The sequence below is a fragment of the Mesorhizobium sp. 128a genome, from assembly GCF_053848025.1.
This window is the reverse complement of sequence record NZ_JBSPKY010000004.1, coordinates 221,293-420,171: the sequence shown is the minus strand read 5'-3', so window position 1 is coordinate 420,171 and position 198,879 is coordinate 221,293. Positions and strand designations below refer to the sequence as shown.

Below are 198,879 nucleotides of genomic sequence, written 5' to 3'. Positions count from 1 at the left end.
GGGCCGACCATCCGATCATTCCGGTGATGCTGGGCGACGCAACTTTGGCGCAGGAGATGGCGGCGCGGATGCTGAAGCGCGGCATCTATGTCATCGGCTTTTCCTTCCCGGTGGTGCCAAAGGGCCAGGCGCGCATCCGCACGCAGATGTCGGCGGCGCATTCCAGCGCCGACATCGACCGCGCCGTGGCGTCATTCGCGGCAGTCGGCAAGGAACTGGGCGTCATCTCCTGAGACGCCAAAAGCTGCTCCGGATCAAGGGATTCAAGGGACAAAAGAATGTCGAACATGATGAAGGCGCTGGTGAAGGCCAAGGCCGAACCGGGCATCTGGATGGAAGAGGTGCCGGTGCCGGAGATCGGCCCCAACGATGTGCTGATCAAGGTCAAGAAGACGGCGATCTGCGGCACCGACGTGCACATCTACAATTGGGACCAGTGGGCGCAGAAAACTGTGCCGGTGCCGATGGTGACCGGCCATGAATTCGTCGGCACGGTCGCCGATTTCGGTGCCGCGGTCACCGAATACAAGGTCGGCCAGCGCGTCTCCGGCGAGGGTCACATCGTCTGCGGCCACTGCCGCAACTGCCGGGCGGGCAGAGGGCATCTCTGTCGCAACACGCTCGGCGTCGGCGTCAACCGCCCCGGCGCTTTTGGCGAATATCTGGCGATCCCGCAGCACAATGTCGTGCCGATCCCTGACGATGTGCCCGACGAGATCGCCGCGATCTTCGATCCGTTGGGCAACGCCGTCCACACCGCCCTGTCCTTCGACCTGGTCGGCGAGGATGTGCTGGTTACCGGCGCCGGGCCGATCGGCATCATGGGCGCGCTGGTGGCGCAATGTGTCGGCGCGCGCAAGGTCGTCATCACCGACATCAACCCGGTCAGGCTGGCGCTGGCCAAAAAACTCGGCGTCCAGCATGTCGTCGATGCCTCGAAGGAAAAGCTGCGCGATGTAATGCCCGCGCTGGGGATGACCGAGGGATTTGACGTCGGCCTCGAAATGTCGGGCGCAGCCCCCGCCTTCCGCGACATGATCGACACCATGAACAATGGCGGCAAGATCGCCATTCTGGGCATCGCGCCGACCGGCTTCGAGATCGACTGGAACAAGGTCATCTTCAAGATGCTGCATCTCAAGGGCATTTACGGCCGCGAAATGTTCGAGACCTGGTACAAGATGATCGCGCTGGTGCAGGGTCCGCTGGATGTCAGCGGCCTGATCACGCACCGCATTGGCATTGATGATTTTCAGACGGGGTTCGACGCGATGCGAAGCGGCAGTTCGGGGAAGGTGGTAATGGATTGGTAGGGCGCGTCTGCGGATTAGCCAGTCCAGAAATGCTGGCGGGACAGCACCCCCCTCTGGCCTGCCGGCCATCCCCCGCAAGGAGGGAGGTCGGGTGTCACCCCTGCTTTCGCCAATCACCAATGCTGCAGAGAGGCGTAATCTCGAAGCTGCCAATCTCCCCCCTTGCGGGGGAGATGTCCGGCAGGACAGAGGGGGGTGTGCAGGATCGCTACGAGGCGGATAAAGCCTCTTCCAGCGCCGCCACGCCGCTCACAATAGCCGCCCGCTCTTCTGCACTCAGCCTCTCCAGCAGCTCCCGTTCAAAGGCCTTCGCCAGCGGCACCATCTCGCGATAGGCGGCGAGCCCAGCTTTGGTCAGCGCCAGATGCTCCACACGCCGGTCGTTCTCGTCCGCCGTCCGCACCAGCCAACGCCTTCGCTCGAGCTCGGCCACCGCCCGCGAAACCTTGGTCTTGTGCATTGCCGACTGCTCGCCGAGCGCCGTCGCCGTCATCGTGCCGCGCTGGCCCAGTCCTGAAAGCGTGCGCCATTCCGGCCGCGTCAGGCCGTGGCGGTCGCGGTAGATCTTCGAGAATTCTCGGCTGACGGCGTCGGCAAGCCGGTAGAGCCGATAGGGCAGGAAGCTTTCGAGTTCGAGGATTTCCATCTGCGCACCTTGTGCGGCGTTCGCGGTTGATAGTTACATTTTCGATGGTTACAAATGAAACCAGTTTGGTCAACAGTGCCGGCAAGCCGCGTTCCAGGCGGCTCAAGACCGGGATCAGGGAGGATCGGATGGCCTTTTCCTACATGCCGGGCTTCGGCAACGATTTCGAGACCGAAACCTTGCCCGGCTCGCTGCCGCAGGGACGAAACTCACCGCAGCGGCCAGCTTACGGCCTTTATGCCGAACAGCTTTCCGGCTCGCCCTTCACCGCACCGCGCGGCACCAATGAGCGTTCCTGGCTTTATCGCATCCGGCCGAGCGTAAAGCATACCGGCCGCTTCAAGGCGGTGAGCTATCCCCTATGGAAGACAGCGCCCAATGTCGGCGACCACGAGCTGGCGCTCGGCCAGTATCGCTGGAACCCGGTGCCGATGCCGAAGGAGCCGACCGATTTCATCGCCGGCATGCGTACGATCACCACGGCTGGCGACGTGCTCGGGCAGACCGGCATGGCGGCGCATGTCTATGTCGCTAACCGTTCGATGGTCGACGATCATTTCTTCAATGCCGACGGCGAGTTGCTTATTGTGCCGCAGGTCGGCGCCTTGCGCTTCGTTACCGAGATGGGCGTCATCGAACTCAGGCCCGGCGAGATCGCCGTGCTGCCGCGCGGGCTGGTGTTCAAGGTCGAACTCGCCGATGCCGAAGTGCGCGGCTATGTCTGCGAGAATTACGGCGCCAAGCTGACTATGCCTGACCGCGGCCCGATCGGCGCCAATTGCCTGGCCAATCCGCGCGACTTCAAGACGCCCTGCGCCTGGTTCGAGGAGAAGGAGACGCCGTGCCGGCTGACGGTGAAATGGTGTGGCAATTTCCATGTCACCGAGATCGGCCATTCCCCGCTCGACGTGGTGGCGTGGCACGGCAACTATGCGCCCTACAAATATGATCTGGCGACGTTTTCGCCGGTCGGCGCCATTCTGTTCGACCATCCCGATCCGTCGATCTTCACTGTGCTCACCGCGCCGAGCGGCGAGGAAGGCACCGCCAACATCGACTTCGTCATCTTCCCGCCGCGCTGGCTGGTAGCGGAAAATACGTTCCGACCGCCCTGGTACCACCGCAACATCATGAGCGAGTTCATGGGCCTGATCCATGGCCAGTACGACGCCAAGGAGGAAGGCTTCGTGCCCGGCGGCATCAGCCTGCACAATCTGATGCTGGCCCACGGCCCCGACGCGCCTGGCTTCGAAAAGGCCTCGCGCTCCGAGCTGAAACCGGTCAAGCTCGACAACACGATGGCGTTCATGTTCGAGACCCGATTCCCACAAATGCTGACCCGCTACGGCGCCGAACTGGAGACACGGCAGGACAATTACATCGACTGCTGGTCCGACCTGAAGAAGCGTTTCAACGGCACGCCGGAGGGCGATTGGTCTTGAGGCCTGCCCGATGAGCGACCGCCTGGTGCTTCTCGGCTCCAAGGGCGGCCCGGCATTGCGGCCGGGCGGGCCGTGGCCGAGTTCGTCGCTGCTGGAACTCGGCGGGCGAAGCATGGTCGTCGATTGCGGACTTGGCGTCACGCGCGGCCTGGTCGATGCCGGCATCAGTCTCAAGACGCTCGACCTCATCTTCGTCACCCATCTGCATTCCGACCATGTGCTGGAACTGGGGCCGCTGCTGCACACCGCCTGGACGGCCGGTCTGGCGACGCCCGTCAGCGTGTTCGGCCCGCTTGGCACCGCCCAGTACTGGCGGCACTTCTGTGAGGCGATGGAGTTCGACATCAAGATCCGCGTCGTAGACGAGGGCCGACCGGATATCCGCGAGCTGATTTCGATCGTCGAATTCGGCGAGGATCTGGTTGTTGAGGAGGACGGTCTCAAGGTAACGGCGCTGCGCGTCGACCATCCGCCGGTGACCGACTGTTTCGCACTGCGTTTCGATCATGCCGGCAAAAGCATTGTATTCTCGGCGGATACCGCCTTCTTCCCGCCGCTCGCCGGCTTCGCCAAAAATGCTGACATCCTCGTCCACGAAGCCATGCTGGAAGAGGGCATTGAGATGCTCGTTGCCCGGACCGGCAACGGCGCACGGCTGAGAGAGCATCTGCTCGCCAGCCACAGCTTTGCCGAGGAAGCCGGCCGGATTGCCAGCGATGCCGGCGTGAAAACGTTGGTGCTCAATCACCTCATTCCGGCCGACGACCCCGGGATCGGCGAGGCCGATTGGGTGGCTGCTGTCAGGAAATCGTGGTCCGGTGACTTGACGATTGCCCGCGACGGCCTTGTTGTGGGGTTTCGGGAGTGACGATGGCCGACGACAAGCTTTGGGACGAGATGGATAAATCCGCGGCGACGTCTTCGGATCTGCTCTCCTTGGCCCTCGACAGCGTGCAGGACTTGCCGTCCTTTGTCCGCTTTGTCGATGCGCTGCGAAAGGATCGTGAAGACGCCGACCGCAAGGAGGCGTTGCGGTCAGCAGGGCCTTACAGCAGCTGGAATGGCTGGGAAAACAATTCGATAGCCACTTTTCTCGAACGGGCGGTTGCCTGCGTCCAAGACAATGGGCCGGCATTCCTGGCGGATGAAAATCCCTGGAAAGCGGCAGCCAGAATTCTCTATGCCGGCAAATATTACGAATAACCGCAATACTACGAATAACCACTGGGAGGACGCATGAAGCTTGCCACATTGAAGGACGGGACGCGCGACGGAAAGCTCGTCGTCGTCTCGCGCGACCTGACGCGCTTCACCGACGCCTCATTCCTGGCGCGCACGTTGCAGGCGGCGCTCGACGACTGGCAACGGATTTCGCCGCATCTGGCGACCATCGCCGAATCGCTGGAGAACAATGCCGTGCCGTCGGCCCGCTTCCACGAGCATGACGCCCATTCGCCGCTGCCGCGCGCCTATCAATGGGCTGACGGGTCGGCCTATGTGAACCATGTCGAACTGGTCCGCAAAGCCCGTGGCGCCGAAATGCCCGCTAGCTTCTGGACCGATCCGCTGATCTACCAGGGTGGTTCCGATTCCTTCATCGCGCCGCGCGATCCGATCCGCATGGCAGACGAAGCCTACGGCATCGACATGGAGGCGGAAGTCGCCGTCATCGTCGATGATGTGCCGATGGGCGCCAGCCTCGAGGCGGCGCGCGCCGCGATCCGGCTGGTGATGCTGGTCAATGACGTGACGCTGCGTACGCTGACCGGGCCTGAACTTGCCAAAGGGTTCGGCTTCTTCCAGTCAAAGCCCTCCTCGGCCTTCTCGCCGGTCGCGGTGACGCCGGACGAACTCGGCGACGCCTGGGATGGCGGCAAGGTCAGCCTGCCGCTGCTCGCCGACCTCAACGGCAAGCCGTTCGGCCGCGCCAATGCCGGCGTCGACATGACCTTCGATTTCGCGGCGCTGATTGCCCACGCCGCCAGGACGCGGCCGCTGGTTGCCGGCACCATCATCGGCTCCGGCACCGTCTCCAACAAGCTGGATGGCGGGCCGGGCAAGCCGATATCGGCGGGCGGCGCCGGCTATTCCTGCATCGCCGAACTGCGCATGATCGAGACCATCGAGTCGGGCGAACCGAAGACGCCGTTCCTGCGCTTAGGTGACACGGTACGCATCGAGATGAAGGATAGGACGGGCCACTCGATCTTCGGCGCCATCGAGCAGAAGGTCGAGAAGTACCAGGCATAACGGGGGGCAATGCAATGACGGGCGAGGCGTTCTATCTGTTGGCCGGCGTATGGGCGCTTGGGATTCTGGTGGTGTTCATCCTGGCGATCCGGCTGAGCTATAGCATCGAGGCGCGCTCGCCCGATCTGACCAACCGCAGCGGCTACCCGCGCAAGGCGATGATGTTCCACACCATCACCAACACCAATGTGGCGCGCGATGTGGAAACGCAGGCCATGCGCCGGCGCATGAACCGGCTTTTGCTGATCGTTGTCGCCGGTTTCGCGGTCATGGCGGCAGGCATTGGCCTGGTCAGGCGAATGAACTCATGACCCTGCTCGACCATCTGCGCCGCATGGCCGGCAACAATCTCTGGTCGAACGATCGGCTTTACCGCGCCGTGCTGCAGCTCAAGCCCGGCGAATTCGAAGCCGAACGCACCAGCTTCTTCCCGTCGATCAAGGCGACGCTGAACCACATCCTTGCAGTGGATCATCTCTATCTCGATTTTCTGGAAGAGGGCGGCGTGGGTGCTGCCGCCCATGACGATTACGTGCCGTTCGATGAACCGCAGGCGCTGTTTGCCGCCCAGACTGCGGCCGACCGGCGCCTGATCGCCTTTTGCAACAGCCTTTCGGCAGACGATCTTGATCTCCAGGTCATCACCGACCGGCGTCAGGACGGCATGATCCCCGAAAAGATCGGCGACATCCTCGCCCACCTCTTCCTGCACGACATCCATCATCGCGGCCAGGTGCACGCGATGCTGTCGGGTACGTCGGTCGCGCCGCCGCAGCTCGACGAGTTTCTGCTCGACTATGATTTGAAATTGAGAAGTGCAGAGATCGAGCGGCTGGGACTCTAATTAATCGTCAAGCGACTCGGCTCATTCAGAGTAGCGGTGACGCCGATAGGTCTGTCCTTGCCGGACGGCGGCAAGAGACGCGCTACGACCCTGCCGCGCCGGGTGATTACTATCTCCTCACCGGCTTTCGCTCGGCTCACGAGCTCCGACAGTTTGGCTCTGGCTTCGGTTATGGAGACGTTCACGGCTCGACCTCTTGTGATCTGAGCTTAGATAAGCCGATAGAGCCGCAAACCAGTATGTGATCTCAGGCCGCCTTGCCGTCCACCTTGATCACGCCGCGCTTGATCTGGTCCTGCTCAATCGATTCGAACAGCGCCCGGAAATTGCCTTCGCCAAAGCCTTCGTCGCCCTTCCTCTGGATGAATTCGAAGAAGATCGGCCCGATCACGGTTTTGGAGAAAATCTGCAGCAGGATCTTGGTCGTGCCGCCATCGACCACGCCTTCGCCGTCGATCAGGATGCCGTGCTTCTTCATCCGCTCGATCGGCTCGTCATGGCCGTTCACGCGGTCATACGACATGTCGTAATAGGTCTCCGGCGGGCCAGGCATGAATTTCAGCCCGTTGGCTGCCAGTTTGTCCGTGGCGGCGTAGATCTCGTCGGTGCCGACAGCGATGTGCTGGATGCCTTCGCCATTGTATTTCTTCAGATACTCGGCGATCTGGCTGGTCTCGTCCTTGGACTCGTTCAGCGGAATGCGGATCTTGCCGCAGGGCGAGGTGATGGCCCGGCTGACCAGGCCGGTGATCTTGCCGTCAATGTCGAAGAAATGGATCTGCTTGAAACCGAACAACTCGCGATAAAAGTCCCACCATTTGTCCATCTGGCCGCGATAGACATTGTGGGTGAGGTGGTCGAGGAAATAGAAGCCGACGCCTTGCGGCCGCGGGTCGCGCGCGCCCAGCCACTCGAACTCGGCGTCATAGGCCGAGCCCTTCTTGCCGTAGGCGTCGATGAAATAGAGCAGCGAGCCGCCGATGCCGACAATGGCCGGCACATCGAGCGCCTTGTCGTCGCCTTCATAGCGCGTGGCGCCTTTCGACACCGCATGGTCGAACGCATGCTTTGCATCGACCACGCGCCAGGCCATCGAGGCGGCACAGGGACCGTGCTTGTCGGCGAACTTCATCGCATGCGAGCCCGGTTCGGCATTGACGACATAGTTGATGTCGCCCTGGCGCCAGACGGTGATCTCTTTCGTGCGGTGCTTTGCGACCGCGATGTAACCCATACGGGTGAACAATTCGGCAAGCTTCTGCGGCTCCGAATGCGCGAACTCGACAAACTCGAATCCGTCGGTGCCGGCGGGGTTTTCCTTGCTGATCTTTGCAGGTGGGGCATCGTGCGGGAAGGGACCCATGGCATTCCTCCAAACGGATGGTGGCCACATCGGACCACGAGATAACCAATCATAGCGCGGAGTGGCCGCACGGTGCTTGCATTCAAACGCTTGAAATGATCATCTTGCGCGTAATTCATGCATGATTGGAGAGAAATCCATGGATGATGCGCGTATCGATCAATTCGACCGCAAGATAATGGCTCTTTTGCAGGGCGATGCGCGGCTCACCAACAACGATCTGTCGGAACGGGTGAACCTGTCGGCGTCGCAATGCTCGCGCCGCCGCCAGCGGCTGGAGGAAGACGGTTACATCAAGGGCTATCGCGCGGTGCTCGACCGCGACAAGCTCGGCTTCTCGCTGGTCAACGTCATCTCGGTGACATTGGCGACCCACAATCGCGACAATGCCAGGCGCTTCGGCGAACTTTTGGCGCGGCTGCCGGAGGTACAGGAAGCGCATGCCCTGACCGGCGAGATGGACTACATCCTGAAGGTGGTGACGCCGGACCTCAAGTCGCTGTCGGAATTCGTCAACGGCGTGCTGCTGCCGCATGAATCCGTGCAGCATGTGAAGACGGCGATCGTACTGGAGACGCTGAAGGAAACCGGCGCGCTGCCGATTTAACCCTTCGACTGATGGATCAGCCCGTAAAGGTTGGTGCAGCGCGCTCCAGAGCGGCAATAAGCAAACACCGGGCCTTCGAGCGCGTCGAGCGCCTCGGCCTGGTCCTCGACATTCTCGGCCGTGATCTGCCCGCTGATCACCGGGATGTAGCGGAAGGCCAGTCCCGCGGCTTCGACTGCCGCCTTGATACTGTCGGCCGAAGGCTGACCGGGCTGCTCGTCATCCGGACGGTTGCAGATCACGCTCTTGAAGCCGGCTTCCTTGATGGCGGTGGCATCTTCGGGCTGGATCTGACCCGAAACCGAATAGTCCACGCTGATTTCGCGATATTCCATGGCTGTCATCCCTAGCAATCTGGTTTGGCGCAAAGTCTTGCCACTCTCGCACGAGGTCGGCAATCCGCGCAGAAGGAAATCCTTTTGCGCAAATAGCCATTCCCGGAGCAAAATCCAACTCAGGCTCAATCGGATGCGCGCCGTTGGTCTTGCCCGAAGCCGACAGCGACACTAAACAGTCGCGACCCTCAAAACGAAGGAACCTCCCCATGAGCATTCGTCGCATCGATGTTGGCCCGCGCATGAGCCAGATCGTCATTCACGGTGACACCGTCTATTTGGCCGGCCAGGTCGGGACGCCCGGCGCCAGCGTCGGCGAACAGACGAAGTCGATCCTGGCCACCATCGACGAATTGCTGGCCAAGGCCGGCACCGACAAGACAAAGATTCTGCAGGCGATCATCTGGTTGGCCGACATGGGCACCTTCGCCGAGATGAACAAGGAATGGGACAAGTGGGTGCCGCAGGGCAATACGCCCGCCCGCGCCACCGGCGAAGCCAAGCTGGCTGGGCCGGAGTATGCGGTCGAGATTATTGTCACGGCGGCGATTTAAAGCGCTGACCCTCTACCTCCCCCAAGTGGGCCTAAGTGGGGGAGGTCGGACCAAAGGTCCGGGTGGGGGGCGGTGCCGCACCTCCACCCCGCCGCTTCGCGGCGACCCTCCCCACAAGGGGGAGGGTAAGCGCAGCTACCCCGGCCGGAACCTTGCCACCAGCGTGTGGCTCTCGGCTGGATAAGTGAACCTCACCTGCGTCACCGGGTGCTCCGCGCTCCAGGTGCGGCGCTCGACCACCAGGCAGGGCGCGCCGGTTGGGATGTCGAGCGCTTCGGCAATGTGCCGGTCCGCCCCTACCGCGCGGATGCGGTGTTCGGCCTCGCTCCACGGCACGCGGCCGATCAGCCATGGGCCTGGCGCGATATCCGAGAACTCCTCCTCGACCGCTTCAGGCACGGCAGTGAGGTTGATCAGCCGCTGTTCGTGGGCGAATGGCCGCTTGCCGGCGAAGTGCAGGCCTTCCAACGCCAGCAGCGGTCCCGCTGCCGAGAGCTCCAGCAGTGCGCGGTCCTCGGCGCTGCTGCGCCTTTTCTGCCGCGCCACCCGCTCGTAGCGATAGGGCAGGCCCAGCGCCTCGACCTCGATACGGATGTCATGCAGTTCCAGCACCGCGGCCTGTGATTGCGGCTGGCGCACAAAGCTGCCCGAGCGCCGACGGCGTTCGATCAGCCCGGCCTTGGCCAACTGCGACAGCGCCTTGTTCACCGTCATGCGCGAGCAATTGTACTGCTCCGTCAATTCGTGCTCGAACGGGATGCGGTGGCCCGGCGCCCAGGCGCCCGACAAGATCTTTTCGCTGATGTCAGAGAGAATGCGCTGGTGCAGCGAACCGCCGCCTTCCGCCGCTGCTGCCTCTGTCATGCTCATGCCGAAAGCGCCGTCATCACTTTGCGAAAGCGCTCGGCGATCGCCTCACGCCTGGCATGCCTGCCGCCGCTGACCTGTTTTTTGCCATGCACCCAGACGCAGTCGACCGTGCTGCCATTGGCAAAGATCCAGGCGTCGAGGATGGCATCGCCGCTCTTGCCGGCAAGCGAGGGATGGTTCTGGTCGAGCGAGACGAAATCGGCCGGCGACCCGGCTGTGATCCGCGATGGACCGGCGCCCAGCGCGGCGCTGCCGCCGTCGAGCGCGGCGTCGAACAAGGAGCGTCCGTTTGAGCCGCCGGCGGGAGCCAGCACATTGCGGGCGCGTTGCGCCAGACGCTGCGAATATTCGAGCTGGCGCAATTCGTCCGGCAGGCCGATCAGCACATTGGAATCCGAGCCGACACCGAAATGGCCGCCGTGGTCGGTGAACAGCGGCGCGGCAAAGGTGCCGTCGCCGAGATTGGCCTCGGTGATCGGGCAAAGGCCGGCTATGGCGCCGCTCTTTGCCATGCCGATGGTTTCCGCCTCGGTCATGTGGGTGGCGTGGATCAGGCACCAGCGCTTGTCGATCCCGGCATTGGCAAGCAGCCATTCGACCGGCCGTGCGCCTGACCAGGCAAGGCAGTCCTCGACTTCCTTCACCTGCTCGGCGACATGGATATGGATCGGGCCGTCCGGCGCCATCGCCGCAACTGCACCGAGTTCCTCCGGCGTCGCGGCGCGCAGGCTGTGCGGGGCGACGCCGACGACGGCCTGATTCAATGTGCGAACGGATTCGCGGGCTTTCTCAAGCAAGCGCCCGAAGCGATTCACATCGTTGATGAATCGCCGCTGGCCATCGCTGGGAGCAGCGCCGCCGAAGGAAGAATGCGCGTAAAACACCGGCAGCAGGGTCAGGCCGATGCCGGTCTCGCCGGCCGCGGCGGCAATGCGCTCGGCCATTTCGGCAAGGTTAGCATAGGGTTCTCCGTCGCGATCGTGATGCAGATAATGGAACTCACCGACGCGCGAGAACCCGGCCTCCAGCATCTCGACATAGAGCTGCGCGGCAACCGCTTCGACCTGGTCCGGCGTCATCGACAGCGCGAAGCGATACATGACGTCACGCCAGCTCCAGAAACTGTCGGCCGAGGGGCCGCGCAATTCGGCCAGGCCGGCCATGCCGCGCTGGAAGGCATGGCTGTGCAGGTTCGGCATGCCGGACACGACGATCGCGTGACGCTCATCACCGGCTTGCGCCGATGCCTGCGTCTCGACTGTCGCGATACGGCCATCGCCGATCGATATCCTGACATGGTCGTGCCAGCCGTCGGGCAGCAATGCCTGTTCCGCAAAGATCGCCGTCACGTTTTTCTCCCGTTCCCTGAACAATAGCACTTGCAGTCCGTTTCAATATGTATATACATAATCACCATCCAATCAAACGGAAAAGATGATGGCGGCACAAGATAAAAGCCGGGCAGGGGGCCTTCACCTTTGGCGCAATGCGCGCCTGGCGACCATGGCCGAAGGCGAAACCGGACTGGGTATCGTCGAAAAGGGCGCTATCGTGGCCCGCGACGGTCTGATTGCCTATGCCGGGCCGGAAGCAGACATGCCGTCGGCGCTGGCTCAAGGTGCTGCCGCCACCGATTGCGAAGGCCGCTGGATCACGCCCGGCCTGATCGACTGTCACACCCATCTCGTCCACGCCGGCAACCGCGCCAACGAATTCGAAATGCGGCTAGCCGGCGCCACCTATGAAGAAGTGGCGCGGGCCGGAGGCGGCATCGTTTCCTCGGTCAAATCCTTGCGTGCGGCCAGCGAAGACGAACTGGTTGCGCAGACGCTGCCGCGCCTTGATGCGCTGATGGCCGAAGGCGTCACCACGGTAGAGGTGAAGTCAGGTTACGGGCTCGATCTCGAAAACGAGCAGAAATCGCTGCGCGCCGCGCGGCGCCTGGACAAAGAGCGTCCGGTGACGGTCCGCACCACCTTCCTCGGCGCGCATGCGCTGCCGCCGGAGGCCAAGGGCGACAAAGACGCTTTTGTCGATCTCGTCGCCAACACGATCCTGCCTGCCATCGCAGCCGAAGGCTTGGCCGACGCCGTCGACGGTTTCTGTGAAGGCATCGCATTCTCGCCGGGGCAGATCGCCCGCGTCTTCGACAAGGCCGCAGCGCTCGGCCTGCCGGTCAAACTCCATGCCGACCAACTGTCCAACCTGCACGGCGCCGAACTTGCCGCGCGTTATGGCGCGCTGTCGGCCGACCATCTTGAATACACCGACGAGGCCGGCGCCGTGGCGATGGCAAAGGCCGGCACCGTGGCGACGATCCTGCCCGGCGCCTACTATTTCATCCGCGAGACCAAGAAGCCGCCGATCGGCCTGTTTCGCCAGCACGGCGTCAAGATGTCTGTCGCCACCGACAACAATCCCGGCACCTCGCCGCTGACCTCGCTGCTGCTGACCATGAACATGGCGGCGACCCTGTTTGGTTTGACCGTCGAGGAATGCCTGGCGGGCGTCACCCGCGACGCCGCCCGCGCGCTCGGGCTGCTCGGCCAGACCGGCACGCTGGAAGCTGGAAAATCCGCTGACCTCGCGATCTGGAACATCGAGCGCCCGGCCGAACTCGTCTACCGCATGGGCTTCAACCCGCTTCATGCCCGCATCTGGAGAGGACAATGACCGAACTTACTCTGAAGCCCGGTAATGCGACGCTGGCCGATTGGCGCGCCATCTACCGTGGCGCCGTGCCGACGCTGGACGCCGCCTGCCGCCCAAAGATCAAAGCCAGCGCCGAGGCGGTCGCCCGCATCGTCGCCAAGGGTGAGCCGGTCTATGGCATCAACACCGGCTTCGGCAAACTGGCCAGCGTTCGCATCCCGGCCGCCGATCTCGAAACCCTGCAGCGCAACATCGTTTTGTCGCACGCCGCCGGTGTCGGCGAGCCGATGCCGGTCGCGGTGGTCCGGCTGATGATGGCGCTGAAGCTCGCCAGCCTGGCGCAGGGCGCCTCCGGCGTGCGGCCGCAGACCATCGAACTGCTGGAAGCCATGCTCGCCAACGACGTCATCCCCGTGGTGCCGGCGCAGGGCTCGGTCGGCGCTTCGGGCGATCTCGCGCCGCTATCGCACATGACCGCCGTCATGATCGGCGTCGGCGAATGCTTTACCCCGCATGGCCGCTTCCCGGCCAAGGTCGCCTTCGTCTCGCACGGTCTGGAGCCGGTGACGCTCGGGGCCAAGGAAGGCCTGGCGCTGCTCAACGGCACGCAGTTCTCCACCGCCTATGCGCTGGCCGCTCTGTTCGAGGCCGAAGTGCTCTATCAGTCGGCGCTGGTTGCCGGCGCGCTGTCGACCGACGCCGCCAAGGGTTCGGATGCCCCCTTCGATCCGCGTATTCATCTCCTCAGAAAACACCCTGGCCAGATCGAGACGGCGGCAGCGCTGCGCAATCTGATGGCCGGCAGCGCCATCCGTGAATCGCATCGCGTCGGCGACGAACGCGTGCAGGACCCATACTGCCTGCGCTGCCAGCCGCAGGTGATGGGGGCGGCGCTGAGCGTGCTGCGCCAGGCCGCCGATACGCTCGGCACCGAGGCCAATGGCGTCACCGACAATCCGCTGATCTTCGCCGAGGACGACACAGCACTTTCCGGCGGCAATTTCCACGCCGAGCCGGTGGCTTTCGCCGCCGACATGATGGCGCTTGCTGTCTGCGAGATCGGCTCGCTGTCGGAACGCCGCATCGCCATGCTGGTTGATCCCGCGCTGTCCGGCATGCCGGCCTTTTTGACGCCGAAGCCCGGCCTGAACTCCGGCTTCATGATCCCGCAGGTGACGGCCGCAGCGCTCGTCTCAGAAAACAAGCAGAAGGCCTATCCGGCCAGTGTCGATTCCATCCCGACCTCGGCCAACCAGGAAGACCATGTCTCGATGGCCGCACACGGAGCGCGCCGGCTGATCGGCATGGTGGAAAATGCCACGGCCGTCATCGGCATCGAACTCTTGGCCGGGGCGCAAGGCTGCGATTTCCATGCGCCGCTGGCATCGAGCGTGGCGCTTGAAGCGGTGCGCAAGCTGGTCCGGGCCGAGGTGCCGCATCTCGATACCGACCGGCATTTCCACCCCGACATGGAAAAGGCGATCGCCATGGTGCGTAGCGGCGCTGCCATCAAGGCGGCCGGCGCGATAACACTGCCTTCGATCTCGGGAGCCTGACATGACCGACTGGCTGACAGTAACCGAGGGCACTGCACCGCTCCTGGTTTCGATCCCGCATACCGGCATCGATCTCGCCGGCCTCGACAACCGGCTGGTCTCGCCCTGGCTCGGCCGCCGTGATTGCGACTGGTGGATCGACAATCTCTACGATTTCGCCGCCGGCCTCGGCGCGACAGTGGTGCACACCTCGATCTCGCGCACCGTCATCGACGTCAACCGCGATCCTTCCGGCGCCTCACTTTATCCCGGGCAGACGACAACGACGCTTTGCCCGACCGAGACCTTCGACGGCGATCCGCTGTATCTGCCCGGCGCCGAACCGACGCCGTCGGAGATAGACCAGCGCCGCATGGCGTATTTCGTGCCCTACCATGAAATGCTGGCCGCCCAGGCCGTCAGGCTGCGCGGCCTGCACGAAAAAATTGTCATCTACGATTGCCACTCGATCCGGTCGGTGCTGCCGCGCCTGTTCTATGGCACGCTGCCGGTCTTCAATCTTGGCACCAATGACGGCCAGACCGCCGATCCGGCGCTACAGGCGCTGGTCGGCCAGATCATGGCCGAAAGCGGTGAAAGCAACGTCATCAACGGCCGTTTCAAGGGCGGCTGGATCACGCGCTACTTCGGCAATCCGCAAGGCGGCTACCATGCGCTGCAGATGGAACTTGCCGATCGCGGCTATTTGCGCGAGCCCGAAGGCAAGGGCGAACCGGACAATTGGCCGGTGCCTTACGATGCCGCGTTTGCGGCGCCGATGCGCGCCACACTGACGAAAATCCTCCAAACCGCCATTGACTGGGCCGGGCGCTGAGGCGCCGCCTTACTCGAAAGGGACAGTGATGAACAATCCTCGCCACAACATCCGCGAAGTGCGCGCGCCGCGCGGCGACAAGCTCAACGCCAAATACTGGACGACCGAAGCGCCGCTGCGCATGCTGATGAACAATCTCGATCCGGATGTCGCCGAAAACCCCAACGAGCTCGTCGTCTATGGCGGCATCGGCCGGGCCGCGCGCACCTGGAACGATTTCGACAGCATCGTCGCCTCGCTGAAGACGCTCAACGAGGATGAGACGCTGCTGGTCCAGTCCGGCAAGCCGGTCGGCGTTTTTAAAACCCACTCCAACGCCCCGCGCGTGCTCATCGCCAACTCTAACATCGTGCCGCACTGGGCAACCTGGGATAAATTCAACGAGCTCGATAAGAAGGGCCTGATGATGTACGGCCAGATGACGGCCGGCTCATGGATCTATATCGGCACGCAAGGCATCGTGCAGGGCACCTACGAGACCTTCGTCGAGGCGGGCCGCCAGCACTACAACGGCAACCTCAAAGGCAAGTGGATCCTGACCGGCGGCCTCGGCGGCATGGGCGGCGCCCAGCCGCTGGCAGCCGTCATGGCCGGCGCCTGCTGCCTCGCCATCGAATGCAATCCGGACTCCATCGATTTCCGCCTGCGCACCCGCTATGTCGACGAGAAGGCTGAGACGCTCGACGAAGCGATGGCCATGATCGAGCGCTGGACCAAGGCCGGCGAGGCCAAGTCGGTCGGCCTGCTCGGCAATGCGGCTGAGATCGTGCCGGAGATGTTCAAGCGCGGCATTCGCCCCGACATGGTCACCGACCAGACCTCGGCGCACGATCCCGTCAACGGCTACCTGCCCAAGGGTTGGACCATGGCCGAATGGCGCGAGAAGCGCGTCAGCGACCCCAAGGCAGTCGAAAAGGCGGCCCGTGCGTCGATGCGCGAGCATGTCGAGGCGATGGTTGCGTTCTGGAACGCTGGTGTCCCGACGCTCGACTACGGCAACAACATCCGCCAGGTCGCCAAGGACGAAGGGTTTGAAAACGCCTTTGCGTTCCCGGGCTTCGTGCCCGCCTATATCCGCCCGCTGTTCTGCCGCGGCATCGGCCCGTTCCGCTGGGCCGCGCTCTCCGGCGATCCCGAGGACATCTACAAGACCGACGCCAAGGTGCGCGAACTGACCCCCGGCAACACCCATCTGCACAACTGGCTGGACATGGCGCGCGACCGCATTGCGTTCCAGGGCCTGCCGGCGCGCATCTGCTGGGTCGGCCTCGGCGACCGCCACAGGCTCGGTCTTGCCTTCAACGAGATGGTCGCCAAGGGCGAGCTGAAGGCGCCGGTCGTCATCGGTCGTGATCACCTCGATTCCGGCTCGGTCGCTTCGCCAAACCGTGAGACGGAGGCGATGAAGGACGGCTCCGACGCCGTTTCCGACTGGCCGCTGCTCAACGCGCTGCTCAACACCGCGTCCGGCGCCACCTGGGTGTCGCTGCATCACGGCGGCGGCGTCGGCATGGGCTTTTCGCAACATTCCGGCATGGTTATCGTCGCCGATGGCACGGCGGACGCCGCAAAGCGCCTGGAGCGAGTGCTGTGGAACGACCCGGCGACCGGCGTCATGCGCCACGCCGATGCCGGCTACGACATCGCCATTGAGTGCGCGAAAGAGCACCAGCTCAACCTGCCCGGCATTCTCGGCTGATTGACTGAAACGATGCGCGTCCTTCGTGCCGCCGATTACCGCGTCATGCCGTGGAAGAATGGCGGCGGCACGACGACCGAGATCGCCGTTTCACCTGACGGCGCCGGGCTTGACGACTTCGACTGGCGCGCCTCGATGGCGCGGGTCGAGGGCGGCGGCCCGTTCTCGGGCTTTGCCGGAGTCGACCGCACGCTGGCCGTGCTGGAAGGCGAGGGCATCGTCCTCGATATTGCCGGCCGGCCACCGGAGCGGCTGACCGGGGCGTCGGCCCCGCTTTCCTTCCCTGCCGACGTGGCGACGCAGGCCACACTGATCTCCGGTCCGATCACCGACCTCAACGTCATGACCCGCCGCGGGCGGGCAACGCACACGGTCGAGCGCCTGCTGGTGTCGGCGCCAATCGATATCCGCCCGACAACCGCAACGACCCTCATCCTGCCGCTCGACGGCGAGGTCGGCGTGACCGGCCCGACACCTTCCCGGCTTGGACCTCGCGACACGCTTCTGATCGGCCCGGAAGTCGCGGAACTGCACCTGGAACCGGCGGGGCGGACGACCGTGTTCGTGATCCAGATCGCCAGCCTGGGCTAGCCGCGCCGCCGGCAACGATTAACGCCTGTTGCCAAACATGATCGCACGCCGGAGAAATCTGGCGTAAGCTATTGCCTGGATCACGAAAAAGCCTGAATCCTTCCGTCGTTCCAAGCCGGACGGGAGGGCAGGGGTGCTCGTCCTTGAGTTGTCGAACGCCCCTCCTTGAAATGTCGAAGGGATAACGCCTCTGGCGTGGTGCGAAGCAAAACTTTCGGCCAGTGTAATCATGCAACCAATTGCATTTGAATCGGTTTTAGGGACATTGCCGTGGCGGTGACGCCGCATCGCGTCCCCCATGCGGAATTTTCAATGAATATCCAGACAAATCCTGCCCATATCGAAAAGACCAGCGCCAGGTTCCCGGTCATCACCGACGAGCCGATACGCTCCAATTTCCTGCCCGAAGAGCGGCTGCGCGCGATGGGCGAGAGCCTCGCCAAGGGCGACATCAAGGACCTGTTCGGGCTGACGCCGTTCGAGTTCCAGGCTCGCATTCGCGACAGCGCCAAGAAGATCCTCGAAGTCTACCGCTCGACCAATGCCGCCCAGGCCAAGGGCGAAACCATTACGCCTGCCGCGCAATGGCTGCTCGACAACAACTATCTGGTCGAAGAGACCATCTTCCAGGTCAAGCGCGACCTGCCGCGCCGTTTCTACCGGCAGTTGCCGACCCTCAAACTGTCCGATGGCGCCGCCGTGCCGCGCGCGCTGGCGCTGGCCTGGAGCTATGTCGCCCATTCCGACAGCTCCGTCTCGGCAACTATGTTCAAATCCATCGTCGAGGGTTTCCAGTCGGTCGAGCCGCTGAAGATCGGCGAGCTCTGGGCGCTGCCGTCGCTGCTGCGCTTCGTGCTGATCGAAAACCTGCGCCGTATCGCCGTGCGTGTCGACCGCACCAGGCAGATGCGCCATATCGCCAACGAAGTCGCCGACCGCGTGCTGGCGACAGACGACAATGCCGACCGCCAGAAAATCCTGTCGAGTTACGGCGCGCATGCCCAGGACACGACCTTCGCCACCCAGCTGCTTTACCGCTTGCGCGACGGTTCGCAGAATGCCGGCAGGGCGCTGGAATGGCTGGAGGTCGAGCTCGAGAAGACCGGCTCCGACGCCGAGGAAATCATCATCTCCGAGCATCGCACGCTGTCCAGCGGCAATGTCACCACCGGCAACATCATCCGCGGCCTGCGCCTCATCAACGACGTTGACTGGACGGTGTGGTTCGAAGGTGTCAGCCGCATCGATACGCTGCTGCGCGAGCGCACCGATTTCGCCGCGCTCGACTTCTTTTCGCGCGACCAGTACCGCACATCGATCGAACAGCTGGCGCGCCGCTCCGACCTGTCCGAATTCCGCGTCGCCGAAAAGGCGATCGAGCTTGCCAGCCATGTGCCCGGCGTTACCGATGCGTCCGGCGTGCCGGATGAAGCTGCCGATCCCGCCATGCATACTGACGTCGGTTTCTTCCTCGTCGGGCCGCGCCGGCCGGACCTGGAAAAGGCGATCGGTTACCGGCCGCCTTTCTATGTGACCTTCAAGCGAGCCTTCACCGCCACGGGCTGGCTGGGCATCGTGGCTCCGGTCTTTCTGCTGACGGTGCTGCTGCTGGTGCTCTCGGGCAATGCGCTTGCCCATCTCGGCCTGTCGGTTCCCTCGATCACGTTGATGCTGGCACTGTTTGCGGTGCCCGCCAGCGAGGGCGCGCTCGCCTTCTTCAACACCGTCGTTTCGCTGTTCCTGAAGCCGACACGGCTGGTCGGCTATGACTACAAGCACGGCATTCCGGCCGCGGCGCGTACGCTGGTCGTGGTGCCCTCGCTGATCGGCTCGCGCGATGATGTCGAGGAAAACATCCGCAACATCGAGGTGCATCACCTCGCCAATACGGCGGATGAAATCCATTTCGCGCTGCTGTCCGACTGGCCGGACTCCAAGACCGAGATCGACGCCGCCGACATCGAAATCCTGCAATATGCGCGCGACGAGATCGCCAGGCTCAATGCGCGCTACCCCTCCGAGGGCGCGCCGCGTTTTTATATCCTGCATCGGCGCCGGCTCTACAACCAGGCGCAAGGCGCGTGGATGGGCTGGGAGCGCAAGCGCGGCAAGCTGCACGAGCTGAACCTTCTCCTGCGCGGCGACAGCGACACCACCTTCCTGCCGCTCGACGTGCCGCTGCCGGAAAAGGTCCTATACGTCATGACGCTGGACGCCGACACGCGCACGACACGCGACGCCGTGTCGTCGTTGGTCGGCAAGCTCGCCCATCCGCTCAACCGCCCGCATTTCGACGCGGCAAAGCGTGTCGTCACCGCTGGGTACACCATCTTGCAGCCGCGCATCACGGCCTCGCTCACCAGCGGCGACGACGCCTCGTTCTTCCAGCGCGTCTTTTCGGCCAACAGCGGTCTCGACCCTTACGTCTTTGCCGTGTCCGATCTCTACCAGGACGTCTTCAGCGACGGCTCCTTCACCGGCAAGGGCCTCTATCATGTCGACGCTTTCGAGGCGGCGCTGAAGGGCCGCATCGAGGAAAACACCGTCCTCAGCCATGATCTGCTCGAAGGCGCGCTGGCGCGCGCCGCGCTCGTCACCGACGTCGAACTGGTCGAGGACTATCCGACCCGCTATTCGGTCGACGCCTCGCGCCATCACCGCTGGGCGCGCGGCGACTGGCAGCTGCTGCGTTTCATCTTCTCGCCGCGTTCCGGCGTGCCGGCGCTGTCGCGCTGGAAGATGGTCGACAACCTGCGCCGTTCGCTGACCCCGATCTTCTGGGTGATGGCGGCGATCGCCGGCTGGACGCTGCTGCCCTTCACGCAGGCCGCGCAGTGGCAGGCGCTTTTGATCCTATCGCTGTTCATGGCGCCGACTTTCGATGTGATCAACGGCATCTTGCCCAAGAGCGGCGACCAGACGCCGCGCGGCCATTTCTCGGCGCTGGCGCGCGACGCCGTCTTCGGCACGGCGCTCGTGGCGCTGAAAGTGCTGTTGATGGCGCACAACGCCTGGATGATGGGCGACGCCATCGTGCGCACGCTTTATCGCCTGTTCGTCAGCCGCCAGAACCTTCTGGAATGGCGCACGGCGTCGCAGGCGCACAAGGGCGGCGACAACGATCTCGGCTCCTATTACAGCATGATGTACGGCGCCGTGATCATCGGCGTTGTCGGTCTTGCGATTCCCGTGCTGGCCGATTCCACCGGCGCCTTCGTCGCCTTCTTCTTCGCGTTGTTCTGGATCGGCTCGCCGGCGGTGGCCTGCTGGATCAGCCGCTCGGCCGAGACCGAGGACCGCCTGCGAATCTCGCAGGCCGACATCCACGCGCTGCGCACCGTGGCGCGCCGCACCTGGCACTATTTTGAAACCTTCGTCACGGCCGAGCATCACAATCTGCCGCCCGACAATTTCCAAGAGAGCCCGGCTCCGGTGGTGGCGCCGCGGACATCGCCGACCAATATCGGCGTCTATCTCCTGTCTGTGGTCTCGGCGCGCGATTTCGGCTGGATAGCGCTCTCCGACGCCATCACCCGCATCGACGCGACGATGACGACCATCGAGAGCATGCCGCGCAACCGCGGCCATCTCTTCAACTGGTACGACACCACGACGCTGAAGCCGCTCTATCCGTTGTATATTTCGGCCGTCGACAGCGGCAATCTCGCCGGACATCTGGTCGCGGTCGCGGCTGCCTGCGCCGAATGGGCCGAAGCCCCGTCCGTGCATCTGCAGGGCGATTTCGAAGGCGTCCTCGACACGGTGACGATCCTTGACGAGAGCCTCGAGGAATTGCCTGACGACCGCCGTCAGCTCAGGCCGCTGCGCCAGCGGCTGGCCGACCGTCTCGACGGTATGCGGCGCGCCGTGATGACCATCAAGGCGCAGCCGGAGATGGCTTCGATCCGCACCATCAATCTGGCCGTGCTTGCCGGCGAAATCCGCAAGCTCGCCACCGCTATCCATACCGAAGCGGGATCGCAGCGCAGCGACGTGATCGCCGATTGGGCAGCGCGGCTGGAAGCGACCTGCGAAGCGCATGTGCATGACTCCCACAGTGACGAGAACGCCGTCGAAGCCTTGCGCGCCAAGCTGTTGGCGCTGCGCGAACGCTGCCGCCGTTACGCCTTCGAGATGGATTTCTCCTTCCTGATGCGGCAGGAAAGAAAACTGCTCTCGATCGGCTACCGTGTCGAGGAACATCAGCTCGATGAAAGCTGCTACGATCTGCTCGCGTCCGAGGCGAGGCTGACCAGCCTGTTTGCCATCGCCAAGGGCGACCTGCCGACCGAGCACTGGTTCCGGCTCGGACGACCCATTGTCGAGATCGGCTTCCAGGGCGCGCTGATGTCCTGGTCGGGCTCGATGTTCGAGTATCTGATGCCACCGCTGGTGATGAAGGAGCCGCAAGGCTCGATCCTCAACCAGACCAGCAAGCTGATCATAAAGCGCCAGATCCAGTATGCCCGCTCGAAGAACGTGCCTTGGGGCGTTTCGGAAGCGGCATACAACGCCCGTGATCGCGAACTAACCTACCAGTACACCAATTTCGGCGTGCCCGGACTTGGGCTGAAGCGCGGTCTTGGCCAGAACACGGTGATCGCGCCTTACGCCACGATCCTCGCCGCACAGTTCACACCGCGCGAATCCGTGCAGAATCTGGTCAGGCTGCGTTCGATCGGCGCGCTGGGAAGGCACGGCTTTTATGACGCCGTCGATTTCACGCCGCAGCGCGTGCCGGAAGGCACCGACCACGCCGTCGTGCTGAACTACATGGCCCACCATTCCGGCATGTCGATCGCCGCCGTTGCCGACGCCATCTTCGAAGGTCGGCTGCGCGACCGCTTTCACAGCGACCCGGTGATTGAATCAGCCGAACTCCTGCTGCAGGAGAGGGCGCCGCGCGACATCCCGACCGCCACCGTCAGGACCGAGGCCGACGAGCGCTCCAAGGACGAGACCGAGACCGAGAGCCCGGACTCCCGCATCATTCTCGACCCGGCAAGGGCGTTGCGCTCGACGAATGTCATGTCCAACGGCCGCTATTCGGTCATGGTGTCCGCCACCGGCTCCGGCTACAGCCGCTGGGGCGAACTCGCGGTCACCCGCTGGCAGCCGGACCCGACCGAGGACCGGCTCGGCTCCTACATCTTCCTCAGGGATGCCGGCACCGGCGACTGGTGGTCGGCGACCGCAGAACCAAAGCAGGCGACCGGCGAGAGAGTGCAGACGCTGTTTTCCGACGACAAGGCCAGCTTCGTCAAAGCGGTTGGATCGCTGCGTTCCGAGGTCGAGTGCATCGTCATCTCGGAAGGCAATGGCGAGGGACGGCGCGTCACGCTCTACAATGACGGCGCCACTGATCGGCACATCGAGGTGACCTCATTCGCCGAGCTGGTGCTGGGCAACGAGGCCTCGGACAACGCCCATCCGGCGTTCTCGAAAATGTTCATCGAGACCGAGATCGCTGCCAATAACGGCGCCATCTTCGCCACCAGACGCAAGCGCGACAAGAACGAGCCTGACGTCACCATGGTGCATTTCGTCACCGATCCGTCGGGATTGGCGCGCGACGCCGAGGCCGAAACCGACCGCCGCGCCTTCATCGGCCGTGGCCGCACCATCGCCGAGGCCGCAGCCTTCGATCCCGGCGCCAAGCTTGGCGGCCATCATGGCTTCACGCTCGATCCGGTCGCGGCATTGCGCCGGCAGGTTCGGGTGCCGGCCAACAAGAAGATATCATTGACCTTCTGGACCGCTGTCGGCGCCAACCGCGCCGAACTGGACGAAGCCATTGCCAGGCTCGACCATCCCGAAAGCTTCGCCCGCCAGGCGATGCTCGCCTGGACCCGTAGCCAGGTGCAGACCCGCCACCTTGGGCTGAGCCTGACCGACGCGGCCAATGTCCAGAAGCTGGCGCGTTATCTGATCTATCCCGATCCGTTCCTGCGCCTGCCGGCCGAGTCCATCGCTTCGGGGCTCGGCAAGCAGTCCAGCCTGTGGCCGACCAGCATCTCCGGCGATTTCCCGATCTTTCTGGTCAGGATCGGCGACGTCGCCGACCTCGAGATCGTCGCCCAGGCGCTGCGCTTCCAGGAGTATATGCGCGCCCGCGGCATGATGATCGACTTCGTCGTCGTCAACGAGCAGGCGTCGTCCTACGTGCAGGATCTGCAGCGTGCGGTCGAGACGCTGTGCGAAAACAGCCGCCTGCGCGGCAAGGAACTCGGGCCACGCCAGCACATCTTCGCGGTCCGCCGCGACCTGATGGATGAGTCGACCTACAAGACGTTGCTGGCGGTTGCCCGCGTCGTGCTGCACACCCGCAATGGCACCATCTTCGACCAGATCGAGCGCGCCGAGGGGGCAGCCTTGCAGGCCCGCGATGCCTTGCAGCCGGCAGGTGCTGCAACCCTTCGCGAGACGTCTCTGCCAGTGCCGGTGGCGCCCGCTTACCATGCTGCGTCCGACAGCAGTGCCGACGGCAGCGGGCTTAGCCAATGGAACGGCTTCGGCGGTTTCGAAGGCGATGGCCGCCACTACGTCACCCGCCTTGCCGGCCGGCGCACGACGCCGCAACCCTGGATCAACGTCGTCTCCAACGCCTCGTTTGGCTTCCATGTCTCGGCCGAAGGCGCCGCCTTCACCTGGAGCCGCAACAGCCGCGACTACCAGCTGACGCCGTGGTCGAACGATCCGGTCACCAACCGGCCGGGCGAGGGCGTCTATATCTACGACCACGCCAGCGGCAAGGCGTTCTCGCCGCTCGCCGCCGTGGTCCGCGATCCCTCCATGACTTACGAGACATGGCACGGCCAGGGCTTTTCGACGTTCCGGTCGAAGCGCGGTCCGCTGTCGATGGATCTGACGCATGTGGTCGATCCGACCGATCCGGTGAAGATCACGCGGCTGCGCATCCAGAACTCGGGCTCGGCGCCGGCGCGGCTGCGCGTCTACGCCTATGCCGAATGGGTTCTCGGCAGCCATCGCTCGAGCACGGCGGCGACCATCATTCCGTCGAGGGATTCAGCGACTGGTGCGCTTCTGGCGCAAAACCCCTACGGGCTCGATTTCGGCGACCGGGTGGCCTTCCTGGCCGCCACCGGTCCGGTTCATTCGGTGACGGCCGACCGCGGCGAGTTCATCGGCAGGCAAGGCACCAGCGCCTTTCCGCATGCCGTCGTCAGCGGCGCCGGCTTGTCGGGCCGCGTCGAAGCCGGCGACGATCCCTGCGCCGCCCTCGCCAGCGACATCGACATTCCCGCCGGCGGAGATGTCACGCTCGTCTGGCTGCTTGGCGATGCGGCCACGCCCGCCGAGGCGAGTGCGCTGGTGCATACCCATTCGGGCAAGGATTTCGACCAGCGGCTGGCCGACAATGAACGCGTCTGGCGCGGCTTCCTCGACACCATCCAGGTCGAGACGCCGGACAAGGCGCTCGACGCCATGGTCAATCACTGGCTGCCGTATCAGAGCCTGGCCTGCCGCATCCGCGCCCGCTCGGCCTTCTATCAGGCAAGCGGGGCCTTCGGCTTCCGCGACCAGCTGCAGGACACCCTGGCCCTGCTTGCGCATGATCCGAAGCTGGCGCGTGACCAGATCCTCAACGCGGCGCGCCGGCAATTCCCCGAAGGCGACGTTCAGCATTGGTGGCTGCCGCGCACCGACGCCGGCGTGCGCACCATGATCTCCGACGACGTTGTCTGGCTGGCGCACGCCACCAACCGCTACATCGAAGTGACCGGCGATGCGGGGATCCTCAAGGAGCAGCTGCCTTTCATCGACGGGCAGGTGCTGGGCGAGGGCGAGCACGACGCTTTCTTCACCCCTGAAGTATCCAAGACTCATGCCTCGCTCTACGATCATTGCGCGCGCGCGCTCGACCTTGCGGTCAAGCGCAGCAGTCCGGCCGGCCTGCCGCTGATCCTCGGCGGCGACTGGAACGACGGCATGAACCGCGTCGGCGAAGCCGGCAAGGGCGAGAGCGTATGGCTGGGCTGGTTCCTGCTGAAGACGCTGGGCGACTTTGCTGCTATCGCCAAGGGGCAAAGCGACACCAAGCGGGCGCAAGCCTGGCTGAAGCACGCTGACGTGCTGAAGCGGGCGCTGGAAAGCAGCGCCTGGGATGGCCAGTGGTACCGGCGCGGCAGCTACGATGACGGCACGCCGCTCGGCTCGCACAATTCGGACGAGTGCAAGATCGACTCCATTGCCCAGTCGTGGAGCGTGCTCTCCGGCGAGGGTGACCCGGCGCGCTCGACCACCGCTATGCAGCAGGCGACGAACCTGCTCGTCGACGATAAGCTCAAGATCGTCAAGCTGTTCACTCCGGCCTTCCAGCATACGGGAAAGGATCCCGGCTACATCAAGAGCTACCCGCCGGGCGTGCGCGAGAACGGCGGCCAGTACACCCATGCGGCGACCTGGTTCGTCATCGCGCTGGCCGAAATGGGCCGCACCGACGATGCCTATCGCTGCTTCTCGATGCTGAACCCGGTCAACCACGCGCTCGACGATGCATCGGCCGAACACTACCGGGTCGAGCCCTACGTCGTCGCCGCCGACATCTATTCCGGCGAAGGCAAGGGCGGTCGAGGCGGCTGGACCTGGTATACGGGGTCGGCCGGATGGCTCTACCGCGCTGCTGTTGAAGGCATTCTGGGCATTGAGCGGCGCGGCAAGCAGATCACGTTCCGGCCCAAACTGCCGGGACATTGGGACGGCTATTCGGCGACGCTCAAGATGCTGGGAGCAGAGATCAAGGTTCGTGTCATCCGCGACAAAAAAGCCAAGTCCATCGCGCTCGAAGTCAATGGAACGAAGACAAAGTCGTCGGGTTTTGAACCGAAAGCCGGCGAAAAGACCGAAGTAGTCGTCAAGATACCGGCATAAAATCAAAGACTTGACGCTTTCGGCGCGCGTCCTGCGGGGCGCGCGTTTTTATTTGGTTATGCGTGCGGCGCAAAGCAGCTCCGCTTCTTATGTATTGGCGTTGCCGACGGTGATTGATTAAAAATGTGGCAGTGCCGAGCACGTGCCATGATTTTGCCGCAAGGCTGACATTTCACCTTTTATCTCAAATCGTTAGGTGATCACGGCAGATTTCGCAACGTCGTCATCTTTTGTTCGCAGATTGGGAACTGAAGAGATAGACGGGCATTGTTTTGCGACCCGTTAACCGGTACGTGTCAAGAAATGGTGCACTGCACAATGAATGTTTGGCGGAGTAGCTGAAGTGTCACTTCTGCAAATCTACTGGAGAGCGCTGGGTTATCTCGCAGCGGACAGGAAACGCGTAGCGTTGATCTGCGGTGCCAACGTTGCGCTCGCGGCGATTGCAATCGTCGAGCCGATCCTGTTGGGTCGTGTGATTGGCGCAATCTCCGAAAAGGGTGCGGTGTTTTCGACACTCGCCGTCTGGGCAGCTCTGGGCGCCTTCAACGTCGTGGCCTTCGTATTGGTAGCGCGCGGCGCCGACCGTTTTGCCCACAAGCGGCGCAGCGAAGTGCTGTGCCAGTCCTTCGAGCGTGTGATCACCATGCCGCTTGCCTGGCATCACCAGCGCGGCACGTCCAATTCGCTGCACACGCTGCTGCGCGCTGTCGAGACCCTGTTCAGCCTGTGGCTTGAATTCATGCGCGTGCATCTGTCGACGGCTATCGCGCTGGTGCTGCTGGTGCCGACCGCAATCGCCATGGACATCCGGATGTCGCTCGTGCTGCTTTGCCTCGGCGTGCTTTACGTTGCCATCGGCCGTATCGTCATGCGACACACCAAGGCGGGCCAGACTGCGGTCGAGCGCCACTACCACACGGTTTTTGCCCATGTGTCCGACTCGGTCAGCAATGTCGCCGTGCTGCAGAGCTACAACCGCATCGGCCATGAGACCGCGACGTTGAAGCGGTACGTCAAGGATCTGCTCGACGCGCAGAACCCTGTGCTCGACTGGTGGGCGATCGCCAACGCACTGAACCGCCTGTCGTCCACGATATCGATGATGATCGTGCTGTCGATTGGCGCCTATCTCGTCACCCGTGGCCAGCTCCGCGTGGGCGATGTCGTTGCCTTCACCGGTTTTGCCGGAATGCTGATTGCCCGTCTTGACCAGGTGTCGGCCTTCACCACTCAGATTTCCGAGGCGAGGGCCAAGCTCGAGGACTTCTACCGCCTTGAAGACTCCGCTGCCGAAGCAGCCGAGCCGGATGGCTTGCGCGAGCTGGCCAATGTCACCGGCCATGTCCGGTTCGAGAATGTCAACTTCGAGTTCGGCAATTCCGGTCACGGCATCGACGACGTATCGTTCGAGGTCCAGGCTGGCCAGACGGTTGCCATCGTCGGTCCGACCGGCGCTGGCAAGACGACTCTTATCAACCTTCTGCAGCGTGTTTTCACGCCGTCCAGCGGCCGTATCCTGATCGACGGTATCGACACCCGCACGGTGACCCGCAAGTCGCTGCGCCACTCGATCGCCACCGTGTTCCAGGATGCCGGCCTGCTCAACCGTTCGATCGAGGACAACATCCGTGTCGGTCGTGCCGAGGCGAGCTACGACGAAATCCACGCTGCGGCTAATGCCGCTGCGGCGCAGGATTTCATCCTGTCCAAGAGCGGCGGATATGACACCGTCGTCGGCGAGCGTGGCGGCCAGCTTTCGGGCGGCGAACGCCAGCGCATTGCTATTGCCCGCGCTGTGCTGAAAAATGCGCCGATCCTGGTGCTCGATGAAGCGACCAGCGCGCTCGATGTCGAGACCGAAGACCGAGTCAAGGAAGCCATCGACGAATTAAGGCGCAACCGCACCACCTTCATCATCGCCCACCGCCTGACCACCGTTCGCGACGCCGACCTGGTCGTGTTCATGGACAAGGGCAAGGTGATCGAGATGGGCGGTTTTGCCGAACTGTCGCTGCGCAACGGCCGTTTCGCCAGCCTGCTGCGCGCCGGCGGCCTGCTCAACGACGAGGAAGTCCGCCGCCTCAGCCGCACTGTGAATATCGAAGCGGCGTGATTCTGAGCTTTTCCTTCCCCCACAAGGGGGAAGGAAGAGCCTGCGACACTCCTCCAATTGCTCCCGACCCATTGCCGGTCTATTTAGGTCGGCATGAGCGACACCTCTTCACGCCTCACCGGCTGGACAGACCTCGCCAACCCGACACGCTTTGTCGGGCTGGCCGACAGGCTGGTGCCGTGGCTGGCCGCCATCGCGGCGATCCTGCTTGCCGTCGGGCTCTATATGAGCTTTGCCGCGCCCGAGGATTACCAGCAGGGCAGCACCGTGCGCATCATGTACATCCACGTCCCTTTCGCCTGGCTCGCCATGATGTGCTACACGGTGATGGCGGTCGCCGCGCTCGGCACGCTGGTCTGGCGCCATCCGCTGGCCGACGTCGCGCTGAAATCGGCAGCCCCGATCGGCGCCACCTTCACAGCCCTCGCGCTCGTCACCGGCTCGATCTGGGGCAAGCCGACCTGGGGCACTTTTTGGGCTTGGGATGCCCGGATGACCTCGGTCCTCATCCTGTTTCTGATGTATCTCGGCATCATCGCGCTGACCCGTGCACTGGATGACGCCAGCCGCGCCGCCTGGGCTGCCGCCATCATCACGCTGGTCGGCTTCATCAACATCCCGATCATCAAATTCTCGGTCGACTGGTGGAACACCCTGCACCAGCCGGCCTCGGTGTTCCGCATGGGGGGCTCGACCATCGACCCCAGCCTGCTGTGGCCGCTGCTGGTGATGGCGCTCGGCTTCACCGTGCTGTTCTTCGCGCTGCATCTGACGGCGATGCGCACCGAAATCCGCCGCCGTCGAGTGATTGCCATGCGCAGGGTAGCGGCGCGGCAGGCTAACTGACGCCCGTCACGCGCCCAGGCTTCAGCCCATCCGCCCACGCGCCACGACAGGCAGTGTTTCCAGCACCTTGTCGCCGTCGATCAGATGCACCTGGTCGAACAGGTTCGTCACCACGCAGCAATGGTCCGGCACCACACGCACGCGCTCGCCGATGCGCAGGCTCGCGCCATTCGCGAGCGTGACCGTACCGTGCTCCTCGCTCAGGCCGGTGACGCGCGCGCCGGGCATACCGAGCAACTCGCCAAACTCGGGCAATCCCAGCGTGTCGCTGGACAACGCCTTACTGCCGCTGTCCAGAATGGCGCGGGCCGGCGTTGGGTGGCTGACGACCGTGGCGAGCACCGTCAACGCGCAATCGTCGAGCGTGCCGACGCCTTTGGCGACCTGATAGCGGTCGAGATAGATGTAGGTGCCGGGGCGGTATTCGGTAACCACGCTGTCCTCGCCCGAGCGCCATATGTCAGGCGTGCCGCCGCTGGAGATCCGTTCGCAAGCGAGACCCGATGCTGCCAGCACCTGTTTGGCGTCGGCCAGCCAGGATTCGGCCTCGGCGGCGCGGCCGGTCGCCGGGTAGGTCATCAGTCCGCCGAAGGCGAGCCCCTTGCCCTGATCGATCATTTTCGCCAGCGCCAAAGCCTGGGGGGCGCTCTGCACGCCGCAACGGCCCATGCCGGTGTCGCATTCGACCAGAACGGGCAGGGGATGGCCGGCATCGGTGAAAGTAGCGGCGAGCCCCTCCAGCGTCTCGTGACTGTCGGCCGTCACCGACAGGGTGACGCGGCCATGCAGCGCCTTGAGGCGCTCCAGCTTGGCGCTGCCTAGAATGTTGTAGGGCAGAAAAATATCGGAGAGCCCGGCATCCGCCATCACCTCGGCTTCGCCGATCTTCTGGCAGGTGATGCCGACCGCTCCCGCCGCCACCTGCTTCTTCGCCCAATAGGGCAGCTTGTGCGTCTTGATGTGCGGCCTGAGTTTCAGCCCGTGGCGGTTGGCATGCGCCTGCGCTTTGACGATGTTGGCTTCGGCGCGGGCCGCGTCGATCAGGATCGCCGGCGTATCGAGGTCGTCTATGCCTTGCATGAATGTCACCTTGGGAAATTTGGCTGGACTTATGGCCCCGATCCGCGCGGATGTCATGGGGCCAGCGTGCAGTTTGCGTCGACACCGCAGCGCTGTTCGGCTATGCGCTTCAGGCAAGAATGCGACGCCAAGGGATCACGACCATGAAACGCTCCACCGTCAACGACATCATCCGCGATGCCGACGCCTTCATCCGTTCGTTCGGCTACATCATGCCGCCCTTCGCCTACTGGTCGCCCGAAGAGATGAAGGCGCGCAAGGCCGACTCCGCGGCCATTTTCACCTCGCGGCTCGGCTGGGACATCACCGATTACGGCCAGGAGAAGTTCGACGAGCTCGGCCTGTTCCTGTTCACCGTGCGCAACGGCGTCTACGCCGACATGAAGAAGGGCATGGGCATGCTCTATGCCGAGAAGATCATGATCTCGCGCAAGGACCAGCTGTCGCCGATGCACCGCCACAACATCAAGGCCGAGGACATCATCAACCGCGGCGGCGGCAAGCTGGTGCTCGAACTGTTCATGCACGATCGCGACGGCGGCATCGATCCGAAGGCCGAAGTGTCGGTGCCGGTCGACGGCACCATCCACAGGCTGCCGGCAGGCGGGCTCCTGAAGCTCGACCCGGGCCAGAGCGTGACGCTGATGCCCGGCGTCTGGCACGCCTTCTGGGCCGAGGGCAAGGATGTGCTGATCGGCGAGGTCTCGACCGTCAATGACGATTTGACCGACAACGTCTTCCGCGAGCCGATCGGCCGCTTCTCCAACATCGACGAAGATGTCGCGCCGGTGCACCTTCTGGTGTCCGACTATGAGAAATGGGTGGGGTAGGGCGAAGCGCACTCAACAGTCAGAGGCTAACGCCGCCCCTCATTGTCCTGCCGGACATTTCTCCCCGTATAGTGACGGGGAGACCTTGCCGTTCCTACCGCTGATACTTGTCCGCCTTGCGATTACCCAGCAGCAGCTTGCGTTCAAGCTGCGCGCGCAGCTCGCCATAATACGCGGTGAGGAAGACCCTGGAATCGACCGGCTCCACCGTCATGCCGATCTTGCGCCCGATCGTCCCGGCCACGGCCTTCAGGGCGAAATAGTCGTCGCGGCGCAACACCTCTTCCAGCTTGTGCAGCTCGGCGATGCCATAGGCGTCGAGCTGCGCCTGGGTGAAGCGGAAGCTTCGTGCGGTGGTGCTTTGCCGTTGCGAGAGGTCCTCGACCAGCGCCAGTTTCGGCGCTTCGACCACCCAGGTTCCGGCCAGCAGGTCGCCGATCCGCATGCGGTCGCGATTGAACAGCGGGAACAGCGCAAACAGCAGCGCCCAGACCAGTCCGAAGATCGTCGACAGCGTGTCGGCGAGCCCCATCTCGCTGCGGCCGAGGATGATCGACAGCGGCAGGAAGATCTCGATCTCGCGCATCAGATTGCGGGCGATGACCTGATCGACTGACAGGCCGGCGCCGCTGCGCGACGCCACCCGGATGCCGAGCATGCGCTTGCCGGGCGTGGCGGCCCGGCGGCCGGCCTCGAAGGCGATGAAATAGGCGTTGCGCAGGAAGAAGATCAGGATGATCCAGACGATGAACAGCGGCTGTGCGCCTTCGCCGTTGAGGCCGGCAAGCCCGAACAGCGCGACGATCGAGATCACGATTGCCGTGACGATGATGATGACAAAGTCGAGCAGGAAGGCGGCGGCGCGGGTGCCGGCATCGGCGAGCCTGATCCGGAGATCGACGCCTTCCGGCGTGATCAGCGGCCGTATCGTCGAGACGGCAGCGCGCCTAGCGGTCGCCATGCCGCACCACCTTGAACAAATAGAACTCGCTGGTGATCACCTGCCTGCCGATGCCTTCGAGCAGGCCGGCAAACATGAGCATGATCGTCACCCCGACCATGGCGGTGGCCGCCACGCGCCCGGCATTGGCCGCCGCCGTCATCCGGGTCAGTTCGCCGGGAAAGGCAATGCGCGTGCCGATGCGCATGCCGGCAGCGCCCGCCAAGGCGATTGCAAACATCTCGGTGGTGCCGTGGATGGACAGCCATCCGCCCAGCTCCATGCCGAGCCCCTTGCCGACGTAAATCTGGAACATCGCGCCGAGCAGACAGCCGTTCATCAGGATCAAGAGCACGCTCGGCACCGCAAAGGCAAAGCCGAGGGCGAAGGCCAGGATCGCCACCTGCACGTTGTGCGTGAAAAGATAGGCGGCGAAGCCCGACAGGAAGTTGCTGTCGGCGCCGTCGTAAAGCACCTGCCGCAGCACTTCGGCCGATGCGTCCGGGTTGCGCCCGCCGGCCAGGCTTGGCGGAATGATCGCGTCGTACCAGCCCTTGTCTTTCGTCACCAGCAAGTAGCCGGCGCCGAAGCCGACGAAGGTCAGGACGACCGACAGCACCGTCTCGCGCCACAAATCGCGAATGGCATGCGGCCAGTCATGCAGCAGGAAATCGCCGATGCGCTGCCGCAAGCTGCGGCGTGCGCCGTAGAGGTAGAAGTAGCCACGCAGGCAGAGCGCTTCGAGATAGCTGACCAGCGCATTGTCGAGCGACGTCGCCCGCGCCACCGACAGCGAGGACAGCGCCGAGCGGTAGAGCAGCGGCAGCGACAGCAACTCGTCTTCCGACAATGTCCGTGGCGCGCGTTTCTCGACCCGGGCGAGCAGCGCCTCGAACGCCTTCCAGTCGGCCTCGCGCTCCGAACGGAAGCTCACCAGCGACTGGCGCACGGCATCCTTGCCGACCAGCGCGCTCACAACAAATCCTCCCGCTTGAGCTCGAGATAGCGCTCGACCAGCGCCGGTCCGAGCCTTTGATGGTCGGCTTCGATGACATGCGCACCGAGCAGCCTGAGCTTGCCGATGACGACCTGCCTTTCGCGCAGCAGCCCGCCGGCGACGACCGAGCGCGCCACATCCTCTGGTGTGTCTGGCGGCATGTCGGCCAGTGTCTCCAGTTCGACATCCTTCATCATCATGAACAGCACCAGATGCCGTTCGGTGAGCCGTCCGACGGTGCGCAGCATCAGTTCGGCGCTGATCGGATCGACGAAGTCGGTGAAGATGATCACCAGCGAACGCCGGTCGAGCCGCGCCGCCAGCGTCGTCAGCGCCAGGGTGAAATTGGTTTCTTCGGTGGAATAGTCGATCTCGGCCGCCCGCTTCTGGATCATGGCGAAACTGGCGGAGCCCCGCACGGCGCCGCTGGAAACGCGCGGTCGCGCATCGAAGCCGAACAGGCTGACCATGTCGCCGCCCTTCAGCGCAATGAACGCCGACAGCAAGGCGGCGGTGACGGCGCGGTCGACCTTCGGCACGCCGTCGACGGGCTCGCACATCAGCCGGCCGCTATCGATGGCCAGCACGATGTTGTTGTTCTCCTCGATGCGGAATTCGCGCGCCAGAAGCCGGCCGTGGCGAGCGCTGCGCTTCCAGTCGATCATGCGCCGGCCCATGCCGGGCTGGTAGTCCTTGAGCGCCTCGAATTCGCGGCCCTGGCCGGCACGCCGCTGCGCATGGCCGTCGGGCAGCGATTGGCGCTGCAGAAGTGTGATCGCTTCGTCGCGGGCGCTGCTGACGTCGGGCAGCACCGCGACCTTGCTGTCCATGGGGAGCACGACCTGGTTCCAGACCAGCCCGAACGGCCCGCGCCAGCGCACCCACAGCCGGTCGAACCTGGCCATGCCGCGCCGCAACGCCTGGAATTTGAGGTCAAGCGATGCACTGCCGGCCTTTGCGGTCAACGCGCCGCCGGTGCCGCCCATCGGCGCCAGCCGCTCATCATGGCCGAGCCGCGCCTGCACGGCGCGCGGCCGTCCGCTGAGCCTGGCGGTGACATTGACGGTGAACTGGCCGCCGACGCTGACTTGCGGCGGCGCATGGATGGTGGCGTCCAGGGAGGCTCGTCCGCGTCCGGCGGCCGCGTCCACCGCCAGGAAGGCAAGCAGCACGCAGATCCACAGCAGGCCAAGATACCACAGCGACGGCAGTGCGAGCGCGATCAGAAAGGCCGGTATTGCCCCTGCCGCTCCTGCCCAGACTGCCCGGCCGCTTGGATAGATCAACGTGGCGCTTCCGTCTGGTCGACAAGGTCGGTCACGATCTGCTCGACCAGGCGGCCGTCGATCTGCGCCGCCGGCGAAAGGATCACGCGATGGCGCAACGCCGGCACCGCAAGCGCCTTGACGTCGTCGGGGATCACATAGGCACGCCCGTCGAGCGCTGCCCGGGCGCGCGCCGCCCTGGCGAGCATGGCGCCCGCACGCGGGCTGGCGCCAACCTCGAGATCGGGGCTGGCGCGCGTCGCCCGCACCAGCCTTGCGATATAGTCGACGACATCGTCGACAAGCGTGACCTCGCCGACGGTCGCCAACGCCTTTTCCAGCGTCTTGCGGTCGGCCTGGGCGGTGATGCCGTATTGCTTGATATCGTGCGAGGCGGTCCCGCCGCCGTGATGGATGATGATTGCCTTTTCCTCTTGCGCGTCGGGATAGCTCACCCTGTGCTTGAACAGGAAGCGGTCGAGCTGGGCCTCGGGCAGGGGATAGACGCCCTGGTGTTCGATCGGGTTCTGCGTCGCCACCACCATGAAATTCGCTCCGAGCGAATGAGTGGTGCCGTCGAAGGTGACGGCATGCTCCTGCATCGCCTCCAGAAGGGCGGCCTGGGTCTTGGGCGGCGTGCGGTTGATTTCGTCCGCTAGCAGCAGATCGCAAAAGATCGGGCCGTGCGTGAGCGTGAATTGCCCGGTCTGGAAATTGTAGATGTTGGAGCCGACGATGTCGCCGGGCATCAGGTCGGGCGTGAACTGGATGCGGCCATAGGCGACGCCAAGCGCATGGGCGAAGCAGCGCGCCGTCATCGTCTTGGCCGTGCCCGGCGGTCCCTCGAGCAATATATGCCCGCCGGCGAACAATGCGGTCAGCATCAGATCGACCGTATCGTGTTGCCCGGTGATGGCCTTGGCCACCTCTTCCCTGATCTGTGTCGCCAGGGCCTTTACATCATCGACGTTCACCGAGCCTCCTTGCCGTCCAATCGTGCAGCCTTTCGGCTGCCTCATGCATTTGTGTCAGGGTCTTTGCCGCGTCGGCGGCCTTCAGGCGGGTCGTGAAACCGCCGGTTTCGTCCTTATCGCGGGAATCGAGCCAGCGGTCGAGCGCTTCGCCCTGCAAACCATGCGGCGCGCCGAGCAGTGCGCCGGCGCGCACCCGCGCCAGCGCGCCATAGCGGTCGCCCAGTTCTTCCAGACGCCCGGCGCGGCGCAACAGCATCGCCGTGGTGTCGACCAGCGCGCGCTTGCCGAAGGCGATGGCGCGCTGATCGGCCCGCGGCGGGCCGAACCGGCCAAGGCCATGCAGGAACGCAAGTGCCGCCGCCGCCAGTATGGTCAGCGTCAACGCCAGGAAGGGCGGTTCGACCAGCAGCTTGGCGAGGTCGTATTTCCGCCCGAAGCCATGCAGCGTCAGGTCGAACATGACGGGGCCCTCTTCGGGTTGCAAGAACTCGATCAGTTTCAGCGCTGCTGCTGCCTTGTCAGGGTCCTTCAGCGCAGCATTGTTGATCAGGTCGGGGTCGGTCAGGATGTAGACATCGTTGAGCTCGGTAAGAACAGCCTTGCCTTTGCCGGCAGCAATGAGAGGGTGTTCATCGGCCACCCACTGCAGCTGTTCAGGTACGCTAACCATCTGCCCCGACACGTCGAGTTGCTTGACTGTCGTCTCGCCCTCGCCAAGCTTCGCCTTGGCGATGCGACCGAGCCAGTCGTTCACGACGGCGTCCGGCAGCCGCTCGATCTTCATCTCCCACCCCTCGTGCTGGAAGAGCGGCATGGTCGCCCATTTGGGCAGCACGAACAGCGTCTCCAGGCCCTTGCGGAGCTTGACGATGTTGGCAAGCGCATCCGGGTCGCTGTCGGGCGAAATGGTGACGATCAACAGCATTTCGGTATCAAGATCGCTGTCGGACCGTGCCATATCGGGCGCATCGCCGGTCAGCTTCAGCCATTCCGCCAGGCCGGCGTACCCGATGCCGCTTTTCGAAAGTGGCGTTGCGCCGCCGACGTTCGGCTGACGGAAGTCGGGGGCATAGGTGGACAACAGGAAGAAGCCCGCCGCCGCGAGCAAGCTGGCAAAAATGCCCCAGAACAGCGTCCTGCGGCTGAACGGTTCCTGCTGGGCGATGTCGGTGGTCGAAGCCCTCACACCCAGGCATCCCGGAAGACGAAACGCTCATAGGCGCCGCGCGCCTCCCGCCAGCCCTCGGGTCCCACCGGCCGGCGCGCGAACAGCGCCGCCTCGACGATACGCGCAATCTGGGTGAAGGCGCCGCGCGCCCGCGTTGGGATCGAAGCAGCATTGGCGATGTCGCGCGCCGTCAGCGAGGGGCGCAGGAAGTCGGGCAGGCGGCCGGCAATGTCGGCGACGCTGCGGCGAAGCAGGAGATGCACCGCCTCGTCATACTCGCCGCGGGCCGCCAGCGCATCGGCTTCCGACAACAGGATCTGCGCCGCTTCGGCATCGGGACGCCATGTCGCTTCGGCCTCGGCCACGCTCTTTTTGCGCCGCCAGGGCAGGCGCCAGGCAACGCCGCTAACCTCGAGAAGAATCAGCGACAGGATGATTACAGCGCCTGTGATCATAGCACCCCAGAACAGGTAGATCATGTAGGGGCCAAGCCATTTCAGGAACTCGCCAAACGGCTTCAGCCACTCGGGGGGCTGGGGCTGCACATAGGCCGGCAGATCGAACTGGATCGTTCCATCCGACAGCAACTGCTTGTGCAGTTTGGCCAGCCATTCGGCTTGCGCAGCGTCCGGCTGTGCAGCTGTCACCTCTTCGCCCCCATGCAACCCGCGGTTCGCGCGCCGACACTGACAATGCAGCGCAACATTTGCAAGTGGGCTGGACGAGCGTCGTTAAACTTGGCAAATTTACTGCTGCGGCGGCCGGACAATATTCGGCGATGAAACAGGGGGCGCATCATGACTTCGGCAACATTTGCACGGCCTGAGAAATTTCAGATCGGCAGGGTCTTCAACAACTGCTTCGCCGTCATCGGCCGTAACATCGTCCTTACCGGCGGATTGGCCTTGCTGTTTTCAGGCCTCCCCACGATCATCCTCCAACTCTGGACCAACTCGCGCATGGAGGCGCTGCTCCAGGCCGATCCGGGCGCCGCGGCCGATCCGAGCTTTGCGCTGCGCAATTCCTGGGTCACTTTTGTCGCCATCTTCATAAGCGCTATTTTCGGGTTGCTGCTCCAGTCGGCGCTTGTGCGGGCCACCATCGAGGATCTCAATGGCAAGCGTCCAAACATCGGCGACTGTCTCCAGATCGCCATTCGCTTCCTGCTGCCGACCTTGGGGATAGGTTTCCTCGTCTCGCTCGCATCGGGCCTGGCCATGATCGCCCTGGTCGTGCCCGGCATCATCCTGTGGCTCGGATGGTCGGTTTCGGTGCCGGTTCTGATCCAGGAGCGGCTCGGCGTGTTCGGCTCCATGTCACGCAGCCGCGCCCTGACCAAAGGCAGCCGCTGGTCCCTGTTTGGCCTGTTCCTCGTCCTGATCATCATCGCCATGGTCATCCAGGGGGCGGTTGGCGTGGTTGTCTACCTGTTTCAAGGCATCATCGCGGCCATCGTGGCCGGGCTGGTGCAAAGCGTGATGTCGATGCTCCTGTCGGTCGCCGCCGCAGTCAGCTATGTCGAGCTGCGCCAGGTCAAGGAAGGCACCAGCGTCGACGAACTGGCGGAGATATTCTCGTAGCGACAAGGCTTGGCGCCGCCTTGGCCCGATCGGGCCAAGGCGTTTGTCACGGCAGGGGGCATCGTGACGTCACTGGCGCAGCAACGACCGGAAAAATTCCGCATCGGCAGGGTGTTCAGCAACGGCTTTGCGGTAATCGGCCGCAATCTCGGCTTTCTTGCCGTGGTCGTTGGACTTTTTTCGACCCTGCCTGCACTGCTGTACAACATTTGGAACCTGTCGCGGCTTGCCAGTATTGTGAACTCCGGGACCGCCGAGGATTTCGAAACCTTGGCCGTGGAGATCTATCCGGCCACAACGCTGATTGCTGGCCTGATCATTTTTGTGCTGGCCCTGCTGGTGCAAGCGGCGTTGGTGCGGGCAGCTATCGAGGATCTGAACGGCAAGCGTCCCGCCATCGGCGACTGCATCCAGATAGCTTTGCGCAGCTTCTTCCCAACACTCGGCATCGGCATACTGGTTATTCTGGCCTTGGTGGTGGCTGTCTTTGTGATGGTTTTCATTGCGTGGCTCATTCCCCCTATCGGGTGGCTGATCGGACTCGCCCTGGCATTGATTCCGGTTCTTATCTGGCTGCTTTCCGTGTCCGTCTCTGTCCCCATTGCGGTTCAAGAAAGGCTTGGCGTGTTCGGCTCGATATCGCGCAGCCGAGCCCTGACCAAGGGCAGCCGTTGGTCGATATTCTGGCTTTTGCTGATCATTGGCGTGGCAGCAATGCTCATCCAGACGGCGCTCTCCTTGTTCATCAATCTGGGGCTCGCCTCGACTGGCGGCATCACCGGCATCGGAATCATTGTCGCAGCGGTCGGCAGCAGCCTTGTCTCGACCATCTTCTCGACGGTGCTGTCGGTGACGATTGCAGTCACCTATGTCGAACTGCGCCAGGTCAAGGAAGGCACCAGCGTCGACGAACTGGCGGAGATATTCTCCTAGGAGGGCGCAGACTTCATGACGGGGGGCGGTGCCGCAGGGCCAGAAAAGTTGCGAGTGGGAAGGGTCGTCAGCAAGACTGTCGGCGTCATAGGACGGAACGTAATCCTCTCACTGGCGGTCAGTGGAGTTTTCTTTGTCCTCCCTTTGGTCCTGGTCGATCTGTGGACCTTTTGGTATTGGCCGGGGCTGGCCTATCTGGCGCAGGCATATGGCAACAGCGCTTGGGCGATCGTTCTCAATATGGGCTCGGCCATGGTTTCCGGGTTTCTGGGCATTGCTGTGAATTTCTTGGGTCTCGCGATGCTATCAAGGGCGGCGATTGACGACATCAATGGCAATCGTCGGTCGATCGGAGGCTGTATTCGGGCAGCTCTGCGCCATTTCCTGCCGATCATGGGAATAGGCCTCGTGATTTATCTTGTGTTTTTTGTCGCGCGTTACGTGATGTTTGCCGCCGGTTTGTTCATTGCGTATGGAGGGCTAGCCGCTTTCGTTGTCTTGACCGTGCCCTGTGTCATGTGGGGGCTGGGAATTTCAGTTGCTTTTCCGGTGGCGGTACAGGAGCGCCTTGGAATAGACGCTTCCATGTTGCGCAGCCGCACCCTGACGAGAGGATACCGCTGGCCGATATTCGGGCTGGCTTCGATAGGTTTCGGGCTGATTGTCGCCCTGCGGTTGGGATTGTTCTTCGGTACTGGATTTGCGCCAGTTGCGATTGCTTCATCGTCTGATGCGATCACGGGCGCAATCCCACGCTCACTTGTCTCGGCGATCGTATGGTTGGTGACATCGATTGCTGTCGCAGTCACTTACGTCGAACTGCGCCGGATCAAGGAAGGCACGAGCGTTGAAGATCTGGCGGAGATATTCTCCTGAGAGCAACCGCCATTTCAATGACAGCACCCGTGGTCCGTCTGCACGCTCGGCCGGCAGAGGCACGATGAGGTGATTGCCACATCCGCCTTGGCCGAAGCTGCGGTCAGTTTCGCCTGCAGACCAATCAGCTCCAGGCTCTCGCCGCGCCGTTTCAGGCACTCGACCAGCCCGTGCAATGCCCAGACATTGTCCGGGTGCTGGGCGCAACGCTGCACCTTGCCGCTGAGGCCCAGATCGTCGCGATAGACCTGTTCGGCCTCGCCGGCGTGGCCCTGGTCGAGCAGCAGTGCCGCCAGAGCATGGCGGGGAGGGTGCATCCAGGCCCATGGCTCGGTGTAGGACAGATTGTCGTCGAGTTCGACCGCTTGGCGCAGATGCGTGTAGGCCTCGTCATGCCGGCCTTGGTGATAGGCAAGCTCGCCGTTGAGGAGGGCAGCACCCACGGCCAGCGAGGCCCGCGTCGGATTGCTGAGAAAACGCCGCTCCGGCGGGATGCTCTCGACACGCCTGCGAAAATTTTCGCGCTCGCGGTCGGCGGCCGCAAATTGCTTGAACGTGGCGTGCGCGACGCCCTTGGCGTAGTGCTGCATGGCGGTGGTCAGCACGTAGAGTTCCGGCTCCGCCACCATCGGCTCATCGATGATCTCCTGCCAGCGGCCGAAGCGCACCTGCACATGCGCGCGCATGGCATGATAGCCCTCCACGGTTTGCGTGAGCTTTGGCCGGTCGGGGATGGCGACCACGTCGCGCGCCACCAGGCTGCGGACCTTGTCGGCCGCCCACAACGCCGGCTGATACTGGCCCAGAAACATGCAGGTGAACATCATCAGGTGCAGGTCGTGGCAGCAGCCGAGCAGATAGTAGGTCGTCTCACTAGCATAGGCGAGGTAGAGGTCGTTGGCCCGCACCGCCTTTTCGCTGGCGAGCTTTGCCTTCTCGTATTCGCCGCACAGCACATGGATATGCCCCGGCATGTGGTTCATGTGGCCGGCATCGGGGCACATGGTGCCGAGCAAATCCGCCGAGCGCACACCGCGTTCCGGCTGCGTCGACATTTCCAGCAGATGGATGTGCAGGTGCAGGATCGCCGGATGTGGGGTCGTACCTGCTTCGTCCGATAGCCGGATCGAACGCTCGCAGACCTCCAGTGCGTCGAGCACATCCGAGTTCGGCGCCGGTCTGCCGGTCTTCAGATCCCAGAGCCGCCTGACCGTGCGCATCATCAGCGCCTCGACGGTGAGCGCCATCACGTCATGATCGTCGGGAAAGTCGCGATAAACCTGCCGCATCGCGGCGGCATAGGCATTGTCCCATTGCTCGAATTCCGCAGGTGTCACGCCATGCGGCCGCTGGAAGCGGGCGGCCAGCGCCTCGATCAGCCGCTGCTCCACCGCGCTGGCTCTGGAGGCATTGGCCCGCGCCAGTTGCACATGATCGAAGCAACGCCGCGCCGCCCGGTCCGCCTCGTCCTTGCCGTGTTCCTTCCAGGTCAGGTTGTAAAAGGGACCAGCGGCATAGGCGATGCCCCAATGCACGAAGGCGCAATCAGGATCTGATACCAGCGCCTTCTCAAAGCACTTGATGCCTTCCTCGTGGTTGAAGCCGTAGCACCAGTTCAGCCCGATATCGAACCAGCGCTGCGTCTCTGCCGAGGCGGTGGAGATGGGGCGCCGGTAAGTGCCGAGGTCGAAGTGGTCCATGTCTGACTCGCTCTGAGCCGAAAGTCGGTCAGGCGCAATCTGTGCCAAAATTCATGCACATGGCAAACAGCATTCCGGCGCGGCCCATCCGAACCGCGCCGGCCCAACGGGTCCCGGGAGGGATCAGCTTTCCACCCACACCTTCTCAAAGTGCTGCTCCAGCGACTGGTGCTGTTCGCAGCCTTGCACGCCCTTGCGATAGGTGCGGTAGACGGAGCGCCAGTAGGGCTGGATGATGATGCCGCTGTCGCGCAAATTCTCCTCGATCTTGGCCATGATCTCCTTGCGCTGGGCGGCATCCGGCGTTGCCAGCGCCTTGTCGAGGAGTTCGTCGAACTCCTGGTTGGCGTATGCACTTTCGTTCCAAGCCGCCCCTGATTTGTAAGCGAGCGCCAGCACCTGGACGCCGAGTGGGCGTCCGAGCCATTCGGTGGTGGAGAAGGGGTATTTGCTCCAGTCGTTCCAGAAGGTCGCGGCCGGCAGCACGGTGCGCTTGATCTTCAGGCCAGCCTCGCGCATCTGCGCGGCGATCGCATCGCCGGTGCTCTTTTGCCATTCGACGTCGACCGAGATGAGGTCGAACTCGTGGTCGGCCTTGCCGGCCTCGGCGAGCAGTTTCTTCGCCTGGTCCATGTCACGTTTGGCCGGGCCGATATCGGCAAATTCAGGGTGCATCGGGCCGACATGGTGGTTGTCGGCGGGCTTGCCGCGGCCACCGAGACCAAGCGTCAGCACGGCGGAATTGTCGACGGCAAGCTGGGCCGCGCGGCGCACCTTGATGTCGTCATAGGGCGCGTTGCCGACGTTGAAGCGGGCAACGATGGTCGAGCCCGTGGCGATCTCGGAATTTAGCAAGCCCATCTGCTCGGTCTGCGACACGGCATCCGAAGCGGTTTCGTGGTCAGTGTCGATCTCGCCGGATTCGAAGGCCGACAGCATGGCGTTGGGGTCGGAGCCGTAATCGACCCATTTGATGCCGTCGAGATAGAAATCGCCTTTCCACCAAGGCTTCTCCTTGCGCTTGACCTCAGCACTTGTCTCGGCATTCCAGCTGACCAGTTCGCAGGGGCCGGTGGTGATCGCCAGCGCCTTCATCGGGTCGTCGCCGCCCTCATAGGAGCGGTGCATGATCAGCGCCGGATAGTCGGCCATCCCCGCAATCAGCGAGATGTCTGGCTTCGGCAGATTGAGCTTTACGGTGAAGTCGTCGACCTTCTCGATCCCGCCGTCGACCGGCTTCTTGGTGTCGGCATTGACCAGCGCGCCCATGCGCGCGGCGACCGAATTGCCGGCGACTGACGCATCGCACCAGCGGGTGAGATTGTGGATGACATCGTCGGCGCTGAAGGTGTCGCCATTCGACCAGGCGATGCCCTTGCGCACATGCAGCGTGATTGTCCTGGCGTCGTCGCTGGTTTCCCAGCTTTCCAGCAGCCACGGCTCGAAGGCGAAGTCGCGGTTCCAGCGCACCAGATATTCGTTGCAGTGGCGCGCGACATTGGACATTTCGACGCCGTCGAAAGTGCGCGGGTCCTTGAACCCTTTGACGTTCATGGCGACGCGCAAGGTGCCGCCGCGCTTCGGCTCCTCGGCCCGGGCAGGCGTGGAGGCAAGGCCGCCCAGCGCCAGCGCTCCGGCCGCGCTGACACTGAGGCCGGCCATGATGGCGAGGTATTCGCGCCGGTTGACGCCGCCTTTCCTGAAATCATCGGCAACGGGTTTCGCTTGCGGGTGCAATTCTCTCTCGGTCAGCATGAATTTCATCGTCGTTCCCTCTTTTGTTGAGCGCCCCCGACAGGTCACCTCCGCTTGGGGGCGGATGTGACCGTCGGGGTGCCGTTGCCTGAGCAGGTGATGATAAAGCGGGCCGATACCGGGAAATGTTCGGGTTTCCGCAATTCTTGTGCGCTGCTCCGCAGCGCGGAGTACAGCCAATCTCCCCCATTGTTGTGGGGGAGATGTCCGGCAGGACAGAGGGGGCGCTGTCCCGCCGGCCCTTCTTGTCAACGCGCGTCCCTTCGCAGGGCAATCGTCGCGTTGATTTAGGAGATTGAGGGGCCGCGATCCTTCGCGCCCCCCTCTGGCCTGCCGGCCATCTCCCCCACGAGGGGGAGATCAGCACGTCGTCGTTCTTGCCGAGCACGGCGACGGCGGCGATGGCCGCAAGGATGCACAAAAACGCCTCGCCGGCGCGCGGAACACTTTTGCGGGCGCGCAAAAAACTGTGCACCAGCCGCGGCTCCTCGTACCACCAGGCGCGGCCGCCGGCGGCGAGGATGCGGTTGCGATAGGTCTCGCCGTCCGACGACAGCGGATCGCACTCGGCGGTGACGATGACGGTCGGCGGCAGGCCGGAAAAATCGCTGTCTTCCAGCGGCGAGAATGTTGGGTCCTCGCGCGACTGCGCCGGGCCTGCGCGGATGGTGCGATAGGTCTCGATGTCGCGCAGCGTCAGCAGCGGCGCCTGCGCATGTTCGACGTAAGAGCCGGCAGTCTCGTCGCCGCCGAGGCCGGGATAGATCAGCACCTGGCCGACAGCGTGGCGCAGATGACGACGCGATGCATGCGCGACCGCGGCGGCAAGGTTGCCGCCGGCACTTTCGCCGACGAGCACGATCGGCAGATCAGTCGTTTGCGCCGCCCATTCGAAGACAGCAAGCGCATCCTCGAAGGCGGCCGGATGGCGATGTTCCGGCACCAGCCGGTAGTCGGCGGAGACGACGTCGAAGCCGGTGCCGGCGCAAATCTCGGCGCAGATGTCGTCATGACTGTCGAGCCCGCCCAGCACAAACCCGCCGCCATGATAGTAGACGATGATTGCGCGCACCGGCTTGCCCGCCATCCGGTAGTAACGGATGGGAATGGCTGGCCCATTGTCGCCCGCAATTATGCCATCGTTTGCGGTGACGCCCGTGGGGTAGCCGAGATGGAAGGCACGGCACATCGCGTCGTACACGGACCTCTGCTCGGCAATCGGTAGTTCGCCGATTTCAGGCGGATACCAGTCGTTGACCTGGTCGATATAGTCCCACAGCGCCGGGTCGAGCCTTGCGGCGTATTTCCCACGCCCGGCTGTCTTAAGCTGGTGGAGCGTGCCCATCCTGTGCCTCAGAGTTCGCCGTAGAGCCGTCCGGCGTTTTCAAAGGTGAAGCGCAGCGGCACCGAGCCCTCGACCTGCCATGCATCGACCGTGTCGCCCGCCATCAGCCGGCAGGCGTCGAGTGTGTTGGTGACGGCGCCGCCATATAGCCGGTTGGCAAGGTTGAGGATGGCGGTCTGGTGCATGGCGGCACTGCCGCTGCCGCAGGCATCCTTGACCAGCAGCACGCGAAAGCCGGATGCCACCGCGTCCTTCACCGTGGCGTCGACGCAGGCCTCGGTCCACACGCCGGCGACGATCAGCCACTCGATCCCGCCGGATTTGAGGTCGCGCGCCGCCGGCCCCGAACGGAAGGCGCTGGCCTCTGCCTTGATCAGCAACGCCTCGCCATTGGCCGGCGCCACCTCTCTGCAGATCTCCGTCAGCGGATCGCTCTTGTCGGAAAAGGCGGACTTGCCGTCGGCATCGAGCGGGTGGAACGGCCGCGCCTTGGCGGTATCGACGATATAGGCCCAGTGGTAGAGCGGCACGAAGTTGCGCCGCGCCGCCGCCTGCAGGCGCTGGACGTTGGCCAGCACCTCGCCATAACCTTCGACCAGATAGCGCCTGTCCTGCCGATGCTCCTCCTGGAGGTCGATAAACACCGCGGCCACCGTGCCGCGTCTGATCGAGATCGGTGCCTTCATCTAGGCGGCCCCTGCCAGAAACTCGTCCTCATAGGGAAAGCGCGACAGCAATTCGGTGCCGGTCTCGGTGATCAGGATCTCGTCCTCCAGCTTGACGCCCTCGCGGCCGCCTTTCTCGCCGATATAGCTTTCCACGCTGACCACCATTCCGGGCACGATAATGCCGTCGCGACCGTAAGTCTCGTAGTCCATGGCGTGCGCAATGAACGGCGTCTCGCCATGCATGCCGACGCCGTGCATCACAGAGGTATAGCGCTGGTCGACGAATCGGTCCGGGATTTTCCACGCTCTTTCAGCGATCTCGCGAAACGCCATGCCGGGCCTGACGATCGAAATGTTGTGCTGAACCTGGTCGTGCGCCATCCGGTAGAGCGATTTCTGATAGTCGGTCGGCTTGCCCGGCCCGCAGCGGAAGGTGCGGGAAAAATCGGAATAATAGCCATAGCAGCCGATGGTGTCGGTATCGAGCGCCAGCAATTCGCCGGGCCGGATCTTGCGGCCGCTGGCCTCGTTGAACCACGGGTTGGTGCGCTGTCCCGAGGTCAGCAGCCGGGTCTCGATGAACTCGCCGCCTTGCCGAATGACCTCGCCATACATGATGGCGAACAGGTCGTTTTCGGAGACGCCGGGCTTGATCGCCTCGCGCACGGCGTAGACAGCGGCTTCGGCTCCGGCCATCGACACCTGCAGGCATTTTACTTCCTCGGGTGTTTTCACCGCCCGCACCGCCAGGATCTCACCCTGGCAGTCTCTCACCTCGCAGCCGCGCTTTTCCAGCGCCAGCGCCTGCAGATGGCTGCAGCGGTCGAGCCCGAGCTTCATCGAGCCGCCGCCGTGCTTCTTCAAAAGCTCGGCGATCTCGTCGGCGAAGGGGCCGGCGGTCTCGTCGTCGCGGCCCGACACCGAAGACCACACCAGCTTGGACGGCCGCGCCTCGTCGATCGTGTCGAGCACCATCGAGACGTGGTAGCTCTGCGGATATTCGAACAGCACGATCGGCCCGTCTGTCGGGATGAAGAAATAGCGCGTCGAGTTGCGCAGGAAATAGCCGAACATGTTGCGCGAGCCGGTGGCGTAGCGCTGGTTGTAAGGGTCGAAGAGGACGACGCCACCATAGCCGGCCTCGCGCATCCAGCCGCGCAGTTTGGCAAGCCGTCCCTTGCGCAGCGCGTCGGCATCGATGAAGGACGGCTCGGTGTCCGACAGCCACATGCCGCCGGCAGAATCAGCCGCGGCCGGGTGGCGCATGCGATCCCTAAAATCCACATCCTCGGTGCTGTCGGGGTCGAAAACGACGATGCTCATGGTTGCGCCTCCTGAAGGCTCGAACATAGCCGGGCGCCGCAGAATGGCTGTGCGGGAATCCGCAGATGTCGTGCGGAATGCCGCACCTATGAATTCGTCATCCTGGGGTCTGCGCTCCGCTTCGCGTCGCTCCGCCCTAGGATGACGAATAGAAGGTTGGCGTTTCGTAGCATTCTAATGCCTTCGCATCGCCTTCGGCGCATGCCCATGTTCTTCGCGGAAAGCCCTCGCAAAGCTCGACATCGAGGCAAACCCACACGCCAGCGCCACGTCGCGCACCATCAGCGTCGAATGCGCGAGCAAATCCGCAGCGCGCCGCAGCCTCAGCCGCCGGTAGTAGCCGTTGGGCGAAATGCTGAGCTCCGAGCGGAAATTGCGCTCGAGCTTGTCGGAGGAGACGCCGAGCCTTGCCGCCAGCTCCGTCATGCCGAGCCGCTCCTCGACCGCATCCTCCATGATGGCGATGGCCGACAACACCAGCTCGTTCTGGACGCCGGTGCGCAGTCTGAGCGGCATCAGCTTGCGGTCGACACTCGAGCGCAAGGGGCTGTGCACGAACCATTCGGCGACGCCGGCCGCGAGTTCTGCGCCATAGTCGCCGGTGATGATCTCCAGCATCATGTCGAGGCTGCCGACGCCACCTGCCGAGGTGAAGCGCTTGCGGTCGATGACGTAGAGATCGCGCCGAAGCTCGATGTCCGGGAATGCCTCGGTGAAGGCCGCTTGGCTGGTCCAGTGCAAGGTGCAGGCGTGGCCGTCGAGCAGGCCGGCGCGGGCGAGGAAGAACGCCGCATCGGCCACCGCGCCGATATGGGCGCCGCCCCGCAGGCTCTTGCGCATCCAGGCAACCGCGTCGTCGGCGACAAGCAAGTCCGCATTGCCGCCCGAACAGACGACGATGCGGTCGACCTTCGGCGCATTGCCGGCGGCAAAGCCGGGCTGGATGACGACGCCGTTGGACGCCTCGACCGGACCTTCGGCGGCGCCGACGATCACCCAGCGGTAGCAATCGCGCTTGGCCAGCACATTGGCGGCACGCAGCGGCTCGATCACCGAAGAAAACGCCATCATCGGAAAGCCGGGAAAGACCAGCACGGCGAAGGTGAGAGGGGCTTCATGCGCTGCTGGCGACATGCGCTCGTGTCTCCGGCTGGCCAAGGGGCTGGCATGGGCGGTATTCACAATTGTGTATTTCCCGGGCGCCTCATTGGTGGCAGACAGGTGATATAGCGGGCTTGTTGGCTCGCCGGCAACGGAGACGAGACATGTTTGCGGCCCAGACCATCGACAGCACCGACAAGCCGGCCTTCTACCGCGAACTGGCCACCCAGTTGAAGGCGCTGCTGGACGGCGAGAGCGACTCGGTCGCCAATGCAGCCAACACATCGGCGCTGATTTTCCAGATGGTGCCCGATCTCAACTGGGCCGGTTTCTACTTCCTGGCCTCCGACGAGGAACTGGTGCTCGGGCCGTTCCAGGGCAAGCCGGCCTGCGTGCGCATTGCCGTCGGCAAGGGCGTGTGCGGCACCGCGATCGATCTCGAAATGTCGATGCTGGTCAAGGATGTGCACGAGTTTGCCGGCCATATCGCCTGCGACGCGGACTCGCGCTCGGAACTGGTCGTGCTGCTCAGGGACAATGACGGTGTCTTCGGCCTGATCGACCTCGACAGCCCGACGCCCGGCCGCTTCGACAAGGAAGACCAGGCCGGCATCGAGGCGCTGGCCGCGATCTATGTCGCGGCGAGTTCGTTCGAGGATTAAGCGAACTTCACCAGCATCAGGCTGAAGCAACCGATGAACAGGAAGGCCGAGAAGGCGAGCGCCAGCGGGCGCAGGCCGCGCGAGCGCAGCTGCGAAATGTTGGCCTGCAGGCCCATGGCGGCAAGCCCCATGGTCAGCATCATGGTGGTGCCGAGCGCCATCGCCGACTTCACTTCGGCCGGTACCGTGACCAGGCTGTTCAGCGCCACGACGGCGATGAAGGCGGCGACGAACCACGGCATCGGCGGCCGCGCCCCGGATTGATCGCTTGACCGGTTGCTCTTGCGCCGCGCCATCATGCCGAGCGCGATGACCATCGGCGCCAGCATGGCGACGCGGGTGAGCTTGGCGACGGTGGCGATCTCGCCGGACTGGGCGCCGTTCTGGAAACCGGCGCCGATGACCTGCGCCACCTCGTGGATCGAGGCGCCGGCCCACAGGCCGAACGCATGCTGGTCGAGGCCGAGCAGAGGCGCCAGCAGGGGGAAGCCGAGCATGGCGATTGTGCCAAACAGCGTGATCGAGGCGACGGCGTAGGTGACGTCCTCGTCGCGCGCATCGGTGACGATGTTGGTGGCGACAATGGCCGAGGCACCGCAGATCGATGTGCCGGCGGCAATCAGCTGCGCCAGCTTGCGGTCGACGCCGAGCAGCCGTCCGAGCGTGATGGTGAACAGGAAGGTCGCGCCAAGCGTGGCGGCCACGATGCCGACGCCGCCGGCGCCGATGGAAACGACCTGGCCAAGCGTCAGCTGGAAGCCGAGCAGCACGATGGCAAAGCGCAGCAGGCGCTTTTGCGAGAAGGCGATGCCAGCCTTGGCATGCGCCGGGGTGCCGAGCACGTTGGAATAGATCATGCCGGCGACGACGGCGAGGATCATCGGGCTGAACAGCGCAAAGCCGGAGACATTGTGAGCGGAGAAGGCGACCGCCGTGATCATCGCCACCAGCACGATGCCGGGAATGATGCCGTTCCACACCTGGTCGAGCCGCTTGCGGCCCGCGGCCAGATCGGCGGAAATCAGGCTTTTCGGAATATCGTTCGCGATGTGGGTAACGGAAGACAATGCAATTCTCCAGGCGGGCATCCCGAGAGAATGCCATTCCAGAACCAATCTTTCCAACGAATTGTTTTGGTTGGAATGATCGATTTTTACGAATGATAGGGATTGGCCAAGTGCCACTGTGTCGGACAGGCTGGGCCAATTCCAAAATCTTGACGCGCCAATGTTCCTGCTTCAGCCTGGCGTCATGTTGGTCTTCTCGATCGCCATCGCCGAGCGACGCCGCCCTTGCACACTGCGGAGCGGCAAGGCGCGACGACAAAGACCGGCCCAATAAATCCGGTTCGTTCGTTTCCAGCCCGCCGCGATAATTGCCGGCGGGTTTTTCATGTCTGGAGCCTTGCTATGACCAATTCTTCCATCCGGTTTCGGCCGGCCGAGCCGACGGACGCTGCGGCCGTCAGAGAGATCGTGCGCGCCGCCTATGCCAGATGGGTGCCGGTGATCGGCCGCGAGCCGATGCCGATGCGCGCCGACTATGACAGGGCGGTTGTTGAACATCCCTTCGATCTCGCCGTCGAGGGCGACCGTATTGTCGGCATGATCGAAACCGTGCTGGTCGACGATCACCTGTGGATCGAGAATGTCTGCGTTTCTCCGGACGCACAGGGCAGGGGCATCGGCAGGCTGTTGCTGGAGCGGGCCGAGCAGAAGGCGCGCGAGGCCGGCCGGTTCGAACTGCGCCTGCTGACCAATGGCGCCTTCGCAGCCAATGTGTCGCTTTACAAGAAGCACGGTTATACGATCGACCGTGAAGAGCCGTTCATGAATGGCATGACGGTCTATATGAGCAAGAGGCTGGCGTGATCGCCGACAAACAGAGGAGGATCGGATGGCAATCAGGGTCCGGTTGAAGCCACTCCCGGGGCGGTATGCGGTTTCGCGCCTCGAAGCAAAAGACAGCATTCCCGGCTGGGCTGACGGACCGGGCTTCGTCAGCATCACCAGGACCGAAGACGAGCTTTCGGTCGTTTGCCTTCAGGAGCGGGTCCCGGACGGCGTGAAGCACGACAGGGACTGGGTCGCCCTGAAACTCCAGGGTCCCTTCGCCTTCGACGAAACAGGCATCGTGCTGTCGGTGATAAAGCCATTGTCGGAAAACGAACTGGGCATTTTCCTGGTATCGACCTTCGACGGCGACCATCTGCTGGTGAAGGCCGCTGATGCGCCAAGGGCCGCCGTTCTTCTGACAGACGCCGGCCATACACTGCTTTAGCGCTTGCAGTCGCGACCGCCTCAGGTCTGGCTCAATCGCTTGGACCCTTGCATGTGGCGCTGGCGTTTGACAGCACCGTTTGCGCATCGTTATCTCTAGAAGAATACGACGATCACCCCACATTTGCTGGCGACCCCCAGGGAGAAGTCCATGTCTCACAATCTGCAGTTCTATATCGATGGCGCCTGGGTCGATCCGGTCGTGCCCAACAGTTTCGATGTCATCGACCCCTCCAACGAGGATGCCTTCGCGCAGATTTCGCTCGGCTCCAAGGCCGATGTCGACAAGGCAGTGGCCGCGGCAAAACGCGCCTTCGATACATACGGCTTCACCTCGGCCGAGGAACGCCTCGACATCCTCAATCGCATCATCGAGGTCTACAAGAAGCGCAGCGCCGATCTGGCGCTGGCCGTGTCGCGCGAGATGGGCGCGCCGCGCCAGATGGCGCTCGACAGCCAGGTCGGCATTGGCCTCGCGCATCTCATGAAGATCGCCGAAGTGCTGAAATCGTTCGAATTCCGACACGTCAAGGGCTCGTCCCTGATCGTCAAGGAGCCGATCGGCGTCGTCGGCTTGATCACGCCGTGGAACTGGCCGCTGAACCAGATTACCTGCAAGGTCGGTCCGGCACTCGCCGCCGGCTGCACCATGGTGCTGAAGCCCTCGGAAATCGCGCCGATCGACGCCATCATCTTCGCCGAGATCATCGACGAGGCCGGCGTGCCGAAGGGCGTCTTCAACCTCGTCAATGGCGACGGCCCGGGCGTCGGCCAGGCGCTGTCCAGCCACCCCGATATCGACATGATGTCGTTCACCGGCTCGACCCGAGCAGGCATTCTTGTGGCCAAGGCGGCGGCCGACACGGTCAAGCGCGTGCATCAGGAACTTGGCGGCAAGTCGGCCAACATCCTGTTCCCTGATGTCGATCTGCAAAAGGCCGTCAGCAAGGGCGTCGCCGGCTGCTTCAGCAACTCAGGCCAGTCCTGCAACGCGCCGACGCGCATGTTCGTGCCGCGCGACCGCCATGACGAGGCGGCCTCCTATGCCAAAACGGCGGCGGAAAAATTCACCGTTGGCCCCGCTGATGCCGCCGGTTCCAAGCTCGGCCCGGTGGTCAGCCAGCTTCAGTTCGACAAGATTCAGGACCTGATCCAGGTCGGCATCGACGAAGGTGCGACATTGGTCGCCGGTGGCCCCGGCCGCCCGGCCGAGCTCAACCGCGGCTATTACGTCCGCCCGACCGTGTTTGCCGACGTCACGCCGGACATGCGCATCGCCAGGGAAGAAATCTTCGGGCCGGTCCTGGCGATCATGCCTTATGACACCGTCGAAGAGGCGGTCGGCACCGCCAATGACACTGTCTATGGGCTGGCCTCCTACATCCAGGCCAAGGACATCCAGAAGGCCCGCGACGTCGCCGCTCGCATGCGCACCGGCAATGTCTACATCAACTATCCGCAGTGGGACGCCGGCCTGCCTTTCGGCGGCTACAAGCAATCCGGCAACGGCCGCGAATACGCCGAATACGGGCTCGAGGATTTCCTCGAGATCAAGGGCATCGCAGGCTACGAGGCGGCGGAGTAGGGACTAGCCCTCGGGATCGGCAACCAGCCGGTCCCGGGTGCCTCAGCTCTCAAAAGTGCGGCGTCACTCTTCCCGGAAAGCTTTCTCGATCTGGTCCGACAGCGGCTTCACCAGATAGGAAAGCATCGTCCGATCGCCCGTCGGGAAGAACACCTCGGCCGGCATGCCCGGCGCCAGCGCCAGCCCGTGCAGCTTGGCGACCTCGGTTTTCGGCAGCGTCACCCGCGCAACATAGAAGGCTGCTCCGGTGCGCTCTTCGGTGGTGAGATCCGCCGAGATCCGCGACAGCGTTCCGGTCAGTTCCGGCGTGGTTTGCCGATTGAAGGCCGACAGGCGCAAGATCGCATTCTGGCCCATCGTGACCTGGTCGATGTCCTGCGGTGCAACATGCGCTTCAACCGTCAGGTCGTCCGTTACCGGCACGATCTGCATGACCTGTTCGCCGGGCGTGATCACGCCGCCAATCGTATGCACGGCCAGCTGCAGCACCACGCCATCCTGCGGGCTGCGCAGATCGATGCGCTTCAACTGATCCTCGGCCGCGACCTTGCGTTCGACGAACTCGGAGATCTTTCCTTGCGTTTCGCGTAAATCGGTCGCGACCTCGCTGCGAAGATCCTGGTCGATCTGGATGATCTGCAGTTCGATCTCGGACGCCTTGCCTTTCACCTGGGCAATTCCCGCCGTCAACTGCCCATGCTCGCCTTCGAGCCGCACCGCGTCCCGTTCCAGCGCCGTCATGCGCTCGATCCCTATCAGCTTGCGATGCCACAGGGACCGCACGCCCTCCAGCTCGATCTGGATCAGCTCGATCTCGCGGCGTTTGGCCTGCAGCTGCTCGGTCAGGCCGGCCGTCTCCTGCGTCAACTGGGCGATCCGTTCGCGCAATTGCGATCTCTGGCCAGATCGAGCCTGGCGCCGGAAATCGAACAGTGATTGTTCTCCGGCCATCGATGCGGCGACACCAGCTTCGTCGCGCCGCGATGTCAAAACCTCCGGAAAGCTGATCGTGTCCTTGCCGTCACGCTCTGCCTCCAGGCGCGCCAACCGTGCATAAAACTCATCCAGACCTTTTGAGACGATCGCCAGGTTGGCGCGCGTTACCGTCTCATCCAGGCGCACCAGAATATCGCCGGCTTTGACCCGGTCGCCTTCACGCACCCTGATCTCGCCGACCACGCCGCCCGTCGGATGCTGCACCTTCTTTACATTGGAATCGACCACCAGCCGACCAGCTGCGATCACCGCACCCGACATTTTGGTCACGGCCGCCAAGCCGCCAACACCTCCGACAAGCAGCAGACAGGTAGCAACCCCGGCCACGAGATAGCGGTGGACCTGCCTGTGATGCAAAGCGCTTCTGTCCTCGCTCATGCCGGAATGCCTCTCTCCGTGGCGGCAACGACCTTGAGAGGTGCTGCCGTTCGGAAAACCTTGTTCAGCACCTCATCCTTAGGACCGAAGGCCTGCACATGCCCATTGGCCATCACCAGCACCGTATCGACATTGGCCAGGACAGTGGATCGGTGCGCGACGACGATAACGATGCCGCCGCGGTCTCTGATGCCCTGGATGGCGGCGGACAAGGCCACTTCACCGTCCGCATCGAGATTGGAATTCGGCTCGTCCAGGATGACCATGAACGGATCGCCATAGAGGGAGCGCGCAAGGGCGATACGCTGCCGTTGCCCGGCCGACAGCGAAGCACCAGCTTCGCCGACTCTTGTGTCGTAACCGTCGGCCAGATGCACCACGAGATCATGCACGCCGGCGGCCTTGGCCGCCGCAAGCACCATGTCGGATGACGCATCCGGGTCGAAGCGGGCGATATTCTGCGCAATCGTTCCGTCGAACAGCTGCACATCCTGCGGCAGATAGCCGATATGTTTGCCGAGCTCCTCGCTCGGCCACTGGTCAAGCGTCGCGCCGTCCAGCCGCACGGCGCCCCGCGCCGGCAGCCAGACACCCGCAAGCGCACGCACCAGCGACGATTTGCCGGAAGCGCTCGGACCGATGACCCCCAGGCCCGATCCCTTGGCCAGTGAAAAACTGGCATCCCACACCGCCGGCTTCTGTTCGCCCGGTGGCGCGACACTGACATTCTCAACCACCAGCGTGCTGACCGGCGCGGGCAGGGTTACGCCGGTTGCGCCTTCCGGCAGCGCAGCCAACAGCTGCTTCAGGCGTGCCCAGCTTTGCCGCGCCGCAATGAAACCCTTCCAATGCGCTATCGCCAGTTCGATCGGAGCCAGCGCCCTGCCCATCATGATCGAGCTTGCGATCATGATGCCGCCGGTCGCCTCTTGCTTGATCACCAGATAAGCGCCGATCGCCAGCATGGCGGATTGCAGCATCAATCGCAGGATCTTGGAAATCGTGCCAAGCGTTCCCGCAACATCGCTGGCCGCCGCATGGGCGTTCAGGTACTCGGCATTGACGGCATGCCAGCGCTCGGCGATACGCCCACCAAAACCCATGGCCTGCATGGCTTCGGCATTGCGCCTTGTCGCCTCGGCCAACGTGCTTCGGACGGCTGCGTGCTGTCCGGCGACCCTTGTCGGGCCGCGGGTCCGGAATTCGGCAAGAAGCGTCAGTGCAAACAGGACAACGGCGCCGGCAAGCGCGGTAACGCCGATCCAGAAATGAAAAATAAAACAGATGCCGATATAGAGCGGCATCCATGGCAGGTCGAACAGCGCGGTCGGTCCGGCACTGCCGATAAAGGCGCGAACCTGGTCCAGATCCCGCAAGGGCTGCAGTCCGTCACCGGAAGGCTTGGCGCGCAGCGGGAGGCGCATCAGCGCCGAATAAACGGACGGGCTCAGCTTTGCGTCCAACCCCTGTCCCAGTCGCACCATCAGGCGAGAGCGGATCAGCTCCAGCACCCCCTGAAACACGAACAGTGTTCCCGCAAGCACCGCCAGGCCGACCAGCGTCGGCACGCTGCGGCCCGGAACGACCCGGTCATAGACTTGCAACATGAAGAACGAGCCCGTCAGGGTCAGCACGTTGACGACCCCGCTCATCAGGACAATGCCCGAAAAAGCACGTCGAAAGGACGACAGAATTCCGACCAGCGTAAGCGGCGGCGATGGCGTCAGCTGCATGCAGGCTCGCAATCAGGATATGGCATCTCGCCCCTCAATACGTAACTGCCTTGAGTGTGACATGGACGGGCAAGCCGGCCTCGAACCGGGCGCTGCCCCTGGCCACCAGCCAGCCGTCGGCACGCTCCAGGCGCGCAACGACCTGCAGCGTTGGTGAAGCAGTCGAGCTTGCGGGCAGGGGCAGGGAAAATTCTATCGTCTTTGAGCCGCCCTCGCTTTTGAGGCTGGTTTTCGCGGCGCGACGTCGCGCACTGTCCTGAATGGCGGGATCCTCGAGATAGATCTCGAGATGGCCTTCCGGGATAGTTTTGCCGCCCACGAAGGTGACTGCGCCATGAATATCTGTCGATTGCGCAGCCGCTGCCCCGGCGGCCGCGGCGACAGCCGCGACCCCGGCGGCCATCAACACTGTGCGGCGGTCGGTCATCCGTGCTCTCCCTTTTTCGCTGCGTTACCTGTGCCAACTGCACAGGAGTGACCAGCGTCGTACCAATGCATGTTGCCCAAACGTGACCCGGGGCATGCACAAAACCGAAGACTAAAAACGCGTCGCCTCTATCCGTTTCAACGCGACGCGATTCAGGAGGGATGCCTGGAAGCACCCCTCCTGGTATCGCGTTAGATGACAATGAAGTCTGCAGCCGAAAGATCCAGATTTGTATTCAGGTGCGCAAATTGAATGGCTGCTTCCTGTCCGGAACCATCGGCGTCGTAAGACAATATTCCACTGTCGGTGTCGTAGATGATGCGGTCGTCGGCATCATGAGCAGCACCGGCTGCGCTCTTGTAGAATGAGCCCAGGGCAAGAGCGCCGTCGCCGCCAACACTGGCAAAGATCAGGTTGTCCAGCAGGATCGTATCGTCGGCGACCTTGAAGTCCTTGATCCAGTCGATATTGCCGTTCCCGAGTTCTGTCGAGAAGCGGAAATAGTCCTGGCCCGCGCCGCCGGTCAGCGTGTCGGCAGCCAGCCCGCCATCCAAAAGGTCGTTGCCGCTGCCACCGTTGAGCGTATCGGCGCCCGCAACGCCCGGCTGAGCTGGTGCTGGCGGGAATTCGACCGATACGTTCACCTTGTATGTCGAGCCCACCGGCACCTCTTCCACCCAGCCATCCCCCGGAGCCGTGTCCGACCAGCGGCCTTCCAGAATATAGTAGGTTCCGGTTTCCTGAACGATGAAGCTCGTGCTCGAATCCCTGCCATTTGTGGAGCCGGGGTCGTCGCCGCCATCGTCGTTCTGGGCAACGACATTGCCATCGCTGTCCAGCAGCCTGACGATGCTGTCATGGACGTTGGGGTCGGCAATTCCATCGATGTCGATGGTGATGATCGTGCCGGCCGCCAAGTTGACGCTGTAATACGCGCCCAGGCCGTTTCCGGTGGCGTTGACGGTCGTGTGAAGCGTGGTCGTCGAATCGAAAATGTCGGGGTCGGCGGCCAGCGAGAAGTTGTTCGAGATGTCGAAGGCAGTTGAGGTCGAATTGTTCGTCGCGTCCGGTCCGAGGGTGGCGTAGCCGGTGCCCATACCCGGGCGTGGCGGAGCATCGCCCTGATAGGCGAAATCGCCGAGCAGGGTGTCATCGCCGCCGCCGCCGTCGATCGTGTCGGCGCCGCCCTGGCCGGTCAGCACATTGGCCGAGCCGTCGCCCGTCAGGTGGTCGTTGAAGCCAGAACCGGCCAGATTTTCGATCGAGATATAGGTGTCGCCGCCGGATTTGCCGCCACCCAGTCTGAGGCTGAGCCCACTGGTCGCGTCCGCATAGTCCGCCGTGTCGCTGCCTGCCCCGCCATTCAATATATCGGCGCCGCCGCCGCCGGTCAGCGTGTCGTTGCCCGCGCCGCCGGAAAGTTTGTTGGCCTGGGCGTTGCCGATCAGATGGTCGTCGAAGAATGAACCGACGGCGTTTTCGAAGCCGACGAGGATGTCGTGCCGGATCACGGTGCCGCGCCCGACGATCTGCACCGGGCCATCGCCGTCGCCGCCGTTGGCCGTGCCATTGGCGAGGTCGATCGTCACACCCGAGGAACTGCCTTCGTAGACGACCGTGTCGATACCGGCGCCGCCATCCAGATAGTCCTGGCCGGCGCCGCCGATGATCGTGTCGTTGCCGCCTTCACCGTAGAGGATGTCGCCGTCATTGCCGCCATCCAGTATGTCGTTGCCGCCGCCGCCATTGAAGTAGTCGCCGCCGCCCCGGCCCCAGAAATGATTTGCCGCGGACGTGCCTATGAAACGGTCGATGCGGTCATCGGACCCGATCAGGTTCTCGATGCTGTAGAAGGTGTCGCCCGTGCCGGTGCCGCCATTGGCAACGTCCGTCTCGAGGTTGACGAGCAGCTGGAAGGGGCTCTCCTTGCTATAGTCGACCGTGTCGACGCCCGCGCCGCCCCTGAATATATCGACGCCATCCTGGCCGCTCAGCGTATCGTCGCCGTTGCCGCCGTCGAGAATATCGTTGCCCTGGCCGCCGAGGATGGTGTCGTTGCCATTGCCGCCATAGAGCGTGTCGTTGCCGTCGTCGCTCTCGGTCTGGTCGGGAAGGTCGGCGACGTCGATGGTGTTGTTGATGTCGCGGCTGGCGAGCGAGTCGCGGCCGCCGATGATGAGGTCATCGCCACCCTGGCCGAAGATCGTGTCGTTGCCGGCGCCGCCGTCGAGCGTGTTATTCCCATTGTCGCCGATAATGACGCTGGTCATCGTGTTGTCGCCGATGATGGGAGGCGTTTCGCCGCCGCCATCTCCCGGCTGGGGTGTCGACTCGTCGGCGTAGATGATGTGTTCGACGTTGGCGATTTTGCCGATCCGCAGGCTCCTGGACATCAGGATGACCGTGTCGTCCCCGCCATCGGCTTCTTCGCGCACGATGTCGTCGAGGGAATCGACGAAGTAGGTGTCGTCACCGCCATTGCCAGCCATGCGGTCGCCGCCGCCGCGGCCATCCAGCACGTTGTCTCCGTCATTGCCGATCAGGACGTCGTCATGGCTGCTGCCGATGCCGTTCTCGATGTAATAGTCGGTGCCATCGGCGTTGTGGCCGGCAAAGATCGACACATTGTTGCTGTGGCCGTTGACGCTGGAGAACTGTCCGGCGCGCAGGTCAAGGATCGTGCCGGCCGTGGAGCCCGAGAAGTCGATCGTGTCGGTTCCGCCGGTGTCATGGATCACAAAACCGACATCGTGCTGCATGCCCGAGGAGGTCAGCTGGTAGCCATATTGTGTGCTGCCGAAGCCGTAGACGTTGTCGCCCGTGTTGAGGTCGATATGCTGGTAGGTGCGCACTCCGTTCTCGTCGACGGTCGAGAAAAAGCGGCGGATGACGGCTTCGATGTCGGCCATCATCGGCGTTGCCGCCGACCAGCGGGTGGGTTCGCCGACATCGATCCCGTCGAAATAGGACATGACGCTGTATTGCTGACGGTCGTAGGTCCAGGTCGCATTGTTCAGATAATTGATCTGTACGCCGCCGGGACCGCTGTAATTGTAGAGGCCGGGATGGTTCAGGCCGAACTCGTGGCCGAATTCATGGATGAAGGAATCGAACACATAGCCGCCAATATCGGTCTTGTTGTGCTCGGTGTCGTGGAAACGCTGACCTATGCTGACATAGCGGTCGTTGGAATAGGCGCTGCCGTCGTCCTCCTCGCCCAGTTCCGGGCTGACAACCTGCATCCAGTCCGTTGCGCTATTGTATGGCGCATTGTCGACGATTTCGAACTTCAGAGGGGTGACACTGGCCCACATCTGCAAGGCGCCGATCGCGGCGGCCTTGTACTCGGGATGGTCGTTGAGGTCAGAGACATTGATCCGAAGCGTTCCCGCCGCGATCTCCGGCGTCAGCGACCGGTCCAGCGCTCCGAGGTAGTCGAGGAAGGCGCCGTAATCTTCGCTTTTGCCATACGGATTATCCGGCGTCTGGTCGTTGACCCACCATTGATCGCTGGTCTGGCTTGGGTTCGGCATCGTTGGGACTCCTTGTCTTACAACCGTGGCAATTACGGCTGTACGGTTTAGCTTGTGCCAACCACCGACAAGCATCGTTTGCGCTTGCCGGTCGAGCCCCGTCCCAATGCCGACAATGCTATTGGAATCTTCGCTTGTCTAGCCTCTGTTCGCGCTCAATACATATGAGATTATTTGGCGCGCTTAACTCGATGGACTTTGAGATACTCGCTTGGTGTTATTTGCGCTCGCGCTAATATACGTTTTGTACCTCGCCCCACTTCAGCCCAGCCGGCAAAGCCAAGGTGCTGGGCACCAGACGGCCGGCTGATACAGCTGGCGGCGAACGCGCAGGCGTGCTTCAGGAACGGCGCGCGAAATGCTCATACGTCACGCGCCAGGGGGCGCTCTCCGCGCGTCTCTCCTCGCCGATCCAGTGAAAGCTGTCGGCGGTGATCTCGGTGAACCGCCACCGGGCCTGGAGACCGCGCGAGTCGGTGCCGATCTGGACAATGTCCTTGCCGTCGGCCCGCCCGATCTGGCGCGAATAGTCCTGGTTGAGCGGATCGCTCCAGATGATGTGCCAGCCGCCGATCCCGGGATCGAAGATGCGCAAGGTCGTGCCATACATGGTGGAAGGGGCAGGTCGCCTTGGCCTGATCCAGATGTCCTGAATGGCGCGGCCTTCCAGCACCCAGCCGAAATGGCATTCGCCATCCCATTTCTGAAGCGTGCCGTCTTTGCGGTGGTGGAGCGTCTCCATGTCCCAGCTGCCAATCAACCATCCATAGAGATCCATGTCTCTTGCCCGGTCGGCCGCGGGACCTTCAGATCCGAGGGCGGTGAGAAACGTCGTCATGATTGTCTCCACGGCAAGCTGCGCCAAAACACTGGAACATCGGCGCCACAATCACTGCAGCGTTGCGCGCTCAGGGTCTTGGGAAAAATTGCTGTAGTGCCGCGGCGCCGGCCTTCCACGTTCGCGCGATGTCAGATCCATGCGCCAGTACTAATGTAGCGACGGCGGGTACCCCAATGCCCGCCTGGCCGGCGCCTCCTCAGGCAATCTCTTGGATGAGCGGCGCCGGCCGCCGGCCTGGGCGGCGACCAAATTCCTGCCGCGGGAATGCCTGGCCAAACAGGCGCTTATCGCTGGGCAGTTTTGGTGGGCATTCCGATATGCCGCTGCCCTAGTCGGTCCCTTACGGTGCCTCGTCTTCCCAGCCGGCCAGCTCCGGCAGGTCGTCAAGCCAGCTCTTCTCTGTGATCGAGGTTTCGCCGGCCTGCGGTGCCGCCTCTGTGGCGTTTTGAATGAGCCAGTCCATCCACTTGCGATAGGCGGCCGGGGCCAGTTCGGGCGGCAGCACCCTGGCCTTGGCCAGCATACGTTTGCGGAAACTGAGCTGCCTGCGCAGCTTGGTCGTCGTGAAGTTGATGGTCTTGCCCTGGTATTCGACCGTCCAGCGCCCATCGCCGTGGCTGGCGAGCCTGTCGATGGCAAAACCGGCATCGACCGGCCTGTCGCGCCAGGGAAGCTCGATGGCGCTCCTCCTTAGATCGAGTGCCCATCGCCGGTAGTCGGCGCCGGCACGCTGGGGCGGCAGCACACCAGCCTGTTCGAGGATTTTCCTGCGGAAGGTCGGCTGCTTTTTGATCTGCCCGGTGGTCAGCTCGACGCGATGCCCACGCAGTTCGACGTGCCACCGGATCCTGCCATTGCCGACATATTTCACCAGCCTGTCGATGACGAACTCGTCATCGGAAAGCGTCACGCATCCTTGGGCGACGCTCTCGAAAATGTACTGGCTATCGGTGGGCATGATTTGGCCTTGTGCAGGAAGCTGTACCAAGCTTAGCCAGTAGACGCACCAGCGGCCAACGATCTTCTTCGCTCCGGCACTCTTGCCAGGCTCAAGGCGTTCGAGAGGTCATCGAATAGCGCCTCCATGCCAGATTCTGGATCGAACCGCATCGATGATGTGAATCCCTGTTTGAACACAGCCTCGCTGCGGTCCCGCCGGACCTGCAAATAGCCCAGGTCAACGGTTCAGTGTTCTACGGTCCCAGGAGCCGAATGCTGGTATCGCGACGCAGTTCGGAATCGGCGCGGTCGACGCCTTCAACCGTGATCGCGATTGTCCCGTTCTCAATTCTTGCGATCCACCCCTTCGCCTTCATGTACCAGAGATGGAATTCGAGATGCTCTCGCGGACAGCCTAACAAGCGTTCGATTTCGACGTCGCCAATGCCGGGGTTGCTGACATCCTGGCGGCGCTTCACATAGAGCAGAGAAAGCAGTTTGGCCTGAACCACGGCGTCCTTCTGAACGCCCTTGGCGTCGCTTGCTTCCTCCACCAATTGAATGTGCAGCCCGGCATGCTCTCGATAGGAGATGTCGTACTGCGCGCGCTTGACCGGATCTTTCAGGACGTTGTGTGCTTCTACTATTTCACTGAAGCGGGCTTCATTTCCGGTTTGCTGATTGTCGGGATGATAGCGCATCGCAAAATAGCGGAATATTCGCTCAAGCGTCTCCGAGTTGGCGTTCGGGCTGATCTCCAAGAGTTCGTAGTAATCGACGAACAATGCGCTGCTCCCTCAAACATCGCCCCGAAAAACCAAAAGCCTGGGCCGCCTTATCTGTTGCGATCCAGGCCGTCAACCGTCGGGTTTCTCAGCGATGTTGCGCTGGCTTGAGGCCAGCCACAAGCCGGACTTTGGTCCCGGCCTAAGCCGGTACCGGCAAGGCAATAAACGCGCTGGCCTAGTTATCAGCGGCAGGCGGCCGGCCTAGTGGTGTTCCAATGGATGAACGCTGCAGCGAAATAGCGGTCATTGCGGAAGCCGACAAAGTGATAGCCTCGGCTGTGCCGGTTTCGGTGCGTCCGATGTCCATTGCGTGTTCCTGTTCTTCCAAGTTTTCTCACAGGAAGTTTTGCAGGAAATTCAAGGAGATGGCTTGGCTGGGGAACCTGGATTCGAACCAGGACTAACGGAGTCAGAGTCCGTGGGTCTACCGTTAACCTATTCCCCAGCACGCGCTGTTGCGCGGGTGGGCCGCCGAAGCAGCCGCGCGTGCCTTGTAGCCGCCGCCGGAAAATAGTCAAGCCTGCGCTGCGTTTCAATCTCTGAGTTTCATCAGGGCAGGCGCGCTGGGGCGGCGCCGGCGTCCAACGTGATCCTCAGCTCTCCGTTCGGCTGTATTGCGAGTGCTCGAAGAACAGCACCACGCCAAGCGCGATCAGCAGCGGGATGATCAGGTAGAACAGGCGAAACACCAGCAGTGCCGCCAGCACGCCAACCGGGTCCATCTGCGACAGGCCGGCCAGGAACACGACCTCGAACACGCCGAGCCCGCCGGGCGCATGCGAGATCTGCGCAACGGAGAACGACACCAGGAACACGCCGAGGATGACGAAATAGCCGGGATTGCCGGCCACGGGCAGGGCAAAGAAAATGATCGCAGCCGCTGCCAAAAGTTCGATCGGACCGATCAGCAATTGCCGCGCCACGATTTGCAGCGCCGGATAGTGCAGCTGGAAGCCGGCGATTTTCAGCGGCTTCAGATGCAGCCAGCTGCCGAAGATATAGGAGCCGACCAGAATGAGCAAAGCGAGGCCGGCTGCGATCGACAGCCCGTGATGCGGGGCGCCGGAGAAGCGGCCGATGATCTGCGGCTCGAACACCAGCACCAGGCCGCCGACCAGCAGGCTGGAGAGCACGAAGGTGATCCAGCAGATCGCCACCAATATGCCGACATCCTGGCCGGTGAGCCCCCTGGTGCCATAGGCGCGGTAGCGGATCACGGCGCCCGACAACACCGACCCGCCAATGTTGTGCGACAGCGCGTAGGTGGTGAAGGAGCAGAAGGTGACGAACAACCACGACACCTTCTTGCCGATGTGCAGCAGCGCGATGTGGTCGTAACCGGCGAGCGAAGCATAGGCGACCACCGCACTCAGCGCCGCCAGAACCCAGCCGCGCGTCGGGATGGCGACGATGCCGTCCCAGACATCGTCGAGCGAAATGCCGCGCAGCTCATGCCACAGCAACAGCAGCGAGAAGATCACCGCTGCAATGCCGATGACCGGCCACAGATAGCGCCTCCAGTTCATGGAGTTCTCGTCATGCGTTGCTGCCCATCGCCCAGGCGGGCGCGAAAAAACCCGCGATTCACCAACACTACCCCTCATTTCAGAAATGCCTCATTGAAGCCGGCTATTCAACCGGACAAGCCGCGCTATTCCACCCCAAAAGCATTGCCGCTGCATGATGCCGGCAAAATTTGACCCGCTGCTCTTGGTGATCGGGTCCCGCACTGATACTCTGGCGGCAACTTAAAACATTTAGGTGCCTGCTGCGTCCGGTTTCCGGTTCGCGCGGCGCCGGAAGGACCCGAAGTGGAAGACCACGACACCGGCGCAGGCGCGCCGGAAGTGGGCGTGTCCAGGGCTTCGCCGCCGTCAGGTCGGCCGAGCCCCTCCGCCGGGCGGCCCCGCCAGGCGGGGCCTCAGTCCGGTGACGGACAGGCCGGCGACGCCCAGCATCAGCGAGGCAAGGCGAGAAAGCGGCGCAAGCGCCGGCGCGGACGCAAGGTTTTTGCACGCGATGAGTTGGCGGTATCGACGCACCTTGTTGCAGCCGGCCCGCCGGCCGTCAGCGTCGCTGCCCCGCCTCTGGTCGCACCTCCGGCGCCGCAGCCCAGGCCTGAACAGCCCATTCAGCGGCCGCCGATGCAGGAACTGCCGGTGTTTGCCGCGCTCGATCTCGGCACCAACAATTGCCGGCTTTTGGTCGCGGTGCCGCAGCGTCATGGCCAGTTCCGCGTCATCGACGCCTTCTCGCGCATCGTCAGGCTGGGCGAGGGGCTGACCGCCAATGGCCACCTGAGCCAGGCGGCGATGGACCGCGCCGTCGAGGCGCTGAAGGTCTGCGGCGACAAATTGCGCAACCGCAAGATCAGGAAGGCGCGGCTGATCGCCACCGAGGCCTGCCGCACCGCAGATAACGGCGTAGAATTCCTGCAACGTGTCGAGCGCGAGGCAGGGCTGAAACTCGAGATCATTGACCGTCAGACCGAGGCCCGCCTTGCGGTGTCGGGCTGCGGCTCGCTGGTCGAGCGCGACACGCAAGGCGTTGTGCTGTTCGACATTGGCGGCGGCTCGTCGGAAATCGCGCTGATCGACCTCACCGGCCAGCGCTCGCCGCGGCTGGCCAACCACATCGTGTCGTGGACCTCGCTGCCGGTCGGCGTCGTGTCGCTGGCTGAACGCTTTGGCGGCCGCACGGTGACCCGCGAGATCTTTGCCGCCATGGTCGACGATGTCGCCGTGCGACTGAAAGCCTTCGACGGCCGCGACCGGCTGAGCCATGTGCTGGCCAGCCCGAAATTCCATCTGCTGGGCACTTCAGGAACGGTGACGACGCTGGCCGGCGTCCATCTCGATCTCGAACGCTACGACCGTCGCCGCGTCGACGGCCTGTGGATGGACCGCGACAGCGTCGACCGCATGGTCGAAAAGCTTGTCGGCTGGGATTTCCAGCAGCGCTGCGCCAACCCGTGCATTGGCGCGGACCGCGCCGATCTGGTGCTGGCCGGCTGTGCTATCCTCGAAGCCATCCGCGCGGTATGGCCATCGGAGCGCCTGCGCGTTGCCGATCGCGGCCTGCGCGAGGGGATTCTGAGCGAATTGATGGCCGACGACGGCGTCTGGCGCAACAGTGGGAGGGGCAGGGCATGAAAGCTAGCTGTGCCATGTTGGTGAATGGTCGACCCCCACTCCGTCGAGCTTCGCTCGACACCTCTCCCCCGCTCGACGGGGGAGAGGAAAGGCGCGAGGTCTCCGGACTTGGCACCCTTCCTCTCCCTCCGGAGGGGGGAGAGGTGGCGCTGCGAAGCAGCGACGGAGTGGGGGACGGCGCTCGCGAGTTCCGCAGTCGCCGAAAAACGGCCACAGCGAAAAGTGGCTATTATCCGCGAGAGACCACGCTCGGGCAAGAAATCAGGCAATGACCAAAAAACCCGAAAAACCGGGCTCCGCCGGCATCCGTGTCCTGAAGACGCGGATCAAGAAGAAGTCTGGCCTGAAGGAATCGTCGCGCCGCTGGCTGCAGCGCCACATCAACGACCCCTACGTCCAGCGCTCCAAGGCCGATGGCTACCGCTCGCGCGCCGCCTACAAGCTGATCGAGATCGACGACAAGCATCATCTGCTGAAGCCTGGCATGAAGGTGATCGACCTCGGTGCGGCCCCCGGCGGTTGGTGCCAGGTGGCGGCCGCGAGGACGAAATCCACCGCGGAAAACCCGCATGTCGTCGGCATCGACTATCTCGAAATGGATGCGGTGCCCGGCGCGCCGGTGCTGCTGATGGACTTCCTCGACCCAGAGGCGCCGCAAAAGCTCGCCGAGGCGCTTGGCGGTGACCCCGATGTCGTGCTCTCCGACATGGCCGCGCCGACCACCGGCCACAAGCGAACCGACCACATCCGCACCATGCATCTGTGCGAGGTGGCGGCCGATTTTGCGCTGTCGGTGCTGAAGCCTGGCGGGCATTTTCTCGCCAAGACCTTTCAAGGCGGCGCTGAAAACGAACTGCTTTCCATGCTCAAGAAGAACTTCCGCTCGGTCCACCACGTCAAGCCGCCGGCATCGCGCGATGAATCGGTCGAGCTCTATCTGCTCGCCAAGGATTTCAAGGGGAGAGAGCCGCTGTCAGGCGGGTCGGAGCGTCCGGAGGGCGTTCCGAACGCCTTGAGCACTGGCGGCGAACGTGAAGGACAAGGCGAGCCCGAAGCATAGCACTTGCAATAGGAATTTGGCGTTCTGAGTGGACGGACATATGCGAGGAGCGATGCGTCAATGAAAAATGTTCAACTGATCGATGGTGCCGACAATTCTGCTTACAATATTTATGCAGTGCCAGATGAGGATTTTGAATTACTGTTTCCGAACGGTCAGGATATCGAGTTCATCGAGGATTTTGTTAAGCGCGTTGGGCGCAAGAAGGCTGCAAAAGTTATCGAGAATCTAAATAAAGGACTACAAAAGAAAACTTTAGCTAACGGAATACATGGAACACTGTTTTATGAGTTGAGGCGGAAGAAGAGGCATCTTTATCCGAACAAAAGGTTTTCCGATGATCCTTCATCGGCGCATTGATGGCACGGATTGCGGTTGACTACAGTGACGGTGCACTCAATTTCGTGAACGGTACCATTTTCTTTCGCCCGAAGCAGAGCGTGGAGCAGGGTGACGCGCAACGGCGTTCGGGCGAGGCGTACGTAGTAAGCCGCGTCAATTGCCGGGCGGGCTTACCGCCTCCAGCTCCTTGGGCGTTGTCAGCCGGCCATGGCCCGAGACGGCGTTGCCGGCATCTGGCGCCAGCCGCATGAACGACAGCGATGCCGCTGCGGAAATCGCCGCCACGATGAAGAAGGCGAGATGGAAATCGGCCAGCATCAGCGGTCCGCCATGGACGCTCTCCGACACTTCCAGGATGCCGCCCGCCACCGCCACGCCCAGCGCGATCGACAGCTGCTGGAAGACGGCGGTGATCGGCGTCGCCTTGCTGGTGTCTTCGGCCGACACCTCGGCATAGGAGAGCGCGTTGACGCCGGTGAAGAACATCGAGCGGATGAAGCCACCGACCAGCAGCATGGCCAGCATCAGCGCGTAAGGCGTTTCCGGGGTAAACAGGCCGTATATGGCGATCGATGCGGCGGCGATCAGCGAGCCCCAGATCAACACCCGGCGGAAGCCGGCAAGCCGGAAGATCAGCGCAGTGACGAACTTCATGCCGATGGCGCCGATGGCCGAGACGAAGGTGATCATGCCCGACTGGAACGGCGTCAGCCCGAAGCCGATCTGGAACATCAGCGGCAGCAGGAACGGCACGGCGCCGATGCCGATGCGAAACAGTGAACCGCCGAGCACCGAGGAGCGGAACACCTGGTTGCGGAACAGTTCCAGCGCCAGCAGGGGATTCTTGGATCGGCGCGCATGCAACAGATAGAGCGCGCCCGACACCAGGCCGACGGCCACGGTGGCAAAGCCGATAATCGGCGGCAGATAGGGCAGGCTGACAACCGACAGGCCGAACACCACACCCGACGCCGCGAGCCCGGAGAGCACGAATCCAATGAAATCGAGCGGCGGTGTCTCGGCGGCATCGGTCTGTGGCAGGAAGCGAGTGGCGAGCCACATGCCGAGCAGGCCGATCGGCACGTTGATCAGGAAGATCCAGTGCCAGGTGAAATAGGTGGTGATGAAACCGCCGATCGGCGGGCCGACAAGCGGTCCGACCAGCGCCGGCACGGTCAGCCACGACATGGCGGCAACCAGTTCGCTCTTCGGCGTCGCGCGCACCAGCACCAGGCGGCCGACCGGCGTCATCATGGCCCCGCCTATGCCTTGCAGGAAGCGCGACACGACGAAGGCCGGCAGCGAATTGGAGATGGCGCAGGCGAGTGAGCCGAGGATGAACACCCCGATCGCGGCGCGAAACACGTTCTTGGCGCCGAACCGGTCGGCCATCCAGCCGCTGATCGGAATGAAGATCGCCAGCGACACGAGATAGGCGGTCAGCGCCAGCTTGAGCGCGATCGGGCTGGTGTGGATGTCGACGGCGATCGCCGGCAGCGATGTTGCAATCACGGTCGAATCCATGTTTTCCATGAAAAGCGCGACCGCCAGGATGAGCGGAATGATGCGGTTCAACGAACGCGTCCGAATTGGTCAAAAAATCGCGTGTCGGTCGGGGCAAACCGATGCAAGTGGGCGGTATCACGCCTTTCCCCCGATGTCGCATTAATTTGCTGTCACTTTTGTGCGACCGCAAGCCTTGGTGGCGGCTAACAGGGCAACCGCAACACTTTGCGGTGAGATGCAATCATCTTCTTTCCAACGCCATCGCGACGTGGTACCAGCCAGCGCCAATCCTGAAAGGGAAGAAACGAGTCGGCGCTGTCCATTGCGGTCCAGCGCTTTTTTGTATTCCCCCCAGCGCGTTTGTATTCAAGGGACTGGCCATGGCAAAAATCATCGAAACGTCCACCGGCGCTCTGGCGCTGACCTTTGACGACGTGCTGCTGCAGCCCGGTCACTCCGAGGTCATGCCCGGTGAGACCGATATCCGCACCCGCATCGCCACCGACATCGACCTCAACGTGCCTATTCTCTCGGCCGCGATGGACACGGTCACCGAGGCGAGGCTTGCGATTGCCATGGCCCAGGCCGGCGGCATCGGCGTCATCCACCGCAATTTTTCGCCGGCCGAACAGGCCGAGCAGGTGCGCCAGGTCAAGAAATTCGAATCGGGCATGGTCATCAACCCGGTCACCATTGGCCCCGACGCGACGCTGGCCGACGCGCTGGCGCTGATGCGCACCTATTCCATCTCGGGCATTCCCGTGGTCGAGAATGGCGGCACCGGCGGCCAGAAGATCGGCCGCCTGGTCGGCATCCTGACCAACCGCGACGTTCGCTTCGCCTCGGATCCTTCGCAGAAGGTCTATGAGTTGATGACCCGTGAGAACCTGATCACGGTCAAGGAGAATGTCGACCAGGACGAAGCCAAGCGGCTGCTGCACCAGCACCGCATCGAGAAGCTCGTCGTCGTCGACAAGCAAGGCAATTGCGTCGGCCTGATCACCGTCAAGGACATCGAGAAGTCGCAGCTCAACCCACATGCCACCAAGGACGCGCAGGGCCGCCTGCGCGCCGCCGCCGCCACCAGCGTCGGCGATGACGGCTTCGAGCGCGCCGAACGGCTGATCGATGCCGGTGTGGACCTTCTGGTCATCGATACCGCGCATGGCCATTCGCAGCGCGTGCTCGATGCCGTGACGCGGGCCAAGAAGCTCTCGAATTCCGTGCGCATTCTCGCCGGCAACGTCGCCACCGCCGAAGGCACGCAGGCGCTGATCGATGCCGGGGCCGACGCCGTCAAGGTCGGCATCGGCCCAGGCTCGATCTGCACCACCCGCATCGTCGCCGGCGTCGGCGTGCCGCAACTGTCGGCCATCATGTCGGCGGTCGAGACGGCGCACAAATCCGGCGTGTCGGTCATCGCTGACGGCGGCATCAAATATTCGGGCGACCTGGCCAAGGCGCTCGCCGCCGGCGCCAGTGCAGCCATGATCGGCTCGCTGCTCGCCGGCACAGATGAAAGCCCTGGCGAGGTCTATCTGCACCAGGGCCGCTCCTTCAAGGCCTACCGTGGCATGGGTTCGGTCGGCGCCATGGCGCGCGGCTCGGCCGATCGCTACTTCCAGGCCGAGGTGCGCGACACGCTGAAACTGGTCCCGGAAGGCATTGAAGGGCAGGTGCCTTACAAAGGACCTGTGTCTGGCGTGCTGCACCAGCTTGCAGGCGGGCTAAAAGCCGCTATGGGTTATGTCGGTGGCCGCGATCTCGCCGATTTCCGGGAGCGCGCCACCTTTGTGCGCATTTCCAACGCCGGACTTCGTGAAAGCCACGCCCATGACGTCACGATTACCCGCGAAAGCCCCAATTATCCTGGCGGAGCCTGACCAGCAGCCAGAGCGGAACATGCTCTGGCGCCATCAGGCGGCGATCGTGCTGCGGCTGGCGCGCCATGCGGGCGCGCTGTGTTTTGCCTCCGCGGCGGTTTTCATCGCCATGACGCTGCTGGAATTCTTCTATTTCCGGCAGTTGAGCGGCGGCCTGTCGTCGCTCGATGTGCGCTTTGAAGGGTTCACGCCGGATGAGGGCATGGCCTGGCTGACAGCGCTCGGCCGGCGTGGCAGCGAGATCATCCTCGTCTGGCACTACCTCACCTTCGACCTTCTGTTCCCGGCGCTGCTGTCACTGACCATGGTCAGCCTGATTCTCGCCACAGGGCGGCGGCTGAAGCCCTTTCGCGCCCTGCCCGTACAGGTACAGTCGCTGTTGGCGCTGGTTGTGGTGCTGCCCTACACCTGCGCCGATTATGCCCAGAACATTGCGGTGGCACGGCTTTTGTCCGATGCGCTGTCGGCCAATCCGGATTCGCTGTCCTTCGCGTCGTCGCTGATCGTCACCAAATTCGTGCTTCTGGCCATACCTGTCGCCGTCATCGCGGCCTTCATTGTCGCCAGCCGGCGACGTCCACAGGCATGAACGACAAGGCAGGGGCAACGCCATGAGCCAGACCGCAATCTTCTGGCCGATGCTGGCGCAGGTGCTGCTCGTCTATATCGTCTATGTGGTGATGGGCCGGCGCCGCTACGGTGCGGTCAAAACGGGCGAGGCCAAGGTTGGCCAATACAAGGCGCGCACGACCGAGCCGGCGTCCAGCGTCACGGTCGCCAACAATCTCATCAATCAGTTCGAACTGCCGGTGCTGTTCTACGTGCTGTGCCTGGCCCTGCACGCGACCAATGGCGTCAATTATCTGACCTTGGCCTTGATGTGGATTTTCGTGATTTCCCGCTATGGCCATGCCTGGGTCCACCTGACCAGCAACAATCTTCGCTTTCGCAGCCGCGCCTTCTACCTGGGCGCGATCATTCTCTTGCTGGCATGGATTCTGTTCGCGCTGCACCTGCTCGGCCTGGTTTGAGCAGGCGCTGACTTTCCCTTCCCCTTTTGGGAGGAGGTGGTCGAGCGAAGCTCGGTAGCATGAGGGGCGTTCCAGCTTGGCGGGGATGGCGATCCGTCACGCACCCCTCAACCGTCTCGGCGCCGCGTGCCGATCAACCTTCTCCACAAGGGGAGAAGGGGAAGGCGGATGCTACAAATCGAACACCGCGATCTTGCGCTTGTCGAACTTGATGCCGATTTCGCCGCGCACCAGCTTCAGCGCGGCCTCGCCGAACACGGCGCGCCGCCATCCCTGCAGCGCCGGCACGTCGGCGGCTTCGCCTTCGGCAGCGATGCGGTCGATGTCGTCGCTGGACGCCAGCACTTTCGAGGCGACGCCTTCCTTCTCGGCGACGATCCGCAACAGCACTTTCAGCAGCTCCGCAGCCGCGCTCGAACCCTCGGGCGGCTGAAAGCTCTTGGGCAGCTTCGGCATCTCTTCCCGGGGCAAGGCGAGCGCGGTGTTGACCGCGCCGAGCAATGCGGTTGCTGTCGATGACCGTTCCCAGCCTTTCGGCGTGGTGCGCAGCTTGCTCAACGCGGCCGCATCGCGCGGCGCCTGCTGGGCGACCTCGTATATGGCGTCATCCTTGAGCACCCTGCCGCGCGGCACGTCGCGCTCACGCGCCTCGCGCTCGCGCCATGCCGCCACCGTCTGCACGACCGCCAGCTCCTGCGGCTTGCGCAGCCGCATCTTCAGCCGCTTCCAGGCATCTTCGGGGTGCGGATCGTAGGTCTCGCGCGAGGTCAGCACCTCCATTTCCTCGTTCAGCCAATGGGCGCGGTTTTCCCGCTCCAGTTCGGCGCTGAGGTGCTTGTAGACATCGATCAGATGGGTGACGTCGGCCAGCGCATAGTCGAGCTGCTTGTCGGACAGCGGCCGGTGGCGCCAGTCGGTGAAACGCGACGATTTATCGAGCCGGGCGCCGGTGATGCGCTGCACCAGCTGGTCGTAGGAGACGCTGTCTCCGAAACCGCAGACCATGGCCGCGACCTGGGTGTCGAAGACGGGATGCGGCACCAGATCGCCGAGATGGACGATGATTTCGATGTCCTGGCGCGCGGCGTGGAAGACCTTGACCACCGCTTCATTGGCCATCAGCCGGAAGAACGGGGCGAGGTTGATATCGGGCGATAGCGGGTCGATCAGCGCGGTGACGCCGGGCGCCGCCATCTGGATCAGGCATAGGATCGGCCAGAACGTCGTTTCGCGGATGAATTCGGTGTCGACGGTGACGAAATCCGACTTTTCGAAAGCGGCGAGAACGGTCTCGAGTTCTGTCTGGGTGGTGATGACGTGCATCAAATCGCTTTTGGCAAAGAGTAAGGTCTGCCTAGATTTCAGCCGCGCGGGCTTTCGTCAAGCCGCCCTTCGGTCAAGTATTCGTCGATCCGTCGGAATCGCCATTCCTGCGCGCCAGTCGCGCGAATACAGTCGATGTGCGCAGCAGCGCCGTGAAGCGGCTGCGCTTGCCCGCCGGCACGCTGCCACGCACCTGCATGCGGTAGAGAATGACGGCGATGAGGATGGCATAGACCGTCGCGCTGAATACAAACAGGGCGCCCGGTCCGAAATACTGCATCACCGTCGACGCCGCGAAGGGGCCGCCAATGGCGCCGAAGGAATAGAACAGCATCAAAGCAGCGTTGATCAGCACGAACTCCCCCTTGTCGGCGCGGTCGTTGGAATGCGCCGCCGACAGCGAATAGAGCGGCATGGCGAAGCTGCCGAAGATGAAGACGATGATCAAATTGAGGGTCGGATTGGCCCCGGCGACGAACGCTAGCGCCAGCGCCGCCAGCATTGCGCCGCAGGTCGTGGCCAAAAGCACCGCCCGCCGGTCCCAGCGGTCGGAAAGAGAGCCGAGCGGGTACTGGATCAGCGCGCCACCAAAGATGCCGACGCTGACGAAGGTGACGACATCGGCCACCGACATGCCGATCTGCTCGGCATAGACCGGCGACAGCGTGCGGAAGGCGCTGTTGGTGACGCCGACGCAGATGCAGCCGAAGCAGCCGAGCGGGGAGATTCGCCAGACGCGCGCGAGGTCGAGCTTGACGTCTTCCGGCGGCGTCGGGTTGGAGCGGTCGCCAAGCGACACCGGCACCAGTGACAGCGTGATCATCATCGACATGATGGCGAAGATGGCAAAGCCGCCGGGGCCGAAGATCGGGATCAGGAACTGCGCGCCGGTCACCGAGCCGATATCGACCATGCGGTAGATGGCGAGTACCCGCGCGCGATCCTTGTTTTCGACGCCGGAATTCAGCCAGGCTTCCATGACGGTGAACAGGCCGGCGAAGCAGAAGCCGCCGGCAAAGCGCACCGCGCACCACATCACCGGATCTATCACCAGCACCAGCAGCAGCGTGCCGGCCGAGGCGGTCGCGGCGAGCGCCGAAAACGTCCTGACATGGCCGACCGCCTTGAGGATGCGGGTGACGGCGAGGCAGCCGAGCAGGAAACCGGCGAAATAGAACGTGCCCATCAGGCCGATGTCGGAGGCGGAAAATCCTTCCTGCGCGCCACGCAGCGCGATCAGCGTGCCCTGCAACCCATTGCCCCCAAGCAGGATGCCGGCGGCGATGAGGAGGGGGGTCAGCGGGCGGATCGAGGACATGCGGAACCGATGCTTAGAGCATGATCCCGAAAAGTGGGAACCGGTTTTCGGAAAAGATCATGCTTCGACAAAGAGCTGGATGAGTATGACGATTCAACGAAAACTCATCTAGGTGGCTCCGCAGTTCTGAACCATCAGTGCGGCCATTGCCAGCGGCTTATCCGGCCGCCAACAGGTGTGTGGCCTTCAGGTGCGGCCGTTCAAGCTTCGTGAGCCCTCGCCAACGCTTCGCCAGCCGCCGGCGCGATAGGGCTGCCCTTCGCCACCTTTCGGCCGAGCGAGCCGGCGGTCAGCAGGCTGAGGACGATAAACGGGATGCCGATGCCGAAGGCCGAGCGGATACCCCAATGGTCGGAGACGAAGCCGAGCAGCGGCGGGCCGAGCAGGAAGGCGACAAAGGAGATCTGCGACAACGCCGCGACATTGATTGCCGCGGAGCGGTCCGTCCGCTGGGCGGCCGCCGAGATCGCCAGCGGAAAGATCGCACTGCTGCCGATGCCCAGCAGGGCAAAGCCCAGCATCGATACGAGCGGGGCAGGCGAGAAGAAGACGAGCAGCACGCCTGCCGCCATCGTCGCCAGCAGCACCCGCGCCACGCCGCTCGGCGAGTGGCGTTCGACAAAGCTGTCGGCGAAGAAGCGCGTGCTCGCTTGCGAGAATGCAAACAGCGCCACCGTGAGGCCGGCGACGAACGGGCCTGCATCGAACACGGTGCGCATATAGATCGCCGACCAGTCGATGCTGGCGCCTTCCATCAGCATTGCCGACAGTGTCACTGCGACGAGGACGAGGATCGGCAGCGTCGGCCGCGCCAGCCTTGGCGCCGTCTCGTCATTGCCGGCGAAGCGGCTCGGCGCCGGTTCGTAACCGCCGAGAAACAGCGCTATTCCAATCGCCACCATCGGTACGACGATCGCCAGGTGCAGTTGCGGCGATATGCCGAGATGCGCAAGTGCCGCGCCGAACAGGCCGGCGCCGAAAAAGCCGATGCTCCAGAACGAATGCGCGCGGTTCATGATCCGACGCTTGAGCAGGAATTCGGTCCTGTCAGCTTCGACGTTGAGGATGATCTCGACGCTGCCGATCATCAGGCCGACCGGAATCAGCATCAGGAACAGCGCGAGCGGCCCAGGCGCATGCGCGGCAAGGGCATAGGCTATCGACAAAAGCGGGACCAGCCCGAGCAATGCACGGCGGAAGCCGACGCGCTCCAGGATCGGCGCCGCCAGCGTCAGCGCGGTCAAGGTGCCGATCGGCGTTCCGATCAGGCTGAGCCCGAGCGTGCCGTCCTCGATGCCCATGGCATGCTTGATGTCGGGCAGCCGCGGAAAGATGTTGCCCATGCCGAACGAGTAGATCGCAAAACCGGCATAGACCCGGTGTTGCGGAGCGAGGCGGAGGCCGAAGGTCATGACGATGCTTTCAAGACAGGGGAGCCGGCGGTTTGCCACAGGCTGGATTTGCTCGACATCTTGCACAAACATGCAAATCATGCAAGAACGTGCATGAAGAAAACAGGATCATGCAATGCTGACCGATGAGCGGCATCAAATCATCCGCGATCGCCTGGCCGTCGAGGGAAGGGTGCTGGCCGGCGAACTGGCAAGCCGTTTCGGCGTTTCGGAAGACACGGTTCGCCGCGACCTCAGGGAACTCGCCAAGGCCGGGCAATGCCGCCGCGTCTATGGCGGCGCGGTTGCAGCCGCACCGTTCGCCGCTACGCCTGTCGGCCTGCGGGCCGGCCATGCGGTCGAAGAAAAGACGCGGCTTGCCCGCGCGACCGTGGCATTGCTTTCGCGCGGACAGACCCTGTTCATCGACAGCGGCTCGACCAACGCCGCGATCGCCAGGGCCATCCCGCGCGACCTCGATCTGACGGTCGCCACCAATTCGCTCGAGGTTGCCTCAGTCCTGTCGAACCACGCTTTGATCGAGCTGATTGTGCTCGGGGGGCGGTTCGACCGTCACCTCGGCGCCTGCGTCGGCGCCGACACGCTTGCCGCCGTCGCGCAGCTTGGCGCGGACCTGTTTGTTCTGGGATCCTGTGGTCTCGATGCCTCGCGCGGTGTGACGGCCTTCGATTCGGCTGAGGCCGAGGTGAAGCGGGCCATGGCCAAGAACAGCGCAGGCATCGTCATCGCTGTCACCAATGACAAGCTGGCCACCGCCGCACCCTACCGGGTCGCCCGGCCAGAGGCGATCCGCCACCTTGTGGTCGACAAGACCGCGCCGGCCGCGATCCTCGCCGATTTCGAACGCCAGGGCGCCGAAATCAACTTTGCTTGAACAAGCGGCCTGCGCCCGATCACCCGGCTCGCCTTGACAAATCCGGCCTCCCATGCGCTTTTCGCGCAAATTTTGAGGCTGGATACTTCGGCCTGCAACCCAAATCCCGGACTTTACCCATGACAATGCATCGTTACCGCAGCCACACCTGTGCCCAGTTGAGAAAGAGCGACGTCGGCTCTTCCGTTCGCCTGTCGGGCTGGGTGCATCGCGTGCGCGACCATGGCGGCCTGCTGTTCATCGATTTGCGCGACCATTACGGCCTGACCCAGATTGTTGCCGATCCGGACTCGCCCGCCTTCAAGGTCGCCGAGACGCTGCGTGGCGAATGGGTGGTCCGCGTCGACGGGGAGGTCAAGGCGCGCCTGCCGGACACCATCAACGCCAATTTGCCGACCGGCGAGATCGAGATTTTTGCCCGCGAGATCGAGGTGCTGTCGGCGGCTAAGGAATTGCCGCTGCCGGTGTTCGGCGAGCCGGACTATCCCGAGGACATCCGCCTGAAGTACCGCTTCCTCGACCTGCGCCGTGAGACGCTGCACCGGAACATCGTGGCGCGCACCAAGATCATCGCTGAGATGCGCAAGCGCATGACCGATGTCGGCTTCACGGAATTCTCGACGCCGATCCTGACCGCCTCGTCGCCGGAAGGCGCGCGCGACTTCTTGGTGCCGTCGCGCATCCATCCCGGCACCTTCTACGCGTTGCCGCAGGCGCCGCAGCAGTACAAGCAGCTGATCATGGTCTCCGGCTTCGACCGCTATTTCCAGATCGCGCCCTGCTTCCGCGACGAGGATCCGCGCGCCGACCGTCTGCCCGGCGAATTCTACCAGCTCGACCTCGAAATGAGCTTCGTCGAGCAGGACGACGTGCTGTCGACCATGGAACCGGTGATGCGCGGCGTATTCGAGACCTTCGCCAACGGCAAGCCGGTGACGCAGAAATTCCAGCGCATTCCCTATGATGTGGCAATGCGCAAATACGGCTCCGACAAGCCGGACCTGCGCAACCCGATCGAGATGCAGGCCGTCTCCGATCATTTCCGCGATTCCGGCTTCAAGGTGTTCGCCAACATCCTGGCCAACGATCCGAAGGCCGAAGTGTGGGGCATTCCGGCAAAGACCGGCGGCAGCCGCGCCTTTTGCGACCGGATGAACTCGTGGGCGCAAGGCGAGGGCCAGCCGGGCCTGGGCTACATCTTCTGGCGCAAGGAAGGCGACAAGCTTGAAGGCGCCGGTCCGCTGGCCAAGAACATTGGCGAGGAACGCACCGAGGCGATCCGTCAGCAGCTCGGCCTTGCCGATGGCGACGCCGCCTTCTTCGTCGCCGGCGATCCGAAGAAATTCGTCGCCTTCGCCGGTGCCGCGCGCACCCGCGCCGGCGAGGAACTGAACCTTGTCGACCGCGACCGTTTTGAGCTGTGCTGGATCGTCGACTTCCCGTTCTTCGAATGGAACGAGGAGGAGAAGAAGATCGATTTTGCCCACAACCCGTTCTCGATGCCGCAGGGCGGTATCGAGGCGCTGGGTGGCGAGGATCTGCTCGGCATCAAGGCCTTCCAGTACGACATGGTCTGCAACGGCTTCGAGATCGCCTCGGGCGGTATCCGCAACCATCTGCCGGAAACCATGGTCAAGGCGTTCGAGATGGTCGGGCTTGACCGCGCCACGGTCGAAGGGCGCTTCGGCGGCCTCTACCGCGCCTTCCAGTATGGCGCCCCGCCGCATGGCGGCATGGCGGCCGGCGTCGACCGTGTCGTCATGCTTCTGGTCGGCGCCAAGAACCTGCGCGAGATCACCATGTTCCCGATGAACCAGCAGGCATACGACCTGTTGATGAACGCGCCTTCGGAAGCCACGCCGCAGCAGCTGCGCGAGCTCTCGTTGCGCGTCGCGGTAGTGAAGAAAGACGCCTGATCGCGAAGTCCCGGCGGTGCTTTAACAAACCGCCCGAACCGATTCTTCTCATTCAACAACCCAACAAAAAAGCCCGGCATTTTTCGCTGCCGGGCTTTTGCTTTTCGAGCTTTCGCTTCGATCAGTCTTCGTTGGCCGTGACGTGGACGCCGAGCGTCTTCGGCAGGTCGAGCGGGTTGGACATCGCACCCGCCATGATCAGCGCGAACGGCACCGCTGCCGGCGGCTCGGCGGAAATCTCGAGGCTCTTCGGATCGTCGAGGTACTTGCTCACCGCTGCCGTCACTTCGGCCGTCAGTTCCGGATTGTTGAGCTGCGCCATGCCGAACGGCACGATCGCCTTGGCCTGGTTGGCGATGTCCTTGCCCGACATGCCTTGCTGCTTGCCGACATAGTCCAGCACCTTGCCGGTCAGCGAATCGTCGTCGAAGCGGACCGAGGCGCTGTTGAAGGAAAGCTGCTGCAACAGGCCGAGCATGGCCATGCCTTGCGCCGAATTGTCGGCGCCTTCGGGCTGCGCCGCCAGCTTCTTCTGCATCTCCTGCATCGACTTGACGAAGTCGACCGTGTAGCCGCCCAGGCCGAAGGTCATGCCGAGCGTGCCGGCATTCTCGACCGAGATGTCGTATTTCGACAGGTCCATCTTGCCGTCGCTCGGCTGCCAGGTGCCGCCGATTTCGACGTTGCCCGATATGTTCTGGTAGCCGAGGGCCTCGATGGCTTCCTTGGACTTCGCATCGTCGACCAAGGTCAGGTCGGCGTTGAACTTTTCCGTCGTGGCGGAAAATTCCATCGCCTTGCCGTCGGCCGGAGGCGTGATCTGGACAGCAACGCCGTCTACCGAGAAGGCGGTCTTGTCGGCAACCTTGACCGTCAGGTTTTCGAGTTCGGCCGACTTGTAGATCATCATCGAGCCGAGCGGGCCCGTAGCGCCCTCGGCCGGGATGTTGGCGTCATGAATGACGAAGGGGGTGAGGTTGAGCGTGACGCCGTCCTTGCTGTGCTCGAACGCGGACGTCGAGATGGTCGCGATATCGAAGCCGCCATTGGCCTCGGTCACGCCTTCAAGCTTGATGTCGCCGATCGGCAGCGCTTCCTTTTCGGCCGCCGGCTTCACCGACACGCCCTGCAGCACCATGCTGGTATTGTCGCCGGTAACGCCGGTCCAGGTGATATCGACGCCCTGGACCGCAAGTGCGGCCTTCAGCCGGTCGGCAACCGCAGTGTCCTGCGCAAAGGCGGCATTCAGCGGCAACGTCAGCAAAAATGTCGAAAAAGCGAGTGTCTTGAGTGTTGAGCGTTGGATTGTCATCGCGAGTTCCCTGAGAGAGTCCTGAAAAGTGTTTTCTTGAGTTCTACGCCATCACCATTCCGTGACGAACTGGACCGGAAAAAGGCACTTTCCCGCAGATTTGTCGAAAATCACGGCGAAAGGCAAATCGGAGCGGGAGCCTTCGCTCGATGCGGTGAATAGGTCATGAAGGTCGGGCTCCCCTGCGTACCGTAACCTGCCTTAGAGTGGGCGTGTAACAGATTGATGTTGGTTGGCAACAGCACTGCTACCGGTGCTGTTGCACAGGGCGGCACGTTGGAACATGAAGTCCGTCACATCCATCGCCGGATCCTGGGCCTGCTTCGCAGCCCAAGGCCGCAAATTGCGGATTTCCGCAGGCCCGCCTTGCCGCGAATCACCCGCTCGGCTAGTCCACCCGCATGGGAAAAAGGCTTTTGCCGCCTGAAAATGGCGGCGGTGACCACATCGAACCGGTCGATCTGAAGAAGGCGCTGGAAGAGCGCTATCTGGCTTATGCGCTGTCGACCATCATGCACCGGGCGCTGCCGGATGTGCGCGACGGGCTGAAGCCCGTGCATCGCCGCATCATGCACGCCATGCGGCTGCTCAGGCTCAACCCCGACCAGGGCTTTGCCAAATGCGCACGCATTGTCGGCGACGTGATGGGCAAGTTCCATCCGCACGGCGACCAGTCGATCTACGACGCGCTAGTGCGCCTGGCGCAGGATTTCTCCATGCGCTATCCGCTGGTCGACGGGCAGGGCAATTTCGGCAATATCGACGGCGATAACGCCGCGGCCATGCGCTATACCGAAGCGCGCATGACCGAGGTGGCGAGCGATCTGCTTGCCGGCATCACCGAGGATGCCGTCGATTACCGACCGACCTACAATGAGGAAGACGAGGAGCCCGTGGTGCTCCCCGGCGCCTTCCCGAATCTGCTCGCCAACGGCTCTTCCGGCATTGCGGTCGGCATGGCGACGTCCATCCCGCCGCACAACGCCGCCGAGCTTTGCGATGCGGCCCTGCATCTGATCGAGCAACCGGACGCACCGGTGGCAAAGTTGATGGAGTTCGTCCAGGGACCGGATTTCCCAACCGGCGGCATCATCGTCGACAGCCGCGCTTCCATCCTGGAGGCCTATGAGACCGGCCGCGGCGGGTTTCGCGTGCGCGCCAAGTGGGGCCAGGAGGACCAGGGCAGGGGCACCTGGAGCATCGTCGTCACCGAAATTCCTTACGGCATCCAGAAGGCCAGGCTGATCGAAAAGATCGCCGAGCTGCTGATCGCCCGCAAATTGCCGCTGCTCGAGGATATCAGGGACGAAAGCGCCGAGGACGTCCGCATTGTGCTCGTGCCGAAGAGCCGCACCGTGGATCCCGGCATTCTGATGGAATCGCTGTTCAAGCTGACCGAGCTCGAAAGCCGATTCCCCCTCAACATGAACGTGCTGTCGCGTGGCAAGGTGCCTAACGTCCTTTCGCTGAAGGGCGTGCTGAAAGAGTGGCTCGACCATCGGCGCGATGTGCTGATCCGCCGCTCGAAGCATCGGCTTGGCGAGATAGAGAAGCGGCTGGAAATCCTTGCCGGTTACCTGATCGCCTATGTCAACATCGACGAGGTCATCAGGATCATCCGCGAGGAGGATGAGCCCAAGCAGGTGATGATGGCCCGCTGGTCGCTCACCGACACCCAGGCCGAAGCGATCCTCAACATGCGGCTGCGTGCCTTGCGCAAGCTGGAAGAGTTCGAAATCCGCAAGGAATTCGACGGTCTCACCACCGAAAAGAAGCAGATCGAGGCATTGCTCGCATCCGACGCCAAGCAATGGTCGACGATCAAGTGGGAAGTCACGCAGGTTCGCGACAAGTTCGGCCCCGACACCGAGCTCGGCAAGCGCCGAACCCAGTTCGCCGACGCGCCGGAGCATGACCTGACCGACATTGCGCACGCCATGATCGAGCGCGAGCCGGTCACCGTGGTGGTCTCGGAGAAGGGCTGGCTGCGGGCCATGAAAGGCCATCTGGCCGACCATTCCACGCTGACCTTCAAGGAGGGCGACAGCCTCAAGCTTGCCTTCCACGCCCAGACCACCGACAAGATCCTGGTCTTCACCACCGGCGGCAAGTTCTACACCATCGGCGCCGACCGGCTGCCGGGCGGGCGTGGCCATGGCGAACCGATCCGCATCATCGTCGATATGGACAATGATCAGGACATCGTCACCGCTTTCGTTCATGACCCGAAGCGCAAGCTGCTGCTTGTTTCCTACGACGCCAACGGCTTCATCGTGCCGGAGGAAGAGGTCGTCGCCAACACCCGCAAGGGCAAGCAGGTGATGAACGTCAAGGCGCCCGACGAGGCCAAGGCCTGCGTCCCGGTTTCCGGCGATCACCTCGCCATCGTCGGCGAGAACCGCAAGATGCTGGTGTTCGCGCTGTCCGAAATCCCCGAAATGGGCCGCGGCAAGGGCGTTCGCCTGCAGAAATACAAGGATGGCGGTCTGCTCGACCTCAAGCCTTTCACGCTGGAGAGCGGCCTGTCCTGGCAGGATTCGGCCGACCGTACGTTTATCAGGTCGCGCGAGGAACTGGCCGAATGGATCGGCGCCAGGGCCTCGGCCGGGCGGATGGTGCCGAAGGGATTCCCGCGGACGGGGAAGTTTGGGTAGGTAATCTCCCCCCTCGCATTCTTGGGTCTTCCGGGCGAGCGCCACGCCGGCGATCCTTCGCCCCCCCTCTGTCCTGCCGGACATCTCCCCCACGAGGGGGCAATTGGCAGCTTCCACCACGCATTTGGACTATCGTCACGATTGCGGCACTATAACAGTGCATAAGCGCTTGGTAGGCCGGGGAGTGATGGGCGTTTGAAGGAAGCGAAGATCCAGAAGCCGGAACGTCAGCAACGCCTCTTCGGCCTGTCGACGCCGCTGCGAGCCGCCGTCATTCCACCGCTGTCGGCGGCGCGCTGGCTGTTGGTGCTGATCGTCGCCGCCGGCGTCTATTTCTTCCACGGCTTTCTGTTTCCGGTGCTCGCGGCGCTGGTCATCGCCTTCGCCAGCTGGCCACTTTATCGCAGGCTGCTTGCCGGCGTCGGCGGCAACCGCACCATCGCCGCGACTTTTGCCATCCTGTTCATCCTCACCTTCCTGGTCGTGCCGATCGCGCTTGCCGGCACCTATGCCATCAACGAGGTCCGCGAATGGGTTGGTTGGGCGATCGAGACCAACCGGCATGGCGCAGTCACACCGCACTGGATCGCCACGCTGCCCGTCGTTGGCGAGTGGCTGAACGAACAATGGACGGACAATTTCGGCCATCCCGGCGGCATTGGCGAACTGATCCAGCTGGTCAGCGGCGCCAATATAGGCAGCATCTATCGCGGCGTGCTGGCTGCCGGCGGCAGCGCCTTCGGCCTCTTGCTGACACTGCTGTTCATGATGATCGCGCTGTTCTTCGCCTATCGCGACGGCGAGCAGTTCGCCGGCCAGATCGATCGGCTCGGTGAACGCATCCTGCCGGCACGCTGGGAGCGGATTTCGCGCGTCGTGCCGGCGACCATCTCGTCCACCGTCACCGGCATGACTGTGATCGCCATCGGCGAGGGGCTGGTGCTGGGCGTCGCCTACTGGCTGGCCGGCGTGCCGTCGCCGGTGACGCTGGGCGCGCTCACCGGCGTCATGGCGCTTATCCCCGGCGGCGCGCCGCTGTCCTTTACCCTGGTGTCGATCTATCTTGCCGCCAGCGGCTCACCAATGGCCGGACTGGCGCTGTTCATCTGGGGTGCGGTGGAACTGTTCATCGTCGACAAGACCCTGCGTCCGAAACTGGTCGGCGGACCGATCAAACTGCCCTTCTTGCCGACCTTTTTCGGCCTGATCGGTGGGGTCAAGACGATGGGCTTTCTCGGCCTGTTCATCGGCCCTGTTCTGATGGCGCTGCTGGTCGCGATCTGGCGCGAATGGTTGCGCGAGGTGGAACTGGCCGAGGAAATCCCGCCGGGCTCGTCGGTCGAAATCGAAGCCGATCCACAGATCGAGGTTCTGCCTGCCCCCGGTGCGGCGAAGAAAGCCAGCGCCTGATCCGCAGTCCGGGTCGCCTTAGGGGACATCGAGATTCAGATCATTCCAGCCAAAAAAGTACCAGCCGAGCACCCACACTGCTGAGGCGCATAGTGTCACCGAAATCGGCAGCACGAGGAAAACGATCCAAAAGAATCCGTCCAACGTGTCTCGCATTTGAAAGTGTGTATACTGCAATATCAGCGCCGCTATCGCGCCGATCGTGGCCGCGAACGAAGTCAGCGCCAGGACGACAAACCACGCTACGGAGAGCCCGTCCATGGGGCGGGAGAAGATCGCTGGGCCAGTAAAGCAAAGCGCTAGCCAAACAACTACGAAAATCATTGCCGCGATGCGCTTCATTGGATTACCGGCCCAATTAGATTTGGGCTTATCCTGAAGGATAGCTGTTACTAGCGGACTAACGCGACGACAGGATTACGTCTGTCAGCGCTTTTGGAGCCTGCCTTGCTCGTCGCGGCATTCTAAGCCGGATGAACGACGGCGAGCGCTGCCCGGCGCTTGCGCCCCTCATGCAACTGCCACAGCGAATGCGCGACCAGTGTGACGATCAGGATCGCGCCGCCGATCAGGCTGTTGCGCGATGGTGTCTCGGCGAAGATCATCCACACCCAGACCGGCGCCAGCACTGTTTCCAGGAGATAGAACATCGCCACTTCCGGACCTGAGATGTATTTCGGCCCGTTGGCGAGGCAGAAGAAGGCGATCGGCATGATGATGGCGCCGTTGAAGAGGATCCATCCCGGCGCATCGACGTGAAAGCCTGTCTTTGCGACCATGAAGGCCGCCAGCGCAAACGGCGGGACGACGCCGATTAGCGCGGTGAAACCCATATCCTTGCCGCTGGCGCGCGAGATGGTGATGGCGCAGGCGATCGCCAAGGCTGAACACAGTGCCATCACATCGCCGAACAGATGTCCGGTGCCGACGGAATCGCCAACGATGATGCCGACGCCAACGATCATCACCGCCATGGCCGCAAGCGTCAGCGGCCGTGGCCGCTCCTTCAGGAACAGCCACGACAGCAGCGCTGAGAACATGGTGGTGAAGGCCAGGATGAAAACCAGATTGGCGGTCGAGGTGTTGTAGACACCGGTGATGAAGGCGATTGCGCCGAGCCCGTAGATGGCGGCAACGATCAGCCCCGACCAGCCCGGTATCAGCTGTGGCGCATTCTTGCCGAACAAGCGCCAGACCGCCCAGAGGATCATTGCCGTGACGAAGGTGGCGCCGGTGCGCAGCAGCAGTATCGTCCAGGCTTCGCCATGGGCGAGCCGGATCAGCGGAATGTCGACGGTCAGCGTCAGGCCGCCAAGCGCGGTGAGCAGAAGTCCTTTGGTGTGAGCGTTGTGAGACGACATGAAGCGGCTTTCGCAATGAATTCGGGAGAGGATGCCCCGCCTGCACAATCGCGCACTCTCCGCCGTCAGGCGGAATGACCAGCATCTTCTGCGTTGAAACTATTAGGCCCGGACTTGGACCCGGATTTGGGGAAAAAGAAAAATCAGCGCGTGACCGCTTCGTGGTCGTAGCGTTCCCAGCCCTTCGGGCCGAGGTGCTCCTGCGGCATGAAGCGCATCTTATAGTTCATCTTACGCGAGCCGTTGACCCAGTAGCCGAGATAGACGTGCGGCAGGCCCATGGCCCTGGCGCGGGCGATATGGTCGAGGATCATGAAGGTGCCGAGCGAGCGGTCCTCGAACTCGGGATTGAAGTAGGAATAGACCATCGACAGGCCGTCGGCCATCTTGTCGGTCAGCGCCACGGCGATCAGCTCGCCCTGGCCCTTGCCGGTGATGAAAGTGTCGGGGCCGCGCTTACGGTACTCGATGACTTTGGTGTCGACATGGGTGTCCTCGACCATCATGGCGTAGTCGAGCACCGTCATGTCGGACATGCCGCCGCGGCGGTGGCGGGCGTCGAGATAGCCGCGGAACAGCGAATACTGCTCGGTCGACGGCTGTGCGTCGTGCATGGCGCCGATGAGATCGGAATTGCGCTGGATCACCCGCTTCATGTTGCGGCTGGCGGTGAATTCCTGCGCCAGGATGCGCACAGAGACGCAGGCGCGGCAGGTCTCGCAGGCCGGCCGGTAGGCGATGTTCTGTGAGCGCCGGAAGCCGCCTTGCGTCAACAGGTCGTTCATCTCCGGCGCCTTGTCGCCGACCAGATGCGTAAACACCTTGCGCTCGAACTGGCCCTCAAGATACGGGCACGGCGATGGCGCGGTCAGGAAGAACTGCGGCGACTGGGTCGGATGCTGCGTCATCGAACCTTGGAAACACTCCTGCGAGTCGCTCTACCTTTGGCCTCGCCGGCGAAAAATTCAACAGGATTGTGAAGGCATGTGTGAAAGGACGCCTTCAATTTGTGCGCCGATGGTGGTCGGGAGGAGCCGAAAGCCGGTTCAACGGTCGCTGCGGCTGACAACCGTGCCAAGCAGCAGGTCGTGCAGCGTGCGCTTGCGGTCGGAAAACAGCGTCACCAGAAGAATGAGCGGCGTCAGGATGACAGTGCTCGCCCAGAACAGCACTGAATGGACAACAGCGGTGAGCCCGTCGATACGGCTGCCGTCGAGGCGATCGAGCCGAATGCCCATCATCCTCATACCAGATGTGGCCTGGTTGCGGCCGCCCAGCGTGTTCCAGATGTAGAGAATGGCGACCGCCGGCACGAGGATGGAATACAGCGCCCAGCCAAGACCGAATGTCAAAAGGCCAAGCACGGCCACCAGGATCGCGAACGGAATGGTGAGTAGCGCCACGATGCAATAGTCGATGATGAAGGCGAGGATGCGCCGCGCGCGCACACCGTCATACGCCCTGACGTCGTCGAGCCTGCTGGTGATGATTTCGCCGTCAAGTACGCGCGCGTTCATGTCATGTCCTCGTAACAGGCGCCGCGCTAGGGTGCGCGGCCGCCGCCACCTGAAATGGTGAAGGCCGCAGGCGGAATCAAGATCGCGCCGGGAATGCGGTCATCGGCGTCGTGACAGGCGCTGCGAACCGGTTGAATTTACCCTAGGGATGGCGTTAGCTTGCTGCGGCGCAACAAGACGCCGAGGGGACGGGGAAATATGGATTACGACATGCTGGTCATCGGCAGCGGCCCTTCCGGCCGCCGCGCCGCGGTGCAATCGGCCAAGCTCGGCAAATCGGTGCTGGTGGTCGACAGGGGCCGGCGCCTCGGCGGCGTCTCGGTGCACACCGGCACCATCCCGTCGAAGACGCTGCGCGAGACGGTGCTCAACCTCTCCGGCTGGCGCGAGCGCGGCTTTTACGGCCGCGGCTACCGGGTCAAGCAAGACATCTCCATCGCCGACCTGGTCGAGCGCCTGCACAAGACGCTCGACCACGAGGTCGAGGTTCTGCAGCACCAGTTCATGCGCAACGCGGTCAAGAGCGCACGCGCCATGGCGAAATTCGTTGGCCCCAACAAGGTCAGCCTGACGGCCGACAATGGCGACTACTCGGAGGTCGGCTTCGCCAATGCGCTTATTGCGGTCGGCACCAGGCCGCACCGGCCGCGCGACGTTCCTTTCGACAAGATCCGCGTCTTCGACAGTGACGAGATGCTGGAGCTCGACCATCTGCCGCGCACGCTGACGGTGATCGGCGCCGGCGTCATCGGCGTCGAATATGCGACCATCTTTTCGGCCCTCGACGTGCCGGTGACGCTGGTCGAGCCGCGCAACACCATCCTCGATTTCGTCGACCGCGAGATCGTCGATGACTTCATCCACCAGATGCGCGACCGCGGCATGACCATTCGCCTCGGCAGCACGGTCAAGGAAATCGTCTCAAAACCCGACTATGCCGAAGTGACGCTTGCCGATGGCCGCACCATCCGTTCCGAGATCGTGCTTTACGCCGCCGGCCGCAGCGGCAACCTCGGCAGCCTCGGCCTCGACGTGGTCGGCATCGAGGCCGACTCCAGGGGCCGCATCAAGGTCGATCCGCAAACCTTCCAGACCAGTGCACCCAACATCTATGCCACCGGCGACGTCATCGGTTTTCCCAGCCTTGCCTCGACCTCGATGGAGCAGGGCAGGGTGGCCGCCTGCCACGCCTTCGGCGTGCAACTGCCGCCACCGCCTGAAACCTTTCCCTATGGCATCTACGCCGTGCCGGAAATCTCCACCGTCGGCCAGTCGGAGGAACAGGTGCGCGAGAGCGGTGCAGCCTATGAGGTTGGCCTGGCGCGGTTCCGCGAAACCTCGCGTGGCCACATCATGGGCGTCAATTCGGGCTTCCTGAAGCTTTTGTTCTCGGTCGAAACGCGCCGCCTGCTCGGCGCTCACATCGTCGGCGAGGGCGCCACCGAACTCATCCATATCGGCCAGGCGGTGATCAATCTCGGCGGCACGGTCGACTTCTTCGTCAACAACACCTTCAACTATCCGACGCTGGCTGAAGCCTACAAGATCGCCGGGCTCGATGCCTGGAACCGTATGGGGCAGGGGTAGGCACTGGCGCTAGCCTTCCATCTGGGCAAGCAGCGACAGCATGACCTCGGCTGAAGGCATCGGCAGCACCGCCTCGATTTCGGCCGGCCGCACGCCGGCGATCGCCACATCGGCTCCAGCGGCGACGGTGCCCAGCGGCCCGCGGAACCCGTGCTTGGACCAGGCAAGTTCCTGCAGCTTCGGGCTGGTCAGTGCGTCGAGCAGCGGATCGACGGCCGGATCGATGACGATCATGGGGTGCGCCGAATAGACGGTCGGGCGGGGATAGAGGATTTCCGGCTTGGCTCCGGTTCCGGCCTGCACCCTTTGCCAGCGCGCCGTATCGGCAAGCGCCCATTCCACCAGTTGGTTCTCATAGCCGACCGCCATCGGCTCGGCGCCGAGCCCGCCGGCGATATACTGGTCGAACAGTTTGCCTGACGAGGACGATTTCAGCCCCATGCTGCGGAAGATCGCCCTGGCCTGCTCGCCATGCTGGGCCAGCAGTTCCTGCGTCGCGACGTCGCCGCTCATCAGGCTGAGTACCAGGCCGGCGAACATGAAGCCGGAGTTGGAGCGGTTGGGGTCGGTGGAAACGATGCGGGCACGGCCGTAAAGCTCATCGATGCCGAGATCCGCCCAGCTCTTGCCCGCCAGTATGGCGTCGAGCAGCGCCTTGAGATCGAGCTGGTTGTAGCCGCCCTTGGCCGCGACCGTGACCAGCCCGCTCTTCTTCAGGCCTTCGACCACCGGCCCCCAGGTGTAGACGACGATGGGCGAGTTGAGCACCACCTGGTCGTTGCGGATCGACACGCCGTTCTTGCGGGCGAGGTCGACCATGATCGAGGAGGACGGCCACAGGAATTGCGGCTTTTGCGTCAGCAGCGCCGGCTCGCGCACCATCTCGACCGAACCGGCCACACGCGCATCGAGTTCGAGGCCGTAGCCTCCAAGCGCGCTGACCACGTCCGGGTCGGCAAGAAAAGCCTGCTTCTCGCCCCCGATGAAGCCGAACAGATGCGCGCGGTTGCCGAGATAGCCGCGGAACTCGGGACGGTCCTTCAGGGTCAGATAGCCGCCGGTGCCGGCAGCGGCGGCACCCAGCAATCCCAGTCCGAAAGCGCGTCGCGAAATGGCCATCAGCGACCGATATCCTCTTTCAGCGACTCCTGAATGAGTCGCAAGTCCACGTCGAGCGTGCCGAGTTCGCTATCGGCCAGGCTGTCGGCATAATGCACGAAAGCGTCCTGAAGCTTGGTGATGACCGCGCCGACATTTGCAAGCCGCGCCTGGCTCGGCGCGCGCCGGTTCGCCAGCGTCGCATAACCGTCGGCCACTTCCGCCGCCTGCGGCACATAGTAGGTGAGAAACCGCCGCACGGAGGGCGCGGTTTCCGGTTTTGCCTCGACCTTGGCGATCACGTCGGCCGCAATGTCGGACAGGTTCTTCACCTTGGCCTTCATCTCCTTGTCCGAGATCGACGAGGCGGCCATGGCGAGCTGATCAGCCGCCGGTTGCGCCTGCGCCAGCAACTCGCGCGCGAACGCCACGCGGCTGCCGCTGATCGATCTGAGGTCGAGCCCTTCGAACAGCTGGCGCGGCGCCAGAACGAAGACCAGTCCGGCAAAGACCAAGCCGGCGATGATGGCCGAGACCAGGAATGGGAAATGGGTGAGAAAGCTCAAGGCGAGCAAAAGCGCCGCCGACACCGCGCCTGCGGCGATCCAGTTCCAGTCGTTGCCGAACAGCCCGCGCATTGTTCTAATTGTATCCACGGGCGGCGCGGAAGGCGCCGGCCAGATCGCCACCGCCGTTGAAGACCCGCGCCGAGGTCGCCTCGGCGAGGCTGTCGAGTTGGCTCTTGTCGGCGTCGCCGAAAGTGATGCCGAACACCGGCACCCGAATTGGCGCGCTGCTCCACTGGCCGAGGAACCGGTCGGCGCTGCCGTCGGTGCGGCCATCGGTCATGATGACGATTGCCGGCAAGTATTTCGACAGATCGGACGTGGTGGTGATCTTCTGCAGCGCCTGCTCAGCGCAGGCATACATGTCGGTGCCGCCCTCGGCATGCTGGCTGGCGACGTCGGCCAAAAGCTGGCTCTGGCCGGCGGCGTCGCCGTTGGCTTCGAAACTGGCGCGCACGGTGCTGTCGAAAGGCAGCACGAAGATGTGGTCGGACGGCGTCCATTGCACCAGCACTTCGCTGGCCTTTTCCGGCGTGAACAGGAACTGCGCCGCTGCCTGCAGCTGCTTTTCGCCCTCATCTTCCATGGAGCCGGAAAAGTCGAAGCAGAGCGCCGTCAGCGACGGCTTGCGCAGCGCCTCCTGGTAGAGATTGAGCGCCGTGCGGATCACCGCCGGCTCGGGCATGCGGATCGACGTCACAAGCTTGCCCGGATCGAAATTCCAGTCCGGCTCGGCCGGCGCCTGGGTCGCCGACCCGCCGAGCGGCAGTCGCCGGCCGGTGTCGGCGATGCGCTTGCGGATCGGATCCGATTGCAGAAACGCCAAAAGGTCGGTGAAGAACTTCTCGACCTCCGGCCCGCGCCCATGGTCGATGAAGCCGAGCGGTGAATCGCCGACAGCGACACCATCGGCCGGGTAGATGGCATAGAGCGGCTCGTCGCCCAGTTGCTTCAGCTTGTCGTTGGTTTCCTTGAGCGTCGCCTCGTAGTTCCACATCGCATCGTAGAGCGTGCCCTGGCGCGCGGATTCTACATAGAGATCGGCCAGCCAGCCCGACGAGCCGGACGAGCGTTCGACGCCCTGCAGCAAGGCGCCGACCGTGTCCCGCACAGCCGGACTGTCGAGGTCGCCGGGTTCGATCACTTCCTTGCCGCCGAGCGCGCTGGACAGCATGGCGAGATAGGCGCTGGCGCCGGAATTGGATTGCGTCGCCGAGGTCATCAGGAATTTCAGCTTGCCGTCCTTCACCGCCGCGAGGATGTCCTTCATGAATACCTGCCTGCCGACCCAGCCGAGTTCGGCCGCATTGGATTTGCGCACGCCAAGGATGACCGGCATCTGCGCGATCGAGGTCAGGTTGCGTACCTTGCGGCCGCTGTCGAACAGGTCGACCCAGACGCTCGAGGCCGGCCAGACCGCATCCTGGTCGAGGCCGCCCGATTTCTGCAGGCCAAGGCCGATGTCGAGCGAACCCTGATAGGTGATGGTGCAGGTCGCGCCCTGCTTGGCGCAGAACTCCTGCACGATCGGCTCGAGCACGGTGTTCTCGGAGCCGGAGACGATGGAGAACTTCACGTTGCTGCCATTGCACGCCGCAAGCAGCAGCGCCAAGGCCAGCATCAGAACGGACGTCAGCGTCTTCGGCATGGCGGATCCGATCAGGCCTGGGTCAGCGCCTTCTTGAGATCGACAGTCATCTGGTCCATCTGCTTTTCGGCATCCGCGCGCTTCTGGCGGCCTTCCTGCTGCACCTTCAGGACGCCTTGCACCGTGTCGATCAGGTCGCGATTGGCCTGCGCCAGGGTCTCGACATCGACGATGCCGCGTTGCGCCTGTTCTTCGATGGAGATGGCCTGGTCCTTCATCATCTTGGACGTCTGGCGGATCATCTCATTGGTGGCATCGGTCACCGTCTTTTGCAGGTCGAGCGCCGATTTCTGGTTGGTGAGGCCAAGCAGGATGACCATCTTCTGCTTCCAGGCCGGCACGGTCAGCGCCGAAGTGGCCTGCAGATTCTCGATCAGCGTTTCGTCGCCGGATTGAACGATGCGGATCTGCGGCAATTGCTGGATGCCGAGCTGGCGCGCCTGGATGAGATAGAAGATGCGCTTTTCCAACCGGTCGAGAGCCTGGACGGTGTCCTGGTAGGTCTGCGCCTCAAGCGTGCCGCCGACATCGCTGCCGGCAGCGTCCGCGGCCGCCTTCAGCTTGGGCAGTTCATTGGCGCGGTAGTTTTCGACGTACTTCTTGCCGGCCTGCACATAGGCGTCGAGCTTGACGATGGAATCCTTGGTCTGCTCATGCAGATCGTCGAGTACCGCTATGTCGCGCCGCAGCGTATCCTTGTGGCGGTCGAGCTCGAGGCCGATGCGGTCGATCTGCCCCGCCACGTCCTCGTATTTTTCCTTGAAGCGTTCGAGCCGTGCCTTGAAGGAGGAGAACAGGTTGCTGAGGAACCCTTGATCCTTCAGCGCAGCCGGATCGAGGTTCTTGGCCTTCATGATGATATCGGTGAGGAGATCGCCGGTGTCGCCGAGATCGCCGTTGCGCAGCTGCCCCAGAATCTTGTCGGCATAGTCGCTGACCGCCTGCTGGGCGCGGTCGCCATAGACCGAAATCCCGGCGCGGTCGCGCACGTCGATGGCGCTTTCAATCTTCGCCACTTCGGACGGATTGGCCGCGATCACCGGCAATTTCGAGGTGTCGTCGAGCAGAGTGATGCTGTTCTTGTCGGCCATGCGGACCCCCCTCAAGTGAACAGTATCTCGATACACACTGTGTGACAGAGATATGTCCGCCTTGTGGAGAATGGAAGAGCTTGCACGGTCCCGGCCTTGAAATCGCGGTAAATCCGGCCGCTCAGCCTGCCTGTGTCACCACGACCGGTCCCGCCAGCCATTGCCGGACGATTGCCGCATCAGGGTCGCCGATTTCATGGCCGGACGCCACGATGCGGGCGTCGACCTCGGCCCCGCGTCCATGAAGCAGCGTCACCAGCGCCGGCGCAAACGGTCCGTAGGTCTCGTCGGCCGCGCCGGCGACGATCAGCACACGCGTTCCGCTGAGCTCGGTTGACGGCATATCGTCAAGCACCGGCATCGCTCTCAGCAGCGCTGCTTTGCGCACGAGGTCGGGGTTGAGCAGCATCAGGCTGGACACCAGATTGGCGCCGTTGGAATAGCCGAGGAAGATCGCCCGGGCGAGATCGAGCCGGTGCCGCCTTGCCGCCTCGCTGGCAAAAGCGGCAAAGGCTGAGGTCTCGGCGCGGATGCTCGCCTGCTCGAAGCGGGTCGGGGTGATACGCTCGAACCAGCGGAAGCCGTCTTCCTGGGGGATGCGGCCACGCACCGCGACCAGCGTGGCGTCGGGTGCGATCTGCCTTGCAATCGGCAGCATCGTTGTTTCATCGACACCCGATCCGTGCAGCAAAAACAGGCACTCGCTGCCGGCATTTCCCGGCTTGAGCAGGCGGTAGGAAAAGGCCAAATCCTGATGCAGAAAGCCGTTCTTTTCGCTATATTCGGACACGCTCATATCTCTTTGATTTTGTGGATATATTGTTCATTTGCCGGCTTCAAAACGGAATATTTTCATGCTCCGCGAAATGTGATTGAACCAGGCTCATTTCAGACCGTTTCTGCGCCGATATGCTTCCTGCGGGAGGAATCGAAGCGGTGTGCGCCGATGGTCGCATCCCGGCATGAACAACACGAGCACCCCTTGCTCTCGCTTTGAGGCCTTTTGTCGATGACCCTGCCAGTTCCGCATGAGCGCGACACGCGCATTGACGTGTTCCGCGCGCTCGCTCTCCTGACCATCTATATCGACCATGTGCCGGGCACCGTCTTCGAAACGCTGACCTACAAGAATTTCGGATTCTCGGACGCGGCGGAAGCCTTCGTGCTGATCTCCGGCATGTCGGTCGCGCTCGCCTATGGCAACAAATTCCAGCCGGGCGGCCGGCTGCTGGCGACGTTGAAGATGTGGCGCCGCGCCGGCGTCCTCTACACCGCCCACATCGTCACCACCATGGTGGTGATGGCCCTGTTCTGCATGGCGGCGGTGTTCGCCCATCGACCCGAACTGCTGAAACTGATCAACATCGAGCCGCTGATGAAAAACACGCCGGAGGTGATGGTCGGCATCGTCACGCTTGGCCACCAGCTCGGCTACAACAACATCCTGCCGGTCTATGCGGCGCTGTTGCTGATGGCGCCGCTCTTCCTGCTCTTCGTCAGTTACCGGCCGCTGCCGGCGCTTGTGTTCTCTGGTGCGCTGTGGCTCGTTGCCGGCATCTGGCAGATCGCGCCGCCGAACTATCCCGAGCCCGGCTTCTGGTTCCTCAACCCGCTGTCCTGGCAGTTCCTGTTCAACATTGGCCTGGCCGGCATGCTGCATGTCCGGCGCGGCGGCACAATTCCCGTCAATCGCTGGCTGGTGGGTATCGCCGCGACCTATGTGGCGGCAGCGCTGGTCTGGGTCCATAGCCCGCTCTGGGGCCAGATAAGCTGGTTCGACTTGCCAGTGGTGATCGGCGGCTTCGACAAGACATTCCTGTCGCTGCCACGGCTGCTGCATATCCTGGCTGTAAGCTATCTGATCGTCGCCCTGCCGGCTTTCTCGAACCTGTTCCGTCTCAGCCGCGATCATCCGCTCGCTTTGCTCGGCAAACGCTCGTTGCCGGTGTTCCTTGCCGGCACGGTGATCGCCATGGCGGCGCAGGTGATGAAGCTGATCAACCCCGGCGGCTTTGCTTATGACGCCCTGCTGATATCGGCCGGCATCGCCATGCAGTTCGCGCTCGCCTTCTATCTCGAATGGCTGTCCGGCATCGGCTGGTCGGGCAAGAAACCGGTTCGCACCGAAGCGCCGCAGGCCGTTCCGCAGGCTTTCGGTATGTCGCCGGCGGTGGCGAGGCTCAGCAGGTGAATCCAGACCAGCCGTTCCGGATGGTTGACGTAAGGTGCATGGAAGTCCGAACGCAGACATCCAGCGTGTCGCATAGCTGAACGGCCAGCCAGATGCCTAAAGAGCCAGACCAGGTCACCTGCCGCTGATCGCAGCAGCTACCCTGCGGTTCGGCCGCGGCGCATTGTTCAAATCAAATATCCAGATATACAATGTGATTCCGGATATAGATTTCGCGCAGACTGGCAAATCGCATGAGTCCCAATTTTCTGGTGATCGACCCCGAGGAAGGCATTGCCGTTCTCAAAGGGCTGGCCTCTTCGGCGCGCATCTCCATACTTAAGTTGCTGCATGAGAAGGGGCCGATGAATGTCAACGAAATCGCCGCCATGCTGTCGCTGCCGCAATCGACGGTCTCGACCAATATCCAGGTTCTCGAGGACGCAGGACTGATCCGCACCGAGAACCAGAAGGCAAAGAAAGGCAGTCAGAAGATCTGTTATCCGACCGCCGAGGAAGTGCTCGTGGTTTTCAAGAGCGAGTATCGCGCTGTCAGGAACGACGCGATCGAAGTGTCGATGCCGATCGGGCTTTACACCGGTTTCGAGGTCACCGCGCCCTGCGGCCTCTGTTCGCCGGACGGCATCATCGGCCTGCTCGACGTGCCGAACACATTTCTCGATCCGGACCGCATGAAAGCCGGGCTTTTGTGGTTCACGCGCGGCTTTGTCGAATACCAGTTTCCCAACAATGCCAAGCTCGCCAATGCGGAGATCACCGAGCTCGAAGTGGCCATAGAACTGTCCTCGGAAGTGCCGGGCACCAGCGCCGACTGGCCCTCCGACATCACGCTGACGATCAATGGCGTCGATGTTGGCACCTGGACCTCGCCCGGCGACTTCGGCGACAAGCGCGGCGTCTTCACGCCTTCGTGGTGGAAGCTCAAGGGCTCACAATATGGCAAGCTGAAGAACTGGCGAATTTCCACCGACGGCACATATGTCGACGGCGTCAGGATTTCCGAAGCCAGCCTCGCTGCCCTCGACCTGATGGGCCATCATTCGATCCGCGTCCGTATCGGCGTCAAGGACGACGCCCTGCGCCCCGGCGGAATCAACATTTTCGGCAAGGGGTTCGGAAATTACGACCAGGACATCCTGCTCAGGATCAAAACCAGTTGATATCGTAAAATCGGGTTTGAAAAAGTGTGCAGCAATTTCAGCCAAATGGCACACAGGCTCCCCAAATAATCATCTGATTTATCAGACATTTGCCTATTTTGACTTGACGAAGGCCTGATGGTTCCCTTCTGATATCGGACAAGATGATTTAAATCACCATTTTTGATATTCAGGGCAGGAATGATGAAGGCAGAAGTTACGGCGCATCCTCGTTATGTCGTCTCGGAAATCGATCCGAGGCTCTATGGATCCTTTATCGAGCATCTGGGCCGCGCGGTTTACACCGGTATCTATGAGCCCGGCCATCCGACCGCAGATGCCAATGGCATGCGTCAGGACGTCATCGATCTCGTTAGGGAACTCAATGTTCCTGTTGTGCGCTATCCCGGCGGAAATTTCGTGTCCGCCTACAATTGGGAGGATGGCGTTGGCCCCAGGGAGGGGCGCCCGGTGCGCCTCGACCTCGCCTGGCACACGTCGGAGAGCAATGAAGTCGGCCTGCATGAATTCGCCGACTGGTGCACCTCCGCCAACACCGAGATGATGCTCGCCGTCAATCTCGGCTCGCGCGGCCTCGACGAGGCCCGCAACCTTCTTGAATACGCCAACCATCCCGGCGGCAGCGAATGGAGCGACAAGCGCATCGCCAACGGCCGCAAGGAGCCGTTCGACGTCAAGCTCTGGTGCCTCGGCAATGAGATGGACGGCCCCTGGCAGATCGGCCACAAGACTGCCGACGAATACGGCCGCCTGGCCCATGAAACCGCCAAGGCCATGCGCGCCTTTTCGCCGTCGCTCGAACTCGTCGTCTGCGGCTCGTCAAATGCCAAAATGGCGACCTATCCTGAATGGGAAGCGGTCGTTCTCGACCATACCTACAACGAGGTCGACTACATCTCCCTGCACATGTATTTCGACAACGAAGCCAACGATGCGGCGAACTACCTCGCCATGAACGAGAAGCTCGACGCCTACATCGTCTCGGTCGCCGGCGTCATCGACTATATCAAGGCCAAGAAACGCTCCAGCAGGCAGGTCTACATCTCGTTCGACGAATGGAACGTCTGGTACCATTCCAAGCAGCAGGACAAGAAGATACTGGGCGGCAATGACGGCTGGCCCTTCGCTCCGCCGCTGCTCGAAGACATCTACAATTTCGAGGACGTGCTGCAGGTCGGCCTGATCCTCAACACCTTCATCCGCCGTTCCGATGTCGTCAAGATTGCCTGCCTGGCGCAACTGGTCAACGTCATCGCGCCGATCATGACGGTTCCAAATGGCCCGGCATGGCGCCAGACGATCTTTTATCCCTATCTCTTTGCCTCGATCTACGGCCGCGGCAACGCGCTCGATCTCAAGGTGGAAAGCCCCACCTACAAATCCACGGTGGCGGGCGACGTTTCCTGTGTCGACATCACCGGCGTACACAATACGCAAACCGGCCACGTCACCTTCTTTGCCGTCAACCGCCATTCGAGTGAGGCGATCGACACCGTGATCGACCTTACCGGCTTCGGGCAAGCCGGCATCGTCGATCACCAGGTGATGACGCATGCGGATCTGAAAGCCGTCAATTCGGCAGGCAATCCCGGCAATGTCGGCCCCAGGAAAGGTGAAGCCGCCTCGATGGCCGGCGGTAAGCTCAGCCTGTCGCTGCCGGCCTATTCCTACCAGATGATCCGCCTGAAGCTCTGACGTCAGGCATATCGTCGAAAGAACTGCCTGCGCTGAGGAGGAGCGTTGACGTGACGGCCGAGATCGAAATCAGGAATGTGAGCAAGAAATTTGGCGCCATGGCGGTGCTGGAGGACCTGTCGCTCTCCATCAAGGCGCGCGAGTTCATCGTCTTCCTTGGGCCGTCCGGCTGCGGGAAATCGACGCTTCTGCGCATGATTGCAGGCCTCGAGACGGTCGATACCGGCGAGATCGCCATCAACAATGAGCGCATCGATCATCTGCCGCCGGGCAAGCGCGGCATTGCCATGGTGTTCCAGTCCTATGCGCTCTATCCGCATATGACCGTGCGCGACAACATGGCCTTCGGGCTGGAGAACACCGGTGTGCCGGGTGAGGTCGTCGAGGCGCGGATCAACGAGGCCGCCCGCATCCTCGAAATGCCGCATCTGCTTCAGCGCAAGCCGGGTCAGCTCTCGGGCGGCCAGCGCCAGCGCGTTGCCATCGGCCGCGCAATCGTCAAGGAGCCGAAGGCCTTCCTGTTCGATGAGCCGCTTTCCAATCTCGATGCGGCACTGCGCACCCGCACCCGCATCGAACTTGCCCAGCTTCACCAGCGCCTGCAATCGACAATGATTTTCGTCACCCACGATCAGGTCGAGGCAATGACGCTCGCCGACCGCATCGTCGTCATGAACAATCGCCGGATCGAGCAGATCGGGTCTCCGATGGAGATCTATGAACGGCCCGCCACCAAATTCGTCGCTGGCTTCGTCGGCGCACCTGCGATGAACTTTGTCGAGGCGACACTCGACAGATCGGGCGAGCACGCCACGGCCAGGTTTGCGGACATATCGGTCGAGACCGGGATCGCCTCCAGTCAGGTGGCCGACGGAAAGTACAGCTTCGGCATCCGTTCGGAAGATGTCCGCATCGTCGCGGCCGGACAAGGCAATGCCGACGCCGTGGTCGACGTGCTCGAGCGTCTCGGCGAGCGCACCCTGATCTACGCGCGGCTGGGCGATGGCCAGCAGATCGTCGGTTCGGATATCGGCAACAGCAGCGTCGCGGTCGGCAACAAGGTCGGGCTCGCCTTCGTCGGTCAGAAATCGCACCTGTTCAGCGAGACCGGTCACGCCTGGCATGCGAGGGAGGCCTGATATGGCTGACCGGCTGACGATACCACGAACCGCGGCGCCGGTCGCCGGCGTCCGAAGCGCCGACATCCATGCGCCGCAATGGCGAAATTTCATTTTCGTTGCGCCGTTCCTGTTCTTCTTTGCCACGTTGCTGGTTTTCCCGCTCCTGTGGGGGATGTGGCTGAGTTTCCACAAGGCCGACACGTTCTCGTCTGGAGAATTTGTCGGTCTCGGAAACTATGTCCGGCTGTTTCATGACAAGGTCTTCCTGCAGTCGGTCTGGAACACCTTCTACTTCGTGCTTCTGACGGTGCCGACGCTGGCGCTGATCGGGCTCTTTCTCGCGCTTTGCCTCAACCGCCGTACGCGCACCGCCGCGGTGCTGCGAACCCTGTTCTTTTCCTCCTCGGTGCTCTCGGTCACGATCGTCACATTGATCTGGCGCATCGTGTTCATTCCCAATGTCGGCCTGCTGTCGACGAGCTACGGATGGTTCGGTGCAACCGCTCCGGCTTTCCTTTCCGATCCCAGCCTCGCAATGATCGGCATCGCCATCGCCACCATCTGGTGGTGCATCGGCCTGCCGATGATGCTCTTTCTCTCGGCGCTCCAGCAGATTCCGCAGGATATCTACGAAGCAGCTGTCCTGGACAATGCCAATCGCTGGCAGACGTTGCGGTCGATCACGCTGCCGTCGATCAAACGCACCTTCATCCTGGTGATCATCATCCAGATCGTGCTGCAATTTCAGCTGTTCGGCCAGGCCTGGCTGATGACGCGCGGCGGTCCGAACAACCTGACCAAGCCGATCGTGCTCTACATCTATGACACCGCGTTCCGCCGCTGGGACCTGGGCCTGGGCGCCGCGGCATCGGAAATTCTCTTCATCCTCATCCTGATCGCGGCCATGGCGCAATACCTCGTCACACGCAACAAGGGGGATCAGGCATGAGCGCTCCGGCCATTTCCATCAGGGGACGGGCATTCGGCGACCGCGTGCTGCTGGTCCTCGTAATCCTTCTGTCGATTGTGATGATCGCGCCGGCGCTGTGGGTAGTCGGCCTGTCGCTCAAGGAAAATGCCGAGCTGATGGCGGATCCGAATTCGGTGTTCCACGCGCCCTACACGCTGAAGAACTACATCAACACCATCGGTACCTCGTCGGTGTTCCGCTGGGTGGGCAACAGCATCATCGTCGCCGGCGGGCTGACGATCGGCACGCTGGTCCTTTCCTCGCTTGCCGGCTACGGCTTCGCGCGGCTGAACTTTCCCGGTCGAAACATCCTGTTTGTCATCGTGCTGTTCGGTCTGGCGGTTCCCGAACAGGCCGTGCTCGTCGCCCGCCACCAGATCTTCAGCCTGCTCAAGTTCCACAACACCTATCACGGGCTCATCCTCCCGGGCCTGTCGGCTTCGTTCGGCGTCTTCCTGATGACCCAATACTTCAAGGCCATCCCGAAGGAGCTGGACGAAGCCGCCATGCTGGACAATGCGAGCCGGTTCAAGATTTTCTGGAAGGTGCTGTTGCCGCTCACTGTGCCCGCCCAGGCAACCCTCGGCATCTTCACCTTCCTCGGCGCGTGGAACGATTACCTGTGGCCGCTGATCTCGGCGACCAGGAAGGACATGTACACGCTGACGGTCGGCATGGCTTCGACGCAGACCAATTTCGCCCAGTCCGAAGGCATCGGCTTCCTGATGGCGCAGGCGGTGTTTGCCGGCGCGCCGATCCTGATCGTCTACCTGTTTTTCCAGAAATACATCGTCACGGCCGTCTCTGGCGCGGCGGTGAGATAACGAAATTGTCCGGGGGGATGCGCCGCAGCGATTGAAGCATGACGCCAATCCAGGGTGGAGCGGCGGACACCAAGCAGGAGGAAACTGACATGAAAATGAGGAAACTATTGTTTGCCGCGCTCTCCGCGGGCGTAGCGATGCTCGCAAGCCCGAGCTTTGCCGCAACGGAGCTGACCGTCCAGCGCTTTTTCGGTGCCTGCGACGCAGATTTCGGCACCAACACCGATGTCACCAAGGCCGTCGGCGAATGCGGCATCATCACCTCGCTGATCAACAAGTTCAACGCCGACAATCCCGATGTGCATGTCAGCGTCTCCACCGTGGAATGGCCGGGCTATGACCAACTGACCGCGCAGTTCGCTTCGGGCGATGCTCCGGACATCGTCACGATCCATGAATCCGCGCTTTCGGACTACCAGTCCAAGGGCCTTTTGATGCCGCTCGACGATCTCTTGAAGTCTGTCGGCGTCACGCCTGACGCATTCACCGATGCCGCGCGCAACGGTGCCACCAAGGACGGCAAGATCTACGGCCTGCCGATCGACAGCTGGACGATGCTCTATCACATCAACATGGATCTCTTCAAACAAGCCGGGCTCGTCAATGCCGACGACACGCCGATGCTGCCGAAATCGCCGGAGGAACTGCTCGCCCAGGCCGAACAGTTCAAGCAGAAGACCGGAAAGCCCTATTTCGTTCAGAACCTGGCCAATGAGACGGCGCTTTACACGCGCAATCTCTACACTTATCTCTTCCAGCAGGATTCCGACTTCTTTGCCGATCCCAAGCACGTGAAATTGAATACGCCGGAAGCAAAGAAGGTCGTCGAGATGTACAAGGCGATCTTCGACAAGGACTACACCACCAAGGACCTCGACTACGGCGGCGCGATCAACGCCTTCCTTGCTGGTGAGGGTGGCGTTCAGCTCAACGGCACGTGGGTTGTCGGTGACGACAACGCCCAGTCCGAAACCAAGGGCACGGCGCTCAACAAGGGCGGCTATGCGGTCTATCCGTATCCGCAGCTGTTTGGCGGCGCGCATGCGCAATATGCCGACGGCCACACCTGGGCAGTCTCGCAGAAGGATCGCACGCCTGAACAGACCTCGGCCATCGGCAAGTTCCTGAAGTTCTTCGCCGACAACGACTTCGAATGGTCGCGCACCGGCCACCTGCCGGCATACAAGGCCATCATTACCTCGGACGCCTTCAAGGCGCTGCCGCATCGCAACACGATCGCCGCGGTCGCCGATCTCGGCAGGCCGCTGCCGGCAGCGGTGCAGCGCCAATTTGCGATCCAGGACATTGTCGGCGAAGAGATGAGCGCTGCAGTCACCGGCCAGAAGGATGTCGACGCCGCGCTTGCAGACATGGAAAGCCGCGTCAACGAATTGCTCGCCAACCTTTGAACCGCAAGTTTGTCGAGACCTCTCCCTGTGCCCTGCGGCTGGAAACAGCCGTGGGGCATTTTGTGTTGCGGCCCAAACTCAAAGCCGCTTGTCAGACGGGCGAGGGGGCCGACGAACCCCGCACGATAAGGTCGACCGGCAGCAATTGCCGGTGCTGCGAACCGTCATTGTCGAGGATCGCCTTGACGGCGAGCCGGCCCATCTCGGCAATCGGCTGGGCGACCGTGGTCAGCGGCGGCTCGGAGACCGCGCCTTCCGGCACGCCGTCGAAGCCGACGATGGACACGTCGCCCGGCACGGCGATGTCATGCTCGCGCAGCCAGTCGAGCGCATGCAGTGCCATTCTGTCCGACATGGTCAGAATTGCCGTCGGCTTTTCCGGCAGCGCGAAAACATGATCGAGACCGGCCCGTACGCTCTCCTCATCGTTGAGCGTTTCGTAGATCGGCACCTTTGAAGCGTCGATGCCGAATTTGGAGAGTTCGGTGAGGTAACCGCGCAGGCGGTCGCGGGTGCCGGCGTAGAGCGATTTCGTCTCGATCCGCTCCCGGGTGATCGGGCCGAAGCTGGCATCGGTGCAGGGCAAGGTGAGAACGGCAAAGCGGCGATGGCCGAGCTCTGCCAGATGCCGCGCTGCAAGACCGGCGCCGGCGATATTGTCGATGCCGATCGCCGCGACCGCCTCATTTTCCGAATCGAGGTCGAGCGCCACGAAAGGCAGTTTGCGTTCGCGCGCCAATTCGACCAGCCGCGAACCGCCCTCGACGCAGAAGACGATGAAGCCGTCGACAAGTGCGCTCTGGATGTTCCAGGCGAGCTGTTCGTTGTTAGCGGCGGAGACCAGTGAAATCCCGGCGCCGGTTGCGTCGCAGGCCTGCGAGATGCTGGCCATCATGACGCGGGCAAAAGGATCGTCGAAGAAGTAGGACAGTGGTTCGGCCGTGGCGACGCCGATAGCGTTGACCTTCCCGGCGCGCAGCAGCCGGCCCTTGGGATCCGGCCCGGCATAGCCCATTGCCTCAGCTGCCGCCTTGACCCGCTCGCGCACTTCTTCGCGCACGATCTCGGGCCGAGCGAAGACATTGGAGGCGGTGCCGTGCGAGACGCCGGCCGCCTTGGCGATGTCAGCCAGCCGCACCGGTCTCGTCTTCCCGGAGGTGCCCGTCTTTCCCAAGTTCATTGCCGTCATCTTCGTCTCCTGAATTGCCTCTATCTAGCACTTTCGTTGGATCGGTTCAAATTTTCCCTTGATCGAAGGGCGTGAAGGGTCTATATTTGAATCGATCCAACGAATTTGCCGACCGTCAATTGGATCGGTTCAAGAGGAGAGTGCCATGCATCCGATGAATTATCTGTTCGAAGACATCTACGGCAATGACTGGGGCATCGCCTCCCTTGCCGCCACCCGCAAGCGCCGTGGCCAGACCGGCCCGTGGAAGCGCGACCTGCACTTCCTTGTGGAGCGCAAGCGCGGCTGATCGGCAAGGCATTTTCATGCCGGCTGATTGGATCGATTCAAATTTTTAGGAAGGAGACCGAACCATGCATCCCGTGAAGCATCTGTTCGAAGACATCTACCGCAATTACTGGGGCATCTCGCCGGCCACGGAGCGACCGGAAAGGCTGCGGCCGACCAAGCCTGCCAAGCGCAACCGCGACTTGCTGCCGGAACGCCGGCAGGATTGAGCCTCACGTGAGAATATCTGATGCGGCAGGGTTCTTGCTCCGTCAGGGACGTTGACGCACCAGCGCCGAGGCTGCGATCGCCAGCCAGCCTGCGATCAGCAAGCTGCCGCCGATCGGCGCCGACATCGGGAAGAGCCGCGATGCCAGGAAATCCCGGGCCAGTAGATCGCCGCAGAACAGAACAAGCCCAACGAGCAGCACCAGGCTGCCGATCCGCAAAATCCGGTTTGCAGCGGCGAGGCCGACAGCCAGAAACACCGGCGCATGCATGATCAGGAAGGATGCGGCGGTGCCCACGAAAGCGCCGCCCAGATGCGCCGATGCCGCCGACAGCGCGACGCCGCCTGCGCCGCACAGGCCGCCGGCGAAAACGAGGATGTTGGCGCTGCTTGCTGGTGCAGACTCGGCGATACTCATGTCTCGGGCTCCGTGATTGACGATAGGCGGCGCACCCTGTCTGTCAGGATTTGCCTGATACCGCCAGCATGTCGCGTGTCCGGCGCGACTGGACCAGCCAGTTGTACACTGCACCGCCGGCCATCAGCACGGATGTGCCGAGAAACACCGCGCGCATGCCGAAATGGCCGCCGACGAAGCCGCCGAGCAGCGGGCCAGCGACCTGGCCGACATATTGCGCCGAGATCGCCAGGCCCAGCACATTGCCGCCGACGCCATCGGGAACATTGTGGCGGATGACACTGGTGATGCAGGGCAACAGCCCGCCCAGCACCAGACCCATCAGGAAACGCAAGCCGACGAGTTGCCAACTCTCGGTGACGAAGGCCTGCGGTATCAGCAGCATTGCCGAAACGGCAAGCGATGCGACGATGACGTTCCAGTGGCCGATACGGTCGGCGAGCTTGCCCAATCGCGACGCCGAGAGGATGGCGCCGAGTGCTGCCGCCGACATAACAACGCCGGAGGTCAGCGTCACCCGACTTGCGTCCGCGACCAGTTGCTGGACGTAGACGGTGATGATCGGCTCGATCGACATATTGGCGAATGTGAACAGCATGCCGGTTGCCAGCATGGCCACGACCGGTCGCTTGTCTGGAATCTGCGCCCAGCCGCCCTTCGACTTCTCCGTCGGTTTTGCCTGCGCTGGCGGGCGAGGGGTCTCCTTGATCAGGAACGTCGTCGCCAGTGCCGCCAGGAAAATGACGCCGCCAGCGATCAGGAAGGTGGCGCGGATGCCGATCAGCGGCGGCAGCGCGCCGCCGAGCAGCGGGCCGACAAGGGAGCCTGCGGTGATGCCGGCCGACAGCACGCCGAGCGCCCAGCCGGAGCGCTCTTTCGGCGTTTGCATGGCGACCAGTATGGTCGAGCCCGAGGAATAGCCGCCTGCAAAGCCGATCAGCAGGCGCAGCAGCACCAGCTGCCAGACGGTCTGGACCATGCCGGTCAGCGACATGCAGATGGCCATGCCGAAACTGGCGCGCACCAGCATCAGCTTGCGGCCGTAACGGTCGCCCAGCCGCCCCCACAGCGGCGCGACGATGGCTGCGGCAAAGAAGGTGGCACCGAAAGCGATGCCGGACCATTGCACGATCGCCGCATGGCCGACGGCGCCCAGTTGCTCGACATAGAGCGGCAGGAACGGCAAGAGCAGCGTCATCGCCACAAGTGTGCTGAACGAGCCGGCAAAGCACACGAAAAGGTTGCGCCGCCAATGCACATTGTAGGCGGAGGGCGTGTCGGTCGCCTGCACTGCACTGTCCTGCGGCATGTGATGTCCTGTCCGCTTGCTGCGGATACCATTTTGGGATACCAAGATGGTACACGTCATGGACGCAAAGCCCGCCCGCTGTCAATGCGGCGCTCTCAAACGTGATCGGCCAGACCTTGATGCGAGGCCGGTCGCCAGCAACGGAACGAAAAATGTCGCAGATGCAGGCCGTCGAAAAAGCGCTTCGCGAGATGATCCTCGGCCTTGAGGTCGGTCCCGGCGAGCGGCTGACGGAACGCTGGATCGAGAGCCGCTTCGGGGCCTCTCGCACGCCAGTCAGGGCAGCGTTGCTGCGGCTCGAGACGGAAGGGCTCGTCTGCCGCGACGGGCGCGGCTGGACGGTGTCGCCGATCAACCTCGCCGAACTCGAACAGATCGCGGTCTACCGCGAGGCGGTCGAGGTCGCGGCGGTCAGGCTGACCTCGGCACTGGCCGACAGGAGCGCTGTCGATGTCATCGAGGCGATGCTGGACTCCTGCGACGCCGCCACACCGCGCGAGGAATGGCACCGCGTCGGCATGGATTTCCACATCGAACTGGCGCGGCTCTCCGGCAACGAGTTCTTGTTCAGAGCGGTGCGCGATGCGATGACGCGGCTGTCGCGGGCGCGCTGGCTGGAGGTGCGCGACGAGGCTGCCCTTGGCCGCGCCTGGAGCGAACATCACGCCATTCTGGCGGCGGTGCGTGTAGGTGACGCCGACGCAGCGGCAGCGCGGCTTTCCGCCCATATTGTTGGCAGCCGCGACCGCCTGGTGACGTCGCTGCACAATGACCGCCGTGGCCTGCGCGCCAGGGGATTTGCCGTCGTCGCTGCCTGATAAGAATCACGAAAACGATAGAACGCTGACAAGATCGTCTTTTCCGCCTCGCTTCGCGCACGCCGATGGCGTAAGGAGCGGCCATGGAAAACAACCGGTTTGAAACGCCCGTGACCGTAAAGTCGGCCACAGGGGGAGCCAATCAGCTCCTGCGCACGGCCCGCGAAGCGTCCGATTACCTGCTCAACAGCTGGCCGGGCAAGCGCAGCCCCAAGCATCGCGAGGCGCTGCAGGCCTGTCATGATGCGATTGCCGGCGACAAGCCCGCGATGATCGCAAGGCGCGCCTTCATTGCCGCGGCGCGCGAAGTCAACGTCTTCGTCAGCGACAAGGCCGCCTGATCGCATCGGCTCCGGCCCGTTGCGGGGCCGGATCTCTCCCGTCCTGTTTGGCTATTCTTCCGTTTCAGTATCGGTTTCGGAACCGGCCTCGTTCTCGGGCTTGGAACGCTCCTTGGCTGCGACCTTGGCGGCAAGCTTCTCCGCCTTCTTGGCGGCCTTCTGCCGGTCGCGCTCCTTGCGTTCCTGACCGTAGTTCGGTGGTCGCGCCATATCGTTTCCTTTCGCTGTACCTGATCCTGCCTAGAAGCATTGGCCGGCAAACACAACAGCGCCGGGAGGGCAGATGCCAGCGGTCTGGACTTGCGTGATGGCTAACACAATGGTTTAGAAAAGGCTGCGGGACAGTTGCTGGAGCCGCCGCCGACCGATTTCGAATCAAAACGACCGATGGCCACGCTTCAAAGAAACGCACAGAAGCTGATCTATTATGCGCGCAACGCCATGCGCGACATCGCGCCGCCGGTCCTGTTCCGGCGTCGGCTCGGCCGTCTGCTCGATCAGGCCAGGCTTTCCGATGCATCGGTCCGCCAGCGGCTCAACTACTACAACGCGCTGCGGCAGCCCTTCATACCCAGCCCCGAGGCTGTGCCGGTCAGCCGGCTGCCAACGGACCGCAGCATGTACTATTACGATCTGAAGGAGTTCACCCGCTATTTCGATCCGGGTCTGCGCATCGACCTGGAATTCGGCGACGTCATTGAAGTGCCGAAGATGCCGTCGATCGTCAAGGACCGGCCGATCATCGGCGACAACGGCAACGGCGTCCTGTTCAAGCTGAACAAGTTCCGTCATTTCCACATGCCGGCCGACGATGTCGCCTTCGCCGACAAGCATCCGCTCGTCGTCTGGCGCGGCGAACTCAACAATCCGATCCGCACCCTGCTGCTGGAGGCCGCCCGCGACCTGTCGATCTGCGATGTCGGTACGCCAAGGGCAACGGCGCCGCCGGAATACCGCAAGCCTTATCTCAGCATCGATCAGCAGCGACGCTACCGTTACATCATCTCGCTCGAAGGCAACGATGTCGCGACCAATCTGAAATGGATCATGAGTTCGAATTCGCTCTGCCTGATGCCGCCACCGACCTATGAGACCTGGTTCGCCGAGGGCCAGCTCGAGCCCGATGTCCATTATGTGCCGCTGGCGCCCGATTTCAGCGATCTGGCCGAGCGGGTGCACCACCTCGAGAAGCATCCCGCCGAAGCCCAGCGTATCGTTGCGGCAGCCAACGCCTATTGCCGCAAATTCACCAACGAGCAGGCCGAGCAGGCGATCAGCTTGCTCGTGCTCTACAAATATTTCGTGCTCAGCGGCCAGATCGAGCCCGATCCGGAGGTCTGGCGGTTTATCGCGGGCTAGCGTCAGATGACGCTGCGGTCGAGAACGAGATCAGCCGGGCCGAACCGGTCCTTCGCCGTGAACTGTTGGTGCCAGTAGGGGTAGAGCACAGGCGGCCGGCTGACGGCATCGAGACGGTCGCGTTCCTCAGCGGTGAGGGCGAGTGCTGCTGCGGCAAGATTGTCCTTCAACTGGGTCTCGTTGCGGGCGCCGATCACCAGCGAAGAGACCGCCGGCCGGCCGAGCAGCCAGGCAAGCGCGACCTGCGCCGCCGAAACGCCGCGTGCCGCACCGATGTCGACCAGCACATCGACGATCCGCCACAGCCGGTCTTCATCGCGGATCGGCGGTTCCGACCAGCCGGCAAGCTGGCGCGCGGTCGGGCTGTCGCGCCGGTACTTGCCTGACAAAAGGCCGCCGGCGAGCGGGCTCCACACCAGCACACCAAGGCCCTGGTCGACCGAGATCGGCAAGAGTTCATATTCGGCCTCGCGCGCTTCCAGCGTGTAATGGATCTGCTGGGTGACGAAGCGCGGCTGGTGCTGGCTGTCGCTGATGCCGAGCGCCTTCATCACCTGCCAGCCGGAATAGTTGGAGCAACCGACATAGCGGATCTTGCCCTGGGCAACCAGCGTGTCGAGCGCGGCGATGGTTTCCTCGAGCGGCGTCGTGCCGTCCCATTCGTGCAGGAAATAGATGTCGATGACATCGGTTCTGAGGCGCTTCAGGCTCTTCTCGCATTCGCGGATCAGATGATGGCGCGACAGGCCTTCGTCGTTCGGGCCCTTGCCGATCCGCATACGCGCCTTGGAGGCGATCAGCACATCGTTCTTGCGCTTGCCGCCGAGCGCCTCGCCGATGATCTCTTCCGACAGGCCGTTCGAATAGACATTGGCGGTATCGATGAGGTTGATGCCGGCATCGATGCAGGTGTCGATGATGAGCGATGCCTCCGCGAGATCGGAATTGCCGACGGCGGCGAACGGCCCGCTGCCGCCGAAGGTCATGGTGCCCAGCGCCAGCGTCGAAACTTTCAAGCCTGAACGGCCAAGCGTGCGGTATTCCATGTCAGATCCTCGTAGTTTTGGTGGGGGGCAGTTTAGCAGGGAAGGGCGGAAGCCCGAACGGGTCCGCTATTTGTAGGACAATTTGATCGGCTTGTCGCCATGCCAGGGCGGCGGTTTGGTCATGCCTCGCCGGTCTGTGCTGTGATCGACCGGCCGGCGGCTTGCAATAAAACCGTCATTGCCGGCCTATATCAAGTCGGCTCAGGGTTTCACGTCAGTCGGCAAGCGGAGCAGTGGAAATGACCGAGTTGAAGCAGAATTCTCCAGCCAGGGATTGGCTCGAAGCCGAACTCGCCGACACGCTCGACGAAGACTATGAACTGGAAATGTCGGAACCGGCGCTGTCGCTGGAGATCGCCAAGATCTACAAGAACGCGCATCCGCCATCGATCGATCGCATGCAGTATTTTCGCGATCTGATCAGCCTGCAGTCGGAACTGATCAAGCTGCAGTCCTGGGTCGCCTACCACAAGAAAAAACTGGTGGTGATTTTCGAGGGCCGCGATTCCGCCGGCAAGGGTGGCGTCATCAAGCGCATCACCCAGCGCCTCAACCCGCGCATCGCTCGTGTCGTGGCGCTGCCGGCGCCGACGGAGCGTGAGAAATCGCAATGGTATTTCCAGCGCTACGTGCCGCATCTGCCGGCCGGTGGCGAGATCGTGCTGTTCGACCGCTCCTGGTACAACCGCTCCGGCGTCGAGCGGGTGATGGGCTTTGCCGACCAGGATCAGGTCGAGCAATTCTTCCACGACGTCCCGGAGTTCGAACGCATGCTGGTCCGCTCAGGCGTCACCCTGGTCAAATACTGGTTCTCCATCACCGACGAGGAGCAGCAGATGCGCTTCATGATGCGCATCCACGATCCGATGAAGCAGTGGAAGCTGTCGCCGATGGACCTGCAGTCGCGCGTGCGCTGGGAGCAGTACACCAAGGCCAAGGAAGAGACCTTCGCCCGCACCAACATTCCCGAGGCGCCGTGGTACATCGTCGAAGGCAACGACAAGAAGCGGGCGCGGCTGAACTGCATCGACCACCTGCTCAAGCAGATGCCTTACGAAGATGTGCCGCACGAAGAAATCACGCTGCCCGAGCGGGTGTTCAATCCGGAATATGAGCGCCAAGTGCTGCCGCGCGAGCTTTACGTGCCGGAGAAGTATTGAGCATTCTTTCCTTCTCCCCGTTTCACGGGGAGAAGGTGCCCGAAGGGCGGATGAGGGGCAGCGCTAACCTAAGGGTTAGGTGCCCCCTTGCTGTCGCTGCCATGCTGGCCACTCAATTCCGAACCGGCGCGCCGCCCCTCATTGTCCTGCCGGACATTTCTCCCCGTGAACGGGGAGAAAGAGGCCTGCACTACCCCCGCTTGATCGTCACATGCGTGGCAAGCGCCGTCGCCACCTGTTCGGTGCACTGATAGCCAAGCTTCAGCATATCCAGGCCGGCAAACAGGTTCTCGCCCTTGCCGAGCAGCACCGGCGAGATCGCCAGGTGCATCTCGTCGATCAGCTTCTCCTGGAGATACTGCCGGATGGTCGACACGCCGCCGCCCACGCGCACATCCTTGCCGCCAGCCGCTGCCTTGGCTTGTTCGAGCGCCGAATGAATGCCGTCGGTGACGAAGTGGAACACCGTCCCTCCTTCCATGGTGATCGGATCGCGCTTGTGGTGCGTCAGCACGAAAGTCGGCACATGGTAGGGCGGGTTGTCGCCCCACCAGCCTTTCCAGTTCTCGTCCGGCCACTCGCCGCGGATCGGCCCGAACATGTTGCGGCCGAGGATCCAGGCGCCGACATCGTCGAAGCTGCGGACGGCGAAGTCATCGTCGGTGTCGGTGGTGCCGCCTTCCTTGCCCATCACCATCTTGCGAAAGGTGCGGGTTCCGATCATCCATTTGTGCAGATCTTCGCCACCGACGCCGAGCGGATTTTGCAGAGTCTGATCGGGACCTGCGCCGTAGCCGTCGAGCGACAGGGTGAATGCATTCACACGAAGTTTGGACATGAGAGCCTCCGAGGTACCGGTCGTATTTGCAAGTGGTTAGCGCTTACCCACACTGGTTGCGATTTGCAAGCGGTTTTTGTGGGGACTACTCAACATTAGGTTATGCTAATGCTTGACGGCGAAGGCCGCTGCGTTAACTTCCAGCAAAGAGCCGGGGAGCGCACGAGATGAAGGCGTATCGGGTCGAGACGATGGACGGAGACGTTGTCCAGGAGAGTCAGGAAACGCAGGCCAGTACACCGTTTGGAGCAGCCGAAAAGGTGATCGGCCGCAAGGTCACCTTGCGAGGCGACGCCTGTAAATGGATCCGCGTGGTTGACCTGACAGACAGGGTCCCGACGCGGCGTCGCCCCAGCACCTACGAATACAGAGCGCTGGCGCGATAGGTCAGCAGATTTGCGGCGCCTATGACGGCAAACCGGCCTCAGGCCGCGACGCGCTTCGGCATCACCGCAAATGGGCTGAGGCCGAGCCAGGTCTGCATCTTGCCGGCGACATCGAGATCGCCGGTCAGGCTGATCTTGTCGCGTTCCTTGTGCACCGTCGTCAGCCCCATCCAGATCGAGGTCATGGTGCAGAGGTCCGTCGAGACATAGAGATCGACGTCAAAGCCCGGATCGTACCAGCACAGATCTACATCGCCTCGCTTCTCGACGATCAGCCACCATGAGCGTTTCGACGCCGGCAGGTCATGGTACAGGAATTGTATCACGGTGCGCCCGTCCGGCAGCGGACTGGGGTTCAGATTGCGCCGCATGTCCCACATCAGCAGCGACGGATCGAGGTTCTTGAGCGAGAGCCTGGCCTCGACCCATTTCTGGCCCCAGAACCCCATCGCCTCGACCACCGGGCGCAAATCCCGGCCCGCCTCGGTCAGCCGGTATTCGAACACACCCTTCTCGGATTCGATCTCGGTGCGCTCGACAATGCCGCCGGCTTCAAGGTCCTTGAGCCGTTGCGACAGAAGGGTTGGCGACATTTTCGGCACGCCACGGCGCAGGTCGTTGAAGCGGGTCGAGCCAGCCACCAGTTCGCGCAGCAGCACCATGGTCCAGCGTGTGCACAACAACTCAGCCGCCATGGAGAGCGGGCAGAACTGCTTGTAGCCGGCTTGTGTCATGTGGTGATCTCCAAAGGATGTTGCCGGACCTTATTCAGAAAACCTGAGATCAGCCAGTACAGAAGCTGTACTGGCACCCCCTGGTACAGTTCGGTGACTGGAGCGGTTCGGCACCGCCATGCGAGGCAGCTGTCACGTCGCCGGGCAGTCCGGCGCCGATCCATGAGGAGTAGACAATGACCGCTTACGTGATCGCAGACATCAAGGTGAAGGACGACAAATGGGTGCCGGCTTACGCCGCTTCGGTGCACGACCTCGTGCACAAGCATGGCGGCAAGTATCTCGCCCGCAGCGGCAATGTGAAGACGCTGGAGGGCAAGCCGCTCGACACCAGCCTGATCGCCATCATGGCGTTCCCGTCGGCAAAGGCTGCCGAGGCCTTCACCAACGATCCGCAATACGCCCCGTTTGTGGCGGAGCGCCAGAAGGGCAGCGACAGCCGCTTCCAGCTGATCGACGATACCGATCTGGCCGGAACGATTCCCTACCTGCCCAAGGCCTGAGGAACAGCCGGAACCCGGTGTGCCCGGGTTCCGGCGAAGACCGGGACTTTGGTGGCGCCAGCGCCGTTAGATGGGAAAGGATTACTCCATCGCCAGGATGAGATTGCGCACGACGGGATAGATTTCGCGCTCCCAGCGCTTGCCGTTGAAGACACCGTAGTGGCCGACATTGGCCTGGAGGTGATGGCGTCTCAGGTGCGGACGCAGCGATCTGCACAGGTCATGGGCGGCCGAAGTCTGGCCGAGGGCGCAGATGTCGTCGCGCCCACCCTCGACGGTGAGCAGTGCCGTATTGCGGATCGCGCTTGGGTCGACCGGACTGCCACGAAACGTGAATGTGCCGGTGGCGAGTTCGGCCCTGTGGAATACGCGGTCGATGGTTTCGAGATAGAACTCCTCGGTGAGGTCGAGCACGGCGAAATACTCGTCGTAGAAAGTCTTGATCTTCTCGGCTTCGGCGGTCTCGCCGGCCGCCAGGTGACTTCGGAGTTTGCGGTGCGCCGTTGTATGACGGTCCATGTTCATGGCCAGGAACGCGGCAAGCTGGAGGAAACCTGGATAAACACGGCGCCCGCCACCGGCATGGCGCCACGGCACGCGAGAGATGACGGAGTTCTGGAACCAGGCCAGCGATTTGCTGACGGCGAATTCGTTGACTTTGGTTGGGCTTTCGCGCGGATCGATCGGTCCCGCCATCAAGGTCATCGAGCGCGGCGTTGACGGGTGCCGATCCTCGGACATGACGGCTACGGCGGCAAGAGCCTGCACGCAGGGCTGACACACCGCGAGTATATGCGCACCCGGTCCCATCGCCTCCAGGAAGCGGATGATGTAATCGACATAGTCGTCCACGCCGAAGCTGCCGGCCGCAAGCGGCACGTCGCGGGCATTGGCCCAGTCGGTCACGTAGACCTCGTGGTCGGCGAGCAACGTCTCCATCGTGCCGCGCAGCAGCGTCGAGAAATGGCCGGACAGCGGGGCGACGACCATCACCCGCGGTTGCCGTGTATCCGTGTCCTTGGCGAAACGCAGAAGCTTGCCGAACGGCAAGTCGTGCACTGTCTCGACCGTGACCGGCACGTCGCGATTGCCGACCCTGACAAATTCCATGTCGAAATCTGGTCGCGCATGGGTGAGCTTGAAGCGCGAAATCATCTCCAGCCCGGCGGCGATGCGCTGTTTGACGCCGCCACCCCACGTCATGCCGCCCAATACCGAGCCCATGAGCTCGGCGAAAAACCGCGTCGGATCGAGGAGATCATCCTGAAACTGATAGGCCTGGTACAGCATCTGAATGCGCCCCTTTGCGAAGCAGCTATCTTGCGGTGCAAAAAAGCTAGTGCAAATTTTTGTGCATTGCGAGAGGATTGTTGCCGGCAAAGGCTGAGGGGGTCGAAAGCATGACCAAGGCGACATTGACGATCTCGTCCAAGAATTATTCCTCTTGGTCGCTGCGTGGCTGGTTGCTGTGCCACATGGCCCGCCTGGAATTCGAGGAGCAGCACGTCAAAATCGATGACCCCGACCAGCGGCAGGAGTTGCTGCTTTTATCGCCATCGGTTCTGGTCCCGCGCCTCACTCATGATGGCGTGACGGTGTGGGACACGCTGGCAATCGCCGAGTACCTTGCCGAGACAATGCCTGACGCCGGCCTGCTGCCGGCTGACCGCGTGGCCCGCGCGCATTGCCGCGCGGTGTCCGGCGAGATGCATTCGGGATTTCACAATTTGCGCTCGGCATTGCCGATGAGCCTGAAAGCCAGGCACAAGAGCTTCAAGATATTTTCCGGTGCACGGCCTGATGTGGAGCGGATTAGGACAATCTGGGCCGAATGCCTTGCAACCTATGGCGGGCCGTGGCTGTTCGGTGCATCGCCGACCGTGGCCGACGCGATGTATGCGCCGGTCTGCACCCGTTTCCGCACCTATGCCGTTGAGCTCGAAGCGCCGCTCGCCGCCTACAGCGGCATGATCCTCGATTGGCCGTTGATGCAGGAATGGACGCAAGGCGCACTGGCCGAGCCCGACGACATTGTCGAACTCGATGTCGAGTTCTGACAGTCTGAGCGATCCGAGCGCGCCAATGCAGGACGGACGATGGCTGTTTATCCCTTCAGCATCTGCGCCACCTCGGGCGCGAAGTAAGTCAGGATGCCGTCGCAGCCGGCGCGTTTGAATGCGAGCAGCGATTCCAGCATTGCCTTCTCGCCGTCGATCCAGCCATTGGCGGCTGCCGCCTTGATCATCGAATATTCGCCCGACACCTGGTAGGCGAAGGTCGGCATCTGCAATTCATCCTTCAGCCTGCGGATGATGTCGAGATAGGGCAGGCCGGGCTTGACCATCAGCATGTCGGCGCCTTCCGCGATGTCCTGCTCGGCCTCGCGCATCGCCTCGTCGGAATTGGCGTGGTCGAGATAGTAGGTCTTCTTGTCACCCTTGAGCAGGCCGGCGGTGCCGACCGCCTCGCGATAGGGGCCGTAGAAGGCGGAGGCGAATTTCGTCGCATAGGACATGATCGCCACGTCGGAAAAACCATTGGCGTCGAGCGCGTCGCGGATGGCGCCGATGCGGCCATCCATCATGTCGGATGGTGCGATGATGTCGGCGCCCGCCGCCGCCTGGATGACGGCTGCCGCGGTCACCTGTTCTACAGTCTCGTCATTGACGATGATGCCGTCGCGCAAAATGCCGTCATGGCCGTGCGAGGTGAACGGGTCGAGCGCGGCATCGGTGATGATGCCAATCTCCGGCACCGCGTCCTTGATGGCGCGGGTAGCGCGGTTGATGATGTTTTCGGGGTCGAGGATGTGCGATCCTGTCTGGTCGCGCAGCGCAAGCTCCACATTGGGGAAGGTGGCGATCGCCGGAATGCCAAGCTTTGCTGCGCGCTCGGCCTCCTTGACGGCAAGGTCGAGCGACAGGCGGAAGACGCCGGGCATGGCAGCGATCGGTTCGCGCGTGTTCTTGCCGTCGATGACGAAGATCGGCCAGATCAGGTCGTCGACCGAAAGCCGGTTCTCCTGGACGAGGCGGCGCGACCAGTCGGCCTTGCGCATGCGCCGCAAGCGGCGGCTGCCGGTGATCTCGTCGACGCTGCGCGCGCCGGCGGGCTTTGCGGGGGTGATTTTGTTCATCGCCAAAACTCCGGATCGGGTGGCTTTTACCACGAGCCTCTGCCGCTGACCAATGCGACACGATTGTGCCAGCAGATGCTGCGCCATCTACGCCTTCGGCGGCCACGCCAGCTCCGGCCCGGTTTTGAAGAATGATACATTGTTGGTGAAGATGCTCTCCGGGGCGAGCCGGATGAGGCGCCCGTTCGGATGGTCGATATCGGCCACGGTGTCGATGAACCAGCGGTTCCAGTTCACCTCCGGGCCGAGATATTTGTGCAGCAGTCGTTTGAAGCGGTCGGGCGACATCGGCTCGATGGTGGCGGCGCCGCGCAGGCCGAGATGCAGCAGGATGCCGGCCTCATTGTCGAAATGCACGATCTCCACCGCGCAGCGCGGGTGGCGTTCGAGGTGCTTGACCGCGCTGGCCTCGGTTGAGCCGAGCAGCCAGATCGCATCGTCCTCCCAGATGAACCACATCGGCGCGTTGCGCGGCGCGCCATCAGCGGTCACGGTCGCCAGATTGGCCATCAGCGGGCGGCTCAGCACATCGTCCGGGTCGAACTTTTTCGGCATCTCCCAGCCATGGCCCGGCGCTGCGGTTTCAAGCGTCATCGTTCGCCCCCTGGGTCACAAGACAGGCTGAAAACTGAGATGGTGTTTCGCCGGGAATTTTGCGCGCATTTTTGCCTGGGGCAAAGCACGGTCGCGTTCCCTTGCGAAAATCCAAACCATCCTCCGCCGGTTGACGCACCCATGCGCCACCTTTAGCACTTCAGTCCCGCAGGCGCGGGGAGGGAATCTCTGACGATGGATTTTGGCGGCGGCGACGAGATCCGGTTCGAACGGTTGGGCAAGGCAGGCGTCGTCACGCTGACGCGGCCGCAGGCGCTCAATGCGCTGACGCATCGAATGATCAAGGCTCTGGACAAGGCGCTCGACGCTTTTGAGCGCGATGCCGGCGTCGATGTCGTCATCGTCAAGGCCGAGGGCAGGGCGTTTTCGGCCGGCGGCGACATCATGCACGTCTATGAGGCCCGGGCCGGAAAGCCGCCGGTCGACTTCTTCGCCGACGAATACCGGCTCAATGCCCGCATCAACAGTTTCAAAAAGCCCTATGTCGCGCTGATCGATGGCATCGTCATGGGTGGCGGAGTCGGCATCTCGTTCCACGGCTCGCAGCGCGTGCTGACAGAGAATGCCCAGTTCGCCATGCCGGAGGTCGGCATCGGCTTTTTCCCCGATGTCGGCGGCAGCCATCTTCTGCCGGACCTCGGCGGCAGCTTCGGCATGTATCTGGCGCTCACCGGCAACCGCATCCGTTATGGCGATGCGTTGTGGTCGGGGCTCGCCACCCATACCATCAAGGCCGCCGACCAGGCAGCCTTTCTCGACCGGCTTTGCGCCAATGGCGATCCGGAATCGGTGCTGCGCGGCTTCTTCGTGCCGGCCAAGCGCGAGACCGGCCAGCCGGTGCTGGAAGCCATCGCCGGCCATTTCGCCCAATCCTCGCTTGCCGATATCATTACCAGCCTGGAACGGGCGGCCGGCGCCGACGAATTTGCCGCCAAGACCCTGGCCACGATCCGCACCCGCTCGCCCACCAGCCTCAACGTCGCCTGGCGCCAGATCAGCGCCGGGCTGACTTTGTCGATGGAAGCTTGCATGAAGATGGAGTTCCGCATCCTCAACCGCATGCTGGCCGGCCATGATTTCTACGAAGGCATCCGCGCCGTCATCGTCGACAAGGGCTCGACGCCTCAATGGCAGCCGGCAACCCTTGCCGAAGTCGACGCCGCGGCGGTGGACGCCTATTTCGCGCCGCTCGAACGGGAGCTCGAGCTGTGAGCGAGGTCCCCTCAAGGCGCATCGTGCTGCAGCCCTCGGGCGTCGAAATCACCTTCGCCTGGTTCCAGCGCGTCATAGCCGGCTACTGCCTCTTGTTCGGCGTCCTGTACTGGATCCGGCTGATCGGCTTCTATCCCGGTCCGCTCTGGCGCTTCGACCTGATGCCGGTGCACTGGCAGGTCGCGGCGGTGATGCTGGCGGTGTTCTTCCCCTTCGCCGCAGCCGGCCTGTGGATGCTGGCGTCCTGGGGCCCGGTGATCTGGTTCATCTGCGCCGTCACCGAGATCACCATGTATGCCGGCTTTCCCGATCTGTTCGGCCACCGGCCGCTGATCCTGTTTTCGCACTTCGCGGTGGCGCTGCTCTACATCGTCTTCCGTGTCGTGATCTGGATGCAGAAGCGCCCCGCGCGCGCCTGAAACGCCGCCCAGCCGCCATTGGCTAAATCTTTAGGTTAATTATCCTTGCTCGGGTGACCGTTCGTTAAGCGTCTTCCGAAACCTATTACCGGTAAGCTCTTGTTAGCCCTAGCGTTTAAGTCGAATTTTATGAGTATTCGATAGTGTCGCGATCAAGGTGAAAAACAAAAAATCACCAAGGCGACAAACGAGAGGCAAAGACAATGATCAATTCGCGTCCGGCGGCGAAGACCGCCAACGTATCCGACGATCGCCGCGAGGCTATCCGTTCGCTTTACATGGAATCGCTGCAGCTGGTGGAGCGTCTGCATCGCCGTCTGCTTGACGTGATCAAGGACGAGTTCGACCGCAACGGCCGTTCCGACATCAACGCCATCCAGGCGCTGCTTCTGTTCAACATCGGCAACTCCGAGCTGACCGCCGGCGAGCTCCGCTCGCGTGGCTACTATCTCGGCTCGAACGTCTCCTACAATCTGAAGAAGCTGGTCGATCTCGGCTTCATCAACCACCAGCGCTCGCGCATCGATCGCCGTTCGGTCCGCGTCTCGCTGACGCCGAAGGGCAATGAAGTGGCCGACGTCGTCGCCGGTCTCTATGAGCGCCATGTCGGCTCGATCGAACAGGTCGGCGGCATCAACAGCGAAGAGTTCAAGCAGATGAACCGCGCGCTGCAGCGGCTGGATCGCTTCTGGAACGACACCATCGCCTATCGGATGTGATCCGCAGGCCATTGAACAGCAGCTGCGCCGGAAGAAGCGCGGCCGGAGAGGGAAATCAAGGACCGGTGTCGCGGGGCACCGGTCCTTTTTTATGGTCACGGCTATGCCCGCGATTGGCCATGCCGCCGCATCTGGCTGCGGTTTGCTTTCGCTTCCGCAATGCCTAATCTCGCCGGGCAGGGGGACGACATGCGTTCAGGCATCAATTTCAGAATCTATCCGGTCGCAATGCTGCTTTTGCTGACGCCGCAAATGGCGTTTGCGGAGGAGTGGTGGCAAGGCGCCTTCGCCAATGAAGGCTCGAGCCCCTGCGACAACAATGACTCCATCGTGACGTTCACCGACAAATCGGCCGACATGTGGGAAGTCAGCTGTAGCGTCCAAAAAGTCCAGAAGCTGAAGGGCCTCGACGCCATCATTCTGGATATGTCCTGCTCGGACGATGAGCAGAGCAAATCCAAAAAACGAACGCTGTTGCTCAAGCTCGATGAAAACAAGGTGTTGCGATATCCGGAAAACCAGGTGCTGCAACGCTGTTCGGAGCTGGAAGGCAAAGCAAAGCCTTAAGCCGGACCAGCGAGACCCGGCTTTGAGGAACAGTCGGGGAACGGTGCCGAAAAGCACCGGTCTCTCCATTTCAGATCGTCGTCGGGTCCAAATTCGGCGCGAAGCCACGTTGCCGCCATATTCGCGGTGGAAGCGAGGGCTGCGGGTGATGCGTGGCGAAAGCTGTTCGCGCGCCTGTAATGTCGCATCGCGGTTCGCTTTTCACGGCCAAGTGATGCAGGTCATGGTTGGCTAATTGTTAACAGTGCCAACTCTAGAGTGCGGGCGATATCGTCCAATGATCGTGCAAGTAGCCGAACGCTACGCGCCAAACGCTACAAGCCAAGTGCTAGAAGCCAAGTGCTAGAAGAATGTCTGGAACGTCCATGAGAACCAGCCGCCGCTTTTTCCTTTCCGGAGCCTCCGCGCTCGCCGTCGCCATGGTTGCCAATGCCGCCAGCGCGCAGGATGTCATCGACGATATCCTGAAATCTTCAGGCCGCGGCAATTGGGACGACCAGTTCGACGCCCGCGCCTCGGAAGGCGGCAAGGTCGCCTCGACGCTGCCGATCTTCAGCCTGCAGACGGTTGCCTTCACGGAGCAGGCAGTGGCGCAGTACCAGAACATTGTCGCCCAAGGCGGTTGGGAAGAGGTGCCGGCGACCAAGAAGCTGCAACTCGGCGTCGACGATCCGGATGTCGTGCCGCTGCGCAAGAGGCTGATTATTGCGGGCGACCTGGCGCAGAGCGCCGGCATTTCGACGTCGTTCGATTCCTATGTCGACGCCGCGGTCAAGCGCTTCCAGAGCCGCCATGGCCTGCCGGCCGACGGCGCCATGGGCAAGTACACCTATGCCGCAATGAATGTTTCGGCGCAGATCCGGCTCGGCCAGCTGCAGACCAATCTCGAGCGTCTGCGCGAAAAGGCCGGCACGCTGGGCAGCCGCTATGTGCTGGTCGACATCCCGGCGGCACAGATCGAGGCGGTCGAGAACGACCGCGTCGTGCTGCGTCACACCGCAATCGTCGGCAAGATCGACCGCCAGACGCCGGTGGTCAATTCCCAGATCAACGAGATCATCGTCAATCCCTACTGGAACGCGCCGGTCTCGATCGTGCGCAAGGACATCATTCCGCTGATGCGGAAGGATCCCAACTATCTCAAGGATAGCCATATCCGCCTGTTCGCGCCGGATGGCAGCGAAGTCGATCCGATGAATGTCGACTGGTCGACGGACGATGCCGCGAAGTATCGCTTCCGCCAGGATCCGGGTTCCGGCAACGCCATGGCTTCGGTCAAGATCAACTTCCCGAGCCCGGACGGCGTCTACATGCACGACACGCCGCAGCAGAGCCTGTTCGGCAAGATGATGCGCTTCGATTCCTCGGGCTGCGTGCGCGTGCAGAACGTGCGCGACCTCGTGACCTGGATCCTGCGCGACACCCCCGGTTGGGACCGCCAGCATTTCGAGGCGACCATCAAGACCGGTGAGAACACGCCTGTGCAGGTCGTCAACCCGGTGCCGGTGCACTTCCTCTATCTGTCGGCGTGGTCGACGGGTCCAGGCGTTGTGCAGTTCCGCGACGATGTCTACGCACTCGATGGCGCCCAAGAACTGCAGATCACATCTGCGCTCTAAGCGATTGATGTTTTTGAACAAAAGGCCGCCTTCTTGGCGGCCTTCTCTTTTGCGGAAGAGCTTTAGATCAGCCGTTGGTTCACCAGTCGCGCCACTGCCTGCGCGCGGTTGACGGCGCCTAGCTTGCGCCGCGCATTGTCGACATGGAAACGTACGGTCGCCTGGGCGATGCCGAGGATCACCGAGATTTCCCAATCGGTCTTGCCTTCGGCGACGAGCGCCAGGCTGTCGCGTTCGCGCTCCGTCAGCCGGATGGCGGCCGTTGGCGGCGGCGCGGTCAGCTCCATCAGCCTTTCGGTCAACACAAGGCCAGCCATCTGGATGGCGAAGCTTTCCTCGTGAGAAAAATCTCGTTCGTGGAAGCCGAGATGCAGCGAAGCGATGACGCCGTCGGCGCTGTAGGAGGTGGCGCACAGCGCGTCATGGATGTCGGCCTCGCTGAGCGCATCCCAATAGGTGCCGAATTCCTTCGCATCACGAGGCGCAAAATCGCTGAAGCTGTAGCGCGTCCGGCTTTCGCGGATCGCCGTCAGCAACGGGTTGCACTCCAGGCAAACATAGTCGAAGGCCGGGCTTCCCGGCCAGTTCTCCGGCGCCAGCCGCGCGATGAAGCCGCCGGCCGCCCAATGGCTGGCCGAGGTCAGCGTCGCTGTCGGTCGCCGGTAGAGGCGCGTCTGCAGATAGGAAGCGCCGAGATCCTTCATGACCTTGAAGAATCTGACGCTGGCATCCTCGGCCGTCTGCGCCGCAAAGGCCGCTTCGGCATGCGCCATGATCTGTGACAGCACCAATCGAACCCCTGTTCGCTAGCGGCCATGCAAGGTGACATGGCAGAGCCGCGCCGACAAGGCGGCTTGCGGTGGAGGGGGCCTGTCAACCCCACGTTTTCGAGAGGTTACTGCGGCTGCCTGCTCGCTTATCAGGGAAGGGCGCGGCACAGACTTGCCCTTGCGGCAGGGAGGCTGAGGCCGGGCATGATGTTTCTGCCCTTGCCACGCCGGTTCCTGAGCCTCGGCGTGGGGCCGGCCACTCGGTGCCCCAAAGGCAGCCTTGCGCTGACGCCGGGTGCCGGCCTTTTTTCATTCTGTTTGGCTGGCGCTCCCGGGGCCGCGAGCCGCCGCCGGATGCGCCCCGATTTCGGGGCTGACCGACACCGCGACTGCGGTGAAGGATAGAGCCCGGGCGTGGGGGCTCGGGGCGCATTTCCGGCTTCTTGCCACCGAACGACTGCGCAGTTGATCGTCCCCGTGATTCTGCGGCTGCGAGGCGGTTCGGCTGATCGGCAGCCTCGCTGGACGGATCGGCGACAATTGCGCATGGTTCCAAAATCAGCCGGAATCGAACCATGCAGGTCGCCGTCTTCATCCTCACCGTGCTCGTCTTCGTTGCCGTTTCCGGCGCGCTGGTGCGGCTGGTGCGGGTGCCGTTGCCGGTGCTGCAGATTGCCATCGGCGCAGCACTCGCCTGGCCGGTAAAGGGCATCCATGTCGAGATCGAACCCGAACTGTTCCTGCTGGTGTTCATCCCGCCATTGCTGTTCGGCGACGCCTATGGCGCGCCCAAGCGCGAACTGATCGCGCTGCGTGGACCGATCCTCGACCTTGCCATCGGTCTGGTCTTCTTCACCATTGTCGGCTTCGGCTATGCCTTGCACTGGCTGGTGCCGAGCATCCCGCTGGTCGTCGCTTTCGCGCTCGCCGCCGTGCTGTCGCCGACCGATGCGGTTGCCGTATCCTCGATCGTCGACCGGAGCTTGGTGCCGGCGCGGCTGATGCATATTCTGGAAGGCGAGGCGCTGCTCAACGACGCGTCGGGGCTGGTCATGTTCCGCTTCGCAGTCGCGGCCGCACTGACCGGCAGTTTTTCCTTCGCCGGCGCGTCGCTGTCCTTCCTCTATGCCGTCGCCGTCGGCATCCTGGCCGGGGTGGCGGCCTTGTTCATCGCCGCCCGGCTGCTGCAGCTTTTGAACCGCATCGGCGGCGTACCGGCCGAGGTGCAGGTTCTGGTCATGGTGCTGCTGCCGTTCATTGCTTATCTCATTGCCGAGCATCTGCATGCCTCGGGCATTTTGGCGGCGGTCACCGCCGGACTTTTGACCGGCGGCTCCGGCGTGTTCCGCTTCCTTGGCGTTTCGGCCCGTATACAGACGATATCGCTGTGGACCACTTTGTCCTTCACCTACAACGGTGCATTGTTCATCGTGCTCGGCCTGCAACTCCCCGACATCATTCGCCGCGTACCGCCCGAGCTTACCGGCCATTACCCGATCCTCCAGCCGATCGCGACGGTGATTGCGCTGACGCTCTGCCTGATTGCGCTGCGCTTCTTCTGGATCTGGGTCGGCGATATCGCGGCGGGCATCAAGGCGCGGCTGGGCAAGCGCAAGCCTGAGCCGTTCGGCATGCGCGTGCGGCTTGCCGGCTCGGTCGCCGGCGTGCGTGGCGCGATCACGCTGGCCGGCATCCTGTCGCTGCCGCTTGCCATGCCGGACGGCTCACCCTTTCCGGCGCGCGACCTGGTGATCTTTCTCGCCGCCGGCGTCATCATCTGTTCGCTCGCCATCGCCAGCGTGGCGCTGCCGAAGATAGCCCGCGGCCTGGTCGAACCGGGCGAGGATGAGGGCGCCATCGAGGAGCGTCTGGCCCGTGTCGGCGCCGCCAAGGCGGCGATCGCCCGCATCGAGAGCATGGCGGGCGCCGGCGACGACCATGAGGGCGAGGTGCCCGACGCCAGGCTTGCCGCTGCCGAAAACATCGTCGCCGGCTATCGGCGCCGCATCGCCACCTCGGACGAGTCAGACGACGCCCGGGCAGAGGCCCGCGAAGCCGGGCGGCTGGAGCTCGAAATGCGGCTTGCCGGCATCGAGGCCGAGCGCACCGCCGTCCGCAACATGTTCCGCAGCGGCGCGATCAACGACCACACGGCACGATCGCTGTTTACCGAGATCACCCTCACCGAGGCCTTGCTGCAGGGCCGGCAGGAACGGAAATAGCGCTTCCGGGTCCCCTCTGCCGCAAACCGGCCAGCAAATTTCGCGCCGCAAACGTGGCGAGGCCAAAACAACTGTGTTAATGGCGCGGCAATGCATGTCGCTCCGAACCGCGCAGCGGTTTTAGGGCCACGATATGCATAGACAAGATTGCCCCGAACCGGAGGATTTCAGGCCATGGCAACTGCAACGGCAGCGTCGAACACATACGAATCCTTCTTCGAAACCACGCTTGCCGATGCCGATCCCGAGATTTTCGGCGCCATCCGCAACGAACTCGGCCGCCAGCGCCACGAGATCGAGCTGATCGCCTCGGAAAACATCGTTTCGCGTGCCGTGCTCGAGGCGCAGGGCTCGATCATGACCAACAAATACGCCGAGGGCTATCCGGGCAAGCGCTACTATGGCGGCTGCCAGTTCGTCGATGTCGCCGAGGAACTTGCCATCGAGCGCGCCAAGAAGCTGTTCGGCTGCAATTTCGCCAACGTCCAGCCGAACTCCGGCAGCCAGATGAACCAGGCCGTGTTCCTGGCGCTGCTGCAGCCCGGTGACACCTTCATGGGCCTCGACCTGAATTCGGGTGGCCACCTGACCCACGGCTCGCCCGTCAACATGAGCGGCAAATGGTTCAAGGTCGTCTCCTACGGCGTGCGCAAGGAAGACCATCTGCTCGACATGGATGCGATCGAGAAGACCGCGCATGAGACCAAGCCGAAGCTGATCCTGGCGGGCGGCACCGCCTATTCGCGCATCTGGGACTGGAAGCGTTTTCGCGAGATCGCCGACGCGGTCGGCGCCTATCTGATGGTCGACATGGCCCATATTGCCGGGCTCGTCGCCGGCGGCGTGCATCCATCGCCGCTGCCGCATGCCCATGTAGTGACGACCACCACGCATAAGTCGCTGCGCGGCCCGCGCGGCGGCATGATCCTGTGCAATGACGAGGACATCGCCAAGAAGATGAACTCGGCGGTGTTCCCCGGCCTGCAGGGCGGCCCGCTGATGCATGTCATCGCCGCCAAGGCGGTGGCCTTCGGCGAGGCGCTGAAGCCGAGCTTCAAACTCTATGCCGAGAGCGTCGCTGCCAATGCCAAGGCGCTGGCGTCGAGCCTCCAGGAAACCGGCCTCGACATCGTCTCCGGCGGCACCGACAACCATCTGATGCTGGTCGATCTGAGGCCCAAGAACGCCACCGGCAAGCGCGCCGAGGCAGCACTCGGCCGCGCCAACATCACCTGCAACAAGAACGGCATCCCCTTCGATCCGGAAAAGCCTTTCGTCACCTCCGGCGTTCGCCTCGGCACGCCGGCCGGCACCACGCGCGGCTTCGGTCAGGCCGAATTCCGCGAGATCGGCAAGCTGATCGCCGAAGTGCTGGACGGATTGAAGGTTGCCAATTCCGACGAAGGCAATGCGGCTGTCGAGGCGGCGGTGAAGGCCAAGGTCGTGGCGCTGACCGATCGGTTCCCGCTTTATCCCTATCTCGGTTGACCGCCAGCGGCGCTTCGTCTTTTATCCCGCGCTCTGCGCCGCTCCTGTTCGGGCGGCGCGGCTTGCTGGAGATTTGATGATGCGCATGTTCCGTCCTGCCACTCTGGCCCTCTTTGGCTCGTTTGCCGCCTTCACAGTGTCGGGCGCGACTGGCCAGGAGCAGACGCAGCCGAGCACGGAGATGCCGGCGACCAAGACTTTTGGCAGGTGGACCACCATCATCGATGCGCTCGACACCGGCCAGGATTCGCACAAGACCTGCGCCGCCTCCACGGCCTTTCTCGATGGCAATGGCAATGCCGGCACGCTGACGCTTTCGATCTCGACCGGCGACGCTCTGCCGCCCGACGCCTATCCAGCCATCATGATCGCTGTCGCCAACAAGGAACTGCCGACCGGCAAAAAGGTCGCGGCGACGTTCGGTGATCCCGGCGTCAAGGTTTCCGCGACTGTCTATTCCAATGATGCCGCCGGCCGCCCGAGCTGGACAGTCGACAACCAGGCCAAGACCAGCCTCGCGCTGCTGCGTGCGATGCGCCAGGTCATCTCGCTCGATGTGACGTTCGGCAAGCAAACCGTCGCCAGCATTCCGATGGATGGCTTCACCAAGGCCTACCGCAACCTCGGAACGTCCTGCGGCTTCCCGACCAAAGACGTCGCGCCCTGACATATCTGGCGCGGCTGGCAATTTTCCTCGCGTCTCGCTATCTCTGAGAGCACGAGCGGCCGTTGCCGAACCTTTGCCCGTCCCGGCAAAAACCTCTAAGCCTCTCGTTCCGCCAGATTCGCCAACCCGAAGGCCCTCCATGCGCTGTCCCTATTGCCAGTCCGAAGATACGCAGGTGAAGGATTCGCGCCCCGCCGAGGATGGCGCGGCGATCCGCCGGCGGCGCGTCTGCCCCGATTGCGGTGGCCGCTTCACCACTTTCGAGCGCGTCCAGCTGCGCGATCTCGTGGTGGTGAAGAAGTCCGGCCGCAAAGTGCCGTTCGACCGCGACAAGCTGTTGCGTTCGGTGGAGATCGCCGTGCGCAAGCGCAATGTCGATCCCGAGCGCATCGACCGCGCCGTGACCGGCATCGTGCGCCAGCTCGAAAGCTCCGGCGAGACGGAAGTGGCCTCAGGTGAGGTCGGCCGTCTGGTCATGGAAGCGCTGAAATCGCTCGACGACGTCGCCTATGTCCGCTTCGCCTCGGTCTACCGCAATTTCCGCGAGGCCAAGGATTTTCATGAACTGCTGGGCGAGCTCAAAGGCGACGAGCTCAAAGGCGACGAGCCGAAGAGCGAAGAGGACGCCGGCTGAGCATGGCAGCGCCTGGCAAAGCCGAACAGGAAGCTCTCGATCGCCGTTTCATGGCGGCCGCGCTGCGGCTGTCGCGCAAAAACGCCGGCCGCACCTCGACCAACCCGTCGGTCGGCACCATCCTCGTGCGCGATGACGGCGCCGGGCCGATGATCGTCGGCACCGGCGTCACCGCCGTCGGCGGCCGGCCGCATGCCGAGACCGAGGCGCTGGCTGAAGCCGGCGAGCTCGCGCGTGGTGCCACAGCTTACGTCACTCTCGAACCCTGCGCCCATCACGGCCGCACCCCGCCTTGCGCCAATGCGCTGGTCAATGCCGGCGTGACGCGTGTCGTCGGTGCCGCCAGCGATCCCGATCCGCGCGTGTCCGGCCAGGGCTACGCCATCCTGCGCGCTGCCGGTATCGAGGTGGTTGAAAGGGTGCTGGCCACGGAAGCCGCCGAGCAGATGGCCGGCTATCTGATTCGATCCCTGAAAAAGCGCCCGGAAGTGGTTCTGAAGCTTGCGCTTTCCAGCGATGGCAAGATCGGCGTGGAAGGCTCTGGCCAGGTCGCGATCACCGGCGATATTGCACGCCGCGAAGTCTATTTGATGCGGGCCGAGGCCGACGGCATACTGGTCGGCATCGGCACGGCGCTGGAGGACGATCCGGCGCTCACCGTGCGGCTGCCGGGGCTGGAGAACCGCTCGTCGGCGCGCATCGTGCTCGACCGCCAGATCAGGCTGCCGGAAGCCTCGAAGCTGGTATCCGGGATCGACAGGGTGCCGATCTATATCGCCGCCTGCCTGGAGGCCGACCCGCTGCGGCGGTCGGTGCTGGAGCGTGCCGGCGTGCGCTTCATCGGCACCGAAACCCATGAAGGCGGCGTCGCCTTGCCGGAACTGCTTGAGGATCTGGCCGCGCTCGGCATGGCCAGCGTTCTGGTCGAAGGCGGCGCCAAAGTGGCCAGCGCCTTCCTCGCCGAAGGGCTGGTCGACCGCATCGTACTGTTCCAGGGGCCGGAAGCGATCGGCGGGGGCGGCATTGCATCGCCCATCGACGCCGACCATATCCCTCCAGGCTTCCGCAAGTTGCGCGAGATGCGCTTTGGCGAAGACGGGTACGCCGAATGGATAAGGGATTTCTGATGTTTACGGGAATTGTCACAGACGTTGGCACAGTCGCGACCGTGCGGCCGCTGAGGGAAGGCGTCGGCCTGCGCATCGACACCGCCTACGATCCCGACAGCATCGCCATCGGCGCCTCGATTTCCTGTGGCGGCGTCTGCCTGACGGTAACGGCGCTGCCCGACAGCGGCTCGAACGCGCGCTGGTTCGAGGTCGAGGCCTGGGAAGAGGCGCTGCGGCTGACGACAGCGATGGGCTGGAAATCCGGTACCCGGATCAATCTGGAGCGGGCGCTGAAGATCGGCGACGAACTCGGCGGCCACATCGTCTCCGGCCATGTCGACGGCATGGCCGAAATCGTCGAGCGCAAGGACGAGGGCGACGCGGTGCGCTTCACGCTCGAGGCGCCGCGCGAACTGGCGAAATTCATAGCGCCCAAGGGTTCGGTCGCGCTCGACGGCACCTCACTCACCGTCAACAAGGTCGAGGGCACCCGCTTCGACGTGCTGTTGATCCACCATTCGCTGACCGTAACCACCTGGGGCGAACGCAAAGTCGGCGATCACGTCAACCTCGAGATCGACACCATGGCCCGCTACGCGGCGCGGTTGGTGGAGGCGGCGGCCGAAGGGCTTTGATGGCAAACAACCCAACTGGTTCCGCTAAGGGACAAAAGCTTGGCATCGAGGGCCAGGAGGGTTTCGAGCTGTCGACCACCGATCGCAAGGCCTTCGTTGATGCCCTGATCAATCCGCAGCCGGTCAATGATCGACTGCGCGACACAGTGCGTCTATATCGCGAGGCAGCAGGCGTCTGAACGTCGCCTCCATCAATCTTCCGCTTGCGATCAAACCGGCTTCGGCCTAAGTCACCGGCGACCCCCGGAGACATTTATGGCTGGCACATCCCAACACGGCAAAGCGTTCATCCGCCCGAAGAAGAAGGCCCACCTTCTGATCATCGAGGCACGTTTCCATGACGATCTTGCCGACGCGCTTCTCGACGGCGCGACGAATGCACTCGACGAAGCCGGCGCGACCTATGACGTCGTCACCGTTCCTGGTTCGCTGGAAATTCCTGCCGTGATCACTTTCGCACTCGACGGCATGGGCGAAGGCGGCAAGGACTATGATGGTTTTGTCGCGCTTGGCACCATCATCCGTGGTGACACCTATCACTTCGATATCGTCGCCAATGAATCGAGCCGGGCGCTGATGGATCTGTCGGTGCAGGAGGCGATTGCGATCGGCAACGGCATCCTGACGACCGAGAATGACGCGCAGGCCTGGACGCGCGCCAAACGCTCGGAAGGCGACAAGGGCGGCTTTGCCGCGCGCGCAGCACTCACCATGATCGCGCTCAAAGAGCAACTGGGAGCGCAATCGTGAGCGAACCCGCTTCACCCGGTCCGCGCCACGCCAACAAGCGTGGCGCTGCCCGTCTGGCCGCCGTGCAGGCGCTTTACCAGATGGACTTGGCCGGCAGCGGCGTCTTCGAGATCACCGCCGAATACGAGGCCTTCCGGCTCGGCAAGGAAGTCGACGGCGCGCTTTACCGCGAGGCCGACGCGCAATGGTTTCGCGCCATCCTGACTGGCGTCGTCGAGAACCAGAAGACCATCGATCCGATCATCCGCCAGGCGCTGACCGAGGACTGGCCGCTATCGCGGCTGGATTCGACGCTGCGCGCCATCCTGCGCGCCGGCGTCTATGAACTGATGAAGCGCGACGACGTGCCGGTGGCCGTCATCGTTTCGGAATATGTCGATATCGCCAAGGCCTTCTACGAGGAAGACGAGCCGAAGCTGACCAACGCCGTGCTCGATCGCGTGTCGCGGCGGGTGCGCGGCGAGGGGCGCGGCAAGGACGCGTCGTGACCGCTGCAGCGGCAGCAAGAGAGGGCCGCCGCACGGCGATCATCCTGGCCGCGTCGCAGGCGATCATTGGGTCTGCCGCGCCGATCGCCATTTCCATGGGCGGGCTGGCCGGGCAATATCTGCTTGGCCCCGACAAGTCGCTGGCGACGGCGCCGATCACCGGCTTCAACATCGGCGTGGCGCTTGGCGCGCTGCCGGCCGCCGCCATCATCCGCTGGCTTGGCCAGCGCGGCGGCTTCATGACCGGGACCATAGTCACCGCGCTTGGCGGCGTCATATCTACGCTGGCGTTGTTCCAGGGCAGCTTCTGGTTGTTTGCTTTCGCCCTTTTGGTGATCGGCGTCGGCGGCGCCTTCGTTCAGCAGTTCCGCTTCGCTGCCGCCGACAATGCGCCGCCGGAATTCAAGGCGCGCGCCATTTCCTTCGTGCTGGCCGGCGGCATCATCACCGCCATTCTCGGGCCGCAGATCGTCATCTTCACCCGCGAATTGCTGGCGCCGGTGATGTTTGCCGGCTCGTTCGCAGCCATTCCGGTGCTGGCCGCGGTCGGCGCCATCATCCTGTCGTTCCTGCGCATCCCGGCCAAGGCCGCGGCCCACGCGGAAATCGCTTCGAGCGAAGCGCGGCCGCTGTCAGAAATCGTCACCCGGCCGCGCTTCGTCGCGGCACTGTTTTGCGCCGTCGGCAGCTATGCGCTGATGAGCTTCGTCATGACCGGCGCGCCGCTGGCCATGGTCGGCTGCGGCCTGTCGACGGACGACGCCACGCTTGGCATTTCCTGGCATGTGATGGCGATGTTTGCCCCAAGCTTCTTCACCGGATCGCTGATCCATCGCTTCGGCGCCGAACGCATCGTCGCCACGGGCCTTGCGCTGCTGATCGGCTGCGCCGTGGTGGCGTTGTCGGGCCTGCATCTGTGGCAGTTCTGGACGGCGCTGATCCTGCTTGGTCTCGGCTGGAATTTCGCCTTCATCGGCGCCACTTCCATGGTCGCCGACAGCTACCTTCCGTCCGAAAAGAGCAAGGTGCAGGGCTTCCACGACTTCGTCCTGTTCGGCTCCGTCGCGTTCGCCTCGCTGATGTCGGGTGCAATCTACAATGCCTGGGGCTGGGAGATGCTGAACTGGCTGGTCTTCCCGGTCGTCGCGCTGTGCTTCGTCGCGCTTGGCGCGCTCAAGATGACGGGTATGCGCAAAGCCCACGCCTGATACGACTCTATTTTTGACGCAATTCCGGACGGAAAACCGCCGATACTTTTCCTGGAATTGCTCTACCTGACACTGCCTGTCAGCATGGCGCCGGCCGGAATCGCGGCGGCCGCACAAAATTATTGCGTCTGCGCCACTTGCTATGAAACCGTGTGCCCCGACGGGCCGTTGAAGCCATGCTCATATGCGGCCGCCGCATTCCGGTTCAAAGCAAGAGGTTTTCATAATGTTTTCAGTCAAGGTTCTAGCCAGCGCGGCATTGGCGCTTGGCATGTCAGCGGCTTTCGCCAATGCCCAGGTCGTCGTCTCCTCGAAGATCGACACCGAGGGCGGCGTGCTCGGTAACATCATCCAGCTTGTGCTGAACGCCAACAAGATCAAGACCACCGATCGCATCCAGCTCGGCGGTACGCCTGTGGTGCGCAAGGCGATCACCGCCGGCGAGATCGACATCTATCCCGAATACACCGGCAACGCCGCCTTCTTCTTCGAGAAGGCCGACGATCCGATCTGGAAGGATGCCGCCAAGGCCTATGAGACCGCCAAGAAGCTCGACTACGACGCCAACAAGATCGTCTGGCTGTCGCCGTCGCCGGCCAACAACACATGGGCGATCGCGCTGCGCAAGGAGGTTGCCGAGACCAACAAGCTGGCGACGCTCTCCGACTTCGGCAAATACGTCGCCGGCGGCGGCACGGTGGTGCTCGCGGCTTCGGCCGAGTTCGTCAATTCGGCGGCGGCCCTGCCGGCCTTCCAGACCACTTACGGCTTCACGTTGAAGCCGGACCAGCTGATCACGCTTTCGGGTGGCGACACCGCGGCGACCATCGGCGCAGCCGCCAACCAGACCAACGGCGCCAACGCCGCCATGGTCTACGGCACCGATGGCGGCATCGCGCCGTCCGGCCTGGTCGTGCTCGATGACGACAAGGGCGTGCAGCCGGTCTATCAGCCGGCGCCGATCATCCGCGAGGCGGTGCTGAAGGAGCATCCCGAAATCGAGACGCTGTTGAAGCCGGTCTTCGCCAAGCTCGACCTCGTCACGCTGCAGGAGCTCAACGGCCGCGTCCAGGTCGGCGGCGAGCCGGTCAAGGGCGTCGCCGAGGACTTCCTGAAGAAGAACGGGTTCCTGAAGTAAGGCGATTCCGGCGCGCCGCTCGCGTGGCGCGCCGGATCGACTGACGGGGCAGCGCGTGAATATCCGTTTGGACAAGCTCGGCGTCGTCATCGCGGCGATCGTTGCCTATGCGGCGTTCTTCGCCTCGTTCGCCACCTTCCGCGCCAACCGCATCGTGCCCGGCGAGGCGCGTTCGATCCTCGAGGCGTTGCCCGCTATTGTCGGGCCGTTGCTGCTGGCGATCGCCGTCGTGGCCGCAATCATTGCCTTGCTGAAGACCCCGCTGGTCCTGCGCCTTGCCGCAAGCGTGGTGGCGCTCGCTGCCCTTGCCATTTTGATCGGTGTTGCCGGCACCTTCCTCACGCCGGCGGGCAACACCTTTGCCCGCATCTCGCCGGCCTCCGGCTTTTGGCTGCTGATCTTTGCCTTCACGCTGCTGCTCGCCGATGTGCTGACCAGGCTCAACCTGTCGCCGCTGGCCCGTGTCGGCGTGCTTGTCGTCGCAGCACTGGCCATTGGTGTCCTGTTGGCCTCGGGGCTTTGGGACAGCCTTTCGATCCTCAAGGAATATGCCAACCGCGCCGACAGTTTCTGGGTCGAAGGCTCCAAGCACATCACGCTGGCCCTCGGCTCGCTGGCGGCGGCGGTGATCGTCGGCCTGCCGCTCGGAATCCTTTGCCATCGCGTCGAGCGGTTGCGGGCCGGCGTGCTCAACGTGCTCAACATTGTCCAGACCATTCCCTCGATCGCACTGTTCGGCCTGCTCATCGCGCCGCTCGGCTGGGTGGCCGCGCATGTTCCGGGTGCTGCAGCGCTCGGTATCAGAGGTATCGGCACCGCGCCGGCTTTCGTCGCTTTGTTCCTCTATTCGCTGCTGCCGGTTGTCGCCAACACGGTGGTCGGCCTTGCCGGCGTGCCACGCGCGGCCAACGATGCTGCGCGCGGAATGGGCATGACCGACCGCCAGCGCCTGTTCGGCGTCGAGTTTCCGCTGGCCTTTCCGGTGATCCTCACCGGCATTCGCATCGTCCTGGTGCAGAACATCGGCCTGGCCACCATCGCCGCCCTGATCGGCGGCGGCGGCTTTGGCGTGTTCGTGTTCCAGGGCGTCGGGCAGACGGCGATGGACCTGGTGCTGCTGGGCGCAATGCCGACGGTGGCGCTGGCCTTCGCCGCAGCCATCATCCTCGACGCCATCATCGAAATGACCGCCTCTAAATCAGAGAGATAGAGCATGATGTCGTCCGAAAACTGCTTCACACTTTTCGGCATCATGCTCTGGGCGCAGGGTTGAAACGGCATGATCGAGATCGAAGGCATTACCAAGCGTTATGACGCAACGACCGTGGTCGACGACGTCTCGATGGTCATCGAACCGCGCACGGTCTGCGTCATCGTCGGCACCTCCGGCTCCGGCAAGACGACGCTGCTCAGAATGATCAACCGGCTGGTCGAGCCGACTGCTGGTGTGATCAAGCTCGACGGCAAAGACAACCGTTCGCTGCCGGGCTACGAGCTGCGCCGCAGTATCGGCTACGCCATCCAGGGCCACGGTCTGTTCCCGCACCGAACGGTGGCGCAGAACATCGCCACCGTGCCGGTGCTGCTCGGCTGGGACAAGGACCGCATCAAGGCTCGCGTCGACGAACTGATGACACTCTATCAGCTCGACCCTCAGGCCTATGGCCCGCGCTATCCGCACGAGCTGTCCGGCGGCCAGCAGCAGCGCGTCGGCGTCGCCCGCGCGCTCGCCGCCGAACCCAATGTGCTTCTCATGGACGAGCCGTTCGGCGCGCTCGATCCGATCATCCGCACCAAGGCCCAGGAAGATTTGCTGGCGATCCAGAAACGCTTCGGCACCACCATCATCCTCGTCACCCACGACATGGAAGAGGCGGTTCATATGGGTGACAAGATCGCCGTCATGGATGCCGGAAAGCTGGTGCAATATGCCAAGCCGGAAGAGATCCTGGCGCGGCCGGCAAGCGCCTTCGTCGAAACCCTGGTCGGCGCCAGCGAAAAGCCGTTCCGGCTTTTGTCGCTCGGCCGCGTGCGCGACGCCGTGGAGAAGGGGACAGCGGACGGCGAGGCGATCCCCGGCGATGCCAGCCAGCGCGATGCATTGGCGGAACTCCTGTGGTCGGGCCGGCCGGCGTTGCCCGTCAAAGGCGAAGACGGCAAGCCGCTCGGCCGCGTCACCGTCGATGGCCTGGTCAAGCGTGCGGCGAGGCCGGCATGAAAGCCTGGCTGCCTTCGCTGCTCAGGCTTGCCCTGGTGGTGCTGCTTGTTGCCTTCGTCACCAATCCCGGCTGGTTCGAGCCGATGTTGAAGCCGCTGACGGAAAACAATGCGCCGGCGATCTACAATCAGGGCAGCCTGCTGACGCTGACACTGCTGCATCTGAGGACCGTGCTGATTGCGACGCTCGCGGCCACCATGGTCGCGGTGGCACTTGCCATCCTCGTCACCCGGCCGGCCGGAGCCGAGTTCCTGCCGCTGTCGCGCAGCCTGGTCAATATCGGCCAAACCTTCCCGCCAGTGGCGGTTCTCGCGCTGGCGGTGCCCGCCGTCGGCTTCGGCGAGAAGCCGACGCTGATTGCGCTGTTCCTCTACGGCCTGCTGCCGATCTTCGAGAACGCACTGACCGGTCTGACGACGCTGCCGGGCAATGTCATGGAGGCTGCGCGCGGCGCCGGCATGACCGGCTGGCAGAGGCTGATCAAGGTCGAACTGCCGCTCAGCGCGCCGATCATCCTGGGCGGCATTAGGCTATCGGTGGTGATCAGCCTGGCCACCGCAACAATCGGCTCGACGGTTGCCGCCAAGACGCTGGGCGAGGTGATCATCGCTGGCCTTTTGTCCAACAATCTTGCCTTCGTCCTGCAAGGCGGCCTGATCGTCGCCGCCCTTGCGGTGCTGATCTATGACGGGCTGTCGGCGATCGAACGCTACACCGCTGGCCGCATGGGGCAGGAGACCGGCGGCTGATCTTCGGCCGGACCGCGCGCCACGACTGACTGACGTAGCGTCATTTCAATCGATCTAATAGCAAGGCCGCAGCGACTACAATGTTCTGGTCTAACCCCTTTTGGCTGAAAGGCGGGCAAAAACCGAACAATATCTTGACGTTCCAACCCCTGTTTCGCATACACGCCAGCGAAGGAGCGGATTCCGCCTGCCGGCATCTGTTTCCCGTCTCAACGGCCCAGGGAGGGGTTCTTTTGGGCCACCAATCGAGGAAAATTCGGCAATGACCATCATTTCCGCTGTCATCGCCTGCGGTTTGCTTTCTGTCCTCTACGCCATTTGGGCGACACGATCGGTCCTCGCGTCCGATCAGGGCAATCAGCGCATGCAGGAAATCTCCGCCGCCATCCGCGAAGGCGCGCAGGCCTATCTGGCGCGCCAGTACACCACCATTGCCATTGTCGGCGTGGTCGTGCTCATTCTCGCCTGGTGGCTGCTCTCGATCACCGCAGCGATCGGCTTCCTGATCGGCGCCGTGCTTTCAGGCGCTGCCGGCTTCATCGGCATGCACGTCTCGGTGCGCGCCAATGTGCGCACCGCGCAGGCAGCGTCGAACAGCCTTGCCGCCGGCCTCGACATCGCCTTCAAGTCGGGCGCCATCACCGGCATGCTGGTAGCGGGCCTGGCTCTGCTCGGCGTCTCGATCTACTACCTGATCCTGACCGGCCCGATGGGCCTGCAGCCCAATGACCGCATCGTCATCGACTCGCTGGTTTCGCTCGGCTTCGGCGCCTCGCTGATCTCGATCTTCGCCCGTCTCGGCGGCGGCATCTTTACCAAGGGCGCCGACGTCGGCGGCGATCTCGTCGGCAAGGTCGAAGCCGGTATCCCTGAAGACGATCCGCGCAACCCGGCCACCATCGCCGACAATGTCGGCGACAATGTCGGCGACTGCGCCGGCATGGCCGCCGACCTGTTTGAGACCTATGCGGTGACGGTCGTTGCCACCATGGTGCTGGGCGCCATCTTCTTCGGCGGCACCGCGATCCTCGGCGCTGCGATGCTCTATCCGCTGGCCATCTGCGGCGCGTGCATCCTGACCTCGATCGTCGGCACCTTCTTCGTCAAGCTCGGTTCCAACGGCTCGATCATGGGCGCGCTCTACAAGGGCCTGATCGTCACCGGCCTGCTGTCGATCGCCGGCCTCGCCGTGGCTACTTCGGTATGCCTCGGTTGGGGTGAAATCGGCACCGTTGCCGGCATGGCCATCACCGGCAAGAACCTGTTCATCTGCGGCCTGATCGGCCTCGTGGTGACCGGTTTGATCGTGGTGATCACCGAATACTACACCGGCACCAACAAGCGCCCCGTCAACTCGATTGCCCAGGCTTCGGTGACCGGTCACGGCACCAATGTCATCCAGGGCCTCGCGGTTTCCCTGGAATCGACGGCACTTCCGGCCATCGTCATCGTCGGCGGCATCATCTCGACCTACCAGCTTGCCGGCCTTTACGGCACGGCGATCGCAGTCACCACCATGCTCGGCCTGGCCGGCATGATCGTCGCGCTCGACGCCTTCGGCCCGGTCACCGACAATGCCGGCGGCATTGCCGAAATGGCCGGCCTGCCCAAGGAAGTGCGCCACTCCACCGACGCGCTCGACGCGGTCGGCAACACCACCAAGGCGGTGACCAAGGGCTATGCCATCGGTTCGGCCGGCCTCGGTGCGCTGGTGCTGTTTGCCGCCTACTCGAATGACCTGAAGTTCTTTGCCGCCAACGGCGACAAATATCCCTACTTCCAGGGTATGGGCGACATCTCCTTCGATCTTTCCAACCCCTACGTCGTCGCCGGCCTGATCTTCGGCGGCCTCATCCCGTATCTGTTCGGCGGCATTGCCATGACGGCTGTCGGCCGTGCGGCGGGCGCCATCGTCGAGGAGGTGCGCAAGCAGTTCCGCGAGGATCCGGGCATCATGGCCGGGACCTCCAAGCCAAACTATGCGCGCGCCGTCGATCTTTTGACCAAGGCTGCGATCCGGGAAATGATCATCCCGTCGCTGCTGCCGGTGCTGGCCCCGCTCGTCGTCTATTTCGGCGTGCTGCTGATCTCGGGCTCGAAGGCGTCCGCCTTTGCCGCGCTCGGCGCCTCGCTGCTCGGCGTCATCGTCAACGGCCTGTTCGTCGCCATCTCGATGACGTCGGGCGGCGGCGCCTGGGACAACGCGAAAAAATCGTTCGAAGACGGCTTTGTCGACAAGAACGGCGTCAAGCACCTCAAGGGCTCCGAAGCCCACAAGGCTTCTGTCACCGGCGATACGGTCGGCGATCCCTACAAGGACACCGCCGGTCCGGCGGTCAACCCGGCGATCAAGATCACCAACATCGTCGCGCTGCTGCTGCTGGCCGTGCTCGCGCACGGCTGAGGCAATTCAGCTCCTTCAGAAAAAACCCGCGGGAGCGATCCCGCGGGTTTTTGTTTGCTTCAGTTTTTTTCCGGTCCAGTCTCGCAATCGCTGCGCTTGCTGTAGCGGTCGAGCAATTCGCCCGCGTTCGGCTCGCGTTCCGGCATCGGCGCAAGGCCGCGCCCGCGACGCAGCATGGCGACGAAGGCGCCCCGCTTGTGCTTGCGGCGGAAGGAGCGGGCGCGGGGGTGGATGCCAAACGCCGCCATCAGCCTGCGCCGCAGATAGCTCGATGCCTTCAGCCTCACAGGGTCGCGCGCACGGCCCAGGATTTTCACGCGCAAGGCGTCCGGCGCCTGCATGGCGTTGAGAAGGTCCTCCTGCTCCTGCGCCTTGTCGTCGAGATAGGAACCCTTGCGGATGCCGGAGTGCAGCTTGACCACGGTCAGGTGCGGCATCGTCGCGATCACCGCGCCTTTCCACCACGCTCGAAACAGCCAGTCCTGCGAACTTTCGCAAAAACACTGGCTGGCCGGCCGCCAGGGCCCGAGCAGGCCGAAGGAAGCCCGGCGGAACATTTGCGCCGAACCGAACGCTTCCGTGGTAACAGGGTCGTAGAAGCCGTCCTTGCCGAGCCCGAAGATCAAGTCGCCGGTATCGCCAGGGACCGATGGCGGCCGAATGACTGCGCCGCGCGCCAGCACCACGTCAGCGCCCGTCGCGTCTATCCAGCCGGTCATCGCCGCCAGATGGTCGGGAAACCACAGATCGTCATGGTTGAGCAAAGCGACGAAGCGGCCACGCGCCCTGGCAAAGCCGATATTGTTGGGTCCCGACTGTTCGCCGAAATTGACCGGGAGATCGACATAGGCGATGCGGGCATCGCGAAATTCAGCGACGACGGCCGCCGTATCCGGCTTGCAGCCATCGCCGATGACCAGGGCTTCCCAGTCCTGCAGCGTCTGGTGCATGACGCTGGTCAGCGCCTGCCGCAGTGCTGCCGGCCGGTTGTGCGTCGCGATGACGACCGAGACCAGTGGTTGGCTGCCGGTCTGATCGCGCTGCCCGGATGCTTCCACGCTACACCAGCTTGTAGGGGATGTGGTCGGTATCCGGCGGCAGGCGCCAGTGATCGGGCTGATCATAGGCGTAGGCCTTGTCGACGAGATTGAGCACCACTGCCGTTTCCGCTCCAAGCGAAACAATGCCGTGCCAAATGCCGGGCGGAATGATGACCACCGCCGGGCGCAACGGGCCAAGGATCTTGTGCCAGACGGCGCCGAAGGTCGGCGAGGCCTTGCGCCCATCGAAAAGCGAAATGCGAACGCTGCCGACGCAGCAGAACAGCCGGTCGGTGGTCTCTGCATGCGCATGCCAGCCTGTCACCGCGCCGGGATACAAGGTGCGTTGGAAGACCTGGCCGACCGGTTCGGAATTGAGTTCCCATTCCTCGCGGAAAATCTCGGTCAGATAGCCGGTGGAGGTAGCGACCGGCCTGATCTCCTTGACCCTCACGCCATCGATCGCCACCGGCTCGATGGGCATCCAGTCCGGCGTGACCACCTGGCCGTCGGCCGTTCCGGTCGCCATCCAGCCGGTCGGTATTGTCCGGTTTTTGTCCTGCACGGGGTGCTCCCAATTCAGCGTGATGCCCCCAATTGGCCAGCATGGTCTGATACGAATTTGGCCGGTCGCTGGCAAGTATGCGTCACGCCTCCCGCCGTCATTTCGGCATGACGCCGTCGGAAGCACGGCAGAGCGTGGCTGTGCAACACGCCTCGCTGGAGCCCGGCGGTCGAACCGGTTACGCGCGGCAAACCGCGACGGGCGAGGCGGCATGACCTCAAAACAAAAGCCCGCGGGATCGCTCCCGCGGGCTTTTGGTCGCCTGAGATGGTGTTTGCTTCGAACGAAGCAAGGTGAAAAATCTTGAGGAAGCGTGGCCGCTTCTCAGGCGCCGCCGCCGCCGCCGCCGGGAATGCCGGGCGCCAGCTTGCTTGCGCCGTTGATGATCTGGCTGAGGAAATTCTGGTCCTTGCCGCCGGTTGGCGTGGTGCGCGAGATGAAGTCGAAGATCTTGCCGTCCTTCAGGCCATAATTGGCGATCTGGGTAACGCGCCCGTCATCGCCGAAATAGACCGCCAGCACTTTCTGGTCGACCAGGTGCGGCTTGTCGAAGGCGACATAGCGCTTGCGCGTCTGCGAGATGTAATAGAAGGCCTCGTTGTCGAAAGTTGCCGTCGTCGACGGCGTGCCGAGCGCCAGAAGCACCTGTTCGCGGCTGGAGCCTACCGGCACCGAGTCGACCGCCTGCTGGTCGATGACATAGCCCTGCGTCAACGTCTCGCCCGGGGTAAGGTCGCCGAACATCTTGGACGAATTGCAGCCTGACAGCGCGGAAGCCACCAACACCAGAGAAACCGCCGCGGTTGCCCCGGGCAGCAAAGTCGACTTGAATTTCAGCGCGCGCAACAACAACTCCATTAGCTGACCGCAACTTGCGCTGGGCGGCAAAACCGGTAAACCAGCTTGCTTGCCGATGCAACAAGGCCAATTCAAACAAAAGGTCCCCAGGAGACCACCCTCAATGTTCCAGCGCCTTTTTGGCCGCGAACGCAACGCCAACCGCGCTATCACCGAGGCGCTGTACGCACAAATCGTGGCAGCGGCGCGGCAGACAGTGTTTTATTCCGACTGGAATGTGCCGGACACGCCGCTCGGCCGTTTCGAGATGCTGTCGCTGCACATGTTCCTGTTTCAGCACCGGCTGCGAGGCGAAGAGGGCGTCGCGCAAGAGGTCGCGCAGGTCTTGATCGACGAGTTCTTTCTCGATGTCGAGCATTCGCTGCGGGAGCTGGGTGTTGGCGATGTCGGCGTGCCGAAGCGCATGAAGAGGCTGGCGAAAATGTTCTACGGCCGTACCGCCGCCTATGACGACGCGCTGGAACGCCGTGATGGCGATGCGCTTGCTGCAGCCCTGGCACGCAATGTCAGGCCCGACGCCGGCGCCTGGCCGCAGGCCCTGCCGCTGGCGTCCTATGTGATCGATGCCGCAAGGCAGCTTGAGGCGCAGCCGTCCGAATCGATCCTCTCCGGCACGGTGGCGTTTCCCGTCGCCAAGGCGCAATGAAGGAAATCAAGAGGGAGGCTGAGATGAAACATGCGGACACGCCGAGCCCGGTATCATTCAAGGCCAATGTCGGTCGCCTGCCGCAAAAAGGCCTCCCGGTCGTGATCGATGCCGACCCGGCGCAGCGCGCCGCCCTTGCGGCAGAGCACGAGCTGCTCTCGGTCGAAAACTACCGCGCCGAGTTGCTGGTGGCGCCATGGAAGCGCAACGGCGTCAAGGTCAGTGGTCGCGTCGAGGCCGATATCACCCAGGCGTGTATCGTTACCCTCGAGCCGGTCGCGGCCCATATCGACGAGGAGGTCGAGGCGCTGTTCCTGCCGGAGCAATCCAAGCTCGGACGCCAGGGTTTCGAAGGCGGCGGCGAAATCCTCCTCGATGCCGACGGGCCAGACGGCCCGGAAACCTTCTCCGGCGATACGATCGATGTCGGCGCGCTCGCCGAACAGTTCTTCGGGCTGGCGATCGATCCCTATCCACGCAAGTCCGGCGCCTCGCTGGATGCCGCCAGCCCGGACGAACCGGTCGAGAACGAATTCCAGCAAAAGCTGCGATCCTTGCTTGGAAAATCCTAAAACACGATGCGATCGGAGAAAAGTCGGTTGTGCGGCAGCCCAAAACCGCTATTTTCGCCGAACCTTCGCGAACCCTCGTGTTTCGCGGGCCACGTGCCCTGACCCAAGCTAGTGAGATAAAGACCGCGTGATCAGGATTTCCATCGATGCCATGGGTGGCGATCACGGGCCAAACGTGGTCATCCCGGCACTCATGACGGTCGCTGTTAGGCGTCCCGACATTCGCTTCATCATCTATGGTCGCGAAGAGGTGGTGCGCCCCGAGCTCGCCAAATTCCCCAAACTGGCCGAGGTCAGCGAGTTCCACCATTGCGAGATCGCGGTCAGGATGGACGACAAGCCGAGCCAGGCGCTGCGCCATGGCCGCTGGAAGTCGTCGATGTGGAAGGCGGTCGAAGCGGTCAAATCAGGCACCGCGCAGGCCTGTATTTCGGCTGGCAACACCGGCGCGCTGATGGCGATGTCGAAATTCTGCCTGCGCACCATGGCCACCATCGACCGCCCGGCGATCGCGGCGATCTGGCCGACAATGCGTGGCGAGAGCGTTGTGCTGGACGTCGGCGCCACGATCGGCGCCGATGCGCATCAGCTGATCGATTTTGCCATTCTCGGCACCGGCATGGCGCGTTCGGTGTTCGGCATCGATCGCCCGAAAGTCGGCCTGCTCAATGTCGGCGTCGAGGAGATCAAGGGCCAGGAAGAGGTCAAGGAAGCCGGGCGCATGCTGCGCGAGGCCAATATGGCTTCGATGAATTACCACGGCTTCGTCGAAGGTGACGACATCGGCAAGGGCACGGTCGATGTGGTCGTCACCGAAGGATTTGCCGGCAACATCGCGCTCAAGACGGCGGAAGGCACGGTGCGCCAGATCTCAGGCTATCTGCGCGCCGCGATGAGCCGCACGCTGATGGCCAGGATCGGCTATGTCTTCGCCAAGGGCGCCTTTGACCGCCTGCGCCAAAAGCTCGATCCGGGCCGCTCCAATGGCGGTGTCTTCCTGGGTCTGAACGGCATCGTGGTGAAAAGCCATGGCGGCGCCGATTCTGACGGTTTTGCGGCAGCGATCGAGCTTGGCTACGATATGGTGCGCAACAATCTGATCGACCGCATCGAGGCCGATCTCGATCTGTTCCATGCGCGCAATCCGCATGCCCAGGCAAACAGGAAAGCCGACGCCGTCGTCGACGCAAAGGAATAGGAAAGAACCTTGATCAGATCAGTCGTGCGCGGCACCGGTGCCGCGCTGCCCCGCCGCATCATGAAGAATGCCGATTTCGAAGGCATGGTCGAGACCTCCGACGAGTGGATCGCCCAGCGCACCGGCATCCGCCAGCGCCATATCGCGGCCGATGACGAGACGACCGCGTCGCTGGGCGAGGCCGCCGCGCGCGCCGCCCTAGACAGCGCCGGGCTGACGCCGGCCGACATTGATATCATCGTGCTTGCGACCTCGACGCCCAACAACACATTTCCGGCGACCGCAGTCGACATCCAGAACCTGCTCGGCATGCATCACGGCTTTGCCTTCGACATGCAGGCGGTGTGCTCGGGCTTCGTCTATGCGGTTACCACCGCCGACCTCTACATCAGAGGCGGTCTGGCGAAGCGCGTGCTGGTGATCGGCGCCGAGACGTTTTCGCGCATCCTCGACTGGAGCGACCGCTCGACCTGCGTCTTGTTCGGCGACGGCGCCGGTGCGCTGGTGCTGGAAGCGGATGAAGGCACCGGCGGCATTTCCGACCGTGGCGTGCTGGCGATGAGCCTGCGCTCCGACGGCGCCCACAAGGACAAGCTTTTCGTCGATGGCGGCCCCTCGACCACCGGCACGGTCGGCCATCTCAGGATGGAAGGCCGCGAAGTATTCAAGCATGCCGTCGGCATGATCACCGACGTCATCGAGGCGACGTTTTCGCAGGCTGGCATCACAGCCGACGACCTCGACTGGTTCGTGCCGCATCAGGCCAATAAACGCATTATTGACGCTTCGGCCAAGAAGCTCGGGATTGCCGAACAAAAGGTGGTGGTCACCGTCGATTTGCACGGTAACACCTCGGCTGCTTCCGTGCCGCTGGCGCTTTCGGTGGCGGTCGCCGACGGCCGTATCAAGAAGGGCGACCTCGTGCTCCTGGAAGCGATGGGCGGCGGCTTCACCTGGGGCGCGGTTCTCGTTCGCTGGTAAGTGCCGAACGGTCCGGTTCGGTCCTTGACCTTGACGGATCAATTACTTAGGCTCTGCCTTTGCTTGTACAGATTTATGTTTTTAGAGCTGATGGGACGGTCGCATGGGGGGAAAGACACTTACGCGCGCCGACCTTGCCGAAGCTGTTTACCGGAAGGTCGGCCTGTCGCGCACTGAATCGGCAGAACTCGTCGAAGCGGTACTGGACGAAATCTGCGAAGCCATCGTGCGCGGCGAGACGGTGAAGCTGTCATCCTTCGCCACCTTCCATGTCCGTTCCAAGAACGAACGCATCGGCCGCAATCCCAAGACCGGCGAGGAAGTGCCGATCCTGCCGCGCCGGGTGATGACCTTCAAGTCGTCGAATGTGCTCAAGAGCCGCATCTTGCGCTCGCATCAGAACAGCAAGGCCAAGGGCGGCAAATAAGCCTTCTGCCGAAACCTTCGGTTGAAAACGGCCGTCGGTTTGACGCCGGGCTTGAATGTTGTTTCATAAACCGCTGAAATAATACCCGATTCGGCAGACTAGGCTGGATCGCCGTCCAGCGTGAGGATTTCGCCCATGGACAAGAGCCCCGACGCTTTCCGCACCATCAGCGAGGTTGCGGAGGATCTCGATCTGCCGCAGCACGTGCTGCGCTTCTGGGAAACCCGTTTCAACCAGATCAAGCCGATGAAGCGCGGCGGCGGCCGCCGCTACTACCGGCCGCAGGATGTCGAACTGATCAAGGGCATTCGCCACATGCTCTACGACCAGGGCTATACGATCAAGGGCGTGCAGAAACTTCTGCGCGAGAACGGCAACCACTTCCTGGTTGCCATCGGCAATGGCGACATGGCAGCCGTCGAGGCGATCTCGCAGCGCAAGCAGGCCGATCAGGTGCCTCTGACGCCGGCCGCCCAGCCGCGCGGCATGGATGACGAGATGCTGGTCGGCCAGCCCAAGGTAAAGCCCAGCCGCCGCTTTTTCGGCCTGGGCAAGACCGAGGAGGAAGGTCCGGTGCAGCCCGGCGCATCGAAACTGTCACGCGACAACCGCGCCTTGCTGCAGGAGGCGCTGTTCGACCTCCTCGAATGCAAGCGCCTGCTCGATCAAGTGCGCTAAGCCTCCAGGCAATTGCCAGAGGCAGGCAAAATCGGAACCGGCTCTGCGGCCATGCGTTTGGCCTTCTCTGAAAAGAAGGAAAACAATCATGGTATCGCTTTCGACCCTCTCCGATCTCGATCTCGAAAAGCAGGTCGCGACCCTTTCCAAGGAGCTTGCCGCTTTGCGCAAAGCCGTGGCCAAACGCGGCGGCGGTTACTACGACGATGGGCGCGATGCCGCTGCGGATTACTATGGGCAGCTTGCCGATCGCATCAGCGACGCGCTGCCTGCAATCAGGAAGCGGGGCAGGGCGATCGAAAGGACGGCGCGCGACCATCCGGCAACGGCGGCTGCTGTGGGCCTGGTGGTGGTCGGTCTCGTCGCCAGCCTGTTGCTCAGCCGGCGCTAGACGTCGCACGAGAGAAAATGGCGGCCGTCTCTCGGACGGCCGCCATTTCCTTGATCTACGCCCGATTACTTGGCGAGCTTGATCTTGCCCTGCGGCGAAACCTGCGCGGTCTGGCTGCACTTGCCATAGACCGTGCCATTCTTGTCGGTGGCGTCGGTATAGGTGCCCTTGCACTCGATGGAGAGCACCAGGCAATGGCCGGAGCCCTTGCAAACTGCGCCGCCGTCGCCGGTGGGATGTGTGCCGTTGGCGAAAGCCGAGGTCGAAACCGAGGCTGAACCGAAGGCCGAGACGACGAAAGCCGCGGCGAGCATGATGCGCTTGAAGTTGGTCATTTGAGCATTTCCTTCTCTGGATGGGATCGCCGTCATGGCGTCCTTCTGGTTGGGGATCGCCTTCCTGGCGTCCATGCCGGGTTAGTGCGGCCTCCAGAACAAAGGTTCATGCGTGGTTCGAATTTTCTTCGCGTCGTTTCGCGGCGTCGATTTTTAGCCCCGCCAACAGCCGGCGCTGGTGGGAACGGCCGGCATCGATCATGCATTTGGCGCGAAGCGCGCTGGCATAGACACGCGCCAGGCCGCTGTGCCGCGGCTGCAGATAATGCGACCGATCGAGCCGCCAGAGCCGCTCGATTTCGCCGGCGAACGCGGGATTGGTGACGGTGCCATAGCCGGCGCCGGGTTAGACGACGATCTCGCCGGCGTAGAGACGATGGTCTGTCAGGTGGCGGCAGCAGTCATTGTCGCCATCTTGGCGCCGCGCTTTCTGCCCCACCCCGCTGCGGCTATAACGCCAACCCAAAGATACCGGCGGAGGAGGCGGGGCGTGGTCGCAAATTACATCGACGAGTTCATCATGTTCTGCGTTGGGCTGTGGGTGACAGGCGTTGGCTTTGGACTGCTCCAAAGTCCTTTTCAGGCTCGGTCAAGTCAGCAGCCGTGGTTGGTGCAGGTCGCGAAGCATTTCAAATGGATGGGACCGCTCTTGATTTTGATCGCGATAGTGCTCGCGGTCGCAGCGCCATCCTAGCGGGTTCCGGCAACACTGAGACACCCGCGGTGTCCTGCAGGTCGCAACCGCTGTGCTGCCTCGGCCTTGCGCCTGGTACGTTCGTTGGGCTGCGCTGTGGTTGCTCGCCTTCTGGCGCATGGGCGCCATCGAATCCTGCCTTCACCTTGCCACACCCCGCATGGGAAAAACCAATGGGAAGGCGGCCTTGGCGAGGACTCCAGGGCCAGCCTTCCCATCGGGCAAGTCAGCCGGCTCAGGCCTTCTTGGCTTCCACCATCTTGTGGTGATGGTGGTGGTGATGATGATGGCGGTGATGCTTCTTGTGGTGCTTGTGGTGATGATGACGATGGTGATGATGCTTCTTCGCCATCGGAGCTGCGTCCGCGCTGCTGGCGCCGATGATCGGCAGCGAGACAGCAAGGGCGAAAGCCAGCCCGAGAGCCGACAGGAGGGACTTCTTCATGACTTCGTTTCCTTTTCTGCGCGGGCTGAATTTGACCGCCACCGAGCAAGGTCGGTGACGTGAACCCCGCAGCCATGACTATCGCCTCCGAATTTTTCGACAGTTTTTCCGGACTGTAGAATTTTGTTTCTGGATTGTGTCTGGCGTCTGCGCAGGCGCAGGAACCTCCTTCACATCGGCGGAACGATGCCATTGTTGCCGACCACGACCCGGCCCGCGGTCAGCCTGCCGTCGCTGCCACGCTCGGCGTTGACGAACACCACAGCACCGGGCTGAAGGTCGGCCGGCGTCGCTGGGGCGAAGGTCACCACCGGTGTCGCCTGCGGGATCGCGATCTGCTTTTTCTGGCCATTGTCGTAGGTCAGCGTCACCGTGCGGCCCGCAATCTCGGTGACGTCGGCAACCGTGCCGTTCGTCATCCGGCTGTTGGGCTCGAGATCCCACGGACGGTCGCCTTCGCCGGTGCCTTTGAGCGCAGCCGGGAAGATCACCACTTCCAGCGCGCCGCTGCCGCCATCGGCCTTTGAAACCGAGGCAATTCCGAGGAAATCGCCGTGCTTGATATCCCCGGCGTCCGCTTTGGCGACGCCGGAAATCTTCCAGCTTGCAGCCAGCGCGATGGCGTCGGTGGCGCCTTCGCGGGTCTTCACCGTCAGCGTCGATCCGGCAAAGGCGGTCACAGTGCCGCGAATGCGCACGGCGTCGGCGGCTTGCGCCTCGACCAGGCTGGCGCCGGCGAGGCCTGAGATCGTTGCGAGCAGGATGGCTGATGTCTTCAATGTCATGGGATCTGATCCTCTTGGGGAAAGCTGGCCCGATGCGACTGCCAGCAACATCAGGCTAACGCGCGAACGGGCCGAAACCGCTGAATATTTCGGCGTGCAGTCCTTCAAAAGAACTTGATTGGGAGATCGGGGCGGAGACCCCATATGTGCCGGGCGCCAGCGGTGTTGACGCCGGTTCACGATGCCGTGACGGTCGGTTTGGGTCTTGGCAAATCACCGTCGAACGGGCATTGTCCCGGCTCTCAGGCAACACCCTACCATTTTGATCCAAAACTCTTTAGCCCCATGGAGTTGCCAATGCCCCAAAATGCAAAGCACGAACCCTTTTCCAGGCTGGCGGCCGATGTTGCGCTTGAGCATCCCGGCCTCAAAGCCATCCGGGAAACAAAGGGATACAGTATTGAAGAGCTTTCCCTGACCTGCGGTCTGTCGACCAGCGAGATTGCCGACATAGAAAGTGGCAAGGACATCGATCCGTCGAAACTTCGCCGGATCGCCGCAGCATTGCAATTGCCCGAAACGGCCTTGATCGATGCCCCAGCGCCGACAGCGCCTGTGGAAAATCGGTCCGTTTCATAAACAGCGACGCCAAGGCGTCTCTCGACACAAGCTCGCCATGGTTTGCCCTGGCGAGCTTTTTCATGTTCGAGTGGTTTGGTAGGTGATTGGCCGCCGGATCGAATGGAGGAGAGACACCGGAATGAGCCTTGAATCCGTGCGTGCCTTTTTGGCTGCCCATGCGCCCGACGTCGACGTTTTAGTCACCGAAGCCAGTTCGGCGACCGTGGCGCTGGCAGCGGCGGCGCATGGCGTGGAACCGGCGCAGATCGCCAAGACCATCTGCCTGCGCGTCGGCGAGCAGACAATGCTGATCGTGGCCGGCGGCTTGTCGAGGCTCGACAACCGCAAATTCAAGGACCGCTTCGGCGGCAAGCCGCGCATGCTTGACGCCGACGAGGTTGTCGCCGCCACAAGCCACCCCGTCGGCGGCGTCTGTCCGTTCGGCCTGCCGGCGCCGCTACCGGTCTATTGCGACGTCTCGCTCCGTGCCTTCGATGAGGTGGTGCCCGCAGCCGGCGCCACCAACGCCGCCGTGCGGCTCAACCCCCAGCGCATGGCAGAGATCGTCAACGCCCAATGGGTCGATGTGTGCCAGTAGCGAATCGTCGGCTGGCAGAAGATTGGCCGACTCACTATACGTGACGGAATGAACGACGTTTTTGGCCACATCGCCTATGGTGAGAACGAGCCTTGCCATCGCGGCGCGATACCGGTTGCAAGGACTGCTCGCTACCGTCTGTGGCGAACCCCTGCAGATCTTTGGTACCAGAGGCAGAGGTGGCCACTGTGACCGGCTGGCTACGGCTGAAAAACCCGTTTCGATCCAAGCTGCCATCAAGCGTGACCGTCGGACGTCACACCTATGGGGTGAGCCGGAAGAAGGTGCTTGGAGCGTCTGACGCCACTCCGTTGACCCTTGGGGCGTTCTGTTCGGTCGCCGGCAACGTCAGCTTTGAATGTTCCGGGGGAAGCCACGTGCCTTGGGCTGCAACCACTTTTCCGATCCACAGCCGCATGATGGACTCGACCGATCCCAATGCGCATGGCGGCAAACCCGTCGGCATTACCATCGCCAACGATGTCTGGATCGGCCGCGAGGCACTGATCATGCCAGGCGTCCACATCGCCGATGGCGCTATTGTTGCGGCCGGCGCCATTGTCACCAAGGATGTGCCGCCATACGCGATCGTCGGAGGGGTCCCGGCCAGGCTTATCCGCTATCGGTTTTCGCAGGACGTCATTACGAAATTGCTGGCGATCCGGTGGTGGGAGTGGAGCGACGAGAAGATCAAGCAGGAGGCTGCTTTTCTCACGGGGCCCATCGAGCCTTTCCTGGAGCGACACGCAGCGTGACCTCCTAAGAAACGAACCTTGTTCGCGACTGGCTGCAATGCGGCTGAGAAATCACGTGGCCACTTTGGGGGAAGCAGCTAACCGCCTTTGTTGTTTGGTCGGAGTGGCCGGATTCGAACCGACGACCCCTTGACCCCCAGTCAAGTGCGCTACCGGGCTGCGCTACACTCCGGACCGCGCAAAGCCATATATTTTCAAGGGTTATGGTGCAAGCGCTAAAACGGCGCGTTGGACCGGAAAAGTCGCCAGGCATCCAGCCTTGTCGGCGCAACGCCAAGACGGTATGGCTCGCCCAATACCGATAAGAAGGATTGCGCGTGGCAAGTTCCTGTTTTTTTCTAGCGGCTGACGCCAACTATTTCCCGTATGCATGCTTGGCGGCCCGCAGAATTCTGGACGTTTCGGGAGACGCAACGCCAGGCTACATCCTGCATGTCGGCGCACGTGATTCCGATATGCGTGTTGCTGACCGCCTGCTGAAGAACCGCCTTCGTATAATGGACGTATCGGCGTTGTTTGCGCAGGCCGGTCATACCTTCCGGCCAAGCAATGTCGGCACTTTTGTTCGGCTTTTCGCCGACCAGCTGCCTCAGTTCGCGGACTATGACCGCATCGCCCATGTCGATTGCGATGTTCTCTTCAATCGGGATATCGGCGACCTGGTGGGCCAGACTTTGCATGCCCCGCTGTTGGCCGCCCATGACGATTATATGTATTTCCGCCCGGGCTACCGGCAGAAGTTGTCGATGCAGCCGGGAGCGCCTTACTTCAATGCGGGGATCATCGTCTTCAACATGCCGTCGGTGCGTGAACAGGGCCTCTTGCACCGCGCCAGGGACGTGGCCATCGCCGGGCAGATGAACGATCAGAACGCGCTGAACATCGTCTTCGAGGGCAAGTGGCAGACGATGCATCCGAACTGGAATTTGATGTCCAACGATACGAAGGAGTTTCGGTTCGCCCAAGCCTATGCGCGGCATTTCGCCGGCGGCAAGCCGTGGGGGAGCCAGGTCGACGTGGAGCCAGAGGCGCTTGCCGTCTGGCGCGGTCTGGCAAGGGATACGCCGTGGGTCCAGCCCTTCACGCAGCGCATTCCCTTCGAGCGCGGCGTCATGAGGCGGTTCGCCCGAAGGTTTGACGGCATCATGGGGATGTTGCCGAACAAGGACCGATATCGGCGGCGGGCCCGCTACGATGGCAGCAAGGTCCATAAGATTTATGCCGAGCATGCTGATGCTGGGGCGATGGCTGTGCAGTTTCCAGAAAGACTCGGCGGATTCGACTGAGAGCTGTAACGAACATTGACGGCTAGGGAATCAGGCTATGTCACAGAAATCGTGTTTCTTTTTCGCCGCCGACCAGAAATTCTTCCCCTTTGCCTGTCTGGCGGCACGCCGCGTTCTGGATGTCTCCGCCCCCGTCGACGGCTTTATTCTGCACACCGGTACTATTCCCGCCGAAGACCGATCTGTCGGCGAGCGCTTGCTCGGCGGGAGGATCGGCATCATCGACGTAACGAAATTCATGGAAGCGACGAACTTCAATCGTGGAACGCATCCCACCCTTGCAACTTACATCAGGCTGTTCGCCGACCAATTGCCTGAATTCGAGCCATATGACCGCATCGCCTATTCCGATGCCGATGTGCTTTTCAACAGATCGATAGCCGACCTCTGCAACGTCCCGCTCAACGCTCCGCTGCTGGCCTCACACGACGAGCAGACCTATTTCGACGCAAAGTATCGACAGCATCTGCACATGCAGCCCGGGGCGCCGAAGTTCAATGCCGGCGTTCTGGTGTTCAACATGCCGCTGGTCAGGCAAGAGAGGCTTCTGGAGGGTACCCGTCAGTTGGCGTCCGAGCAGGTCTATGGCATGGATCAAGGTGCGTTGAACCTGGCTTTCGAGGGCAGGTGGCAGACGATGCATCCATTCTGGAACGTGATGACCAACTACACCAGCCAGATCCCTTTCAGCAGGTGCTACGCCCGCCACTTCGCATGGGGCAAGCCTTGGGATCGTCCACCGATTGGTGTCGAGGTCGACGCCATGGCGATCTATCGCGATCTGGCGAAAGACACGCCCTGGGCCGGGCGCTTCAGTCGCAGCTGGCCGATCAAGCGAGGCATCATGAAGAACCTCGGACGCAAGTTCGACGCCATCAGCGGCATTTTGCTGAACGACGAGAAGCGCAAACGCAGGGCGCGATTCAACGCCGAAAAGGTCAGCGCCGTCTTTGCCGGCCACGCCGACAATTCGATGCTTGCCGTGCAATACCCCGAGCGGGTTGCCGGCATCGCGAGATAGGCGAAATCTCTGCAACCCATCGGCAGAGCGGAGTCATCCGAACTCGGCGGCTTTCCCTTCGGTTCGGATTGCCGCCTCCGCCCTCAATCCCCGCTGATGCCTGTATTCCAGCGCGATCGCGCCCCAGATCAGGCCGAGCAGCAGGTAGACATGGCGCCAGTGGTCGATGTCGATGAAGGTGCCGAGCCCGATATTGCCGATGAAAGCGACGTAGGCGCAGAGCAGATAGGGTTGCCACGGCCGGTCGCGCAAAAGGATGCGGAAGCCGGCGGCGATCGTCCACAGCGTCAGCGACAGGAACGAGATGAAGCCGAGCCAGCCATAGTCCATCAGCGTCTTCAGCCAGATGTCGTGCGTGTCTTCGCCGAAGATGGTGCCGAACACCAGCGGACCGATGCCGAGCGGATGCTCGAGCGCCATCTGGAAGCCGATCGTATAGCGTGCGAAACGGCCAAGACGCGCCGTGTCATAGCTCTGTTCCAACTGGGCGCGGCTGGAAAACATCTCGCTGACGCCCGGCAACTGCAGGATGACGACCATCGCGACAACCAGCAGCGTGACGGCGGCAATGGTCATGATGACGACGCGCAACCGGAACTTGCCGCTGTTGCTCTGCAGGAACAGGGCACCGGTGAGCAGGATCGCCGACACGGCGAACATGCCCCAGGCGCCGCGCGAGAAGGAAAAGAAGATGCCGGCGGTAATGATCAGCAGCGGCACCGTCAGCAGCGGCATGCGCGCGATCGACCCGGTCAGAAGCAGATAGAGCAGATAGATGCCGGGCAGCACCAGGAACGGCCCGAACACGTTCGGATCCTGGAAGGCGCCCTGGGCGCGGTCGTATCTGGTGAAGATGTCGGCGCCCGGAAAAGCGTGAAAATAGCCGGCAATGCCAAGCAGCGCCGTCACCACCGCCGAGAAGACATAGGCGATGAAGATGAGCCGGTAGAGGCTGGGTTGCACCGCCGTCACCGACGAGAAGAACACTGCGGTGAAGGCGAGGAACAGCGACACGGCGAGATAGAGCGGTGTATTGGCGAGATCGGCCATCTGCGTCATCGCAATCATGCCGCCGATGTTCATCGTGATCAGCAGCACCAGCAGCGGCGCGGCAGCGCGCGATATGCGCAGGCCAAACAGCGCCCACACCCCGATCAGCCCGACCATGAAGAGATCGTAAGGCGCCGGCTCGTCGATGACGAAGCCCGAGAGGAAGACGCCAAAAAACACCGCGCCCGAGGATATCAGTGCGATCAGCTTGGCGTTGACCGCCCACGGCGGCAACGTGTTGACCGCCGAAGGCGGCAACGTGTTGACCGCAGCCTGCGGCACCTCATGGGAAATCGCGCTCAATAGGCGTTTTCCGTATTGAGCAGCCGCAGCGGCGTCAGGAACAGGATGCGCAAATCGAATAGCATCGACCAGTTTTCGATGTAATAGAGGTCGTACTCCGTGCGCATGCGGATCTTCTCATTGGTATCCATCTCGCCGCGCCAGCCATTGATCTGCGCCCAGCCGGTGACGCCGGGCTTGACCTTGTGGCGGGCGAAATAGCCGTCCACCACCTCATTGTAGAGAAGGTTGTGCGACTGCGCGGCGATCGCGTGCGGGCGCGGACCGACCAGAGACAGCGAGCCGAACAGCGAGTTGAAAAACTGCGGCAGTTCGTCGATCGAGCTCTTGCGGATGAAGCGGCCGACGCGGGTGACACGTGGATCGTTCTTGGTCACCGTCTGCTTGGCGCTCGGGTCCGAGCGGTCGGTGTACATGGAGCGGAATTTATAGACTTCGACAATCTCGTTGTTGAAGCCGTGCCGCTTCTGCTTGAACAGCACAGGCCCCTTGCTGTCGAGCTTGATGGCGATGGCTGTCGCCAGCATCACCGGTGAAAACAGGATGATGCCGATCAGCGAGAAGACGATGTCGAAAGCGCGCTTGGCGACCGAATCCCAGTCGTTGATCGGCCTGTCGAAGATGTCGAGCATCGGCACCGAGCCGATGTAGGAATAGGCGCGCGGACGAAACTGCAGTGCATTCGAATGCGCTGAGAGCCGGATGTCGACCGGCAGCACCCAGAGCTTCTTGAGCAGCTGCAGAACGCGCGTTTCAGCAGTCAGCGGCAATGAGACGATCAGCATGTCGATGCGTGCGATACGGGCGAATTCCATCAGCTCCGAAATGGTGCCGAGCTTGGGATAGCCGGCCACGATCGGCGGCGAGCGCTTGTCGCCACGGTCATCGAAGATGCCGCAGATGCGGATGTCGTTGTAGGGCTGTTTTTCGACCGAGCGGATCAGCATTTCGGCCGCCTTGCCGCCGCCGACGATGACGGCGCGGCGTTCCATGCGGCCGTCGCGCGCCCAGCTTCGGATCAGCATCGACATCACCAGCCTGAGCCCAAACAGCAGAAGCAGGCCGACAACGAACCATGTACCGAACAGCAGGCGCGAATAGTCCTCCGACATCTTCATGATGAAGGCCGTCAGCGCCATCAGCGCGAACGTGCCTGCCCATACCATCAGCACGCGGCCGAAACTGGAGACCGGCCGCATCAGGGCCGAGATCTGGTAGCAATCGGAGACGTCGAGCAGCATCACGGCCAGGAACGAGGCCGCGGCGATGGTCACCGGATATTGCCAGGCGAGGTAGTTGAAGAAGCCGACAAAATAGATGTAGAGCGCAAGCCCCGACAGGAACAGCAAGGCGAATTCGACGATGCGCAGCACGCCGCTGACCATGACCGGGGACATCGTATCGCGGCGGTATTGCGAGGCGACCTGGCGGGCAACACTGTTCATGCCGCCGGGCGTGGGGCTCTCGGCAGGACCGTCGAATTTGCGCACCGCATCGGCCGAAAAGCGGCGCGTGGGGTCGGTCTCGTTCATCGCGTTTCCCACAAGCTTCCGCCATGACCATAGCGGAATACAGCTAAAAAAATCTTGAGACAACTTGTGGTTTTGGTAGGTAGTCTATTTGCTGAGCGCGGCGAAATAGGCCTTTTCGATGTCGGCAGCCATCACATCGGCGCCGAATCGCGCCTTGAGGGTGGCGGTATCGGGCATGGCGCGCCGATAGGCGTCGAGATCGCGTAGCGCCGCGCCCATCTTGTCGCCGAGTTGGCGGGCGTCAGGACGGATCAGGGCAGGGGATTCCTCGCCGAAGATTTCGGGTATGCCGCCGACGGCGGTGGCGATCATCGGCCTGCCGGCGGCCAGTGTCTCCAGCACGATATAGGGCATGGCTTCCGCGCGCGACGGCACGACCACCAGGTCGGCCAGTGCAAAGGCGTCCCTGGCTGGCATTGGTGGCAGAAAGCGGACCTGTTTTTCGAGCCCCAGCCGTTTCGCTTGCGTGTGGTAGCGCGGCAGGTCGTCGCCGTCGCCGACCATGACTGCGGTCAAGCGACGCTCGATCTGCGTGCCGGCCAGCGCAAGCGCGTCGATGAAGATATCCGGGCCTTTGAGGTCGCGCATCATGCCGATGTAGAGCAGGTCGGCCGCGTCGGGCAGTGTAATCACCGGCTCGAACTCGGCGGCGCGCAGGCCGTTATAGACCAGCGTGTTGGGGATCGGCGGCTCACCGACCTTCCTGCGATAGGTGCGCCGCTCATATTCGGAGACAAACAGCAGGCAGTCGGTGAAGCGCGCCATGAAGCGCTCCAGTGCGAAGAACAGCTTCCCGGTGGTCGTCGTTTCGTCATAGTGGAGGGAGCCACCATGCGGCGAATAAAGGCGGGCTACGCGAGACCTTGATACCCGCAACAATGAGCCGAACAGACGGGCATAGGCGCCACCTTTGGCGCCGTGCCCATGCAACACGTCCGGCCGCAATTCCTTGATGATTCGATAGGTACGCCAGGCGGAGGCGAGGTCGCCCGGCCCGACATGGCGCTGCATTGGCGTGCGATGGATACCCAGCGCCAGGCTGTCCTTCATCTGGTCGAACAGGCGTTCCTCGTATTCGCCGCCTGTGGTCGAATCGCAGACGATGCCGACGACGTGCCCGGCGGCGAGTTGTGCCTCCGTCAGGTCGCGCACATGCCGGAAGATCCCGCCGACGGGTGAGCGAAAGCAGTGGACGATCCTGAGCTGGTCCGCCACGTTGATGTCAGAACAGGCGTTCGCGAACGTAAACGGTATCGCCAGGCAGCAAGGGGTCGGAGGTGACCACCCTGCCGGTCATCACCTTGCCGTTGATGTCGCGGGTGATGTCGACGCTTTCCTGGTTGGCGCGTGGCGAGAAGCCGCCGGCAATCGCGATCGCCTTCTGCACGGTCAGGCCCGGCACATAGGAATACTGGCCGGCCGCGCCCACTTCGCCCATGACGAAGATCGGCCGGTAGCGGTCGATCTCGACCGACACGTCGGGGTCGCGCAGATAGCCCTGCCGCAGTTTGTCGGCGATCTCTTTTTCCAGCTGCTGGGCAGTGTGGCCACGTGCCGGCACGGCGCCGACCAGCGGGAAGGACATGTAGCCGGACTGGTCGACGCTGTAGGTGTTGGTCAGCCCGTCTTGCTCGAACACGGTGACGCGGACACGGTCGCCGGCGCCGAGCCGGTAGGGCTGGTCGAGCACTTCATGGAAAGCCGCCGGCGTCGGCCGGTAGCTGGAGCAGCCGGCGAGCATCGACACGGCCAGCAGAGCGCGAAACAGACCAGCAGCGCTTTTCATGATCGGACACACACCTTCGTCGCTGTGGCCGCCATGACGCGGCGGCAAACCTTAAGGATATGGGTTCGTTATCATCCTGTTAGGGTTAATGGCCGGTAAAGGGACGCGGCCGATTTGGCGGCAATCGACAAAAGCCGAGTAGTTTCACGGCCTTTGTTTGCCTGATGTCAGCAAACCCTAACGGGTGCTTACCGCCATCTTAACGCCTGAGTTACCATAGTTGTTTACGGTACTCTTAGACTCATGTTCCGGAGCAGGAATGCATGTCCGTTCAGTCCGCGGCCGCAGATGTCGATGTCGACCTGAGACAGCTCTTCGCCAGTTTGGCGAGGAACTGGCTGCGCATTCTTGTGGTCACGCTCATCGTCACCGGTCTCGCCTTCGCCTTCGCCTGGCTTGCCACGCCGCACTACAAGGCGACGACGCAGCTGAAAATCCAGTTGAACGAATCGGCCTATACGCGGCCTGCCGGAACCAATGAAGACGACAAACCTGTGCTCGACGCGGAAGGCGTGGCAACAGAGGTTCAAGTCATTTCCTCGTCCGACATTCTCAATAAGGTGGCTGAAGATCTGAATCTGGGCGACAAGCCGGAGTTCAACGATGCGCTCGGCATGTCGCCGGTAAGCCGGCTTCTGGTCATTGTCGGGCTGAAGAGCGACCCGCAAGAGATTCCACTCGAAGAGCGCGTGCTGATGAAGATGCGCGACAAGCTCAACGTCTATGGCGTGGAAAAGACGCGTGCCATCGCCGTCGAATTTTCCTCGGAAGATCCCAAGCTTGCCGCCGACATTCCGAATGCCATTGCCGCCCGCTACCTGGCCTACCAGGCAGATGCGAAGACCAAGTCGAACGCCGCCGCGACCGCCTTCCTGGGACCGGAGATAGAGGATCTGCAGAAGCAGGTGAGGGATGCCGAGGCCAAGGTCGCGGCCTTCCGTTCCGCCCAGTCGGACCTGTTGATGGGCGGCAACAATTCGGTGCTGGCGACACAGCAATTGTCCGAACTGTCGACCGAACTGTCGCGTGTGCGCGCTAACCGCGCTTCGGCCGAAGCTACTGCCGAAAGGGTGCGTCAAGCCTTGCAGACTGGCGGCTCGCTGGACGCTGTACCGGAAGTTCTGTCTTCCGATCTGATTCAGCGGCTGCGCGAGCGTCAGATCGAGCTCAGAACCAACATCGCCGATCTTTCCACAACCTTGCTCGACAATCACCCGCGTCTGCGGGCGCTGAGGTCGCAGCTAGCCGATCTCGACGGTCAGATCCGCATCGAGGCGCAAAAGATCATGCGCGGGTTGCTGACGCAGGCGCAGACCGCCCAGGCCCGCGAAAACCAGCTTATGTCGGACGTCAACAAGCTTAAGGCGGCGTCCTCGCGCGCCGGCGAGGAGCAGGTCCAGCTGGATGCGCTGCAGCGTGAGGCGAACGTCCGGCGCCAGCAGCTTGAATCCTATATGACAAGTTTCCGCGAAGTGTCCTCGCGCAAGAATTATCTGCCGGTCGATGCCAGCGTGTTTTCCGCGGCGCGCGTGCCGTCCGAACCCTATTTCCCCAAACTCGTCCCGATCGTCGGCGCCGCCTTCGTCGGCTCGCTGCTGCTGATGTCGATCATCACGCTTCTGCAGGAGCTGTTTTCGGGCCGCGCCATGCGTCCGGCCCCCGGCGCCCGCTTGGAGCGTATCGAACAGGTCGCGATGCCCGCCGCGTCGATGCCGGCTGTTGAGCCGGCGGCGGTTGCGGTCGAAGAGGCGGAAGATCGGCCGGCGGACATGGAAGCCGAACTGCAGCCGAAGGCGGTTCCCGAGTCGGCCCCCACAGCGCTGGAAGAAGCAGCGGTCGCTGACGCGGAACCCGAACCGGTACGCTCCAGCCTCGGCGAGATCGATGTCGAGAAAGCGGCGGAAAAGCTGATCGCCAGCGGCGCTGCGCGCGCCATCTTCGTGTCGCCTGAAGGCGACGAGGCCGCGGCCTCGGCCGTGCTGGTGGCGCGCGAGGTCTCCGACGCCGGCCTGCGCGTGCTGCTGCTCGACCTGACTGCATCGGGCGCCGCCTCGCGACCGATGCTGGACAGCGGGCTGTTCCCCGGCATCACCAATCTGCTGGCTTCGGAAGCGCAGTTCAGCGACGTCATCCACGCCGACCTCTATTCCGACTGCCATGTCATTCCCGTTGGCACCGCCGATCCGGTTCGTGCCATGCGCGCCGCCGACCGGCTGCCGATCATCATGCAGTCGCTGACCACCGCCTATGATCTGGTCATTGTCGAATGCGGACCGGCCGATGCGCACGGCATCGGCCGACTCGTCGGCGACAGCACCGAGGTCTTCCTCTCCATGCTGCAAGCGGACGATGAGGTGGCGCAGGCCGCCGTCAAGTTGATCGAAAGCGGCTATCCCGACCTCACTCTGGTGACGCCGGTAGGCCATGAGACGCCGGGAAACCCCGTGCCGGGACGACGTAGCGCCGCCTGAGACATCAGACACTTCTACTTAGGCGGCGCCCACCAGTTTCTTGCAGAGTCGATCGACCATCGCGTGTCGGTTCACAAAACCGAGCTCTCAGCCGCACGTCTTGAAGAAACGCAAACGCCTGGCCAAGTCTGTCAGGCTGCGCCGATCTACCCCAACTCCAGGGTCGTCACACCAAATATTCGGCGCGGGTGGACCTTCGGAGGCGGGCCTTTGTACATGCGGGTGGTGGTGAAGGTCGGCCTAAAACCAATCGCTGCAAGCGCCGTAGTGAAATCGATATTGTCGGCGGGAACGTCGATATGCAGATCGCCGCCTTCGCAGGCACCAGCCAGGCCGTGCAGGAGTTGCATCGCGGTCTCGGTATCGTCGGCAAACAGCGGGCCGATCTTGTAACCCGAACGGCAGGGACGAGCCACGGCGTAACCTGTGGTGCCGAGTGAACTGATCGCGGCGAACCCGCGATGCGGTGGTTGCGCCCAACGGTGTAGGAAGGCTCGCCGAGGTGCGGGAAAACAGCGGGCGTCATAGGCGATGATGTCGGGCAAGAGCTGCGTGGTTATCATTCGCACCCCTTCGCTTCGGACGGGCGGGGTCGCGGTACGGCCGCTGAAGCGGATGGTTTCGTAAGCTGGCCTGAATCCCCTACGCCGGTAGTTGGCCAACTGCGCCGCGACGCCGTCGAGCCCGACTGTTCGGCCGGCCAGCCTAGCCATGCCGGCGCTCCAGACCGCTTTGCCGTGGCCTTGGCCGCGCATGTCTGGTCGGCAGATGTAGAGACCGATGAAACCGAAATTGCCGCCGTAGGCGACAGCCGAGATGGCGGCGATCATCTCGTTGCCGACAAAGGCGCCGATGAAGCCTTCAGGGTCGGTCGGCTGAAATGCGGCGGCATCGTCAAGGCCAGGGTTCCACCCTTCAGCTGCCGCCCAGTCGATGAGAACGGCCAGTTCTTGTCGTGACAGCGCACGGATGGTCGGCTTCATGGCTCACTCTGCGGCGATAGTCCCGGGCGAGAAGGATTTCAGCATGCCGCGATAGGACTTGGCCAGCGGGCTTGCATAGGCACCGCGCTTTGAGGTTGACAGCCCCAATGCGATCAGCGCCTCGGCCTGCTTGACCGCCGCGCCGACGCCGTCGATGACCGGCAGGTTGAACTCCTCCTGCAACTGGTGGGCGAGGTCGGCCATGCCGGCGCAGCCCAGCACGATGGCCTCCGCACGGTCCTCCTCGATGGCACGGGCAATCTCGCCGCGCAGTTTCTCGACGGCGCCCGACGCCGGATCCTCAAGGGCAAGGACCGCAATGTCGGCGGCGCGCACGCGGGCGCGCCCGGCCATGCCGTAGCGCTGCACCAGCCCCTCGACAGGGACGCGCGAGCGTTCGGTCGTCGTTACGACTGTGAAGCGCTGGGCAATGTACGAGGCGACGCTGAGTGCGGCCTCACAGATGCCGATGACCGGAATGGAGGCCATGGCGCGTGCGGCGTCCAGGCCGGTATCGTCGAAGCAGGCGATGATGGCGGCCTGCGCCCCGGCACGTTCGCCGGCGGCGATCTCCAGCAAAAGGCCGGGCACGGCCAATGCTTCGTCATAGTAGCCCTCGATCGAGGCCGGACCCATTGAGGAGGTGACCGCGATCACCTCTGTCCAGGCGCCGGCTACGCCGCGCGCGGCCGCCGCGATCGTCTCGGTCATGCTCGCCGTCGTGTTGGGGTTCACCACCAGTATCTGCACAATCAAGCCCTGGCCCGCCTGCGGCCGACATAAACGATGGCTCCCAGTGTGGCCAGGATCACCAGGAAGGAGAACACGGTGGTCACCGTGCCCAGTGCGTAGAGCACCGGCGTCGTGACATTGGTGGTCATGCCGTAGATCTCGAGCGGTAGCGTGTTGAAGGTGCCCGACGTCATCAGCGTGCGGGCGAACTCGTCATAGGACAGCGTGAAGCCGAACAGGCCGACGCCAATCAGGCTCGGCGCGATCATTGGCAGCACGACATGGGCGAAGGTCTGCCAGGAGTTGGCGCCCAGGTCACGCGCGGCTTCCTCATAGGCCGGCGAGAAGCGGTTGAAGACGGCGAACATGATGAGCACGCCGAAGGGCAAGGTCCAGGTGAGGTGCGCGCCGAAGGCTGACGTGTACCAGGCCGGGCGGAAGCCGACCTGCTGGAAGACGACGCCGATGCCCAATGAAATGATGATCGAGGGTACGACGAGGCTGGCGACCGCCAGGTAGAACAGCGCGGTGGCGCCACGAAATTTTTGCCGGAAAGCGAGCCCTGCCAGCAGCGACACGACGACGGTGACGATCATCACCATCAGGCCGAGCACCAGCGAGCGCTTGAAGCTGCCGCCGAAATCGCCGACCGCCTGGCGCTCGAACAGATTGGCGAACCAGTGCAGCGACACGCCATTGAGCGGGAAGGTGAGGCCGCCGGTCTCGCCTTGGAAAGAAAGGATCAGGATCGCCGATAGCGGGCCATAGAGGAACAGGACGAACAGAGCGAAGAAGGCGGCAAGCGCATAGAATTCGAGGGTGCGTTTTTCGTGGCTCACCTCAAAGCTCCTTGCGGATGTCGACGATGCGCAGGACGCCGGCGACCATCAACAGCACCAGCACCAGGAGCACGACCGCGTTGGCGGCGGCTGCGGGATACTGCAGCAGCGACATCTGGTTCTTCATCATCAGTGCGACCGATGCGCTCTGGCCGCCCGACATCACCTGCACGGTGGAGAAATCGGCCATCACCAGCGTGACGACGAAGATCGTGCCGATCGCCATGCCGGGCTTGGCCAGCGGGATGACGACGTTCCACAGCACCTGCCAGCCGGACGCGCCGGCATCGCGCGCCGCCTCGAACAGCGAGCGGTCGATGCGCATCAACGTATTGAAGATCGGCGTCACCATGAAGAGCGTGTAGAGATGCACCATGGCCAGCACCACCGCGAATTCGGAATAGAGCAGCCACTCGATCGGCTTCGGCACCAGCCCCATGTGCACCAGCGTCGAATTGATCAGCCCGTTGCGGCCAAGCACCGGGATCCACGAGATCATGCGGATGATGTTGGAGGTCAGGAACGGCACCGTGCAGACCAGGAACAGCACCATTTGCATGGCCGTGGTGCGGATGTGGAAGGCAAGGAAATAGGCGACCCAGAAGCCTATGAACAAGGTCAGCGCCCAGACGATGGCAGCGAACTTGATGGTGTTGAGATAGGTTTTCCACGTCACCCAGGAGCCAAGCACGTCGGAATAGTTCGTCGTCAGGAGATCCGGATACATGGCGGCGAAGTCGTAATCCCAGAAGGACACGACGGCGATCATGATGATAGGCAGCAGCAGGAACGCACCGAGGATGAGTGCCAGCGGCGCTGACTGCAAATAGGGCGCGACGGCACCGAGCGAGAAGCGGCGGCGCTTGCTGGGACTGGCGGCGGCGATGGCGGGGCGTTCGAGCGCGACTGTCATCCATGCTCTCGGGTTTGGCGGTGCGGCCTGAACCGCGTTCCCTTCTCCCGGGAGGGAGAAGGGGTAGAGGAGGGACGCTGCTTGTTCCCTTACGCCGCGATAAACTCGTTCCAGCGCTTCACCATGTAGCGGTCCTCGTCCATGACCGAGTTCCAGCAGGCGACCTTGCCCATACGCTCTTCGAACGAGCCGCCGTCGCGCACGGCGCCGGCCTTTTCCATGACGGTGCCATCCGGTGCCTTGATCTCGCCCTTGGCGGGCTTGCCTTCGATCCAGTAGCCCCATTCGTCCTCGGACATGAACTTCTTGGCCGAGACCATATTGGCCGAGTAGTAGCCCTGGCGATTGAGATAGCCGCCGACCCAGCCCGACGTGTACCAGTTGATGTATTCGTAGGCCGCGTCGAGCTCGGCGCCCTTGAGATGCGCGGCAAGGCCAAGGCCGCCGCCCCATGAGCGGTAGCCTTCCTTGAGCGGCTGGAAGCGGCAGGCGATGCCCTTGGAGCGCACGGCAGCGACCGCCGGTGACCACATGGACTGGATGACCACTTCGCCCGATGCCATCAGGTTGACACTCTCGTCGAATGACTTCCAGAAGGCACGGAACTGGCCGGCCTGCTTGGCTTTGATCAGGAAGTCGATGGTCTTGTCGATTTCATCCTTGGTCATGTTGCCCTTGTCGGCATATTTGATGTTGCCGGTGGCCTCCATGATCATGGCCGCATCCATGATGCCGATGGATGGGATGTTGAGAATCGCGGTCTTGCCCTTGAAGGCCGGGTCCATGATGTCGGCCCAGGTGGTGATGTCGCGGCCGACGAGGTCGGGCCGGATGCCCAGCGTATCGGCGTTGTAGATGGTCGGCACCATAGTGAACCAGTTGGTCGGCGCCTTGGCGAAGGTCTTTGAATCCTGTGCCTCGACATAGCCGACGGTGTGCGGGGCGGTGCCCTGGGCGATGACGCTATCCGGAGTGAGCTTGCCGGTTTTGAACAGCGGCACCAGCTCGTCGTAATATTTCAACTTGCTGACATCCATCGGCTGAAGCACGCCGCTCGGGAACACCTTCTTGCAGATCCAGTATTCGATGTCGGCAATGTCGTAGCTGTCGGGCTGGGTCACCGCGCGCTGAGCTGCGGCATCGGAATCAGTCGCCGTCATTTCCAGCGTGATGCCGAGGTCGGCCTTGCACTTGTCGGCAATGGCATTCAGGTTCGACACGCCGGTGCCGAACTGGCGCAGCGTGATGTTGGACTGCGCCCAGATGGTCGGGAAGCCGGTGATGGCGCCGGAACCGGCGGCGAAGCCGACGGCGGCAGCACCCGTCTTGAGCAGCGAGCGGCGCGAAATTCCCGTTTTTGTTTCAGTTGTCTTTGTCATGTTCATTCCCCTGTCTTGTTTTGGTTTGGTGCGTCACTGAGTGTTGAATGAAGGCGGTCATCAATTGAGACGGCCAAGAACGACCGCGTCCTGCCGGTCCCAGGCGAGCGGCACGGCATCGCCGACGGCGACCGGCTTTGCGAAGAAATCAGAATCGTCGACGATCACCGTGAAGTCGTCGATGCCGGCGCCGTTGACCGACAGCTTTACGGAATGGCCGCGATACTCGATGTTTGAGACGATGCCAGTGAAGCCGAGGCCGGGTGAGGGCGCTTCACCGATGCGCACATGGTCGGTGCGGATGGCGATGTCGATAGGTGCGCCCGCATCCTGGCCCTGGCCGCTTGCGGCAAGGGAGCCGCCGCCATTGACGTCGAAGACCACCATGCCGTCGCGTGCGCCGGTGACGCGGCCCGAGATGACGTTATGGTCGCCCATGAAGCGGGCGACAAAGGCCGTGGCCGGCCGCTCGAACACGTCACGCGGAGGCGCCGCCTGTTCGATGCGGCCATCGTTCATAACCACGATCAGGTCGGCCAGGGCCATGGCCTCCTCCTGACTGTGGGTGACGTGGACGAATGTGATGCCTAGCGAGGTCTGCAGTTTCTTCAGCTCGGCGCGCATGCGGATCTTCAGGAACGGATCGAGCGCCGACAACGGCTCGTCGAGCAGAAGCGCCTCGGGGTCGGTGATCAGCGCGCGCGCCAGCGCGACGCGCTGCTGCTGGCCGCCGGAAAGCTGCGCCGGCTTGCGCGTCGCATAGGCCTCCATCTGCATCAGCTTGAGCATGTCGAGGGCCTTGGCGCGGCGCTGTTCCTTGTCGATGCCCTTCATCTTCAGGCTGAAGGCGACATTGTCGATGAGGTCGAGATGCGGGAACAAGGCGTAGGACTGGAACATCATCGCGGTGCCGCGCTTGGCCGGCGGCAGGTCGGTGACGACGGTGTTGCCGAGCCGCACATCCCCCGACGAGATGCTTTCGTGCCCGGCTATCATGCGCAGTGTCGAGGTCTTGCCGCAGCCGGAGGGCCCGAGCAGGCAGCAATAGGTGCCTGCCGGTATCTTCAGGCTGACGTCTTCGACGGCGGTCGTTGTTCCATAGACTTTCGAAACGGACACGATGTCGATTTCGGCGGCTTTGGACATCAGGCTTCCCCGGTTGGCTCGCATTAGCCAAGCATCATGCGTGCCAATCTCCGGCCGCGGGGCCAAGCACTTGAATTGTCGGAAAAATCTGGAATCGGAGGCGGTGCCGCTCGAAATGGCATGCTTGTGCGTTGCACAAATTATGGGCTATTGTGCGCGAAATGCACAAAAATCGTATGCAATCCTTTTTGGCTTCGTATTCACTTTTGCTCTCGTGCGCGGAGCGGGAGTCGGGTTAGAAGGAAGCGGGAACACGGGCCATCATGAACATTGCCGATCATATCCATGCCGCCGACAGCGCCAATCAGGATCGCGCCCAGGCGATCCGCGACAACCTGCGCGACGCCATTGTCGACCGGCGGCTGACGCCGGGCACCAAATTGTCGGAAGGCGAGGTCGGCACATTGTTTGAGGTGTCACGCACCGTGGCGCGGGCGGCCCTGCAAATGCTGTCGTTCGAAGGGCTGGTGCGCACCGAGCGTAATCGCGGCGCCTTCGTCGCCAACCCTTCGCCGGAGGAAGCGCGCCAGGTGTTCGCCTCGCGTCGGCTGATCGAGCCGGGCATCGCGATCGCTGCTTGCGGGCGCGTAACCGCGGCCAACCTCGCTGCGTTCAGGGCACAACTCGATGAGGAAGGTCGCTTCATCGCCGAACGCGGCCCGACCGCTCGGCGCTCGGAAATCAAGGCATCGGGCGATTTCCACCTGCTGCTCGCCTCCGTCGCTGGCAATACCATCCTGCAGCGTTTCATGGAGGAACTGGTGGCGCGTTCGTCGCTGGTCATCGCCCTTTACGGACGGTCTGGCGTTTCGGCCTGTGGGCACAGCGAGCACACGGAAATTGTCGGCGCGCTGGAGAGCGGCGATTGCGGATTGGTGAGCCGACTGATGCTGCACCATATCGACCACATAGAAGCGGATCTCGACCTGCGAGTCAGAGCCGGTCCAGCGCTCCGCGAAGCTCTCAATTTTTGACGCTAGTTTTCGTCGTCGGCAGCGGCGGGCACTGCCTGTCCAGCAGCCTTGCGGCGCAGCAACTTGGTCAGCTTCCAGACCGTCGGGTTGTTCTTGATGTAGGCTTTGGCCCGCGCCCCCTGTCGCAGTGCCACCGCGAGGGCGCGGCCCTGCAGTGTTAGGGGAACCAGCACCTCGAAATGCTGGGTCTCGATATCGCACCAGAGCCGCTTGTAGGGTTCGTCGCCGACCGAGAAGTCATAGACTTCGAAACCTCTATCGCAGGCTTCCTGGATGTTGTCGAAGAACAGGAAGTCGCCGGGGCTGCTGTGGCCGAGATCATCCTCGGCGATGGCGCCGAATTCGCAGATCAGCCGTTTGCCCGAACGGCTCGAGCCGGTGATGGCGCGCAGCTTGCCGGCGACCTCAAGCCCATGCAGCACGAAGGCCGGTTTTTCCTCGCCCAGCGCGCCGGCGAACAGAGTGCGGAAGAAGGCACGCACCTCCGGCTCGCCGAAGACATTGGCGATGCCCATCTTGGCGAAGCGGAACTCCTTCATCTCGAAGAAGGCGTCGAGCAGCCTGTTCACCTCTTCCGGTGTCCGCGCTTCGATGCGGCGATGACTGCCGACGGCCTCGAACTTGCGCGTCTGCGAACGGTGCTTCTTGCGCTTGCGCTTGCCGCTCGCGCGCGACAGGAGCGCATCGAAACCGCCATCGAGGTTGACGGCGAGCGAGAGATTGGGGCTCGGAAAATGAGCGAGTGCCGCCAGCGGATTGGGAATCCCGTCGAGGTCGGGCAGCAGCCTTTCCAGCGCAACAAGGTCGATATCGGGACGCGCCTTGGCGATTGCCATCAAAAGGGTGCGGACGGCCGAGGCATCGGCCTTTGCCAGCCATGCTTTATCAGCGGCGGCGAAATTGCCGTTGGCATGGCGCCCACCCATGAAGCGGGCGACGCGGAATGGACCGGATGGCGTGATTTCTAGTGCCAGCGAGAAGACCGGCCTGTCCTTGATTTTCAGCGTTGCGACGATGGCGTCGGGATTGGCTTGCGCTGTCCATGCACAGGCCCAGGCAGCGCTCTGCGCCGGCGCGAACAGCGCCGAACGGCAGAAGTCGGCGTAGGCGGCCAGCGCCGCGGCGTCGGCGATCGACACCGACAGGCTGGTCTGGTCAGAAGCCGTCGCGCGCGCAGACGCCTTGCTTGCGGCGAGCCGATTGCCGTCAAATGACGCGGTGGCGTCAACCATACCTCAATCCTTAAGGCGTATTCGTCGCGATCAGGGAGTTCGCGTCGGCGCGTTCCGTGCTTGGATTGAGCCTAGGCGCAAAAGGTGAATGAATGATCGACGGCGGTGAGGCAGTTCGGAAACTGGCGCTTAACATCGCCCGCTTTACCGGCCTTGCACCGCTGGCCAAACCGTTCGTCGGCGGCATCGGCGCCATCCTTATGCTGCACCGGGTCACCGCCACGCCGGAGAAGCCCGACGGTGTCAACCGCCACCTCAACATTGCCCCGCGATTCCTCGACGCCTTGGTCGGCGACATGAAGGCGAAGGGCTATGCCTTCGTCACGCTGGACGAGGCGATCGAGCGCATCAAGGCCGGCGGCAAGGATGGCCAGTTCGCCACCATCACCGCCGACGACGCCTATCGCGACAACATGACCGAAGCGCTGCCGGTGCTGGAAAAGCACGACGCGCCGATCACCATCTATGTCGCGCCGGGCTTGATCGACGGCAGCGCCGACCTGTGGTGGGACGTCGTCGAGGATATCGTCAACGCGCGCGACCGGCTGACGCTGGCGACGCCGAAGGGGCCGGTTTCGATCGACTGCTCGACCCACGGCAAGAAGCTCCAGGCCAATGCGCGCTTGCACGCTTACCTGACGCTTGAGGTGCGCGAGGAGGATCAGCGCGCCGTGCTGCGCAACCTCGCGCGCTCGAATGGCGTCGAACTCGATGGCCTGCGCTCAAGCACGCTGATGACCTGGGACGACATACGCGCCATGGCCGGGCACAGGCTGGTGACCATCGGCGCGCATACGGTCAACCATCGCAATCTGAAGCGGTTGGATGAAGCCGATGCGCGCCACGAGATCGGCGACGTCAGGCGCCAGCTGCAGGCGCAGCTTGGCGAAGAGCCGCGCCATCTCGCTTATCCCTATGGCTATGCCAGCGCTGTCGGCTGCCGCGAAGTGGGCTTCGCCCGCGACGCCGGCTACGCCTCGGCGGTGACCACCCGACATGGCGTGCTGCATGCCGAGCATGCCGGCTTCCTGCACGCGCTGCCGCGCATTTCGGTCAATGGCCGCTACCAGAGCGTCGCCCATATCCGCACCATGCTGTCGGGCGTGACGACGCCGCTGGCCAATGCCGGCAAGATGGTGGTGACCATCTGAGATGGTGGTGACGATCTAGGCTTTGCCGATATTCAGGTGAGGCCGACCTGCAAACGGTTGCCTCAGCGCTTCACCGGCGGCTCCAGGATCAGCCATTTGATGATGCCCATTGCCGGCAGCACCCAGAACAGGCCGCTGAACAGGAAGAACAGGAAGTGCACCAGCGGGCCAGACTCTGACAGCTGCGCCACCGCTATGATCGACGCGACCAGCGCATAGATGATGACCAGCGCGACCAGCAGGAAGGTTCCGATCAGCTTTTTCAGGCGGATGGGCATGAGGCGTTCTCGTTGACCGCTTTCGCTTAGGCCCAAGCAGGCGCCCGCGCAACCCGCCAGTTGCGGCGCGACGGCGTGCCGCGCCGTCTGGTCTTGTCAGCCGGGTTGCGATGGTTCACCACTCCGTCACATCAACCTGCCGGGACGTAGCCCATGGCTGCCATATCAGCTGCCGCGCCTTACACGGCCCGCGACCGCGACCTCAACAACCGGGCGCTGGTGCGCGGCTGGCTCTATGTCGTGATCTTGGTGTTGTTTGCGCTGGTGCTCTTTGGCGGCGCCACCAGGCTCACCAATTCCGGCCTTTCGATCACCGAATGGAAGCCGATCCACGGCGTGATACCGCCGCTCAACGACGCCGAGTGGCAGGAGGAATTCCAACTCTATCAGAAGATCCCGCAATATGCCGAGCTGAACAAGGGCATGAGCCTCGACGCCTTCAAGTCGATCTTCTGGTGGGAATGGGCACATCGCATTCTCGCACGCAGCGTCGGCCTCGTCTTTGGCCTGCCGCTGCTGGTTTTCTGGGCGACGCGCCGCATCGAACGCGGCCTTGGGCCAAAACTGCTCGGCATTCTGCTGCTCGGTGGTCTGCAAGGCGCCATCGGCTGGTGGATGGTGGCCTCCGGCCTTGTCGACCGCGTCTCGGTCAGCCAGTACAGGCTGGCCACGCATCTGACGCTGGCGGCGCTGATCTTCACCGCCACCATGGTGGTGGCGCGCGGCCTGGCACCGCATTCCGAACCCGCCGCCGACCGGTCGACGCAGCGGCTCGCCGGCTTCATCGTGCTGCTGGCGCTGGTCCAGATCTATCTCGGCGGCCTGGTCGCCGGGCTCGACGCCGGGCTGAGCTACAACACCTGGCCGCTGATGGACGGCAAGGTGATCCCCAGCGACCTGCTGCTGCTCGAACCGGCCTGGCGCAATTTCTTCGAGAACCCGAAGACGGTGCAGTTCGTCCACCGGCTTGGCGCCTACACGGTCTTCGCCGTCGCGCTCTGGCATATGATCGCGACACGGGCGCGCCAGCCGGGAACGACCCATGCAAGGCGCGCGATGCTGCTGTTTCTGCTGGTGCTGGTTCAAGCCTCGATCGGCATCGGCACGCTGTTGATGCAGGTGCCGCTGCACATGGCGCTGACTCATCAGGCTGTCGCGCTTGTCCTGCTGGGTTTTGCCGCCGCGCACTGGCGCGGCACCAAGGGCGCCTATCCGCTGCCGCACGAGATAGAAGTCAGAAGCTGAACCTCACCTTCCGGATCGCCTCGGCGACCGACAGCTCGTGGGTTCTTGTCGACCGCATTCTCGCCGCACCTTCCAGATGCGGCTCGAAAACGTCTAGGCAATGAGTTCAGGCGCGCTGACCTTCCAGCGCTTTGGTTAAAGGCCGAGCATCAGGTCCATGTTCTGCACGGCCGCGCCCGAGGCGCCCTTGCCGAGATTGTCATAGACGGCAATCAGCAGCGCCTGTGCCCTGTCGTCATTGGCAAAGACATACACCTTCATGCGGTTGGTGCCGTTATAGACCTCCGGATTGATCTCCGGCATGCGCTCCATATGCGCGTAGGGCGCCACCTCGACCACGCCGCCTTGGATGGCGGCAAAATGGTCGGCGATCGCAGCGTGCAGTTCAGCACCCGTCGGCACATGGTCGAGACCGCCGAGCTGCAGCGGCACCACCGTGATCATGCCTTGGGCGAAATTGCCGACCGCCGGCTGCATGATCGGATCGTGCGACAGCTTTGCGTAGGTCCTGAGCTCCGGCACGTGCTTGTGCTGCAGGGTCAGCCCATAGGGCAGGAATTCTGAGGCATCCTCGCCCTGGGCGACATACTCCTCGATCATCGGCCGACCGCCGCCCGAATAGCCCGAAATGCCGTTGACCGTGACAGGGAAATCCGGCGGCAGCAGGCCTGCCGTCACCAGCGGCCGCAGCGTCGCGATCGGTCCTTGCGGCCAGCAGCCGGGATTGGCGACGCGCCTGGCGTTGGCAATGGTCCTGGCCTGTACCTTGTCCAGTTCAGCGAAGCCGTATTCCCAGCCCTCGGCGACGCGATGCGCCGTCGAGGCGTCGATCACCTTGGTGGTGTCGTTGGCAATCAGCGACACGCTTTCCTTGGCGGCGGCATCGGGCAGGCACAGGATCGCGACATCGGCGGCATTGAGGAATTCGGCGCGCGCCGCCGTTTCCTTGCGGCGCTCGGTCGGGATCGAGATGATCTCGAGATCGCCGCGCTCGGCCAGCAGCGCCCTGATCTGCAGGCCGGTGGTACCGTGTTCGCCATCGATGAAGATTTTCGGTTTCATGTTCCTGCAAAGTTCCCTGCTAATTCAAACCTATATGCCTTGGCCGTGGTTCGCCGCGCCATGATTGCCATTGGTCAACTCGAAGGCCCGCGCCTTTCGTTCGGCCACCAGACCGAGATAGTGCATGGCCACCATCGAGCCGGCGATCGCCGTTATATCGGCGTGATCATAGGCCGGCGCAACCTCGACGACATCGGCGCCGACAATATCGACCTGGCCGAGCTGGCGCAGCGTTGACAGGATTTTTGCCGAGGACGGTCCGCCGGCGACCGGCGTGCCGGTGCCGGGCGCAAAGGCCGGATCGAGGCAATCGATGTCGAAGGTCAGATAGGTCTTCCTGCCGCCGGTGCGGTCGACAATGGCATAGGCGATGTCTGACGCCCGCATCTCCTCGATCTCGTGGCCGTAGAGGATCTTGATGCCGAACGTGTCGGGCGCATGGGTGCGGATGCCGATCTGGATCGAGCGGTCGGGATCGATGATGCCTTCATTGACGGCGCGGCCGACGAAGGAGCCGTGGTCGATACGCTTGCCGTCATCCGGCCAGGTGTCCTGGTGGGCGTCGAACTGCACCAGCGCCAGCGGCCCGTGGATGGCGGCATGCGCTTTGAGCAACGGCCAGGTGACGAAATGGTCGCCGCCGAGCGACAAAAGGAAAGCGCCCGATTTCAGGATCTTCGCCGCCTCGCGCTCGATCGTGCCTGGCGTCTTCTGGTGATTGCCCGAATCGAGCAGGCAATCGCCGTAATCGACAACGGCCAGATGCTCGAACAGGTCGCGCGAGAATGGATATTGCGGGTCGTTGTCGAGGATCGCCGAGGCGCGGCGGATCGCCTGCGGCCCAAAGCGCGCGCCCGGCCGGTTGGTGACGGCGGCATCAAAGGGAATGCCCCATACCACCGCGTCCGCGCCCTTTACATCCTTGGTGTATTTGCGCCGCATGAACGACAGCGCGCCGGCATAGGTCGGCTCGAAGGATGCCCCCGTCTTGGAGCGGGCGGTGAAGGCGTTATCGATGGTCTGGTTCGCCATTATGGGTCCTCTTTGTTCATCGGGCTGCCACAACTACAGAACCGGCACGCAAGATACCAGTCGCAGCGTGGCGAAACGCCGTAGCGTTCTACAGACTGCCTTCTCAATTCCGCTTCGGCGCGCTGCCGGCATGGTTTCAGCACGACTTTGTTGCAGCGGCGCGACAATCCACTAGCCGGCTTCGTTCACCGGCCTGTCACTGACGTCGCCTATCCCCGGGTCGATCCTGCAAGGAGCGATTCTCGATGCGGACCATATGGCTGAGCGTTCTGCTCTCGACAGCACTTGTGGCCTTCACCGGCCAGGCATTGGCGGGCGAAACCCGCGCCAGGCAGATCCTCGACCGCTTCGAACATGCCAACCAGTGGTGCGACCACGTCATGATTGCCGCGCATCGCGCCGGCAGCATGCAGGCCGGCAAGACGCTCTATGCCGAAAACTCGCTCGCCGCCGTCGAAGGCGCGATTACCGTTGGGGCTGAAATCGTCGAGGTCGACATCAGGCGCTCCAAGGATGGCGAATTCGTCGTCATGCATGACAGCTGGCTTGACCGCACCACGAACTGCAAGGGCGAGGTGGTCGACCACACGCTGGCCGAACTCAAACGCTGCAGGCTGGTGGTCGAAGGCACCGGCGTCGTCACCGATGAAGCCGTGTCGACGCTGCGCGAAATGCTGCTGGCGACCAGGGATCGGATCCTGATCAACCTCGATAACAAACTCGATGTCCAGGCGCTGCCCGGCATGATCGCTGTCGCCCGCGACCTCGGCATGGCCGAACAGGTGATCGTCAAGGAAAACCTGTGGAACCAGCAGCGGGTCGACACCGTCAAGGCGACGCTCGATGCTGCCGGCGGTGGCTTCCAGTTCATGCCGATCATCGCCGACGATGCGGTGCACGACGCTGCCTTCGCCGAAAAGGTCGGCAAGGCTTTTGCGCCCGGCGCGATCGAGCTGATCAACTGGCGGGCAGGGGCTGAGACGCTGACGCAGACGGGCGGACCGCTGTTCAGCACCCGCATGCGGGCGGTGTCGGTGCGCGGCGGCTGGCACATCTGGGCCGACACCTACGCCATCGTCAACAAGCCGGGCGGCTTCCTCTCCGGCGGCCGCGGTGACGAACTGGCGGTCGCGGCCAGCCTGCCGGCCGAGACCTGGGGCTTCTGGGCCGAGCGCGGCGCCACCATCATCCAGACCGACGAACCGAAGGTTGCGATTGACTGGCTGGCGGCAAATGGGTTTCGCGTGCCTTATGCCGATGAGGCAAAGCCGGCCGAGCCGGCGAATACGGCGAGTATCAATTAGAGCCGGCGGCCGACGCTGCCAATCTCCCCCCTTGTGGGGGAGATGCCCGGCAGGGCTGAGGGGGGCGCTGTTCCGCCGGCTTTTCAATTAATTGAGCGCAGGCGCAGTTGACTATCGGCGAGGTCATGAGCAGAGGCTGGCGTTCCTTCGCGCCCCCCTCTGGCCTGCCGGCCATCTCCCCCACGAGGGGGGAGATTAGCTAAGCCGCCTCCGCAACCCCATCGAGTTCCCTCATCACATCCGCCGGCAGCTCCAGCTCCGCCACCGCCAAATTCTCTCTGAGATGCCCGACCGACGATGTCCCCGGAATCAGCAGGATGTTCGGCGCGCGCTTGAGCAACCAGGCCAGCGCGACCTGCGTCGGCGTGGCGCCAAGGCGCGCTGCGACATCCGACAAGGTCGACGACTGCAACGGGTTGAAGCCGCCGAGCGGGAAGAACGGCACATAGGCGATGCCGTCGCGGGCAAGATTGTCGATCAGGGCATCGTCGTCCCGATGCGCCAGATTGTACTGGTTCTGCACGCAGACGATCTCGGCGATCCGGCGCCCTTCCTCGACCTGCGCAGGGGTGACGTTGCTCAGGCCGATAAGGCGCACCAGTCCCTTGCGCTGCAGGTCGGCAAGCGCAGTCAGCTGCGCCTCGATCGAGCCCTCGGTCGGCCCCATCCCGAACATGATGCGCAGATTGACGACGTCCAGCACCTCAAGTCCAAGATTCCTGAGGTTGTCGTGCACGGCCTGGGTGAGTTCCTCGGGCGAGGAAGCCGGCAGCCAGGACGCATCGCTGCCGCGGCGGGCGCCGATCTTGGTGACGATGACGAGATCTTCGGGATAAGGCGAGAGCGCTTCGCGAATAATCTGGTTGGTGACGTGCGGGCCGTAATAGTCGCAGGTGTCGATATGGTCCACGCCCGATGACACCGCCTCACGCAGCACCGCCAGCGCGGCGTCGCGATCCTTGGGCGGGCCAAACACGTGGGGCCCGGCAAGTTGCATGGCGCCATAGCCGAGGCGACGGACCTTGCGGTCGCCGAGCTTATAGGTGCCGGATTTGCCGATATTGGACATGCTGCTTCTCCTTGTGTCTCGGCGTTGGAGATAGAGCATGGCCGCTGTCTCGATAACCGGATATAATCGAAACAACTTGTGCGGATTTACGAACAATGGCGGCTGACCTCAACGATCTCCAGGCATTCCTCGCCGTGGCGCGCGCCGGCGGCTTTCGCGAGGCCGCACGATCGACCGCAGGCAGTGCCTCCGCGCTTAGCGAAGCCGTTCGCCGTCTGGAAACCCAACTGGGTGTGCGGCTCTTCAACCGCACCACGCGCAGCGTCGCGCTCACCGAAGCCGGTGGCGGCCTGCTGGCGCGGCTCGGCCCGGCGCTCGGTGAAGTCGAGGCAGCGCTGGACGTGGTGAACGGTTTTCGCGACCGGCCTGCCGGCACTTTGCGGCTCAATGTTCCCGTCAGCGCGTCACGGCTGGTGCTGCCCAAGATCGTGCCGGGCTTCCTTGCCGCCTATCCGGCGATCCGGCTGGAGGTGGTCGTGGAGGAGAGCTTTGTCGATCTGCTTGCCGCCGGCTGCGACGCCGGCATCCGTTACGACGAACGGCTGGAGCAGGACATGATCGCGGTGCCGATCGGACCGCGCGTCCAGCGCTTCACCACCTCTGCCGCGCCAGCCTACCTCGATCGTCATGGCCGGCCGCAACACCCCAGCGAACTGCTTGGCCATGCCTGCCTGCGCGGCCGCTTCCCCAGTGGGGCCATGACGCCCTGGGAATTCGAGCGCGATGGCGAAGTGGTGCGGGTCGATACTTCGGGGCCGCTGATCGTCGGCATCGGTGGAGGCGTCGATCTCAATATCCATGCCGCGATTGCCGGCGCAGGCATCCTTTGGCTCTTCGAAGATTGGGTGCGCCCACATTTCGACAGCGGCGTCCTGGAACCCATACTGAAGCCGTGGTGGCAAAGTTTTCCGGGACCGTTTCTCTATTATCCCGGGCAGCGTCTGGTGCCGGCGCCGTTGCGCGCCTTCATCGATTACATCAAGACGCCGGCCGGACGCGGCCAATAACTGCGTTCGGCGCCGTCACCCCACCCGGCGCTGCGCGCCGACCTCCCCATCGAGGGGAGGTAGGGTGCCGCGCCATGGGACTGCCTGGCTTAGTGGATTGTTCGACGGTGAAGCTGCTGTGACCCCTACCTCCCCTCGATGGGGAGGTCGCGCCGAAGGCGCGGGAGACCTCAAACAAAAAGGCCGCCCGAAGGCGGCCTTTTCGATAATCCAAATGCCGTAGCGCTTAGCGCTTCGAGAACTGGAAGGAACGGCGGGCCTTCGCCTTGCCGTACTTCTTGCGCTCGACGACGCGGCTGTCGCGGGTCAGGAAGCCGCCCTTCTTGAGCACGGCGCGCAGTGCCGGCTCGTAGTAGGTCAGCGCCTTGGAGATGCCGTGACGAACCGCGCCCGCCTGGCCGGACAGGCCGCCGCCGATGACGGTGGCGACGATGTCGTACTGGCCCGAACGGTTGGAGGCGATGATCGGCTGGTTGAGGATCATCTGCAGGACCGGACGCGCGAAATAGGTCGCGAATTCCTTGTCATTGACGACGATCTTGCCGGAACCCGGCTTCACCCAGACGCGCGCAATGGCGTTCTTGCGCTTGCCGGTGGCATAGGCGCGGCCCGACTTGTCGAGCTTCTGGACATGGACGGGGGCCGCGGCCTGCGTGTTGGTGTTGCCGGTGGCGGCGCCCAGTTCTGCGAGCGAGGAAAGCTCAGCCATCTTATGCGACCTTCTTGTTCTTGGAATTCAGCTTGGCCACGTCGAGGACTTCGGGCTGCTGGGCGACGTGCGGATGCTCTGCGCCTGCATAGACGCGCAGGTTCTTCATCTGGCGACGGCCGAGTGGGCCACGCGGGACCATGCGCTCAACAGCCTTCTCGACGACACGCTCGGGGAAACGGCCCTCGAGCAGCTGGCGCGCGGTGCGCTCCTTGATGCCGCCGGGGTGGCCGGTGTGCCAGTAATAGACCTTGTCGGTGAATTTCTTGCCGGTGAACACCACCTTGTCGGCATTGATAACGATGACATTGTCACCATCGTCGACATGAGGGGTGAAGGTGGGCTTGTGCTTGCCGCGAAGATGATTGGCGATGACAGTGGCGAGACGGCCGACGACGAGACCCTCGGCGTCGATCAGCACCCACTTCTTCACCACATCCGCAGGCTTCTGCGAAAAGGTTGCCATGGATTTTGTCACTTTCGGTTTGGACCTTCCCCGAACGATGGAGAAAGCGTTTTTTTGTTGCTTGGATTGGTGACAAGGCGCTTGCCCGCCGCCAATAACAAAACGGCGGCCTTTGCGGGCCGCTGCTTCGGGAGGGCTTATAGGCGAGGGGAGTGAGTGCGTCAAGGCGAAGGAAAAGTCTGCAAGCGCATTAAGTGCAATAGAATCAAAGGCTTGGTAAAAAGGTATTATTTTACCACATAAAGTCTCGCGCCATTTCCGCTTGCACCGGGCAGTTCAGGCAGTTCTAGTGCTTGGACTCGATTTCCTTGCGGGCAGCACTGGAGAGAAATGCCGATCGCGTGATGCCCCGTTCGCGCGCTGCCGCATCAATTGCCCGCAACACACCGCGCTCAAAAGTGACATTCGCTCTCACGACCGCACTGTCATTGTCGATGAGGGGCACCGAGACCAGATAGCCGCCTTCAGCAAGTGCATTGCGTATGTCGGGAAGCGCAAGGATCGCCTCGTGACTCGACGGTTCAGGAACGGGCATATCTTCCGCCCATAGTTGTAGCGCTTCAACCGCATTCGGCACGATATCCTCTGCTTCGTCCGCAGCCGAAAAACAGCCAGGAATATCAGGAAAGCGGATGCCAAATGCGCTGTCGGGGTCTTTGTCGACCAACGCGAAGTAGTTCTTCATGGATATCTCCGGTAAACTTCAAACCGTTCTTACCCAGCCTGCCTGCTTGGCGATTGCACGAGCGGTGCCGGTTGGCAGATCCTTCTCGGGATGGGGAACAATCAACACAATCGGACCCTTGCGGAACTTGTGATGCGAGCCTCGCACCGAAATCAGCTCGAAACCTTCATCCTTGAGGCGCTTTACGATCTTGCGGCTGTCACGTTCCAGCAAAGGTCACCACCTATGCGCATATATATACACATCTCTTCTGAAACTCAACATCACGTCCGCTTCGGCGGGATCGAATAGGTGCCCGTGGCATGGGCTACCGTGTGCCCCTCCGGTCCGGCAACAATGTCGATATCGAACACCATCAGGCTCTTGCCGAGTTTCAGGATGCGGCAATGGCCATCGATCGGCCCGGCCTCGGCCTTGCGCATGAAATTGATGTTGAGATTGGTGGTCACCGATAGGGCATCCGGTCCGGCGTGGCTGAGCACGCAGACATAGCCGCCAATGTCGGCCAGAGTGAACAGGCAGGGGCCGGACACCGTGCCACCGGGGCGCAGATGCCGTTCGTTGGCGTTGAGCCGCACAGTACAGCCGCCAGGGAAAACGTCCAGCGCCTCGTACGACGCGAATTCGTCGTTGAGCTGCGGGTACACGCTGGCCATCAGCGCATTGACTTCGGCTGCCGTCAGCACCGGCTTGAAATTGTCCTGGGCGGGCATATCGGTCTCTCGTTCTATTTCGGGCCTGTATGACCGCAATGGCGCGTTTCTGGCAACACCTTCACCCTTCTGGCGCAAGCGATGGGTGTTGATGAAACCCGATCCGATATTAGATAGTCTGTCGGCGCCAGCGGAATCGCGGAGACCTTGTCATGGCCGAAATCCTTGCCATCAAACCTGCTGCCATGGATGGGCCGGTCATCGCAAGGCTGGACAAGGGCGTGCTGCGCCTGACGCTCGCCAACCCGCCCGCCAATGCATTGTCGCTTTCCGTTATGGCGGCGCTGAGTGCCGAACTCGATCAGGCCAAGGCCAACAAATCCGTTCGTGTCATCGTCCTGGCAGCGGCCGGAAAGGTTTTCTGTGCCGGCCATGACCTCAAGGAAATGACCGCGCGCCGCGCCGATGCGGATAAGGGCAAGGCGTTCTTCGAGCAGACATTTTCGGCCTGCGCGGCGTTGATGCAGGCAATCGTTCGCCATCCTCTCCCGATAATCGCTGAAGTCGATGGTCTCGCCACCGCCGCAGGGCTGCAGCTGGTCGCCAGCTGTGATCTCGCCATTGCCTCGCATGAGGCCACCTTCTGCACGCCGGGCGTCAACATCGGCCTGTTCTGTTCGACACCGATGGTGGCGCTGTCGCGCAACGTCTCGCGCAAGCACGCCATGGAAATGCTTCTGACCGGCGAGACCATCGACGCGGCAACCGCCAAGGAGTTCGGCCTGGTCAACCGCGTCGTGCCGCGTGAATACCTGAATCAGATCGTCACCAAATACGCGCAAACCATTGCTTCCAAATCATCTTTGGTGGTCAAGACGGGCAAGGAAGCCTTCTACGCGCAGGCCGAGATGGGCTTGGCCGACGCCTATGCCTATACCGGCCGCACCATGGTCGAGAACATGCTGGCGCGCGACGCCGAGGAGGGCATCGGCGCCTTCATCGGCAAGCGCAAGCCGGAATGGACGGACGACTAGATCATGGAACCGCGCATTTCCATCATCACCATCGCCACCGACGATCTCGACCGCGCCGTGCGCTTTTATGAGGGCATGGGCCTCAAGCGTCATGCCGGCATCACCGACGGTGTCGCCTTCTTCCAGATGGGCGGCGCCATTCTAGGCCTGTTTCCGCGTGAAAGCGCCGAAGAAGATTCAGGCATCACCTTCTCCAGGGCGCCGTCGGCGGTCTACCTCGCCTACAACACCCGCTCCGACGCCGAGGTCGACGCGGTGCTTGCCGCCGCCGAGAAGGCCGGCGGCAAAATCGTCAAGCCGGCCGGGCGCGCCTTCTGGGGCGGCTGGTACGGTTATTTCGCCGATGCCGACGGCCATGTCTGGGAAGTCGCGCACAATCCGGCCTTTCCGATCGCGGATGACGGCACCATCTCGCTGCCGGGCTGATCGGTCCGCATGGCCTATCGCAAGCAACTGACGCGGCTGAAGGCGCCTTATCTCAAGCGCATCCTGCTCGATCCCGCAAAGGTCGAGGACTGGGAGAAATATCCCTGGAACCTGCCGCTGTTTCGTGCCCGTGAGTTCGAACTGGAATTCACCGCGCCGATCACCATCATCGTCGGCGAGAACGGCACCGGCAAATCGACGCTGCTCGAAGCGATCGGGGCGCTGGCCGGTTACGACGAGGCCGGCGGCGGCAAGGGTTACATGCCCGTCGACCATTCTCGTGCCATTGACAAAAGCGGCGGCGGGCTGGCGGATGCTTTTCGCTGCCACTGGCTGCCGAAGGTTACCGCCGGCTGGTTCTTCCGCGCCGAATCCTTCTATTCGGTCGCCCGCTACCTCGACGAGGCGGCGCGCGAATCCGGCGGGACGCCGCCCGATTTCCTGTCCTGGTCGCATGGCGAGGGGTTCATCCGCTTTTTCGAGGAGCGCTGCCGCCGGCAAGGCATCTACATCCTCGACGAGCCCGAAAGCGCGCTGTCGCCGTCGCGGCAGATCGAGCTGCTGAAGATGCTGCGGCGCATGGACCAGTCGGGCACGGCGCAAGTGATCATGGCCACGCATTCGCCGTTGCTGATGGCTTGTCCCGGTGCGCGGCTGTTTCGCATCAGCCGCTTCGGCCTCGACCCGACCGATTTCAGCGATACCGATCATTTTCGCATGATGCGCGACTTCTGCACCGACCCGCAGGCGTTTATGGAAGAGGCGCTGCGGGAAGACGACGAATGACGATGGGCGACGATGATCTCAATTGGCGGAGCGAACAGGCTTGCCGCGAAGCATGGCCGGCGGCTATCGAGACGGTTGTCGACGGCTGGCTTCTAAGACGCTCCGGCGGCCGGGTCCGGCGCAGCAACTCGGTCAATCCCTTGCGCAGCAAGCGCGGTGCGCCCGAGAGAGTGCTTGACGTCGCCGAGGCATTCTATGCCGTCCACGGCCAGACGCCGCTGTTTCGGGTTACCGACATCGCTGCCGAGATGGACGCGCTTCTCGACCGCCACGGCTACGCCTTCGAAGGCGGGACCATCCATCTCTATGGCGCGATCGACGAACTGGCTGACATAAGTGACGAGCACGTCACCGTTTCGCCGACGCCTCATGACGACTGGTTCGCGGCGCGGTTCCGCATGGGTGCCTATGACGACACCGATCGCCGCGTCTTTCGCGAGATGCCTGGGCGGATCGTCGGCGACAAGGCGTTCGTGTCCTGCGAGCACGACAGCGAAATTGTCGCTTTGGCCTATGGCGTCCTCCGCGATGGACTGCTTGTGGTGGAGTCGGTCGAGACTGACACCCGGTTTCGGCAGCAAGGCCTGGGCCGCAGGGCGGTCGGCAGTTTGATCGGTTGGGCGCGGCGGGCAGGGGCTTCGGCGGCCTGCCTGCAGGTCGTCGCCGACAACACGCCAGGTCGCGCGCTCTATGCCTCGCTCGGCTTCAGCCGTGAACTTTACCGCTATCACTACCGCAGGAAGGCGATTGCCGCATGAACCACGACGCCTACGACAATGCCTATATCGGCGGCATCCTCAATTCTGTGAAGACCATCGCCATGGTCGGTGCGTCGGCCAACGACGTCAGGCCGAGCTTTTTCGTGCTGAAATATCTGCTGGCCAAGGGCTTTTTGGTGTTCCCGATCAATCCCGGGCAGGCCGGCAAGGCGATCCTCGGTCGCATGACCTATGCCAGCCTTGCCCATCTGCCGGAGCCGGTCGACATGGTCGACATTTTCCGGGCCTCCGCAGCGGTGCCTGGCATTGTCGATGAGGTGCTGAAGATGACCCCTTTGCCAAAAGTGCTATGGATGCAGCTTGGCGTGCGCCATGACGGGGCAGCCGCGCGAGCCGAAGCGGCCGGCATCAAGGTGGTGATGAACCGCTGCCCGAAGATTGAATACGGCAAGCTGTCCGGCGAGATCGGCTGGACCGGCGTCAACTCCGGCGTCCTGTCGTCGAAGAAGCCGCTTATGCGCCAGGGCTTCCAGAGTTTTGGCGTGCGCCAAAAGTAAACGGCCAGCCCTCGGCGCAATATTTTTCCGGGAAGAAACGGATATTCCGAGGCGTTCGTCCCGGATCGCCTGCCGAAAGGTATTTTCTTCTTTGCATTCAACAACCGGCTTCGCCAAGAATGCCCGGCGATATCAAAAGGTTTCAGGAGAGGGAGGTTTAGATGACCCGTACGCCAGGTTTCAACACGCTCGCCGTCCATGCCGGCGCCAAGCCCGACGCGGCGACAGGCGCACGCGCCACGCCGATCTACCAGACCACCTCCTTCGTCTTCGACGATGCCGACCATGCCGCCTCGCTGTTTGGGCTGAAGGCGTTCGGCAACATCTACACCCGCATCATGAACCCGACCCAGGCGGTGCTTGAGGAGCGGATCGCAGCGCTTGAAGGCGGCACCGCCGCGCTCGCCGTCGCTTCCGGCCATGCCGCGCAGGTGATCGTGTTCCACAATCTCATGCGGCCCGGCGATAATTTCGTCGCCGCGACAAGGCTTTATGGCGGCTCCATCAACCAGTTCGGCCATGCCTTCAAGAATTATGGCTGGGAGGTCCGCTGGGCAGACACCAACGACATCTCGACCTTCGAGAGCCAGATCGACGACAAGACCAAGGCGATCTTCATCGAGAGCCTGGCCAATCCGGGCGGCACCTTCGTCGACATCGAGAAGATTGGCGACATCGCCCGCAAGCACGGCCTGCCGCTGATCGTCGACAACACGCTGGCCTCGCCCTATCTGGTGCGGCCGATTGAGCACGGCGCCGACATCGTCGTCCATTCGCTGACGAAATTCATCGGTGGCCACGGCAATTCGATCGGCGGCGCCATTGTCGATGGCGGTACTTTCGACTGGTCGAAATCGGGCAAATACCCGATGCTGTCGGAGCCGCGCCCCGAATATGGCGGCCTCGTGCTGCACGAAACCTTCGGCAATTTCGCTTTCGCCATCGCCGCCCGCGTGCTCGGCCTGCGCGATCTCGGCCCGGCGATCTCGCCCTTCAACGCCTTTCTGATCCTCACCGGTCTGGAAACCTTGCCGCTCAGGATGCAGCGCCATTGCGACAATGCGGTCACCGTCGCCGGCTGGCTGTCCAACCACCCCAAGGTCGCCTGGGTGAATTATCCCGGCCTGCCCTCTGACATGAACAATGCGCTGCAGAAGAAATACTCGCCGCAGGGAGCGGGCGCCGTGTTCACCTTCGGCCTGAAGGGTGGCTATGAGGCGGGCGTCAAATTCGTCGAGGCGCTCGAACTGTTCTCGCATCTGGCCAATGTCGGCGACACCAAGTCGCTGGTCATCCACCCGGCATCGACCACGCATCGCCAGCTCTCCGACGAGCAGAAGGTCAAGGCCGGCGCGGGACCGGACACGGTGCGGCTCTCCATCGGCATCGAGGATGTCAACGACATCGTCGCCGATCTCGAACAGGCTCTGGCCAAGGTCTGATCATGGCCGAACCAAAATTCCTATCCATCGGCGTCAACAGCGTCGACGCCGAGCATGGCGCGCCGGCGCCGGATCGCCTGATTGCGGGCGATCCGAAATTCCGCACCTGGAATGTCGAGGAGCGCGACGGCGGCCTTTACGCCGGCATCTGGGAAGCGACACCGGGTAAATGGCGCATCGTCTATGACGAATGGGAGTTCTGCCACATCCTGTCCGGCGTTTCAGTGATAGCTGAGGACGGCGGCGAGGCGCTCACGGTGCGCGCCGGCGACAGTTTCGTGCTCAGGCCCGGCTTCAAGGGCAGTTGGGAAGTGCTTGAAACGACTCGCAAGGAGTATGTGATCAAGCTGTAGGCGCCGGGTCAGATGATACGGTCGATATCGCTATCCGCGAATCCATAGCGCGTCATCATCTGCCGGTGCCAATCACTGCCGAGCAATTCACCGAGACAGGCATTGATGCTCCGTAGAAGGGCAGAATTGTCTTTGGCTATTGCGAAGGCGCCAGCCGATGGCTGCTTTTCAACGGAGGGCACCTCGACAAGGCCAACCGCCATATCCGGCCGTCTGGTCAGATAGCCCCGGTGCGCCATGGCCACGCTGGCATAGGCATGCACGATTCCGTCGGCGATGGCTTTCGCGGCATCGGCCTGTGTCGCGAACAGTCTGATTTGCTCGGGCGAAATTCCGTTCTGCAAAGCAGTGGCATGTTGGACCTGGCCGGTGATGACGCCGAGCAAGGCGGTTGGATCCTGCGCGATCGACCGATAGCCGAAAAAGCCGCGCGGGTTCCCCTTCGCGACCAGCAGTCCGTCTGCCAATGCCCAGATTGGCCGGGTGAAGTCGACAAGGTGCTTGCGTTCATCCGAGACGAACAGGCCGGTGGTCATGGTCCAGCGGTCTTCGACCAACCCGGGCAGCAAGTCGGCGAATTCGGTCCCGAGCGGTATTAAGCGCGCCAGTCCCAGCATGGCGACGACTTTGCGCGCAAGCTCGACGTCACACCCCGAAACCTCGCCCGATGCACTCGTAAAGCAGAATGGCGGCTCTTCCAGGAAGGCGAATTTCATTTCCGTCACCTATTCCCGCAATCCTATATTGCCGGAAATCCGCTGAGACAGGCTTCCGACGCCTTGTCATGCATCGCCAGCGCATCTTCGGTCTCGGCATCGCTATCCGATATTTCGTCGCGGTAGTAGCGCGTCACGAGGTCGAGCCCCGCTTGCGTTATCCCTTGTGTCGGCATTTCGCGGGCAAGGCAGCCGCACAGGCCGAGCGCCCGGTCGGGCGTCCCGACCTTGCGATTGCCCAGGACGAAATCCCTGGCCGGACAGGCGTCGAGAAAAGCATCGAAGTCGAGCTTTTGCGGTGGCTGGTCGCCATGGTTCATATAGGCCTGCGGCCACTGGCTTCCGCCGCTGGCAACCTCGCAGCCGATTACGACGTCGGAGGCATTGCCTGAAAGCGCTTGCCAGGCGGGCTCCTTGTCGCCGCTGGGATAGACGAAATTCTTGCCGAGTGACGCCACGTAAAGGTCGAGATCGGCCTGCGAGAAGCCCACCGCCTGGAATCGGTAGAACTGGCATTGGCAATCGGTTGCCGAGCGCTTGGCTTCGCCATCCTCCGGCGGCTCACTGGTCCTTGATGTCTCGCAGGCGGCAATGAAGGCATCGCCGTTCAGCGATGTGGTGGGCAGCGTCGAATTGTCGGCGTAGCGTTCGCCGTCCCAGCCGATCGTCAGCTGGTCGGACTGGATGTCGAAATAGCGGTTTCGCTTGAAGGTGCTAAGGCTGATCTTGTCCTGCGGCACCAGCCGGGCGCCGGGTATGTCGCCCAGCACCTCGCGGTAGCTGTCGCCTTCCAGCACGAACAGGAAATTGCCGCAAGTCGTGCCATCGCAGCCCGGCTGATAGCGATAGGCGAAGATTTCGGGAAAACCATCGAGATTGAGATCGACGTCGATGGCGAAGGACGTCAGCGGCAAGCCCTTCACACCGGTCTGCTGGTCAAGCAGACTGACCGCCATATTTTTGGCAATGGCCATCGAGTTTTCCCAGGGGATGTTGTCAGGCTGCTGCTGGGCGGCCGCGCCGCAGACGCCGGCACACAGCAAAGCGAGGGCGAACGCTGTCGCCCAAGTCGAAAACAGTCTCATTTAGCACCCCAGCCTCGCGTCAGAACCCGACGGCGAGCCTTTCCAGCCCATGGAAGTGGTAAGTGTCGCGAAAGCGCGGCTCCTCCGCAAGATGGAGTTGCGGCCGCCGCTCGAACAGGGTTTTCGGCGACACCTGCAATTCCAGCCGCGCCAGCGGCGCACCGATGCAGAAATGGATGCCGGCGCCGAACGAGACGTTCTTCTGGTCGGCGCGGCCGGGCCGGAAGGCGCCGGGTTCGGCAAAGGCGACGGGGTCATGGTTGGCCATGCCGAGCAGCAGGCCGATCGTCTCGCCTGGTTGTACGACAACCCCCGGCGTCACCTCGATCTCCTGATAGGCATAGCGGGTGAACATGTGCAGCGGCGCATCGAAACGCAGGCATTCCTCGACCGTGGCCGCGGTAGCCTCCGGCGAGGTGAAGAAGCGGCCGGGATCGCCGCCTTGCGCCAGCAGCGTGCGCACGGCATTGCCGGTCTGGTGCACCGTTGCTTCGTGGCCGGCATTGAGCAACAGGATGGCGGACGACACCAGCTCATCTTCGGAGAGCCTCTGGCCATCCTCCTGCGCCGCGATCAGCAAAGACAAAAGATCGTCGCCGGGTTGCTTGCGCCTCTCAGTGACATAGCCGCGCAAAAAGTCGGAAAAATCACGCGCGGCACGATTGGCCGTTTCCTCGATCTCGCGCGTGCGGCTGTGCATGTACATGGCAACCATCTGGTGCGACCAGTCGAGCAGCTGCGGCCCCATCTCCACCGGCACGCCAAGCATTTCGGCAATGATGGTGATCGGCAAGGGCGAGGCGAAGGCAGGGAGCAGATCGACCTGGTCCGGTTCGAAGCGGTCGATAAGCTCATTGGCCAGCGCTTCGACCCGCGGCCTCAGCCGTTCGACCTGGCGCGAGACGAAGGCGCGGTTGACCAGCGTCCGCAGCCTGGTGTGCACGGGTGGTTCCAGCTCCAGCATCGAATTCGTCTCGATACCGTCGAAGGCGCTGAGATGCGAGCGGTCCATGCCGACGCCGCGCCTGTCTGGCACGCCGGTCGGGCTCTGCCGGCCGAAGCGGCGGTCGCGCAGCAGCCGGTTGACCTCGTCGAAGCCGCCAAAACACCAGAAGCCGAATTCCTCCCAGAAGAAGGCGTTCGAGGCGCCATGCAGGAAGGCGTAGGCGTCATAAGGGTTCTGGAAAAACGCCGGCTCATGCGGATCGAGCCGCAGGCGGCGGTTGGCGGGATCGAAGGTGAGATAAGGTGGCAAATCGGTCATGCCGATCACTAGCGCGGCTTGCTAGCGGAATGCCAGACCGTATGTTGGCCTTGGCTGCATCAAAAAATTGAACCACCTGACAGGTACTATGCCGGACATTTCAGCGGAGACGTCACTCGCTAGGCTAAAACGGTCGCTTCCCTCGTCTTACGTTGATTTTCTCAATCATGGTGACGGAGGCGAATGGCTTTGCGGTGAAGACCTTGTCGTTACCTGGGGCGCGGAGCAATTGGTGCCGTTCAACAGCGAATACCGCGCTCAGACGCTTGCGCCTGGACTGCTTCTGTTTGGCTCCGACGGCAGTGCGGAGGCCTATGGATTTGACATGCGCTCCCCGGTCATGCCCGTGGTTCTCATTCCATTCGTCGGCATGAGTTGGGAACTTGCAATTGATGTTGCAGAGGATTTTGGCGATTGGCGCAGAACGCTGAAGCCCCTGCACGTCAATAGCTCCCACACCGGAATGCAACTTGCGGAACTTAATCCGGTCTTGCTTGGCGGAGACCCGGTCGATCCGGCCAACAGGGTCTGGCTGACGCGCGACCAGCATTTTGAATATGTGCGGTTCTGGAACAACGTTGTCATGGCGGCCAACGCGAAGTCAGCTCCTCAATAGCCCTCGACGAAGTCCCGAACTCTAATCCTGGCAGTGCCTCGCAATATGCACGCGGCGCCAGCTGGTCGAGCCTTCCTGCACCACGACCCGGCGCGCCACCCTTTGGTATGACGGGGCAATCTCGGTGACGTGCCGCTGTTCGGGCCGCACCAGCACTTCATGGGCGACGCTCTCATATTCGGCCGGCAGCACGACCTGGCGGGTACGCGCAGGCTCAATCTCTACCGTTTCTGCGACACGCGCATAGCGAGCCTTGCGCCAGACCTTGCACAACACCTTGCGGCCGTGGATGACGCGCCATTCCCACGCATAGCCGCCATTGTCGACCTGGACCGTACGGTGGACCGTGCGGGTTCTGGCCGGCACGACCTCATAGGTGACGCGAGGCGGCGCGATCTGCTCGACGCGCGCCATAGTGCCGTAGATCGGTGGGTCGTAGTCGACCAACTGCCCGCCTGGGCTGACCATGACGTCTTCATAGACGGTGTCATAGAGCGCCGGCCTGTGCACCGGCTCATAACATTCGACGGCGCGGCCGCCGGCGACCGCTTCGGACACCATGCCGAGACCGGCAAGGCCGGCAATGGCCAAGGAAGCTGTTTTCCTGATCATGGCACTCCCTCTGTTTGAACGCGAAAACGCAGGTTCAACGTTGAATTGTAGGGTATGGTTCTGCAGGGGAAAGCGGTTTCGCCGCATTTCGTTAAGCGATGCGGTTAAGGAATTGCTACACCCGAAAACATGGGCCGGCCGCGTTCGGGCTTCCCCTTGCGCGGAAACCTTGATTCGACTTAACCAGATGGCTAGGAGAAGGCGGCCTTGCACTAGGGTGAGCCGGCATCCTATTTACATCCTGACCTTCCAGAACCGATTCTGCCCGATTAACGTTCCCGGCGCCGGAATCCCATCTCCAAAAAGGGATAGTCCATGAAGAACCCCGTCGAAACCTACATGAACCTCGTTCCGATGGTGGTCGAGCAGACCAATCGCGGCGAGCGGGCTTACGACATTTTCTCGCGCCTCCTGAAAGAGCGCATCATTTTCATCACCGGCCCGGTCGAAGACGGCATGGCGACGCTGGTTTGTGCACAGCTTTTGTTCCTCGAGGCCGAGAACCCGAAGAAAGAGATCAACCTCTACATCAACTCGCCGGGTGGCGTGGTGACGTCGGGCATGGCGATCTACGACACCATGCAGTTCATCAAGCCGGCCGTGTCGACGCTGTGCATCGGCCAGGCGGCCTCGATGGGCTCGCTGCTTCTGACCGCCGGCCACAAGGACATGCGCTTTGCCACGCCGAACGCCCGCATCATGGTTCACCAGCCTTCCGGCGGCTTCCAGGGCCAGGCATCCGACATCGAGCGTCACGCCATGGACATCGTCAAGCTGAAGCGCCGCCTCAACGAGGTTTATGTCAAGCACACCGGCAAGAGCTACGAGGAGATCGAACGGACTCTTGACCGCGACCATTTCATGACCGCCGACGAAGCCAGGGATTTCGGCCTCATCGACAAGGTCATTTCGTCGCGCGAGCCGGTCGAAGGCGCTGCCGCATAAGGCTGCATGGCAGTTGGATGGCGAGATAAGGCGCTTTTGATGGGATTTGCGGCATTTCGGCCACAATTGGCTGTTCCCTCGGCGGATGGGATTGCCTACGTTAATGCTATGTTGATTTTCGACGGCTTAGCTTTGTGCGGGGTTGGCGCGAATCATTGCTACGTTTTCTGATTTGTGTTTCGTACGGATTGCGTTGCGGGAGCCGGGACACTGGCGGCGGCGAATTCCCGCGATAGATAGAATATGCGCCCTGTCAGCCAGACCATCGGCGGCGGCGATGAAAGGACAGGAAGATGAGCAAAGTCGGCAACAACAGCGGTGATTCCAAGAACACGCTTTATTGCTCGTTTTGCGGCAAAAGCCAGCACGAAGTGCGCAAGCTGATCGCCGGTCCAACGGTGTTCATCTGCGACGAGTGCGTCGAGCTCTGCATGGACATCATCCGCGAGGAGAACAAGACCTCGATGGTGAAGTCGCGCGAGGGCGTGCCGACCCCGCAGGAGATCCTGAAGGTCCTGGACGACTATGTCATCGGCCAGCCCTACGCCAAGCGCGTGCTGTCGGTGGCCGTGCACAATCACTACAAGCGCCTGGCGCATGCCGGCAAGAACAATGACGTCGAACTGGCGAAGTCCAACATCCTGCTGATCGGCCCGACCGGCTGCGGCAAGACGCTGCTGGCCCAGACGCTGGCCCGCATCATCGACGTGCCCTTCACCATGGCCGACGCAACGACCCTGACCGAAGCCGGTTATGTCGGCGAGGACGTCGAAAACATCATCCTGAAGCTGCTGCAGTCGGCCGACTACAATGTCGAGCGCGCCCAGCGCGGCATCGTCTACATCGACGAAATCGACAAGATTTCGCGCAAGTCGGACAACCCCTCGATCACCCGCGACGTGTCGGGCGAGGGCGTGCAGCAGGCGCTGCTGAAGATCATGGAAGGCACCGTCGCCTCCGTGCCGCCGCAGGGCGGCAGGAAGCATCCGCAGCAGGAATTCCTGCAGGTCGACACTGCCAACATCCTGTTCATCTGCGGCGGCGCCTTCGCCGGGCTGGACAAGATCATCTCGGATCGCGGCAGGAAGACGTCCATCGGCTTCGGCGCCATCGTCGCTTCGCCCGAGGATCGTCGCACCGGCGACGTGTTCCGCCTGGTCGAGCCCGAGGATCTCTTGAAATTCGGCCTCATTCCCGAGTTTGTCGGCCGTCTGCCTGTCCTGGCGACGCTGGAAGACCTCGACGAACCGGCGCTGATCCAGATCCTGACCGAGCCGAAGAACGCGCTGGTCAAGCAATATCAGCGGCTGTTCGAGATGGAGAGTGTCGACCTGACCTTCCACGAGAATGCGCTTTCGGCGATCGCCAAGCGCGCCATCGAGCGCAAGACCGGCGCCCGCGGCCTGCGCTCGATCATGGAAGCGATCCTGCTCGACACCATGTTCGAACTGCCCGCTCTGGAAGGCGTGCGCGAAGTGGTGATTTCGGAAGAGGTGGTGACCGGCAGCGCCCGGCCGCTCTATATCTATTCCGAGCAGAAGGAAAAGAAGGGCAATGTCAGCGCCTGATATGGCATCTGGCCCAACCTTTTTATGGAACGGCGCCCCCTGGGCGCCGTTTTGCTGTGGTGAGGTACCAAGCCTTGCGCCGGAGTGGATGAACGGACCGTGTTAACCCTTGATCTTTGCCCCTCGTGCATCCAACTAACACTGGAAGGCCGTGGTGCCGAATTCTGTGCTGTAAAACTCCCGTCACAAACGGTGGTAGGCGGAACGACCCACGGTCGTTAATATGAGATTCGCGGTTGGCTAAAATTAGCGGCCGCGACATGAAAGGTTGGACAATGGCCAAAATATCCAAGGCTCCCAGCGACGGCGTCTTCGCAGTCCTCCCACTGCGCGACATCGTGGTGTTCCCGCACATGATCGTTCCGCTCTTTGTCGGGCGTGAAAAGTCGATCAAGGCGCTGGAAGAGGTTATGGGTCAGGAAAAGCAGATCCTGCTTGCCACCCAGATGAATGCCGCCGATGACGATCCCGAGCCCGATGCCATCTTCGACATCGGCACGCTCGCCAATGTGCTGCAATTGCTGAAGCTGCCCGACGGCACCGTCAAGGTACTGGTCGAAGGCGCTTCGCGCGCAAAAATCGTCTCGTTCACCGACCGTCCGGACTTCCACGAAGCCCGCGCTGCCGCGCTGGTCGAGCCGGAGGAGGAAGAGGTTGAAGTCGAGGCGCTCGCGCGTTCGGTCGTCACCGACTTCGAAAACTACGTCAAGCTGAACAAGAAGATCTCGCCCGAAGTGGTGGGCGCTGCCAGCCAGATCGACGACTATTCCAAGCTCGCCGATACGGTTGCTTCGCACCTCGCCATCAAGATCCCTGAAAAGCAGGAGATGCTGGCCACGCTTTCCGTCAAGGAGCGGCTGGAAAAGGCGATGGGCTTCATGGAAGCCGAAATCTCCGTCCTGCAGGTGGAGAAGCGCATCCGCTCGCGCGTCAAGCGCCAGATGGAGAAGACGCAGCGCGAATACTACCTCAACGAGCAGATGAAGGCGATCCAGAAGGAGCTCGGCGAAGGCGAGGACGGCCGCGACGAGGCCGCCGAGATCGAGGCGCGCATCAAGAAGACCAAGCTCTCCAAGGAAGCCCGCGAAAAGGCGGAAGCCGAACTGAAGAAGCTGCGGACGATGTCGCCGATGTCGGCTGAATCGACCGTCGTGCGCAACTATCTCGACTGGATCCTGTCGATCCCGTGGGGCAAGAACTCCAAGGTCAAGCAGGACCTGGCGTTTGCGCAGAACGTGCTCGACACCGATCATTTCGGCCTCGACAAGGTCAAGGACCGCATCGTCGAGTATCTCGCCGTGCAAAGCCGCCAGAAGAAGCTGAAGGGGCCGATCCTGTGTCTCGTCGGCCCTCCCGGCGTCGGCAAGACCTCGCTCGGCAAGTCGATCGCCAAGGCGACCGGTCGCGAATTCATCCGCATGGCGCTGGGCGGCGTGCGTGACGAGGCCGAGATCCGTGGTCACCGCCGCACCTATATCGGTTCGATGCCCGGCAAGGTCATCCAGTCGATGAAGAAGGCCAAGAAGTCCAACCCGCTCTTCCTGCTCGACGAAATCGACAAGATGGGCCAGGACTTCCGCGGCGATCCGTCATCGGCTCTGCTCGAGGTGCTCGATCCCGAGCAGAACTCGACGTTCATGGACCATTACCTCGAGGTCGAATACGACCTGTCGAGCGTGATGTTCGTGACGACGGCGAACACGCTGAACATCCCTGCGCCCTTGATGGACCGCATGGAGATCATCCGTATCGCCGGCTACACCGAGGACGAGAAGATCGAGATCGCCAAGCGGCATTTGATGCCCAAGGTGGTCCGCGACCACGCGCTGCAGCCGAAGGAATTTTCGGTCAGTGAGGACGCGATCCGCGGCATCATCCAGACCTACACCCGCGAAGCGGGCGTCAGAAGCCTGGAGCGCGAGCTGATGAAGCTCGGGCGCAAGGCGGTGACCGAGATCCTGAAGACGAAGAAGAAGACGGTGAGTATCACGGCGGCGAACCTCGCCGACTATCTGGGTGTTCAGCGTTACCGCTTCGGTCAGGTCGAGGCTGACGATCAGGTCGGTGTCGTGACCGGTCTTGCCTGGACGGAAGTCGGTGGCGAGCTGCTGACGGTCGAAGGCGTCATGATGCCCGGCAAGGGCCGCATGACGGTGACCGGCAATCTGCGCGACGTGATGAAGGAATCGATCTCGGCGGCGGCGTCTTATGTCCGCTCGCGGGCCATCGATTTCGGCATCGAGCCGCCTTTGTTCGACAAGCGCGACATCCACGTCCACTTGCCGGAAGGCGCTACGCCGAAGGATGGCCCGTCTGCGGGTGCAGCCATGGCCACGGCAATCATATCGGTGCTGACGGGTATCCCGGTCAGGGCTGATGTGGCGATGACCGGCGAGATAACGCTTCGCGGCCGCATCTTGCCGATCGGCGGCCTCAAGGAAAAGCTGCTCGCCGCACTGCGCGGCGGCATCAAGAAGGTGCTGATCCCGGAAGACAACGCCAAGGATCTGGCGGAGATTCCGGACAATGTGAAGAACGGCATGGAGATCATTCCGGTCTCACGCGTTGGCGAGGTTCTGAGGCATGCGCTGGTGCGTATGCCGGAGCCGATCGAGTGGGTCGAGCCGGTCAATCCGCCGGCTGCGGCCGATACCGTTGACGATGCTGGAAAGTCGCTTGCACATTAGTTTTAGCTAAAGTTGCAGTGCACAAAGAGAGAGCCGGGCCCTGCGCCCGGCTTTTTCATGTGAAAAACCCAGCTTTTCCGGGCTTTTTCGAACTTTTTTCCCGCTTTTCGACTTGGTTGCGGGAACGCTTCTTTCTACAGTCCCTTTCCTGCCGGATGAGTCGAAGAGTTCCGGTTTTTCTCATGGAAGGGAATTTTTATGAACAAGAACGAACTGGTTTCCGCTGTCGCTGAATCCGCGAGCATTTCGAAGGGTGACGCACAGTCGGCGGTCGATGCGGTGTTCTCCGTCATCACTGGCGAACTGAAGAAGGGCGGCGATGTACGGCTCGTCGGCTTCGGAAATTTCACCGTCTCCAAGCGCGCGGCGTCGACTGGCCGCAACCCACAGACTGGCGCGGAAGTGAAGATTCCGGCGCGTACCGTGCCGAAGTTCTCGGCCGGCAAGGGCCTCAAGGACGCGGTCAACTAAGACCATTTTTCTTTTCAGAGAATGTTGAAAAGCCGGGCTCGCCCGGCTTTTCTTTTGCCCTGCGATTAGGGGAGGCGTGCAGGCCGCCAGCCCGCTGAGGCGAGCCTTCAGCCCACCGGAGCATCGGCGCGCATCAGACCTTCCTGCTTGAGATCCGCCCATAGCGCTGCCGGCAGCTTTGCATCGAGCAGCGCACGGTTGCTTTCCACCTCGCCTGGCCGCTGACCGCCCGGGATGACCGACACCACGGAGGGGTGCAGGAGCGGGAACTGCAGCGCCGCCTCGATCAACTGCACGCCATGGCGCTTGCAGACCGCCTCGATGCGCCCGACGCGATCCATGATGTCCTGTGGCGCCTCGGAGTAATTGTAATAGGCGCCTGGCTTCGGCCCGGTCGCCAGTATGCCGGAATTGTAGGGGCCGCCGAGCACAATGCCGATGCCGCGCTTCTCACAGAGCGGCAGGAAGGTGGCAAGCGCCTCCTGCTCCAGCAGCGTGTAGCGCCCGGCCAGCAGGAACAGGTCGAAATCGCCGCGCTCCGCCAGCATCTGGCAAACCTCCCATTCGTTGATGCCGCCGCCGAAGGCCTTGATCACGCCTTGGTCGCGCAGCGCCAGCAGTCCGTTGTAGCCCGAGGCCATGAACTCCTCGATACGCTGGTCTGACACTTGCTTGCTGCCATGGGTGAAGATGTCGAGGTCATGAACAAAGAGAATGTCGATGCGGTCGACGCCCAGGCGCTCCAGCGAGGCCTCGAACGAGCGCATGACGCCGTCATAGCTGTAGTCGTAGACCTCGCGGCGCGTAGGTGTGTCGAAGAACTTGCCGATGCCGGTTCGCTCCTCCGGCGGGCAGGCGCGCAGCAGGCGGCCGACCTTGCTCGACAGTACATAATCGTCTCGGCTTTTGCCGCGCAGGAAGGCATTGAGCCGGGTTTCCGCGAGGCCTAGGCCATAGAGCGGCGCCGTGTCGTAGTAGCGGCAGCCGGTCGCCCACGCGGCCTCCAGCGTCGCATTGGCATCCTCGTCGGGGACGGCGCGATAGAGGTTGCCGAGCGGCGCGCTGCCGAAGCCAAGCTCGGTGAAGTCGAGGCCGCCATTGCCGATGCGGTCGAAATGCCGTGTCTTCATGTCGCTTAAGATTTCCTGGGTTTGATTTGTCTGACATGACACTATCACGCCGCTTGCTCAGCAAAAGCCGCGGCCGTCGTTGGACACGCATTTTCGCGGTGATAGCATGAACAAAAACAAGCCTTTCGCCGCAGTTGCGCAACCGGAAATCCCCGGCCACAACCCTGGCAGACAGATGAGGCCCCGATGATGGATGCCGGCTCGGATATGTTTGCGACCGCCCTGAAAGAGCTGGGCGTCGTGCTGGCGCTCGTCGACGAAACCGGCATCGACACCGCCTGCCAAATGCTTGCCCGCGCGCAAAAGATCGTCGTCTATGGCTGCGGCCGCGAAGCCTTGCAACTCAAGGGCCTCGCCATGCGGCTCTATCACCTCGGGCTCGACGTGTCGGTGGTCGGCGACATGAACACGCCGCCTGTTGGCCCGGGCGACGTCTTCCTGGTCAGTTCCGGCCCGGGCGAGACCACGACGGTGCTCACCTTGATGCAGGTCGCCCGCCAGGCCGGCGCGACAGTGCTGCTGCTCACCGCCGAGGTTGCGGGCAGTGCGACCGCACTTGCCGACTTCACCTTGCTTATCCCTGCGCAGACCATGGCGCGCGACCAGGGACCGCAAAGGACGTCGGTATTGCCGATGGGCTCGGTCTTCGAAGGCGCGCTGTTCCTGCTGTTCGAGGTGATGGTGCTGAAGCTCAAGGAGCTGACCGGCCAGTCGTCGGTGGCCATGCGCGCCCGCCACACCAACATGGAGTAGGTCCGATGCGCTACGAATTGATGCTCCCGCACCAGATCCGCAAGGCAATCGCCGAGAACTGGCCGGTCGTCCTGCCGCTCGGCGTGCTCGAATATCACGGCGAGCACATGGCCGTCGGCATGGACACGCTGGCCGTCATCAAGACGCTGGAGCTCTACGAGAAGGAGGGCGAAATCGTCATCCTGCCGGCTTTCTACTATGGCGCGGCGAGCTATGCGGTGGCAGCACCCGAAGGCAGCGGTTCGGTGCAGGTCGGCGGCAATCAGCTGGCGCCGTTTGGCGAGGAGCTGTTCTACAGCCTGCTGCGCGTCGGCTTCCGCAACATCCACGCCATCATCCACCACCAGACCGAGAACTTTGTGGCCGGGATGCCGACCGATCTCGCCTTCAAGACTGCCGGCCGCCAGGCGATCTTCCGCTTCCTGGAGAAGCAGCGCGGCGAGGGCTGGTGGGGCTCGAACGAGATGGCCGACTATTATGTCGGGCACGCCGCCGGCGAGAATTTCTTCAACTGGGTGCAGGTGCATCCGCTGATGTCGGCGGCCATGAACGGCAAGTACCCGTTCGACCATGCCGGCATAGGCGAGACCTCCCTGATGTTGGCGTTGTGCCCGGAAACGGTGGATGCCGGACATTTCGCAGACAACACAAGCTGGTACACGGCAAGCGCGCCGGAGGCGTCCGCCGAACTCGGGCAAAAAGGTGTCGCCATGATCCTCGATCATCTGCGCGCCATTTTGAAACCCTGACCGCAGCCGCGCGTTCAGGCTCGCGTCGTTACGGCTTTTTCACCTTCCGCCGCCATCGTCGGCTTGGAGGCGTGGCATGGACGAGATCAGCAGGGACGGGCGGTTGCGGCACGACATTCCGATGCATGTCGCCAAGCGCCTGTTTTTCGGGCTTGCCGGCCTGTTCTGCCTTATCATGCCGACATGGGAGCTCTATCGCGGCGTCTGGCCGTTGAGCGTCGCCAGCCCGTTCTTTCTGTTCATCATTCTCGGCGCCTATGCCGTCGGCATCCCGTTTGTCTATGCAGCCATCTTCAGCCCGGCGGTGCGCTGGATCGTCCGCCGCGGGCGCATCGACATCGTGCTGCGCAACCCGATCTTTCTGCGCAGGCATCATGTGCTGCCGGGAGACATAGCCGATTTCAGCCTGAGGACAATCGACTGGGACAGTGGAGGTCCGACTTACACGGTCGTCCTGACGACGGTGAAGGGCGAACGGTTTGAGACACGGGACTTCGACACCGCCAAGACCGCGGAAATGTTCCGCGACCGGATAAAGTCGGTGCTCATGGGGACATAAGCGGCCTTGCCGCGCTGCCCTGTATTGGATCCTATTTTACCGCGCCCGCCGTCATGCCCATGATGAGATAGCGCTCCAAGGCAATCCCGATCACCGCGAGTGGCGCAATGGCGGCGGTGGCGAGTGCCGCCATAGACCACCAGTTGATGCCTTGCGAGCCGGTCTGGCTCGCGACCATGACCGGGATTGTCTTGGCGTCGGTCGAGGTCAAAAGCGCGGCGAAGAAATACTCGTTCCAGCACAGCACCATCGCCAGGATGAAGGCGGCGACCATGCCCGGCAGCGCGATCGGCATGACGATGCGGAAAAAGGCGCCCCAGATCGACAGGCCGTCGACCAGCGCTGCCTCCTCGAGCTCGACGGGAATCGAGTTGAATTGGTCGCGCATGATCCAGATGACGATCGGCAGCACCATCAGCGTGTAGAGCAGGATCAGCCCAATGCGTGTGTCGAGCAGGCCGACCTCGCGGTAGAGCACCAGGAAGGGCAGGGCCAGCACCACCGGCGGCAGGATCAGCTGCGACAGGAAGAAGAAGGAGATGTCCTCGTTCTTGAACCAGGCGAACTGATAGCGATAGCGGGTCAGCCCGTAGGCGGCGAGGCTGCCGATGATGATGGCCAGGCTCGATGCGCCGACGGAGGTGATGACCGAGTTCATGAAGCGCTTGAGGAATTCGTCGCGCACCGTCGAGGTCCGGAAGATCGAGTCCGGCGACAGGCCGAGCGAGCGCCAGCCCTTCCAGTCCGGCTGGAAGTCGACGAACGGGATCAGATGGCCCTGGGTGACGTCGACGGCGGTCTTGAACGAGGTCGAGATCGTCCAGTAGATCGGGAACAGGCAGATGAAGGCCCAGAACGCCAGCGCGCCATAGATGAACACACGATTGGCCAAAAAGCCCACCGGCGAGCGGATTTCCGAAGCGACATAATCGGTGGTCTGGACGCTCATGCTCCCCCGTCAGTTCACATTGCGCACGAAGCGGTTGGCGAATTTCAACAGCCAGGTCACGAACACGACGATGATGACGAGATAGGCCATCGCCAGCATGGTGCCGTAGCCGACATTCGAACGATCGCGGTATTCGCGGTAGATGAAGCTCGACACTGAATCCGTGGCGCCGCCGGGGCCGCCCGAGGTGACGGTGATGATGATGTCGGCAAGCTTGAGCTTGAAGATGATGCGCAGGATCACCGCCGTCACCGAGACCGGCAGCATCAGCGGGAAGGTGACCTGCCAGAAGGTCTGCCAGGTCGTGGCGCCATCGACACGCGCCGCCTCAAGCACCTCGCGCGACATTGCCTGCAGGCCGGCGAGCAGCATGATCATCATGAACGGGATGAAGGTCCAGGCATCGAGCACCATGATCGAGATGCGGGCGGTGATCGGGTTGGAGAAGAAGGCCGGGTTTTCCCAGCCGAGATAGCGCGCCAGTGTCGCTGCCGGCCCGAACCGGTATTCCATTATCGATTTGCCGACCATCCACGACACCGCGACCGGCGACAGCATCAACGGCATCAGGAAGACGACGCGGAAGAATTTGCGTGCCCGGATCTGCGCGTTGAGCAGCAGCGCCAGGCCAAAGGCGATGGCATATTCGACCAGCACGGCGAGGACGTAGAGCACCATGTTGAACAGCGCGTTGCGGTAGTACGGGTCGGCCAGCATCTGCCAGAAATTGTCGAGTCCATTGAATTTCCGGCCCGTGATGGAACTGAGGTTCCAGTCGGTCAGCGCGATGTAGAAGCCGAACAGCGTCGGAAAGATCACCATGGCGATGGTGAACAAGAGCGCTGGCAGCAGGAACAACGCGCGCTGGCCATCTTCGCCGCGCGTCAGCACCTGACCGATGCCGATTGCCACGCCCCAAAGCATGTAGGCGTACACGATCGGCCGCCAGGTCTCGAAGCCAATGGCGTCGACTTCAGTCTTGTACAGGATCTGGACCGCGATGCTTGCCAAGAGACCGAGCGTCGCAACGGCCATTAATGCCCGGCCGAGCCGCTTGCGGCCCGGAGCTATCAGATCGGATGGAACGGCGTTTGCCGGCCATGCATTGGTGGGCAAGGTCTGGTCAGCCACGCGTCTCGTCCATTCATAAGAAAGTCCCTACGACCGGCCTGGCCGGTCAGGTCCGGCGGCTTTTCCGCCGGACCTTGTTCACTATACGATCAGCCTACACGCCAAGCGAGGCCTTGTAGAGCTTGATCTGGTTCTCGCGGCCAAGCTGGTCGGTCAGCTTCTCCCAGGCGGCGGCGATGGCGTCGGCGCCTTCCTGCGCCTTCATCTTGCCGGCGAAGGTGTTGGCCAGAATATCCTCGGCGGCGCTGTAATACTGGAAGATGCCGGGGATGCGCGGCTCGATCGCTGCGTTCGGATGGTTGTAGCTGTCGGCCTCCGACTTGAGGTACGAGGTGATGAACGCCTCGTCGTAGCCGGCCGCCACCCATTCCGGAATGTTGAAATGGCTGTTGCGGTAAGGCTGGAAGCCCGACGGATACGCCGCGCACCAGAGCGAAAGGTCCTTGCCGCCGAGATGGGCGGCGGCAGACCAGGCCGCCTTCTTCTTCTTTTCGTCGCTATCGACGCGGGACATCACATAGACGCCCCAGCCGAGATAGGCGCAGTTCGGCGAAAAGTTCGGGCCGCTCGCAAGCGTGTCCCATTTGCCGGTCTTGGAATTATAGACATCGTCCGAGCCGGGCAGGATCGAGAAGCCGACGGTGTCGCCGATGACCGAGGAATCGTTGGTCTTGGCGTTGGAGCCGATGTCGCCCCACCACGGGATCATCGAGCCGGTGCCAGCGAGGAACTGGCTGAAGCCGGTGGTGTTGGGATCGGCATTGATCTGGTCGGCCGGTTCGAAAGGCAGCGCGTCGATCACATCCTGGATGGCACGCACCCAGGCCGGATTGTTGATGCGCGGCTTCATCGTGTCGGCGTCGAAGAGCCAGGCCTTGTCGTCGGGATGCTTGGCATAAGCGGTGGCGCGGCTGCCAAGGAAGTAGAAGCCGAAACCGCCCCAGGCCTTGGGCGCGTCGAGATAACCGTAGACGTCCTGGCCGTTGAACTTCTGGCCCTTGAGGAATTTGGTCACGGCCTGCACCTGCTGCCAGGTGGTCGGCACGCCCCATGGCGTTGCATTGCCGGCGGCTTTCCAGGCGTCGGCAAGACCCTTGTCGGAGAAGACATCGGTGCGATAGTTGAAGTTGTGCGCGTCGCCGTCGACGGTCACCCGATACTGCTTGCCGTCCCAGGTGCCGACAGGCGGCTTGAGATAGTTGACTAGGTCGTCCATTTCGATTTGCTTCTTGACCCAGTCCGGCATCTCGGAGGCCAGCCCCTTGCCGCAAACGTCACCTTCGAACGGCGCACCCATTTCGATAACGTCGAAGTCGACGGTACCGGTGGCGATCGACTGTTGCAGACGGGCGCCGTAATCGGCCTGTGCCAGATCGATCCAGGTGAACTTGGCTCCGGTATAGTCCTCCCACGCCTTCAGGAAGCCGCGGTACAGCACATTGTGCAGGTTCTGGTTGTTGAGACCCATGAAGGTGAGTTCGACGCCGGCGAACTCGCCTTGCTTGACACTGGCCTTGGTGGCGCCAAGGCACATCTCGCCGACCTTCTGGAAGTCGGCGTCTGTCGGCTGACCCTTGCCGACGCCTGGGACCTGCAGAATCTGCGCGCG

Annotated in this window: 192 protein-coding genes, 2 tRNA genes and 1 pseudogene (1 of these 195 only partly in view); 106 read left to right on the top strand and 89 right to left on the bottom strand. The window is 62.8% G+C overall.

Annotated features, from left to right (window positions below; genetic code table 11):
• A partial coding sequence (locus ACWTU9_RS10800; RefSeq protein ID WP_455858267.1) for an aminotransferase class I/II-fold pyridoxal phosphate-dependent enzyme occupies positions 1-233 on the top strand: 233 nt, incomplete at its 5' end.
• 45 nt (positions 234-278) lie between these two features.
• Positions 279-1,313 (top strand): L-threonine 3-dehydrogenase, encoded by a 1,035-nt coding sequence (gene tdh / locus ACWTU9_RS10795; protein ID WP_023672918.1) that lies wholly within the window; start codon positions 279-281, stop codon positions 1,311-1,313.
• 208 nt (positions 1,314-1,521) lie between these two features.
• Here the strand turns inward: tdh and ACWTU9_RS10790 are convergent, their stop codons facing one another.
• Positions 1,522-1,959 carry a MarR family winged helix-turn-helix transcriptional regulator gene (locus ACWTU9_RS10790; protein ID WP_455858266.1) on the bottom strand — a complete coding sequence of 146 codons (438 nt, stop codon included), beginning with the start codon at positions 1,957-1,959 and terminating at the stop codon, positions 1,522-1,524.
• 128 nt (positions 1,960-2,087) lie between these two features.
• On the opposite strand from ACWTU9_RS10790, the gene hmgA reads away from it, so the two are divergent.
• Genes hmgA through ACWTU9_RS10760 form a run of 6 tightly spaced genes read left to right on the top strand, consistent with a single transcriptional unit; the run spans position 2,088 to position 6,495 of the window.
• Positions 2,088-3,401, top strand: coding sequence for a homogentisate 1,2-dioxygenase (hmgA, locus tag ACWTU9_RS10785; RefSeq protein WP_455858265.1), 1,314 nt, complete (start codon positions 2,088-2,090; stop codon positions 3,399-3,401).
• A 10-nt stretch (positions 3,402-3,411) separates the two neighbouring features.
• Positions 3,412-4,269: an MBL fold metallo-hydrolase gene (locus ACWTU9_RS10780; protein ID WP_455858264.1), complete on the top strand. Its 858-nt coding sequence runs from the start codon at positions 3,412-3,414 to the stop codon at positions 4,267-4,269.
• A gap of 2 nt (positions 4,270-4,271) precedes the next feature.
• A complete protein-coding gene (locus ACWTU9_RS10775; protein WP_455858263.1) occupies positions 4,272-4,604 on the top strand; it encodes a DUF7660 family protein in 333 nt (110 codons plus the stop codon).
• A gap of 33 nt (positions 4,605-4,637) precedes the next feature.
• Positions 4,638-5,651 carry a fumarylacetoacetate hydrolase family protein gene (locus tag ACWTU9_RS10770; protein ID WP_455858262.1) on the top strand — a complete coding sequence of 338 codons (1,014 nt, stop codon included), beginning with the start codon at positions 4,638-4,640 and terminating at the stop codon, positions 5,649-5,651.
• 14 nt (positions 5,652-5,665) lie between these two features.
• Entirely contained in the window at positions 5,666-5,962 is a 297-nt protein-coding gene (locus ACWTU9_RS10765; RefSeq protein ID WP_455858261.1) for a hypothetical protein, read from the top strand.
• Positions 5,959-6,495, top strand: coding sequence for a DinB family protein (locus ACWTU9_RS10760; protein WP_455858260.1), 537 nt, complete (start codon positions 5,959-5,961; stop codon positions 6,493-6,495). Before ACWTU9_RS10765 ends, ACWTU9_RS10760 begins: the two co-directional genes overlap by 4 nt.
• On the opposite strand, the gene ACWTU9_RS10755 is transcribed toward ACWTU9_RS10760, so the two are convergent.
• Positions 6,492-6,680 carry a type II toxin-antitoxin system Phd/YefM family antitoxin gene (locus tag ACWTU9_RS10755; protein WP_455858259.1) on the bottom strand — a complete coding sequence of 63 codons (189 nt, stop codon included), beginning with the start codon at positions 6,678-6,680 and terminating at the stop codon, positions 6,492-6,494. The two genes, ACWTU9_RS10760 and ACWTU9_RS10755, sit on opposite strands and share 4 nt — an antisense overlap.
• A gap of 62 nt (positions 6,681-6,742) precedes the next feature.
• The gene (hppD, locus tag ACWTU9_RS10750; protein WP_455858258.1) at positions 6,743-7,858 is read right to left on the bottom strand and encodes a 4-hydroxyphenylpyruvate dioxygenase; all 1,116 of its coding nucleotides are present in this window, start codon (positions 7,856-7,858) and stop codon (positions 6,743-6,745) included.
• 139 nt (positions 7,859-7,997) lie between these two features.
• Here hppD and ACWTU9_RS10745 point away from each other — a divergent pair, with 139 nt between their 5' ends.
• Positions 7,998-8,465 (top strand): Lrp/AsnC family transcriptional regulator, encoded by a 468-nt coding sequence (locus ACWTU9_RS10745; protein ID WP_181061738.1) that lies wholly within the window; start codon positions 7,998-8,000, stop codon positions 8,463-8,465.
• On the opposite strand, the gene ACWTU9_RS10740 is transcribed toward ACWTU9_RS10745, so the two are convergent.
• A complete protein-coding gene (locus tag ACWTU9_RS10740) occupies positions 8,462-8,800 on the bottom strand; it encodes a TIGR01244 family sulfur transferase (protein ID WP_455858257.1) in 339 nt (112 codons plus the stop codon). The two genes, ACWTU9_RS10745 and ACWTU9_RS10740, sit on opposite strands and share 4 nt — an antisense overlap.
• A gap of 209 nt (positions 8,801-9,009) precedes the next feature.
• On the opposite strand from ACWTU9_RS10740, the gene ACWTU9_RS10735 reads away from it, so the two are divergent.
• Positions 9,010-9,354: a RidA family protein gene (locus ACWTU9_RS10735; protein WP_455858256.1), complete on the top strand. Its 345-nt coding sequence runs from the start codon at positions 9,010-9,012 to the stop codon at positions 9,352-9,354.
• A gap of 135 nt (positions 9,355-9,489) precedes the next feature.
• Here the strand turns inward: ACWTU9_RS10735 and hutC are convergent, their stop codons facing one another.
• Positions 9,490-10,224 carry a histidine utilization repressor gene (gene hutC, locus ACWTU9_RS10730; protein WP_455858255.1) on the bottom strand — a complete coding sequence of 245 codons (735 nt, stop codon included), beginning with the start codon at positions 10,222-10,224 and terminating at the stop codon, positions 9,490-9,492.
• Positions 10,221-11,573 carry a formimidoylglutamate deiminase gene (locus ACWTU9_RS10725; protein WP_455858254.1) on the bottom strand — a complete coding sequence of 451 codons (1,353 nt, stop codon included), beginning with the start codon at positions 11,571-11,573 and terminating at the stop codon, positions 10,221-10,223. Before ACWTU9_RS10725 ends, hutC begins: the two co-directional genes overlap by 4 nt.
• A gap of 88 nt (positions 11,574-11,661) precedes the next feature.
• On the opposite strand from ACWTU9_RS10725, the gene hutI reads away from it, so the two are divergent.
• The 8 genes from hutI (at position 11,662) to ACWTU9_RS10685 (ending at position 29,390) form a co-directional block, all read left to right on the top strand.
• On the top strand, positions 11,662-12,897 hold the full coding sequence (gene hutI, locus ACWTU9_RS10720; protein WP_455858253.1) for an imidazolonepropionase: 1,236 nt from the start codon (positions 11,662-11,664) through the stop codon (positions 12,895-12,897).
• Positions 12,894-14,432, top strand: coding sequence for a histidine ammonia-lyase (gene hutH / locus ACWTU9_RS10715; protein ID WP_455858252.1), 1,539 nt, complete (start codon positions 12,894-12,896; stop codon positions 14,430-14,432). The genes hutI and hutH overlap by 4 nt, the downstream gene beginning before the upstream one ends.
• A 1-nt stretch (position 14,433) precedes the next feature.
• Positions 14,434-15,246, top strand: coding sequence for an N-formylglutamate deformylase (gene hutG, locus ACWTU9_RS10710; RefSeq protein ID WP_454589400.1), 813 nt, complete (start codon positions 14,434-14,436; stop codon positions 15,244-15,246).
• Positions 15,247-15,274: 28 nt separating this feature from the next.
• The gene (gene hutU, locus ACWTU9_RS10705; protein WP_455858251.1) at positions 15,275-16,945 is read left to right on the top strand and encodes a urocanate hydratase; all 1,671 of its coding nucleotides are present in this window, start codon (positions 15,275-15,277) and stop codon (positions 16,943-16,945) included.
• A gap of 12 nt (positions 16,946-16,957) precedes the next feature.
• Positions 16,958-17,536 carry a HutD/Ves family protein gene (locus ACWTU9_RS10700; RefSeq protein ID WP_455858250.1) on the top strand — a complete coding sequence of 193 codons (579 nt, stop codon included), beginning with the start codon at positions 16,958-16,960 and terminating at the stop codon, positions 17,534-17,536.
• Between the two features lie 312 nt (positions 17,537-17,848).
• Entirely contained in the window at positions 17,849-26,428 is an 8,580-nt protein-coding gene (locus ACWTU9_RS10695) for a GH36-type glycosyl hydrolase domain-containing protein (protein ID WP_455858249.1), read from the top strand.
• Positions 26,429-26,771: 343 nt separating this feature from the next.
• Complete coding sequence (locus ACWTU9_RS10690) at positions 26,772-28,544, top strand: glucan ABC transporter ATP-binding protein/ permease (protein ID WP_455858248.1); 1,773 nt, start codon at positions 26,772-26,774, stop codon at positions 28,542-28,544.
• A 93-nt stretch (positions 28,545-28,637) separates the two neighbouring features.
• On the top strand, positions 28,638-29,390 hold the full coding sequence (locus ACWTU9_RS10685) for a heme ABC transporter permease (RefSeq protein WP_454589395.1): 753 nt from the start codon (positions 28,638-28,640) through the stop codon (positions 29,388-29,390).
• Positions 29,391-29,411: 21 nt separating this feature from the next.
• On the opposite strand, the gene ACWTU9_RS10680 is transcribed toward ACWTU9_RS10685, so the two are convergent.
• Positions 29,412-30,470 (bottom strand): D-TA family PLP-dependent enzyme, encoded by a 1,059-nt coding sequence (locus ACWTU9_RS10680; protein ID WP_455858247.1) that lies wholly within the window; start codon positions 30,468-30,470, stop codon positions 29,412-29,414.
• A 143-nt stretch (positions 30,471-30,613) separates the two neighbouring features.
• On the opposite strand from ACWTU9_RS10680, the gene ACWTU9_RS10675 reads away from it, so the two are divergent.
• On the top strand, positions 30,614-31,300 hold the full coding sequence (locus ACWTU9_RS10675; protein WP_352764602.1) for a D-lyxose/D-mannose family sugar isomerase: 687 nt from the start codon (positions 30,614-30,616) through the stop codon (positions 31,298-31,300).
• A gap of 94 nt (positions 31,301-31,394) precedes the next feature.
• Here ACWTU9_RS10675 and ACWTU9_RS10670 read toward each other — a convergent pair whose 3' ends face one another.
• The 6 genes from ACWTU9_RS10670 to ACWTU9_RS10645 are packed head-to-tail and all read right to left on the bottom strand — an operon-like array spanning position 31,395 to position 37,291.
• Positions 31,395-32,261 (bottom strand): RDD family protein, encoded by an 867-nt coding sequence (locus ACWTU9_RS10670; RefSeq protein ID WP_455858246.1) that lies wholly within the window; start codon positions 32,259-32,261, stop codon positions 31,395-31,397.
• Positions 32,248-33,216, bottom strand: coding sequence for a stage II sporulation protein M (locus tag ACWTU9_RS10665; protein WP_455858245.1), 969 nt, complete (start codon positions 33,214-33,216; stop codon positions 32,248-32,250). Before ACWTU9_RS10665 ends, ACWTU9_RS10670 begins: the two co-directional genes overlap by 14 nt.
• On the bottom strand, positions 33,213-34,523 hold the full coding sequence (locus ACWTU9_RS10660) for a DUF58 domain-containing protein (protein ID WP_455858244.1): 1,311 nt from the start codon (positions 34,521-34,523) through the stop codon (positions 33,213-33,215). Before ACWTU9_RS10660 ends, ACWTU9_RS10665 begins: the two co-directional genes overlap by 4 nt.
• Positions 34,520-35,476, bottom strand: coding sequence for an AAA family ATPase (locus tag ACWTU9_RS10655; protein WP_455858243.1), 957 nt, complete (start codon positions 35,474-35,476; stop codon positions 34,520-34,522). Before ACWTU9_RS10655 ends, ACWTU9_RS10660 begins: the two co-directional genes overlap by 4 nt.
• Positions 35,463-36,662: a DUF4350 domain-containing protein gene (locus ACWTU9_RS10650; protein WP_455858242.1), complete on the bottom strand. Its 1,200-nt coding sequence runs from the start codon at positions 36,660-36,662 to the stop codon at positions 35,463-35,465. The genes ACWTU9_RS10655 and ACWTU9_RS10650 overlap by 14 nt, the downstream gene beginning before the upstream one ends.
• Complete coding sequence (locus tag ACWTU9_RS10645) at positions 36,659-37,291, bottom strand: DUF4129 domain-containing protein (RefSeq protein ID WP_455858241.1); 633 nt, start codon at positions 37,289-37,291, stop codon at positions 36,659-36,661. Before ACWTU9_RS10645 ends, ACWTU9_RS10650 begins: the two co-directional genes overlap by 4 nt.
• Before the next feature lie 150 nt (positions 37,292-37,441).
• On the opposite strand from ACWTU9_RS10645, the gene ACWTU9_RS10640 reads away from it, so the two are divergent.
• From ACWTU9_RS10640 to ACWTU9_RS10630, 3 genes are all read left to right on the top strand, one after another.
• The gene (locus ACWTU9_RS10640) at positions 37,442-38,224 is read left to right on the top strand and encodes a hypothetical protein (protein ID WP_455858240.1); all 783 of its coding nucleotides are present in this window, start codon (positions 37,442-37,444) and stop codon (positions 38,222-38,224) included.
• 63 nt (positions 38,225-38,287) lie between these two features.
• Positions 38,288-39,157: a hypothetical protein gene (locus ACWTU9_RS10635; protein ID WP_455858239.1), complete on the top strand. Its 870-nt coding sequence runs from the start codon at positions 38,288-38,290 to the stop codon at positions 39,155-39,157.
• A gap of 15 nt (positions 39,158-39,172) precedes the next feature.
• The gene (locus tag ACWTU9_RS10630) at positions 39,173-40,033 is read left to right on the top strand and encodes a hypothetical protein (RefSeq protein ID WP_455858238.1); all 861 of its coding nucleotides are present in this window, start codon (positions 39,173-39,175) and stop codon (positions 40,031-40,033) included.
• A gap of 14 nt (positions 40,034-40,047) precedes the next feature.
• Here ACWTU9_RS10630 and ACWTU9_RS10625 read toward each other — a convergent pair whose 3' ends face one another.
• From ACWTU9_RS10625 to ACWTU9_RS10600, 6 genes and pseudogenes are all read right to left on the bottom strand, one after another.
• The gene (locus ACWTU9_RS10625; RefSeq protein WP_455858237.1) at positions 40,048-41,733 is read right to left on the bottom strand and encodes a hypothetical protein; all 1,686 of its coding nucleotides are present in this window, start codon (positions 41,731-41,733) and stop codon (positions 40,048-40,050) included.
• Positions 41,734-41,856: 123 nt separating this feature from the next.
• On the bottom strand, positions 41,857-43,497 hold the full coding sequence (locus tag ACWTU9_RS10620) for an ABC transporter substrate-binding protein (RefSeq protein ID WP_455858236.1): 1,641 nt from the start codon (positions 43,495-43,497) through the stop codon (positions 41,857-41,859).
• A gap of 382 nt (positions 43,498-43,879) precedes the next feature.
• Positions 43,880-44,833 (bottom strand): annotated as a pseudogene (locus tag ACWTU9_RS10615) (alpha/beta hydrolase); the annotation flags it as partial.
• 8 nt (positions 44,834-44,841) lie between these two features.
• Positions 44,842-45,519 (bottom strand): isochorismatase family protein, encoded by a 678-nt coding sequence (locus ACWTU9_RS10610; protein WP_455858235.1) that lies wholly within the window; start codon positions 45,517-45,519, stop codon positions 44,842-44,844.
• On the bottom strand, positions 45,520-46,824 hold the full coding sequence (locus ACWTU9_RS10605; RefSeq protein WP_455858234.1) for a M24 family metallopeptidase: 1,305 nt from the start codon (positions 46,822-46,824) through the stop codon (positions 45,520-45,522).
• A gap of 174 nt (positions 46,825-46,998) precedes the next feature.
• Entirely contained in the window at positions 46,999-47,958 is a 960-nt protein-coding gene (locus ACWTU9_RS10600) for a GlxA family transcriptional regulator (RefSeq protein WP_455858233.1), read from the bottom strand.
• Between the two features lie 131 nt (positions 47,959-48,089).
• Between ACWTU9_RS10600 and ACWTU9_RS10595 the strand changes: the two genes are divergently transcribed.
• The gene (locus ACWTU9_RS10595) at positions 48,090-48,587 is read left to right on the top strand and encodes a GAF domain-containing protein (RefSeq protein ID WP_455858232.1); all 498 of its coding nucleotides are present in this window, start codon (positions 48,090-48,092) and stop codon (positions 48,585-48,587) included.
• Here ACWTU9_RS10595 and ACWTU9_RS10590 read toward each other — a convergent pair.
• Complete coding sequence (locus tag ACWTU9_RS10590) at positions 48,584-49,654, bottom strand: YeiH family protein (protein WP_455858231.1); 1,071 nt, start codon at positions 49,652-49,654, stop codon at positions 48,584-48,586. The two genes, ACWTU9_RS10595 and ACWTU9_RS10590, sit on opposite strands and share 4 nt — an antisense overlap.
• Positions 49,655-49,996: 342 nt before the next feature.
• Between ACWTU9_RS10590 and ACWTU9_RS10585 the strand changes: the two genes are divergently transcribed.
• The 3 genes from ACWTU9_RS10585 to ACWTU9_RS10575 all read left to right on the top strand — a co-directional run bounded on the left by ACWTU9_RS10585 (position 49,997) and on the right by ACWTU9_RS10575 (position 52,451).
• Positions 49,997-50,458 (top strand): GNAT family N-acetyltransferase, encoded by a 462-nt coding sequence (locus ACWTU9_RS10585; RefSeq protein WP_455858230.1) that lies wholly within the window; start codon positions 49,997-49,999, stop codon positions 50,456-50,458.
• A gap of 25 nt (positions 50,459-50,483) precedes the next feature.
• Positions 50,484-50,867, top strand: coding sequence for an ACT domain-containing protein (locus ACWTU9_RS10580; RefSeq protein ID WP_454576740.1), 384 nt, complete (start codon positions 50,484-50,486; stop codon positions 50,865-50,867).
• A 150-nt stretch (positions 50,868-51,017) separates the two neighbouring features.
• A complete protein-coding gene (locus ACWTU9_RS10575; RefSeq protein ID WP_455858229.1) occupies positions 51,018-52,451 on the top strand; it encodes an aldehyde dehydrogenase family protein in 1,434 nt (477 codons plus the stop codon).
• Between the two features lie 63 nt (positions 52,452-52,514).
• Here the strand turns inward: ACWTU9_RS10575 and ACWTU9_RS10570 are convergent, their stop codons facing one another.
• From ACWTU9_RS10570 to ACWTU9_RS10530, 9 genes are all read right to left on the bottom strand, one after another.
• Positions 52,515-53,825 (bottom strand): HlyD family type I secretion periplasmic adaptor subunit, encoded by a 1,311-nt coding sequence (locus ACWTU9_RS10570; protein ID WP_455858228.1) that lies wholly within the window; start codon positions 53,823-53,825, stop codon positions 52,515-52,517.
• Positions 53,822-55,558 carry a type I secretion system permease/ATPase gene (locus tag ACWTU9_RS10565; RefSeq protein WP_455858227.1) on the bottom strand — a complete coding sequence of 579 codons (1,737 nt, stop codon included), beginning with the start codon at positions 55,556-55,558 and terminating at the stop codon, positions 53,822-53,824. The genes ACWTU9_RS10570 and ACWTU9_RS10565 overlap by 4 nt, the downstream gene beginning before the upstream one ends.
• A gap of 34 nt (positions 55,559-55,592) precedes the next feature.
• Positions 55,593-55,985, bottom strand: a complete 393-nt coding sequence (locus ACWTU9_RS10560) for a hypothetical protein (RefSeq protein WP_455858226.1) — start codon at positions 55,983-55,985, stop codon at positions 55,593-55,595.
• Between the two features lie 191 nt (positions 55,986-56,176).
• Positions 56,177-59,518 (bottom strand): M10 family metallopeptidase C-terminal domain-containing protein, encoded by a 3,342-nt coding sequence (locus ACWTU9_RS10555; RefSeq protein WP_455858225.1) that lies wholly within the window; start codon positions 59,516-59,518, stop codon positions 56,177-56,179.
• A gap of 340 nt (positions 59,519-59,858) precedes the next feature.
• Complete coding sequence (locus ACWTU9_RS10550; protein WP_455858224.1) at positions 59,859-60,356, bottom strand: hypothetical protein; 498 nt, start codon at positions 60,354-60,356, stop codon at positions 59,859-59,861.
• A 343-nt stretch (positions 60,357-60,699) separates the two neighbouring features.
• Positions 60,700-61,317: a hypothetical protein gene (locus tag ACWTU9_RS10545; protein WP_455858223.1), complete on the bottom strand. Its 618-nt coding sequence runs from the start codon at positions 61,315-61,317 to the stop codon at positions 60,700-60,702.
• A 235-nt stretch (positions 61,318-61,552) separates the two neighbouring features.
• Positions 61,553-62,083, bottom strand: a complete 531-nt coding sequence (locus tag ACWTU9_RS10540) for a DnaJ domain-containing protein (protein ID WP_454589367.1) — start codon at positions 62,081-62,083, stop codon at positions 61,553-61,555.
• 374 nt (positions 62,084-62,457) lie between these two features.
• Positions 62,458-62,531, bottom strand: a tRNA-Gln gene (locus tag ACWTU9_RS10535).
• A 148-nt stretch (positions 62,532-62,679) separates the two neighbouring features.
• On the bottom strand, positions 62,680-63,612 hold the full coding sequence (locus tag ACWTU9_RS10530) for a lysylphosphatidylglycerol synthase domain-containing protein (RefSeq protein WP_455858222.1): 933 nt from the start codon (positions 63,610-63,612) through the stop codon (positions 62,680-62,682).
• 285 nt (positions 63,613-63,897) lie between these two features.
• On the opposite strand from ACWTU9_RS10530, the gene ACWTU9_RS10525 reads away from it, so the two are divergent.
• The 3 genes from ACWTU9_RS10525 (at position 63,898) to ACWTU9_RS10515 (ending at position 66,658) form a co-directional block, all read left to right on the top strand.
• Complete coding sequence (locus ACWTU9_RS10525) at positions 63,898-65,238, top strand: Ppx/GppA phosphatase family protein (protein WP_455858221.1); 1,341 nt, start codon at positions 63,898-63,900, stop codon at positions 65,236-65,238.
• Between the two features lie 268 nt (positions 65,239-65,506).
• A complete protein-coding gene (locus tag ACWTU9_RS10520) occupies positions 65,507-66,298 on the top strand; it encodes an RlmE family RNA methyltransferase (protein ID WP_455858220.1) in 792 nt (263 codons plus the stop codon).
• A 60-nt stretch (positions 66,299-66,358) separates the two neighbouring features.
• Entirely contained in the window at positions 66,359-66,658 is a 300-nt protein-coding gene (locus ACWTU9_RS10515; RefSeq protein ID WP_455858219.1) for a hypothetical protein, read from the top strand.
• Positions 66,659-66,793: 135 nt separating this feature from the next.
• Here ACWTU9_RS10515 and ACWTU9_RS10510 read toward each other — a convergent pair whose 3' ends face one another.
• Positions 66,794-68,215, bottom strand: coding sequence for an MFS transporter (locus ACWTU9_RS10510; protein WP_455858218.1), 1,422 nt, complete (start codon positions 68,213-68,215; stop codon positions 66,794-66,796).
• 311 nt (positions 68,216-68,526) lie between these two features.
• Between ACWTU9_RS10510 and guaB the strand changes: the two genes are divergently transcribed.
• From guaB to ACWTU9_RS10495, 3 genes are read left to right on the top strand one after another with little or no spacing between them, the layout of a single operon-like run.
• On the top strand, positions 68,527-70,029 hold the full coding sequence (guaB, locus tag ACWTU9_RS10505; protein ID WP_454576727.1) for an IMP dehydrogenase: 1,503 nt from the start codon (positions 68,527-68,529) through the stop codon (positions 70,027-70,029).
• A 19-nt stretch (positions 70,030-70,048) separates the two neighbouring features.
• Complete coding sequence (locus ACWTU9_RS10500; RefSeq protein WP_455858217.1) at positions 70,049-70,618, top strand: hypothetical protein; 570 nt, start codon at positions 70,049-70,051, stop codon at positions 70,616-70,618.
• Positions 70,619-70,640: 22 nt separating this feature from the next.
• Positions 70,641-71,060 (top strand): MAPEG family protein, encoded by a 420-nt coding sequence (locus tag ACWTU9_RS10495; RefSeq protein WP_454589360.1) that lies wholly within the window; start codon positions 70,641-70,643, stop codon positions 71,058-71,060.
• A 171-nt stretch (positions 71,061-71,231) separates the two neighbouring features.
• On the opposite strand, the gene rnd is transcribed toward ACWTU9_RS10495, so the two are convergent.
• The 3 genes from rnd to ACWTU9_RS10480 all read right to left on the bottom strand — a co-directional run bounded on the left by rnd (position 71,232) and on the right by ACWTU9_RS10480 (position 75,113).
• On the bottom strand, positions 71,232-72,383 hold the full coding sequence (gene rnd, locus ACWTU9_RS10490) for a ribonuclease D (RefSeq protein WP_455858216.1): 1,152 nt from the start codon (positions 72,381-72,383) through the stop codon (positions 71,232-71,234).
• 73 nt (positions 72,384-72,456) lie between these two features.
• Positions 72,457-73,701 (bottom strand): MFS transporter, encoded by a 1,245-nt coding sequence (locus ACWTU9_RS10485; protein ID WP_455858215.1) that lies wholly within the window; start codon positions 73,699-73,701, stop codon positions 72,457-72,459.
• Positions 73,702-73,901: 200 nt separating this feature from the next.
• The gene (locus tag ACWTU9_RS10480; protein ID WP_455858214.1) at positions 73,902-75,113 is read right to left on the bottom strand and encodes an MFS transporter; all 1,212 of its coding nucleotides are present in this window, start codon (positions 75,111-75,113) and stop codon (positions 73,902-73,904) included.
• A 115-nt stretch (positions 75,114-75,228) separates the two neighbouring features.
• Here ACWTU9_RS10480 and ACWTU9_RS10475 point away from each other — a divergent pair, with 115 nt between their 5' ends.
• Both ACWTU9_RS10475 and aspS read left to right on the top strand, forming a co-directional pair.
• A complete protein-coding gene (locus ACWTU9_RS10475) occupies positions 75,229-75,987 on the top strand; it encodes a DeoR/GlpR family DNA-binding transcription regulator (protein WP_455858213.1) in 759 nt (252 codons plus the stop codon).
• A gap of 125 nt (positions 75,988-76,112) precedes the next feature.
• Positions 76,113-77,903 (top strand): aspartate--tRNA ligase, encoded by a 1,791-nt coding sequence (gene aspS, locus ACWTU9_RS10470; protein WP_455858283.1) that lies wholly within the window; start codon positions 76,113-76,115, stop codon positions 77,901-77,903.
• Between the two features lie 121 nt (positions 77,904-78,024).
• Here the strand turns inward: aspS and ACWTU9_RS10465 are convergent, their stop codons facing one another.
• Entirely contained in the window at positions 78,025-79,215 is a 1,191-nt protein-coding gene (locus ACWTU9_RS10465; RefSeq protein WP_455858212.1) for a hypothetical protein, read from the bottom strand.
• 401 nt (positions 79,216-79,616) lie between these two features.
• On the opposite strand from ACWTU9_RS10465, the gene parC reads away from it, so the two are divergent.
• Positions 79,617-81,869, top strand: coding sequence for a DNA topoisomerase IV subunit A (gene parC, locus ACWTU9_RS10460; RefSeq protein WP_455858211.1), 2,253 nt, complete (start codon positions 79,617-79,619; stop codon positions 81,867-81,869).
• A 195-nt stretch (positions 81,870-82,064) separates the two neighbouring features.
• The gene (locus ACWTU9_RS10455; protein WP_455858210.1) at positions 82,065-83,279 is read left to right on the top strand and encodes an AI-2E family transporter; all 1,215 of its coding nucleotides are present in this window, start codon (positions 82,065-82,067) and stop codon (positions 83,277-83,279) included.
• Between the two features lie 18 nt (positions 83,280-83,297).
• Here ACWTU9_RS10455 and ACWTU9_RS10450 read toward each other — a convergent pair whose 3' ends face one another.
• The 4 genes from ACWTU9_RS10450 to ACWTU9_RS10435 form a co-directional block, all read right to left on the bottom strand.
• Positions 83,298-83,621, bottom strand: a complete 324-nt coding sequence (locus tag ACWTU9_RS10450; protein WP_455858209.1) for a hypothetical protein — start codon at positions 83,619-83,621, stop codon at positions 83,298-83,300.
• A gap of 122 nt (positions 83,622-83,743) precedes the next feature.
• On the bottom strand, positions 83,744-84,640 hold the full coding sequence (locus ACWTU9_RS10445) for a DMT family transporter (RefSeq protein ID WP_455858208.1): 897 nt from the start codon (positions 84,638-84,640) through the stop codon (positions 83,744-83,746).
• Between the two features lie 143 nt (positions 84,641-84,783).
• A complete protein-coding gene (locus ACWTU9_RS10440; protein ID WP_142869454.1) occupies positions 84,784-85,548 on the bottom strand; it encodes an arginyltransferase in 765 nt (254 codons plus the stop codon).
• A gap of 138 nt (positions 85,549-85,686) precedes the next feature.
• The gene (locus tag ACWTU9_RS10435) at positions 85,687-86,157 is read right to left on the bottom strand and encodes an RDD family protein (RefSeq protein ID WP_455858207.1); all 471 of its coding nucleotides are present in this window, start codon (positions 86,155-86,157) and stop codon (positions 85,687-85,689) included.
• Between the two features lie 198 nt (positions 86,158-86,355).
• On the opposite strand from ACWTU9_RS10435, the gene sthA reads away from it, so the two are divergent.
• Positions 86,356-87,744 (top strand): Si-specific NAD(P)(+) transhydrogenase, encoded by a 1,389-nt coding sequence (gene sthA / locus ACWTU9_RS10430; protein WP_455858206.1) that lies wholly within the window; start codon positions 86,356-86,358, stop codon positions 87,742-87,744.
• 9 nt (positions 87,745-87,753) lie between these two features.
• Here the strand turns inward: sthA and ACWTU9_RS10425 are convergent, their stop codons facing one another.
• The 5 genes from ACWTU9_RS10425 to ACWTU9_RS10405 all read right to left on the bottom strand — a co-directional run bounded on the left by ACWTU9_RS10425 (position 87,754) and on the right by ACWTU9_RS10405 (position 92,943).
• Entirely contained in the window at positions 87,754-88,863 is a 1,110-nt protein-coding gene (locus ACWTU9_RS10425) for a hypothetical protein (protein WP_455858205.1), read from the bottom strand.
• Entirely contained in the window at positions 88,863-89,480 is a 618-nt protein-coding gene (locus ACWTU9_RS10420) for a 5-bromo-4-chloroindolyl phosphate hydrolysis family protein (protein ID WP_454589346.1), read from the bottom strand. The genes ACWTU9_RS10425 and ACWTU9_RS10420 overlap by 1 nt, the downstream gene beginning before the upstream one ends.
• A 4-nt stretch (positions 89,481-89,484) precedes the next feature.
• Positions 89,485-91,056: a substrate-binding domain-containing protein gene (locus tag ACWTU9_RS10415; protein WP_455858204.1), complete on the bottom strand. Its 1,572-nt coding sequence runs from the start codon at positions 91,054-91,056 to the stop codon at positions 89,485-89,487.
• 11 nt (positions 91,057-91,067) lie between these two features.
• Complete coding sequence (locus ACWTU9_RS10410; RefSeq protein WP_455858203.1) at positions 91,068-92,147, bottom strand: toxic anion resistance protein; 1,080 nt, start codon at positions 92,145-92,147, stop codon at positions 91,068-91,070.
• 121 nt (positions 92,148-92,268) lie between these two features.
• Entirely contained in the window at positions 92,269-92,943 is a 675-nt protein-coding gene (locus tag ACWTU9_RS10405) for an alpha/beta hydrolase (RefSeq protein WP_455858202.1), read from the bottom strand.
• Positions 92,944-93,156: 213 nt separating this feature from the next.
• On the opposite strand from ACWTU9_RS10405, the gene ACWTU9_RS10400 reads away from it, so the two are divergent.
• The 7 genes from ACWTU9_RS10400 to ACWTU9_RS10370 all read left to right on the top strand — a co-directional run bounded on the left by ACWTU9_RS10400 (position 93,157) and on the right by ACWTU9_RS10370 (position 101,517).
• The gene (locus ACWTU9_RS10400; protein WP_455858201.1) at positions 93,157-94,338 is read left to right on the top strand and encodes an OpgC family protein; all 1,182 of its coding nucleotides are present in this window, start codon (positions 93,157-93,159) and stop codon (positions 94,336-94,338) included.
• Positions 94,339-94,571: 233 nt separating this feature from the next.
• Complete coding sequence (locus ACWTU9_RS10395) at positions 94,572-95,498, top strand: ArsR/SmtB family transcription factor (protein ID WP_455858200.1); 927 nt, start codon at positions 94,572-94,574, stop codon at positions 95,496-95,498.
• Positions 95,499-95,681: 183 nt separating this feature from the next.
• A complete protein-coding gene (gene arfA / locus ACWTU9_RS10390) occupies positions 95,682-97,193 on the top strand; it encodes an arabinosylfuranosidase ArfA (RefSeq protein WP_455858199.1) in 1,512 nt (503 codons plus the stop codon).
• A gap of 50 nt (positions 97,194-97,243) precedes the next feature.
• The gene (locus tag ACWTU9_RS10385) at positions 97,244-98,332 is read left to right on the top strand and encodes an ABC transporter ATP-binding protein (protein ID WP_455858198.1); all 1,089 of its coding nucleotides are present in this window, start codon (positions 97,244-97,246) and stop codon (positions 98,330-98,332) included.
• 1 nt (position 98,333) lies between these two features.
• Positions 98,334-99,263 carry a carbohydrate ABC transporter permease gene (locus tag ACWTU9_RS10380; RefSeq protein WP_455858197.1) on the top strand — a complete coding sequence of 310 codons (930 nt, stop codon included), beginning with the start codon at positions 98,334-98,336 and terminating at the stop codon, positions 99,261-99,263.
• Positions 99,260-100,108, top strand: a complete 849-nt coding sequence (locus ACWTU9_RS10375) for a carbohydrate ABC transporter permease (protein WP_455858196.1) — start codon at positions 99,260-99,262, stop codon at positions 100,106-100,108. Before ACWTU9_RS10380 ends, ACWTU9_RS10375 begins: the two co-directional genes overlap by 4 nt.
• 95 nt (positions 100,109-100,203) lie before the next feature.
• Positions 100,204-101,517, top strand: coding sequence for an ABC transporter substrate-binding protein (locus ACWTU9_RS10370; protein WP_455858282.1), 1,314 nt, complete (start codon positions 100,204-100,206; stop codon positions 101,515-101,517).
• Positions 101,518-101,608: 91 nt separating this feature from the next.
• Here ACWTU9_RS10370 and ACWTU9_RS10365 read toward each other — a convergent pair whose 3' ends face one another.
• Entirely contained in the window at positions 101,609-102,706 is a 1,098-nt protein-coding gene (locus ACWTU9_RS10365; RefSeq protein WP_454587308.1) for a LacI family DNA-binding transcriptional regulator, read from the bottom strand.
• Between the two features lie 145 nt (positions 102,707-102,851).
• Between ACWTU9_RS10365 and ACWTU9_RS10360 the strand changes: the two genes are divergently transcribed.
• Together ACWTU9_RS10360 and ACWTU9_RS10355 are read left to right on the top strand one after the other, a co-directional pair.
• Positions 102,852-102,995, top strand: a complete 144-nt coding sequence (locus tag ACWTU9_RS10360) for a hypothetical protein (RefSeq protein WP_455858195.1) — start codon at positions 102,852-102,854, stop codon at positions 102,993-102,995.
• A 64-nt stretch (positions 102,996-103,059) separates the two neighbouring features.
• Positions 103,060-103,203 (top strand): hypothetical protein, encoded by a 144-nt coding sequence (locus ACWTU9_RS10355; RefSeq protein ID WP_455858194.1) that lies wholly within the window; start codon positions 103,060-103,062, stop codon positions 103,201-103,203.
• A 42-nt stretch (positions 103,204-103,245) separates the two neighbouring features.
• On the opposite strand, the gene ACWTU9_RS10350 is transcribed toward ACWTU9_RS10355, so the two are convergent.
• Together ACWTU9_RS10350 and ACWTU9_RS10345 are read right to left on the bottom strand one after the other, a co-directional pair.
• On the bottom strand, positions 103,246-103,620 hold the full coding sequence (locus ACWTU9_RS10350) for a DUF423 domain-containing protein (RefSeq protein ID WP_455858193.1): 375 nt from the start codon (positions 103,618-103,620) through the stop codon (positions 103,246-103,248).
• A 43-nt stretch (positions 103,621-103,663) separates the two neighbouring features.
• Positions 103,664-104,929, bottom strand: a complete 1,266-nt coding sequence (locus tag ACWTU9_RS10345) for a multidrug efflux MFS transporter (protein WP_455858192.1) — start codon at positions 104,927-104,929, stop codon at positions 103,664-103,666.
• A gap of 152 nt (positions 104,930-105,081) precedes the next feature.
• Between ACWTU9_RS10345 and ACWTU9_RS10340 the strand changes: the two genes are divergently transcribed.
• The gene (locus ACWTU9_RS10340) at positions 105,082-105,747 is read left to right on the top strand and encodes a GntR family transcriptional regulator (RefSeq protein WP_455858191.1); all 666 of its coding nucleotides are present in this window, start codon (positions 105,082-105,084) and stop codon (positions 105,745-105,747) included.
• 83 nt (positions 105,748-105,830) lie between these two features.
• Positions 105,831-106,088, top strand: a complete 258-nt coding sequence (locus ACWTU9_RS10335) for a DUF982 domain-containing protein (RefSeq protein WP_454587303.1) — start codon at positions 105,831-105,833, stop codon at positions 106,086-106,088.
• A gap of 51 nt (positions 106,089-106,139) precedes the next feature.
• Here ACWTU9_RS10335 and ACWTU9_RS10330 read toward each other — a convergent pair whose 3' ends face one another.
• Positions 106,140-106,298 carry a hypothetical protein gene (locus ACWTU9_RS10330; protein ID WP_454578681.1) on the bottom strand — a complete coding sequence of 53 codons (159 nt, stop codon included), beginning with the start codon at positions 106,296-106,298 and terminating at the stop codon, positions 106,140-106,142.
• Positions 106,299-106,475: 177 nt separating this feature from the next.
• Between ACWTU9_RS10330 and ACWTU9_RS10325 the strand changes: the two genes are divergently transcribed.
• Positions 106,476-107,447 (top strand): glycosyl transferase family 90, encoded by a 972-nt coding sequence (locus tag ACWTU9_RS10325; RefSeq protein ID WP_455858190.1) that lies wholly within the window; start codon positions 106,476-106,478, stop codon positions 107,445-107,447.
• 2 nt (positions 107,448-107,449) lie between these two features.
• On the opposite strand, the gene ACWTU9_RS10320 is transcribed toward ACWTU9_RS10325, so the two are convergent.
• A complete protein-coding gene (locus ACWTU9_RS10320; protein ID WP_455858189.1) occupies positions 107,450-108,493 on the bottom strand; it encodes an aldo/keto reductase in 1,044 nt (347 codons plus the stop codon).
• A 239-nt stretch (positions 108,494-108,732) separates the two neighbouring features.
• Here ACWTU9_RS10320 and ppk2 point away from each other — a divergent pair, with 239 nt between their 5' ends.
• Complete coding sequence (ppk2, locus tag ACWTU9_RS10315; RefSeq protein WP_455858188.1) at positions 108,733-109,653, top strand: polyphosphate kinase 2; 921 nt, start codon at positions 108,733-108,735, stop codon at positions 109,651-109,653.
• 190 nt (positions 109,654-109,843) lie between these two features.
• On the opposite strand, the gene ACWTU9_RS10310 is transcribed toward ppk2, so the two are convergent.
• Together ACWTU9_RS10310 and ACWTU9_RS10305 are read right to left on the bottom strand one after the other, a co-directional pair.
• Entirely contained in the window at positions 109,844-110,491 is a 648-nt protein-coding gene (locus ACWTU9_RS10310; RefSeq protein ID WP_455858187.1) for a dihydrofolate reductase family protein, read from the bottom strand.
• Positions 110,492-110,915: 424 nt separating this feature from the next.
• Complete coding sequence (locus ACWTU9_RS10305; protein ID WP_455858186.1) at positions 110,916-111,611, bottom strand: winged helix-turn-helix transcriptional regulator; 696 nt, start codon at positions 111,609-111,611, stop codon at positions 110,916-110,918.
• A 176-nt stretch (positions 111,612-111,787) separates the two neighbouring features.
• Between ACWTU9_RS10305 and ACWTU9_RS10300 the strand changes: the two genes are divergently transcribed.
• A complete protein-coding gene (locus ACWTU9_RS10300; RefSeq protein WP_023693250.1) occupies positions 111,788-112,114 on the top strand; it encodes a DUF1330 domain-containing protein in 327 nt (108 codons plus the stop codon).
• Between the two features lie 81 nt (positions 112,115-112,195).
• Here the strand turns inward: ACWTU9_RS10300 and ACWTU9_RS10295 are convergent, their stop codons facing one another.
• Complete coding sequence (locus ACWTU9_RS10295) at positions 112,196-113,404, bottom strand: polyhydroxyalkanoate depolymerase (RefSeq protein ID WP_455858185.1); 1,209 nt, start codon at positions 113,402-113,404, stop codon at positions 112,196-112,198.
• Between the two features lie 110 nt (positions 113,405-113,514).
• Here ACWTU9_RS10295 and ACWTU9_RS10290 point away from each other — a divergent pair, with 110 nt between their 5' ends.
• Positions 113,515-114,171, top strand: a complete 657-nt coding sequence (locus ACWTU9_RS10290) for a glutathione S-transferase (protein ID WP_455858184.1) — start codon at positions 113,515-113,517, stop codon at positions 114,169-114,171.
• Positions 114,172-114,218: 47 nt separating this feature from the next.
• Here ACWTU9_RS10290 and hemB read toward each other — a convergent pair whose 3' ends face one another.
• Positions 114,219-115,250, bottom strand: a complete 1,032-nt coding sequence (hemB, locus tag ACWTU9_RS10285; protein ID WP_455858183.1) for a porphobilinogen synthase — start codon at positions 115,248-115,250, stop codon at positions 114,219-114,221.
• An 87-nt stretch (positions 115,251-115,337) separates the two neighbouring features.
• Positions 115,338-115,844 carry a pyridoxamine 5'-phosphate oxidase family protein gene (locus ACWTU9_RS10280; protein ID WP_455858182.1) on the bottom strand — a complete coding sequence of 169 codons (507 nt, stop codon included), beginning with the start codon at positions 115,842-115,844 and terminating at the stop codon, positions 115,338-115,340.
• Between the two features lie 195 nt (positions 115,845-116,039).
• Between ACWTU9_RS10280 and ACWTU9_RS10275 the strand changes: the two genes are divergently transcribed.
• The 5 genes from ACWTU9_RS10275 (at position 116,040) to ACWTU9_RS10255 (ending at position 120,401) form a co-directional block, all read left to right on the top strand.
• Positions 116,040-117,077: an enoyl-CoA hydratase/isomerase family protein gene (locus tag ACWTU9_RS10275; protein ID WP_455858181.1), complete on the top strand. Its 1,038-nt coding sequence runs from the start codon at positions 116,040-116,042 to the stop codon at positions 117,075-117,077.
• Entirely contained in the window at positions 117,074-117,496 is a 423-nt protein-coding gene (locus tag ACWTU9_RS10270; protein ID WP_455858180.1) for a DUF6163 family protein, read from the top strand. Before ACWTU9_RS10275 ends, ACWTU9_RS10270 begins: the two co-directional genes overlap by 4 nt.
• Before the next feature lie 203 nt (positions 117,497-117,699).
• On the top strand, positions 117,700-118,215 hold the full coding sequence (ldtR, locus tag ACWTU9_RS10265; protein ID WP_142869475.1) for a transcriptional regulator LdtR: 516 nt from the start codon (positions 117,700-117,702) through the stop codon (positions 118,213-118,215).
• 159 nt (positions 118,216-118,374) lie between these two features.
• Positions 118,375-118,782 (top strand): hypothetical protein, encoded by a 408-nt coding sequence (locus ACWTU9_RS10260; protein ID WP_455858179.1) that lies wholly within the window; start codon positions 118,375-118,377, stop codon positions 118,780-118,782.
• A 365-nt stretch (positions 118,783-119,147) separates the two neighbouring features.
• A complete protein-coding gene (locus ACWTU9_RS10255) occupies positions 119,148-120,401 on the top strand; it encodes a L,D-transpeptidase family protein (RefSeq protein WP_455858178.1) in 1,254 nt (417 codons plus the stop codon).
• A 62-nt stretch (positions 120,402-120,463) separates the two neighbouring features.
• Here ACWTU9_RS10255 and ACWTU9_RS10250 read toward each other — a convergent pair whose 3' ends face one another.
• On the bottom strand, positions 120,464-121,189 hold the full coding sequence (locus tag ACWTU9_RS10250) for a helix-turn-helix transcriptional regulator (RefSeq protein WP_455858177.1): 726 nt from the start codon (positions 121,187-121,189) through the stop codon (positions 120,464-120,466).
• Between the two features lie 557 nt (positions 121,190-121,746).
• On the opposite strand from ACWTU9_RS10250, the gene ACWTU9_RS10245 reads away from it, so the two are divergent.
• The 15 genes from ACWTU9_RS10245 (at position 121,747) to ACWTU9_RS10175 (ending at position 136,881) form a co-directional block, all read left to right on the top strand.
• The gene (locus tag ACWTU9_RS10245; protein WP_455858176.1) at positions 121,747-123,393 is read left to right on the top strand and encodes a Na+/H+ antiporter; all 1,647 of its coding nucleotides are present in this window, start codon (positions 121,747-121,749) and stop codon (positions 123,391-123,393) included.
• Positions 123,394-123,567: 174 nt separating this feature from the next.
• Entirely contained in the window at positions 123,568-124,881 is a 1,314-nt protein-coding gene (gene glyA / locus ACWTU9_RS10240) for a serine hydroxymethyltransferase (RefSeq protein ID WP_455858175.1), read from the top strand.
• A 79-nt stretch (positions 124,882-124,960) separates the two neighbouring features.
• On the top strand, positions 124,961-125,548 hold the full coding sequence (locus ACWTU9_RS10235; protein WP_455858281.1) for a hypothetical protein: 588 nt from the start codon (positions 124,961-124,963) through the stop codon (positions 125,546-125,548).
• A gap of 139 nt (positions 125,549-125,687) precedes the next feature.
• Complete coding sequence (gene nrdR, locus ACWTU9_RS10230) at positions 125,688-126,182, top strand: transcriptional regulator NrdR (protein ID WP_454576041.1); 495 nt, start codon at positions 125,688-125,690, stop codon at positions 126,180-126,182.
• Positions 126,183-126,184: 2 nt separating this feature from the next.
• On the top strand, positions 126,185-127,309 hold the full coding sequence (gene ribD / locus ACWTU9_RS10225; protein ID WP_455858174.1) for a bifunctional diaminohydroxyphosphoribosylaminopyrimidine deaminase/5-amino-6-(5-phosphoribosylamino)uracil reductase RibD: 1,125 nt from the start codon (positions 126,185-126,187) through the stop codon (positions 127,307-127,309).
• Positions 127,309-127,926, top strand: a complete 618-nt coding sequence (locus tag ACWTU9_RS10220; RefSeq protein ID WP_455858280.1) for a riboflavin synthase — start codon at positions 127,309-127,311, stop codon at positions 127,924-127,926. Before ribD ends, ACWTU9_RS10220 begins: the two co-directional genes overlap by 1 nt.
• On the top strand, positions 127,926-128,105 hold the full coding sequence (locus ACWTU9_RS10215) for a hypothetical protein (RefSeq protein ID WP_455858173.1): 180 nt from the start codon (positions 127,926-127,928) through the stop codon (positions 128,103-128,105). The genes ACWTU9_RS10220 and ACWTU9_RS10215 overlap by 1 nt, the downstream gene beginning before the upstream one ends.
• Positions 128,106-128,181: 76 nt before the next feature.
• The gene (ribH, locus tag ACWTU9_RS10210; protein ID WP_181060738.1) at positions 128,182-128,676 is read left to right on the top strand and encodes a 6,7-dimethyl-8-ribityllumazine synthase; all 495 of its coding nucleotides are present in this window, start codon (positions 128,182-128,184) and stop codon (positions 128,674-128,676) included.
• Positions 128,673-129,164 carry a transcription antitermination factor NusB gene (nusB, locus tag ACWTU9_RS10205; RefSeq protein WP_181060737.1) on the top strand — a complete coding sequence of 164 codons (492 nt, stop codon included), beginning with the start codon at positions 128,673-128,675 and terminating at the stop codon, positions 129,162-129,164. Before ribH ends, nusB begins: the two co-directional genes overlap by 4 nt.
• Positions 129,161-130,372 (top strand): MFS transporter, encoded by a 1,212-nt coding sequence (locus ACWTU9_RS10200; protein WP_455858172.1) that lies wholly within the window; start codon positions 129,161-129,163, stop codon positions 130,370-130,372. The genes nusB and ACWTU9_RS10200 overlap by 4 nt, the downstream gene beginning before the upstream one ends.
• 226 nt (positions 130,373-130,598) lie before the next feature.
• Positions 130,599-131,510: a glycine betaine ABC transporter substrate-binding protein OsmF gene (gene osmF / locus ACWTU9_RS10195; RefSeq protein ID WP_455858171.1), complete on the top strand. Its 912-nt coding sequence runs from the start codon at positions 130,599-130,601 to the stop codon at positions 131,508-131,510.
• A 55-nt stretch (positions 131,511-131,565) separates the two neighbouring features.
• Positions 131,566-132,720: an ABC transporter permease gene (locus ACWTU9_RS10190; protein WP_455858170.1), complete on the top strand. Its 1,155-nt coding sequence runs from the start codon at positions 131,566-131,568 to the stop codon at positions 132,718-132,720.
• 69 nt (positions 132,721-132,789) lie between these two features.
• Entirely contained in the window at positions 132,790-133,728 is a 939-nt protein-coding gene (locus tag ACWTU9_RS10185) for an ABC transporter ATP-binding protein (protein WP_455858169.1), read from the top strand.
• Positions 133,725-134,477, top strand: coding sequence for an ABC transporter permease (locus ACWTU9_RS10180; protein WP_455858168.1), 753 nt, complete (start codon positions 133,725-133,727; stop codon positions 134,475-134,477). The genes ACWTU9_RS10185 and ACWTU9_RS10180 overlap by 4 nt, the downstream gene beginning before the upstream one ends.
• Before the next feature lie 262 nt (positions 134,478-134,739).
• On the top strand, positions 134,740-136,881 hold the full coding sequence (locus ACWTU9_RS10175) for a sodium-translocating pyrophosphatase (protein WP_455858167.1): 2,142 nt from the start codon (positions 134,740-134,742) through the stop codon (positions 136,879-136,881).
• A gap of 59 nt (positions 136,882-136,940) precedes the next feature.
• Here ACWTU9_RS10175 and ACWTU9_RS10170 read toward each other — a convergent pair whose 3' ends face one another.
• The 3 genes from ACWTU9_RS10170 to ACWTU9_RS10160 all read right to left on the bottom strand — a co-directional run bounded on the left by ACWTU9_RS10170 (position 136,941) and on the right by ACWTU9_RS10160 (position 139,332).
• On the bottom strand, positions 136,941-137,939 hold the full coding sequence (locus ACWTU9_RS10170; RefSeq protein WP_455858166.1) for a glycosyltransferase family 2 protein: 999 nt from the start codon (positions 137,937-137,939) through the stop codon (positions 136,941-136,943).
• 1 nt (position 137,940) lies between these two features.
• On the bottom strand, positions 137,941-138,486 hold the full coding sequence (locus tag ACWTU9_RS10165; protein WP_455858165.1) for a dTDP-4-dehydrorhamnose 3,5-epimerase family protein: 546 nt from the start codon (positions 138,484-138,486) through the stop codon (positions 137,941-137,943).
• 324 nt (positions 138,487-138,810) lie between these two features.
• Complete coding sequence (locus ACWTU9_RS10160; RefSeq protein WP_455858164.1) at positions 138,811-139,332, bottom strand: outer membrane protein assembly factor BamE; 522 nt, start codon at positions 139,330-139,332, stop codon at positions 138,811-138,813.
• A 115-nt stretch (positions 139,333-139,447) separates the two neighbouring features.
• Between ACWTU9_RS10160 and ACWTU9_RS10155 the strand changes: the two genes are divergently transcribed.
• The 7 genes from ACWTU9_RS10155 (at position 139,448) to ACWTU9_RS10125 (ending at position 144,237) form a co-directional block, all read left to right on the top strand.
• Positions 139,448-139,990 carry a ubiquinol-cytochrome C chaperone family protein gene (locus tag ACWTU9_RS10155; RefSeq protein WP_455858163.1) on the top strand — a complete coding sequence of 181 codons (543 nt, stop codon included), beginning with the start codon at positions 139,448-139,450 and terminating at the stop codon, positions 139,988-139,990.
• Between the two features lie 23 nt (positions 139,991-140,013).
• On the top strand, positions 140,014-140,562 hold the full coding sequence (locus ACWTU9_RS10150; RefSeq protein WP_455858162.1) for a YceD family protein: 549 nt from the start codon (positions 140,014-140,016) through the stop codon (positions 140,560-140,562).
• A 127-nt stretch (positions 140,563-140,689) separates the two neighbouring features.
• Positions 140,690-141,760 carry a phosphate acyltransferase PlsX gene (gene plsX, locus ACWTU9_RS10145; protein ID WP_455858161.1) on the top strand — a complete coding sequence of 357 codons (1,071 nt, stop codon included), beginning with the start codon at positions 140,690-140,692 and terminating at the stop codon, positions 141,758-141,760.
• A 9-nt stretch (positions 141,761-141,769) separates the two neighbouring features.
• Positions 141,770-142,741 (top strand): beta-ketoacyl-ACP synthase III, encoded by a 972-nt coding sequence (locus tag ACWTU9_RS10140; RefSeq protein WP_455858160.1) that lies wholly within the window; start codon positions 141,770-141,772, stop codon positions 142,739-142,741.
• Positions 142,742-142,844: 103 nt separating this feature from the next.
• Entirely contained in the window at positions 142,845-143,168 is a 324-nt protein-coding gene (locus ACWTU9_RS10135) for an integration host factor subunit alpha (protein WP_006201891.1), read from the top strand.
• A 135-nt stretch (positions 143,169-143,303) separates the two neighbouring features.
• On the top strand, positions 143,304-143,846 hold the full coding sequence (locus ACWTU9_RS10130; protein ID WP_142868005.1) for a MerR family transcriptional regulator: 543 nt from the start codon (positions 143,304-143,306) through the stop codon (positions 143,844-143,846).
• An 88-nt stretch (positions 143,847-143,934) separates the two neighbouring features.
• Positions 143,935-144,237 (top strand): hypothetical protein, encoded by a 303-nt coding sequence (locus ACWTU9_RS10125; protein ID WP_455858159.1) that lies wholly within the window; start codon positions 143,935-143,937, stop codon positions 144,235-144,237.
• A 65-nt stretch (positions 144,238-144,302) separates the two neighbouring features.
• On the opposite strand, the gene ACWTU9_RS10120 is transcribed toward ACWTU9_RS10125, so the two are convergent.
• Positions 144,303-144,572, bottom strand: coding sequence for a hypothetical protein (locus ACWTU9_RS10120; RefSeq protein WP_455858158.1), 270 nt, complete (start codon positions 144,570-144,572; stop codon positions 144,303-144,305).
• 490 nt (positions 144,573-145,062) lie between these two features.
• Here ACWTU9_RS10120 and ACWTU9_RS10115 point away from each other — a divergent pair, with 490 nt between their 5' ends.
• Entirely contained in the window at positions 145,063-145,266 is a 204-nt protein-coding gene (locus tag ACWTU9_RS10115; protein ID WP_455858279.1) for a hypothetical protein, read from the top strand.
• 235 nt (positions 145,267-145,501) lie between these two features.
• On the opposite strand, the gene ACWTU9_RS10110 is transcribed toward ACWTU9_RS10115, so the two are convergent.
• Together ACWTU9_RS10110 and ACWTU9_RS10105 are read right to left on the bottom strand one after the other, a co-directional pair.
• A complete protein-coding gene (locus ACWTU9_RS10110; protein ID WP_454587265.1) occupies positions 145,502-145,711 on the bottom strand; it encodes a hypothetical protein in 210 nt (69 codons plus the stop codon).
• A 170-nt stretch (positions 145,712-145,881) separates the two neighbouring features.
• The gene (locus tag ACWTU9_RS10105; RefSeq protein WP_455858157.1) at positions 145,882-146,496 is read right to left on the bottom strand and encodes a hypothetical protein; all 615 of its coding nucleotides are present in this window, start codon (positions 146,494-146,496) and stop codon (positions 145,882-145,884) included.
• A 144-nt stretch (positions 146,497-146,640) separates the two neighbouring features.
• Here ACWTU9_RS10105 and ACWTU9_RS10100 point away from each other — a divergent pair, with 144 nt between their 5' ends.
• From ACWTU9_RS10100 to ACWTU9_RS10090, 3 genes are all read left to right on the top strand, one after another.
• Positions 146,641-147,075: a helix-turn-helix domain-containing protein gene (locus tag ACWTU9_RS10100; RefSeq protein ID WP_455858156.1), complete on the top strand. Its 435-nt coding sequence runs from the start codon at positions 146,641-146,643 to the stop codon at positions 147,073-147,075.
• A gap of 121 nt (positions 147,076-147,196) precedes the next feature.
• Positions 147,197-147,655, top strand: a complete 459-nt coding sequence (locus tag ACWTU9_RS10095; RefSeq protein WP_455858155.1) for a YbaK/EbsC family protein — start codon at positions 147,197-147,199, stop codon at positions 147,653-147,655.
• A gap of 377 nt (positions 147,656-148,032) precedes the next feature.
• Complete coding sequence (locus ACWTU9_RS10090) at positions 148,033-148,410, top strand: CatB-related O-acetyltransferase (protein WP_455858154.1); 378 nt, start codon at positions 148,033-148,035, stop codon at positions 148,408-148,410.
• 95 nt (positions 148,411-148,505) lie between these two features.
• Here the strand turns inward: ACWTU9_RS10090 and ACWTU9_RS10085 are convergent.
• Positions 148,506-148,582: transfer RNA gene (locus ACWTU9_RS10085), tRNA-Pro, on the bottom strand.
• A gap of 145 nt (positions 148,583-148,727) precedes the next feature.
• On the opposite strand from ACWTU9_RS10085, the gene ACWTU9_RS10080 reads away from it, so the two are divergent.
• A complete protein-coding gene (locus ACWTU9_RS10080; protein ID WP_455858153.1) occupies positions 148,728-149,696 on the top strand; it encodes a glycosyltransferase family 8 protein in 969 nt (322 codons plus the stop codon).
• A gap of 37 nt (positions 149,697-149,733) precedes the next feature.
• The gene (locus ACWTU9_RS10075; RefSeq protein ID WP_455858152.1) at positions 149,734-150,717 is read left to right on the top strand and encodes a glycosyltransferase family 8 protein; all 984 of its coding nucleotides are present in this window, start codon (positions 149,734-149,736) and stop codon (positions 150,715-150,717) included.
• 33 nt (positions 150,718-150,750) lie between these two features.
• Here ACWTU9_RS10075 and ACWTU9_RS10070 read toward each other — a convergent pair whose 3' ends face one another.
• The 4 genes from ACWTU9_RS10070 to ACWTU9_RS10055 form a co-directional block, all read right to left on the bottom strand.
• Positions 150,751-152,070, bottom strand: a complete 1,320-nt coding sequence (locus tag ACWTU9_RS10070) for an O-antigen ligase family protein (protein WP_455858151.1) — start codon at positions 152,068-152,070, stop codon at positions 150,751-150,753.
• Positions 152,067-153,602 (bottom strand): undecaprenyl-phosphate glucose phosphotransferase, encoded by a 1,536-nt coding sequence (locus tag ACWTU9_RS10065; RefSeq protein WP_455858150.1) that lies wholly within the window; start codon positions 153,600-153,602, stop codon positions 152,067-152,069. The genes ACWTU9_RS10070 and ACWTU9_RS10065 overlap by 4 nt, the downstream gene beginning before the upstream one ends.
• An 84-nt stretch (positions 153,603-153,686) precedes the next feature.
• A complete protein-coding gene (locus ACWTU9_RS10060; RefSeq protein ID WP_455858149.1) occupies positions 153,687-154,817 on the bottom strand; it encodes a glycosyltransferase in 1,131 nt (376 codons plus the stop codon).
• A gap of 7 nt (positions 154,818-154,824) precedes the next feature.
• The gene (locus ACWTU9_RS10055) at positions 154,825-155,388 is read right to left on the bottom strand and encodes a polysaccharide biosynthesis/export family protein (RefSeq protein WP_112561792.1); all 564 of its coding nucleotides are present in this window, start codon (positions 155,386-155,388) and stop codon (positions 154,825-154,827) included.
• A 263-nt stretch (positions 155,389-155,651) separates the two neighbouring features.
• Between ACWTU9_RS10055 and ACWTU9_RS10050 the strand changes: the two genes are divergently transcribed.
• A complete protein-coding gene (locus ACWTU9_RS10050; RefSeq protein WP_455858148.1) occupies positions 155,652-157,859 on the top strand; it encodes a GumC family protein in 2,208 nt (735 codons plus the stop codon).
• 146 nt (positions 157,860-158,005) lie between these two features.
• On the opposite strand, the gene ACWTU9_RS10045 is transcribed toward ACWTU9_RS10050, so the two are convergent.
• The 6 genes from ACWTU9_RS10045 to ACWTU9_RS10020 form a co-directional block, all read right to left on the bottom strand.
• Positions 158,006-158,842 carry a GNAT family N-acetyltransferase gene (locus tag ACWTU9_RS10045; RefSeq protein ID WP_455858147.1) on the bottom strand — a complete coding sequence of 279 codons (837 nt, stop codon included), beginning with the start codon at positions 158,840-158,842 and terminating at the stop codon, positions 158,006-158,008.
• A 3-nt stretch (positions 158,843-158,845) separates the two neighbouring features.
• Entirely contained in the window at positions 158,846-159,592 is a 747-nt protein-coding gene (locus ACWTU9_RS10040; protein WP_455858278.1) for an aspartate/glutamate racemase family protein, read from the bottom strand.
• A gap of 2 nt (positions 159,593-159,594) precedes the next feature.
• Positions 159,595-160,413, bottom strand: coding sequence for an ABC transporter permease (locus ACWTU9_RS10035; protein WP_455858146.1), 819 nt, complete (start codon positions 160,411-160,413; stop codon positions 159,595-159,597).
• A 1-nt stretch (position 160,414) separates the two neighbouring features.
• Complete coding sequence (locus ACWTU9_RS10030) at positions 160,415-161,326, bottom strand: ABC transporter permease (protein WP_455858145.1); 912 nt, start codon at positions 161,324-161,326, stop codon at positions 160,415-160,417.
• An 89-nt stretch (positions 161,327-161,415) separates the two neighbouring features.
• Complete coding sequence (locus ACWTU9_RS10025; protein WP_455858144.1) at positions 161,416-162,705, bottom strand: ABC transporter substrate-binding protein; 1,290 nt, start codon at positions 162,703-162,705, stop codon at positions 161,416-161,418.
• Positions 162,706-162,765: 60 nt separating this feature from the next.
• Entirely contained in the window at positions 162,766-163,851 is a 1,086-nt protein-coding gene (locus ACWTU9_RS10020) for an ABC transporter ATP-binding protein (protein ID WP_455858143.1), read from the bottom strand.
• Between the two features lie 263 nt (positions 163,852-164,114).
• Between ACWTU9_RS10020 and ACWTU9_RS10015 the strand changes: the two genes are divergently transcribed.
• A complete protein-coding gene (locus tag ACWTU9_RS10015; RefSeq protein ID WP_455858142.1) occupies positions 164,115-164,825 on the top strand; it encodes a GntR family transcriptional regulator in 711 nt (236 codons plus the stop codon).
• Between the two features lie 2 nt (positions 164,826-164,827).
• On the opposite strand, the gene ACWTU9_RS10010 is transcribed toward ACWTU9_RS10015, so the two are convergent.
• The gene (locus tag ACWTU9_RS10010) at positions 164,828-166,057 is read right to left on the bottom strand and encodes a GNAT family N-acetyltransferase (protein ID WP_455858141.1); all 1,230 of its coding nucleotides are present in this window, start codon (positions 166,055-166,057) and stop codon (positions 164,828-164,830) included.
• A 92-nt stretch (positions 166,058-166,149) separates the two neighbouring features.
• Here ACWTU9_RS10010 and ACWTU9_RS10005 point away from each other — a divergent pair, with 92 nt between their 5' ends.
• Positions 166,150-167,208, top strand: coding sequence for a polysaccharide deacetylase family protein (locus tag ACWTU9_RS10005; RefSeq protein WP_455858140.1), 1,059 nt, complete (start codon positions 166,150-166,152; stop codon positions 167,206-167,208).
• Positions 167,209-167,270: 62 nt separating this feature from the next.
• Here the strand turns inward: ACWTU9_RS10005 and ACWTU9_RS10000 are convergent, their stop codons facing one another.
• The gene (locus ACWTU9_RS10000) at positions 167,271-167,486 is read right to left on the bottom strand and encodes a DUF2842 domain-containing protein (protein ID WP_454576079.1); all 216 of its coding nucleotides are present in this window, start codon (positions 167,484-167,486) and stop codon (positions 167,271-167,273) included.
• Positions 167,487-167,639: 153 nt separating this feature from the next.
• On the opposite strand from ACWTU9_RS10000, the gene ACWTU9_RS09995 reads away from it, so the two are divergent.
• On the top strand, positions 167,640-168,731 hold the full coding sequence (locus ACWTU9_RS09995; protein ID WP_455858139.1) for a COX15/CtaA family protein: 1,092 nt from the start codon (positions 167,640-167,642) through the stop codon (positions 168,729-168,731).
• 135 nt (positions 168,732-168,866) lie between these two features.
• On the opposite strand, the gene argC is transcribed toward ACWTU9_RS09995, so the two are convergent.
• Positions 168,867-169,793 (bottom strand): N-acetyl-gamma-glutamyl-phosphate reductase, encoded by a 927-nt coding sequence (argC, locus tag ACWTU9_RS09990; RefSeq protein ID WP_455858138.1) that lies wholly within the window; start codon positions 169,791-169,793, stop codon positions 168,867-168,869.
• Between the two features lie 30 nt (positions 169,794-169,823).
• On the bottom strand, positions 169,824-170,825 hold the full coding sequence (gene speB, locus ACWTU9_RS09985; RefSeq protein WP_455858137.1) for an agmatinase: 1,002 nt from the start codon (positions 170,823-170,825) through the stop codon (positions 169,824-169,826).
• A 245-nt stretch (positions 170,826-171,070) separates the two neighbouring features.
• Between speB and ACWTU9_RS09980 the strand changes: the two genes are divergently transcribed.
• The gene (locus tag ACWTU9_RS09980) at positions 171,071-172,129 is read left to right on the top strand and encodes a glycerophosphodiester phosphodiesterase family protein (RefSeq protein ID WP_455858136.1); all 1,059 of its coding nucleotides are present in this window, start codon (positions 171,071-171,073) and stop codon (positions 172,127-172,129) included.
• A gap of 199 nt (positions 172,130-172,328) precedes the next feature.
• Here the strand turns inward: ACWTU9_RS09980 and ACWTU9_RS09975 are convergent, their stop codons facing one another.
• Positions 172,329-173,198: an aldo/keto reductase family oxidoreductase gene (locus tag ACWTU9_RS09975; RefSeq protein ID WP_455858135.1), complete on the bottom strand. Its 870-nt coding sequence runs from the start codon at positions 173,196-173,198 to the stop codon at positions 172,329-172,331.
• Positions 173,199-173,293: 95 nt separating this feature from the next.
• On the opposite strand from ACWTU9_RS09975, the gene ACWTU9_RS09970 reads away from it, so the two are divergent.
• Entirely contained in the window at positions 173,294-174,205 is a 912-nt protein-coding gene (locus ACWTU9_RS09970; RefSeq protein WP_455858134.1) for a LysR family transcriptional regulator, read from the top strand.
• A 226-nt stretch (positions 174,206-174,431) separates the two neighbouring features.
• On the opposite strand, the gene rpsI is transcribed toward ACWTU9_RS09970, so the two are convergent.
• From rpsI to ACWTU9_RS09945, 5 genes are all read right to left on the bottom strand, one after another.
• Positions 174,432-174,914 (bottom strand): 30S ribosomal protein S9, encoded by a 483-nt coding sequence (gene rpsI, locus ACWTU9_RS09965; protein WP_454587240.1) that lies wholly within the window; start codon positions 174,912-174,914, stop codon positions 174,432-174,434.
• Position 174,915: 1 nt separating this feature from the next.
• Entirely contained in the window at positions 174,916-175,380 is a 465-nt protein-coding gene (gene rplM / locus ACWTU9_RS09960) for a 50S ribosomal protein L13 (RefSeq protein ID WP_455858133.1), read from the bottom strand.
• A gap of 286 nt (positions 175,381-175,666) precedes the next feature.
• Positions 175,667-176,065: a type II toxin-antitoxin system HicB family antitoxin gene (locus ACWTU9_RS09955; RefSeq protein WP_455858132.1), complete on the bottom strand. Its 399-nt coding sequence runs from the start codon at positions 176,063-176,065 to the stop codon at positions 175,667-175,669.
• A gap of 18 nt (positions 176,066-176,083) precedes the next feature.
• Positions 176,084-176,275: a type II toxin-antitoxin system HicA family toxin gene (locus ACWTU9_RS09950; RefSeq protein WP_455858277.1), complete on the bottom strand. Its 192-nt coding sequence runs from the start codon at positions 176,273-176,275 to the stop codon at positions 176,084-176,086.
• Between the two features lie 53 nt (positions 176,276-176,328).
• Positions 176,329-176,778, bottom strand: coding sequence for a PaaI family thioesterase (locus ACWTU9_RS09945; RefSeq protein ID WP_455858131.1), 450 nt, complete (start codon positions 176,776-176,778; stop codon positions 176,329-176,331).
• 152 nt (positions 176,779-176,930) lie between these two features.
• On the opposite strand from ACWTU9_RS09945, the gene ACWTU9_RS09940 reads away from it, so the two are divergent.
• The 7 genes from ACWTU9_RS09940 to ACWTU9_RS09910 all read left to right on the top strand — a co-directional run bounded on the left by ACWTU9_RS09940 (position 176,931) and on the right by ACWTU9_RS09910 (position 182,035).
• Complete coding sequence (locus ACWTU9_RS09940) at positions 176,931-177,752, top strand: enoyl-CoA hydratase (protein ID WP_455858130.1); 822 nt, start codon at positions 176,931-176,933, stop codon at positions 177,750-177,752.
• A gap of 3 nt (positions 177,753-177,755) precedes the next feature.
• Positions 177,756-178,178, top strand: coding sequence for a VOC family protein (locus tag ACWTU9_RS09935; RefSeq protein ID WP_455858129.1), 423 nt, complete (start codon positions 177,756-177,758; stop codon positions 178,176-178,178).
• 9 nt (positions 178,179-178,187) lie between these two features.
• Positions 178,188-178,964 carry an AAA family ATPase gene (locus ACWTU9_RS09930; RefSeq protein WP_455858128.1) on the top strand — a complete coding sequence of 259 codons (777 nt, stop codon included), beginning with the start codon at positions 178,188-178,190 and terminating at the stop codon, positions 178,962-178,964.
• On the top strand, positions 178,961-179,722 hold the full coding sequence (locus tag ACWTU9_RS09925; RefSeq protein WP_455858127.1) for a GNAT family N-acetyltransferase: 762 nt from the start codon (positions 178,961-178,963) through the stop codon (positions 179,720-179,722). Before ACWTU9_RS09930 ends, ACWTU9_RS09925 begins: the two co-directional genes overlap by 4 nt.
• The gene (locus ACWTU9_RS09920) at positions 179,719-180,240 is read left to right on the top strand and encodes a CoA-binding protein (RefSeq protein WP_455858126.1); all 522 of its coding nucleotides are present in this window, start codon (positions 179,719-179,721) and stop codon (positions 180,238-180,240) included. The genes ACWTU9_RS09925 and ACWTU9_RS09920 overlap by 4 nt, the downstream gene beginning before the upstream one ends.
• 161 nt (positions 180,241-180,401) lie before the next feature.
• Complete coding sequence (locus ACWTU9_RS09915; RefSeq protein ID WP_455858125.1) at positions 180,402-181,682, top strand: O-acetylhomoserine aminocarboxypropyltransferase; 1,281 nt, start codon at positions 180,402-180,404, stop codon at positions 181,680-181,682.
• Positions 181,683-181,684: 2 nt separating this feature from the next.
• A complete protein-coding gene (locus ACWTU9_RS09910) occupies positions 181,685-182,035 on the top strand; it encodes a cupin domain-containing protein (RefSeq protein ID WP_455858124.1) in 351 nt (116 codons plus the stop codon).
• Between the two features lie 8 nt (positions 182,036-182,043).
• Here ACWTU9_RS09910 and ACWTU9_RS09905 read toward each other — a convergent pair whose 3' ends face one another.
• From ACWTU9_RS09905 to ACWTU9_RS09895, 3 genes are read right to left on the bottom strand one after another with little or no spacing between them, the layout of a single operon-like run.
• The gene (locus tag ACWTU9_RS09905) at positions 182,044-182,751 is read right to left on the bottom strand and encodes a transporter substrate-binding domain-containing protein (protein ID WP_455858123.1); all 708 of its coding nucleotides are present in this window, start codon (positions 182,749-182,751) and stop codon (positions 182,044-182,046) included.
• Positions 182,752-182,774: 23 nt separating this feature from the next.
• Positions 182,775-183,836, bottom strand: coding sequence for a hypothetical protein (locus tag ACWTU9_RS09900; RefSeq protein ID WP_455858122.1), 1,062 nt, complete (start codon positions 183,834-183,836; stop codon positions 182,775-182,777).
• Between the two features lie 19 nt (positions 183,837-183,855).
• Entirely contained in the window at positions 183,856-185,100 is a 1,245-nt protein-coding gene (locus ACWTU9_RS09895; RefSeq protein WP_455858121.1) for a cytochrome P450, read from the bottom strand.
• Positions 185,101-185,188: 88 nt separating this feature from the next.
• Between ACWTU9_RS09895 and ACWTU9_RS09890 the strand changes: the two genes are divergently transcribed.
• Entirely contained in the window at positions 185,189-185,716 is a 528-nt protein-coding gene (locus ACWTU9_RS09890) for an SMI1/KNR4 family protein (protein ID WP_455858120.1), read from the top strand.
• A 21-nt stretch (positions 185,717-185,737) separates the two neighbouring features.
• Here ACWTU9_RS09890 and ACWTU9_RS09885 read toward each other — a convergent pair whose 3' ends face one another.
• On the bottom strand, positions 185,738-186,328 hold the full coding sequence (locus ACWTU9_RS09885) for a hypothetical protein (RefSeq protein ID WP_455858119.1): 591 nt from the start codon (positions 186,326-186,328) through the stop codon (positions 185,738-185,740).
• Positions 186,329-186,643: 315 nt separating this feature from the next.
• On the opposite strand from ACWTU9_RS09885, the gene ACWTU9_RS09880 reads away from it, so the two are divergent.
• From ACWTU9_RS09880 to ACWTU9_RS09865, 4 genes are all read left to right on the top strand, one after another.
• Positions 186,644-187,273, top strand: coding sequence for an ATP-dependent Clp protease proteolytic subunit (locus ACWTU9_RS09880; RefSeq protein WP_454576101.1), 630 nt, complete (start codon positions 186,644-186,646; stop codon positions 187,271-187,273).
• A gap of 293 nt (positions 187,274-187,566) precedes the next feature.
• Positions 187,567-188,841, top strand: coding sequence for an ATP-dependent Clp protease ATP-binding subunit ClpX (clpX, locus tag ACWTU9_RS09875; protein WP_023682305.1), 1,275 nt, complete (start codon positions 187,567-187,569; stop codon positions 188,839-188,841).
• A 275-nt stretch (positions 188,842-189,116) separates the two neighbouring features.
• On the top strand, positions 189,117-191,528 hold the full coding sequence (lon, locus tag ACWTU9_RS09870; RefSeq protein ID WP_455858118.1) for an endopeptidase La: 2,412 nt from the start codon (positions 189,117-189,119) through the stop codon (positions 191,526-191,528).
• Between the two features lie 198 nt (positions 191,529-191,726).
• Positions 191,727-191,999, top strand: coding sequence for an HU family DNA-binding protein (locus ACWTU9_RS09865; RefSeq protein ID WP_112392385.1), 273 nt, complete (start codon positions 191,727-191,729; stop codon positions 191,997-191,999).
• A gap of 107 nt (positions 192,000-192,106) precedes the next feature.
• Here the strand turns inward: ACWTU9_RS09865 and ACWTU9_RS09860 are convergent, their stop codons facing one another.
• Complete coding sequence (locus ACWTU9_RS09860) at positions 192,107-193,129, bottom strand: aldo/keto reductase (RefSeq protein WP_455858117.1); 1,023 nt, start codon at positions 193,127-193,129, stop codon at positions 192,107-192,109.
• Between the two features lie 207 nt (positions 193,130-193,336).
• On the opposite strand from ACWTU9_RS09860, the gene ACWTU9_RS09855 reads away from it, so the two are divergent.
• From ACWTU9_RS09855 to ACWTU9_RS09845, 3 genes are all read left to right on the top strand, one after another.
• On the top strand, positions 193,337-193,882 hold the full coding sequence (locus tag ACWTU9_RS09855; protein ID WP_455858116.1) for an SIS domain-containing protein: 546 nt from the start codon (positions 193,337-193,339) through the stop codon (positions 193,880-193,882).
• 5 nt (positions 193,883-193,887) lie between these two features.
• The gene (locus tag ACWTU9_RS09850) at positions 193,888-194,631 is read left to right on the top strand and encodes a creatininase family protein (protein WP_455858115.1); all 744 of its coding nucleotides are present in this window, start codon (positions 193,888-193,890) and stop codon (positions 194,629-194,631) included.
• 76 nt (positions 194,632-194,707) lie between these two features.
• On the top strand, positions 194,708-195,190 hold the full coding sequence (locus tag ACWTU9_RS09845; RefSeq protein ID WP_455858114.1) for a hypothetical protein: 483 nt from the start codon (positions 194,708-194,710) through the stop codon (positions 195,188-195,190).
• A 31-nt stretch (positions 195,191-195,221) separates the two neighbouring features.
• Here ACWTU9_RS09845 and ACWTU9_RS09840 read toward each other — a convergent pair whose 3' ends face one another.
• From ACWTU9_RS09840 to ACWTU9_RS09830, 3 genes are all read right to left on the bottom strand, one after another.
• Complete coding sequence (locus ACWTU9_RS09840) at positions 195,222-196,139, bottom strand: carbohydrate ABC transporter permease (RefSeq protein WP_112561378.1); 918 nt, start codon at positions 196,137-196,139, stop codon at positions 195,222-195,224.
• 9 nt (positions 196,140-196,148) lie between these two features.
• Complete coding sequence (locus tag ACWTU9_RS09835; RefSeq protein WP_455858113.1) at positions 196,149-197,270, bottom strand: carbohydrate ABC transporter permease; 1,122 nt, start codon at positions 197,268-197,270, stop codon at positions 196,149-196,151.
• A gap of 94 nt (positions 197,271-197,364) precedes the next feature.
• On the bottom strand, positions 197,365-198,879 hold the 3' portion of the coding sequence (locus ACWTU9_RS09830; RefSeq protein WP_455858112.1) for an ABC transporter substrate-binding protein. 150 nt of this gene lie beyond the right edge of the window; the window shows 1,515 of its 1,665 coding nt (coding positions 151-1,665); the start codon falls outside the window, past its right edge; the stop codon is at positions 197,365-197,367.

Bases quoted from the DNA above. Each gene is read 5' to 3' on its own strand.
- ACWTU9_RS10375 (WP_455858196.1), top strand. From the start codon at position 99,260: ATGAGCGCTCCGGCCATTTCCATCAGGGGACGGGCATTCGGCGACCGC.
- argC (WP_455858138.1), bottom strand. From the start codon at position 169,793: ATGAAACCGAAAATCTTCATCGATGGCGAACACGGTACCACCGGCCTG.
- rplM (WP_455858133.1), bottom strand. From the start codon at position 175,380: ATGGCAACCTTTTCGCAGAAGCCTGCGGATGTGGTGAAGAAGTGGGTG.
- ACWTU9_RS10585 (WP_455858230.1), top strand. From the start codon at position 49,997: ATGACCAATTCTTCCATCCGGTTTCGGCCGGCCGAGCCGACGGACGCT.
- ACWTU9_RS10475 (WP_455858213.1), top strand. From the start codon at position 75,229: ATGCTGACCGATGAGCGGCATCAAATCATCCGCGATCGCCTGGCCGTC.
- ACWTU9_RS10255 (WP_455858178.1), top strand. From the start codon at position 119,148: ATGAGAACCAGCCGCCGCTTTTTCCTTTCCGGAGCCTCCGCGCTCGCC.
- ACWTU9_RS09850 (WP_455858115.1), top strand. From the start codon at position 193,888: ATGCGCTACGAATTGATGCTCCCGCACCAGATCCGCAAGGCAATCGCC.
- ACWTU9_RS10000 (WP_454576079.1), bottom strand. From the start codon at position 167,486: ATGCCCATCCGCCTGAAAAAGCTGATCGGAACCTTCCTGCTGGTCGCG.
- ACWTU9_RS10545 (WP_455858223.1), bottom strand. From the start codon at position 61,317: ATGCCCACCGATAGCCAGTACATTTTCGAGAGCGTCGCCCAAGGATGC.
- ACWTU9_RS10440 (WP_142869454.1), bottom strand. From the start codon at position 85,548: ATGACGCAGCATCCGACCCAGTCGCCGCAGTTCTTCCTGACCGCGCCA.
- sthA (WP_455858206.1), top strand. From the start codon at position 86,356: ATGGATTACGACATGCTGGTCATCGGCAGCGGCCCTTCCGGCCGCCGC.
- ACWTU9_RS10105 (WP_455858157.1), bottom strand. From the start codon at position 146,496: ATGACATTGAAGACATCAGCCATCCTGCTCGCAACGATCTCAGGCCTC.
- ACWTU9_RS10215 (WP_455858173.1), top strand. From the start codon at position 127,926: ATGGCAAACAACCCAACTGGTTCCGCTAAGGGACAAAAGCTTGGCATC.
- ACWTU9_RS10465 (WP_455858212.1), bottom strand. From the start codon at position 79,215: ATGACAATCCAACGCTCAACACTCAAGACACTCGCTTTTTCGACATTT.
- hutH (WP_455858252.1), top strand. From the start codon at position 12,894: ATGACCGAACTTACTCTGAAGCCCGGTAATGCGACGCTGGCCGATTGG.
- ACWTU9_RS10310 (WP_455858187.1), bottom strand. From the start codon at position 110,491: ATGTCCAAACTTCGTGTGAATGCATTCACCCTGTCGCTCGACGGCTAC.
- ACWTU9_RS10245 (WP_455858176.1), top strand. From the start codon at position 121,747: ATGCAGGTCGCCGTCTTCATCCTCACCGTGCTCGTCTTCGTTGCCGTT.
- ACWTU9_RS10280 (WP_455858182.1), bottom strand. From the start codon at position 115,844: ATGACGCTTGAAACCGCAGCGCCGGGCCATGGCTGGGAGATGCCGAAA.
- ACWTU9_RS10305 (WP_455858186.1), bottom strand. From the start codon at position 111,611: ATGACACAAGCCGGCTACAAGCAGTTCTGCCCGCTCTCCATGGCGGCT.
- ACWTU9_RS09975 (WP_455858135.1), bottom strand. From the start codon at position 173,198: ATGTCCAATATCGGCAAATCCGGCACCTATAAGCTCGGCGACCGCAAG.
- ACWTU9_RS10420 (WP_454589346.1), bottom strand. From the start codon at position 89,480: ATGCGCGGGCTGTTCGGCAACGACTGGAACTGGATCGCCGCAGGCGCG.
- ACWTU9_RS09925 (WP_455858127.1), top strand. From the start codon at position 178,961: ATGACGATGGGCGACGATGATCTCAATTGGCGGAGCGAACAGGCTTGC.
- ACWTU9_RS10235 (WP_455858281.1), top strand. From the start codon at position 124,961: ATGCGCATGTTCCGTCCTGCCACTCTGGCCCTCTTTGGCTCGTTTGCC.
- ACWTU9_RS10630 (WP_455858238.1), top strand. From the start codon at position 39,173: ATGACGGGGGGCGGTGCCGCAGGGCCAGAAAAGTTGCGAGTGGGAAGG.
- ACWTU9_RS10410 (WP_455858203.1), bottom strand. From the start codon at position 92,147: ATGGCCGACAAGAACAGCATCACTCTGCTCGACGACACCTCGAAATTG.
- ACWTU9_RS10610 (WP_455858235.1), bottom strand. From the start codon at position 45,519: ATGAAGGCACCGATCTCGATCAGACGCGGCACGGTGGCCGCGGTGTTT.
- ACWTU9_RS10600 (WP_455858233.1), bottom strand. From the start codon at position 47,958: ATGTCGCCAGCAGCGCATGAAGCCCCTCTCACCTTCGCCGTGCTGGTC.
- ACWTU9_RS10365 (WP_454587308.1), bottom strand. From the start codon at position 102,706: ATGACGGCAATGAACTTGGGAAAGACGGGCACCTCCGGGAAGACGAGA.
- ACWTU9_RS09995 (WP_455858139.1), top strand. From the start codon at position 167,640: ATGGCTGCCATATCAGCTGCCGCGCCTTACACGGCCCGCGACCGCGAC.
- ACWTU9_RS09845 (WP_455858114.1), top strand. From the start codon at position 194,708: ATGGACGAGATCAGCAGGGACGGGCGGTTGCGGCACGACATTCCGATG.
- ACWTU9_RS09935 (WP_455858129.1), top strand. From the start codon at position 177,756: ATGGAACCGCGCATTTCCATCATCACCATCGCCACCGACGATCTCGAC.
- ACWTU9_RS10330 (WP_454578681.1), bottom strand. From the start codon at position 106,298: ATGGCGCGACCACCGAACTACGGTCAGGAACGCAAGGAGCGCGACCGG.
- osmF (WP_455858171.1), top strand. From the start codon at position 130,599: ATGTTTTCAGTCAAGGTTCTAGCCAGCGCGGCATTGGCGCTTGGCATG.
- ACWTU9_RS10550 (WP_455858224.1), bottom strand. From the start codon at position 60,356: ATGACGACGTTTCTCACCGCCCTCGGATCTGAAGGTCCCGCGGCCGAC.
- ACWTU9_RS10530 (WP_455858222.1), bottom strand. From the start codon at position 63,612: ATGAACTGGAGGCGCTATCTGTGGCCGGTCATCGGCATTGCAGCGGTG.
- ACWTU9_RS10220 (WP_455858280.1), top strand. From the start codon at position 127,309: ATGTTTACGGGAATTGTCACAGACGTTGGCACAGTCGCGACCGTGCGG.
- ACWTU9_RS10515 (WP_455858219.1), top strand. From the start codon at position 66,359: ATGAAAAATGTTCAACTGATCGATGGTGCCGACAATTCTGCTTACAAT.
- ACWTU9_RS10360 (WP_455858195.1), top strand. From the start codon at position 102,852: ATGCATCCGATGAATTATCTGTTCGAAGACATCTACGGCAATGACTGG.
- nrdR (WP_454576041.1), top strand. From the start codon at position 125,688: ATGCGCTGTCCCTATTGCCAGTCCGAAGATACGCAGGTGAAGGATTCG.
- ACWTU9_RS09910 (WP_455858124.1), top strand. From the start codon at position 181,685: ATGGCCGAACCAAAATTCCTATCCATCGGCGTCAACAGCGTCGACGCC.
- ACWTU9_RS10155 (WP_455858163.1), top strand. From the start codon at position 139,448: ATGTTCCAGCGCCTTTTTGGCCGCGAACGCAACGCCAACCGCGCTATC.
- ACWTU9_RS10370 (WP_455858282.1), top strand. From the start codon at position 100,204: ATGAGGAAACTATTGTTTGCCGCGCTCTCCGCGGGCGTAGCGATGCTC.
- ACWTU9_RS10580 (WP_454576740.1), top strand. From the start codon at position 50,484: ATGGCAATCAGGGTCCGGTTGAAGCCACTCCCGGGGCGGTATGCGGTT.
- ACWTU9_RS10775 (WP_455858263.1), top strand. From the start codon at position 4,272: ATGGCCGACGACAAGCTTTGGGACGAGATGGATAAATCCGCGGCGACG.
- ACWTU9_RS10425 (WP_455858205.1), bottom strand. From the start codon at position 88,863: ATGGCCATTTCGCGACGCGCTTTCGGACTGGGATTGCTGGGTGCCGCC.
- ACWTU9_RS10275 (WP_455858181.1), top strand. From the start codon at position 116,040: ATGGATTTTGGCGGCGGCGACGAGATCCGGTTCGAACGGTTGGGCAAG.
- ACWTU9_RS10685 (WP_454589395.1), top strand. From the start codon at position 28,638: ATGAGCGACACCTCTTCACGCCTCACCGGCTGGACAGACCTCGCCAAC.
- ACWTU9_RS10740 (WP_455858257.1), bottom strand. From the start codon at position 8,800: ATGGAATATCGCGAAATCAGCGTGGACTATTCGGTTTCGGGTCAGATC.
- ACWTU9_RS10435 (WP_455858207.1), bottom strand. From the start codon at position 86,157: ATGAACGCGCGCGTACTTGACGGCGAAATCATCACCAGCAGGCTCGAC.
- ACWTU9_RS09900 (WP_455858122.1), bottom strand. From the start codon at position 183,836: ATGAGACTGTTTTCGACTTGGGCGACAGCGTTCGCCCTCGCTTTGCTG.
- ACWTU9_RS10445 (WP_455858208.1), bottom strand. From the start codon at position 84,640: ATGTCGTCTCACAACGCTCACACCAAAGGACTTCTGCTCACCGCGCTT.
- ACWTU9_RS10565 (WP_455858227.1), bottom strand. From the start codon at position 55,558: ATGCAGCTGACGCCATCGCCGCCGCTTACGCTGGTCGGAATTCTGTCG.
- ACWTU9_RS09980 (WP_455858136.1), top strand. From the start codon at position 171,071: ATGCGGACCATATGGCTGAGCGTTCTGCTCTCGACAGCACTTGTGGCC.
- ACWTU9_RS10485 (WP_455858215.1), bottom strand. From the start codon at position 73,701: ATGTCCTCGATCCGCCCGCTGACCCCCCTCCTCATCGCCGCCGGCATC.
- speB (WP_455858137.1), bottom strand. From the start codon at position 170,825: ATGGCGAACCAGACCATCGATAACGCCTTCACCGCCCGCTCCAAGACG.
- ACWTU9_RS10620 (WP_455858236.1), bottom strand. From the start codon at position 43,497: ATGAAATTCATGCTGACCGAGAGAGAATTGCACCCGCAAGCGAAACCC.
- ACWTU9_RS10790 (WP_455858266.1), bottom strand. From the start codon at position 1,959: ATGGAAATCCTCGAACTCGAAAGCTTCCTGCCCTATCGGCTCTACCGG.
- ACWTU9_RS10055 (WP_112561792.1), bottom strand. From the start codon at position 155,388: ATGAAAAGCGCTGCTGGTCTGTTTCGCGCTCTGCTGGCCGTGTCGATG.
- ACWTU9_RS09905 (WP_455858123.1), bottom strand. From the start codon at position 182,751: ATGAAATTCGCCTTCCTGGAAGAGCCGCCATTCTGCTTTACGAGTGCA.
- ACWTU9_RS10595 (WP_455858232.1), top strand. From the start codon at position 48,090: ATGTTTGCGGCCCAGACCATCGACAGCACCGACAAGCCGGCCTTCTAC.
- ACWTU9_RS09860 (WP_455858117.1), bottom strand. From the start codon at position 193,129: ATGAAGACACGGCATTTCGACCGCATCGGCAATGGCGGCCTCGACTTC.
- ACWTU9_RS10695 (WP_455858249.1), top strand. From the start codon at position 17,849: ATGAATATCCAGACAAATCCTGCCCATATCGAAAAGACCAGCGCCAGG.
- ACWTU9_RS10555 (WP_455858225.1), bottom strand. From the start codon at position 59,518: ATGCCGAACCCAAGCCAGACCAGCGATCAATGGTGGGTCAACGACCAG.
- ACWTU9_RS09885 (WP_455858119.1), bottom strand. From the start codon at position 186,328: ATGATCAGGAAAACAGCTTCCTTGGCCATTGCCGGCCTTGCCGGTCTC.
- ACWTU9_RS10340 (WP_455858191.1), top strand. From the start codon at position 105,082: ATGTCGCAGATGCAGGCCGTCGAAAAAGCGCTTCGCGAGATGATCCTC.
- ACWTU9_RS10415 (WP_455858204.1), bottom strand. From the start codon at position 91,056: ATGCCGAAGACGCTGACGTCCGTTCTGATGCTGGCCTTGGCGCTGCTG.
- hmgA (WP_455858265.1), top strand. From the start codon at position 2,088: ATGGCCTTTTCCTACATGCCGGGCTTCGGCAACGATTTCGAGACCGAA.
- ACWTU9_RS10015 (WP_455858142.1), top strand. From the start codon at position 164,115: ATGAACATTGCCGATCATATCCATGCCGCCGACAGCGCCAATCAGGAT.
- glyA (WP_455858175.1), top strand. From the start codon at position 123,568: ATGGCAACTGCAACGGCAGCGTCGAACACATACGAATCCTTCTTCGAA.
- ACWTU9_RS10025 (WP_455858144.1), bottom strand. From the start codon at position 162,705: ATGACAAAGACAACTGAAACAAAAACGGGAATTTCGCGCCGCTCGCTG.
- ACWTU9_RS10110 (WP_454587265.1), bottom strand. From the start codon at position 145,711: ATGAAGAAGTCCCTCCTGTCGGCTCTCGGGCTGGCTTTCGCCCTTGCT.
- ACWTU9_RS10495 (WP_454589360.1), top strand. From the start codon at position 70,641: ATGAGCCAGACCGCAATCTTCTGGCCGATGCTGGCGCAGGTGCTGCTC.
- ACWTU9_RS10735 (WP_455858256.1), top strand. From the start codon at position 9,010: ATGAGCATTCGTCGCATCGATGTTGGCCCGCGCATGAGCCAGATCGTC.
- ACWTU9_RS09865 (WP_112392385.1), top strand. From the start codon at position 191,727: ATGAACAAGAACGAACTGGTTTCCGCTGTCGCTGAATCCGCGAGCATT.
- ACWTU9_RS10020 (WP_455858143.1), bottom strand. From the start codon at position 163,851: ATGTCCAAAGCCGCCGAAATCGACATCGTGTCCGTTTCGAAAGTCTAT.
- ACWTU9_RS10395 (WP_455858200.1), top strand. From the start codon at position 94,572: ATGAGTCCCAATTTTCTGGTGATCGACCCCGAGGAAGGCATTGCCGTT.
- ACWTU9_RS09855 (WP_455858116.1), top strand. From the start codon at position 193,337: ATGTTTGCGACCGCCCTGAAAGAGCTGGGCGTCGTGCTGGCGCTCGTC.
- rnd (WP_455858216.1), bottom strand. From the start codon at position 72,383: ATGCACGTCATCACCACCCAGACAGAACTCGAGACCGTTCTCGCCGCT.
- ACWTU9_RS10480 (WP_455858214.1), bottom strand. From the start codon at position 75,113: ATGACCTTCGGCCTCCGCCTCGCTCCGCAACACCGGGTCTATGCCGGT.
- ACWTU9_RS10050 (WP_455858148.1), top strand. From the start codon at position 155,652: ATGTCCGTTCAGTCCGCGGCCGCAGATGTCGATGTCGACCTGAGACAG.
- ACWTU9_RS10180 (WP_455858168.1), top strand. From the start codon at position 133,725: ATGAAAGCCTGGCTGCCTTCGCTGCTCAGGCTTGCCCTGGTGGTGCTG.
- ACWTU9_RS09920 (WP_455858126.1), top strand. From the start codon at position 179,719: ATGAACCACGACGCCTACGACAATGCCTATATCGGCGGCATCCTCAAT.
- ACWTU9_RS10570 (WP_455858228.1), bottom strand. From the start codon at position 53,825: ATGAGCGAGGACAGAAGCGCTTTGCATCACAGGCAGGTCCACCGCTAT.
- ACWTU9_RS10175 (WP_455858167.1), top strand. From the start codon at position 134,740: ATGACCATCATTTCCGCTGTCATCGCCTGCGGTTTGCTTTCTGTCCTC.
- hutU (WP_455858251.1), top strand. From the start codon at position 15,275: ATGAACAATCCTCGCCACAACATCCGCGAAGTGCGCGCGCCGCGCGGC.
- arfA (WP_455858199.1), top strand. From the start codon at position 95,682: ATGAAGGCAGAAGTTACGGCGCATCCTCGTTATGTCGTCTCGGAAATC.
- ACWTU9_RS10290 (WP_455858184.1), top strand. From the start codon at position 113,515: ATGACCAAGGCGACATTGACGATCTCGTCCAAGAATTATTCCTCTTGG.
- ACWTU9_RS10065 (WP_455858150.1), bottom strand. From the start codon at position 153,602: ATGAACGAGACCGACCCCACGCGCCGCTTTTCGGCCGATGCGGTGCGC.
- ACWTU9_RS10100 (WP_455858156.1), top strand. From the start codon at position 146,641: ATGTGCCGGGCGCCAGCGGTGTTGACGCCGGTTCACGATGCCGTGACG.
- ACWTU9_RS10125 (WP_455858159.1), top strand. From the start codon at position 143,935: ATGGTATCGCTTTCGACCCTCTCCGATCTCGATCTCGAAAAGCAGGTC.
- rpsI (WP_454587240.1), bottom strand. From the start codon at position 174,914: ATGGCTGAGCTTTCCTCGCTCGCAGAACTGGGCGCCGCCACCGGCAAC.
- ACWTU9_RS10355 (WP_455858194.1), top strand. From the start codon at position 103,060: ATGCATCCCGTGAAGCATCTGTTCGAAGACATCTACCGCAATTACTGG.
- ACWTU9_RS10320 (WP_455858189.1), bottom strand. From the start codon at position 108,493: ATGGAATACCGCACGCTTGGCCGTTCAGGCTTGAAAGTTTCGACGCTG.
- ACWTU9_RS09840 (WP_112561378.1), bottom strand. From the start codon at position 196,139: ATGAGCGTCCAGACCACCGATTATGTCGCTTCGGAAATCCGCTCGCCG.
- ACWTU9_RS10765 (WP_455858261.1), top strand. From the start codon at position 5,666: ATGACGGGCGAGGCGTTCTATCTGTTGGCCGGCGTATGGGCGCTTGGG.
- ACWTU9_RS10675 (WP_352764602.1), top strand. From the start codon at position 30,614: ATGAAACGCTCCACCGTCAACGACATCATCCGCGATGCCGACGCCTTC.
- ACWTU9_RS10670 (WP_455858246.1), bottom strand. From the start codon at position 32,261: ATGGCGACCGCTAGGCGCGCTGCCGTCTCGACGATACGGCCGCTGATC.
- ACWTU9_RS10325 (WP_455858190.1), top strand. From the start codon at position 106,476: ATGGCCACGCTTCAAAGAAACGCACAGAAGCTGATCTATTATGCGCGC.
- ACWTU9_RS10640 (WP_455858240.1), top strand. From the start codon at position 37,442: ATGACTTCGGCAACATTTGCACGGCCTGAGAAATTTCAGATCGGCAGG.
- ACWTU9_RS09880 (WP_454576101.1), top strand. From the start codon at position 186,644: ATGAAGAACCCCGTCGAAACCTACATGAACCTCGTTCCGATGGTGGTC.
- ACWTU9_RS09895 (WP_455858121.1), bottom strand. From the start codon at position 185,100: ATGACCGATTTGCCACCTTATCTCACCTTCGATCCCGCCAACCGCCGC.
- ACWTU9_RS10700 (WP_455858250.1), top strand. From the start codon at position 16,958: ATGCGCGTCCTTCGTGCCGCCGATTACCGCGTCATGCCGTGGAAGAAT.
- hutG (WP_454589400.1), top strand. From the start codon at position 14,434: ATGACCGACTGGCTGACAGTAACCGAGGGCACTGCACCGCTCCTGGTT.
- ACWTU9_RS09970 (WP_455858134.1), top strand. From the start codon at position 173,294: ATGGCGGCTGACCTCAACGATCTCCAGGCATTCCTCGCCGTGGCGCGC.
- hutC (WP_455858255.1), bottom strand. From the start codon at position 10,224: ATGAGCATGACAGAGGCAGCAGCGGCGGAAGGCGGCGGTTCGCTGCAC.
- ACWTU9_RS09915 (WP_455858125.1), top strand. From the start codon at position 180,402: ATGACCCGTACGCCAGGTTTCAACACGCTCGCCGTCCATGCCGGCGCC.
- ribH (WP_181060738.1), top strand. From the start codon at position 128,182: ATGGCTGGCACATCCCAACACGGCAAAGCGTTCATCCGCCCGAAGAAG.
- ACWTU9_RS10010 (WP_455858141.1), bottom strand. From the start codon at position 166,057: ATGGTTGACGCCACCGCGTCATTTGACGGCAATCGGCTCGCCGCAAGC.
- ACWTU9_RS10380 (WP_455858197.1), top strand. From the start codon at position 98,334: ATGGCTGACCGGCTGACGATACCACGAACCGCGGCGCCGGTCGCCGGC.
- aspS (WP_455858283.1), top strand. From the start codon at position 76,113: ATGCATCGTTACCGCAGCCACACCTGTGCCCAGTTGAGAAAGAGCGAC.
- clpX (WP_023682305.1), top strand. From the start codon at position 187,567: ATGAGCAAAGTCGGCAACAACAGCGGTGATTCCAAGAACACGCTTTAT.
- ACWTU9_RS10520 (WP_455858220.1), top strand. From the start codon at position 65,507: ATGACCAAAAAACCCGAAAAACCGGGCTCCGCCGGCATCCGTGTCCTG.
- ribD (WP_455858174.1), top strand. From the start codon at position 126,185: ATGGCAGCGCCTGGCAAAGCCGAACAGGAAGCTCTCGATCGCCGTTTC.
- ACWTU9_RS10335 (WP_454587303.1), top strand. From the start codon at position 105,831: ATGGAAAACAACCGGTTTGAAACGCCCGTGACCGTAAAGTCGGCCACA.
- ACWTU9_RS10575 (WP_455858229.1), top strand. From the start codon at position 51,018: ATGTCTCACAATCTGCAGTTCTATATCGATGGCGCCTGGGTCGATCCG.
- ACWTU9_RS10350 (WP_455858193.1), bottom strand. From the start codon at position 103,620: ATGAGTATCGCCGAGTCTGCACCAGCAAGCAGCGCCAACATCCTCGTT.
- ACWTU9_RS10120 (WP_455858158.1), bottom strand. From the start codon at position 144,572: ATGACCAACTTCAAGCGCATCATGCTCGCCGCGGCTTTCGTCGTCTCG.
- hppD (WP_455858258.1), bottom strand. From the start codon at position 7,858: ATGGGTCCCTTCCCGCACGATGCCCCACCTGCAAAGATCAGCAAGGAA.
- ACWTU9_RS10560 (WP_455858226.1), bottom strand. From the start codon at position 55,985: ATGACCGACCGCCGCACAGTGTTGATGGCCGCCGGGGTCGCGGCTGTC.
- ACWTU9_RS10095 (WP_455858155.1), top strand. From the start codon at position 147,197: ATGAGCCTTGAATCCGTGCGTGCCTTTTTGGCTGCCCATGCGCCCGAC.
- ACWTU9_RS09890 (WP_455858120.1), top strand. From the start codon at position 185,189: ATGCCGGACATTTCAGCGGAGACGTCACTCGCTAGGCTAAAACGGTCG.
- ACWTU9_RS10400 (WP_455858201.1), top strand. From the start codon at position 93,157: ATGACCCTGCCAGTTCCGCATGAGCGCGACACGCGCATTGACGTGTTC.
- ACWTU9_RS10780 (WP_455858264.1), top strand. From the start codon at position 3,412: ATGAGCGACCGCCTGGTGCTTCTCGGCTCCAAGGGCGGCCCGGCATTG.
- ACWTU9_RS10770 (WP_455858262.1), top strand. From the start codon at position 4,638: ATGAAGCTTGCCACATTGAAGGACGGGACGCGCGACGGAAAGCTCGTC.
- ACWTU9_RS10260 (WP_455858179.1), top strand. From the start codon at position 118,375: ATGCCTAATCTCGCCGGGCAGGGGGACGACATGCGTTCAGGCATCAAT.
- ACWTU9_RS10500 (WP_455858217.1), top strand. From the start codon at position 70,049: ATGCTCTGGCGCCATCAGGCGGCGATCGTGCTGCGGCTGGCGCGCCAT.
- ppk2 (WP_455858188.1), top strand. From the start codon at position 108,733: ATGACCGAGTTGAAGCAGAATTCTCCAGCCAGGGATTGGCTCGAAGCC.
- ACWTU9_RS10295 (WP_455858185.1), bottom strand. From the start codon at position 113,404: ATGCTGTACCAGGCCTATCAGTTTCAGGATGATCTCCTCGATCCGACG.
- lon (WP_455858118.1), top strand. From the start codon at position 189,117: ATGGCCAAAATATCCAAGGCTCCCAGCGACGGCGTCTTCGCAGTCCTC.
- ACWTU9_RS10405 (WP_455858202.1), bottom strand. From the start codon at position 92,943: ATGAGCGTGTCCGAATATAGCGAAAAGAACGGCTTTCTGCATCAGGAT.
- parC (WP_455858211.1), top strand. From the start codon at position 79,617: ATGGGAAAAAGGCTTTTGCCGCCTGAAAATGGCGGCGGTGACCACATC.
- ACWTU9_RS10680 (WP_455858247.1), bottom strand. From the start codon at position 30,470: ATGCAAGGCATAGACGACCTCGATACGCCGGCGATCCTGATCGACGCG.
- ACWTU9_RS10745 (WP_181061738.1), top strand. From the start codon at position 7,998: ATGGATGATGCGCGTATCGATCAATTCGACCGCAAGATAATGGCTCTT.
- ldtR (WP_142869475.1), top strand. From the start codon at position 117,700: ATGATCAATTCGCGTCCGGCGGCGAAGACCGCCAACGTATCCGACGAT.
- ACWTU9_RS10075 (WP_455858152.1), top strand. From the start codon at position 149,734: ATGTCACAGAAATCGTGTTTCTTTTTCGCCGCCGACCAGAAATTCTTC.
- ACWTU9_RS10185 (WP_455858169.1), top strand. From the start codon at position 132,790: ATGATCGAGATCGAAGGCATTACCAAGCGTTATGACGCAACGACCGTG.
- ACWTU9_RS10760 (WP_455858260.1), top strand. From the start codon at position 5,959: ATGACCCTGCTCGACCATCTGCGCCGCATGGCCGGCAACAATCTCTGG.
- ACWTU9_RS10150 (WP_455858162.1), top strand. From the start codon at position 140,014: ATGAAACATGCGGACACGCCGAGCCCGGTATCATTCAAGGCCAATGTC.
- ACWTU9_RS10005 (WP_455858140.1), top strand. From the start codon at position 166,150: ATGATCGACGGCGGTGAGGCAGTTCGGAAACTGGCGCTTAACATCGCC.
- ACWTU9_RS09955 (WP_455858132.1), bottom strand. From the start codon at position 176,065: ATGAAGAACTACTTCGCGTTGGTCGACAAAGACCCCGACAGCGCATTT.
- ACWTU9_RS10135 (WP_006201891.1), top strand. From the start codon at position 142,845: ATGGGGGGAAAGACACTTACGCGCGCCGACCTTGCCGAAGCTGTTTAC.
- ACWTU9_RS10130 (WP_142868005.1), top strand. From the start codon at position 143,304: ATGGACAAGAGCCCCGACGCTTTCCGCACCATCAGCGAGGTTGCGGAG.
- hemB (WP_455858183.1), bottom strand. From the start codon at position 115,250: ATGAACAAAATCACCCCCGCAAAGCCCGCCGGCGCGCGCAGCGTCGAC.
- ACWTU9_RS10605 (WP_455858234.1), bottom strand. From the start codon at position 46,824: ATGAGCATCGTCGTTTTCGACCCCGACAGCACCGAGGATGTGGATTTT.
- ACWTU9_RS09940 (WP_455858130.1), top strand. From the start codon at position 176,931: ATGGCCGAAATCCTTGCCATCAAACCTGCTGCCATGGATGGGCCGGTC.
- hutI (WP_455858253.1), top strand. From the start codon at position 11,662: ATGGCGGCACAAGATAAAAGCCGGGCAGGGGGCCTTCACCTTTGGCGC.
- ACWTU9_RS10045 (WP_455858147.1), bottom strand. From the start codon at position 158,842: ATGAAGCCGACCATCCGTGCGCTGTCACGACAAGAACTGGCCGTTCTC.
- ACWTU9_RS10345 (WP_455858192.1), bottom strand. From the start codon at position 104,929: ATGCCGCAGGACAGTGCAGTGCAGGCGACCGACACGCCCTCCGCCTAC.
- ACWTU9_RS10450 (WP_455858209.1), bottom strand. From the start codon at position 83,621: ATGAAGCGCATCGCGGCAATGATTTTCGTAGTTGTTTGGCTAGCGCTT.
- ACWTU9_RS10300 (WP_023693250.1), top strand. From the start codon at position 111,788: ATGACCGCTTACGTGATCGCAGACATCAAGGTGAAGGACGACAAATGG.
- ACWTU9_RS09930 (WP_455858128.1), top strand. From the start codon at position 178,188: ATGGCCTATCGCAAGCAACTGACGCGGCTGAAGGCGCCTTATCTCAAG.
- ACWTU9_RS10625 (WP_455858237.1), bottom strand. From the start codon at position 41,733: ATGGACCACTTCGACCTCGGCACTTACCGGCGCCCCATCTCCACCGCC.
- ACWTU9_RS10030 (WP_455858145.1), bottom strand. From the start codon at position 161,326: ATGACAGTCGCGCTCGAACGCCCCGCCATCGCCGCCGCCAGTCCCAGC.
- ACWTU9_RS09945 (WP_455858131.1), bottom strand. From the start codon at position 176,778: ATGCCCGCCCAGGACAATTTCAAGCCGGTGCTGACGGCAGCCGAAGTC.
- tdh (WP_023672918.1), top strand. From the start codon at position 279: ATGTCGAACATGATGAAGGCGCTGGTGAAGGCCAAGGCCGAACCGGGC.
- guaB (WP_454576727.1), top strand. From the start codon at position 68,527: ATGGCAAAAATCATCGAAACGTCCACCGGCGCTCTGGCGCTGACCTTT.